150 protein-coding genes, 1 tRNA gene and 3 pseudogenes (1 of these 154 cut by a window edge) are annotated in these 184327 nt (G+C 60.3%); 80 read left to right on the plus strand and 74 right to left on the minus strand.

The features are described 5' to 3' along the window. The 8 genes from zomB to QKB66_RS07610 all read left to right on the plus strand — a co-directional run. Window positions 1-495, plus strand: the final stretch of a protein-coding gene (gene zomB, locus QKB66_RS07575; RefSeq protein WP_414253023.1) for a flagellar motor control protein ZomB. Its footprint begins 1284 nt before the window's first position; 495 of the gene's 1779 nt are visible here — the last part of the coding sequence; its start codon lies off the left edge, out of view; the stop codon is at window positions 493-495. Window positions 496-720: 225 nt separating this feature from the next. Then, on the plus strand, window positions 721-1743 hold the full coding sequence (locus QKB66_RS07580) for an alpha/beta hydrolase (protein WP_414253024.1): 1023 nt from the start codon (window positions 721-723) through the stop codon (window positions 1741-1743). A gap of 261 nt (window positions 1744-2004) precedes the next feature. Next, complete coding sequence (locus QKB66_RS07585) at window positions 2005-3972, plus strand: alpha/beta hydrolase-fold protein (protein ID WP_248093852.1); 1968 nt, start codon at window positions 2005-2007, stop codon at window positions 3970-3972. Window positions 3973-4016: 44 nt separating this feature from the next. Next, the gene (locus QKB66_RS07590) at window positions 4017-4508 is read left to right on the plus strand and encodes a DUF732 domain-containing protein (RefSeq protein WP_414253025.1); all 492 of its coding nucleotides are present in this window, start codon (window positions 4017-4019) and stop codon (window positions 4506-4508) included. An 11-nt stretch (window positions 4509-4519) separates the two neighbouring features. Next, entirely contained in the window at window positions 4520-5455 is a 936-nt protein-coding gene (locus tag QKB66_RS07595) for a cutinase family protein (RefSeq protein WP_248093854.1), read from the plus strand. A 102-nt stretch (window positions 5456-5557) separates the two neighbouring features. Beyond that, on the plus strand, window positions 5558-7396 hold the full coding sequence (locus QKB66_RS07600) for a FadD32-like long-chain-fatty-acid--AMP ligase (protein WP_414253026.1): 1839 nt from the start codon (window positions 5558-5560) through the stop codon (window positions 7394-7396). A gap of 181 nt (window positions 7397-7577) precedes the next feature. Continuing rightward, a complete protein-coding gene (locus tag QKB66_RS07605; protein WP_414253027.1) occupies window positions 7578-12434 on the plus strand; it encodes an alpha/beta fold hydrolase in 4857 nt (1618 codons plus the stop codon). After that, entirely contained in the window at window positions 12434-13978 is a 1545-nt protein-coding gene (locus QKB66_RS07610) for an acyl-CoA carboxylase subunit beta (RefSeq protein WP_248093857.1), read from the plus strand. Before QKB66_RS07605 ends, QKB66_RS07610 begins: the two co-directional genes overlap by 1 nt. Window positions 13979-14218: 240 nt before the next feature. Here QKB66_RS07610 and QKB66_RS07615 read toward each other — a convergent pair whose 3' ends face one another. The 6 genes from QKB66_RS07615 to trmB are packed head-to-tail and all read right to left on the minus strand — an operon-like array spanning window position 14219 to window position 20372. Continuing rightward, entirely contained in the window at window positions 14219-15283 is a 1065-nt protein-coding gene (locus QKB66_RS07615; RefSeq protein ID WP_248093858.1) for an HNH endonuclease signature motif containing protein, read from the minus strand. Between the two features lie 41 nt (window positions 15284-15324). Continuing rightward, window positions 15325-15669 (minus strand): DUF3054 domain-containing protein, encoded by a 345-nt coding sequence (locus tag QKB66_RS07620; protein WP_414253028.1) that lies wholly within the window; start codon window positions 15667-15669, stop codon window positions 15325-15327. A gap of 6 nt (window positions 15670-15675) precedes the next feature. Further along, entirely contained in the window at window positions 15676-16692 is a 1017-nt protein-coding gene (locus QKB66_RS07625; RefSeq protein ID WP_414253029.1) for a lysylphosphatidylglycerol synthase transmembrane domain-containing protein, read from the minus strand. Further along, window positions 16689-18992: an MMPL family transporter gene (locus QKB66_RS07630; protein WP_414253030.1), complete on the minus strand. Its 2304-nt coding sequence runs from the start codon at window positions 18990-18992 to the stop codon at window positions 16689-16691. The genes QKB66_RS07625 and QKB66_RS07630 overlap by 4 nt, the downstream gene beginning before the upstream one ends. 7 nt (window positions 18993-18999) lie before the next feature. Beyond that, window positions 19000-19596: an NYN domain-containing protein gene (locus QKB66_RS07635; RefSeq protein ID WP_062036870.1), complete on the minus strand. Its 597-nt coding sequence runs from the start codon at window positions 19594-19596 to the stop codon at window positions 19000-19002. Beyond that, window positions 19596-20372 (minus strand): tRNA (guanosine(46)-N7)-methyltransferase TrmB, encoded by a 777-nt coding sequence (gene trmB / locus QKB66_RS07640; protein WP_062036873.1) that lies wholly within the window; start codon window positions 20370-20372, stop codon window positions 19596-19598. The genes QKB66_RS07635 and trmB overlap by 1 nt, the downstream gene beginning before the upstream one ends. A 407-nt stretch (window positions 20373-20779) precedes the next feature. Here trmB and QKB66_RS07645 point away from each other — a divergent pair, with 407 nt between their 5' ends. Beyond that, window positions 20780-22597, plus strand: a complete 1818-nt coding sequence (locus tag QKB66_RS07645; protein WP_414253031.1) for a phosphoenolpyruvate carboxykinase (GTP) — start codon at window positions 20780-20782, stop codon at window positions 22595-22597. Between the two features lie 398 nt (window positions 22598-22995). Here the strand turns inward: QKB66_RS07645 and QKB66_RS07650 are convergent, their stop codons facing one another. After that, the gene (locus tag QKB66_RS07650; protein WP_248093863.1) at window positions 22996-23781 is read right to left on the minus strand and encodes a class I SAM-dependent methyltransferase; all 786 of its coding nucleotides are present in this window, start codon (window positions 23779-23781) and stop codon (window positions 22996-22998) included. Between the two features lie 24 nt (window positions 23782-23805). Between QKB66_RS07650 and QKB66_RS07655 the strand changes: the two genes are divergently transcribed. After that, window positions 23806-24942 carry a glycosyltransferase family 4 protein gene (locus QKB66_RS07655; protein ID WP_414253032.1) on the plus strand — a complete coding sequence of 379 codons (1137 nt, stop codon included), beginning with the start codon at window positions 23806-23808 and terminating at the stop codon, window positions 24940-24942. Here QKB66_RS07655 and QKB66_RS07660 read toward each other — a convergent pair. Both QKB66_RS07660 and QKB66_RS07665 read right to left on the minus strand, forming a co-directional pair. Beyond that, window positions 24874-26244: a hypothetical protein gene (locus tag QKB66_RS07660; protein ID WP_414253033.1), complete on the minus strand. Its 1371-nt coding sequence runs from the start codon at window positions 26242-26244 to the stop codon at window positions 24874-24876. The two genes, QKB66_RS07655 and QKB66_RS07660, sit on opposite strands and share 69 nt — an antisense overlap. 124 nt (window positions 26245-26368) lie before the next feature. Further along, a complete protein-coding gene (locus QKB66_RS07665) occupies window positions 26369-27520 on the minus strand; it encodes a DUF3068 domain-containing protein (protein WP_248093866.1) in 1152 nt (383 codons plus the stop codon). 119 nt (window positions 27521-27639) lie between these two features. On the opposite strand from QKB66_RS07665, the gene QKB66_RS07670 reads away from it, so the two are divergent. Beyond that, the gene (locus tag QKB66_RS07670) at window positions 27640-28743 is read left to right on the plus strand and encodes an acyltransferase family protein (protein ID WP_248093885.1); all 1104 of its coding nucleotides are present in this window, start codon (window positions 27640-27642) and stop codon (window positions 28741-28743) included. Here the strand turns inward: QKB66_RS07670 and QKB66_RS07675 are convergent. The 3 genes from QKB66_RS07675 to QKB66_RS07685 are packed head-to-tail and all read right to left on the minus strand — an operon-like array spanning window position 28659 to window position 32569. Further along, complete coding sequence (locus tag QKB66_RS07675) at window positions 28659-31841, minus strand: alpha-(1->3)-arabinofuranosyltransferase family protein (RefSeq protein ID WP_414253034.1); 3183 nt, start codon at window positions 31839-31841, stop codon at window positions 28659-28661. The two genes, QKB66_RS07670 and QKB66_RS07675, sit on opposite strands and share 85 nt — an antisense overlap. Further along, window positions 31841-32038 carry a DUF2613 domain-containing protein gene (locus tag QKB66_RS07680; RefSeq protein WP_061924980.1) on the minus strand — a complete coding sequence of 66 codons (198 nt, stop codon included), beginning with the start codon at window positions 32036-32038 and terminating at the stop codon, window positions 31841-31843. Before QKB66_RS07680 ends, QKB66_RS07675 begins: the two co-directional genes overlap by 1 nt. A gap of 33 nt (window positions 32039-32071) precedes the next feature. Continuing rightward, entirely contained in the window at window positions 32072-32569 is a 498-nt protein-coding gene (locus QKB66_RS07685) for a universal stress protein (RefSeq protein WP_070588570.1), read from the minus strand. Between the two features lie 59 nt (window positions 32570-32628). Between QKB66_RS07685 and QKB66_RS07690 the strand changes: the two genes are divergently transcribed. Further along, window positions 32629-33798, plus strand: coding sequence for a glycoside hydrolase family 3 N-terminal domain-containing protein (locus tag QKB66_RS07690; protein ID WP_414253035.1), 1170 nt, complete (start codon window positions 32629-32631; stop codon window positions 33796-33798). A 58-nt stretch (window positions 33799-33856) separates the two neighbouring features. After that, the gene (locus tag QKB66_RS07695) at window positions 33857-35539 is read left to right on the plus strand and encodes a VanW family protein (protein ID WP_414253036.1); all 1683 of its coding nucleotides are present in this window, start codon (window positions 33857-33859) and stop codon (window positions 35537-35539) included. A 61-nt stretch (window positions 35540-35600) separates the two neighbouring features. Here QKB66_RS07695 and QKB66_RS07700 read toward each other — a convergent pair whose 3' ends face one another. The 11 genes and pseudogenes from QKB66_RS07700 to QKB66_RS07750 form a co-directional block, all read right to left on the minus strand. Continuing rightward, entirely contained in the window at window positions 35601-35744 is a 144-nt protein-coding gene (locus QKB66_RS07700; protein WP_311518063.1) for a DUF2853 family protein, read from the minus strand. A gap of 259 nt (window positions 35745-36003) precedes the next feature. Then, a pseudogene (locus tag QKB66_RS07705) lies at window positions 36004-36213 on the minus strand (hypothetical protein). A 639-nt stretch (window positions 36214-36852) separates the two neighbouring features. Next, window positions 36853-37722, minus strand: a complete 870-nt coding sequence (locus tag QKB66_RS07710) for a pilin N-terminal domain-containing protein (RefSeq protein ID WP_248093872.1) — start codon at window positions 37720-37722, stop codon at window positions 36853-36855. A gap of 73 nt (window positions 37723-37795) precedes the next feature. Next, window positions 37796-38842 (minus strand): SpaH fimbrial biogenesis class C sortase SrtE, encoded by a 1047-nt coding sequence (gene srtE, locus QKB66_RS07715; RefSeq protein WP_414253037.1) that lies wholly within the window; start codon window positions 38840-38842, stop codon window positions 37796-37798. Beyond that, on the minus strand, window positions 38826-39782 hold the full coding sequence (gene srtD, locus QKB66_RS07720; RefSeq protein WP_414253038.1) for a SpaH fimbrial biogenesis class C sortase SrtD: 957 nt from the start codon (window positions 39780-39782) through the stop codon (window positions 38826-38828). Before srtD ends, srtE begins: the two co-directional genes overlap by 17 nt. A gap of 189 nt (window positions 39783-39971) precedes the next feature. Then, on the minus strand, window positions 39972-41636 hold the full coding sequence (locus QKB66_RS07725; protein ID WP_414253039.1) for a SpaH/EbpB family LPXTG-anchored major pilin: 1665 nt from the start codon (window positions 41634-41636) through the stop codon (window positions 39972-39974). A 102-nt stretch (window positions 41637-41738) separates the two neighbouring features. Then, window positions 41739-45920 (minus strand): SpaA isopeptide-forming pilin-related protein, encoded by a 4182-nt coding sequence (locus QKB66_RS07730; RefSeq protein WP_414253040.1) that lies wholly within the window; start codon window positions 45918-45920, stop codon window positions 41739-41741. A gap of 186 nt (window positions 45921-46106) precedes the next feature. Further along, entirely contained in the window at window positions 46107-46514 is a 408-nt protein-coding gene (locus QKB66_RS07735; protein ID WP_399530783.1) for an integrase core domain-containing protein, read from the minus strand. Between the two features lie 252 nt (window positions 46515-46766). Next, window positions 46767-46853, minus strand: a pseudogene (locus tag QKB66_RS07740) (IS3 family transposase); the annotation flags it as partial. A 21-nt stretch (window positions 46854-46874) separates the two neighbouring features. Beyond that, window positions 46875-47084 (minus strand): annotated as a pseudogene (locus QKB66_RS07745) (hypothetical protein). Window positions 47085-47237: 153 nt separating this feature from the next. Further along, a tRNA-Gly gene (locus QKB66_RS07750) sits at window positions 47238-47311 on the minus strand. 108 nt (window positions 47312-47419) lie between these two features. Here QKB66_RS07750 and dcd point away from each other — a divergent pair. Both dcd and QKB66_RS07760 read left to right on the plus strand, forming a co-directional pair. Then, a complete protein-coding gene (gene dcd / locus QKB66_RS07755) occupies window positions 47420-47983 on the plus strand; it encodes a dCTP deaminase (RefSeq protein ID WP_061924975.1) in 564 nt (187 codons plus the stop codon). A 42-nt stretch (window positions 47984-48025) separates the two neighbouring features. Next, on the plus strand, window positions 48026-49348 hold the full coding sequence (locus QKB66_RS07760) for a UDP-glucose dehydrogenase family protein (RefSeq protein ID WP_414253041.1): 1323 nt from the start codon (window positions 48026-48028) through the stop codon (window positions 49346-49348). Here QKB66_RS07760 and QKB66_RS07765 read toward each other — a convergent pair. The 10 genes from QKB66_RS07765 to QKB66_RS07810 all read right to left on the minus strand — a co-directional run bounded on the left by QKB66_RS07765 (window position 49345) and on the right by QKB66_RS07810 (window position 62174). Continuing rightward, window positions 49345-50643, minus strand: a complete 1299-nt coding sequence (locus tag QKB66_RS07765; RefSeq protein WP_414253042.1) for a YibE/F family protein — start codon at window positions 50641-50643, stop codon at window positions 49345-49347. The genes QKB66_RS07760 and QKB66_RS07765 overlap by 4 nt on opposite strands. A gap of 94 nt (window positions 50644-50737) precedes the next feature. Beyond that, window positions 50738-51967 carry a pyridoxal phosphate-dependent aminotransferase gene (locus QKB66_RS07770; RefSeq protein WP_414253043.1) on the minus strand — a complete coding sequence of 410 codons (1230 nt, stop codon included), beginning with the start codon at window positions 51965-51967 and terminating at the stop codon, window positions 50738-50740. After that, window positions 51939-52661 carry a DUF1707 SHOCT-like domain-containing protein gene (locus QKB66_RS07775; protein WP_414253044.1) on the minus strand — a complete coding sequence of 241 codons (723 nt, stop codon included), beginning with the start codon at window positions 52659-52661 and terminating at the stop codon, window positions 51939-51941. Before QKB66_RS07775 ends, QKB66_RS07770 begins: the two co-directional genes overlap by 29 nt. Before the next feature lie 48 nt (window positions 52662-52709). Next, window positions 52710-54074, minus strand: coding sequence for a cation:proton antiporter (locus QKB66_RS07780; RefSeq protein WP_414253045.1), 1365 nt, complete (start codon window positions 54072-54074; stop codon window positions 52710-52712). Window positions 54075-54432: 358 nt separating this feature from the next. Next, entirely contained in the window at window positions 54433-57165 is a 2733-nt protein-coding gene (locus QKB66_RS07785; protein WP_414253046.1) for a (Fe-S)-binding protein, read from the minus strand. 146 nt (window positions 57166-57311) lie between these two features. Continuing rightward, on the minus strand, window positions 57312-59279 hold the full coding sequence (locus QKB66_RS07790) for an ABC transporter ATP-binding protein (RefSeq protein WP_414253047.1): 1968 nt from the start codon (window positions 59277-59279) through the stop codon (window positions 57312-57314). After that, a complete protein-coding gene (locus tag QKB66_RS07795; RefSeq protein WP_414253048.1) occupies window positions 59279-61021 on the minus strand; it encodes an ABC transporter ATP-binding protein in 1743 nt (580 codons plus the stop codon). Before QKB66_RS07795 ends, QKB66_RS07790 begins: the two co-directional genes overlap by 1 nt. Before the next feature lie 55 nt (window positions 61022-61076). Continuing rightward, window positions 61077-61628, minus strand: coding sequence for a TetR/AcrR family transcriptional regulator (locus tag QKB66_RS07800; RefSeq protein WP_414253049.1), 552 nt, complete (start codon window positions 61626-61628; stop codon window positions 61077-61079). Between the two features lie 33 nt (window positions 61629-61661). Continuing rightward, on the minus strand, window positions 61662-61913 hold the full coding sequence (locus tag QKB66_RS07805) for a CBU_0592 family membrane protein (protein ID WP_248093029.1): 252 nt from the start codon (window positions 61911-61913) through the stop codon (window positions 61662-61664). A 3-nt stretch (window positions 61914-61916) separates the two neighbouring features. Next, window positions 61917-62174: a CBU_0592 family membrane protein gene (locus tag QKB66_RS07810; RefSeq protein ID WP_166683718.1), complete on the minus strand. Its 258-nt coding sequence runs from the start codon at window positions 62172-62174 to the stop codon at window positions 61917-61919. 418 nt (window positions 62175-62592) lie between these two features. Here QKB66_RS07810 and QKB66_RS07815 point away from each other — a divergent pair, with 418 nt between their 5' ends. Genes QKB66_RS07815 through QKB66_RS07825 form a run of 3 tightly spaced genes read left to right on the plus strand, consistent with a single transcriptional unit; the run spans window position 62593 to window position 65285 of the window. Further along, window positions 62593-63084 carry a hypothetical protein gene (locus QKB66_RS07815; protein WP_166683719.1) on the plus strand — a complete coding sequence of 164 codons (492 nt, stop codon included), beginning with the start codon at window positions 62593-62595 and terminating at the stop codon, window positions 63082-63084. A 2-nt stretch (window positions 63085-63086) separates the two neighbouring features. Next, entirely contained in the window at window positions 63087-64586 is a 1500-nt protein-coding gene (locus QKB66_RS07820) for a molybdopterin-dependent oxidoreductase (RefSeq protein WP_166683720.1), read from the plus strand. Window positions 64587-64595: 9 nt separating this feature from the next. Beyond that, on the plus strand, window positions 64596-65285 hold the full coding sequence (locus tag QKB66_RS07825) for a hypothetical protein (RefSeq protein WP_166683721.1): 690 nt from the start codon (window positions 64596-64598) through the stop codon (window positions 65283-65285). Here QKB66_RS07825 and QKB66_RS07830 read toward each other — a convergent pair. Continuing rightward, window positions 65282-65704 (minus strand): methylenetetrahydrofolate--tRNA-(uracil-5-)-methyltransferase, encoded by a 423-nt coding sequence (locus tag QKB66_RS07830; RefSeq protein WP_311518074.1) that lies wholly within the window; start codon window positions 65702-65704, stop codon window positions 65282-65284. The two genes, QKB66_RS07825 and QKB66_RS07830, sit on opposite strands and share 4 nt — an antisense overlap. A gap of 172 nt (window positions 65705-65876) precedes the next feature. On the opposite strand from QKB66_RS07830, the gene QKB66_RS07835 reads away from it, so the two are divergent. Genes QKB66_RS07835 through QKB66_RS07850 form a run of 4 tightly spaced genes read left to right on the plus strand, consistent with a single transcriptional unit; the run spans window position 65877 to window position 69486 of the window. Beyond that, window positions 65877-66662 carry a phosphoadenylyl-sulfate reductase gene (locus QKB66_RS07835; RefSeq protein WP_248093033.1) on the plus strand — a complete coding sequence of 262 codons (786 nt, stop codon included), beginning with the start codon at window positions 65877-65879 and terminating at the stop codon, window positions 66660-66662. Beyond that, window positions 66659-67567, plus strand: a complete 909-nt coding sequence (gene cysD / locus QKB66_RS07840) for a sulfate adenylyltransferase subunit CysD (RefSeq protein WP_248093034.1) — start codon at window positions 66659-66661, stop codon at window positions 67565-67567. Before QKB66_RS07835 ends, cysD begins: the two co-directional genes overlap by 4 nt. Continuing rightward, on the plus strand, window positions 67567-68856 hold the full coding sequence (locus tag QKB66_RS07845; protein WP_248093035.1) for a sulfate adenylyltransferase subunit 1: 1290 nt from the start codon (window positions 67567-67569) through the stop codon (window positions 68854-68856). Before cysD ends, QKB66_RS07845 begins: the two co-directional genes overlap by 1 nt. 33 nt (window positions 68857-68889) lie before the next feature. After that, a complete protein-coding gene (locus QKB66_RS07850) occupies window positions 68890-69486 on the plus strand; it encodes a nucleosidase (RefSeq protein WP_414253050.1) in 597 nt (198 codons plus the stop codon). A 181-nt stretch (window positions 69487-69667) separates the two neighbouring features. Here QKB66_RS07850 and QKB66_RS07855 read toward each other — a convergent pair whose 3' ends face one another. After that, complete coding sequence (locus QKB66_RS07855; protein WP_248093036.1) at window positions 69668-71101, minus strand: AI-2E family transporter; 1434 nt, start codon at window positions 71099-71101, stop codon at window positions 69668-69670. Between the two features lie 118 nt (window positions 71102-71219). Beyond that, complete coding sequence (locus QKB66_RS07860) at window positions 71220-74702, minus strand: proline dehydrogenase family protein (RefSeq protein WP_414253051.1); 3483 nt, start codon at window positions 74700-74702, stop codon at window positions 71220-71222. Between the two features lie 734 nt (window positions 74703-75436). On the opposite strand from QKB66_RS07860, the gene dnaK reads away from it, so the two are divergent. The 4 genes from dnaK (at window position 75437) to QKB66_RS07880 (ending at window position 79844) form a co-directional block, all read left to right on the plus strand. Beyond that, entirely contained in the window at window positions 75437-77281 is a 1845-nt protein-coding gene (gene dnaK, locus QKB66_RS07865; protein WP_062036964.1) for a molecular chaperone DnaK, read from the plus strand. Continuing rightward, window positions 77281-78027: a nucleotide exchange factor GrpE gene (grpE, locus tag QKB66_RS07870; protein WP_414253052.1), complete on the plus strand. Its 747-nt coding sequence runs from the start codon at window positions 77281-77283 to the stop codon at window positions 78025-78027. Before dnaK ends, grpE begins: the two co-directional genes overlap by 1 nt. Window positions 78028-78170: 143 nt before the next feature. Continuing rightward, on the plus strand, window positions 78171-79400 hold the full coding sequence (gene dnaJ, locus QKB66_RS07875) for a molecular chaperone DnaJ (RefSeq protein ID WP_248093039.1): 1230 nt from the start codon (window positions 78171-78173) through the stop codon (window positions 79398-79400). A 15-nt stretch (window positions 79401-79415) separates the two neighbouring features. After that, a complete protein-coding gene (locus QKB66_RS07880) occupies window positions 79416-79844 on the plus strand; it encodes a heat shock protein transcriptional repressor HspR (RefSeq protein WP_061924927.1) in 429 nt (142 codons plus the stop codon). Here QKB66_RS07880 and QKB66_RS07885 read toward each other — a convergent pair. Both QKB66_RS07885 and QKB66_RS07890 read right to left on the minus strand, forming a co-directional pair. After that, window positions 79841-80968 (minus strand): alpha/beta hydrolase, encoded by a 1128-nt coding sequence (locus tag QKB66_RS07885; RefSeq protein ID WP_311518506.1) that lies wholly within the window; start codon window positions 80966-80968, stop codon window positions 79841-79843. The genes QKB66_RS07880 and QKB66_RS07885 overlap by 4 nt on opposite strands. 35 nt (window positions 80969-81003) lie before the next feature. Beyond that, on the minus strand, window positions 81004-81264 hold the full coding sequence (locus QKB66_RS07890) for a hypothetical protein (protein ID WP_248093041.1): 261 nt from the start codon (window positions 81262-81264) through the stop codon (window positions 81004-81006). Window positions 81265-81366: 102 nt separating this feature from the next. Here QKB66_RS07890 and QKB66_RS07895 point away from each other — a divergent pair, with 102 nt between their 5' ends. Next, window positions 81367-82176, plus strand: a complete 810-nt coding sequence (locus QKB66_RS07895; protein ID WP_248093042.1) for a carbon-nitrogen hydrolase family protein — start codon at window positions 81367-81369, stop codon at window positions 82174-82176. Here the strand turns inward: QKB66_RS07895 and QKB66_RS07900 are convergent. After that, window positions 82173-83408, minus strand: coding sequence for an FAD-binding oxidoreductase (locus QKB66_RS07900; RefSeq protein ID WP_248093043.1), 1236 nt, complete (start codon window positions 83406-83408; stop codon window positions 82173-82175). The two genes, QKB66_RS07895 and QKB66_RS07900, sit on opposite strands and share 4 nt — an antisense overlap. Before the next feature lie 84 nt (window positions 83409-83492). Between QKB66_RS07900 and QKB66_RS07905 the strand changes: the two genes are divergently transcribed. The 9 genes from QKB66_RS07905 (at window position 83493) to QKB66_RS07945 (ending at window position 94735) form a co-directional block, all read left to right on the plus strand. After that, window positions 83493-84317, plus strand: a complete 825-nt coding sequence (locus tag QKB66_RS07905) for an aminoglycoside adenylyltransferase domain-containing protein (RefSeq protein ID WP_062036985.1) — start codon at window positions 83493-83495, stop codon at window positions 84315-84317. A 303-nt stretch (window positions 84318-84620) separates the two neighbouring features. Continuing rightward, window positions 84621-87182 (plus strand): ATP-dependent chaperone ClpB, encoded by a 2562-nt coding sequence (clpB, locus tag QKB66_RS07910; RefSeq protein ID WP_070731681.1) that lies wholly within the window; start codon window positions 84621-84623, stop codon window positions 87180-87182. A 47-nt stretch (window positions 87183-87229) separates the two neighbouring features. Next, window positions 87230-88078: a sulfurtransferase gene (locus tag QKB66_RS07915; RefSeq protein WP_070497926.1), complete on the plus strand. Its 849-nt coding sequence runs from the start codon at window positions 87230-87232 to the stop codon at window positions 88076-88078. A 98-nt stretch (window positions 88079-88176) separates the two neighbouring features. Continuing rightward, window positions 88177-89415 carry a hypothetical protein gene (locus QKB66_RS07920; protein WP_414253053.1) on the plus strand — a complete coding sequence of 413 codons (1239 nt, stop codon included), beginning with the start codon at window positions 88177-88179 and terminating at the stop codon, window positions 89413-89415. 67 nt (window positions 89416-89482) lie between these two features. Then, on the plus strand, window positions 89483-90028 hold the full coding sequence (gene pyrE / locus QKB66_RS07925; RefSeq protein ID WP_062036999.1) for an orotate phosphoribosyltransferase: 546 nt from the start codon (window positions 89483-89485) through the stop codon (window positions 90026-90028). Next, complete coding sequence (locus QKB66_RS07930) at window positions 90015-90698, plus strand: TrmH family RNA methyltransferase (protein ID WP_070497929.1); 684 nt, start codon at window positions 90015-90017, stop codon at window positions 90696-90698. Before pyrE ends, QKB66_RS07930 begins: the two co-directional genes overlap by 14 nt. Window positions 90699-90760: 62 nt before the next feature. Beyond that, window positions 90761-91957 (plus strand): glycoside hydrolase family 76 protein, encoded by a 1197-nt coding sequence (locus QKB66_RS07935; protein WP_070497931.1) that lies wholly within the window; start codon window positions 90761-90763, stop codon window positions 91955-91957. 173 nt (window positions 91958-92130) lie between these two features. After that, a complete protein-coding gene (gene fbaA, locus QKB66_RS07940) occupies window positions 92131-93165 on the plus strand; it encodes a class II fructose-bisphosphate aldolase (RefSeq protein WP_061924895.1) in 1035 nt (344 codons plus the stop codon). Between the two features lie 361 nt (window positions 93166-93526). Next, on the plus strand, window positions 93527-94735 hold the full coding sequence (locus tag QKB66_RS07945; protein WP_414253054.1) for an FUSC family protein: 1209 nt from the start codon (window positions 93527-93529) through the stop codon (window positions 94733-94735). A gap of 24 nt (window positions 94736-94759) precedes the next feature. On the opposite strand, the gene QKB66_RS07950 is transcribed toward QKB66_RS07945, so the two are convergent. Next, entirely contained in the window at window positions 94760-95656 is an 897-nt protein-coding gene (locus QKB66_RS07950; RefSeq protein WP_414253055.1) for a hypothetical protein, read from the minus strand. Between the two features lie 220 nt (window positions 95657-95876). On the opposite strand from QKB66_RS07950, the gene gltS reads away from it, so the two are divergent. The 3 genes from gltS to purT all read left to right on the plus strand — a co-directional run bounded on the left by gltS (window position 95877) and on the right by purT (window position 100113). Further along, on the plus strand, window positions 95877-97097 hold the full coding sequence (gene gltS, locus QKB66_RS07955; RefSeq protein WP_414253056.1) for a sodium/glutamate symporter: 1221 nt from the start codon (window positions 95877-95879) through the stop codon (window positions 97095-97097). Between the two features lie 117 nt (window positions 97098-97214). After that, window positions 97215-98507 (plus strand): adenylosuccinate synthase, encoded by a 1293-nt coding sequence (locus QKB66_RS07960; RefSeq protein WP_070497933.1) that lies wholly within the window; start codon window positions 97215-97217, stop codon window positions 98505-98507. A 256-nt stretch (window positions 98508-98763) separates the two neighbouring features. Further along, window positions 98764-100113: a formate-dependent phosphoribosylglycinamide formyltransferase gene (gene purT, locus QKB66_RS07965; protein WP_248093049.1), complete on the plus strand. Its 1350-nt coding sequence runs from the start codon at window positions 98764-98766 to the stop codon at window positions 100111-100113. Here the strand turns inward: purT and QKB66_RS07970 are convergent. From QKB66_RS07970 to QKB66_RS07980, 3 genes are all read right to left on the minus strand, one after another. Beyond that, window positions 100110-100580 carry a GNAT family N-acetyltransferase gene (locus QKB66_RS07970; protein WP_248093050.1) on the minus strand — a complete coding sequence of 157 codons (471 nt, stop codon included), beginning with the start codon at window positions 100578-100580 and terminating at the stop codon, window positions 100110-100112. The genes purT and QKB66_RS07970 overlap by 4 nt on opposite strands. Window positions 100581-100602: 22 nt before the next feature. Further along, complete coding sequence (locus QKB66_RS07975) at window positions 100603-101460, minus strand: BglG family transcription antiterminator (protein WP_248093051.1); 858 nt, start codon at window positions 101458-101460, stop codon at window positions 100603-100605. Between the two features lie 68 nt (window positions 101461-101528). Then, on the minus strand, window positions 101529-103547 hold the full coding sequence (locus QKB66_RS07980) for a glucose PTS transporter subunit IIA (protein WP_248093052.1): 2019 nt from the start codon (window positions 103545-103547) through the stop codon (window positions 101529-101531). Between the two features lie 414 nt (window positions 103548-103961). Here QKB66_RS07980 and pta point away from each other — a divergent pair, with 414 nt between their 5' ends. The 3 genes from pta to QKB66_RS07995 all read left to right on the plus strand — a co-directional run bounded on the left by pta (window position 103962) and on the right by QKB66_RS07995 (window position 107522). Further along, a complete protein-coding gene (pta, locus tag QKB66_RS07985; protein ID WP_061924832.1) occupies window positions 103962-105320 on the plus strand; it encodes a phosphate acetyltransferase in 1359 nt (452 codons plus the stop codon). Beyond that, entirely contained in the window at window positions 105321-106541 is a 1221-nt protein-coding gene (locus QKB66_RS07990; RefSeq protein ID WP_248093053.1) for an acetate kinase, read from the plus strand. It begins immediately after the preceding gene. A 294-nt stretch (window positions 106542-106835) separates the two neighbouring features. Further along, entirely contained in the window at window positions 106836-107522 is a 687-nt protein-coding gene (locus QKB66_RS07995) for a hypothetical protein (protein ID WP_414253057.1), read from the plus strand. A 313-nt stretch (window positions 107523-107835) separates the two neighbouring features. On the opposite strand, the gene QKB66_RS08000 is transcribed toward QKB66_RS07995, so the two are convergent. From QKB66_RS08000 to QKB66_RS08010, 3 genes are all read right to left on the minus strand, one after another. Then, the gene (locus tag QKB66_RS08000; RefSeq protein ID WP_371326202.1) at window positions 107836-110208 is read right to left on the minus strand and encodes a serine/threonine protein kinase; all 2373 of its coding nucleotides are present in this window, start codon (window positions 110206-110208) and stop codon (window positions 107836-107838) included. A gap of 111 nt (window positions 110209-110319) precedes the next feature. After that, on the minus strand, window positions 110320-111327 hold the full coding sequence (locus QKB66_RS08005) for a glutamate ABC transporter substrate-binding protein (protein WP_414253058.1): 1008 nt from the start codon (window positions 111325-111327) through the stop codon (window positions 110320-110322). Beyond that, on the minus strand, window positions 111327-112787 hold the full coding sequence (locus QKB66_RS08010; protein ID WP_248093057.1) for a hypothetical protein: 1461 nt from the start codon (window positions 112785-112787) through the stop codon (window positions 111327-111329). The genes QKB66_RS08005 and QKB66_RS08010 overlap by 1 nt, the downstream gene beginning before the upstream one ends. A gap of 97 nt (window positions 112788-112884) precedes the next feature. Here QKB66_RS08010 and QKB66_RS08015 point away from each other — a divergent pair, with 97 nt between their 5' ends. Genes QKB66_RS08015 through QKB66_RS08025 form a run of 3 tightly spaced genes read left to right on the plus strand, consistent with a single transcriptional unit; the run spans window position 112885 to window position 115160 of the window. After that, window positions 112885-113394: an NUDIX domain-containing protein gene (locus QKB66_RS08015; RefSeq protein ID WP_248093167.1), complete on the plus strand. Its 510-nt coding sequence runs from the start codon at window positions 112885-112887 to the stop codon at window positions 113392-113394. Window positions 113395-113424: 30 nt separating this feature from the next. After that, window positions 113425-114390, plus strand: coding sequence for an ABC transporter ATP-binding protein (locus QKB66_RS08020; protein WP_248093058.1), 966 nt, complete (start codon window positions 113425-113427; stop codon window positions 114388-114390). Further along, entirely contained in the window at window positions 114390-115160 is a 771-nt protein-coding gene (locus QKB66_RS08025) for an ABC transporter permease (RefSeq protein WP_414253059.1), read from the plus strand. Before QKB66_RS08020 ends, QKB66_RS08025 begins: the two co-directional genes overlap by 1 nt. 283 nt (window positions 115161-115443) lie before the next feature. Here the strand turns inward: QKB66_RS08025 and QKB66_RS08030 are convergent, their stop codons facing one another. Genes QKB66_RS08030 through QKB66_RS08045 form a run of 4 tightly spaced genes read right to left on the minus strand, consistent with a single transcriptional unit; the run spans window position 115444 to window position 119231 of the window. Then, window positions 115444-116913, minus strand: a complete 1470-nt coding sequence (locus QKB66_RS08030) for a phospholipase D-like domain-containing protein (RefSeq protein ID WP_414253060.1) — start codon at window positions 116911-116913, stop codon at window positions 115444-115446. 16 nt (window positions 116914-116929) lie between these two features. Further along, window positions 116930-117739 carry an exodeoxyribonuclease III gene (locus QKB66_RS08035; protein ID WP_248093061.1) on the minus strand — a complete coding sequence of 270 codons (810 nt, stop codon included), beginning with the start codon at window positions 117737-117739 and terminating at the stop codon, window positions 116930-116932. A gap of 3 nt (window positions 117740-117742) precedes the next feature. Next, a complete protein-coding gene (locus QKB66_RS08040; protein ID WP_311518494.1) occupies window positions 117743-118552 on the minus strand; it encodes a GNAT family N-acetyltransferase in 810 nt (269 codons plus the stop codon). A 52-nt stretch (window positions 118553-118604) separates the two neighbouring features. After that, complete coding sequence (locus QKB66_RS08045; protein WP_061924803.1) at window positions 118605-119231, minus strand: peptide deformylase; 627 nt, start codon at window positions 119229-119231, stop codon at window positions 118605-118607. A gap of 16 nt (window positions 119232-119247) precedes the next feature. Here QKB66_RS08045 and QKB66_RS08050 point away from each other — a divergent pair, with 16 nt between their 5' ends. From QKB66_RS08050 to QKB66_RS08060, 3 genes are all read left to right on the plus strand, one after another. Next, a complete protein-coding gene (locus QKB66_RS08050) occupies window positions 119248-119511 on the plus strand; it encodes a DUF3263 domain-containing protein (protein WP_070432337.1) in 264 nt (87 codons plus the stop codon). Window positions 119512-119528: 17 nt separating this feature from the next. Continuing rightward, on the plus strand, window positions 119529-120305 hold the full coding sequence (locus tag QKB66_RS08055; protein ID WP_311518493.1) for a LytR C-terminal domain-containing protein: 777 nt from the start codon (window positions 119529-119531) through the stop codon (window positions 120303-120305). Window positions 120306-120412: 107 nt separating this feature from the next. Next, entirely contained in the window at window positions 120413-121549 is a 1137-nt protein-coding gene (locus QKB66_RS08060) for a glutamate--cysteine ligase (RefSeq protein WP_414253061.1), read from the plus strand. Window positions 121550-121556: 7 nt separating this feature from the next. On the opposite strand, the gene QKB66_RS08065 is transcribed toward QKB66_RS08060, so the two are convergent. The 8 genes from QKB66_RS08065 to QKB66_RS08100 form a co-directional block, all read right to left on the minus strand. Further along, window positions 121557-122843, minus strand: a complete 1287-nt coding sequence (locus tag QKB66_RS08065) for a glycosyltransferase 87 family protein (RefSeq protein ID WP_414253062.1) — start codon at window positions 122841-122843, stop codon at window positions 121557-121559. Between the two features lie 19 nt (window positions 122844-122862). After that, entirely contained in the window at window positions 122863-123243 is a 381-nt protein-coding gene (locus QKB66_RS08070; protein WP_284841429.1) for a monovalent cation/H(+) antiporter subunit G, read from the minus strand. Beyond that, window positions 123243-123515: a monovalent cation/H+ antiporter complex subunit F gene (locus QKB66_RS08075; protein WP_061924789.1), complete on the minus strand. Its 273-nt coding sequence runs from the start codon at window positions 123513-123515 to the stop codon at window positions 123243-123245. Before QKB66_RS08075 ends, QKB66_RS08070 begins: the two co-directional genes overlap by 1 nt. Beyond that, entirely contained in the window at window positions 123515-124033 is a 519-nt protein-coding gene (locus tag QKB66_RS08080) for a Na+/H+ antiporter subunit E (RefSeq protein ID WP_061924786.1), read from the minus strand. The genes QKB66_RS08075 and QKB66_RS08080 overlap by 1 nt, the downstream gene beginning before the upstream one ends. Further along, window positions 124033-125805 (minus strand): Na+/H+ antiporter subunit D, encoded by a 1773-nt coding sequence (locus QKB66_RS08085; RefSeq protein WP_414253063.1) that lies wholly within the window; start codon window positions 125803-125805, stop codon window positions 124033-124035. The genes QKB66_RS08080 and QKB66_RS08085 overlap by 1 nt, the downstream gene beginning before the upstream one ends. After that, window positions 125798-126298 carry a Na(+)/H(+) antiporter subunit C gene (locus QKB66_RS08090; protein WP_311518488.1) on the minus strand — a complete coding sequence of 167 codons (501 nt, stop codon included), beginning with the start codon at window positions 126296-126298 and terminating at the stop codon, window positions 125798-125800. Before QKB66_RS08090 ends, QKB66_RS08085 begins: the two co-directional genes overlap by 8 nt. Window positions 126299-126300: 2 nt before the next feature. After that, window positions 126301-129246, minus strand: coding sequence for a Na+/H+ antiporter subunit A (locus tag QKB66_RS08095; protein ID WP_414253064.1), 2946 nt, complete (start codon window positions 129244-129246; stop codon window positions 126301-126303). A gap of 377 nt (window positions 129247-129623) precedes the next feature. Beyond that, entirely contained in the window at window positions 129624-131006 is a 1383-nt protein-coding gene (locus tag QKB66_RS08100) for a dipeptidase (RefSeq protein ID WP_414253065.1), read from the minus strand. A gap of 184 nt (window positions 131007-131190) precedes the next feature. Between QKB66_RS08100 and QKB66_RS08105 the strand changes: the two genes are divergently transcribed. The 5 genes from QKB66_RS08105 (at window position 131191) to ppk2 (ending at window position 137268) form a co-directional block, all read left to right on the plus strand. After that, on the plus strand, window positions 131191-133212 hold the full coding sequence (locus QKB66_RS08105) for an OPT family oligopeptide transporter (protein ID WP_414253066.1): 2022 nt from the start codon (window positions 131191-131193) through the stop codon (window positions 133210-133212). Window positions 133213-133504: 292 nt separating this feature from the next. After that, window positions 133505-135151, plus strand: coding sequence for a chaperonin GroEL (gene groL / locus QKB66_RS08110; RefSeq protein WP_061924773.1), 1647 nt, complete (start codon window positions 133505-133507; stop codon window positions 135149-135151). A 670-nt stretch (window positions 135152-135821) separates the two neighbouring features. Further along, complete coding sequence (locus tag QKB66_RS08115; RefSeq protein ID WP_248093071.1) at window positions 135822-136010, plus strand: hypothetical protein; 189 nt, start codon at window positions 135822-135824, stop codon at window positions 136008-136010. A 72-nt stretch (window positions 136011-136082) separates the two neighbouring features. After that, window positions 136083-136214 (plus strand): hypothetical protein, encoded by a 132-nt coding sequence (locus QKB66_RS08120; protein WP_282440130.1) that lies wholly within the window; start codon window positions 136083-136085, stop codon window positions 136212-136214. 154 nt (window positions 136215-136368) lie between these two features. Continuing rightward, window positions 136369-137268: a polyphosphate kinase 2 gene (gene ppk2 / locus QKB66_RS08125; RefSeq protein WP_248093072.1), complete on the plus strand. Its 900-nt coding sequence runs from the start codon at window positions 136369-136371 to the stop codon at window positions 137266-137268. A gap of 216 nt (window positions 137269-137484) precedes the next feature. Here ppk2 and QKB66_RS08130 read toward each other — a convergent pair whose 3' ends face one another. The 5 genes from QKB66_RS08130 to QKB66_RS08150 all read right to left on the minus strand — a co-directional run bounded on the left by QKB66_RS08130 (window position 137485) and on the right by QKB66_RS08150 (window position 143745). Next, window positions 137485-141435 carry a Pls/PosA family non-ribosomal peptide synthetase gene (locus QKB66_RS08130; protein ID WP_414253067.1) on the minus strand — a complete coding sequence of 1317 codons (3951 nt, stop codon included), beginning with the start codon at window positions 141433-141435 and terminating at the stop codon, window positions 137485-137487. Beyond that, window positions 141436-141888: a MarR family winged helix-turn-helix transcriptional regulator gene (locus tag QKB66_RS08135; RefSeq protein WP_248093074.1), complete on the minus strand. Its 453-nt coding sequence runs from the start codon at window positions 141886-141888 to the stop codon at window positions 141436-141438. A gap of 65 nt (window positions 141889-141953) precedes the next feature. After that, window positions 141954-142256, minus strand: a complete 303-nt coding sequence (locus QKB66_RS08140; RefSeq protein ID WP_061924755.1) for a rhodanese-like domain-containing protein — start codon at window positions 142254-142256, stop codon at window positions 141954-141956. A gap of 118 nt (window positions 142257-142374) precedes the next feature. Then, a complete protein-coding gene (locus QKB66_RS08145) occupies window positions 142375-143031 on the minus strand; it encodes a response regulator (RefSeq protein WP_248093075.1) in 657 nt (218 codons plus the stop codon). Between the two features lie 9 nt (window positions 143032-143040). After that, window positions 143041-143745, minus strand: a complete 705-nt coding sequence (locus QKB66_RS08150) for a sensor histidine kinase (protein ID WP_414253068.1) — start codon at window positions 143743-143745, stop codon at window positions 143041-143043. Between the two features lie 110 nt (window positions 143746-143855). Between QKB66_RS08150 and QKB66_RS08155 the strand changes: the two genes are divergently transcribed. Then, complete coding sequence (locus tag QKB66_RS08155; protein WP_414253069.1) at window positions 143856-144557, plus strand: ABC transporter ATP-binding protein; 702 nt, start codon at window positions 143856-143858, stop codon at window positions 144555-144557. Continuing rightward, the gene (locus QKB66_RS08160; protein WP_414253070.1) at window positions 144554-145963 is read left to right on the plus strand and encodes an FtsX-like permease family protein; all 1410 of its coding nucleotides are present in this window, start codon (window positions 144554-144556) and stop codon (window positions 145961-145963) included. The genes QKB66_RS08155 and QKB66_RS08160 overlap by 4 nt, the downstream gene beginning before the upstream one ends. On the opposite strand, the gene QKB66_RS08165 is transcribed toward QKB66_RS08160, so the two are convergent. Beyond that, a complete protein-coding gene (locus QKB66_RS08165; protein WP_414253071.1) occupies window positions 145930-146778 on the minus strand; it encodes a hypothetical protein in 849 nt (282 codons plus the stop codon). The genes QKB66_RS08160 and QKB66_RS08165 overlap by 34 nt on opposite strands. A 189-nt stretch (window positions 146779-146967) precedes the next feature. After that, window positions 146968-147441, minus strand: a complete 474-nt coding sequence (locus tag QKB66_RS08170) for an inorganic diphosphatase (RefSeq protein ID WP_061924737.1) — start codon at window positions 147439-147441, stop codon at window positions 146968-146970. Between the two features lie 116 nt (window positions 147442-147557). Here QKB66_RS08170 and dacB point away from each other — a divergent pair, with 116 nt between their 5' ends. From dacB to QKB66_RS08235, 13 genes are read left to right on the plus strand one after another with little or no spacing between them, the layout of a single operon-like run. Beyond that, entirely contained in the window at window positions 147558-148832 is a 1275-nt protein-coding gene (dacB, locus tag QKB66_RS08175; protein WP_414253072.1) for a D-alanyl-D-alanine carboxypeptidase/D-alanyl-D-alanine-endopeptidase, read from the plus strand. Next, on the plus strand, window positions 148822-149859 hold the full coding sequence (gene tilS / locus QKB66_RS08180; RefSeq protein WP_414253073.1) for a tRNA lysidine(34) synthetase TilS: 1038 nt from the start codon (window positions 148822-148824) through the stop codon (window positions 149857-149859). The genes dacB and tilS overlap by 11 nt, the downstream gene beginning before the upstream one ends. Before the next feature lie 12 nt (window positions 149860-149871). Beyond that, window positions 149872-150459, plus strand: a complete 588-nt coding sequence (hpt, locus tag QKB66_RS08185; protein WP_062043252.1) for a hypoxanthine phosphoribosyltransferase — start codon at window positions 149872-149874, stop codon at window positions 150457-150459. A gap of 26 nt (window positions 150460-150485) precedes the next feature. Continuing rightward, on the plus strand, window positions 150486-152909 hold the full coding sequence (gene ftsH / locus QKB66_RS08190; RefSeq protein WP_414253074.1) for an ATP-dependent zinc metalloprotease FtsH: 2424 nt from the start codon (window positions 150486-150488) through the stop codon (window positions 152907-152909). After that, window positions 152899-153489 (plus strand): GTP cyclohydrolase I FolE, encoded by a 591-nt coding sequence (folE, locus tag QKB66_RS08195; protein WP_061924723.1) that lies wholly within the window; start codon window positions 152899-152901, stop codon window positions 153487-153489. The genes ftsH and folE overlap by 11 nt, the downstream gene beginning before the upstream one ends. 2 nt (window positions 153490-153491) lie before the next feature. Continuing rightward, window positions 153492-154427 carry a dihydropteroate synthase gene (folP, locus tag QKB66_RS08200; protein WP_414253075.1) on the plus strand — a complete coding sequence of 312 codons (936 nt, stop codon included), beginning with the start codon at window positions 153492-153494 and terminating at the stop codon, window positions 154425-154427. After that, the gene (folB, locus tag QKB66_RS08205) at window positions 154427-154801 is read left to right on the plus strand and encodes a dihydroneopterin aldolase (protein ID WP_061924717.1); all 375 of its coding nucleotides are present in this window, start codon (window positions 154427-154429) and stop codon (window positions 154799-154801) included. The genes folP and folB overlap by 1 nt, the downstream gene beginning before the upstream one ends. A 2-nt stretch (window positions 154802-154803) precedes the next feature. After that, window positions 154804-155271, plus strand: coding sequence for a 2-amino-4-hydroxy-6-hydroxymethyldihydropteridine diphosphokinase (folK, locus tag QKB66_RS08210; protein ID WP_311518529.1), 468 nt, complete (start codon window positions 154804-154806; stop codon window positions 155269-155271). Continuing rightward, window positions 155268-155732, plus strand: a complete 465-nt coding sequence (locus tag QKB66_RS08215; protein WP_061924713.1) for a DUF3180 domain-containing protein — start codon at window positions 155268-155270, stop codon at window positions 155730-155732. Before folK ends, QKB66_RS08215 begins: the two co-directional genes overlap by 4 nt. A 37-nt stretch (window positions 155733-155769) precedes the next feature. Continuing rightward, window positions 155770-156897 (plus strand): DUF6779 domain-containing protein, encoded by a 1128-nt coding sequence (locus QKB66_RS08220; protein ID WP_248093085.1) that lies wholly within the window; start codon window positions 155770-155772, stop codon window positions 156895-156897. Further along, complete coding sequence (locus QKB66_RS08225; protein WP_414253076.1) at window positions 156898-157569, plus strand: hypothetical protein; 672 nt, start codon at window positions 156898-156900, stop codon at window positions 157567-157569. Continuing rightward, a complete protein-coding gene (locus QKB66_RS08230; RefSeq protein WP_070518552.1) occupies window positions 157566-158333 on the plus strand; it encodes a pantoate--beta-alanine ligase in 768 nt (255 codons plus the stop codon). The genes QKB66_RS08225 and QKB66_RS08230 overlap by 4 nt, the downstream gene beginning before the upstream one ends. Before the next feature lie 10 nt (window positions 158334-158343). Next, window positions 158344-159258 carry a 2-dehydropantoate 2-reductase gene (locus QKB66_RS08235; RefSeq protein ID WP_248093087.1) on the plus strand — a complete coding sequence of 305 codons (915 nt, stop codon included), beginning with the start codon at window positions 158344-158346 and terminating at the stop codon, window positions 159256-159258. Window positions 159259-159609: 351 nt separating this feature from the next. Here QKB66_RS08235 and QKB66_RS08240 read toward each other — a convergent pair whose 3' ends face one another. After that, window positions 159610-161700, minus strand: a complete 2091-nt coding sequence (locus tag QKB66_RS08240; protein ID WP_414253077.1) for a PhoX family protein — start codon at window positions 161698-161700, stop codon at window positions 159610-159612. Between the two features lie 165 nt (window positions 161701-161865). Here QKB66_RS08240 and lysS point away from each other — a divergent pair, with 165 nt between their 5' ends. Next, complete coding sequence (lysS, locus tag QKB66_RS08245) at window positions 161866-163443, plus strand: lysine--tRNA ligase (protein WP_414253078.1); 1578 nt, start codon at window positions 161866-161868, stop codon at window positions 163441-163443. A 6-nt stretch (window positions 163444-163449) separates the two neighbouring features. Here lysS and QKB66_RS08250 read toward each other — a convergent pair whose 3' ends face one another. Both QKB66_RS08250 and QKB66_RS08255 read right to left on the minus strand, forming a co-directional pair. Further along, window positions 163450-164724, minus strand: a complete 1275-nt coding sequence (locus QKB66_RS08250; protein WP_414253079.1) for a serine/threonine-protein kinase — start codon at window positions 164722-164724, stop codon at window positions 163450-163452. Continuing rightward, the gene (locus QKB66_RS08255; protein ID WP_414253080.1) at window positions 164685-165089 is read right to left on the minus strand and encodes a hypothetical protein; all 405 of its coding nucleotides are present in this window, start codon (window positions 165087-165089) and stop codon (window positions 164685-164687) included. Before QKB66_RS08255 ends, QKB66_RS08250 begins: the two co-directional genes overlap by 40 nt. Window positions 165090-165300: 211 nt before the next feature. On the opposite strand from QKB66_RS08255, the gene QKB66_RS08260 reads away from it, so the two are divergent. Then, complete coding sequence (locus tag QKB66_RS08260; RefSeq protein ID WP_414253081.1) at window positions 165301-166725, plus strand: MDR family MFS transporter; 1425 nt, start codon at window positions 165301-165303, stop codon at window positions 166723-166725. A 7-nt stretch (window positions 166726-166732) separates the two neighbouring features. On the opposite strand, the gene QKB66_RS08265 is transcribed toward QKB66_RS08260, so the two are convergent. Then, entirely contained in the window at window positions 166733-167356 is a 624-nt protein-coding gene (locus tag QKB66_RS08265; RefSeq protein ID WP_414253082.1) for a hypothetical protein, read from the minus strand. 13 nt (window positions 167357-167369) lie between these two features. Beyond that, complete coding sequence (locus tag QKB66_RS08270) at window positions 167370-168773, minus strand: serine/threonine protein kinase (protein ID WP_414253083.1); 1404 nt, start codon at window positions 168771-168773, stop codon at window positions 167370-167372. 252 nt (window positions 168774-169025) lie between these two features. Between QKB66_RS08270 and QKB66_RS08275 the strand changes: the two genes are divergently transcribed. After that, complete coding sequence (locus tag QKB66_RS08275; protein WP_414253084.1) at window positions 169026-171746, plus strand: ATP-dependent Clp protease ATP-binding subunit; 2721 nt, start codon at window positions 169026-169028, stop codon at window positions 171744-171746. Between the two features lie 107 nt (window positions 171747-171853). On the opposite strand, the gene QKB66_RS08280 is transcribed toward QKB66_RS08275, so the two are convergent. Next, the gene (locus QKB66_RS08280; RefSeq protein ID WP_414253085.1) at window positions 171854-173101 is read right to left on the minus strand and encodes a lipase family protein; all 1248 of its coding nucleotides are present in this window, start codon (window positions 173099-173101) and stop codon (window positions 171854-171856) included. Window positions 173102-173296: 195 nt separating this feature from the next. Here QKB66_RS08280 and QKB66_RS08285 point away from each other — a divergent pair, with 195 nt between their 5' ends. Next, window positions 173297-173467 carry a DUF4236 domain-containing protein gene (locus QKB66_RS08285; RefSeq protein ID WP_005529875.1) on the plus strand — a complete coding sequence of 57 codons (171 nt, stop codon included), beginning with the start codon at window positions 173297-173299 and terminating at the stop codon, window positions 173465-173467. A 47-nt stretch (window positions 173468-173514) separates the two neighbouring features. Beyond that, entirely contained in the window at window positions 173515-174783 is a 1269-nt protein-coding gene (locus tag QKB66_RS08290) for a threonine/serine ThrE exporter family protein (RefSeq protein ID WP_061924672.1), read from the plus strand. A gap of 9 nt (window positions 174784-174792) precedes the next feature. On the opposite strand, the gene QKB66_RS08295 is transcribed toward QKB66_RS08290, so the two are convergent. Beyond that, window positions 174793-175656: an A/G-specific adenine glycosylase gene (locus QKB66_RS08295; RefSeq protein ID WP_414253086.1), complete on the minus strand. Its 864-nt coding sequence runs from the start codon at window positions 175654-175656 to the stop codon at window positions 174793-174795. A 47-nt stretch (window positions 175657-175703) separates the two neighbouring features. Between QKB66_RS08295 and QKB66_RS08300 the strand changes: the two genes are divergently transcribed. After that, window positions 175704-176330, plus strand: a complete 627-nt coding sequence (locus QKB66_RS08300) for a carbonic anhydrase (RefSeq protein ID WP_414253087.1) — start codon at window positions 175704-175706, stop codon at window positions 176328-176330. A 71-nt stretch (window positions 176331-176401) separates the two neighbouring features. Then, window positions 176402-177139 (plus strand): hypothetical protein, encoded by a 738-nt coding sequence (locus QKB66_RS08305; protein ID WP_414253088.1) that lies wholly within the window; start codon window positions 176402-176404, stop codon window positions 177137-177139. Here QKB66_RS08305 and radA read toward each other — a convergent pair. Both radA and QKB66_RS08315 read right to left on the minus strand, forming a co-directional pair. Further along, window positions 177136-178512, minus strand: coding sequence for a DNA repair protein RadA (gene radA / locus QKB66_RS08310; RefSeq protein ID WP_062043300.1), 1377 nt, complete (start codon window positions 178510-178512; stop codon window positions 177136-177138). The genes QKB66_RS08305 and radA overlap by 4 nt on opposite strands. A 106-nt stretch (window positions 178513-178618) precedes the next feature. Further along, window positions 178619-179212, minus strand: coding sequence for a hypothetical protein (locus QKB66_RS08315; RefSeq protein ID WP_061924658.1), 594 nt, complete (start codon window positions 179210-179212; stop codon window positions 178619-178621). Between the two features lie 219 nt (window positions 179213-179431). Between QKB66_RS08315 and QKB66_RS08320 the strand changes: the two genes are divergently transcribed. The 5 genes from QKB66_RS08320 (at window position 179432) to rlmB (ending at window position 183775) form a co-directional block, all read left to right on the plus strand. Further along, window positions 179432-180016: a CarD family transcriptional regulator gene (locus QKB66_RS08320; protein ID WP_248093098.1), complete on the plus strand. Its 585-nt coding sequence runs from the start codon at window positions 179432-179434 to the stop codon at window positions 180014-180016. Then, window positions 179988-180677, plus strand: a complete 690-nt coding sequence (ispD, locus tag QKB66_RS08325) for a 2-C-methyl-D-erythritol 4-phosphate cytidylyltransferase (protein WP_414253089.1) — start codon at window positions 179988-179990, stop codon at window positions 180675-180677. Before QKB66_RS08320 ends, ispD begins: the two co-directional genes overlap by 29 nt. Beyond that, complete coding sequence (ispF, locus tag QKB66_RS08330) at window positions 180674-181156, plus strand: 2-C-methyl-D-erythritol 2,4-cyclodiphosphate synthase (RefSeq protein ID WP_086890719.1); 483 nt, start codon at window positions 180674-180676, stop codon at window positions 181154-181156. Before ispD ends, ispF begins: the two co-directional genes overlap by 4 nt. Before the next feature lie 228 nt (window positions 181157-181384). Beyond that, window positions 181385-182818 (plus strand): cysteine--tRNA ligase, encoded by a 1434-nt coding sequence (gene cysS, locus QKB66_RS08335; RefSeq protein WP_239240082.1) that lies wholly within the window; start codon window positions 181385-181387, stop codon window positions 182816-182818. A gap of 9 nt (window positions 182819-182827) precedes the next feature. Beyond that, window positions 182828-183775, plus strand: coding sequence for a 23S rRNA (guanosine(2251)-2'-O)-methyltransferase RlmB (gene rlmB / locus QKB66_RS08340; RefSeq protein WP_248093102.1), 948 nt, complete (start codon window positions 182828-182830; stop codon window positions 183773-183775). Window positions 183776-184327 lie beyond the last annotated feature (552 nt).

Consider the following 184327-nt stretch of genomic DNA (forward strand, 5'->3'; position numbering starts at 1 on the left):
GATGGGCTCGAAGCTGGCGACGCCCTTGCCGTTCTTTATGCCAAGAAGGGTGAGGAGGATGCCTATGGCTGGATGGGCATCGAACGAGACCCCAGCATTGATGAATTACCCACGGTCTACTTCATCAACATGGGCATGACTTCTATGAACGCACCACTCGAGGTGCGCGTGCTCGATGACATCGGCTTGGCGACGCCGCTCGCCGCCCGCCAACCACGCATCGCCGACGGCCGCATCGGTCACGACAAGAGCCTGCCGACATATTGGCAGGCGGCGCAGACCGCGGTGGATATCGACGAGCTGCCGCCCTGGTACGACAAGGAAGAAACCCGGAAGGCACGCAAGGCGCTGCAGACAGAGGACTTCCAGAAGCTGTTTGCCACCTACAAAGACCCGCTTGATGCGAAGAGATTTTTCGAAAACATCAAATTCGCGCTAACCGACGGCCGCACCCTGACTTTTTCCGAAGATCCTGACGATTACCTTGGGAAATGATAGGGATTTAATCTCCGTTACGGCGTGGCAGCTTCCCTAAACTGCCCTGCGCCTACTCAGTTAACGAGGTTCTGTATGGAATTTTCCTGGCTAAGTGGGTTAAGCTGCTAGAGATTCCTCGTTATATTTCTGTGACGTTAACGTTTCCAGATGTGGCGACGATATGTGTCAGTAGCACTAAATTTTTCTATCTAGCTCTTGTTGAGAAGTACATAAAGGAGAGACATGACTTCACTGAGCTCGGGTCTCAAGGCGCGTGTTCTCACAGCCGTAATGACCGTTGCGGTTGCGCTTGGACTCGCTGTTGCCGCCGGTAGCCAGGAAGCGTCCGCTGCAAACCGCGACTTTTTGCGTGCTGATGCCACGGGCACCTGTGACTGGGATGCCGTCGGTTGGTGGGTGCAGCGCTGTGACGTTTGGTCCCCAGCAATGGGCCGCAACATTCCGGTGCAGATTCAGCCGGCTAAGAACGGCGGCAACGCTGGTCTGTACTTGCTGGATGGCCTGCGCGCGACGAACCGCACCAACGCTTGGATCAACGACGTAAATGCTGCCCGCACCTACGAGCCGCACAACATCACCCTCGTAATGCCGGTTGGCGGAGAGGCCTCCTTCTACGCTGACTGGGAGGGCCCGGCTACCTACAACGCTGTTTCCCCGATCAACTACAAGTGGGAAACCTTCCTGACCTCCGAGCTGCCTGGCTACCTGGAGCGCAACTTCGGCGTTGCTCGTAACAACAACTCTATCGCTGGTCTGTCCATGGGAGGCACCGCAGCCGTCACCCTGGCCGGTAAGCACCCAGACCAGTTCCGCCAGGTTCTGTCCTACTCCGGCTACCTGACCACCACCTTGCCAGGTGCGCAGACCTTCATGCGCCTCGCGCTTCTCGACGCTGGTGGATTTAACATTAACGCAATGTACGGTTCTCTGATTAGCCCGCGCCGTTTCGAGAACGATCCGTTCCGCGTCATGGACGGTCTGCGCAACACTGACATCTACATCTCCGCAGCTTCCGGTATCCCAGGCGCAGGCGATGCAGGTTACTTGCCGCAGCATCAGCTGTCTGGCGCCGTTTTGGAGATGTTCGCTGGTGCGACCACCCGCATCTGGGAGGCTAAGGCTCGTGCAACTGGTCTGCGCGTGACTTCCAACTACCCAATGCAGGGTCTGCACAACTGGGCACAGTTTGGCTACCAGCTGGAGCACTCTAAGCCACAGGTTCTCAATGTGATGAACGCTTGGTAAGCATCTAGGGAATTCGTTAGGAATCGCTCCGGCGAATTGTTCTAGATGGGTTCTTAGCCGGCCGCAGGTTTTCCTGCGGCCGGTTTTGTGTTTTTGGCGTGTTCCTCTATGAAAAGTCTCAAGTTCAACTTAAACTTGAGCACACAATAGACAGCACTTCGCGGCCTAGATGAGGAAAGTCCGGAGGAGGGGAACCTTCGGAAACCACGCCTAGTCCGCTACCTCGACATTAAAACCTCGACTTCATACAAGGACTCATCTATGCGTAAAAATGCGTCTGCATCCAGCCTGCGCTCTCCAGGTTCCCCGACCAAGGCTCGTAAGGGTCTGGCCATCGCAGCTTTGCCTACTGCTGTAGCGGTGGGCCTGTCTCTCCTGCCGAATGCAACGGCTCAGTCCTCCCTTGGTTCTTTGACACAGAACCTGGGTAGCTCCAACCTATCCGATGCTTTCGCTCCTGGTACCCCGCCGGAGCGTACTCCGATTCAGACCGAGTACCCAGAGGTTGAGGGTCTTCCGGAAGGCGTCGATATTTCCCGCGTGGAATACCTGACCAACCGCAACCTGCGCGTCTACATCAAGTCCGCAGCGATGCCGGACAAGGAGCAGGTTGTCCAGATCCAGCTTGCTCGTGACTGGTACTCCAGCCCGGATAAGAAGTTCCCAGAGGTATGGGCACTCGACGGCCTGCGCGCACGCGATGACGAGTCCGGCTGGACCATCGAGACCGACATCGAGACTCAGTTCGCTGAGCGCAACGTCAACCTCATCATGCCGGTGGGCGGCGAGTCCTCTTTCTACTCTGACTGGCAGAAGCCGGACAATGGACGCAACTACAAGTGGGAGACCTTCCTGACTAGGGAGCTCGTCCCGATTCTCGATAAGGCTTATCGTTCCAACCAGAAGCGCGCCGTTACCGGCATCTCCATGGGCGGTACCGCGGCTATGAACTTGGCGGAGCGAAACCCGCACCTGTTCCAGTTCGTTGGTTCCTTCTCTGGCTACCTGGACACCACCACGCAGGGCATGCCTGAGGCTATCGCCGCAGCCCAGATGGACGCCGGCGGATACACCTCTACCAACATGTGGGGTCCGCACTACTCTCAGGATTGGATCGACCATGATCCGAAGCTGGGCATCGAAGCACTCAAGGACATGAAGGTCTACGTCTCCGCCGGCTCCGGTAAGGACGACTACGGCAATCTGCGCTCCGTGGCAAAGGGCCCTGCAAATGCTGCTGGCGTTGGCCTCGAGGTCATCTCCCGTATGTCTACCCAGACCTTCGTCGATTACGCGAAGCGCGCCGGTGTGCCTGTTGTTTCCCGCTTCCGCCCATCTGGCGTTCACAGCTGGGAATACTGGCAGTTCGAAATGCGCGAGGCTTGGCCAGTCATGGCCGACGCCCTCGGCATCGCTAAGGAAGACCGCGGCGCAGATTGTACCCCGGTTGGAGCTATCGCAGAGGCAACCAAGTCCGGCATCCTGGGCTCCTGTCTGAACAATGAGTACGACGTCGCCGGCGGTAAGGCCGAAGACTTCCAAGCGGGTACCGCTTACTGGTCCCCAGAGACTGGTGCACACGCCATCTTCGGTCGCATCGGCGCACGTTACGCCGAGAGCGGCGGCCCGACCTCCTGGCTGGGCTTCCCAACCACCGGTGAAACTAAGACCCCAGACGGCAAGGGTCGCTTTGTTCACTTCCAGCACGGCTCCATCTACTGGACCGCAGAAACCGGCGCTTGGGCTATTCCAGGTGACATGGTTGAGGCATGGGGCAAGAATGGCTTCGAAGGCGGCGACCTGAAGTACCCAACCGGCCCAGTCACTAAGGTCGGCGAGGGCTTCGCACAGGACTTCCAGAATGGCGTTCTGACCCGTAACCCGGATGAGTCCCACTCCATCGTCCACGGTGCCATCGGTGCCAAGTACAAGGAGCTGGGCGGCCCGTCCTCCCCACTGGGCTTCCCGAAGGGTGGCGAAAAGCCAATCAAGGGCGGCTTCTTCCAGGAGTTCGAGCACGGCAACATCTATTGGTCCGCTGAATCCGGTGCGCACTACATTCTGTACGGCGCAATCATGGACGAGTGGGGCAAGCGTGGCTTCGAGCAGGGCGAGTTCGGCTGGCCAACCAGTGATTACAACCAGATCGCAGCCGGCGGCATCTCCCAGACCTTCCAGCACGGTGAGATCCGCGAAATCATGGGCAGCGTTCAGGCGGAAAAGAAGTAATCATGCGTACCTCCTTCCGGGTTCCTGTAATGTGCGCAGCCTTCATGGCTGCTGCACTCGGCATAAGCGCCTGTGGTTCCGCAACGGTTGAAAGCGAGAATTCTCCCGAGCAGACGAAAGTCGCCCCGCTCGAGCGTTCTCCGCAGCCTGCAAGTGCTTCTGAAAGCGCCTCTGAAGCTAGCTCGCAGTCGGCGGATTCTTCGGACGAAAAGTCCTCTTCAGAATCCAGCGCTGCTTCGGCAGGCGATGAGCCTGAAGACCGTGGCGCCCGGGAAATCTCCGCTATCCCTTCGCCTCGCCAGACTCAGGGACCTGAGCAAGATTTCCTAGCTGCAGTTCAGAAAGCTGGAGTAAAAACAGAAGGTGCAGAAGATCAAATCATCGGTGCAGGCCAAGCTGCATGCAACGAAGGCGATGCCGTAACCATCCCCGCTGTTGCAGGTCAGCTCATCGAGCAGGGCCGCGCACCTTTGTCACATGAGGAGCTAACCGCTGTCCTCACGGACCAAGCGCGCGACACCCTGTGTGCTAAATAAGGTAGAAATTTATGCGAAAAACACTCACGGTTGTTGCCGTCCTCGTCGTATTAGCTGTCATCGGCGCGGGAGCGGTTCACTTCTTAAACGCCAACAAGGCAGGAGAATCCAACAACCTGAGTGAGCCGGCGCCCATCGAGCAGGGCGGGGGAGTCGAGGCCCCTGCCCAGCCGGATTGGTGCCCGCGCTTCGAAGTGATTTCTGCCCCTGGCACTTGGGAATCCAAGGCCGATGATGACCCCATCAACCCGACCGCCAACCCCAAGTCCTTCATGCTTTCCATCAGCAACCCGCTGAAGGAGGCCTACGTTCCTGAAGACGTAAAGGTCTGGACGCTGCCTTATACCGCGCAGTTTAAAAACATCAACGCTCAACAGGAGATGAGCTACGACGAATCCCGTGATGAGGGTACCTCTCGCCTCGAGGGCGAGCTGACCACCATGCACGAGAACTGCCCAGCCACCAAGTTCATCATCGCCGGTTTCTCTCAGGGTGCTGTCATTGCGGGCGACGTCGCAGACCGCATCGGTGGTGGCAATGGCCCAATCCCAGCCGAAGCTGTCTCGGGCGTTGCGTTGGTGGCAGATGGGCGTCGCCAAGCAGGCGTAGGCCAGAACCCCGGCGTGCCCGTTGCTGGTGTCGGTGCAGAGATTGCACTGCAGCCGGTTGGCATGCTCATCCAAGGCATCGTTCCTGGAGCATCCATGCGCGGGCCGCGTGCAAATGGCTTCGGCTCCTTGGCAGATCGCACCTTCCAGATTTGTGCACCTGATGACTCTATCTGTGATGCCCCACTCGATGGCCCAAACGGCCTTGAGCGCGCACGCGGGCTCATTGAAGCAAACGGTGTGCACGCGATGTATGCCACCAACCCGAACGTGATTCCGGGCACGACTGCCAATCAATGGGTCGTCGGCTGGGCGCGGGAAATTATCGACCGCACCTAACTCCGTTCAAACTTAAAACGGTCATGTTATGTAACGCTGTGCGTCTCCGAGATGATATTTTTAATGTCAAAAGTAAACAATCTAAGCCCAAAAGGAGATTAGATGGACCTCCAAGCATTGATTGGCCAGTTCTTTGACGGGAATGGTCGCATTGTTCTGCCGCCTCACTTGACCCTGCCGGGGCTTTGTGAGTACGTCTTTGAAATGGAACAACAATCAGGAGTTCCTGATCGCCCGGTTTTGCGCCAGTGGCTCTTTGATGATGACCCAGCTGGTGCTCCGCGCGATTTCACCCGCTCAGAGGTAAACAAGCGAATCAAGGTGGTGGCCGCGCGCCTGCAGCAGGTCGGCGCAGTAGGGGACCGCGTGGCTATTCTTGCCGGAAACTCTCCTGAGTATCTGTTTGGCTTTATGGGCGCGATGTATGCGGGAATGACGCCGCTGCCACTCTATGATCCGAACGAGCCGGGGCACTCCGAGCACCTGCGCGCAGTCTTTGGTGATTCGAATCCTTCGATTGTTCTGACCAACAATGTTTCTGCAGCCGCAGTTCGCCGCTACTTCGCAGACTTGCCGTCGGCGCAGCGCCCACGCGTGATTTCCATCGATTCTCTGCCGGATTCGCTTGCGGCTTCGTGGAAGAATCCAGTTGAGCAAGGCGCCGGTGAGGGAGCAGCAGCGCCCGTCGACGCTCCCGCTTTCCTCCAGTACACTTCCGGCTCTACCCGCACTCCAGCAGGTGTATTGTTGACTAACCGCTCGATTTTGACGAATGTGCTGCAGATTTTTGCTGCGGTACACATTAAGATGCCGCCGCGCATCGTTTCCTGGCTGCCGTTGCACCACGATATGGGCATTATTTTGGCTTCTTTCGCCACCATTTTGGGCTTGAACTTCGAGATGATGACACCGCGTGACTTTGTGCAGCAGCCGAAGCGTTGGGTACGCCAGATTAGCCGCCAGCCAGGCGATGAAAACTTCGCAGGAATTTATGCCGTGGTTCCGAACTTTGCTCTGGAGCTAGCTGCTCGTTATGGCGCACCGGTTGCGGGTGAGGATATTGATCTGTCGCATATCGATGGCATTATCATCGGCTCCGAACCTGTAACAGAGACTGCAGTGGACAATTTCTGGGAGGTCTTTAGCAAGTACGGGCTCAAGCGCGAGGCTATGCGTCCTTCCTATGGCTTGGCAGAGGCGGCGTTGATAGTGGCTACTCCGCAGGAAGGCGAGCGCCCGCTCATCACGCACTTCAACCGTGAGCAGTTGACGGCAGGCAAGGCCGTTGTGGAGGACAAGTCCGAGCAGACGGTGGCTTTTGCATCAAATGGTCAGGGCGTACCTGCTCAGTATCTGACGATCGTGGACCCAGAAACCAAGGCTGAGCTTGCCGACGCCCAGATCGGCGAGCTGTGGTTGCACGGCGACAACATGGCGGCCGGTTACCTGGGCCGCGAGGACGAGACAGCTTCTACTTTCCGGAATACTTTGGCCACGCGCCTGCCGGAGGGCTCCCGCGTTGTTGGGGCACCGGAAGATGACAAGTGGATGGCCACGGGCGACCTTGCCACCATCGTGGATGGTCACCTCTACATCACGGGCCGTTTGAAGGACCTGATCGTGGTTGCGGGACGAAACCACTACCCACAAGATATCGAGGCAACCGTCCAGGAGGCCTCGGCGCATGTGCGACCAGATTCCATCGCTGCCTTCTCTGTGGAAGGTGGCAATACCGAGCAGTTAGTGCTGCTGATCGAACGTGCTGATGATGCAGATTCTGCAGGCGATGAAGCAGCGACTGAGGTTATTCGTACTGCTGTCTCGAAGGCACACGGTATTACGCCGGAGGTCATTCGCTGGTTTAGTGCGCATGAAATCAATCGCACTTCTTCTGGGAAGATTGCACGCCGTGTAGCGAAGAAGCACTTCCTCGCGAGCTAACGCGGCGCTCTAATCGCTTTTACACCTCTGCTGTATTGCACTGCCATATAGCAGAGGTGAGTTGTTATCGTGACAGAAGTTAACAAAATGAGACAATAAAGCGATAAAGATTGCATACATGCGGCAACCAGTGCTGTGCAGAATTGTGCGGAAACTCCCCATTTATAGAAAGCTAATTTAGATGACTGTTGAAGAACTACGAGGCTGGCTACGCAATTGGGTCGCGCAAACCACCGGCCTATCCGCTGAGGAAATTACTGATAGCAAGCCTCTAGAAAACTTCGGGTTGTCCTCCCGCGATGCAGTGGTTCTCTCCGGTGAGCTGGAGAACCTACTCGGGATGAAGTTAGAACCGACTGTCGCTTATGAATACCCGACCATCGCGCAGCTCGCCGACCGTCTGGTCAACGGCGTAGCATCCTCGAGCAACTCCGCGGTCGATTCCACCAGCGGTGCCTCCTCCTCGCGTAATGCCGGCATCATTGGCGGCGATATCGCGATTATCGGTGAAGCTGGCCGCTTCCCCGGCGCACAGAACGTCAAAGAGTTCTGGGACATGTTGGTCGAAGGCCGTGCCGGAACCGGCCCACTACCTATGGGCCGCTGGTCCGAGTACGCCGCAGAGCCGACGGTCTCGGAAAAGATCGCTAACCAGAACACCGATGGCGGTTACCTCGAAGACATTGCTAGCTTCGATGCGGAGTTCTTTGGGCTTTCTCCCCTCGAAGCCGCGAACATGGATCCTCAGCAGCGCATTCTTCTCGAACTAGCTTGGGAAGCGCTCGAGGACGCAGGGCTTCCAGCCAACCAGCTGCGCGGCACTGCAACGGGCGTGTACATGGGCTCGACTAACAATGACTACGGCATGCTCATCGTCGCTGACCCTGCAGAGATGCACCCTTATGCCATGACCGGCACCTCTTCTGCAGTGGTGGCCAACCGCATCTCCTACGCACTGGACCTGCGTGGCCCTTCCATCAACGTGGACACTGCATGCTCTTCCTCGCTGGTCGCTGTTAGCCAAGCCGTCAATGACCTGCGCACAGGTGCCTCTGACGTAGCTTTGGCCGGCGGCGTTAATATCCTCGCTGCTCCGCATGCCTCGACTGGTTTTAGCGAACTTGGCGTTATCTCCCCGACCAGTGCTATCCACGCTTTCTCCGACGACGCCGACGGTATCGTCCGCTCTGACGCCGCCGGCGTTTTGGTGCTCAAGCGTCTCGCCGATGCCGAGCGCGACGGCGATAACATCCTCGCCGTTATCAAGGGCACTGCCGTTAACTCCGACGGCCACTCCAACGGATTGACCGCCCCGAACCCAGACGCGCAGGTTGACGTCCTCGAGCGCGCCTACGCCGACGCTGGTATTGACCCGCAGCTAGTCGACTACGTCGAAGCACACGGCACCGGCACCATCCTCGGAGACCCAATCGAGGCCACCGCCCTTGGCCGTGTTCTCGGTTCCGGGCGCGAAACGGCAGCGCCGATGCTTCTCGGTTCTGCGAAGTCGAACATCGGTCACTCTGAATCCGCTGCCGGCGTAGTTGGCCTCATTAAGGTCATCGAGTCGATGCGCCACGGTGTCATCCCGCCAAGCATCAATTTCTCCGCCCCAAACCGCTACATCGATTTCGACAACGAGCACCTCGAAGTCGTTGAGGATCCCCGCGAGTGGCCGGAATACTCGGGCCAGAAGGTCGCCGGTGTCTCAGGCTTCGGCTTCGGTGGAACCAACGCGCACGTCGTCCTCACCGACTACCGCGGCCTGACTGCCGAGACCGCAGCGCAGGTCAACATCGACGAGGGCGCTCCAGTCTCCCTGCCGATTTCCGGTCTTCTGCCATCCCGTCGCGCGGCTGCTGCAGGCCAGATCGCTGACTACATCGAGCAAGAACATCCTGACCTGCTTTCCCTTGCGCGCACTCTTGCGCGCCGAAACCATGCACGCTCCCGTGCAGTGGTGACGGGCGTCAGTGAAGAAGACGTCGTCAAGCGTTTGCGTCAGGTAGCCGACGGCAAGGTCTCCATGGGAATCGCCTCTGCAGATTCCCCGTCTGTACCAGGCCCCGTCTTTATCTACTCCGGCTTCGGTTCCCAGCACCGCAAGATGGTTAAGGATGTGCTCGAGATTTCTCCAGCGTTTAAGGAACGCTTGGAAGAACTCGACCGAATCGTCGAATTCGAGTCCGGGTGGTCCATCCTTGACATCGTTGCCGACGACGCCCAGACCTATAACACTGAAACCGCCCAGGTAGCGATTACCGCAATCCAGATTGCTTTGACGGACCTTCTTGCATCCTTCGGCGTTCGTCCGGCGGGTGTTATCGGTATGTCCATGGGCGAAATCGCCGCTGCCTACGCTTCCGGCGGTATCACTGCAGAAGACGCCATGCTTATCGCCGCTCACCGTTCCCGCTTGATGGGCGAAGGTGAAAACTCGCTCGGTGAGGAAGAACAAGGCGCAATGGCTGTTGTCGAGCTTACTGCTGCTGAAATCGAAGCTCTGGACGGCAACATTGAACCTGCCGTCTACACCGGCCCTGGTATGACAACTGTTGGCGGTCCGCGCCCTGAGGTCCTCGCTTTGGTGGAAAAGCTGGATGCAGAAGGAAAGTTTGCACGCGCGCTTAACGTGAAGGGTGCAGGACATACCTCGGCTGTGGACCCAATTCTGGGCGAGCTGTATGCAGACATCGCTGGTATCGAACCACGGCCGCTGCACACGACGCTGTACAGCTCTGTCGACCGCGGTGAAATCTACCGCCCAGGGGCCCTTGTCCACGATGAGGATTACTGGATTCGTATGACTCGCCAGCCGGTCATGCTGCAGGATGCTACGGAAGCTGCTTTTGCCTCTGGACATACGCAGATTGTGGAAATATCACCGAACCCAATTGCGTTGATGGGGCTAATGTCGACTGCCTTTGCGGTTGGTAAGTCTGATGCACAGTTGCTGTTTAGCTTGAAGCGGAAGGTCGATCCGACGGAGTCTTTGTTGGACCTTCTGGCGAAGCTGTATGTGGCTGGTGCGCCGGTAGACTACACGGCGGTCTTTGGTTCGGGCACGCTTGTCGACGCCCCGCATACCCAGTTCAAGCGCCAACGCTTCTGGACGAATGCCCGTCCCTCCTCTGGCATCTCTGGTTTGCCAGGTGCGCGAGTTAACCTGCCGGAGGGCAAGGTTGCGTTCTCGACGAATGCAGACCAAGCTCCTTCTGCTCTGGCAATTTTGGAGGCAGCTGCAGAGGCGGTTACTCCGGGGGCACAGATTGTGGCTTCGGAGGAGCATGGTGACTTGCCACCGCAGGGTGAGGTAACCACTGTGGTGTCGAAGTCATTGGGCGGCCTGTCGATTGCGGTTTACTTTGTGAACGGTCCGGCTACGCAGCTGGTTGCAGAGGGTTTCGCTTCCGCATTGAACTTGGCTGAAACCGGCATTCCGGGTGTGGCTGCGATTGCCGAACCTGCCGCACCGAGTGCACCGGCATCCTTTACTGACGTCAGTGACGTAGAAGCTGTGCGTTGGGACCCAGCGAAGGAAACGGTGGAGGAGCGGCTTTCGCTAATCGTCTCTGAGTCGATGGGCTACGACGTCTCTGACCTGCCGCGTGAGTTGCCGCTGATCGACCTAGGCCTGGACTCGTTGATGGGCATGCGTATTAAGAATCGCGTGGAAAATGACTTCCAGATTCCACCGATGCAGGTGCAAGCGCTTCGCGACGCCTCTCTCGCCGATGTCATCACCATGGTCGAGGATGCCGTCGCTGGTAAGTCTGATGCTGGTGCTGCCGAGACCAGCGCCGTGGACGTCGGCGCTGGAGAAGTCGGCGCCGTGGACGCCGGCACTGCAGGAGCCAACTCTGCAGAATCTAGCGCTGCGGAGGTTGGCGCTGTAGAAGCCGACGCTGAAAAGGACGGCGTCGACAAGCACGATGCAGAAAACAGCGCTGAAGGCGTGGGTGTTGCCCCTCGTGATGCCTCGGAGCGCATGGTCTTTGGTACCTGGGCAACGTTTACCGGCAAGGCAGCAGCGGGCGTGACCTCTCAGCTTCCGCAGATTGATGAATCTGTAGCGGCGGATATCGCGCAGCGCCTGAGCGAGCGTGCTGGCATTGAAGTCAGCACGCAGCAAGTCCTCGACGCACAGACCCTGGAGCCTTTGGCAGACCTCGTACGCGAGGGGCTGGAGACTGAGGTCGAAGGCAACATCCGCGTTCTCCGCGAAGCCGAGGGGCCCGCTGTCTTTATGTTCCACCCTGCCGGCGGAACGACGGTTGTCTACCAGCCACTGGCGCGTCGTCTGCCAAGTGATGTCGCAGTCTACGGCGTCGAAAGGCTCGAAGGCTCCTTGGAGGAGCGCGCTACTGCCTATATCGATGACATCATCAAGTATGCCCGCGGCCGCAAGGTAGTTCTCGGCGGCTGGTCCTTCGGTGGTGCTTTAGCTTATGAGGTTGCCTACCAGCTAGCGGACCGCACAAAGCGCGGTGAGGAAAGCGCAGAGGTTGCTTTCATCGCTCTGCTCGATACCACTCAGCCTTCAGATCCTGCTCCGGATACTCTCGAGGAGACTAAGGCGCGGTGGGGTCGTTACGCTGCGTTCGCAAAGAAGACTTATGGCCTAGACTTCGAGCCGCCATACGAAATGCTCGAGACCATGGGCGAAGATGCTCTAATGACTATGCTCGCAGAGTTCCTGTCTAACACCGATGCATCTGAGCACGGCTTGGCTGCGGGTGTCTTGGAGCACCAGCGCGCTTCCTTCGTGGATAACCAGATTCTGGGCAAGCTGGATATGAAGCGTTGGACTGATGTTGACGTCCCGGTGATTTTGTTCCGCTCGGAGCGCATGCATGACGGTGCCATTGAACTCGAACCGCGATATGCCGAGATTGACCCGGATGGTGGATGGGGCGCTATCGTTGAGGATCTGGAAATCGTGCAGCTGCAGGGCGATCACCTAGCAGTTCCTGATGAGCCGGCTATCGGTATCGTGGGCAAGCACATAAATGATTGGATCGAGGAGAAGATTCGGTAGTGGCTACTACTGCTCATAAGCTGGAAGACCTGCGCCAGCGCTTGGAACGCGCGCAGGACCCAGGCAGCGAGCGCTCCCGCAAGCGCCGCGATGACGCCGGCCGCTCAACCCCGCGTCAGCGTATTAATGCGCTGCTCGATGAAGGTTCTTTCGTTGAAACGGGTGCGTTGGCAAAGACCCCGGGTGACCCAGATGCGATTTACTCGGACGGCGTCGTCACCGGTTATGGTCGCGTAAACGGCCGCCCGGTGTGCATCTACGCGCACGACAAGACGGTTTATGGCGGCTCGGTTGGCGTCATCTTCGGTAAGAAGGTTACCGAAATTATGGACATGGCCATCAAGATCGGCTGCCCAGTAATTGGTATTCAGGACTCCGGTGGCGCGCGTATTCAGGATGCGGTGACTTCGCTGGCGATGTATTCGGAAATTGCGCGTCGCCAGCTGCCACTTAGTGGTCGTAGCCCGCAGATTTCCATCATGATGGGTAAGTCTGCTGGCGGTGCTGTGTACGCCCCGGTTACTACTGACTTCGTTATCGCAGTCGATGGTGAGGCCGAGATGTATGTGACCGGCCCTAACGTCATCAAGGAGGTCACGGGTGAGGAGATTACTTCCCATGACCTTGGTTCTGCGCGCCAGCAGGAGCTAAACGGAAACGTTAGCGCTGTGGTTGCCTCGGAAGACGATGCTTTCGATTTGGTACGAGACTTGCTGGACCATCTGCCGCTGACTTGTTTCGATGAGGCGCCGGAGTTTGCAGCTCCCGAGGATTCGGAGCTCGAAGATCCAGAGCTCAATGAGTTCATGCCTGACGACACGAACGCGGGCTATGACATGTTGGAGCTTTTGGCGCAGCTTGGTGATGACGAAGAAATCATCGAGCTACAAGAAAACTACGCGCCGAACATGATTACCGCCTTTGGTCGAATTGATGGCAAGGCTGTCGGTTTTGTTGCCAATAACCCGATGCATCTGGCCGGTTGTATCGATGCCGATGCTGCGGATAAGGGCGCGCGCTTTATCCGTATTTGCGATGCTTATAACATTCCGCTCGTCTTCGTCGTTGATACTCCGGGCTACCTGCCGGGCGTTGAGCAGGAGAAGGCCGGTCTGATTCACCGCGGCGCTAAGTTCGCATTCGCGGTGGTGGAGGCAACGGTGCCTAAGGTATCGCTGATTGTGCGTAAGGCTTATGGCGGCGCTTATGCGGTTATGGGTTCGAAGAACCTGACCGGCGATATCAACTTGGCATGGCCTACCGCTCAGATTGCGGTTATGGGTTCGGCAGCTGCCGTTGTGATGATTGCGGGCAAGCAGCTCGAAGCTGCAGAGACCCCGGAACAGCGTGCATTGACGAAGAAGATGTTTATGGACTTCTATGACGAGACCATGACCGCTCCTTATGTCGCTGCAGAGCGCGGCTACTTGGATGCGATGGTGGAGCCGAGCCAATCGCGTTTGGCATTGCGTCAGGCATTGCGCCAGCTGGCCACGAAGACCGAAAGCGACTTGCCTAAGAAGCACACCATCGCGCCGATGTAACGCCCTAAAGGGGAGCGGACGATAAAGGTGGATGAAACGACCTCAGAAATGAAGGAGAAAGTAAATGTTGCTGTCTAGCGCACTCGATATCGTCGGTGAAATCATCAACTACGCCGTTATGATTTTCAACCAGGGCGCAGCAATGTTCAGCTAAGAACTTCTGCCAGAAGCCTTTCTGGCAGCCGAAAGCAGTCTTCCCACAGGGCAACTTGTGGGAAGACTCTTTTTGTATAACGGGGTTTATATTGCGGGGCTGGGAATTACGACTGGTCTGCCACCGCCGGGCGGCAGCCAACATATTCGACCTCTCAAGCGGCCCATTCTTCCGCGGCCGGTTGGTTTATCGGGCGAGTCATCGTTGATGGCGTTGTGGTAGTGGCATAACGGAACCAAGTTATTGATGTTCGTCATCCCGCCGTCTTCCCATCTATCAAGATGATGGAATTGGCATTCGTTGGCTGGGCGCCGGCACCCCAACCATGCACAGGTGGGATGCTCAGCGGCCAACATGGTGCGCTGCTTTGCTGAAGCGAAACGCCGAGTGCGGTATAAGTTAACCGGGCCCACTTCCGGATGGACGAGCGTGACGAAGCCGATGTCTGCGAAACGCTTCTGGATGAACTCAGCGCCGCTTAGCGTTCCGCCATCTGTGGCCAAGAGCTGGATATCGTCGCCGTCACCGCGGGCGATTTTATCTAGCTGTTCCAAGCGCACAATCACGTGTGTATGCAGCTGCGGCGCGCTGGAGCCAGCACCGCTAAATACCCGGCGGACTGCTCCGAGCAAGTCGGGGCCGGCTGCAGATGCTTCAGCCGCTGTTGCGGCGGCAGTGGGGTCTTTAGCAGTGGCTTTGATGGTGCCGAATAAATCGGCAATAGCGCGCGGGGAGTCAGTGATAACAAGGCTGTGTGGGCCATTATCGCGCCGTAGCACCTTTACCCCGCGGGCAACCTGCGGTGGTTTCCTTAGCTCTTTAAGGCGGGCGACAGCCACCTTGGCAATATCGCGCTCCCTGGTGGCACACAGTTCTTCGCGCAGCCGCCAAGCTTTGCGCTTATCTTTTACGCGGCCGACGTACCTTTCAATCTCTCGCAGCGATTCCAAAGAGTGCGAAGTATTTCGCGCCGCGCGCTGCATGGCGCTGAAAGCAGTCTTTCCAAAATAGATTTCATGCAAGGACAACAAGGACTGCGCAAAAGACTCGGTGGCGCCCATCGCCACCAACTCGCTGCGGTTGTGGCCCGCACATAACGAGACCACGTGCATACCGCGCGCAAGTACCCCGAGTAAGTCCCCCAACTTCATGCCCACACCATAAACGGGGTGGGGTGGCCCCGCAACTGGACCTAGCGGCGGCGGGAAGCGAGTGCGGCGATACCGCGCCAGCCGAAGAAGAACAGTGCCGACATCGTGGTTGCAACGATGAGGAAGCTGTAGTGCGGAAGACGGCCGTTAACCAGCATCCATAGAGCCATTCCGCCAATTACAGCAGAAAGCCAAACCACGAGGCCTTCCTTCCAACGACCGTCCATTTTGGTGGCGAGGATGATGACCCAACCAATTAGTGCGCCTACAGTCCACGGCCAGAAAGCATCGACCCAGCTACTGAAGGAGAGCCCTCCATGCGCAATGCGGGCGAGAACTGCGAAGATGGCGAGGGCGATGATGTCGATAATCGGTGCTGTGCGCATGAGTGTTTAAGTGTCCTTTCGATTCAGCGCTTGGTAGGTCAGCCCCTTGCTGGCGTAATGCACAAAGTAGATGACCCAGCCAATGATAGTGACCAGAGCAAAGGAAATAAGGCGGTAGATAATCGCAGCGGAAGTGGCATGAGCTGCAGTCAGACCAGTCGCCACCAGCGGTGCGATAAGAGCGGCCTCCACCGTTCCAAGACCGCCCGGCGTAACCTGCGCCGAGCCCGCCAGCTTTGCGGCGAGGAAAGCGAGGGCGATGCCGGCCATCGTTGTGTGGTCTTCAGCAGCGCGTAGCCAAGGAATTTCTCCAGTAATGGCCCACACGCTGGCCCACAAAGCGAGCATGTCGCACAGGCGGTGCAAGAGCGAGGAGATACAAATGACCGCAAACGGGCCGCGGCTCAAGTGCACCTCGTCAAGGTTGTTTACTTCCTTGCGGACGCGCGCTAGCTTCGCACCCTTGAGAACTCGCTGGTGGTTTAGCCAGCGTTGGATGGTTGCGGGGTGGGAGGTAATCCAGAAGATAGCGCCCATTGCCGCCAGCATCAGGACGATGGTGGTCAGCAACGACCCCAATGCCATATCCGCGTTCAAGAAAAACACACCGGCGACGCCGATGAGAGCCAGGAACATCGAGGAAATGATCGATGACAGGAACAGGAAATAGCTGCACAATGCCACCGATGCGCCCCACCCGCGCTGTACCTGGAATGTCAGGATCGCAGCGAAGGCCGGTCCTGCGGGAAGGGTTGTGGACCAGGAATTGGAAGCCAGCGTAATTGCATAAGTTTCCCGCAGCGGGACCTCAATCTTGCCGGCCTTGATGAGCAGACGCATGACCTCCGCCATGCCGGCAATAGACCCGAATGCGAAGAGTACAACCAGCACGACTGGTAGCGGCTCCGCATGCCGAAGGCGGCTTAGGCCCTCAGAGATGAAGCTCAGGTGGTCGCGAAAGAACCATCCCAATGCGATCAGTATGAGCAGCGAAACAATCCAGGTTAACCAGTTCTTTTTCATCGCTCTCCCGTGCGCTTATCGGCTTGGAGGCGCTGCATGAGCTCACTGAATGGGATGAGGGAGGAGTCTTCCTCGAGGGAACGGCCGCTGCGTTCAGGGCCTTCGTACTCGTCTTTAGATGGCATCGCGGCAACGGTTGGTTGGGTAGCAGACGGTGCAGAGACCGAAGCTGGCTGGCTGGAAGCTGGGGCAGTGACGGGTTCGCGGCCGTGACCCAACTTGTCGTAAGCGCGATGGATGAAGCGGGGCGCCCACCAGTTGTCTTCCCGCAGCAAGTGCATGACGGCGGGGACGAGCAGCATGCGGACGATTGTGGCGTCGATAAGCAGTGCAAAAATCATGCCGAAAGCGATGTACTTCATCATCACAATGTCGGAAAAACCGAAAGCGCCTGCCACCACAATCATGATGAGAGCCGCAGCCGTAATAATGCCTCCGGTGTGCGCAGTGCCGATGGCGATGGCTTCATCTGTATCGGCACCGTCCGTACGACGGCGAGCCTCCACCATGCGGGAGACTAGGAAGACCTCGTAATCGGTGGAAAGACCGAAGACGATGGCAATGATAAGCACCAGAATTGGACTCATCAGCGGGCCGGCAGTAAAGCTCAAGGCGCCCGCTCCCAAGCCGTCGACGAACATCAGGGTCAAAATGCCGAGCGTTGCGCCGAGGGAGAGCAGCGTCATCAAGATGGCCTTAATCGGCAAGATGAAAGAGCCGAAAACTAGAGACATCAGCACGAATGTTGCCAGTACGACGTAGAGAGCCATCCACGGCAGCTTGTGGAAAAGGGCATCCAAAGACTCAACTTCCATGGCCGGAGTGCCTCCCACGTAGAGCTCAACGCCTTCAGGGGCTTCCACCTGCTCGAGTTCGTGGACGATACGGGCGTAGTCGTCACGATCCTTGATACCCGCAGCGAGGACAGTGGTGCCGTCCTTCGTTGGAGTAACAGGGCCCATCGGCTTGGTGAGTCCTTCGAGCTGGCGTACTTGCATGACGACGTCGACAAGCTGCTGATTGGTGGCGTTAGTTACCACTAGCTTTACCGGCTCAGTGCGGAAGGACGGGAACTGCTCGTTGAACTCGTCCTGAGCCATGCGGGTTTCATGTTGTGGCGGCAGGTAGGTCTCGTTGATGCCACCGAACTTAACGCCAAGAACCGGCAAGGTAAGGGCAATGAGCAGGCCGCAGATGGCCACGGTCATGAGCTTGGCATGGCGCATGGCCCAACGAGGAAGCTTGTACCACACTGTGTCTTCTAAACGGCGGGCTTTTCGAGAAGTCTTGCGCACGGAGAACTTGTCGATGCGCTTGCCCAGCAGGCCGAAAAGCGCCGGCAAGACGGTCACAGACAACAGCGCTGCTAGGCCTACTGCAGAAATCGAGCCATAAGCCACGGACTTCAGGAAGGCCTGCGGGAATAGGAAAAGACCAGACAACGCCACGGTCACCATGCCCGCGGAAAAGACCACGGTTTGGCCGGCTGTGGCGGTAGTGGTGGCAACGGCATCGGGGGTCGAGCGGCCTTTATCCAGCTCCTCGCGGAAGCGAGAGACCATGAACAAGCCGTAGTCGATAGCAAGGCCCAAACCGAGCAGCGTTACGACGGCCTGGGCAAAGACGTTGACCTGCTGGAAGCCAGCGAGCACAGACAAAATACCCAGCGAGCCCAAGATAGAAAGGCCACCTACAACAAGCGGCATGCAGGCAGCGACAACCGAGCCGAAGACAATCAGCAGTAGGAGACCAACTAACGGAAGGGCTGCTTTTTCGGCGCGGGAGATGTCGTGCGCCATGCCCTCATCGAGAGCATCGGCCACAGCGGTAGCACCAGCGACTTTGACCGGGATGTCGGTGGCGGTGAGGTCGCTTTCAATCGCGCGGAAGTCCTTCAGCGTCTGTTCGCCGTCGCCTTTGAGGCTGATGGCGGCAAAGGCAGTGCTGTGGTCACGATTGACCAAGTTTGGGTTCTTGGCATCGAAGTAGCTGGTGATGCCATCGATTTCCTGCGGGTGCTGTTCTTTTAGCGTTGCGAGGTGGTCCTTTGCTGCGGCAAAGTTCTGATCAGGATCAGAAAACAGCAAAATGACATCGCCGGAGTTGTCGCGCCCGAAGGTTTCCTGTTCGATGCGGGCTGCGCTTGTCGACGCCGCGCCGGGGTCCTCCCAGCCTTCCTGGCTCATGCGCTCGCCTAAGCGAGTGCCGAAGCCGATGAAAAGCAGCAGGATGACGCCAACAATGACGAGCGGGACGACTTTGCGATGCGCATAGGAAAAGCGGCCCCAAGCGTAGAACATGGTCCTCCTAACGCTGCTTGAGTAGGGCGGTGAGCGGGCGGAATGGTTGCAACCAGGCGCCGCCTTCTGGCAGGTTGTCGAGGTTGATGCGCGGCAGTGGCTCGCGGAAGACGCCTTCGATGTCCTCGAGGTCGACGAATTCGATGTCATCGTGTGTCACGGCCCAGGAGGCATGCTCGTGGAAGCCGAGAACGCAGACGGGCTTGCCCTCGGCTGCGATTTCCTCGAGGAGGGGCTGGAAATTCTGGCCGTCGGCGGAGGCGACGATGACGCCTTCGAGTTTGTCGCGGTTGGCCTGGATGTAATCCACCATGTCTGGATCGACATCGTCGTCCTCGTGCAGCTTCGGCTTGGCAAAGACTGCGAAGCCGACGTTACGGATCGCCTCGACCCACGGGCGGATGACGTCAGCGCCGCCAGGGGTGACGTTGGTGAATACGGCAGCTTCTGGCTGGGCGTCGTTCTGCAGAGCGATATCGACGAGCCAGCGGCCGATGGCATCAAAACGTGGGCGGTGCGCTGCAGTTGGGCGGCCACCGAGGATGGCGCCTAGCCCCATGTCCATGTTGGGGGCGTCCCAGATGAGTAGGTAGGAACCTTGCATTAGATCTTCTCCCACAGGTACTCGGTGATGACGTGGTCTTTGTCGAGGCCCTTGCCCTCGAACTTGGTGATGAGCTGGCGGTCAGTCAGCTGCGGGCACTCGGGCCATGGCCAGCCTTTGTAGCGGAGGGTGGGCTCTACCTCGACGAGTTCGTTGATCCACTCTGCGTACCCCGCGTGGTCGGTAGCGACGTGCAGAACACCGCCCTTTTTCAGACGGGAGGCAAAAAGGTTGAGGGTGCCGGATTGGATGATGCGGCGCTTGTGGTGGCGGGCCTTCGGCCATGGGTCGGGGAAGAAGACACGGATGCCGTCCAAGGATTCTGGCGCAAACATGCGGACCATCACCTCGATACCGTCGCCGCGGATCATGCGGATGTTGTCGATGTCGTTGCGAACGACAGAGCCTAGGAGCTTGGCAAGGCCGGGCTTGTAGAGCTCGACGGCGATGATGTTGGTGTCCTGCTCGAGCGGTGCCATAGCGGCGGTGGAAGTGCCGGTGCCGGACCCGATTTCGACGATAGTCTTGGCGCCGGTGCGGCCGAACCAAGAATCGATGTCGAGGCGTTCGTCGGCAAGCATTGCTCCGAGGCGCGGCCAGTGCTCTTCGAAGAGGGCATTCTGGTTGTCAGTGAGCGTGCCGCGTCGGAAGGTGACGTTGCCGAGGCGTGGGTAATCGAGGTCGTTGCCGAATTTAGCGTTGAAGTCGGTCTGCAGCGGGCGGCCGTGAGGCATTTCGCCGGCTGGGGAGTTTTGAGGATTATCTGCAGTATTCATTGCTCTTTATTGTTCCCTGTGCTTATGTCTCTAACAAAGTGCCGCGCCGCTTTTCGCTGGGTGGTGGAGGGAACTTTACGCGGTGGATATAACCGGGTTGAGTCTCGAGGGGGTGGATTATTCCGGACAAAGCTACGTCCCACTCTGAACATTTCAACCCCGTATTGGGGTGGGGCTAGGGGTCATATGCTGTATGTCACAACGGCATACGCTTGGTTAAGTTGTGGTGAACGGCATGGTTATAACCATATTGGCTTTGAATGCCTAATTTTGACCCTAATTCGCGGCGACGTGGGGTTAATCTTGTGGTGAAAGACCCGTGGGGGACGTGTGCTCCGGCCAAGAACCCGGTAGATGTTCCTCGGCGGTAAAAATCCTCACGAACCGGACCACTAGGAGATTCTTAGATGACCGCCACCATTAAAGGCCTCGTCGGCGAGCTGCCAACGAGCAACGAAAAGCTCATTTCTTGGATTAGCGAAAGTGTTGAACTCTTCCAGCCGGAGCGCGTGGTCTTCGTAGACGGCTCCCAGGAAGAAGCAGATCGTCTGGCAGGCGAGCTCGTCGAAAAGGGCACACTCATCAAGCTGAACGAGGAAAAGCGCCCGAACTCCTACTTGGCTCGCTCTAACCCTTCCGACGTCGCGCGTGTGGAGTCCCGCACTTTCATCTGCACTGAGTCTGAGGAAGATGCGGGCCCTACCAACAACTGGGCACCGCCGGCGGCGATGAAGGAGGAGATGACGGAGGCATTCCGCGGCTCCATGAAGGGCCGCACCATGTACGTCGTTCCTTTCTGCATGGGCCCCATCAGCGACCCAGAGCCAAAGCTGGGCGTGCAGCTGACTGACTCCGAATACGTCGTTTTGTCCATGCGCATCATGACCCGCATGGGAGCACAGGCACTGGAGAAGATCGGTACGGACGGCGACTTCGTGCACGCTCTGCACTCTGTCGGCGCTCCTTTGGAGGAGGGCCAGGAAGATGTGGCTTGGCCGTGCAACGAGACCAAGTACATCACCCAGTTCCCAGAGACCAAGGAAATCTGGTCCTATGGTTCCGGTTACGGCGGAAACGCCATCTTGGCCAAGAAGTGCTACGCGCTGCGCATTGCTTCTGTTATGGCTAAAGAAGAGGGCTGGATGGCTGAGCACATGCTCATCCTGAAGCTGACCAACCCAGAGGGCAAGAACTACCACGTTGCGGCGGCTTTCCCGTCTGCTTGTGGCAAGACCAACCTCGCGATGATTACCCCGACCATCCCGGGCTGGTCCGCAGAGGTTGTCGGTGATGACATCGCGTGGATGCACCTGCGCGAGGACGGCCTGTACGCCGTCAACCCGGAGAACGGCTTCTTCGGCGTTGCGCCGGGCACCAACTACGATTCCAACCCGATTGCCATGAAGACCATGGAGCCGGGCAACACCATCTTCACCAACGTTGCGCTTACCGACGACGGCGATGTCTGGTGGGAGGACATGGGCGAGGCTCCAGCCCACCTCATCGACTGGCTTGGCAATGACTGGACCCCTGAGTCCACCACCAATGCGGCACACCCGAACTCTCGCTACTGCGTTCCGATTACCCAGTGCCCGACCGCCGCACCGGAGTTCGATGACTGGAAGGGCGTCAAGATTGATGCCATCCTGTTCGGCGGCCGCCGCGCGGATACTGTCCCGCTGGTTACCCAGGCATTCAGCTGGAACCACGGCACCATGATCGGCTCCCTGCTTGCTTCTGGCCAGACTGCAGCTGCGGAGGGCAAGGTCGGTGCTCTGCGCCACGACCCAATGGCTATGCTGCCGTTCATCGGCTACAACGCTGGCGACTACCTGCAGCACTGGATTGACATGGGTGAAAAGGGTGGCGTACGCATGCCGTCCATCTTCCTGGTCAACTGGTTCCGCCGTGGCGAGGACGGCCGATTCCTGTGGCCGGGCTTCGGCGAGAACTCCCGCGTCCTGAAGTGGATTGTGGATCGCATTGAAGGCAAGGCTGAGGCTGTCGAGACCGTCGTCGGCCACACCGCTCGCGCTGAGGACATTGACATCGAGGGCCTCGACTTCGATATCGAGGATGTTCGCGAGGCGCTGGCCGTCAACGCTTCCGAATGGGCTGGAGACATGGAAGACAATACCGAGTGGCTGCACTTCCTGGGCTCCCGCGTTCCTTCCGAGGTGTGGGACGAGTTCAATGCTTTGAAGTCCCGCGTGGAAAACGCCTAATCTTCTTACTTTCCACGGTTGGCTAAGTCTAAAGCAGTTAGCTGATTGCTGAAGAGGCCGACTTCTGGACAGCTTGAGTAACTGAATTCAGGCTGTTTGGGCATCTAGGGTCTGGCTCCGATCATGCATCGGAGCCAGACCCTTTGTGTTATTTCGGGCAAATGGTAGGTCAAACAAAAGGCCTAAAAGGACAGAAGTCGATTGAGCCGCGATAAAAAGAATGGCGGTGAAACAAACTCGTACACCACGCTAACGGGCGCAACCCAATTTTCGCGGATCAGCCAACTGCATCCTTGGATAAAGCTAATGCAGCTGTAGTTATTGTTACCCACGACGACCGTGTTCGGAAACAATGTTCCCGAACGTTTGAATTGGATACATTTTGCGGGGAATCGGGCTCAACGGCGTAGCACGAGGACAAGGTTTGAGGTAAGGAACTCGCGCAGGACGGGCACCCGCGTTACCCACCACGCCCAGCTGGGGTGGTAGCGCGGGAACGTCGCTACTAGCGTCGGACCATCCACAGTGGCGCCGCCAAGTGCGGCGCCACTGCTGGTGATAGCTTCCGCCCACTTAAGGCCCTCGCTGGCAGAGACCGCGAACAGCGAAGTGCCGAAGACGTTCTTCGGCGGGTGGCCGTGGCGGCGGGTATAGCGATCGCGGGCGAAGGCGCCGCCGACATAGTGCTCCCAGAGGCCGGTCTCGTGCCCGCCGAAGGGGCCCAGCCACACGGTGTAGCTGAGGATCACCAGCCCGCCGGGCTTGGTCACGCGCAGCATTTCTTCTCCCATGTCCCATGGATGCGGGATATGTTCGGCCACGTTGGAGGAGTATGTGATGTCGAAGGTATCTGCAGCGAAGGGCAGCTGCGTGCCATCACCGCGCACGGCGCTCGCCAGGGCAATTCCCGCCGCGGACATTTCCCCGGCGTCCGGTTCCACGCCGAAATACTGTGTCCCGCGGCGGGTGAAGGCCTCTGCGAAATAGCCCGGACCGCCGCCGACGTCGAGAACGCGCGCGCCGGTGAGTTGGGTGCCGGCGTCGTGGCAGAGGGCGTCGATAAGCAGTGCGGTGTCTTCGGCCAGACCGCCGTAAAAAATATCCGGCGCAGTCTGCTCAAAGCGGAAAGAACGGAGCAGGCGCCACGAACGCGCGAGCGTGGCCAAGGCACGGGTTTGTTTCATAACCCACTAGGCTAGTAGTTCGACATGAAGATTCTTTTACTGTGCTGGCGTGATTCCACCCACCCGCAAGGCGGTGGCTCGGAACGCTATCTGGAGCGCGTCGGGGAGTACCTGGCGGCGCAAGGCCACGAGGTGGTCTTCCGCACCGCGCGGCACATGAATGCTGCAAAGCGTGAGCATCGCGAAGGCGTTTTATATTCTCGCGGCGGTGCCAAGTTCAGCGTGTATCCGCGCGCGTGGCTAGCCATTTTGGCCGGGCGCTTGGGGCTTGGCGACGCCAAGAACATCGATGTCATTGTCGATACCCAGAACGGCATTCCTTTCTTCGCCAAACTGGTCTCGAAGGCGCCAACTGTTTTGCTCACCCATCATTGCCATCGCGAACAATGGCCGGTTGCGGGCCCTCTCTTGGCACGTTTGGGGTGGTTCTTGGAGTCGAAGGTTGCGCCAAGGGTTTATCGGAGCAGCCCTTATGTGACGGTCTCGCAGGCTTCGAAGCAGGATTTGGAAGAGCTGGGAATTAAAGGCGCGCACATCATCGAAAATGGTGTCGATCCACTGCCAGAACATGTGCCGACCCTGCAACGCGAGACGGCCATCCATCTGGTGACGCTCTCGCGGTTGGTTCCGCACAAGCAGATTGAACATGCGATGGACACGGTGGCAAAGATGCCTGGCGCGGTCCTCGACGTCATCGGTTCCGGCTGGTGGGAAGCACAGCTGCGTGAGTACGCCGAGCGCATTGGAGTGGCCTCGCGGGTTCGCTTCCGCGGGCAGGTCACCGAGGACTATAAGCACGCTTTGCTTGCGCTTGCCGACGTCCACCTCATGCCCTCGCGCAAAGAAGGCTGGGGGCTGGCAGTGATGGAGGCCGCGCAGCATGGTGTGCCGACGGTGGGCTATTCCTTCGGGCTGCGCGATAGCGTCATCCCGGGCCAGACTGGCGTGCTGGTCGATACCGAGGAAGAGTTTGTGAGGGCAGTCCGCGAGCTTGTTGCGGATGCGAATTTGCGCCGTCAGTTGGGCGAGAATGCCCGCGAGCTGGCAGCACACTACTCCTGGGAGAAGACGGGGTGCGCTTTTGAGAAGTTGCTAACGCAGACCGCTCGTGCGACGGCGGGTAGCCAGAAGGCCTGGACGGACCAGCAGCCAGAGCACTAAGCAGGCCAGCGGGCTGGCCACCCAGGCGGCGGTAAGGGCCCACGGAACCTTGGGCGCGGGGGCGGGCGGCTCGGCGACGATGCGGCCGTCAACAACCACCGCGCCCACGCCGAGTTGGGCGAGTTTATCTAAGCCCTGGTCCTGCCAAGCTTGCAGCGCTGCGCGGTAGGCGGGCTGGGCTTGGTCGACCACAACGCCGTCGACGCGCAGTTCGCCGGATTCCAGTTTGTTTACGGCCTTCGAATACGGGTCGACTGCGGTGGTGCCGTCGGACAAAGTGACGAGGGAGGGGCGTTGCGGGAAGAGTGCTAGCCGGCCGTCTAGCTCTTCGACGAGCTGGTGATCAATACCGCTGGGGCGTGGCGTGAGGACAGCTAGCTCGCGTGGAGTGTCGGGAGCCTGAAGCAGGCAGGCGAGGAGTGCCAAGGCTGCGGGGAGGTTAGGCAGGGCGCCGATACCGGCGACGTAGAGGGGTAGGGCAAGTAGCGTTAGCTTGGAGGCGTCGCGAAGCAGGCCCACGCCGGGGACCGTTTCAATCAGCCACACCAGTGCGCCGGGGCATGCCCAGGCAATAAGCGCGCTGCCGAGGCCTACGGCGGCGAGGAGGAGCAGGGGGCGTCGGCAAGCGGGGGCGAGGCGGCGGGCGCCAAGCAGCGCAACAGCTGCAACCACTAGCCCTGCGAGCGCAAAGCCGTGGTGGCGGGATTCGGGAACGGCGTCGGCGCTCCAGATGCCGCCGAGACCAAGGAGAGCGCCGACGGTGCCCACGCCAGCTTCCGCGCGAGGCGCGAATGCAGCCACCTGCGCGGCAGCCGGACCGGGAACTGTGTTGTTGGTAATCGCCGGCACCAGCCACGGCAGGCACAGCGCCACGCCACCCGCGGCGAGTTTGAAACGGCCAGTAACAAGGGCGATTATCACGCCGAATACGCCGCCGGTGGGAGTAAGGGAACTTGCCCACAGACTCAGCCACGCGGGAATCGCGCGCTTGTGCAGGCACGCCCATGCCAGAACTGGCGCGAGCCATCCCGCAATCGCAAGGGACCAGTGCCCCAGGAGCAGGCGCTCGACGATGAAAGGATTGGCCACCGCACAAGCCATCGCAGCGGCGGCGGAAAGCGAAGTGCGGGCCCACTTCGCAGCAAAGTATGCGCTAGCACTTGCAGAAGCGGTGACGAGCACGCGCGCGAACCAATCACCACCCAGCAAAGTCAGCGCGCCGTCCTGGGGCGCATTACGGGCGGGCAGCGAGCCCAGCCCAAAGTTGGAGGCGGTAAAACCGGGGTTGTGGAGTAGAACCATATCACGCCACACCATCTCGCCGGGCAGGAAAAACGGCCAGCACACTGCCACCACGAGCAGAGCGCCCCACAGCCCTAGGCCCCAGCGCGCGGACCTGCAGCGCGCGGACCTGCGGCGCGCGGGTTTAGGCGCCGGCACGGTGGCGGCGCATGTACATAAAGGCGGCATAGGCCAGCAAGATAACGCCGATTACCTTGCCTAACCAGCCGACGATGCTGAGAATCTTCACGTTGTTGATGGTCGTGCGTACCGTGTCCAAACGTTCCTTCTTGGTGGCATCGGACCAGTTCAAGCTAGCCTGGAAGAGGGAGCGGTCGGCAGTGTCGTCCTCGGCAACCATCTTCTTCGCCTGGTCCTGGTCGGTGGCGAGGAAAATCTTTATGTCCTCATGAGCATCGACGATGGTGCCGGTGGTTGGTTCTACCCATACGTCGCGCTTGACCGTGTAGAAAGGCTCGAGGCTGACGTGCTCGGTGGGGTCCAGCCCGAAGCGGTGTAGCGATTCCTCATCGAACATCGCTTGCGCCGGGCCGGAGCGCTGCAGCTTCTCTGGGCTCGTGCGCGTGGCTTTCTCATCGGGGGTTTGCTGCTGCAAGACGCCCAGCGAATAGGCCAAGGCAACCGGCTCAATTTCCTGGTGGAAGATGTAGGTCGGAATTGTCTCGCGCTTTTCGGTACCGGTGAAGTCGATGGGCGCAGCGGTCTGCGTCATCGGATCGAAATACGGGTAGCTGCGCTGTTCCGCCTTAGCCGGGAAGAAGTAGCTGATGCCATCGCGCGAAAAGTCGCGGTCAGCCGCAGAGATATTCAGCGGAGCGATATCAACCTGCTGTGAGCTATTGGTCCCTGCTACCGGATAAGCGGATTCGCGGTTGAGCAGCGATTTTTCCTTGATCTCCGCGATTGCTTGGCCATCCGAGGTGACCTGGAGGAGGGAATCGGCGGAAGCCACGGCGTCGTCGGCAGTAGGCGAGGTGCGGGTGGTGCGTTTGAGCGAAACGTCCCGTTCCTCTACATAGCAATAAAGTGGAGCATCCTTGGCATCGCAGTCAGGGTTGCCGTGGGTATCCGCTGGCTTCTTGTGTTGCACAGCGCGGCTGACGTTAAGAGCCGTGCCCTGGGTAGGGGCGGTGTCGATGGTGAAGTTTAGGTCATCTGGCAGCGGCCGGGCTTGATTGTTGTACAACGGCGGAAGCACAGAACCGAGGAGCAAAAAGATGATTGCCGCGACGATCACCTTCGTCATCCGCGAGCTCCAGTTAATCAGCCGCTTCATTACAGTAGAGTTCCAATCAGTTTACGTGCGCCGTGCATTATGAGGAGGAAGGAAAAATTAGTGTGGCTTCCCATTCTTCCTTAAAGAGCCTACCCCGCCATATTTCTGAGTTGGATGGTATGCGAGGCTGCGCCGCTTTGGGAATTGTGGTCACGCATGTCTCCTTTCAAACGGGCACCGGTTGGGGGATTGCGGAGCGTTTCGATTACTTCGTTTCGGTGTTCTTTGCGCTGAGCGCTTTCCTGCTGTGGCGCCGGCGCGGCCTGCACAGCCCGCGGGATTATGCGTGGTCACGCGTGGGACGCCTGGCGCCTGCGTATCTGGTATGTGTGGTGCTGGTCTTCGCACTGCTTCCCGACGCCCACTCCGCCACCGCTACCCAGCTATTCAGCAACCTAACGGGCACGCAGATTTATGTAGTCGACGGTTTGGCGCCGGGGCTTACGCAACTGTGGTCGCTGTGTGTGGAGTTCGCGTTTTATCTGGTGCTGCCGCTGCTGGCGGCGGTGATGCGCGGATGGTCGCGGCGGCACAGAGCGTGGGCCATTGCCGTGGCGGCGGTGCTGAGCTGGGGCTGGGGTTTTGTTCCCTTTGTGGCTGATTACGCCAAGGGGGACGTGAATTCGCAGATTTGGCCGCCGGCGTATGCCTCGTGGTTTGCAGTCGGGATGCTGCTGGCTGAAGCAGAAACTGCGCGCGGGCAGTTTCCAGGGTGGCTAAGACGTGCGCTGCGGATGCGGTGGGCGTGGTGGCTGGCGGCGTGTGGTTGCCTGTGGCTGGCTAGCCGCGAGTGGTTTGGCCCGCGGGGTTTGGCGCATCCGGAGCCAGGTGAGTTCGCGCGACGCATCATGGTGGGCGCGGTCTTTGCGGTGTGCGTGATGGCGCCTGTGGCTTTGGCCCCACGGAAGTCTTCGCTGCTGAGCAGCCAGTGGGGGCAGGCTTTGGGGCGTTGGTCCTACTCGCTGTTTTTGTGGCACGTTGCGGTGTTGTCGGTGGTCTTTCCATTGCTGGGAGTGCCGCTGTTTTCGGGCAAGGTCATGGACTTCTGCGTGGTCTTCGCGGTGACGGTGGCGGGCAGCCTGCTGGTTTCGGCCGCTAGCTACGCCGTGGTGGAAGAACCCGGCAAGCGGTTGGTTGGTCAGTTCGCGCGGCGGCTGGGCCACAGGACGCAGGCTAGCGAGGCCGCGCACAAGCAGGTCACGAGGACCGAATCGCCGGCATAGCTGCCGCTGGCCCACGGAGCGCGGGCAAGCATGGTCCCGGCCGCCGCCGTCAGGGCGGCGGCTAAAGGCGCAGCGCCTAGCGACGTCCATTTCAACACTACCCACGCAGCAACACCCGCGAGTACGGCGGGCAGGCCGAGCAGGCTGAGCGTACCCAGGCCGCATACTGCAGCGAGAATGTGGGCACCGCGGCCATCGTCTGGCTGCCACGGCGTGGTGGGGCGGCGGCGAAGAGAAAGCAGGCAGCCGGCCACGGTCAGCAGGGCCAACGCGCCGCCCAAGCCAAGCGCGGCCTTATAGGTACGCGCTGCGGCAAAACTCATGCGGAAGCTACCGCTGGCACCAGCGGGAATGACAAAAGCCTGGAGGGAAGCGTTGATCTCTCGCGGCGCGAGGTTGATGCTGCCGGCCTCCGAATCGAGGTGGCCCTGCAGGCCGGGGTTAAACGCATTGCCGGTGATAAGCAGCCGGTCCTGCCCCGTGGCTTCGATGGTGCCGGAGGTTCGTTTGCTGTCGGCGGCCGGTGACCAGCCCACCTCGCGCAGGCTGATCCATCCGCCGGTGCTGCGCACGCGGTGGGTGCCGGAGCGGAGGGTGAGGTGCGCGCCGGGGTTATAACGCACGCCGTCGATAAGCACGGGCTTGCGGGCATCCAGCTCCAACCGCATGGTGCGGGGCACCGTGAAGTCACGGATGAGGATACGGGTGTCCTGGGCTAGCTGCTGGAAGAAGAACTGGTGGACGTTTGGGGAAGTCGCCGGAACGGTGACCACGCGCTCGATGGGGGAGTCCACGACCTGCGCGTTGGCGATGCCCACGCGCTCGGAAAGATCGATGCGGATGCTGCGGGTATCCCCACCCGGCACACGCACTTCGCGGGAGCGGTAGGGCTTGAGTTTAACCTTGACCTTCGCGCTTCCCGAGCGCACGGTGACCTCGGTGCGGGCAGTGGCCATGAGCTTGACCACCGGCGCGTGCCACGCCGGCGTATTCGGGTCCTTGTTTAGCTCCAGCCAGCCGGTATCGCCGGGGGCGGGCCACCAGGCGGTGGAATTTTCGCCGTCAACAGCAGCGGTGCGCGAGCGCGCGGGATTGGCGCCGCCGAAGGCATCGGCGTCGGCAGCCGCGGAAGAAGCGCGGACTGTGCCGCCGTGCGAAACCACCTTTGTCAGCGGCCCGGCGGAGGGGTAGTCGCGCAGGCGGTTGTTCACCGTCGAGGGATCTCCCTCGGCCAAAGGCGCGGAGATGGGCCCGTCGAGGGTGCCGTAGTTGCGGTCGGTCAGCGTGGGCGTATCGGTGACGATGTCGGCGTCACGATCGACGAGCTCGTAGGCAGGAGCCGAACCGTCACCATGGGCATCCAGGAAGGCCAGGGACTCCCCGCCGCCGGCCACGCGGACGGGATTGGCGGAGGTCAGTGTGCCTACGGCGTCGTCGGCAGGCGGGAGGATGATGACCTCCACCTCGTCATCAGGGCCGAAGGAGTGGACCTGCCCGCCGTAGGAGGAAGCATCGCGCCAGGCCGCCAGCGGGGAGTCATCGCGGCCGTTCGCGCCTTCTGTAGACGCTAAGTCGTGGCGCAGCAGCACCGCACCGATGCCGAGGCGGCGCAGCGCGGCGCTACCGGTGGCGGGATCTTCGTGGAGGGCTGCCACCACGCCGTCGAGTCCGCGAATGGCCTCGGGTGGGACGAGGGGGATGGCGTCGCGGACGGCCCACGGGACGTCGAGAAGCGGCTGTGCCGGCTCATCGCGTGTCCAACCCCAGTTTTGGCGTGCGAAAGAAGCCTCGGGGAACAGCAGCGTGCGCGTGCCCTGGGCATGGGTGTTGAGGAAGTCCGCAGCCTCGTGCCAGTACTCCGGGACCTTTTCGTAGGCGCCCTTGGGAAGCAGGCGCCCAGTCCACGCGGGCGAGAAGGACGCGCAAGCAATGGCGGCCACCAGCACCGCCACCGCTTGCCGACGCCCCGGCCGCAACCACTCGTCCCGCACCCGCGGCAGGGGCAGGGCGGAGGTTGCCGCGGCGAAACCGAGCAGCAGGGGGATGCGCACGAGCGGATCGAACTTGTGGAGGTTTCTTAGCGCGGCGAGCGGGCCGTCGAGCGCGTGGAGATACCAGGCGGCGTGGGTGCCGAGGATAGCGATGCCCACGCAGGCCATGACCGGCCAGACTCGTGGCAGTCGTGCTAGGCCGTAGAGGCCAATTGCTGCCACCGTCATGGTGACCAGCCCGAAGAAAGGCTGGGTGGCCAGTGCATATCCGGCTACGCGCTCCGTGTCGACGAAGGGTGCCCAGCTGGTGGTGCCGCGGAGAATTTCCGGCAGGTTTAGCCAGCGGGTGGTGACATAGGAAGACTCGATGAACTCAGTAAACGGCGGGGCGTAGCGCCCCAGCACCAAAAGCGGCACTATCCACCACAGAGAAACCGCCGCGCAGCCAGCCAGCCACACAAGGCCGGGACGCCAGGCCCGGCGGTACAAAAGCACCACCGCTGCCGGAACACACGCAGCGAGGGTAGCGGTGGCATTGACCGCGCCCATCGCTGCCACCGGCAAAACTGCTGCCGCGGCGCAGCGCCACGTTAGCTCCCGGCGCAAGAAAGGCAGGATGACCCACGGCGCCAGCATGACTGGCCAGGTCTCCGAGGAAATTGCGCCTATCGTAGTCAGCGCGCGGGGCGAAAGAGCGTAAAGCAGGGCCGCAAGAAAAGGCCAGACGGGCGAAATCTCCCGCCTTAGGCCTTCCCGCCTAAGGCCTCTGAACTGCGGAGGAAGAGACGCATAAATCAGCCGGTGGAAGCCCCAAAAGCCAACGCCTAGGACGAGTAACCACCACAAGCGCTGAGCTACCCAATCCGGCAGCGGTGAGGTAAGAAGAAAAAACGGGCCCTGCGGGAAAAGATAACCATAAGCCTGGTTCTGTAACTGGCCGAGCGTAAAGACCTCGGTATAGGCGCTGGCCGCTCTGCGTAGAAAGCCTAGGGGGTTAGCGGTGAGATCGTGCTTGGTATCCGCCGCAACCAAGCCAAAGGGCTGGGTAAATACAAAAACAGCGAGAGCTAAAAGCCCGCCTATGCGCCAGCGGGACTGCGCATTCATTAGTTCCTAGAGCCGTACTCCGGGCCGCCCATTACGGCATCAGAAGCGGAAACTGCACCGTCCGACGGAACTGCATCAGCATTAGAAAACTGCGCGATGCCGATGATGGTGATGACGCCGAGGGCGATGCCCACGACGGTGCTGCCCACGGCGGGGCCGAGGGTGCGCTTGTTGAGGGAGTCCGTCTCGAGTGCCATAAACCCACATCCTAGCAGCTACCTGCTAGAAATTTAGCTATCTTCTTCCTCCGCGTCGTCGTCCAGCTCGGGCGGAACAATAAAGACCGGAAGGCCAGCGTTACGCACGATGTGCTCGGCCGTGGAGTTGGTCCACCAGCCGCGGAAGCCGCTGAGCGCGCGGGTGCCGGTGACGATGATATCGACGTCGAGTTCTTGCGCGGCGTCGACAATAGCGGAGGCAATCGTGGTCACCGACTCCACCAAGTGGGCGCGGCCGGAAAGGCCCAGGTTTTCTGCAACCTCGACTCCTTGCCTACAAATCCGCAGCGCTTCCTCATAGGCCGGATCATCTTCCACCGCTTCCGGCGCCACCGTGGACTGGTGCATGCCAGTACGGCTGACTGCACGCGCTGCCTGACGGGCCGTCGGCTCCCACGCCGTCAAAATCTCGACGTGGCGCGGGCGCAGCAGGCGGGCTGCGTGCTCCATCGCGCGGGCTGCTCGAGTGGAGCCGTCGTAAGCAATCAACATCGTCTCACCGTTACTCATGGATGCCATACTAACCCCCTACGCGGGCATATCGCTGGAAATCGTGCACACTGGAAGGCATGGAACTTTGCCTCTCCCCGATGTTCTCGGCCCGCACTGCGGCTGCCGCTGTCCTTACGCTTGGGCTTGGTTTTGGCCTGGCTTCCTGCGATAGCGAGCAGCAGGAAAGCACGCAGGACCCCGCGGCGTCGAGCTCGGCGCCTGGTGCGGCGTCGGCAAGCGCGGCGCCGAGTACAACCCCCAGCGAGGAAGCGCCTGTGCCCGTGGACCGCCGCCAGCTGGCCGCATCGGTGCTCATGCCGCCCGCGGTGAACTACGACGACGCGCTGGCCAAACTGCAGGCCGGCGCCGGCGGAATCTTCATCCCCAGCTGGGCAGACCCGGCGCTGCTCAGCGAGCCAGAACGCGACATTAACGCCCTGCGTGCGGCAGTGGGCCGCGATTTCCAAGTCTCTATTGATTTCGAAGGCGGGCGTGTACAGCGCTTTTCTGAAATCCTCGGCGAGCATCCCGCACCTGCGCAGATGGCCGCCGAGCATAGCCCAGAAGAAGTCGAGCAGATGGGTGCCGAGATCGGGCGCGTACTGAAAGAACATGGCATCAACGTGGACTTCGCGCCGGTTCTCGACGTCGATGGTGGCGAACTCGAAGTAGTAGGCGACCGTTCCTTTTCCACCGACCCCAAGCTGGCCGGTGAGTACGGCGCGGCTTTTGCCCGCGGCCTGGAATCGGCGGGAGTAAAGGCTGTATTCAAGCACTTCCCAGGTCACGGCCGCGCTTCCGGTGACACCCATCTCGGCGAGGCCGTGACTCCGCCGCTGGAGGAGCTTTACGGTCACGAGTTTGTGCCTTTCCAAGAGGCGATCCCGGCGGCTCCTGCGGCGGGACTCATGATGGGGCACCTCGTTGTGCCGGGGTTGGGCGACGGGCAAACCCCCGCCTCCATCAATCCCGCGGCATACCAGCTTGCGCGCGAGCAGCTACACTATGGCGGGCCCATCTACACCGATGACATCGGCGGAATGGCCTCTATCGCAGACACCATGAACGTCCCGCAGGCGGTGGTGGCTGCGCTGGCTAGCGGCGCAGATATGCCACTGTGGTCCACGGATGCTGAATTCCCCGCGGCCGTCGATGCGGTGGTAGCAGCACTCGATGACGGCACGCTCACCGATGCGCAGCTGCAAGCCTCCGCCCAGCGGCTTACGGGTGGAAAATTGCCCGAATAGTAAGAGCTGATCAGTACCTTACTAGGAAAGTTTCAGCTTGAACGATAGTCTTTAAGGCGTGAAAAAGGCAGTAGGAAAGCAAACTGGCAAAGGCTGGCGCATCACACTTGGTGTGATTGTCGGCCTTCTCCTCATCGCAGGCATCGCCTACGGGTGGGATGTAATTGCGAATCAGGGCAAGGTCCCGCGCGCGACGTCGGTTGGCGGCGTCGACATTTCCGGAATGGAGCGCACCGCAGCGGTGGAAAAGCTGGAGCGGGAGCTTGGCGACGTCGAGACCAAGCCTGTCTCGGTCACCTCTGGAGAAAAGTCATCCCAGCTGGTGCCGAATGAATCCGGCTTAATTTTGAACTATCAAAAGGCCGTGGACGGTATCCCTGATGCTTCCTACAATCCGTTTAGCCGCCTGTATAGCTTCGTGAAATCCACCAAGGAAATCCCGGTGGCCGTGGACGTTGATGCCGCGGCTTTGGACAGCAATTTGGAGCGGGTAAAGAAGGAACTTTCCTTCGAGCCGAAAGACGGCATGCTGGAGCTAAACAACGGCGGTCTGAAGGTAACCAAGCCGGTCCTTGGCCAGACCGTGGATGATGCGGATCTGCAGAAGTCGGTGAAGGAGAACTGGTTGGACCCAGCCGGCGTTGAGGTGGCTCCTGTTGTTGTGGAGCCGGCGATTAACGACGACGCGATTGAAGCAATGCGCACCGGTGACGTCGCGAAGGCTTTGGATAACCCGCTGACCTTGAACGGTGAGAACAATGTCTCCGGCACGCTGCGCAAGGATGAGATCGCGCAGTTTGTTTCCATCGAGGCAAAAGACGGCAAGCTGGAACTGAAGGTGGATACCCCGAAGGCGCAGCAGTTGTTTGAAGAGCACATGGATGGCTCGCAGGTGCCAGGCCAGAATGCCAAGATTTCCTTCAGCGGCAGCAAGATGAACGTGACTCCTTCGGTCGATGGCTCGATTATCGACTGGGAGAAGACCATGAAGGACTTCGACAAGCGCGTTAAGGGCGACGAGCGTGAGTGGGATGCGGACTACAAGCCGGATCCGGCGGAGTACACCACGGAAATGGCGAAGAAGGCAACCTTCAACGACACTGTTTCTGAGTTTTCTACCGGTGGCTTTTCGGGCGCTTCGGGTGAGAACATCCGCCGCGTGGCGGAGGAAGTAAACGGCGCTGTTGTCAGCCCGGGCGAGACTTTCTCCCTTAACGGCTACACCGGCCCGCGCGGTACTGCGCAGGGTTATGTGGAATCCGGCATCATTATTGATGGCCACTCCGGTACTGCAGTGGGCGGCGGCATCTCGCAGTTCGCCACCACGTTGTACAACGCTGCCTACTTCGCTGGCATGGAAGATGTGGCGCACACGCCGCACTCATACTACATCTCACGCTACCCGGCGGGCCGTGAGGCTACCGTGTACGAGGGTGCTATCGACCTGCAGTTTAAGAACACCACGAACACCCCGGTCCGCATCGAGACCGACTTTGGCGGCGGCAAGATTGCGGTCCGTTTCAAGGGCACGAAGACTTACGACGTCGAGTCCGTCAACAACGGCCGTTGGGCCACCACCCAGCCAACCCGTATGTCGGTGGGTGAGGATTGCTCGCCGTCGTCTGGCGCGCCAGGATTTACCACCTCTGATACCCGCATCATCAAGGATCTCTCCGGCCGCGAGGTTTCGCGCGAAACCACCACCACGGTATACGACCCGCAGCCGATCGTGTCTTGCTAGCCAGACCAGGCCTTGAGCTCTGTGCTTTTACATAAAACGCCAACCTCCCCCAGGGCCCTTCTCAAACATTGCAGAAGGGATTCCGTGGGGAGTTTAGTTTTTTCTTGAGGAAATGCTTACGCACCGTCTTGAGCCCTTCCTGGTCGCTGAAAGATACGTAAGCCGCATCTGCCTGTGAAAGTGCCAAGCGGTAGGTCCTAAGCATGCTTTTGAAGTGCCCTGGGTTTTGTTCCTAGGTATTTGCCTTGATTTCCATTATTTCTTGACTGGGGTGGTGTTCCCAAAATTCGGCTTCGACTTCAGCCGGGGTGCGGTAGCCCAGGCTCAGTCGAGTTCGGATGCGAAAAAGCCGAAGCGGCCTTCAACAACTCGTTGGTGTCGCGCAACTCTTGATTCTCACGGCGAAGCTGGGCGTTTTCGGCTTCCAAGTCCTCTGGCAACCGTTCAGTAACGCGTCCCTCACGTCAAGCGGCCTGCGTCCATTGCCTCGCTGTGTGCCACGAAACGCCCAGCTTTGGGTGCCACCATCTTGCATGCTTCCTGCGTCGAAAGATTCTCCGCCAAAATGCGATCTTCTACCAAGTGAACGACTCGGTCCTTCGCCTCCTGATTAAACTACTTCGGCATGTTCGAAGGTTTGCCCATCTACTCAAACGGAACAAAACCTGGGGCACTTCACCCACGAGGTGAAACGTCAACCCCCGCCGGTATGCAGCTCTTGAGCGAGGTCACTAGGCGGTCGTACAACTTGTGTCCGTCCGACGAGGTCGGGCGTGGCAAGTAGCGACGAGTACCTGCGCAACCGCCGACCTACGAACAGTTGATTGACACTGTGTACTCGAGTTTGCTGCCCGGTAACAGAAATTACGGGCACACCAGCAGCGCGAGCCTAGAAGTCCGTTGAAGCCCCAAATACCACCGCAATCACCATTATGGCGGCAGCCAATTTGGCCTTGACATTCTTTTCTCGGGCTAAGTGCAGCGATTTACCTTCACTTATAAGGCTCGCTCGTATGCCCAATAAAAGCTATCGACTAAGGCCTCGCTCTTCGATCGCGGTAGGGGGGAACGCACTGAACGAAACATACGGGAATCATCTGAAAATCCCAGAAACAAATTAGACCTTACATGGCACAGTTCGCGCAGCACCAGCTATTAACGCAATGGAAGAAGCTTCTTGGCAGAGGTCTTAAGCCATCAGGTAGTAATATTGCCTTCTTTGCCAGGATGCCGTGATTATTTCTCACGGCATCTTTCAAAGTCCTTCCCCTCCCTATTCCTTCTCATTTTTGGCCCACAATTGCCAACGTTGACTACCCGTTCTCCTCATTCTTCTTGCGTCTTTGAACAAGGAATCCGGCAATTGCGAGTGCAATTCCTAGTGCTGCGATGCCCAGTACGTTGGCACCCGTGTTTCCCAATCGATCGGTAACTTCCTTACGGAACTTTCCTGGTAGGTCAGGTTTGTCAGGGGTACCTGGAACAGGTGAACTCGGCGTTAGCGTGACTGTAGACTCTACCGGTGGGAAGACTGGCACGGTTGGAACGGTGGTTGAAGGCTCCGGTGGTGTGGTAATCGGCGTAGTCACCGGTGGATTCGAGGGCTCAGTTGGGGGAACATCGTCAGTGTCTTTGGTAAACACCTGCACGTCGCAAGACCACGATGCAACGTTTCCATCCGCTGTTCGCATTCCAGCAGGCACCGTGATTAGGAAGTCCAGGGTCCTCCGATATTCTGCAGGTCGGTTCGCTGGCGGAGTCTCAGAAACAAGGTAGACGCCCATGGGGAGACCAGTTACGACCGCGCGACCATCACGCCCCGACACGGCCTTCCAAACTTCGTCGCTGAGCCTGCTTCGCGCTTCTTGGATCGTAAGCGCTTTGGCCGCATCCCATCCAGCTTGCTTCGTGAGATCGATGTCTTCTATCCGTCGAAGGGTAAAAGTTGCTCCGTCGATAGTTCCCGCGGGCAAGTCTGCCTTATCGACGCCCTCAAACGCTGCGGGAGGACGTTTAATTAGCATTAGGGAACCGGTATCACAACGAATATCGGAAATGTTGAGCCCGTCCGTAGCGCCGGTGATTGTGCGGCTATCTGCACTGGCAATGGACCCGGACGCCAGCAACAAAGCAACGGCCGCTGTCGTAACCGCTGGAATACGGAATAGGTGACTCTTCTTCATAGTAGGGCGTCCTTTCAGAAATAGGCGACTGCTTGGGCGTTTGCATGTGTTGGGGAAAATTGGTTTCTGCATATTACTGGGACTCCTCGGCCGCTGAAGCGCTTAGCGACGCCTCAGTATCACTAGGTTCAGCAGATTTAGCAGCGTCTGCTCCAGCTGCTTTCTTCGCGAGTTTCTTAGCTCGCAAAATACGGATAATGAGCCACCCGATTAGTAGAAGGATGACCACCAACACACCGATAGCTAGCTTCATCCACCATTGCCAGACAATTCCGTCACCGGCAAATGCACGGTCCGCCTCACCGGGTTCCATAGGGACACGTTCGGCAGTAACCAAAAGCCTATGGGTATTGATGCCATAGGGTGTACAGGTCACGAGGGTAATTAAGTCTCGGTCGGGGATTGTCTGGATACGGTCAATCTCCGCTGGACGGATGATTTCAATGTCGTGTATTTGGTATTTCAGGGTCTCACCAATATTGCGTACATAAATGGCGTCACCCTTTTTGACCTTTTCCAAATTGTCAAAGAAGGTCGATTTTTGGATACCTGAATGCGCTGTTAGAACCGAACGCGTCCCCAGTCCACCAACGGGTAGCGCAGTACCGTAAAGGTGCCCAACACCTTTGAGGAGTGTGGCGTCGTTTGTCCCGTGGTAGATGGGAAGGTTCACGGAAATAGCTGGGATAGAGATCTGAGCCATCGCCGGGTATTCCCCTAAGAGTTTCTCGTATGCCTGATAGGCAGGATCCTTAGTGCTATCTCCACCGGTCCACGGATCCTGCAGGGGTCCATTTCCTAGCGAATCGTTGTAGGCATGGGCAGCATCAAGAGCAGCAGCAACTACGGCAGGGTCAGCTTGGGCTGCATCTGCACCAAACTGTCGGGCGAGTTTAGACTGTTCATAATTGTTAAGTTGAGTGGACACGACTGGATAGAACAAAATCACCAGCCCTAATAGTCCGCACAAAAGCATGATTATCGCAGCAATTGCCGTCTGTGCTTTCTTTTTCGCTGAGCTCTCACCGATACCCGCATTGGAACTGGTACCGGTGGAGTGTTTAGAGTCGCTACTGACCACGTTGGGTTCCTTCCCCGCCGTTTCAGAGTTCATCGCCATCAGCTTCGCCTTCGATGTCTTCTTCCTTCTTCTTTGGAGGAATCATGTAACCCGAACGCCAGAAGAACAAGGCGACAAAGCTAAATCCCACTGCGAAAATGACCGCCCACCAAGGGAAGCCGATTTGGGAAGCTTGACGTGCTGCATCGATATCGGATTGCGGGGTGGGAGTAATGCGCTCAGCTGTCACCAGAATGCGATGTGTATTGATGCCCAACGGAGTACAAGTAACGAGTGTGACAAGGTCACGATCATCTTGAGTTTGAAGGAACCTGGTGTCCTCTGGGCTGACCACGCGAGTTTCACGCACTTCATACGTAAGGACTTCGCCCATCACCTCAATGGTGAATCTATCCCCCACCCCAACCTTGTTGAGGTTGGTGAACATGGTGGCCTCAGCTAAGCCACGGTGTGCAGTAATAACGGAATGGGTGCGTGGTCCTCCCACCGGTAACGAGGTACCTTCCAAGTGGCCAGCGCCCTTCTTTAAAGTGTCATCGCTCGTGCCGTGATAGATCGGTAGATCCACCTTGATAGAGGGGATACGTATACGAGCCATGACATCCGTACCGTCAACACGCAACTGGTCTTTATAGGCCATACCATCGCCGTCTTCTTTGCCCGCTCCGCGGGGAACGTTAGCCCAGGGATCGAGAGCAGCGCCCACGGTTAGGCGATCGTTATAACGGTGCGCGAGTTCAAGTAATTGTTCCGCGCTAAGAGGGGTTGCATTTTCAATTTTGGAATCATAGAGATCTACCAGCTTGGCCTGTTCGCGGGCGCTAAACCACGCGGCAGTAGATGGATATAACCCCAACATGAGGCCGGCTAGCGCCGTTATACACGCAAACAATGCGAGTCCGGAAAACACCCAACGTCGCTTTGGTTGCGCGTCTGGGGTATCCGGTCCGGTAGAGCGCGGTGACGCGGTGGTGACCATGACAGGTACGTCCGTTCCTCATATAGGGGGATGCCAGGTAGCACAGGCTAAACAGCAAATCTCTGACAGAGAATGTGGGGGTGCGGTGGAAAGCCACCGCACCATGCCGGCGTTTATGCCCGCCGGCGGGGCATTTGATGCCCTGCAGTGGGCGACGCAACGCGATTACTTAACCGCGCGACGAATCAATTACTCGTTGATACGGCGTACAAAGACGAAACCAGCACCAACAGCAACCAGCAGCAACAGACCACCGGCAATCATCAGGAACAGCACACCCTTGCCACCGGTCAGCGGCAGTTCAGGGGTATCGCGCTTGACGTTTTCGACCTTTGCGTCGTAGGTGTCGGTAGCAGTCTGTCCAATCTTTACAGCAACCGGGAAGACCTCAGCCCCATCCTTCGGGGTAACGAAGCCCGTCGGGGCCTCGGTCTCGACGAGGACGTAGCAGCGCTGCTCAGCAGACTTCGGATCATTCTGGTCGTCGGAGACGAACAGGCCCTCGAAGTGGACGTTGCCGTTTTTGTCAGAGGTGACCACGAGATCTTTACCGGTACCGGTGCCGTTTACCTGAACCGGAGCGTTCTTGTCATACTCCGGACCACAAGTTCCGTTTTCCGGGTACGGGTTCGTTGCCGGGTAAATCTTGAACTTCGCGCCCTCCAGACCCGTCTTTCCGTCGCCCTTGTCAACCTTGAGGATCCTCAGATCGCCCCAGAATTGCTTGACCAGCGGGGTGCCGCCCGGAGGGGTCGTGGACACAGGCGGGGTGTCCGGCGGAGTGGTAACAGGCTGAGTCGGAGGGGTGTTCGGCGGAGTCGACTGGCCCGGGTTAGATTCGGTATCCGAGTAAACGTATGCCTGGTTGAGGATTCGACCGTAGTCTTCCTTCGTTCCGTTATCGAGAGACTTCAGCTTACCTTTGAATACCACCTTGAGCTCTTGGCCAGCAGCATTCTTCAGCTTGCCCAATCCCTGCGACGTCAGCGAAACGATGACGCGCGAGCCGTCGATTGCGACCGTGTAGTCACCGGAGTCGAGAGGATTACCACCCAAGGTTACAGATTCAACGCCCAAGGATGCCTGGTCAAAGCGGGAATCCATCGGGTCGATGATCTGGAAGTACTTGAACACGTTGTCGCCAGCCACCTGCGGAATCACGGCGGTTACCGGGAAGCGCACCTCAGACCCGACGTTAAGACCATACGTGTTCTGCATCTCGACAGTCTTGTTGAGCTTAGTTTTACCGTTCTTCGGGAAGACGTTGACGTCGTACAGCCAGGTGTTGGTGCGTTCACCGAGACGACTGTCGTTGGCGGTGGTGTCCGGGTACGGAAGGGTCACAACGAACGGCGCGGAGCGGTCGATGACGTCGGCCGGGGCGTCGGTCTCAACGACGACGTAGGCTGCGACCGGCAGGTCCTTCGTGGTGGCCTTGCCGCCATTAGCGGTAGTGACGGTGTCGACGAGCTCAAGGTTCGTGTCGGTGGTAGGGTCAGCCGGGATCTTGTAGGTATTGACTGCCTCCCAGCCAGCCTGCGTCGACAGGTTGATGTTCTTGATCTTGTAGATCTTGAACGTCACTCCGTCCAGGCCGTCGGCCGGGGTGCCCTCGTACTCGCCGGTAGCCGGATCGCCCACGGCGGAAGAGCCGTTCTGGTGCAGGTGCTTGTTGATGGTGATATGGCCCTGCTTGGTGAAGTCGATATTGCCGTAATCGGCAGCCGCCACAGCAGTGGTCGGCTCGGTTTGAGCCATTGCCGGGGCGGCAAAGCCGGCGCCGGACAGAATCAGGGCGGAAGCGCCAACGGCGCAGGCTAGGCGGCGACCAATGGTGGTGCGCTTAACACTCATAATGTGTTTTCCTTTCAGGAGTCTCGCCCCTAGTCAAGAGAGCGAGGAGAGAGTATCAGTAAGGGGTTTGATAAGCCATGGGAGGCTTGTGAATATGTGCGGTTAGCTGTTGCGACGTCGCATTACATGCGCGCCTCCCATCGCAGCCGATAGAACTCCGAGAAGACCACCGGCGATCAGGAACTTAAATGCTCCCAGGCCGCCGGTCAGTGGCAGCTTTACGCCTTTACCAAGTTCGTTCTTAAACGCTCCGGCCACGACCTCCTCACCGTTCTTAGAAATTGTGAAATAGTGTTCTGCGGCATCGACGATGAAGCCTGCAGGTGCCTTGGACTCGACGAGCTTGTACTCGCCAAACTCCAAGCCGTCGACCTTGAACGCACCACCTGCCGGGTCTTTGTCAGGCCCAGAGCATCCCGATGTCGCGTCTGCTTGGCAGTCAGTCACCTGGATGGACACAGCGCCGTCGATGGGCTTGTGGTCGGCCGTAACCTTGACGATCGTCCATTCGGAGCCGTGCAAAGCCTTGCCAGACTGGTCCACCTTGGTCCACGTCACGACGCCATCCATGCGCTCGTTCTTGATGTCGTCCAACTCAACAACGGCGCCCGCCTTGGAAGCGTCGACGGTAAAGTCCACGCCGGCGGCATCGGCAAGCACGTAGCCCTCGGGTGCCTTGGTCTCCTCCAAGCGGTACTTGCCCGCCGGCAGAGCATTGATCTTGAACTGACCAGCCACAGGATCCTCATCGAGGACACCAGCGGCGTTCGGAGTCTTATCGACCACCTTCTTGGCGTTGGCGGTATCTAGGGTGCCGTCTGCCTTATAAGGTGTGATGGTCCACTCGGATCCGCCTAGGAGTTTCGTAGCGTCGGTTGCATCAACCTTCTTCCAGGTGACCCCCGCTTCGATCTTCTTGTTGGTTACAGAACCAAACTCCAAGACCTTAGTGAGGTTGTCGCGAGTCAAAGTGAACTCCTTGCCTTTCTTAGCCTCATCACTAATGAGGTATCCGGCAGGTGCTTTCGTCTCCTTCAGAACATAGGTGCCGAGTGGCAGCTCCACGGTGAACTCGCCCGCCGCAGTATTCGTATCCTTCTCGGCCGTCGCACCAGCAACCAGGTCAGTAACCTTGATTGCGTTTACTTCATCAAGAGCACCAGTGGACGTTTTAGGGACGATGGACCACTCCGAGCCACCAAGCAACGTCGAGGTCGCGGCCGCGTCGACCTTCGACCAGTGGACCTTAGCGGCGTCCTTGTCGTTGGTGATTTCGCCGATGCTCAACGGGATGTAGTTGGTGCCGGAAGAAGGAACCGGGAATTTCTTCTCAGTGCCTCCATCGATGGAGTAGCCGGTATCGGCGATCTTGATCGTGTACGTCTTTTCCGTTACGAGGTACCCCTGCGGGGCCTTCGTCTCCTTGAGGGTGTACGTGCCGTTGCCGAGCTCCGCAACGCTAAATTTACCTTTGCCAGCGTCAATGTCATTCACTTCTGGCGCACATACGGATGCAACACAATCCTTTACAGTAAGGACCTTGCCGTCTGGTCCAGCGAGCTGCCATTCCGATCCTGCAAGGGCGGTCTTCTTATCTGCAGCATCGACCTTGGACCATTCAATACGAGCCTTGTAGTTCTTGATAGCTCCGCCAGGAACTGCTTCAACGTCCTTCTTGTCTTTAGCAACCGTAAACTCATATTTGTTCGCGCCCACAATGCGGTATCCGTTAGGGGCCTTCACCTCTTCCAGACGCCACTTTCCATAGGGAAGGTCGTCTACCTTAAATTCACCGGTAGTCGCATTCGTATCGCGAGTCGCATCTGTGGTCGTCGGAGTCTTGTCCTTGATCTCAAACTGATCACGGCCGGCCACCAATGCCGCGGGAGCAATTGACTGTCCGGAGGCATCCGTCAAACGCGTCAGTTTCCACGTCGAGTCAGGCAGAATCGCACTGGTCGCCGCGTCTGTCTTCTTCCAGGTCACTGTTCCCTGGGGCTTGAGGTTGAGGATCTGTCCAAGGTCAACGACATTCGTGTCGGTGTTCTTCTTGGCCAAGTCCTTCCACCGTTGGTCCAGCTCGGCAGGGCTTTCCAGGATCTTCATGCCCTCGACGTCGAAGGAGAACTTAATCGGAGCCGACAGCGTCTTATATCCATCGGGAGCTTGATCCTCCCGCAGATAGTAGGTGCCATATGGCAAGTCAGTAACCAGGAACTTTGCAGAAGATTTGTTCTTATCAACATTCAGGCAGCCAGCATCGGTCGTGGCGTCGCAGTCTTTAATCTTGTCGTAGCTGATCGGACTGGTGATCACCTGTTTGTTGCTGTCAAGCAGAGACCATACGGAACCACCAAGCTCGATGACGGAGGTGTCCTCTGGGGACTCCTTACCAACCTTGGTCCACGCCAAATCACCCTTAGACGGGGTGTTTTCGTACATGCATTGGAGCTGCCATGCAGAACCTGACGGGATCGTGACATCCCATTCACGCTTCGTGGAGGACGTATTGTCCACCGACTTAATATACGTCGATGGTAGGGATGCCCCCGTGAGTGTGTCTTTACAGGTCAAGTTGGAGTTGTAGTAGCTGAGTCGAGTCTCGTCGGTCCCTTCTGAGACGCTGGGGACCTCGCGGAGACGGAAGACCTCGCCCGGGCTAGCGATTACAGGGCCGGCCACCACTGGCTGTTCGCCAATCACTTCGCCCGAAGTAGAAATCCACGCCAGTTTTTTGTTCTTGTTGGTGCCTGAGTCGGGCACAATCTGCAGCTCCACCTGGTCAGCCTTGGCAGCACGGCCGGTTGGGAACGTCTTCTTGAGCTCCAGCGTTGAGAAAGTTGCACAGGATGCAAGGTCAGCTTGGCCGCCGTATGACCAAGGCGAATTTCTTCTGTCTTTATCCATATAGACGTTATTGGAGCCGTCATCGTCAAAGGTTGCTCGGGCGACCACCTCACCCGTGCTCGGATCGACCTTGTAGAAATACGCTGTACTCTTGGTAGCATTTACGGTTCCGTCTTCGATCATGAGGTAGCCATCCGCAGTAAACGACACACCGTTAAATCGGGCGGAATCAAGACTATTGGGCTGCACCTGAATGGTTGTCGTCGGCTGCGGAGTGATCTGCCGCGTGTTACCCGTTCCCTTAAGTTGTTCAGCCAGCACTGGAATGAGCTGTACGTTGGTTGTGCCACCTTCGTGGACCAGCAAGTACATATTTCCAGATGGGTCAAAGGCAATGTCACCATTGACTCCGGAAGTGGAACTCTGGCTGGGAGTCGAGATTGGAACAATACCGACGGTAGTTACCTGTCCACCGGAAAATTTATAGAGCACAAACTCTCGCGACTTTTCAGCCACAGCGGGGCTCCAATAGTAGCCCAGAAATTGGCCTGAATTGCTCCAAAATCCAGATTCACTGTAATAATAGCGGCGTCCGTCGGTGCCGTTATAGTAGTAATAACCGCGACTATCGTCGAAAGAATAGGTCCAGTTCGTCACTGGAGGATTGTTCGTATAAACAGCTTTTTGGGAGGGTTTCACATCCCCAGAAAAGCGGTAGCCACCGAAATAATATGTGCCATCCGGCGCTACGGCACCAGCAACAAGATTAGACGGAGTTCCCAATTTATAAACACTCGATACGCTTCGCTGCCCATTAACAATGCGCCCAATCTGAACTTGAGTTACGACATTGCCGTACGTCGAGGAGTTCTCATAACTATAGCGGTTATATGCATATACGGTCGAGCCATCCTCAGAGACACCAAGACCGTTCCAATCCTCGACTTTTGAAGAACCACGGAAGCTGTACGACTGCCGGTTAATTGGGTTGCTCCCCCATGCGCCGTTCTGCTCCTGCAATTGCAGTACCTCGCCCCACTTATGGATGGAGTAATAGTAACCTGCATCGCATCTCAGGTTGCCCGATCCCGTGGTTGTGCCCGTCGCAGCGGCAGTGGCAAAGGTACCAGCAGTAGATTCCAGCTCCTCCGGCTCGGGCGCCTCCTCTTCCCCCTCCACAGACTCTAAGTCCTGTGGTGCAGAATCCTCAGCAATAGGCTGGTCGCTGTCATTCGATTCAACTTCTTCAACAACTTCCGCGGTTTCCGCATCTTCCGCAGAATCCGAGTTAGCAAGCGTTGCATCAAGTGCGACTTCATCTTGGGCCGCAGCACTAACGCTGCCTGCCATCAAAGATCCGGCCACGATGGGCACGGCGGCTAGGGCGGCAAGACGTTGCAAGAAGCCATGCCGCCTCTTTAAGTTCCATGCAGTCATGGTGAAAACACCTTCTAGGGGAGAGACTAGAGCAAAGCCATGGATTAAAAATTCCTTGAGAAAACTAACCTTGCTTCCATTTTAAACACAGGCTTTGTTAAGGATTTCCCTATTTATCGTAAAGCGCGCATGGCGATTATGCATGCTTTGTGACCATATTGTGATAAAGCGCACTGGGTTTTGTTCCTAGGCTTTTGCCTTGATTTCTCTTATTTCTTGTGGCGGGTTCTGTTTCCAAAATTCGGTTTCCACCTCGACCGGGGTTCGGTATCCCAAGCTTTGGTGGAGTTTAGTCTCGTTCCACCAGGACACCCATTTGAGCGTGGCGATTTCCACGTCGACCACGTCGGCCCACGTGCGGGTATGGATCAGTTCGTTTGTGTAGGAGCCGTTGACATTCTCAGCTAAAGCATTGTCGTAGGAATCACCAACAATGCCGGTAGACGCAGTAATTCCGTACTCAGCCAGACGCTCGTTGTAGGCGATACTGACGTATTGTGAGCCGTGGTCCGAGTGATGAATTAGGCCCGCCGTTTCCTTGGCGCATACGATCGTTTGGTTGAGCGCCGGCAGCGGCAAGGCTTCGGTGCTCATCAAATCCGACAGCGCTCATCCGACAAATCCTCCAGGAGTATACGTCGGTGACAAACGCGGCGTACACGAAGCCTTTCTGCGTACGCACATACGTAAATGTCAGCCACCCACAGTTTGTTCAGGCCCTGGGCTTTGAGTTCACGCTCGACCAAGCCTAGGCACAGATCAGGCACGTTAGACTTTTCGGGTTGTGATAGGTGATCTGTCTTTGCCTTTGTAAGAAACACCGGGCAGGCGCATCAACCGAGCAGTTCAATCACGATCGATATCAATTCCGTCACGGCGAAGAGCATGCCACATTCTCCGCACACCGTAGACACCGTGATTAACCCGATGAACAGCACTAACGCGTCCTTCACGTCAAGCGGCCTGCGTCCATTGCCTCGCTGTGTGCCACGAAACGCCCAGCTTTGGGTGCCACGATCTTGCATGCTTCCTGCGTCGAAAGATTCTCCGCCAAAATGCGATCTTCTACCAAGCGGACGACTCGGTCCTTCGCCTCCTGATTAAACTACTTCGGCATGTTCGAAGGTTTGCCCATTTACTCAAACGGAACAAAACCTGGGGCACTTCACGTCATCAACACAGCCCGCAACTACCAAAACACTCTGGAAAACTAACCCCCAACACAAAAATGGCCACCGCCTATTTTCAGAACAGTGACCAGCAAAGTGCCAACCATTACCCGACTCATAGTGTTAACTATGACCCGACTGAGGACATTGGAGCCGACGACGGGAATCGAACCCGCGCTAGCAGCTTGGGAAGCTGCAGTTCTACCATTAAACTACGTCGGCGCAATGCAATAGATGCATTGCCGAAAAGCATAGCACCGTGCATAGTTTCTAAAGCAAATGCCTTGGCAGATGTATCGGCAGAAGTGCAAGGCGCGTAAACTCTAGGCCGTGCTTCTTTCAGATCGTGATATTCGTGCAGCCATTGACTCCGAGAACCTAGCCATCGAGCCATACGACGCCGAGATGGTCCAGCCCTCGTCTATCGACGTGCGCCTAGACAAGTTTTTCCGCGTCTTTAACAACTCGCGCTACACGCACATTGACCCAAAGGAAGAAATGCCGGACCTCACCAGCCTGGTAGAGGTCGAAGAAGGCGATGCCTTCGTGCTGCACCCAGGCGAGTTTGTATTGGGCGCAACCTTCGAGAAGTTCACCCTGCCAGCAGACCTGGCAGGCCGTCTGGAGGGCAAGTCCTCCCTGGGACGCCTGGGCCTTCTGACACACTCGACTGCAGGCTTTATTGACCCAGGCTTTTCCGGTCACATCACGCTGGAGCTTTCCAACACCGCTAACCTGCCGATTACCCTGTGGCCGGGCATGAAGGTGGGACAGTTGGCTATCTTCAAGATGTCCTCGCCTGCGGAAAGCCCATACGGCACTGGCGTGCTGGGTTCGAAGTATCAGGGCCAGCGTGGCCCGACGCCGTCGAAGTCTTACCTGAATTTCCGATAGTCTTCACACTTCGTTTACATAACCGGCCTAACATTCGCGTTTATGCGTATGACGGTTATCGGCACTGGTTATCTCGGTGCAACCCACGCCGCCTGCATGGCTGAGCTCGGCCATGAGGTAATGGGCGTGGATGTGGATGAATCCAAGATTGAATCCCTCAAGTCCGGCAAGGTTCCCTTCTATGAACCCGGTTTGCCGGAGGTTCTGGAACGCAATATTGAGGCCGGCCGCCTTGATTTCACCACCGACTATGGGCAGGCGGCGCAGTTTGCGGACGTCCACTTCCTAGGCGTTGGAACGCCACAGCGGCATGGCTCTTATGCCGCAGATATGACTTATGTAAAGGCCGTCATTCGAGACCTCGTGCCGCTTCTGGAAGGCGAGCACGTCATCTTTGGTAAGTCCACCGTTCCCGTGGGAACTGCGGCGGAGCTGCAGGAGATGGCGAATGAGTTGGCCCAGGAGGGCAGCCACGTGGAAATCGCGTGGAACCCAGAGTTTCTGCGCGAGGGCTATGCAGTAAAGGACACCATCACTCCAGACCGCATCGTTTTGGGCGTGCGGGGCGGGCAGTCCCGCGGCGAGGCTGTAGCCCGTGAAGTCTATGCCAAGCCGTTGGCGCAGGATACGCCGTTTATTGTGACTGACCTGCAGACTGCCGAGCTGGTCAAGGTCTCTGCGAATGCGTTTCTGGCCACCAAGATTTCCTTCATCAACGCCGTGTCTGAAATCTGCGAGATTGCGGGCGCGGACGTCGTAAAGCTTGCCGATGCTATCGGTTACGACGAGCGCATCGGCCGTAAGTTCTTGGGCGCAGGTCTGGGCTTCGGCGGTGGCTGCCTGCCGAAGGATATTCGTGCATTCATGGCACGTGCCGGCGAGTTGGGCGCGGACCAAGCGCTGACCTTCCTGCGTGAGGTCGATGCCATCAATATGCGTCGCCGTGACCGCACCGTGGACATGGCTAAAGACGCCTTCCAGGGTTCGCTGTTAGGCCACCGCGTGACAGTTCTGGGATGCGCTTTCAAACCGAACTCTGACGACGTTCGCGATTCGCCAGCGCTGTCCGTGGCGGGTTCTTTGTCCTTGGCTGGCGCTGCGGTTACCGTCTATGACCCAGAGGGCATGGAAAACGCCCGCAAGGTGTTTCCTACGTTGAACTACGCCGCTGACTGTGAGGAAGCTCTGCGCGAGAGCGAGCTGGTTATTCTCGCCACCGAATGGCAAGAATTCCGCCAGCTGGACCCCGCCGAAGTGGCGGAGCTGGTCACCAACAAACACATCATCGACGGCCGCAACGTCCTCGACGTTGAGGCGTGGAAGCAGGCCGGCTGGACCATCGAGGCGCTGGGCCGCAGCCTCTAGCGAACGGACAGGGCGCTATTAGTAGCGTCAGGTTCGGGACCCGCCTCACGCTGCGGGATGGTCAGCGCTGCGATGAGGGTGGTGATGGGCACTGCTAGGGTCAGTGCCATTGCACCCACGGCGGAGCGCAGGAGCTCGGTGGCTACGAGGTCGCTGGAAAGAATCTGGCCTGCCGGGCGCTGAGCTGCTGTAATCAGCATGAGCAGCGGCACTGACGCGCCGGTATATGTGAGGACGATGGTGTAGACCATGGAAGCGATATGGTCGCGGCCGACCTTCATGGCGGACTTGAACAGATCCGCAGGGCCTGCTTCGGGGTTGAGCTCATTGAGCTCGCGGACGGTGGAGGCCTGCGCGATGGAGATATCGTTGAGGCTGCCCAGCGCGCCGATGATGAATCCGCAGAGCAGGACACCCACGATGGAAACTCCGGGCATGTAGAGCAGGAGCTTGAGGTTGTCTTCGGAGCTAAGTCCCTGCAGGCTCGTTGAGTTGATAGTGGAGCTGGCCAGGAAAGCCGCCAGCAGCAGGGCGATGAGTGCACCGCCCAAAGCAGAGGCGGACTTCCAGTTGAACCCGTGCACGAGTGGTACAACGATGAAGATGATGGCGGCGCTGGTTACCAATGCCAGGCCCAGCGGGCTGCTTCCCTCTACGAGCGCGGGAAGCAAGTAGAAGAATACGATTGCCAGCGAAATTGCCAGGCCAATGAGCGAGCGTAAGCCGTGCCATGCCGCAAAAGCAATGATGACGATAGCGGCGATGATGGCCCAGAGGACGAGGTTGCCGCTGCGTTGATAATCAGCAAAGGCATAGTCTACGTCCCCGTTGGGGCCGGTGGCCTCGGAGAGCAGGATCTTGTCGCCTTCGTGCAAGTCTGGGTCGCCTGCGACACCAAAGTGCACCAGCTGGGTCATTTTGCCTGCGTTGTCCCCGGAGGTGATATCGATGAGGGAGCGGGTGCAATCGCCGCCCGGCTCAGCGGGTATGAGGGGCGCTTTGTCGAAGGCCTTGCCGGTCTGATCCGACTGGCAGATGGCGTGGTCGACAGTCTTGACCGTGCCCTCGGCCTGCGGATGGTTCAGAGCGTAGGTCTGCGAGAACTCTGCGCTCGTGTGCTCTACCGAGGAAGTGGTAGGGCGCAGGATAATAGTGCCGATGATGGTCGCAAGGACGGCCAGCGCAAGCCCGATGAGCAGCGCAAGACGCCACGGGTTGTGGTTCGTCGATAAAGAAAGGCGGCCTCCACTAGGAAAGGAGACCACCGGCTTGGAAGCCGTCGTATGTTTGCCCATGCAGCTTATTGTGAACGATTGTCAGTTCAAATGGCAACTGCAGACACAAATTACAAACAAATACGAGGCCTTTCACTTAGAAAGGCGGCTTGAGCTACTGGCGGTAGCTGGCCAGGAAGTTGCCGAGGCGCTCGATAGCGTTTTCCAGCTGGGAAGCCCACGGCAGGGTGACCACGCGGAAGTGGTCCGGGTTTGGCCAGTTAAAACCAGTGCCCTGGACCATCAGGATCTTCTCCGAGCACAGGATATCCAGCATCAGCTTGGAATCGTCGTGAATCTCGTAGACATTCGGGTCCAAGCGTGGGAAGCAGTACAAAGCACCCATCGGCTTGGTGACGGAAACGCCCGGGATCTCGTTGAGCTTCTCGTAGGCCACGTTGCGCTGCTTGAGCAGGCGTCCGCCCTCACCGGTGAGCCCGTAGATGGACTGGCGGCCGCCCAAAGCAACCTGAATTGCATGTTGTGCCGGAACGTTCGGGCACAGGCGGGTGCCCGCCAGTAGGTCGAGACCCTCGATGAAACCACGCGCGTGGCTCTTCGGGCCGGTCAGCACCATCCAACCAGCGCGGTAGCCCGCCACACGATAAGCCTTGGACAGGCCGTTGAAGGTAATCGTCAGCAGGTCAGGGGCAAGCGAAGCGATCGAGATGTGCTTCGCGCCGTCGTAAAGAATGCGATCGTAAATCTCATCCGCCAAAATTAGCAGGTTGTACTCACGCGCTACATCTACAATGCGCTGCAGAACCTTGCGGGAGTAGACGGCGCCCGTTGGGTTATTCGGGTTGATGACCACGATGGCCTTGGTCTTCTCCGTGACCTTCGCGCGGATATCCTCGATCGAAGGATTCCAATCATCCTCCTCATCACACAGGTAGTGCACCGGCGTACCGCCCGCCAGGGAGGTGGCGGCAGTCCACAAAGGGTAATCAGGAGCTGGGATGAGTACCTCGTCGCCGTCGTTAAGCAGCGCCTGCGTGGTCATGGTGATGAGCTCAGAAACACCGTTGCCCAGGTAGACATCGTTGACGTCGAAGTGCGGAAAATCCTCCAGCTCGTAGCGGGTGACAATCGCGCGGCGCGCCGGAATGATTCCCTTCGATGTGGAATAGCCCTGGGAAGTCGGCAGCGCTGCGATCATGTCGCGCATGATGACGTCCGGGGCATCGAAACCGAATACGGCAGGATTGCCGGTGTTCAGCTTGAGGATGCTGTGGCCGTCGAGCTCCATGCGCTCCGCCTCCGCAGAGACCTCACCACGGATGTCATACGCGACGCCCTGAAGCTTGGTGGATTGGTCAAAAATGCGGTTGTTCGGTGTAGTCATGGAAAGTATTTTGCCACTTACAGACTATAAACGGGTCAACCGGCAGGCTTATTTTTTTATTCCATTGCTCAAGCTTGCGCTTGGCCAGATTCATGGCCTCGCTGGTCAGCTCACCTGCTTGGCGGCGCCTCTCCGCCCACTGCGCTTGCTCCAAAGCCTTCTGCTGGGCGCGCTCTTGGGCCGTTAGTTGCAAAAGCTCGCGGCGGTGCTGGCGCTCAATCTTGCGCGGGGAGGGCTGGTGCCAGGACTCTGGGCCGATTTTGGCGACGTAGAGCATAATCCACAGCGCTGGGATGAGGAACAGTGCGCCCACGCCGCTGAGGAGAGCAATCGTGCCGGCGGTTTCGGAAACGACGAAGCAGGTGGTGGCGGCGAAGGTTAAGGCCATCGAGCCAATCAGCGCGGTGGCCAGGCGCGGCTTCTTGCCGGCTTTGTATGCGCGCTCGACCTCGCCGCGGGAGTAGACCTTTATCTCCGTGGCAGAAACCGCCGGGATGTCCGTGAACAAGGGGGCTAGCTCGCGGCGGGTGGTGGCGCGCATGACGTCGTCGGAGCGCTCCTCGAATTCCTTCATGCTGAGCCTGCCCTCGCCGACGGCGCGGGCGAGATCGTTGATGGCGTCGGTCTTCTCTGCGTCGGATAGGCGCATCGAATTCGCGGGATCAAAAGGGGAGGCTCCGAAGCTATGCGTCATAGTTTTACTATAGGAAAACCGGAGGACACATGCGTGTGCTGCTAGCGATCATTCCTTCTCGGCGCCTTCTTGCTCAGCGCCCTCTCGTGCCTCTTGCTTGGCGTCATCGATGGCGTCGTCAAGCGCTGCTTCGGAGTCCTCTTCTTCTTTCTTGGACTCGGCGGCCTTTGCCTTGGACTGTTCGTTTTCTTCCTTGCCCTTAACGAGGCTGGACAGGAGAGGGAAGATGGCGACGGTCAGTGCGCCACCGGCGACGAAGATAGAGGAGGTCTCCTCGTCCACGATGCCGGAGCTGACTGCGATGGTCATGACAGCGACGATGATCGGTAGACCCGTTGCTGCGTAGAGGGCCACCTGGAGACGCTCGCGGGTGGTCTCGATGTCGGACCCTGTGTGGTGGATGTTCTCGCGCAGGAAAACGGGCAGGCCACGGGTGATGAGAATGAGGGCGGGGATGCCAAGCACCTTGAGCGGGTTGTTGACGATGACGTGCCAGTCGATGGACATGCCGGAGACCACGAAGAAGACCGGAATCAGCATGGAATAGAAGACAACGTCGAGGCGGCTCTCGAGCCCCTTATGGAACTCGTCGGGGATGATGCGGTTGAGGATGATGCCTGCCGCGAATGCGCCGAGGACGATGTCGAGCTCGAAGACCGAGGTGACGGCCATCAGGATGGCCAGGATGAGGATGATAAGGCGCAGGATGGTCTGGTTCGTGGAGCCAGCGCCGGAAAGGAATGCGGTCTTGAGCCACGGCACTGCGACGATGAGCGCGCGCGGCATGACAGCGACGCCGACGGCGATGACGATGAACGCCAGCAGGATGAGCATGGTGCCTAGCGTGGAGCGGGTTCCCAGCAGGAGAGCCATGGCGGTGATGGGAGCGACCTCGCCGATGGCGCCGTGAATCATGACCGAGTCGCCGACTTTGGTGCCGATGAGTTTGTCCTGCTTGAGCATCGGCGTAATCGTGCCGAGCGCGGTGGAGGTCAGTGCGATTGCCATGACGATGGCACTAGGGATGTCATGCAGCAGGAAATATGCGCCGGCCAGACATGCGACGAGACAGATAAGCCACGTGGAGAAACCGGTGATGGCTTCCTTGGACTTGAGGGTAGAGATTTCGATCTCGAAGCCGGCTAGCAGGAACAATGCGCCGACGCCTAGCTCTTTGACCATGCCGATACCGGGGTCCTCGTGGGCGAGGTCGAGCATCGAGGGGCCGATGAACATGCCGAAGATGATGAGCAGGGCCACGGCGGGCATTTTGTTCTTGAGCATGTAGGAGACCAACGGGGCCAGAAGAGCGGCGGCCATGATCCATGCAAAGGAGACGAGGGAGGGGGTGTAGTCAGCTTCCCCAGATGCGAGCACCAATGTGTCGGCGGCGCTTAACGCGTCGAAAATCATGAGAACAGCGTACGCGGCGAGTACCCCGACTGCCTATTCATCCAGCAAGTTTGGCTTACTCGTCGCCTAGTTGTGGCCCACTTGTGGCTGATTTGTGATTCAAAAGGCCTTGCCCGGGCTCCGTTGTTTCGCGTTTCTTCGTCTCCCCGCAAAAGCCCAGACCTGGAACCCCACACCTGGATACTCAGACCTCCAGGTCGCAGATAGTTTCATGGCAAAACTTTTTAATCGCGACCTCAAGGTCTGGTTTTCCAGGGGTGCACTTTTAAAAACGCCCTCAGAGTCCACACACTTCCGGTACCCCAAAATACAAAAATCCGGAGCAACTCAAGGAAGTCGTTGCTCCAGATTTACGAAATTAGTCAGCGGCCGGTGGTGCTGGAGGCGCCGGCGGTGCAGGCGGAGTTGGTGGCTGCGGCGTATCCGCACTCGACTGTGGTGCTGCTGGCGGGGTAGGTGCCTTTGGCAGTGAAGCTGCGCCAGGAGCAGCAGGCGCACTTGGCGGCGCCGGTGTTGGAGCCTTCGGTGCTGGTGCTGGTGCTGCAGGTGCAGGTGGCGGTGTGGCTCCCGACGCGGCTGGCGGTGCGGGCGGAGTTGGTGCTGGCGCTGCTGGTGCTGGCGCTGCTGGTGCTGGCGCTGCAGGCGCTGCCGGCGGCACTGGTGCAGCTGGCACGGCGGGAACTGCAGGTGCAGGAGGAGCTGTTGGTGCGGATGGCGCTTGGGGAGCGCTTGGTGCAGCTGGCGCGGCAGGAGCTGCAGGTGCAGGAGGAGCTGTTGGTGCGGATGGCGCTTGGGGAGCGCTTGGTGCAGCTGGTGCGGCGGGAGCTGCAGGAGCCGGGGGTGCGGCCGGAGCGGGAGCGGTCGGGGCAGCAGCCTTGGTGGTAGGTGCGCTGGCAGTTGCTTCGGTCGGCGCAGCGGGGTCGACGGTCGTTGCATCTGAAGACGCAGGAGACGCAGGAGAATCCGGGGAGGCCGTGGCAGCTGGCTTTTCGGACGCACACAGACGGGTAGGCGTGCCCAAGAAGGCTTTCGGCCGCGGCTCGGGGAGGGCGCCGTCGGCGTCGGCGACGGAAGCGCGGAGCATGAGGGCAACGTCGGTGACGGCAGGTGCAGCGGACGCTGCTGCAGAACCGGGGGCGTCGGCAAGCGCTTTAACGCCGCCGGTGAACATGACGTTGCAGAACGGGCAACCCGTGGCAATCTCCTCCGCGCCGGTGGCGATGGCCTGCTCCGCGCGGAATTCGTTGATGCGGGTGCCGAGCTTTTCCTCCATGAACATGCGCGCGCCGCCAGCGCCACAGCAGAAGGCCTTATCGCGGTTACGGTCCATCTCACGGAGGGAAACGCCAGTGGCTTCCAGCAGCTCACGCGGCGGATCGAAGACCTTGTTGTGGCGGCCCAAGAAGCATGGATCGTGGTAGGTAATCGGCTTGCGGTTTTCTGGGGTACGCGGGATCGGCTTGAGCAGGCCCTCACGCACTAGGCGGTTGAGCAGCTGGGTGTGGTGGAAGACGTCGAAGTGCCCATCGAAGTCTGGGTACTCGTTACGCAGCGTGTTGAAGCAGTGCGGGCAGGTGGTGATGATCTTGCGCTGGCCTTCCGGAACGCCTTCGAAAGCGTTGTTTAGGGTCTCAACGTTTTGCTGCGCCATCATCTGGAACAGGAACTCGTTGCCGGCGCGGCGCGCTGGATCGCCGGTGCAGGTCTCACCAGTGGAAAGCACGCCGAACTTCACGCCCGCCGTGTGCAGCAGGTCCACCACGGCGCGGGTGGTCTTGCGGCCCTGTTCGTCGTAGGCACCGGCGCAGCCGACCCAGAACAGGTACTCCATGTCGGAAAAGTCCGTGGCATCCTCGCCGATGACAGGCACCTCGATGCCGTCGGCGCGTGCCTCATCGATCCAGGCGCGGCGCTCAGAGTTATTGCGGCCCCACGGATTGCCCTTGGTCTCAATGTTCTTGAACAGTCCGGTCAGCTCAGAGGGGAAGTCGGATTCCGCCAAGACCTTGAAGCGGCGCAGGTCAGCGATGTGGTCGATGTGCTCGATGTCGGTCGGGCACTGGTCCACGCAGGCGCCGCAGTTGGTGCAGGACCAGAGGACGTCGTCGTCAATGGCGTTTGCCATAGCCAGCACGTTGACGCCCTCGTGCGGGTTGTAGTTCTCGACGGCGGCATCGCGCATGTCCATCACGAACTTCTTCGGGCTCAGCGGCTTCTCGGTGTTCCACGCCGGGCAAAGGTCCTGGCAGCGGCCGCACTCGGTGCACGAGGTGGTATCGAGCAGCATCTTCCAGCTGCCGGGGGCGATGTCTTCTTCGAGGTCCGGGGTCGGAAGGGAGCCAAGTGCCTTGTCGCCGCTGACGTTGCGCTGGAAGAAGATGTTGAAAAACGCCATGAAGCGGTGCCACATGACGCCCCAGGTGAAGTGGCGCGAAATCAGGAAGATGAAAATCAGGCCGGTAAGCAGCTTGAACAGCGCGAAGAAGGACACCAGCGCTGGCGAGGCGGGAAGCAGCTTGGCTAGGTGGATGGAAAGGAAATCCGCCCACGGGGAGCCGTGGCCAAACGCCGCGATTTTCGACGCCTTGACCAGCAGCATTCCAAGCCCCTCCAGGAAGACCACGGCCTCGACGATGCGGGCAGGGCCTGGCTGGGAGTTGTAGAAACGGGAGCCGCGCTCGGTGTGTCCATACTTGAGGCGAACGCCGATGAGGAAGCTAATGCCCACAACGGTGGCGATACCGAGGACCTCTTCGATGAAGTGATAGACCGACCAATGCGATAGCAGCGGCCAGCCTCGCGACGGCGCGAAGGTCTGGATATAGGCTTCAAACCAGACGAGGATGCCGAAGAGGAATCCCACCATGACTGCCCAGTGCGCCGCGTTGACGAAGGGGCGGCCCTTGAAGTGCGTGTGGCCGAATACTTCCACCACGACCCGCCACAGGCGCTTGCCTAGGTGGTCGAAACGCTGCAGCAGAGTTGGCCCGCCGGAGCGAATGAAAGCGAACATGCCCCATGCGCGGTACGCAAAGTAGCCCCACACGGGGATCGAAACGAGGATGGCTAGCCAACCGAAGACGGCTGTCATTTCACGGACTCCTTATAAAGTTGCGCGCAGATATAAACAGCCTAAACGGTGGGCGCGCAAAGATGGGAGTCGGTATTCATCGCGGTTTCGAACCGAGCCCAGCCGGCAAACGCGAGGCACAGCTTTTCGACGCACTCGCCGAAAGGCTAGTCCTCTTCGGCGAACTGCGCCTGATTAAGCCGCCAGTAGGCGCCTTCGCGGGCAAGCAGCTCGGCGTGGGTGCCTTGCTCGACGATGCGGCCTTCCTCCATGACGAGGATGAGGTCCGCATCCCGGATGGTGGAAAGACGGTGGGCGATGACGAAGGAGGTGCGGTCGGCGCGCAGCGCATTCATCGCGTGCTGGACGAGCATCTCGGTGCGGGTATCCACAGAGGAGGTGGCCTCGTCGAGGATGAGCAACGCCGGCTGGGCCAGGAAGGCGCGTGCGATGGTGATAAGTTGGCGCTCGCCAGCAGAGATAGCGCCGGCGTCTTGGTCGATGAGTGTGTCGTAGCCATCGGGCAAAGCGCGTACGAAGCGGTCCACGTAGGTGGCCTTTGCTGCTTCGATGACCTCCTCGTCGGTGGCATCTAGGCGGCCGTAGCGGATGTTTTCCATGATGGTGCCCTCAAAGAGCACAGCGTCCTGGAGCACCATGCCCACCTGCGAGCGCAGTTCGGTGCGCGACATTTCGGCGGTGTCATTGCCATCGATAGTGATGGTGCCGGAATTCAGCTCGTAGAAGCGCATGATGAGGTTGACCAGCGTGGTCTTGCCCGCGCCGGTAGGCCCGACGATGGCGGCGGTCTGGCCCGGCTCAACGCGCAGGTTGAGATCCTCGATGAGCGGCTTGTCTTCCGAGTAGGAGAAGTCCACGCCGCGGAACTCCACCAAGCCCCGCGCGCGGCCTTCGAAGTGCGAGGTCGCGGTGTCCGGGCGCTGTTCCTCAGCGTCGAGGAATTCGAAGACGCGCTCGGCGGAAGCAACACCGGATTGGATTTGCTGCATCATGCCGCCCAGCTGGCCCAGCGGCTGGTTGAACTCGCGGGAGTATTGAATGAAGGCCTGTGCGCCACCCAAGGTGAGCTGGCCGTGGGCCACGCGCAGCGCGCCCATCACGGCGATGACCACGTAGGACAGATAAGAGATGAACTGCATGACCGGCATCATCATGCCGGAGAGGAACTGCGCTTGCGATGCAGATTTATAAAGCTCCTCATTGCGCTCATCGAATTCTTCGGTCATGGCGTCCATACGGCCATAGACCAAGGCGAGGTCGTGCCCGGAGAAGGACTCTTCCACCTGGCCGTTGAGTTGGCCGGTGGCACGCCACTGGGTGGCGAATTGCTTCTGCGAGCGCGAGCCGATGACACCAATGACGATGCCGGTCAGCGGCAGCGAAAGCAGGGCCACCAGCGCGAGCTGCCAAGACACGGAGAACATCATGACGGTAATGCCCACGACCATGAGCAGGTTGTAGAAGACCTGCGAGACCGCTTGCTGGAGCGCGGTCTGGATATTGTCGGCGTCGTTTGTCGTGCGCGAGAGCAGGTCGCCGCGGGAGTTGGTGTCGAAGTAGTTCAGCGGCAGCGCGTTGACCTTGGCCTGGATGCGTTGGCGCAGGTCATAGACCGCGCGCATCACCAATGAGTTGAGAATATGACCCTGCCACCACTGGAAGAGCGCGGAGACCAAGTACATCGCGATGACGATGGTGATGATGCGGCCCAATTGCGTGAAGTCGATGCCCAGGCCTGGGCGCAGGTCCATGGCGGAAGCCATGTCCGCGAAGGTGTCCTTGCCTTCCGCCCGCAGGCCCTCGATGACCTGCTCCTCGCTGGTGCCCGCCGGCAGCTGCTTGGAAAGCACGCCGGCGAAGATGACGTCGGTTGCCTTGCCCATCACCTTCGGTGCGTAGACCGCGAGGAATACGCAGACGATGTTCATCAATGCGATGATGATAAGCCGCGATTTGAAGGGCATGAGCAGCCCGAACAAGCGCTTCGCGGAAGGCCAGAATGCCTTAGCCTTGCGTGGGGCGTTGCCGGACCAATCGTCCCCGGCGGTCTTGGCTTCGAGTTCGTGGAGCTCTTCTTCGGTCATGCCGTGCGCATCTTGTGCAGTGCTTGCCATTACTGCTCACCTCCTACTGGTGTGGCTTGAGAATCGACGATTTCCTTATAAGTTTCAGAGCTTTCGACCAGCTCGGCGTGGGTGCCACGGGCGACGATGCGGCCGGCTTCCATGACCAGGATTTGGTCGGCGTCCATGATGGAGGACACGCGCTGGGCGACGACCACCATCGTGGTGTCGGCAAGCAGCGGGCTCTCGTGCAGGGCCTGACGTACGTTCGCGTCGGTGACCACGTCGAGGGCAGAGAAGGAGTCGTCAAAGAGCAGCACCTTCGGTCGCGCAACGAGCATGCGCGCGATGGATAGGCGCTGACGCTGGCCGCCGGAGACGTTCGTTCCGCCTTGGGAAATGGGCATGTCCAGGCCTTTTTCGTCCCTTTCCACGAAGTTTGCTTGGGCGATGCGCAGCGCTTCCCACAGCTCCTCGTCGGTGGCTTCAGGACGGCCGAGGCGCAGGTTAGAGGCCACGCTTCCGCTAAACAGGTAGGGCTTTTGCGGCACGAGGGACACGCGCTTGACGATGTCCTGTCGGTTCATGCGGGAGACATCCGCGCCGTCGAGAAGCACTTGGCCCTCGGTGGGCAGATACAAACGTGGAATCAGGTGCAGCAGGGTCGACTTGCCGGAGCCGGTGGAGCCGATGATGGCGGTGGTTTGGCCGGGTCGGGCGGTGAAGGAGATATCGTGGAGGACCGGGGCGTCGGCGCCGGCGTAGGTGAACGTGACGTCGCGGAACTCGACGACGCCGTCGTTGCGCTCCGGCGTTACGTTCTTCGCAGGCTCGGCGATGGCAGGCTCGTGCTCCAGTACCTCGGTGATGCGCTTAGCGCAGATAATGGCGCGGGGCAGCATCATGGCCATGAACGTGCCCATCATGACGGCGGCGAGGATTTGCAGCAGGTATTGCAAGAACGCGGTCAGCGCGCCGACTTCCACAAGGCCCTCATCCACGCGGTGGCCGCCGAACCACAGCACGGCGCCGGTAGCGACGTTGAGGATGACAGTGATGATGGGGAACATCAGGATGAAAATCTGGCCGATCTTCAAGGAAAGTTGCGTGAGATCGTGGTTGGCCTTGGTGAAGCGCTCGGTCTCGTGGGCCTCGCGGACGAAGGCGCGCACGACACGAATGCCCACGATTTGTTCGCGGAGGGTGCCGTTTAGGGAATCGAGTTTGTCCTGCATGCTGCGGAAAAGCGGCATGAGCTTGGCGATGAGCGCGGAAATCACGCCGAGGAGAACCGCCACGGAGACCCAAACCAACCAGGACAATCCGGCATCCTCGCGCACCGCCATGACGATGCCGCCGATGGACATGATGGGTGCGGCCACCATGAAGTCCAACATCATCAGGTAAACCATCTGCACCTGCTGGACGTCGTTCGTGCCGCGCGTGATGAGGGTGGGCGTGCCGTAGTGGCCCATGTCCTCGGCGGAGAAACGAGCGACGCGGCGAAAGACCTCGCTGCGCAGATCGCGGCCGACGCCCATGGCGGTGCGGGCGCCAAACCACACTGCGGCAACGGCGGTGATGACTTGGGCGAAAGCTACGGCGAGCATGATGCCGCCGGTGTGCCAGATGTAGTCGATGTCCACCTTGACCACGCCGTTGTCGATGATGTCAGCGTTGAGCGAGGGCAGATACAAGGTGGCGGCGGTGGACAGTGCTTGGAGCACAATGACTGCAAGCACGAAGCCACCATAGGGTTTTGATCGAGAGACCAGAATGCGAACCAGTTCCACTAGACCGACCTTTACTTAAGGATTGAAATTAACTCGGTCGAGTCTAATGTGTTTTTCAAGATTGAAGAAAGCTGTTAGCCGGGGTCACTCTTTCTACGATGTCTCTAATCATCTTTGAGTCATAAGTACCGATGTGCATGGCGCGGTGCAATATCAGGCCTTCGTAGAGTGCGTCGAGTAGCAGTGTGGTTTCCGCATCGAAGTAGACGGACAAAATATCGCGGCATGTTTGGGTCCAGTTCGAAAGAACTATCCGGTGTCTTGGGCGGCGAAGGGATAATGAGTAGAGCTCTGCTCCAAGGATTAAATCGCGGCGGGAACCTGCTGTATCTGCAAGCATTGTAATGGTGGCTTCGCGAGCCTGTTCAAGCGTTTTTACGCCTGCATAGTAATTGGCGAAGTCCTGGCTTGAGATAGAGGTGAAATGCTGAAATGCTGCGCTGATTAGGCCGTCTTTATCGTCAAAATAGTAAGCGATTGACCCGAGAGCGGTGTCTGCTTCGTTGGCAACATGGCGCAGAGTAAGCCCAGCTACTCCTTCCTCGACAATGACATCAAGTGCTGCGTCGAGAATTTGTTGTTTGCGAGTGCGCTGGGCTTTAGACACACGCTGATCTTAACGCGAAAGATCTAGTGCCACTTAGCCTTGTTGTGGCTTTTTAGAAAAGATTTTCCAGAGTCCGAAAAGTGCCACGATTGCCCATACGAATTCCGTCACAAATAGTCCTGGGTTAAACGGTGAGATTGCGGTGTAAACAAAACCAGCAGCGCCAAGAAAATTGAGGCTTTGGTAGATAGGGGAATCTGCCTTTAGCACGCGGAAATTCAATAATCCGTAGGCAACTACGAACATGATTCCAGCGATGATTCCGATTTCGTAAGCGAATTCCATGGCCTAGACCTGAGCTTTCTTCTTGTTGTCACGGTAGATCTTGATGAGCCCGTAGAGGCCAAAGAGTGACCACAAAAGCTCAGTGAAAAATACGCCAGCATTGAATGGGTTTGCGGCAGATGCTGCGAGGAATCCCGCGCCGACGAAATTGAGTCCTTGGTAGGCGTAGTCGTCTACCGTCCATTTGCCGAGGTTGAGCATTGCAAACGCGAACAACAACGCAACCGATGCGATGAGTCCGAAGATAACCATGGCTGACATGGTGAGTCCTTTCAACGGAGTAATGATACGCACCCTGCCTTCTCCGACGGCAGTTCTTCGAAACTTCTGGGTGAAGCAGAAGGAAGAACTCTGGTGTACTGCTGTTAGCTAAACACGGATTAATGCATAAATGCATGCATGGAATTTGAACGCTTGTATAAAGCGCTGGACACAAGGGGTGTAATCGGCTTGAACGATAGTTCAGATGCCGATCAATCCATGCTGACTTACTATGAGGATTATCGCCGCACTGGCAGGGGATTCTCCGGCCCCTACCGGGATTGTTCGGGATTTACGTCAATAAGTGCGTAATCGTCAGCAGTTGCTAGGCGTGTCCACGCAGGGATAGGTGGAGGGTTCCTGCATAAAATCTTTGGCCTTTTCGGTTTTATTCCTCAAGGTCACTTAGGAGGCTACCATGTCTGTTTCTTCGGTCGATCCGGACCTTCATGACATTAACTTGCATATTAAACCCGGAAAAACTCGCGCCCCTTTTTTCCGGTATTTCCGCTTCAACCTGCCGCGGTTAACAAGGGGGCTACTGTGTGTCGTCATAGCAATTCCAGGTGCCGTTGCGGCGGCTTTTGCGCAGTCTGACATTTTTATTTTTGAAGGTCAGAATGCGGTGTTCTACCTACTTGCTGCTGTAAGTGCGATTTTTGTCGTGTTAGGGCTTTGTAGCGCTTGGCGGTTGTGGGACTTTGGACTTATCGCGGGATTGGGTTCCATCTTTACTTATTTAGGAGGCGTCGCTGGCCAGCTTCCAACGGTGGATAACGGCGCCAGTGTCTATGCAGCTGCAGGTTGGAACCTATTCCTATTCTGCGGTATCGCTTATCTACTTCTTTACTGGGCTTTGAACTACGGGATGATTGTGGCTTATCCCGATGATCAGGGATTTGAGGATTAATCATGCTGACCGATTTTCCAGTTTGGCTTCGCATTGAGCACTTCGTCAATATTTTGTTTGTGACGCTGTTTATTCGCAGCGGCATCGAAATCCTCGGTACCTTTCCCAAACTGCATCGCTCGATCCATACCCCGCTGGGAAAACAATGGGCCCAGTTCACGGTGAAGCAGAAAAGAAAGCATAAGTACTTCCCGGTTTCTGGCGAGTATGACAACTACAGTCCACTTATTTCTCTTCCTGGCTATGGTGCTCTGGGGCAAGGCCGCTATTGGCACTTTATTAGCGTGATGGGCTGGATAATGCTCCTCGTTGTCTACTGGGGCCTGTTGTTGGTGACTGGGCAGTGGCGGCGTTATTGGCCCGAGGATTGGGGCGTGTTTGCACAAGCATGGGATGACCTAGTGCATTACCTAGCTCTCGAGGTTCCACCTGCGATGGAAGGCTATCCATTCAACGCGATCCAGCAGCTTTCCTATGGGTTTGTTGTGTTGATTCTGCCGCTGTGGATGATTTTGACAGGCATGTTCCAATCTCCGGCAATCAACAATCATTTTGCTCGGTTCTCAAAGCTTTTGGGTGGCCGGCAAATGATTCGAAGCATGCACTTCTGGGGTCTTGCGGCCTACTTGGTATTCATCGTGATTCACGTGGGCATGGTGGTCTGGCATGGATACGGCCACGAGGTCTCCAAGATGGTCTTTGGACATGCTGACAAGCCAGTTGCTGGTGCGATCATTTTCAGCATGGGACTTGTACTTATCGTATTCGTCCATATTTGGGCGACTAAGACTTCCCTTGAAAAGCCGCGCACCGTTGCCCGTCTGCACAATGTGATTGTTCGTCCGCTAACGCGATTCTTGCGTGCGAAGGCAGAGTCCCGTCAGCGTGGGGTTTATAGCGATAACGAGGTAACTCGGGCCCCGCATCACCGGGCATCGGGAATGCCTCCGGGAAATGAAGAGTATATGGCCTTGCTCTGCAACGATTTCGAAGAAGACTACGTACTAGAAATTGGCGGGCTCGTCGAAAAGCCGATGCGTCTGACTCTGGCAGACTTGCGCGAGATTTCTGAAGGGAATTCGCTCAACACCGTTCACCACTGTGTGCAAGGATTTAGTTCTGTAGGCAAGTGGGATGGTCTCTCGTTAGCTACCCTTCTGCAGAAAGTCTCGCCGTTGGATGGTGCGTCCGATGTTATCGTGCATTCCTTCCAAAACATGACCCGCGATGATGACTCTTATAGCGGTTCCTACTACTACGAGTCGATGCCTATGGTTGAGGCAATGCAACCGGAAACTTGGGTAGCGATTGGCTACGACGGTGGGGAAATTCCTGTCAAGAATGGTGCTCCACTGCGGCTGCGCTTAGAGACTTCGACGGGGTTCCGCTCAGCAAAGTGGATTGATCGAATTGAAGTAGTTAACCGTTTCGACATCGTGGGCAATGGCCGTGGTGGCTTCTTTGAAGACACGGACAGCTACGACCGTCTACAGATGCTTTAGGAGGACACTATGTCACGAGCGCTTTACCAGGATATCGAGTTAAGTCCCGAACAGGTCGACCGAGTTCGGCAGTATATCGAAGACGTTGATTTTCATCTGCCAGGAGCTACGAGTCGAGACTTCAAGATTGCTTCGAAAGCACGTTACCTTGGGTACATGTTTCAGCAAGAGGATCTCGAAGCCTATGGCGTTGGTCTCCAGTGCACAGTATCGGGTCGTGAAGATGAGCGTACTTTTATTCGCATTTCGAGAGGTCAGCTTCTTGGAGTTCCAGGAACGCAACCACTTGCGGTGAACGAGCCTGTTCTGGCTCGCGAAGCCTTAACACTGAATCGCTTTTACGAAAAATCCGAACGACCATTGCGACATGGCGAGGAAACATACTCGTTAGACGAGGGTCTTCCGGGCGCAAATATGGATCTGGATTTGCTCGAGCAGCAATTGCGAGACATCGTTGCCTTTCATAACGGCGAGCCAGTGTATGGAAACCAAGAGATTCTCGATTTGCGCGTGTATTGGGGCACCCTGTTGGCAGGCCGTTATCCTCGGCTCTGTGTCCTCTCGGAACAGTTGAATGAACTGCAACGGAAGCGGTTGGATAACTTTGCGGCTGATGCAGAGTCTTACGCTACTGTCCTAGAAGACTTGGGCTTGGCGACCTTAAGTGATTTGGAGCGCCCTAAGCGAGAAGACGGCTAAAAGCAGACTGGCGCAAGTTGCGCGCGGCGGGTGACGGTGGCCCAGTCTTCGGGTTGCTCGGTGGGCCGGTATAGCCCTTCCCAAGAGGTAAAGGCCACGCCGCGGGCAGCCAGCTCGAGAGGTAGAAGGCGGCGGTCGCAGTGTGCGGCCAACTGGCTGAGCTCGCGGGCGGTGATGTCTGCCTCGCGGCCTTCGCCCACGCGCACGTTGCCGAAAAGGCGCAGGCGCGGGGCGGTACCGGCGGGGCAGGGGCTGGCGGCGGCCTCATGGCGGACACCGGCTAAGCCGGCGAAGTGACGGAGCAAACCGAAGGGGGCGGGCTTGGCGCAGACGAGGTCCACACACATGCCGGCGCCGATGAGCCTTTCAGCTGTGGATAGCGCCGCCGGGCCATCGCCGACAATTGCGACACGCTGCATGGAAACCTCCTTGGTTTATTGTTTATAGACCGTTTTGTCTAATAATCTAGTCTGACCTGTTCAGTTCTGGCAATTTTTATTCTTGCATTGCCCCAAGCTCATCGGCCTATTCGCGTGCTCAGCGCGCAATTTCTGCTGCACGAATGCGCCGCCTTGCCTAAAGTGAGTCGGCATGACCCAATCGTTAAACCTGCTGGACGGCGACAAGCCCTACCGCGATCCCAGCATTAGCCCGGAAGGCACGCGCGATACTGCGCCGCTCAACCAAGATATTGCCGCGAAAAACGAGAGCCTTGTCGATGAATGGGCGGACAAGCTCTATGCAGAATCCGCCGAAAACATCATGGCGTGGGCCGCAGAGCACGCGCCGGGCCGGCTGGCAGTGACGATGTCGATGGAAAACACGGTGCTGGCGGAGCTCGCGCACCGCGCACAGCTGGACGCAGACCTGCTCTTCATCGACACTGGCTGGCACTTCCCGGAGACGTTGGCTGTGGCCAACGAGGTTGAGGAGCGCTATGCGGATCTCCCCCTAGTCCGCGTGAAACCGCTGCTGAGCCCGGAGGAACAGGACGAAATCTATGGTCCGAGGCTCTATGCACGTGATACCAGCGCATATAACCGTATGCGCAAAGTGGAACCGCTGAACATGGCGATGGACCCATACGTTGGTTGGGTGACCGGTCTGCGCCGCGCGGATTCTGAACATCGCGCCACGGCCCCAGCGCTGAGCCTGGACCAGCACGGAAGGTTAAAGATTTCGCCGATGATTACCTGGGATTTGGAAGATACGGATCGCTATATTGCGGACAATGATCTGATTATCCATCCCTTGACGCTGAAAGGCTATCGCTCTATCGGCTGTGCGCCTTTGACCTTCCCGGTGGGTAAGGGCGAGGACGCTCGTTCCGGCAGGATTTTTGGAGACGGCAAGACAGAATGCGGGTTGCACGAATGACACAGAAAAACACACTTTCGCCCCACTTAAAGGACTTGGAAAATGAGTCCATCCACATCCTGCGCGAGGTAGCAGGCCAGTTCGATATGGTCGGCCTGCTTTTCTCCGGCGGCAAGGATTCCGTGGTGGTCTTCGAATTGGCGCGCCGTGCTTTTGCGCCGGCGGTGGTGCCTTTCGAGCTTTTGCACGTTGATACCGGGCATAACTTCCCAGAGGTCATCGAATTCCGTGACCGCTTGGTTGCTGAGACCGGTGCGCGCCTGCACGTGGCTAAGGTGCAAGATTGGATTGACCGCGGCGAGCTGCAGGAACGCCCTGATGGTACACGCAATCCGCTGCAGTCGGTGCCGTTGGTTGAAACCATCGCGCAGCGCCAGTACGACGCCGTGCTGGGCGGCGCCCGCCGCGACGAGGAGCGGGCGCGTGCGAAGGAACGCATCTTCTCCATCCGCGATTCCTTTGGCGGCTGGGATCCGCGCCGCCAGCGCCCAGAGCTGTGGGATCTCTACAACGGCGGCAAGATGGCGGGTGAGAACGTGCGCGTTTTCCCAATCTCCAACTGGACCGAGTCTGATATCTGGGAGTACATCGGCGCGCGCGAGCTGCAGCTTCCTTCCATCTATTACTCCCACGAACGCGAGCTGTTCAATCGCAATGGCATGTGGCTGTGCCCGGGCGAGTGGGGTGGCCCGCGCGAGGGCGAGGAGCTTAAAAAGAAGACCGTGCGTTATCGCACCGTGGGCGATATGTCCTGCACTGGCGCCGTTGAATCCACGGCCTCGACCCCGGAGGAAATCCTGGCGGAGATTTCCGTTTCTACCCTGTCCGAGCGCGGCGCGACCCGCGCGGATGACAAACTTTCTGAATCCGCCATGGAAGACCGCAAGAAGGAAGGCTACTTCTGATGACTAATTCTTCACTCGTCGAACGCCTTACCGCCCGCGAGACGCTGCGCCTGTGCACTGCGGGTTCTGTGGACGACGGTAAGTCCACCTTCGTTGGCCGCCTTCTTTATGACACCAAGTCTGTGCTGGCGGACCAGGTAGAATCCATGGAACGCTCCTCGGCGGACCGCGGTTTCGACGGCATGGATTTGAGCTTGCTTGTCGACGGCCTGCGTGCCGAGCGCGAGCAGGGCATCACGATCGATGTGGCTTACCGCTATTTTGCGACGGACAAGCGCACCTTCATCTTGGCGGATACCCCGGGCCATGTGCAGTACACGCGCAACACGGTCACCGGCATGTCCACCTCCCAGGCGGTGGTGCTGCTTATCGATGCCCGCCACGGCGTCGTCGAGCAGACGCGTCGCCACCTGAACGTGGCTGCGCTGCTGGGCGTGCACCACGTGATTCTTGCAGTCAACAAGATTGACCTGGTGGATTATGATGAGGCGACGTTCCGCGCCATTGAGGAGGACTTCCACTCCATCGCCAATCGCCTGGGCATCACCGACTCCACTGTCGTGCCCATCTCCGCGCTCAAGGGCGATAACGTTGTCGAGCCGTCCACCACTATGGACTGGTACACCGGTCCCACGGTGCTGGAGGTCCTTGAGTCCATCTCCGTCACCGGTGGCCGCGCGGAGGAGCTCGACTTCCGTTTCCCCATTCAGTACGTCATCCGCGAGCATGCCTCGGACTACCGCGGCTACGCGGGACGCATCAAGGCGGGCACGGTTGCGGTCGGTGACGAGGTGACCGCGCCGCATGGTCGGACGACAACGGTCACTCACATCGACACCACCGACGGGGAACTTGGCCCCGAGGAGCGCGCGACCGCCGGTGATTCGGTGGTGCTGCGTTTGGCCGATGAAATTGACCTAACTCGTGGCGACCTGCTGGCGGGTAGCGCCCGCCCGGCCGATGCCCGTGAGTTTGCTGCGACTGCGGTGGTGCTCACAGAAAAGGACATCACGCCGGGGCAGATGCTCAAGCTGCGCTATGGAACCTCGCTGGTCAAGGCCCGTGTGGCATCGGTAGACCGCATTCTGGACTTGGATGGTGTGGCTGACGATGAGGCGCCGGAGAAGGCGAGTCTCAACGATATCGCGTACATCACTGTGCAATCGCAGGCTGAGCTGCCTGTTGAGGACTACGCGGCGCGCGGCGCGGTGGGTAACTTCTTGCTCATCGACCAGGCCAATGGCAACACTCTGGCCGCGGGCTTCGTGGGCAAGCGCCTGCGCGGCTAAGGCTTCACTGGTGTAACGGTAGAATTCTTTAATGTGATTGATTACAGCGCCCGCATTCTGTTTGTTGCTGCCGTCGATAAAGAAGCAGCCGCTCTTCCGGAAGGCACGCCTTTACTCGTTACGGGGATTGGTACTCTGCCTGCGGCAATTTCGCTCACTGAGTACCTCACCGTCGCGCGTGAGGAGGGTACTTTGCCGGAGCGCGTGGTCAACATCGGCACGGTGGGCGCGCTGCGCGATGGGCTGGATGGAGTCTATGAGGTTGATCGCGTGGTCAAACACGACTTTCAGCTCAAAGTGTTAAGCGATATCTCCCGTTACCTGCTGCCTGCGGTTATTGAGCTTCCCACGAGCGGCAAGTTCCCGGCTCAGGGCCTGGCCACTGGTGACATGTTTGTTTCTGACACCGCTACTCGTGACCGCTTGGCTGTCGACTCTGGACTTTGTGACATGGAGGGCTACGCCATTGCCGCAGTGTGTCAGTGTTTCGGCGTACCAGTCACCCTGTTGAAGCAAGTATCTGACCCAGCCAACGAGTCCTCCGTTGGCGCCTGGGATGATGCGCTTCCCCGAGCTGCACATGAGCTAGCTGATGCTGTGCGGGAATTGGGCTTTCTACCGCGCTCCTAGCTCGGCGGATTTGGGGCCGGTGCAATTTGGCCCGGCCTTAGATGGCCCGGCCTTAGATGGTCCGACCCCAAATGGTGAGGAACAAATGGTGAGGTCACGCAACATGCGCCCCAGCAGGTAACTGTAGCCGCAGGAGTTGTGGGGCGACCTCACCATTTGGAGAGCGGGTCCGCGAGGAGGACTAAGCGGACGTCTTCGGCGCAATCATGTTGTAGAGCTCGCGGACCTTGGCGCGTGGGGAATCCGGGTCGAGCTTCTCCACGGAGCGGGCTGCGTCGAGCTCTGGGCTGCTGCCGGAAGCATCGATGTGGGCCTCGGAGTCTTCCTTCTGCTTCTGCAGGCGGGCCTTGCGTTTCGGCTTCGGGGCGCCGGTGACAATCTCCGCCTTGTTCGGGTCAACCTCACCAGCGCGAATGGCGGTAACCAGCGCCTGGTAACGGAAGGTGACGCCAATGGTCGCCGCTACCGGCACCGCGAGGAATGCGCCGATAATGCCAGCCAGCGCAGAGCCCACCGTGACAGACAGAAGGATGACCGCAGCGTGCAGGCCCATAGCCTTGGACTGCAGGATCGGCTGTAGGACATTGCCCTCAATCTGCTGGACTGCAACGACCACGAGCAGGGCAAGCAGTGCGGTTGTCAGGCCGTGGGAAACCAGGGCCACGATAACGGCGAGGGCACCGGCGGTAATCGCACCGACCAGCGGAATGAAGCTCGCGAAAAAAGTCACGACACCGATGACGAATGCCAGCGGTACCTGCAGGACCATGAGGCCGAGGCCGATGAGAACGGCATCGACAAGCGCGACGGTGGCCTGGGCCTGGATGTAGCCCGAGAGCGTCTTCCAAATGCGGTTGCACAGCTCAGTCATGTGCCAACCGGCTGGGAATCCGGTGTACTTGCGCATCCACGGTAGGAACTTCTCGCCTTCCTTAATAAAGAAGAAGGTCAGGAAGAGCATGATGACGATGGTCACCACGATGGAGCTGACCGTGGAGAAGCCGCTCATGACGCCGGTGGCGATGTGGGAGGCCTGGCCCTTAACCGCGTTGGTTACATCATCGATGAGTTGCTGAACCTTGGTCTCATCAATATCGACAGGGAGCTTCTCGCCGAGCTTGATGAGCTCATCGATGCCGCCTTGGGCCTGGTGGATTAGGTCCTGGCTCTGGTTTTTCACGGTCGGCGCCATTGCGGCGAAGATGCCGGTGACGATGGCGAAGAAGCCCAGCAGAGTCGTGGCAGCGGCCAGCGCGCCGGGGAAGCGCAGCTTCGTGCGCATCCAGGCGGTCACAGGGTAGAGGACCGTGGCGACCAAGATGGCCAGGATGACTGGCAGGAGGCCGGTCCACAGGAATTTCAGCAGGTAACCAGCAATGGCCGCAGCTGCGACGATGAGGATAAAGCGGCCCGAGGCCTTTGCCAGCGTGCGGAAATCTTTCGCCAAGACCTCCGTCTTCAGGTCCTCGCGAATCGGCTTCGGCGCATCGGATCCCACGCCCTCGGCGTCATTGCCGACGAGTGGCTGCGGTAGCCGGTGCTCGGCATTCTCGGCGCCCTGTGGGACTGCCACGGAGTCTTTTGCAGATGAGACAGATGTATCTTTGGAATTCACCTGACCTATCTTGCCATATAAAAACCTCTGCCCGTCTCCTAAAAGCGCAGGAGACGGGCGATTGCCACGCAGCCACGGTTAGCGGCTGGTGGCGGCTGGTGTCGGCTGGGCCGCTGGGTTAGCGTTCGATGCCGGCGACGGAGCGGATGATGCCGAAGCGGTGCATGGTCACCGATACGGCCTGCTCCAGGAGGTAAGGCAGCAGCTCACGACGGCCGTCGGCCAGAACTGGCTGGTCAAGAATGACGGAGTTGGACTCCACGGCTGCCTCGCGAGCGGTGTCCGCGACGGCGCCCAGCGTGCGTACCCGGGCAGACCCGGCGCGGGAGAGCTCGGATGCGAAGGCGGCATCGGAAAGCTGGCGCACCTCGATGCCCAGCACCGCGAGCTGCTCTGCGACGGCCGGGGTAGCGGAGAACTCCACCTTGGTTCCGGTGACTGCGGCAGCGAGCGCCTGGCGGATGACGTCGCGCAGTGCGAAGCCTTCGCCGATGCGCACGTGCAGCTTGTCCAGCAGCGGCACGTAGCGGAAGATGTTCGCCTCCGAAATCAGGCCGGTTCGGTCATGGTCGCGGCCGAATTCTTCCATCCAGGCCAGCTGGTCGAGCTCGGCGGCGCGCCAGAGCCATTCGACGTCGGCGTCGGAAAGCGCGGCGCGGCTTGCCAGGTTACGCAGCTCGTTGGCCACCGCCGCTGGGATGTCGACCTCGCGCGGGCGCAGCTCGCCGTCTGCCCAGGTGCCCATCTGCGGCACGTAGTTCGGGCCGCCTGCCTTGGCGCCTGGGCCCATGACGGACTTCTTCCAGCCGCCGAAGGACTGACGCTGGACAATGGCGCCGGTGATGCCGCGGTTGACGTAGGCGTTGCCGACCTCGACGTTGTCGATCCAATACTGGATCTCATCGTCGTCGAGGGAGTGGATGCCGCCGGTCAGACCGTAGCCGGTGGAGTTCTGCCACTCGATGGCTTGCTCGAGGGTTTCGGCGTGCATGATGCCGAGCACTGGGCCGAAGCACTCGTTGAGGTGGAACCAGGAGCCCGGCTTCACACCATCGCGGATGCCTGGGGACCACAGGGTGCCTTCCTCATTGAGCTTTTCCGGCTTGAGCAGCCAGCTCTCGCCCGGCTCCAGCTGGGTAAGGCCGCGCAGCAGCTTCTCGCTTGGTGCCTCGGCCAGGCCGTTCATGGTGGTGGTGATGTCATAGCCTGGGCCTACCTTGAGGGTGCGCACGGCGTCGAGAAGCTGGCCGCGCAGACGCTCGGAGGTACCAGCTGCACCGACGAAGATGACCAGGGAGGAAGCGGAGCACTTCTGACCAGAGTGGCCGAATGCGGAGAGATAAAGATCCGCAATAGCCAGGTCAGGGTCCGCAGCCGGGGTGATGATGAGCGCGTTTTTGCCGGAGGTCTCCGCCATGAGGTTCATCTCTGGACGCCAGGAGCGGAAGAGCTTGCCGGTATCGGACGCGCCGGTCAGGATGACAGCATCGACATCCGCGTGGGAGATGAGAGCCTTGCCTGCTTCGCCCTCATCGGTGAGCACGAGCTGGACGAGGTTGCGGTCGAGGCCGTGCTCCTCCAACGCGGCGTGTACGCACTCGACTGCCACCTTGGCGCAGTGGACAACCTGTGGCGCCGGCTTGATGATGACGGCGGAACCCGCAGCTAGGGCGGAGAGCATGCCGCCTACCGGAATGGCAATGGGGAAGTTCCACGGTGGGGTGACCACGGTGACGCGGTTCGGGGTGAACTTCGAGCGTGCTTCATCGAGCAGGCGAGCAGAGTGTGCGTAGTAGACGGCGAAGTCGATGGCCTCAGAGATTTCTGGGTCGGTCTGCGTGATGGTCTTGTTTGCCTCGTAGGCTGCGACGTTGATGAGGCGGGAGCGGTTATCCGCCAGCTTGTTTGCCACGGTCTCGAGGACGGCAGCGCGCTCTGCGCCGGACTTAGAGTTCCATGCGTCGGCAAGCGAAGAAGCGGTAGCTACGGCAGCGTTGACGGCCTCCGGATCGGTGACCTCGTCGATGCCGTGGTGGCCTGGGTCCTGGCTCAGCAGCTTATGCGCCCACTCGCGGTTGGCTTCCAGGGCTGGGTCGGTGTCTGGCTCGTTGGTGAAGCGGCCACCGCGTGGGGCCTGGCGGCCTTCACCCGCAGCCTCTTCCTCGATGCGGTTCTGGGTGCGCTCTGGGCCGGCGAAGGTCTCCCAGCGGTTTTCTACTGCCGCACGGAAGTGAGCTTCCTGCTGCTCAATCGGGGTGCCAGCACGCTTGTTGCCATGGGAATCGCGCTCCGGTTCATCCGGCGCGAACAGCGCGTAGAGGAAGTTCTGGCTGGCGGAGTTCTCCTCCAAGCGGCGGACTAGGTAAGACACGGCGACGTCGAAGTCCTCCGCGTGGACGACCGGGGTGTAGAGGATCTGGCGCCCCTCGTAGACCTCGCGGACTGCAGCCTGTTGTGCCGGGGACATGCCCTGCAGCATCTCGGAGTCGAGCATGTGCAGAACGCCGCGGGCGTTGCCGAGCTCGTAGCCCAAAGCGGCGGTGAACAGGTTGTGGGTAGCAACGCCGACGCGTACGGAGTCGGCGAACTCTTCGCGCACGATGTAATCCAGCAGGCGGTAGTAGTTCGCATCCACGTCTGCCTTGTCGGTGTAGGTAGCAACCGGCCAGCCATGGACCTCACCCTGTACGTGCTCCATGGATAGGTTCGCGCCCTTCACGATGCGGACCTTGACCTTGGCGCCGCCGGCTGCCACGCGCTCCTTGGCATACTCCGCGACTTCCTGCAGGGCCTCGAAGGTATCTGGCAGGTAAGCCTGCAAGACGATGCCAGCTTCCAGGTTCTTGAACTCCGGCTCGGAGAGCAGCTCCTTGAACAGGCGGATTGTCAGGTGAAGGTCGTGGTACTCCTCCATATCCAGGTTGATGAATACGTTAGGAGAGCGCTTGACGGCCTCCTCATACAGAGGGCGCAGGCGCTCCTTCAGGCGCTCGACGGAACCATCGATGTCCCATGGGTTGAGCTGGGCCACCATGGAAGAAGCCTTGACGGAAACGTAGGTGACCTTTGGGTTCTTGATCAGGTCGAGCGTGCGCTTTGCGCGGGAGCGGGCCTCGTCCTCGCCTAGAACTGCCTCGCCCAGCAGGTTGAGGTTGAGGTGCTCACCGGATTCGGCTGCCTTATCCAGCATCTTGTCCAAGGACTCGGACTCAGCGTCCAAAACGAGGTGGCCTACCACCTGGCGCATGCGCAGGCGTGCCAGCGGCATGACCAGGTTCGGCAAAATGGGGCCAAAGAAACCACCCATGCCAACCAGGGTGCCGTTGATAAGGCCTAGGAAGGCTGGGTCGAATCGCTGGGTGATCTTCTTCAGTGCGTTGGCTGCGACCTTATCGTCTTCCGGGCGCATGACTCGGTCGACGAAGTCCATGGTGAATGCGACGCCTTCAGAGTCGCGGAGCAGCTGGGCCAGCTGCTCGGTTCCCTTATCCTGTTCGCCTTCGCTGGCACGCAGCCAGGAATGGGCGCGGGTAACGGCCGCGTCGACGCAGGCCTCGACGTCGCCGGATTCAGGAAGACGGGTGTGTGCAGAAGTTGTCATAAGCAGTGTGTACCTCAGGTGAATACCTGGCGCTTCCACGCGCTTTTCAATAGATCGGTGCTTTTTAAAGACAGGTGTGCAAAAGCTATCTGCGCGAGGAAAGCGTCCAGAGCCGGTTTGATTACTTAATTTCAAGAAGTTGAAAGGCGGTCTCTAGCGCAGCGTCTGCGCGCAATGCACCGGTGGGCGGTCACCCTGGCGACGGGTACGAGAATGATTCGAATTCATCGCAACCGTCCTTTCCAAATGTTTCCGCACCAATTGCCCTTCCACTCCGCCAGCGCCTTTAAAATCCTCGCCATTAACTGCGAAAATTCGCGTATTCGGGTAGGCGAGAACTTAAGAGGAAAGGGAGTGTGAAGGAGTCAGCTTAGTGAGATGGATTAAATTAAGTGCGAACTTGTGATCAGTATCGCTAATCGAAAATTAGCGGTCGAAAGGCGGGTTGGTCAAGGGGTGGGGAGTAAGGGGGTAGAGGAATCTTTTCCGCCTAAAGTCCAAATAGATTTTGGGACGTTCAACTGGGGAAATGTAGAAAATTTCAAAAAAGTTGAGCGAAGTGGGAACAACTTTGGGTTGAGTGTGGTTGAAGAGGTTGAGTGGATCGCGCTCAGGTTCTTGTCACAAACTCTGAAATTTCTGTTAGAGTGACGCAAGAGCCAACGAGAAGTTGAGCCACCTGAAATCAACTTAAAGCTAAAGACAGTCTTCTAAGACAAGCAAGGAGAAAATTCATGGGACGCGCAGTAGGCATTGACCTCGGTACCACCAACTCGGTTGTTTCCGTTCTGGAAGGTGGCGAGGCTACCGTCATCGCTAACTCTGAGGGTGCACGTACCACCCCATCCGTCGTTGCTTTTGCCAAGAACGGCGAAATCCTGGTCGGCCAGTCCGCTAAGAACCAGGCGGTCACCAACGTTGACCGCACCATCCGCTCCGTCAAGCGCCACATCGGCACCGACTGGACCATCGACATCGATGACAAGAAGTACACCCCGCAGGAGATCTCTGCTCGCACCTTGATGAAGCTCAAGCGCGACGCAGAGGCATACCTCGGTGAGGATGTTACCGACGCAGTTATTACCGTCCCGGCATACTTCGAGGACTCCCAGCGTCAGGCCACCAAGGAAGCTGGCCAGATTGCAGGCCTGAACGTCCTGCGTATCGTCAACGAGCCAACCGCGGCTGCATTGGCATACGGCCTGGAAAAGGGCGAGCAGGAGCAGACCATCTTGGTCTTCGACCTGGGCGGCGGCACCTTCGACGTTTCCCTGCTGGAAATCGGCGACGGCGTCGTTGAGGTTATGGCAACCGCTGGTGACAACCAGCTCGGTGGCGATGACTGGGATCAGCGCATCGTTGACTGGCTCGTTGAGAAGTTCAAGTCCGCTAACGGCATCGACCTGACCAAGGACAAGATGGCCCTGCAGCGTCTGCGCGAGGCCGCTGAGAAAGCAAAGATCGAGCTGTCTTCCTCCCAGTCCGCAAACATCAACCTGCCGTACATCACCGTTGACTCCGAGAAGAACCCGCTCTTCCTGGATGAGACCCTGTCCCGTACCGAGTTCCAGAAGATCACCCAGGATCTGCTGGACCGCACCAAGGCTCCGTTCAACCAGGTCATCAAGGACGCAGGCCTGTCCCTGTCCGAGGTAGACCACGTCGTTCTCGTCGGCGGTTCTACCCGTATGCCGGCTGTTTCCGAGCTAGTCAAGGAACTGACCGGCCGCGAGCCAAACAAGGGCGTTAACCCGGACGAGGTCGTTGCAGTCGGCGCTGCTCTGCAGGCAGGCGTTCTGCGCGGCGAGGTTAAGGACGTGCTGCTTCTCGACGTCACCCCACTGTCCCTCGGCATCGAAACCAAGGGCGGCGTGATGACCAAGCTCATCGAGCGCAACACCACCATTCCGACCAAGAAGTCCGAGACCTTCACCACCGCGGAAGACAACCAGCCTTCCGTTCAAATCCAGGTCTTCCAGGGCGAGCGCGAGATGGCTTCCGCTAACAAGCTGCTCGGCTCCTTCGAGCTCGGCGGCATCGCTCCGGCACCGCGTGGCGTCCCACAGATCGAGGTCACCTTCGACATCGACGCCAACGGCATCGTCTCCGTTTCTGCTAAGGACAAGGGCACCGGCAAGGAAAACACCATCAAGATTCAGGATGGTTCCGGCCTGTCCCAGGAAGAGATCGACCGCATGGTCAAGGACGCTGAGGCACACGCCGAAGAGGATAAGAAGCGCCGCGAGGAGCAGGAGCTGCGCAACCAGGCAGAGTCCACCTCCTACCAGACCCGCAAGTTCCTGGATGAGAACTCCGACAAGGTTTCCGAGGACGTTAAGACCCAGGTCACCGAGGCTGCCGACGCCGTCGATGAGGCTCTGAAGGGCGATGACATCGAGGCAATTAAGTCCGCAGTTGAGAAGCTGGGCACCGTCTCCCAGGAGATGGGCAAGCAGATCTACGAGGCACAGGCTGCTGAGGCCGGTGCTGAGGGCGCCGCAGCTGGTGCCGAGTCCGACCCAAACGTTGTTGACGCAGAGGTAGTCGACGAAGACGAGACCAAGGATGGCGACAAGTAATGACTCAGAACAGCGGAATGCCGCAAAACCCAGGCGACCCGGACAACACTGATCCAGAGGTAACCTCGGCGGACCGCGCTGAGGCAGCTGCCGCGGAAGCGCAAGAGGCTCAGGCTGCACAGGACGCGCAGGCTGACTCCGCCGAAGAGGCAGAACTTGATCCAACTTTGGATGCGGATCTGGAAGCCGCGCTTGCCGACGTCTCCGCAGAAGACGCAGCCGACCAGGCTGAGGCAGCAGCCGACGCTGCCGCTGACCAGGACAACTCCCTGGAGGCGCAGCTGGCTGAGCGCACCGAGGATCTGCAGCGTCTGAATGCGGAGTACACCAACTACCGCCGCCGCACCGAGCGCGAGCGCCAGGCTGTCATCGAGGCTTCCAAGGCCAAGGTCCTGGCAGAATTCCTGCCTATCCTTGATGACCTAGAGCTCGCACGTCAGCACGGCGACCTCGAGGAGGGCCCACTGAAGGCTATTGCCGACAAGCTCTCCGGCGTGCTGGAGAAAAACCAGCTGCAGCCATTCGGCGAAGAAGGCGACGCCTTCGACCCAGAAGTCCATGAGGCTGTGCAGGATCTCTCCAGCGGTGGCGAGCAGGTAGTCGGCACCGTTCTACGCCGTGGCTACAAGGTGGGCGAGAAGCTGGTGCGCACCGCGATGGTAATCATCGCCGATGCACCGGACGCCTCCACGGAGGCCGGCGAGGGCAGTGCTGAATCTGCCGGTTCGGAATCTGCTTCCGAATAATGCGAGGTGGCGTCAGGGCTTAAACGAACAAATGCCTTGGCGCCATTTCACTGTTTAGTGAACTTAGAACAAATCTTATTTAGTTTTATTTTGTCCCCAATAGCCGCCAAAGCTGGCGGTTTCAAGGAAGGAGGGGATGCCCAGTGAGCGCCAAACCCGAATGGGCAGACAAGGATTATTATGCGGATCTGGGGGTCTCCTCGTCCGCTACGCCAGAAGAAATCAAGCGCAGCTACCGCAAGCTAGCGCGCGAGAACCACCCCGATACCAACCCGGATAACCCCGCGGCAGCCGATAAGTTTAAGCGCGCTGCCGAAGCCTATGATGTGCTTTCCGACGCCACGATGCGTAAGGAATACGACCAGTTCAAGGCCATGCTGCGCAACGGCGGTGGGTTTGGACGGATGGGAGGCGCCGGGTTCCCCGGCGGGTTTCGATCTTCGCACATGGGTCAAGGATCTGCGGAAGAATTCGACCTCTCCGACCTCTTCGGAGGAAGAACGCCTGGAGGAGCGGCTCAAGGCGGCGGTTTTGGGGATATCTTCGGTAGCGTTTTCAACCGCGGCGGTAGTGCTGGCCACACAGCTCGGCCGTCGCGGGGGGCCGACGTCGAAACGGAAATAACCCTCGAATTCCGGGAGGCTGCCACCGGCACCACCATCCCGCTGCAGCTAACTGGCGACGCCCCCTGCACCACGTGCCATGGCTCCGGTTCCAAGTCAGGTAAGAGGAGCTCCTGCAAGAACTGTAAGGGCACTGGCTTTACCTCTGAGAACCGCGGAACCTTCGGCTTCTCCGCGCCGTGCACTGAGTGTGGCGGCACCGGTCAGAAGATTGAGGATCCATGCGCGGACTGCAATGGTTCCGGCACCGTGCACCGCACGCGCTCTATCACCGTGCGTATTCCGGCAGGCGTCATCGACGGCCAGAAAGTGCGCTTGGCCGGTCAGGGCGAGGCAGGCCCCAATGGCACGCCGGCGGGAGATCTTTTCGTCGCGGTGAAGGTAAAGTCGGACAAGATTTTCACCCGTGAGGGTGACGATCTGCATGTTACAGTGCCGGTTTCCTTCGCGGAATTGGCGTTGGGTGACACCATTACTGTGCCAACCCTGGATTCGCCGGTGCGCGTGAAGGTGCCGGCGGGCACTCCCGATGGCCGTACGCTGCGCGTGCGCAATCGCGGCATCGAGAAGCGCGGCGGCAAGGCCGGCGACCTTCTGGTTACCGTGCAGGTCACCGTCCCGGCCCACCTTGATGGCGCCGCCACCAGTGCGCTGCGCACTTACGCGCAGGCGGAGCGCGACTCTGGCTTCGACCCGCGCGCGGGCTGGGAAGGCAACGTCGCCCATGGAAGCGCCGCAGGTAGCGCATAACAGGAAGGTGCAACGATGAGCAAGGAAAATCAGGCAGGGGCCAACGCGGTCTATGTCATCTCCGTTGCCGCTGAGCTGTCCGGAATGCACGCGCAGACCCTGCGCACCTACGATCGCATCGGCTTGGTCTCGCCCGCCCGTACTCAGGGCGGCGGGCGCCGCTACTCCGACCGTGACATCGAGTTGCTGCGCAAGATCCAGACTTTGTCACACGACGAAGGCGTTAACCTCGCTGGAATCAAGTCCATCATTGAGCTGACCGAGGAGCGCGACCAGCTAGAGGCCGAGCGCGATGCATTGCTCGCTGAGGTTCAGCAGCTGCGCGAACGAGTTGGTGAACGCCAGCCGCGCGGCGAGCTCGTGCACGTGCCGCGCTCGACGTCGGTGGTCATGTGGACCCCACGCCGCAGCCGCCGGCGCGGCGAAGCCGGCCACGAAGGCTAGCTTTTAGCCTTCACAATCTTTCCGAGACCCCGCAGAAATGCGGGGTCTTTGAAGTATGAGATGTGGTCTCCTGGCAGGCGGTTTGCGCCTGGTAGTGGGGAAGCCCCAAAGTTGGGCGTGCTCGGATCCGGGCCGTGAATGCCACCGCGCGGGCCGGTAACCACGCCGATGGGATCGTGCGCATTCGTCGCGGCCCAGCTGCGCGCCTGAATGTCATTGGCGCTTTCGGCGGTGGTGCCAGGGCTGCCCACGAAGACCACGTCTTCGGCCACGCCGGGCGCCTTTGCGGCTTTTCCTGCCACGACGGAACCATAGGAATAACCCACCACTATCCGCTGTGAGCGGGAAAAGCGTTTGCCCAATGAGCGCTGAAAGCGGCGTAGGTCCTGCGCGCCACGTGTCGCCGGGGAATCGTGGCCTGCCTGTGCGAGGCTGTCTGGTGCGCGGTAGCCAATCCAGGCCACCGCGGGACCGCCCGTTGCACGCGCTACTGCCCGCGCACGATCGACGCTGCTTTGCCAACCGGACGGATCCGAAGAATGCACCCCGGAGACCACCGTGGAAATGCTCGCCGCGGAAGTGCCCAGCTGGCCAGGATCGACCAGTGCTGCAACGCGACCGGGCCCGGCTTCAAGCAGCTGCACGTCCGGATTGCTCTCCGCTAGCGCGACGGCCTCTGGCGGGGCGGTGCTCATAAGCATCTGGTGGATGGCCTCGATGGGTAACTCCTCGTAATCCTCCAGATAGCCGCCGCCGGTGGGCAGCTCTGGTGTGCACAGCGCATCTATTTCTCGGGCGCATGCCCAATCCAGGCCGTCGCCCAAAGCATCGAGCGCATTCAGCATCGCGCCTATCTGGCTGCTCCACGGTTCTATCTCATCCATCCGTGCTAGCAGGCGGGTGGTCTCGGCGCGCAATTGTTCGACCCGAGCCAGGATGGGCGCATAGGCGCGAAGAGTCTCTGCTGCAGCCTCCATGCTCTTAGCGGGTAGTTCGAGTTGTTCCGTGGTGTTTGTCAGCTGGGTCCGCGCGGCGTCGGCAAAAGTGCCACTAATTTCTAGGTCATGCCAACTATTGTGTAGGTCTTGTTTGAAAACGTGCAGGTTAGCAGCGCCAGACTGCATTACTTGGGAGGCTAAATAAAGGCTTAGCGCGCGTCTCACGGCAGCCCTCCGTCCAGCTTGTTGGCCAGGGAGGCATCGATTTTTCTGCTGTGCCCGATGAACTCATCGAGGTCCTGGAGCATGGCGTCGTGTTGCTTAGCGTTAGCGGCAAGCTGACCGTCCCAGTGTTTTGCCACGCGCGCTAGGGCGCTGGCCGTGCGCGGATACTCAGGCGGCGGTGGGGTAATGAAGCGGTGCCTTTGGCCCATGTGGGAGCGGATGGTGTTGCGTGCGTTGTCAGCGATGTAGAAATCCATGCCTCAAGCTTTGCGGGCTAAGTCCGGTAATTTCTAGACCCACTTTCTGATTAGGGCGAAATCTGTGGATAACTCATCGCGACTCAGCTAGTTTGGGGTGTCATGTTGGTAGCAGCAGTGCAAATTTTGACCGGCGGTAACCTCGAGGAGAACCTTGAACTGGCCGTGGAGAAGATCCGTGAAGCCGCTGAGAATGGTGCGCAACTGATCGTGTTGCCTGAGGCCACGTCCCAGGCCTTCGGGGCTGGCCGCTTAGACGAGCAGGCCCAGGGCCTTGATGGTTCTTTCGCCACCACCATCCGTGCGGTAGCGCAGCAGCTGGGGGTCACCGTCGTGCTTGGCATGTTCAGCCTAGCGGACACCGTTGAGCGTGATGGCAAGACCATCAACCGCGTGAGCAACACCGCGCTCATCGCGGGCCCGGACGTTCTTGGCGGTTACGACAAAATCCACACTTATGACGCCTTCAATTACAAGGAATCCGACACCGTGCGCGCGGGTGAGGCGCTCGTGGCTTTCGACGTCGCGGGCATTACCGTTGGCGTGGCCACCTGTTATGACATCCGCTTCCCAGAGCAGTTCAAGGAGCTGGCTCGCCAGGGCACGCAGGTAATCGTCGTGCCTACTAGCTGGGCTGACGGTCCCGGCAAGCTGGAGCAGTGGCGTCTGCTTACCGCGGCGCGTGCCCTAGACTCCACCTCTTATATCGTGGCTGCGGGCCAAGCCCGCCCAGGCGGCGCGGAGATGGCTGGCCAAGACTCTGGTCCCACCGGCATTGGCCATTCAGTAGTTGTAGCCCCCGATGGCACCCGCGTAGTCGAGGCCGGCTACGAGCCGGAGATCATCTACGCTGAGATCGACTCCGACCTCGTTGCCCAGACCCGCAAATCGCTGCCGGTCCTCGAGGCTTAAGTTTGCATCCACTCCGACTTCTTCCAGGCCGCCCACGCATCCCAGTCTTCCCAGCCGTCTAGGTCTGCGGCGGATGCTGCCCACTCGTGGCCGCGCTGCCAGGATTGGGCGTGGATATTGCCAGCTGGGATGCCGGCCGCCAGGAGGGATTCGCGTGCCACCTCGACTCGGTCGGCAGGGCCTACCAAGATGAAGCGCTTGTCCTTGGCCGCGTCCTTCTCGTGGCGTAGTACCACGGTGATGGGGTCTTGGGATTCGCCGGCGGATTCAGATGCGAAACCCTCTGCCTGCGGCTGCGCGCCGAGCAGCCAGGGATCCCGCTCGCTGCGGGAGATGTAATGAAACGAAAGCTCAGGCAAGAGGGCCTGGAGATTGGCCTGGAAGTGGGTGTCGTAGTGCTCGCCAGGGGAAGAAGCCACGCTGTAGACGCTAAGGTTCTTCGGCACTTCGCCAGCAGCCAAGCAATCTAGGAGAGCGGCGCGGGCGCCCGCCCATCCCGTGCCGAAACTTATGAGCGCGGTGGCCTTGCCATCGTGCAGGCTCGGAAAGTTTCCGGCAGGGTTACCCAGGGTCCACCAATCGCCGGGCTTTGCCTTGGCCAACATGGAGGAGGCGTCGCCAGCCAGCGCAATGTGGAAGAGCAGCTGGCCCGTAGTGTCCGCCGGATGCGCCGGGGTCAGCATGCGCCAGGTGCCGGGCAGCAGCTGCGAGGTGACGGGAAAATGCTGGCCCGCCTCGTATTCGATGGGCGCGCCGGATTCCAGCCGCACCACCGCAGTGTTGCGGTTGGGGTGTTCTACGGCGACTACCTGCGCGCTGTGGGCTGGGGCGATGCCGGCGATGTCGGCAGCATGCGCCGCCTGTGCCATCGTGGTGCACACAGTGTGAATGGCGCGCTTTGCCACCACTAGCTGGTGCTGAGTCAGTCCCAACGCGGTAAACCCCTCGTTCAGGGAGGCCTCGAACTTGGGATAAATCTCTGTGGGGAAGCCGTGGCGGCGGTGCTCCTTGCCCAGCTCGCGGACGCGCTCGATGGTCTCTTCTGGGAGGAAGCCGGCGTCGTCAGCTGCGTCTAATATCCACGCCACTGCAGGCGCCAGCGCCGGGTGGGTATCGCGCATGGATAGAGCGAAGATTTGGCGCGACTCCGCGACGGTGGCAAAGAAGTGCTGATGCACCGCATCGCGGTAATCGTCAGCGTGCCTGCGGATGTGTTCGCCCAATTCCTTCATGCTGGCCCATCCTACTTGCCCGCGGCCGCGGGCGATCTGGTTTAGGGAAGCCGCTTCGAGGTGGCTTCTCCGTATGATGAGCGCATGGAGGTCGCACTACCGCACGAAGTTCGCCGAGCGGGCCGTTCGTATCTGGACGCCGCCGATCGGCTGCTGCCTGGAGCGATCACGGGTGTCGTGGTGGGCGGTTCTGTTGCGCTGGGTGCGTATCGCCCGAAGGCCAGCGACATCGACCTGATCGCCACGCTTGATGACGCCTGGCGGGAGCGCTCCGACCTGATCCCACGCCTGCGCGCTCTGCACCTCTCCCAGCTCCCGCGGCTGCTCGGGCGAGCTGTTCGAGGAATGGGCATCAGCGCGTGCTGCAACACCTCGTTCGTGTGGGACTCGGAGATCACGCGCCCTGTGACACAGATCGAGCCGATCGCTTCCCACGTGGGCGAGATCTTCAACCCCAGGGGCGCGTTCGATGTGAATCCCGTGATCTGGCACGAGCTCGAGCACGGCGGCATCGCGCTACGGGGAGGGGACGTCTCGACCTGGGGCCTAGACCCGCAGCCCGACGAGCTCCGGCCATGGACCCTGAACAACCTGCTGGGGTACTGGAAGCCGCTGATGCTGCGCACCGAGAGAGGGCGTGGAGCCCTCGGAGCCGGGAGGGTTCAATGGCGGCTCCTCGGACCTGCGCGGATGCACGCGACGCTCACGACGGGTGAGGTCATCAGCAAGCAGGAGGCCGGAGCGCGTGCTCTCGGATTGTTCCCTCATCACGCACCGATCCTCGGCGTAGCACTTGCTCATCTCAGCGGAGAGAATGCTCCAAGCGCTCCACCGAAAAGCGAATGGCGACGACTGACTGCCGTCTGCATGCGCGAGATCATCTCCAGGTCGGAGCAGCTTCCGAGCTGAACTTGACGCCACCTTCGGCCTGTTTCTGGCGCTAACTCGCGACGGGCTGGTGGAGCTGGGGATTGAGCCGGAAGGCCAGGTGGCCTACGTCTGGAACCTCGCACGATTGTGCGGTTTCCCTTTTCTATGCGGTGCCTAAGTGCTCAGCGAAGCGATTAAACGGCAAGGAAAACTTGAGTCTGCTACGCTCAGGCAGGGAAGAAAAGAAAATTTGAAGTTGAGTGGAACAAACTCAACTTTGGATGCGTTGTTGTAAATATCAGGCAATAAACCTTCTAATAAACAACTTCCAAGGAGGAAGCAATGAGTGCTTTCAACCCCACCACCAAGACCCAAGAGGCCTTACAGCAGGCGCTGCAGACCGCCTCTTCCAACGGCAATCCGGACATTCGCCCGGCGCACCTACTAGCGGCCATCCTTAGCCAAGAAGACGGCATCGCCGCACCGGTCCTCAAGGCCACCGGCGTCGATCCGGAAACCGTGCTCAAGGAGGCGCGCGCACTTGTGGATTCCTATCCCAAGGCTGAGGGCTCTGGGATGGCGAACCCGAACTTTAACCGCGACGGTCTCAACGTCTTGACCCGCGCGCAGGAGCTGGCGGGCGAATTGGGCGATGAGTACGTCTCCACCGAGGTTCTTCTCGCTGCTATCGCCGGCTCTAAGACTGACGCCGCCGAGCTGCTTACCGGCCGCGGCGCTACCTTTGATGCGCTGAAGGGCGCTTTCCCTTCGGTGCGCGGGGCCGCGAAGGTCACCTCTGAGAACCCAGAGGAGCAGTTCCAGGCGCTGGAGAAGTACGCCACCGACCTAACCGCCCGTGCGCGGGAGGGCAAGATTGACCCGGTTATCGGCCGCGACCAGGAAATTCGCCGCGTCGTGCAGGTGCTTTCCCGCCGCACAAAGAACAACCCAGTCCTTATCGGTGAGCCGGGCGTGGGCAAGACCGCCATCGTGGAGGGCCTGGCTCGCCGCATCGTGGCAGGCGACGTCCCGGAGTCCCTCAAGGGCAAGACCTTGCTGAGCCTCGACTTGGGCTCCATGGTCGCCGGCGCGAAGTACCGGGGCGAGTTCGAGGAGCGCTTGAAGGCAGTGCTGGATGAGATCAAGGCCTCGGAAGGCCAGATCATCACCTTCATCGACGAGCTGCACACCATCGTCGGCGCGGGCGCCACGGGCGAGGGTTCCATGGACGCTGGCAACATGATTAAGCCGATGCTGGCCCGCGGTGAGCTGCGCCTGGTGGGCGCTACCACCTTGGACGAGTACCGCAAGTACATCGAGAAGGACGCCGCTTTGGAGCGCCGCTTCCAGCAGGTCTATGCGGCTGAGCCCTCTGTTGAAGATACCGTGGGCATCCTGCGTGGCCTGAAGGAGCGCTACGAGGTCCACCACGGTGTGCGCATCATGGACTCCGCGCTGGTTTCTGCAGCTGAGCTGTCTAATCGCTACATCACCAATCGCTTCCTGCCAGACAAGGCAATCGACTTGGTCGACGAGGCTGGTTCCCGCCTGCGCATGGAGATTGACTCCTCCCCGCAGGAGATTGACGAGCTGGAGCGCGTCGTGCGCCGCATGGAGATCGAGGAGCTGGCGCTGAAGAAGGAAAAGGACGCCGCCAGCCAGGACCGTCTGAGCAAGCTGCAGCAGGAGCTTGCCGACGAACGCGAAAAGCTCGGGGAGCTCAAGGCTCGCTGGGCCAACGAGAAGAAGGCTATCGATGAAGTCCAGCACGCCAAGGAGGAGTTGGAGGATCTGAAGCGCCAGGCCGAGATTGCCGAGCGCGACGGTGACTACGAGAAGACTTCCGAGCTGCGTTATGGTCGCATTCCCGAGTTGGAGAAGCAGCTTGCCGACGCCGAGGTGCGCGCCAACGCACAGTCCAACACCATGCTGGTAGAGGAGGTCACCCCAGACACCATCGCTGAGGTGGTTTCCGCGTGGACCGGCATTCCGGCCGGCAAGATGCTGCAGGGTGAGACCCAGAAGCTGCTCAACATGGAGGCCGAGCTAGGCCGCCGCGTGGTGGGTCAGAAAGAAGCGGTCAAGGCCGTCTCCGATGCCGTGCGTCGCGCCCGTGCGGGCGTTGCGGACCCGGATCGTCCGACCGGCTCCTTCCTCTTCCTTGGGCCTACGGGCGTGGGTAAGACGGAGCTGGCCAAGGCTCTGGCGGACTTCCTCTTCGACGATGAGTCCGCGATGGTGCGCATCGACATGTCTGAGTACGGGGAGAAGCACTCCGTGGCTCGCCTCGTCGGTGCCCCTCCGGGATACGTTGGCTACGATGCCGGCGGCCAGCTCACGGAGGCCGTGCGTCGCCGCCCGTACACGCTCGTGCTTTTCGACGAAGTGGAAAAGGCGCACCAGGACGTCTTCGACGTTCTGCTGCAGGTCCTCGATGAGGGCCGCCTGACCGACGGCCAGGGCCGCACCGTGGACTTCCGCAATACGGTCATCATCTTGACCTCGAACCTCGGTGCTGGTGGCACCAAGGAGGAGGTCATGGAGGCCGTCAAGCGCAACTTCAAGCCGGAGTTCATTAACCGTCTCGATGACGTCGTGATGTTCGAGTCCCTGTCCTCTGAGCTGCTGGCCGGCATCGTCGACATCCAGCTCGATGCTCTGGCATCGAGGTTGCAAGGGCGCCGCCTGAACCTGCAGGTTTCCGACGCCGCGAAGCTCTGGCTCGCCGAGCGCGGCTATGACCCTGCTTACGGCGCCCGCCCGCTCCGCCGCTTGGTGCAGCAGGCTATCGGCGACCAACTCGCCCGCCAGCTGCTGGCAGGCGAGGTCATGGACGGCGACACCGTCCAAGTCGACGTCGCTGACGGCGGCGAGCACCTGGAACTCAATAGCAAGCGCAGCTAGCTTGCGTAAGAAGCGCCGAAGTGCTCATGGCCCTAGAATCTAGAGCCATGAGCAATTTGGTTTCTCCAAGCGAACTCCAGCAATCCATTTACCGCGGCGAGCGCGTCGCACTTCTTGCATCTTTGTGGGCACCAGGTGAGGGTGAGGCATACAACCAGTTCGCCTCCCTGCACATTCCTACCGCGCAGTTCGCCGACGCTGCGCACTCCTTCGTCGGCCTTCCTGGCTCCAAGGTGGGCCGTAACCCGCTTGTTAACCCGGAGCGCTTGAAGGAGAGCTGCGAGGCATGGGGACTGCGTCCCGATTGGGAGATCGTGGTCTACGACGAAGGCCGTGGCCTCTTCGCTGCACGCGCTTGGTGGACCCTGCGCTGGGCGGGCTTTAAGAACGTACGCATGCTCGATGGTGGCTTGGCTAATTGGCGCCGCCAGGGCTTTGCCACCCTTACGGGCCCAGGCAACCTTGGTCTTGCCACCGAGGTCGAAATCACGCCGGGCTCTATGCCGACTGCCACTATTGAGGACGTTAAGGCCCACGATGGCCTGTTCATCGATACTCGTACGGCAAACCGCTTCGCGGGCCGTCGTGAGCACCTCGATTTGAAGGCCGGCCACATCCCGGGCGCAGTGAACCTGCCGGAGCGCCAGTTCCACAACGAAGACAAGACCATCAAGTCCGACGAGGAAATCCTAGAGATCCTCGACAATGCTGGCATCACCAAGGAAAACGTCAAGGACGCCATCGTCTACTCCGGTTCCGGCAACCACTCCGCGCTGACCATCGGCATCCTTGAGGGCCTTGGATTCACCGGCCTGCGCCACTTCGTCGGTGGCTGGTCCCAGTGGTCCGCAGACCCATCCAATCCAGTCGAGCGCGGCGACCGCACGACTGTATAAATAACCTGCGTAAATTAACCAGCGCGCCAGCCTACTCACCCCAAGACTTCCTACTAAAGCCTACTCACCCCAAGACTTCCTACTAAAGTCTTGGGGTGATGCCTATTCTGATCATTGCCCTAGTCCTCGCCGCGGCCGGCGTCGCGCTTCTCCTCCTCGACAAGCGCCAGCGCACCAACCAGCTTGACGGCACTAGCTCTATCGAGAGCCGCGAATCGCCAGAGCGTCCCACCGCTGCCGAGCCACGTGAAGCCAAAACGTTTGAACCGCAGGAGGAAGGACTTGCGTCTGCGGAGAACGCAGTGGAGCAAGAGCCTGCCTCAGTACAAAAGCCTGCCCCGGTAGATAAGGACCAGGTGGCCGCCGAAGCAGCCATGCACGAGCAGCAGCAGGATGCTGAATCGGAGCCAGCGGCCGCTGAGGAGCAGGCGGCACCGGAGCGCAGAAACGAGCACCTTCTGCGTGCACGTGACTTGGTGCCCGGGTCGCTGCGCCGTGAGCGCAAGGCATGGGGTGAGCGTCACCAGTTCGAGTACACCAAGCAGGATGACTACCTAGCTGATGAATGGATGCGTGGCGCAGCGGCCCTGGGTGCGGCGCCGAAGGATATCGTGGCAGGGTTCGTGCATGGTCACGAGATGCTGCTGATGGACTTGGGCGGCATCAACGTCATGGCAATGCGCACCGGTGCGGCATCAGACATCGTGGTGGACTTCCGCCGCATCGGCCTCGCAGAAGAACACTTTTCGGAGGACCTGATCAAGGTCGACGACGTTGAAGGATTCGAGATGTTCGCAACCGACGCGGGCGTCGGCAAGCGGCTCATCGATGAGCGCCTAGAAGTTGCCCTTGAGCAGATGCCCGAGGAGGTCACCGCGGCGTGGATGGAATCTGAATGGGTGCTTGCCCAAACCACCAAGCACGCGCGCGGCGCGCAGTGGGATGCCATGCTGGCCCCGCTTGCAAAACTTGCCGATTGCGCCCGTGTTCTGCCGCCACGTTCGGCCGCGATGCAGGTGCTGCGCATAGCTGAGCTGGACCCGAGCCGCGAGATCCCTGAGCTGCCGCAGCCTGAGCCGACCGGGCCTACCCTTGTGCCGGACCGCGAGGAAATCCAGCGCCCGCACATCCAGCGCCCGGAAGAGCCGGTAGAGCTGCCGAGCCGCACCCGCAGTGAGTCCCTCGGCGAGGTTGACCACAGCGCGCTGGGTGCGGACGAAGTCGACGCCATTGCCGACGGCCGCGAGCGCCCCCTGCTCGATAAGGCGCAAGCGCGCATGCGCCGTGATCTCAACGGCCGCTCGACCATCTTCGGCGACGAAGAAGCAAACGAGTAGTCTTAAAGCGATAATCCCGCAAAACATGGCGGGACAAGAAGCGGCATAAGAAACAAAAAGGAGAGCCATGAGCTTGGATGCACAGAAAAAGGCCCGTCTGGCAGAGCTGGTCAAGGAACTGGCTGTTGTACACGGCAAGGTCACCTTGTCCTCCGGCAAGGAGGCTGATTACTACGTTGACCTGCGCCGCGCCACCCTTCAGCACGAGGCTTCCCGCCTCATCGGCTCCTTGCTGCGCGAGCTGACCGCGGACTGGGACTACGTGGCAGTTGGCGGCCTGACCCTGGGCGCTGACCCCGTCGCTACCTCCATCATGCATGCCGACGGCCGCGATATCGACGCCTTCGTGGTGCGCAAGGAAGCCAAGAAGCACGGCATGCAGCGCCGCATTGAGGGCTTCGACGTCACCGGCGCTAAGGTCCTCGTGGTTGAGGACACCACCACCACCGGCAACTCTCCGCTGACCGCCGTCGAGGCGCTGCGCGAGGCAGGCGCCGAGGTCGTCGGTGTGGCCACCGTTGTGGATCGCGCAACTGGCGCCGGCGAAGTTATCGCCGCTGAAGGCCTGGAGTACCGCTACCTGCTGAGCTTGGAAGACCTTGACCTCGCCTAATAACTCATCTGCGCAAGAGCCTGTAGAGACAGGCAAGGGCCCTACCGAGTGGAACGAAGGCCGCCACGGCGTCGGGCCGTGGGAGGGCCCCTGGCCAGACGGTGCGCAGTATGACCCAGAGCTGCTGCGCGAGGGTGATCGCCGCAACGTGGTTGACGCCTACCGTTACTGGAGCAGGGAAGCGATCACCGCGGACATCGATAAGCGCCGGCATGCCCTGCATATCGCCATCGAGAACTTCGAGAACGATTCCAACATCGGAACCGTGGTGCGCACTGCGAATGCCTTCGCCGTCGACACCGTGCATATCGTGGGTCGCCGCCGCTGGAATCGCCGCGGGGCCATGGTCACTGACCGCTACCAGCACCTGCAGCACCATGCCACGGTGGAGGAGCTTTTGCAGTGGACCAACGCCGAAGGGCTAACTGTTGTCGCCATCGATAACACCCCCGGATGCGTCCCCCTTGAAACGGCAGAGCTGCCGGAGCGCTGCCTGCTTTTGTTTGGACAAGAAGGCCCCGGCGTTACCCAAGCAGCCCAAGATGCAGCGTTAATGACCTGTTCCATTGCCCAATTTGGCTCGACTCGTTCGATCAACGCGGGCGTCGCCGCGGGCATTGCCATGCATGCGTGGATTCGTCAGCATGCTGACTTAGAAAAAGCGTGGTAAATCGTTGTCTCAAGTAGATAAGATGGAGTAACGAAACCATAATCGAGAGTGATAGACCTACAGTGGAAGAGACATGGGCACACCGCGCGGACCTCGCGGAAACCGCCATCAATGAACGCCATGCGCAAAACGTATGGTCAATTCCGCGTACCAATCTTGCGGTCGTCAGCTGGCCGCCGACTGGTAAGGAGAAACTCTTCGTCCACTGGCACTACTGGTGGCAAGCTCATTACCTCGATTGCCTGGTAGACGCCGCGCTGCGTAACAACACCAAGGCGCGCCGCGCCCGCATCGTGGACACCATGCGCGGCATCCGCATTCGTAACATGAGCCAGCTTACGAAGAATCGTTATTACGACGACAAGGCGTGGCTGGCCCTGGCTATGGATCGTGCCGAGCAGCTCAAGCGCATCAAGCCGCATAAGCGCCTGGGCTCCTTGCAACACAACATCCTGGAAGGCACCGACCCCCAAATCGGTGTGCTGCCGTGGCGCGAGGGCGAGACCTTCCTGAACGTTCCATCCAACGGCCCCGGCGCCATCATGCTTGCCCGCATGGGGCGCATCGACGAGGCCCGCCACATCGTGGACTGGATCTATGACCATCTGGTTGATGATGACGGCTTCATCATGGACGGCGTGCGCATGCGTATGGACGGCCCGGAAATCGTGAAGGCTATCCACCCGTATTGCCAGGGCGTGGTTCTGGGCGCCTGCCTGGAAATTGCATTGGCACTGCGCGAGAAGGCTGGGCTGACCTCACTGGAGAGCATCGACACCATTCAGGAAGCCGAGCTGGCAGCGGATACGATGCACTACATCACCAACATCCGTGGCCTAGTGCAGGCGGTGGCAACCGGAATGGCTACTCCGTCCGGCGTTATCAACTGGATGACGGGCGACGGCGATGGTGGCCTGTTCAAAGGCATCCTCGTGCGCTACCTTGCGGACGTTGCTGTGCGATTGCCGGGCGATTCCCCGGCTAACCGCGCCACCAAGAAGCTTGCGGCTCGCATGGTCGTGGCCTCTGCTGAATCCGTGTGGGAACACCGCTTGGAGGTAGATGGTCTACCTATCTTCGGCTCCGACTGGACCACCGATGCTCGCCTGCCACATAACTATGGCTTCGGGCCGAATACCGTCGGCGAAAAGGTAGGCATCATCCGTGTTGCAGAGCGCGATCTTTCGGTCCAATTGTCGGGCTGGATGCTGCTCGAGGCCTGCGCACGAGTCATGAAACACCAGTCCCAAGAAAAATAAAAGCGCATTACAACCGTACTATTTTGTGGTTTCACCTGCGTATCGGCAACCGCCCACCAGGCGCCTGCCTGCATTAAGGAAGTTCACAAAAATTCTGGCGGCGAAACCGGGCAAAAACAGGCATACTTGGGATTTGGAACGTGATTGCCCCAACACACTAAGGATGGAACTTCATGCCAATCGCAACTCCTGAGGTCTATAACCAGATGCTGGATACCGCCAAGCAGGGCGGTTTTGCATTCCCGGCCATCAACTGCACCTCTTCTGAGACCATCAACGCGGCTCTGCGCGGTTTCGCAGAAGCTGAGTCTGACGGCATTATCCAGTTCTCCACTGGCGGCGCTGAGTTCGGCTCTGGCCTTTCTGTGAAGAACAAGGTGGCAGGTGCTCAGGCTCTGGCAGCTTTCGCTCACGAGGCGGCAAAGCACTACGGCATCAACGTTGCGCTGCACACCGACCACTGCCAGAAGGAAGTTTTGGACGAGTACGTCCGCCCCCTCATCGCCATCTCCCAGGAGCGCGTTGACCGCGGCGAGCTGCCTTTGTTCCAGTCCCACATGTGGGATGGCTCCGCAATCCCAATCGACGAGAACCTCGTCATCGCCCAGGAGCTGCTGGAGAAGGCACGCAAGGCAAACATCATCCTCGAGGCTGAGATCGGCGTCGTTGGCGGCGAAGAGGACGGCGTCCAGGCTAAGGCCGGCGCAAACCTCTACACTTCCGTTGAGGATTTTGAAAAGACCATCGATGCACTCGGTACCGGCGAGAAGGGCCGCTACTTGCTGGCCGCTACCTTCGGCAACGTCCACGGCGTTTACAAGCCGGGCAACGTGAAGCTGCGCCCAGAGGTTCTCGACGAAGGCCAGAAGGCCGCCGTCAAGAAGCTCGGCCTGGAAGAGGGCTCCAAGCCATTCGACTTCGTCTTCCACGGCGGCTCCGGCTCCGAGAAGGAAAAGATCGAGCAAGCTCTCTCCTACGGCGTTGTGAAGATGAACGTTGACACCGATACTCAGTACGCGTTCACCAACCCGGTTGCCCGCCACATGTTCGCTAACTACGACGGCGTCTTCAAGATCGACGGCGAGGTTGGCAACAAGAAGGTCTACGACCCACGCTCCTACATGAAGAAGGCAGAGCAGTCCATGGCTGAGCGCGTGGTTGAGGCCTGCACCGACCTGCACTCCGTGGGCAAGTCCATCTCCAAGTAAGACTGACCACCAAACCACACAACACAGAGCCGTTCCCCCACACACCCCGCAGCCGCAGGGAACCCCGCAGCCGCTGGGAGGGAGGAGCGGCTTTGCTGCGTAGCATCAAAGAATGCGCCGGCAAAGTCCCTGGCCACCATCCTCGCCCGTGTCAAACCGGAATCAAAACCCAAATGGTGAGGTCACCGCACAATAAAAGGGACTAGTGTAAACCAATGGGGCAAATGAGGCCCGCAAGTGGTGAGGTGACCTCACCATCTAGAGCGAACCCAGCCGCGACCCAGACCGACCCCAGCCGCGACCCAGGCCGACCCCAACCAGAGCCAAGCAATCCACACGGGCGAACTAAGATAAGGAAACCATGGCGGAAGCAAAGGATAAGAGCACCAAGGAACGGGCCAAGCTGACTACGCGCCAACAGCTGCGCAGCTTTGACCGCTCGGTCAAATCCCGGTTTGCGCGCGTGAAGTCCCGCTTCCTCTACATCGTCCAGTCCACCCTCGGCGCCGGCCTGGCTTTCTTCGTGGCACACGTCGTCTTCGGCCACGCTCAGCCGTTCTTCGCGCCGATGTCCGTCATCATCATCTTGGGCCTGTCCGGCGGGGACCGCCTTAAACGCGCGGTGGATCTCTCCATCGGCGGTATCGTCGGCGTTATCGTGGGCACCCTCCTGGTTGACGGCCTGGGCACCGGCCCTATCCACATGACCATAATCATCGGTTGCTCGCTGCTCATCGCATCCTTCGTGACCGAGTCGCAGCTCATCAGCAACCAAGTGGCCATCGGCGCCATCCTGATCGCCACCATCATGCCCCCGGAGGAGATGGGCGGACTCTCCCGCGCCATCGATGCCATCATCGGCGCCTTCATCGGCATCTGCATGGTCGCCCTCATTCCGACCTCCCCATTGCGCGCCGTGCGTAAGGAAGTATCCAAGGTTCTGCGGGTGGCTTCTGCAGTGCTTTCCGACGTCGCCGGTGGCCTCCGCGACGGCGATAAGAAGGCGATCCTGGAAGCTCGCGACGCCGTCCGCGGTACGCAGAGCGATATCAATGACATGCTCCAGGCGGCCAAGGGCAGCGCCGAGACCGTCAAGGTTTCCCCATTCCTGTGGAGCTGGCAGCGCAACATCCGCTCCCTGGAACGCATCCTCACCCCAGTGGACAACGCCATCCGCGGTGTGCGCGTGCTTTCCCGCCGGGCCTTGGTGCTTTCGGAGGACGGCGACCACGTCACCGAAGCCCAACTTGATCTCATTGATGAGCTTTCCGACGTCACGTATGAGCTCGCCGAGCTCTACGGCCGGGCTAGCAGCAAGGAATCGCGCGCCAACGAGGCCGTGGTCATCCCGGAGATTGTGCACCGCCTACGCGTCCTCGGCGCGAACGCCACCATGGACGTGCTTGGTGAGGACGGCGTTCTTTCCGCCTACTCACTCCTCGCACAGACCCGGTCTATCATCGTTGACCTGCTGATGGTCTGCGGCATGTCCCGTGAATCTGCCGTGGCGCAGCTTGCCCCCACCTCTGACCATCCGGCCTACCCACCGGAAGTCCTCGACACCGACTAAACGCACGAAGTAAAGCCGCAATAATTAAGGCCGGACAACCTGCAGATCACGCAGGTGCCGGTAGAAGGTCACGCGTTTGACGGCTCGCTTCGCGCTGACGCCATCGACGATTACGCGCAGCTCCGGGCCGCCTGCTTGCACCGCGCGGCCGGTGCAGATGCTGGTTTCATCGAGCTGGCCGGAGGCGATGGGGGAGGAGAACTTCGATCGCAGCCACCCGCCGAAGCCGGACTTTTGCTCTGCATTAATGCCTAAATCTGCGGATTCAGCAACGGGGGAGACAGCCTTCGCTGCCAAAATTCCCGGTGCATCAATCATCGGTACCAACCGGGCACCATACGTACCAATGCCGGCCTTGCCGGTACCTTCGTGGCGGACGACAACATGATCATCCACGATGATCTCGCCGGTGATGTCCTTGTTATTCCACTCGGAAATCGAAGCCGAGCCTGCCACGGCAAGACCTGCATCATTGCGGATCAGCGGTACTGGGTGCACCGGTGCTGAAAGCGCAACGCTGAGCGCAGATTGCAGATCGGTAGGCAGGCCCCAGTTGCGGGCAGCGGGCGAAGAGGAATCCGTGGGCACATAGGCGAGCTCGGCCCAGAGGTAGTCGCCGCGCATCATGCGGCTAAGAACTGCACTCAAGGCGGCGTCATCTCCAACCACGACGATGCGCAGTGGTTCCACCAAGTGGGGCGCTTGCGGCGCGAGGGCGGGGGTACTCAAATGTCGGACGTCTGGCTGGGCGGCAATCTCATCGAGCGAAGGGGTGGGATCTTCCGGCAGTGCGGTCTTCGCGGCTGCATCTAGCGGACGAAGCTCGGAGCGGGTTGGAACCGCGCTGACGTCGAGAACTTCTGCATGTGGGGGCAAATCCAGGCTGAGTCTGCTACCGCAACGAACAACGATTAGGGCCACCGTGAGTTACCTTGCCTTTCCCAGCGAATCACCCCGCGAATTAGGGCATAACTTCTACACCCTACAACGCAAATTACCCCCATTGATAACCGCCAATTGGGGTGGAGGGGGTCACATGGGGATATATTTTTAGTCCACACTACTTTCAACTTCACATTTTATTTATCTTCGTGCTGTGGCACACAGGTAACTATCCCGACAACTTCACGGAGGCTTCATCTTGGCAATTGAATTCACCATGATCCAGTCCATCGGCATCGCTGTCGTGTTGCTCTTGCTGGGTATTTGGCTCAAGCAGCGGATCTATTTCTTTGAGCGCTTTGCTATTCCGGCCCCGGTTATCGGTGGCTTCCTCTTTGCTTTGATCAACCTGGTGCTGCACCAGACCGGTATCGCTGAGATTACGTTCGATACCACGCTGCAGAGCTTCTTCATGGTTATCTTCTTCACCACGGTGGGCTACGGCGCATCGTTGAAGGTGCTGCGCGCCGCCGGCCCGAAGGTAATGGTCTTCCTCGTTGTGGCGATTGTTCTGACCATTCTGCAGAACGTCGTTGCCGTGGGCCTGGCTCCAATCGTTGGTGTCGATGCCAAGTTGGCCTTGATGACGGGCTCTGTTTCCATGACCGGTGGCCACGGTGTTTCTGGCGGTATCGCGCCTCTTGTCGAGCAGTCTGGTGTTAGCGGTGCAGAAACCGTGGCCTACACCGCAGCTACCTTCGGCCTCATCATGGGCTCGCTCATGGGCGGCCCGCTTGCTAACCGCCTGATTACCAAGCGCAACCTGATGGATCAGAAGGCAGCAAAGGTCGACATCGATGAGTCTCTGATTGCTCACGTCGCTCGCAAGCTGCGCGGCGACGCCATGCTGCACGCCTTCGTGATGATTCTGGTTTCGATGCTCATCGGTAGCTTCGTGACCGATGCGATGAACCACCTCGTGGGCATGTTCACCGATAAGGCAGCCTTCCCGCTTTACTTCGGCTCCATGATCGTGGCGATCATCCTGCGCTTCATCAATGACTCCCGTGAGCAGAAGGAATACAAGGAACTGGTCCCAACCCAAGAGGTTGAGATTCTCGGCGTCATTGGCCTGAACTTCTTCCTGGCGATGGCTCTTATGAACATCAAGCTCTGGGAGCTCGCTGAGCTGGCTGTTCCTATGCTCATCCTGCTGGTGGGGCAGACGGCACTCATGTGGCTGTTTGCCAATTTTGTCACCTTCCGCGTCATGGGCCGTGACTACGACGCCGCGGTTCTTACCGCTGGCCACTGCGGCTTCGGTATGGGCGCTACCCCGAACGGCATGGCAAACATGGACTCCGTGGTCACCAAGTTCAAGGAATCCAAGCTGGCTTTCTTCATCCTGCCGATTATTGGCGGCATGTTCATCGACTTCGCGAACATCGTCAACATCTTGGTATTCCTGAACATCGCGTAAACGCGGCGAAGCAGCCGTGTCTAAAAATGAGAGCTGTCAATTAATACCCGTCTGCACACTTCTAGGGGTAAAGTGGTTGCGTATTTGGCTTCAATCATTAGGAAGTGACACCCAGACATGGCAGCAATCGTCATCGTTGGCGCTCAATGGGGCGACGAAGGTAAAGGTAAGGCCACCGATATTCTCGGTGGCAAGGTTGACTACGTAGTCAAGCCGAATGGCGGCAATAACGCTGGCCATACTGTTGTAGTTGGCGGCGAGAAGTATGAGCTCAAGCTCCTTCCCGCCGGCATTCTCTCTGAGAACGCAACTCCGGTATTAGGCAACGGCGTTGTTATTAATCTTGAAGCTCTCTTTGATGAGATCGACGGCCTTGAGGCACGCGGCGCGAATGCCTCGCGCCTGCGAATCTCCGCGAACGCTCACCTGGTAGCGCCATACCACCAGACCCTGGACCGCGTGCAGGAGCGTTTCTTGGGCAAGCGCGCCATTGGCACCACGGGCCGCGGTATTGGCCCGGCTTACTCCGATAAGGTCGCTCGCATCGGTATCCGCGTGCAGGACATCTTTGATGAATCCATCCTGCGGCAGAAGGTTGAGTCTGCGCTGGACATCAAGAACCAGATGCTGGTGAAGATGTACAACCGCAAGGCGATTGACCCTGACCAGATCGTGGATTACTTCTTGAGCTACCGCGAGCGCCTAGCACCGATGGTTATCGATGCAGAGCTGGAGCTCAACAAGGCCTTGGAGCAGGGCAAGCACATCCTGATGGAGGGCGGCCAGGCCACCATGCTGGATGTGGACCACGGCACCTACCCGTTCGTTACGTCCTCGAACCCGTCTGCCGGCGGTGCTTCCGTGGGCTCCGGTATTGGCCCGACCCGCATCAAGACCTCGCTGGGCATTATCAAGGCCTACACCACTCGCGTGGGCGCTGGCCCGTTCCCAACTGAGCTCTTTGACAAGTGGGGCGAGTACCTACAGACCACCGGTGGTGAGATCGGCGTTAACACCGGCCGTAAGCGCCGTTGTGGTTGGTATGACTCCGTCGTGGCTCGCTACGCCACACGCGTCAACGGTTTCACGGACTACTTCCTGACCAAGCTAGATGTATTGACAGGCATTGGTGAGATTCCGATTTGCGTGGCCTATGACGTCGATGGCAAGCGTTACGATGAGATGCCGCTAACCCAGTCTGAGTTCCACCACGCCACGCCAATCTTTGAGACCATGCCAGCATGGGATGAGGACATCACGGGCTGCAAAACCTTTGAGGAGCTTCCGCAGAAGGCTCAGGACTACGTCCTGCGCCTTGAGGAACTCTCAGGTTGCCGCATGTCCTACATTGGCGTGGGTCCCGGCCGTGACCAAACCATCGTCCGCCATGACGTCATGACCGACCACTAGATGTACGTTATTTAAGTTCGACAAATGCGAGATATCCAATCCGATATCTCGCATTTCTATTGCTGTATCCATGTTTTCGGATCACAGTGAGCAGGTTTTTGGCGGCGTGGCACTGGTTGCTACAGGGGCATTGGTAATTAGTCTCTTGGCTTAGCTAGATGCATCCGGATATGCCTGCGGAGCTTGATAAGCCTGCGAAAGGCCAGCCTGGCTTTTCGTTAATAAATCTGTGGGGTTGGTGTGCAATAATTCAAGGATGGATATTTCAGGCGACATCGCAGGTCATATAGGTACCCCCCTTACCGGTAACGCCACCAAAGTGCTGCTGCTTGGCGCAGGCGAGCTGGGCAAGCAACTAGTCATTGCCTTCCAGAACTTGGGCCTTGAGGTGCACGCCGTCGACCGCTACGCCGGCGCCCCTGCACAACAGCTCGCGCACTTTAGCTACATCGCAGACATCACCGATGAAGCCAAGGTGTTCGAAATCGCCCAGCGCATCCGGCCAGACTATATCGTCCCCGAAGTTGAGGTTGTGGCCGTCGAGGCGTTGTCGCGGCTTGAGTCCGAAACTCCCGCTGTCGTCGTCCCTAGCGCCCGGGCGTGCGAGCTGACCCAGTCCCGCCAGGCCATCCGTGAGGCGGCCGAAAGCATCGGGCTGCCCGTAACCGCATATCGCTTTGCCAGCTCCGCGGAGGAGCTTGCCGAAGCCGTCCATGAGCTCGGCATGCCGTGCATCGTAAAGCCTGATGTGGCAACCTCCGGCAAGGGCCACATGCTGGTCAAGGACGAGGAAGATCTCGAGGACGCATGGCACCTCGTGCGCCGTGTGTCTTCCGATGAAAAGCGCGTCATCGCTGAGCGCTTCGTGGACTTCGACTACGAGGTCACCCTCCTCGCCATTCGCTCCATCGACCCGGCAACCGGCAAACTCAGCACCTGGTTTAGCGAGCCCATCGGCCACCGTCACGAGCGCGGCGACCTCATCGAATCTTGGCAGCCGCTGGCCATGAGCGAGATCGCACTTGAGAACGCACGCTCCGTTGCCGCGCGTATCTCCAACGAGCTGGGCGGACGCGGCGTCTACGGCGTCGAGCTTTTCGTCGCCGGCGAGGACGTGTACTTCTCTTCCGTCTCCCCGCGCCCTTCCGATACCGCCATGCTCACGGGTTACACGCAGCGCTTCTCCGAGTTCGAGCTGCACGCCCGCGCCATCCTGGGCTACCCAATCGACGTCACCCTAACCTCTCCCGGCGCCAGCGTGGTGCTGCATGCCGACGCCGCGACTGACGACGTCGCTTATAGCGGCGTTGCAGAGGCCATGGCCTTCGAAGAGACCGACGTCCGTCTCTTTGGCAAGCCCGGTGCCTACGTTGGTCGCCGCATGGGCATGGTGGCTACCACCGCAGAAGACGTCGAGACTGCGCGCGACCGTGCCGCGCTTGCGGCCGCCAAGATCAGCATCAGCCAGACCCCGAACGCGCACGTTGTCGCTAACGCACAGGCCGTGGACCCAGTAGCTAACGATGCCGCCGACATCGATTTCGTTGAGGTCGCTGAGCCCGTCGTCGAGGTCGACCCAGTTCTCAACCGTTCCGCAGACGATTAGCCCTCGCGGCGCAGAATCATCGGCTGGTGGGGGATGCCCTCGTCGTCGAAAAGCGCGCCGCACACCTTAAAACCATAGGTGCCGTAGTAATCCACCAGCGGTGCCTGTGCCTCCAAGTAGACCGGCTGGCCGCTCATGGCCACCGCGGCATACTGCAACGCCGCTTCCATGACCTGCTTGCCCAGCCCCGTGCCGCGGGCCTGCTTGCCCAAAGCAAAGCGGCCAAATTTGGCCACCTCCTCGCCATCCAGCGTGGAGGGGAAGACGCGCGCGGTGCCAGCCAACTGCTGGGTCTCATCATCAATCGCCAGGATATGCACCGTGCTGTCGCGTGCATCCGTATCGTCAATCTCTGCATACGGGCACTGTTGCTCGTGCACGAAGACGTCCACTCGCAACTTATACAGCTCGTGCACCTGCAGCGGGCTGAGGTGAGACAAGTTCGCAGCGGAAATCGTGTAAGTCATGGCACACGATTGTACGTGAGCGTTAGTCCTGTTCGGTGCCTTGCGTGGACGCTTTCTGCAGGCGCGCAATGTGCAGCGTTAGGTAGCTGACCTCATCCGCGGTAAGTTCCGTGTCCATGCGTAGCTCGATGAGCTCTGCGATAGTGCGTGAGCAGTCTGCCGCCTGCGGGTACTGGGCGTTGATTGCCTCGGCGATTGCGGTGCCCTGCGAGTCCAATTGCGTGTGCTCCGCCATGCGGACGAAGAGATAGCGCAAGTGCGTAATGAAACGCGCGACGGAGATTTCCTCGCTGTTTAGCTTCACTCCGGCATGCTGGCCGATGATGTCGAGCAGCTGCTGGATTAGCCCCGTCATGCGGTAGGTGCCAGACAAGTCGCCTACCGAGAACCCAGCATTGACCAAGTGCAAAGTGATGGCAATGGCCTCTGACTCCGCTAGCGGCGCGTGCAGCTGCTCGTTAATTACGCGCAAGAGGCGCTTGGCTAGCTCGAAATCCTCCTGATATAGGTGGCGCACCTCCGCTTCGAGCGGATAGTTGATGGTGGCGCCGCGGTGGACCGCGGAGTGGACGTGGTCCGCCAATGCGACGACGAGGGTTAGCTTGTTGCGGTAGCTCTCCGGCACCGCGGCCTGTTCCATGGCCTCTAGCACCAGCTGGATGAACTCGCCCGGCACGGATGCGAGCATGAGGGCCGAGTGGTCGGGGTCGCGGCCGGAGGCTGGCACGAAAACCTTGACCACCTTGGCAGGGTCCACCTCGTCACCGGAGCGGGCCTTGAAACCGATCCCGCGCCCAGTAACGATCACTTCCTCTGCTGCGGCACCGGTGCCGCGGCGAGCGAGGATGACGTTGTTATTGAAAACGCGCAGGATCTGCATGAGGCCCGATGATAATAGAACTCATCGGGCCTCATGGAATAGCGCGCCGCATACGCGCCGAAGCGGTTTTAGCGGGTAGCGGTGATGATGGTATCGCCAGCCGTAGCCTTCTTAATTCCGGCCGGAGTTACCTCGGCCAGGGACTTGGTGTTGGTGACTGCTACGACGATGGTGGTGTCGAAACCGGCGGCGCGGACTGCGTCGAAGTCCACGGTGGCTAGCAGATCGCCAGCCCCCACGGTATCGCCCTTCTTAACGGCAGGAGCAAATCCCTCGCCCTTCATCTTCACGGTGTTGATGCCGATGTGGACGAGGACCTCGACGCCGGACTCGGTCTTGATGCCATAAGCGTGGCCGGTCTTCATAGCGCTGACGATGGTGCCCGCAACAGGGGAGTAGACCTTGTCTTCAGCAGGGATGACTCCCACGCCATCGCCCAGCGTGCCGGCGGAAAAGACCGGGTCATCGATCTCGGCCATCGGGACAACCTCGCCCTCTGCAGGGGAGGAGATGTCGGTGACGGTGCCGGCAGCGGCGGCTGCGGGTGTGGCTGCGGGTGCGGCTGCGGACTCGGCCGGGGCGTCGGCAAGCGGTGCGTCCTTCTCCTCTTCGGCTGCGGCCTTGAGCGCTGCGCGCTCTTCCGGGGAGCGGTAGTCAGTGATGAAGACCGCCAGGAAGGCTACGACGAATGCCACAGCAATGGCGATGGCGTACTTGGCCATCGGGGTAAACACAGAGATGGTCAGCAGGGAGGTGAAGACGAAGGCATCCGTGGTGATGCCGTTGGAGCCCAGGGTCAAAAGTGCCACGGTCAGGCCACCGGCAAAGCAGCCCACCAGCATGCGCGGGTAGATGCGCTTGTAACGCAGGTGAATGCCGTAGAGAGAAGGCTCGGAGACGCCGCCCAGCAGGCCCGCAACCAATGCGGAGCCGGCGGTCTGACGCATCACGGTGTCCTTATCGCGGATGGACAGTGCCAGCACGGCGGCGGTGGCGCCGAAGCAGGCGAAGTTCCAAGCACCCATTGGGCCTTGGATGAAGTCATAGCCCAAGGTCTGGATGTTTACCAGCATCAAGGCGTTCAGCGGCCAGTGCAGACCCAGCGGAACCAGGAACGGGTAGATCATCGGGATAGCCAGGGCGAAGACGAATGGAACGTTGTCATTCATCCAGGACAGGCCGGCGCCGATGCCGTTACCGGCCCATACGCCGAACGGGCCGATGAGAAATGCCGTGAGAGGGATGACGATGAGCATGGTGAAGAACGGGACGAACACCATGTGCAGAGCCGAAGGAATGATCTTCTGGAAGAAGCGGTAGACCAGCGCTGCCACAAAGGCCATCATCAACGGCACGAAGACGTTGCCGCCGTACCCCGGAAGCTGCATGGTCATGCCGAAGATGGGAATGGAGCACTGCTCGCTGCCCAACGTATCGTTGACCACGCACTGGACGGCAGGGTTCTCAGAAAGACCCAAGAACTCCGGAGTCAGCAGGGCGGCCATGATGGCGCCCGGGACCCATGGGTCGATTCGCAGCTTCTTGCCGGCGTTGTAGGCCACCATCAGCGGCAGGAAGTAGAAGACGGAGCGCCACATGGCGTCGACGAAGAACCACGAGGCGGGCTTGTCCTCGGCGCGGAAGTCGACGATTCCGAATGCGTCGAGGATCGACGCGAAGGCAATAATCAGCGAGGCGCCGAGCAACACACCCAGAATTGGTCGGAAAGAATCGGACAAGTACTCGAAGAACTCGTCCATAAAAGGAACCTTGCCCTTCGCCTTCGAGCGGGCCGCGGCTTTGATGTCCGCATTCGAAGCGCCGCCGCCTTTCATCTCCGGCAAAGCGTTGATCTCGTCATAGACGGTAGCGACGTCGCCGCCGATAACTACCTGGTAATTTGAGCCGCCTTGCGGCACGGCGCCGAGCACCTTGGGGATGGCGTCGAGCGCTTCCTTGTCAGCCTTCGAAGCGTCGTTAAGCTGAAAGCGCAGGCGGGTGGCGCAGTGCGTGAAAGAGGCAATGTTTTGCGCGCCGCCGATGCCATCCAAGATGGCCTCAGCTGTAGAGCGCGTTTGCGTCGACATGAGATTTCCTTTCGAACTTCTTTCAGGGTGCAATGCAGTTCGCGAAGGTTCCTGGGGCCTACCCAGGAGGCCTAAAAACTACAAAAGACCCAGGAAGCTGGGTCTTTGCATTTCACAGTTCAGTGGAATGCGCAGTGCGCACAGCATCCTAGGTCTTGCCCAAAGTAACAATCCTTATAAATTCAACCTACTCCGCTGCTCTCACTCTGAGCAATTTATGTGACTCACCACACCACTTTTCTAGGCGGTTGGGCGATCGGAGGTTCCTAAGTGTGTTTTAGATTGCACTAAGCCTTTTTAAAACGGCTAAATTCGGACATCTCCAGTATGGTGAAGAAGTCACTGTGTGTTGTTCTTCGTGATGCGCAACACACAACATCGTCTACTCTTTGGAAAGAGAAAGGCTAGCAGTAAATGTCTTCACAGAACTCCGCACTCGTGAGCGTCATTGGCCGTGGTTTTGACGGCCTCGATATTGCCTCCCTGGCAACCGACCTCGGCGCGACCTTCGCGCAGCTCGATGACCTGGGCACCACCCTGGACCAGATTCTGGTCACCGTTCCAGAAGGCGACGTCGTGTTGCAGGGCACGGGTGTGATGGACTTTGACGCCAAGGCCGCAGCGGCCCTGGGCATCCCGTTTGTTCTGATTTCCAACGCTCCGCAGCGCACCTCCGACCTGGCCCTTGCACATGCCCGTTCCCTGGGTGCTGAGGTAGTAGGCGCGTTTACCGACGTCGCGTCTGTCCCCGGTGCGCTCGCAGCCATCGAGTCCGTCGCGCCGGTAATGAGCGCGGAGGTCTTCCAGAAGCAGTTGCTTGACCAGGCCCGTGCCGCTGGTGCACACATCGTTTTGCCGGAAGGCGAGGATGACCGCATCATCGAGGCAGCTGGAGCGCTTATGGCGGGCAAGGTGGCGAAGCTGACCATCCTGGGTGATGAGGCGGACGTCGCCAAGCGTGCGGAGCTCCTCGGGGTGGATCTCACCGGCGTGGACGTCATTGACCACCTGAACTCCCCGCTGGCAGAGGAGTTCGCTGCCGACTTCGCGGAGCTGCGCAAGAAGAAGGGCGTTACCCTCGAGCAGGCGCGCGAGACCATGAAGGACGTCTCCTACTTTGCCACCATGATGGTGCACAAGGGCCTGGCAGACGGCATGGTTTCCGGCGCTGCGCACACCACCGCGCACACGATTAAGCCTTCCTTCCAGATCATCAAGACCGCGCCGGGCGCATCCGTTGTTTCCTCCATCTTCCTGATGGTGATGCGCGGACGCCTGTGGGCCTTCGGTGACTGCGCGGTCAACCCGAACCCGACCGCTGAGCAGCTGGGTGAAATCGCCGTGGTTTCTGCGAAGACCGCAGCGCAGTTCGGCATCGACCCACGCGTGGCCATGCTTTCTTACTCCACCGGCACCTCTGGCTCCGGCCCGGACGTCGACCGTGCAGTTGCTGCTGTTGAGGCTGCCCGCGGCATCGATTCCTCCGTCAAGGTGGACGGCCCGCTGCAGTTCGACGCCGCTTGTGACCCAGGCGTTGCCGCCAAGAAGGCACCAGAGTCCGAGGTGGCTGGTCAGGCAAACGTCTTCATCTTCCCGGACCTGGAGGCGGGCAACATCGGCTACAAGACCGCCCAGCGTACCGGCGGCGCACTGGCAGTCGGCCCGATTCTGCAGGGCCTGAACAAGCCGGTCAACGACCTTTCCCGCGGCGCTACCGTTCCGGACATCATCAACACCGTCGCAATCACGGCTATCCAGGCAGGAGTCAAGTAAATGGCCTACGTACTCGTTCTTAACTCAGGTTCCTCCTCAGTCAAGTTCCAGCTGGTTGACCCAGCAGGCAAGGCTACCGACGCCCCGCTGGTCTCCGGCCTTGTGGAGCAGGTCGGCGAGCCGATGGGTGCCGTCACCGTCAAGACTGGTGGCGAGGAATACAAGGAAGAGCTGGAGATTCCTACCCACTCTTTCGGCCTGGAGCGCGCGTTCGACATCATGCACCAGCACAATGTCGGCCCGATGGACGTTGAGGTCATCGCCGTGGGTCACCGCGTTGTGCACGGCGGCCGCCTCTTCTCCGATCCACAGCTGATTACGGACCAGATTGAGTCCATGATTGAGGACCTCATCCCGCTGGCTCCGCTGCACAACCCGGCCAACCTGGACGGCATTCGCGTGGCTCGCAAGATGCTGCCGAACATCCCGCACGTGGCCGTGTTCGATACCGCGTTCTTCAACACCCTGCCGCCGGCTGCTGCGCTTTACGCCATCAACAACGAGGTGGCCTCCAAGTACGACATCCGTCGCTACGGCTTCCACGGCACCTCCCACGAGTTCGTCTCCCAGCAGGTCCCGCGCCTTCTGGATAAGGACCCGAAGCGCGTCAACCAGATCACGCTGCACCTGGGCAACGGTGCTTCGGCAGCCGCAATCCGCCATGGCCGCCCGATTGACACCTCGATGGGCCTTACCCCGCTGGCTGGTCTGGCAATGGGTACCCGTTCTGGTGACATTGACCCGGGCATCATCTTCCACCTCTCCCGCCAGGCGGGCATGTCTATCGATGAGATTGACAACCTGCTCAACAAGCAGTCTGGTGTGAAGGGCATTTCCGGCGTCAACGACTTCCGTGTGCTGCGTGAGCGCATCGAAGCCGAGGACCAGGACGCATGGCTGGCATACAACATCTACATCCACCAGCTGCGCCGTTTCATCGGCTCGTACATGATTGCGCTGGGCCGCGTGGATGCGATCACCTTCACCGCGGGTGTGGGCGAAAATGACACTGAGGTGCGCCAGGATTCGCTTTTCAACCTGGGAATGTATGGCATCCACTTTGACAAGGAAGCAAACCTTGTGCGCTCGAAGGAGCCGCGCATGATTTCTGAGCCGGACTCGCCGGTCAAGGTCTTCGTGGTGCCGACCAACGAGGAGCTGGCTATCGCACAGAAGTCCGCTGAAATCGCCGATATGGCGCGTGAGGCGGGGCTGTACTAGTTCGCGTTTGGAAGGAGCCAACCTGGTGGTTGGCCCCTTCGTCGTGATGAGTTATCCACAGATTTGGCCTGTCGCGCCAATTCCGTCTTGCGCTAGTACTGGCCAGGCTAGTGGACTGTCCCTATGGAACAATTCGGGGGAGTAGTGGAAGGGCAGTCGCTGCCTTGGCATGAAGAGCAGCTGGCGCGGTGTTTGCGGGCGGGCCATAGTGCTAGACGGGCGGTGCTAGTAGGAGTTTCGGCGGCGCGGGTGCATGGGTTGTGGGTCCTCCCGCCGCGGTGCGGCGAGGAGCCGGTGACGCTCGCTCTGCGCTCTGGCGTTATGCCGCCGCGGAGAGACTGGGGCCACGGCCGAAGTTACAAGAAGATGCGTCTGCCAGATTCTATGGTCGAGAAGGCGCAGGGCGTTCGCGTGACGTCTGCCTTGCGCGCCGCGTTGGATGTCGCTCGCTTCGAAGGCTGGATTCGCGGCTTCGTGGCACTCGAATCATGGTTCCGGATGCATCCTGAACTCGAAGTCGAGGCTGCCAAGGCTATGGCTATGGATTGCCTCGAGACTATGGGGCGGGTCAAAGATATCGCTGAAGCACGTCGAGCTATATCGCTTCTTTCTGGTCAATGCGAGTCGCCCTACGAGGCATTATGTATCGCGTTATTGGCACACGCAAAGATGGGTCATTCCATCCAACAGCAGGTCTGGGTGATTCCCAGTGTTCGAGTTGATGTTCTGATTGATGGTTGGCTGGTATTGGAAATTGATGGAGCCGTGAAGTATGACGGCGAAACCTATGGCTCAGATACCCGGTGGGTAATCGTGGAAGAGCGTCGCCGCGAGGTGCGATTGCAGAATGCCGGCTACACGGTATTCCGTGTGACTTCGACTGAGCTGTTTCACCACCCGCAGAAGTTCCTCGCAGATTTGCGGGCAACTTGGGTGTCTGGCCGTGAGCGGGGACTGCAGCAAGTGGTGCGCCAGGCGTAGGCGCTTTCGTGCTTCCTCTCACCAGGGCTCCTCACCATTTGCAGGTAGTTGGCCTAGATGGTGAGGTCGAATTGTAACTACTGTGACTGGCGTTGTCTGCTGGGGCTGCTGATTGCTCACCTCACCATGTGGTCCTCACCATTTGGGCTGAGGCACGACGCGAATAGTCAAATGGTGAGGTCGCGATGTGGCTAGTGGGGCCGGTGTTTACTGTTGGGGCTGGTGATGGCTGTTGAGGTGACGTTTTGAGCGGTTGACCTCACCATTTGGAAAGGCGGCCATGGCGGAGGGCCGAGCCGCGGAGGCGGCCAGGCTAAAAGTTGGTCACCGGCCGCACCTGGTTCGCTAGGTCCACCAGCGCGTAGCGGTGCCGCGCGAAGGGCGCCTGCCGGGCTAGGGCGCGCAGAGTATCGGCCAAGCCGTAGCGTAAGCCGCGCTGCGTGAAAGCGAACTCGAAGAGGTCATTCGGAGAGGCCGCCGCATCGAGGTCACAGTCGCGGAGGAAGTTCAGGCCCGCGGAGATGACTGCCGCCTTGACCTGCAAAAATCGCGGCTCATTTTGCGGGATCTCCTCCAGCCGGCGGGCAGCGCGGCGGATACGAGACTCGGAAAGATCGTGCAGTACCAGTTGCAAAATGGTGGTCAGCCGGGCCATGCGGTAGTGGCGCGAGGCGTTGGGCACGCGATCTAGCGTCGTCACGGCCAGCTCCACCTGCTGTTCCGAGCGCAGCTGGCGGGCCAGGCCGAAAGCGGAAGAGACCGTGGTCGGGTAGGTGGCCCACACGATTCCGTACAGACGCATCGAGTTAAAACGCAGGTGAGCCGGGTCATCGGTGACGTGATCCCAGATTCCTCGATCGTCGGTAAACAGTTCGTTCGGCAGCTCGTCCAGGCTGGTAGTGAGGTTCGCACAAGCCCGCGCGATGGCAGGATCGATGAGCGAGACTTCGTTGTAACCCAGCTGCTGCAAGATGAGCTCGTTAATCGCCGCGATAGCCAGCTTCGGCGCCGGCTCGCCCGGCAGCAGGTTGAGGACGTTCGCGAAGTGCACTTGGGCGGCGCGATAGTCGTCGAGAAGCAGCACGGCGACGCCGGAGTACCACTGGAAGCGCCAATCGTTTCCGAGCTTGTCCTCAATCGAGGCGAGCCATTCGCGGGCCTGGCCGGTATAGCCCAGGTCGATCATGGAACGCACCACGCCGAGCGGGATTTCTGCGGATTCCTCGTACTCCGGGGCCTGCATGGCCTGACGCAGCGTTTCGAGGGCTTCCTGCGGCTCCGTGTAGGAAGCACCCTGCAGGAGCGCGGCGCCCACGTCCGAGCGGTCCACCAGGGGCGCCGGCAGCGCCGAGACCACCTCGGAGGCGGTGATGCGCACGGTGCGGTCGATGCCGTCAATCAGCTGATCTGTGCGAAAGACCAGGTGCTTGGTGCCGAAGGTCGTACGCTGTGGGGAAAACAGCGAGTGCTGCGAGGGATGCTGAACGCCATCGCGCAGGGCGATGACCTCGCGGAGCACACCAAAGAGCTGGTCCCGCAGCTGCGATACGCTCTGAAAGCGCTTGGCCGGATCTGGGTCCGTGGCGCGCAGCAGCAGCCGGTAGAAGGAGAGGTAGCGGCGCAGCAGCGGCTCCTCGGCAGGGGAAGGCAGCCCGGGTAAGTAGACGCCGTCTTCCTGCGGCAGATGGAAGGTCAGGCAGGCCAGCGTGCGGCCGATGGTGTAGATATCCGAGGCTACCGAGGGGCCATCCTTGGCAATCTCCGGGGCTTGGAAGCCCTTCGTGCCGTAGATGTGCCCGAAGGCGCCGATGCCGGAGACCGCGCCAAGGTCAATCAGCTTGACCTGGTCCTCGGTGATGATGATGTTCGAAGGCTTTAAGTCGTTGTAGACAACCCCGCGCGCATGGAGATAGTCCAGCGCCGGCAGCAGCTCCAAGATGTAGGCAATCGCGGTATCGACCGGGAACAGGCGGTCTGCCTGGTCGTTGCGCCGCTGTTTGAGCGAGGGGCCGCCCACGTACTCCATTACGATGAAGCCGCCGTCCACGCGGGGGTCATCGATGAAGTTGAAAATCTTCACGATTCCCGGGTGCGTAATATCCGCCAGGAACTCGCGCTCGACCTCTGCGGTGGCGGTCTCGTCTGAGGACTTCTCCGCCTGCATGCCCTTGAGCACCACGATGCGCCCGGAGACGAAGTGGTCATTAGCCAGGTAAATCCAGCCCAGACCGCCGTGGGCAATAACGCCCAGAATTTCGTACTGACCTGCCACGATATCGCCGGGAGAAAGCTGCGGCGGGGCAACCTTCTCCTTTGCGGGGTCGATGAGCGCCGCCGTAGGGTTGCGCGGCACGATGAAAGGCAAGCGCGCCATGCCGTCGGCCACCTCGCGGTCGGTGCGCTTGGCCGCACGCCGCTGGCGGAAGGTATCGATGGCCGCGCGCCGCGAGCGCTGCGAGGCATCCTCCTGCTTGCGGCGGTCACGCAGCTGCCCCAGCTCCGCAATCAGGGCGCCGATATTATCCGGGTCGTTGAAGTCGCTGTCCGCATCCGCGCCGTCCTCGTCCGCGAAGGGGTCGAAGGCCACGGCCGAGGTACCCTCCTCATCCGCAAACGGGTCGAAGGGGACTGCTTGGGTGGCATCATGCGCCGCGCTTGCCGACGCCGCACTGGACGCCGTGTGCATCGCCGCCGTCGCTTGATCGTCCGCGTGCTCGCTGGGCTCTTCCAGCTTCTCCGGCTCCAAGTGGTCGAGCTCGTCCTCGCTGAAGCTATGGCCTTGAGTAGGGCTCAACGCTTATGCCTCCTCATCGTCTAGGTAGTCAGGGCTGCCCAAAGCCGGCTTGGCCAGGTAGTCACCGAGCCAGCGATCAAAAAGCTTGTCCCAGGTGCCGTCGCTGTGGATGCGCTCCAGGGTGGAATTGACCTGGCGCAGCAGCGCCCGCGAATCATGGGTGGAATCGGGCTTGCGCACGGCCACGCCGTAGTCCTCCGTGGTCAGCGGCTCGCCGACGATCGAGGTATAGGAGTCTTGGGCCACCATGCCGGAGAGGAGGGCGTCGTCAGCCACCACGCCGTCGACCTGGTTGAGCTGCAGCGCCATGAGGCAGTCTCCCCAGGCGCGGGTCTGCAGGATATTCGCGGTGGAGGCCTCACGGCGGATGGTGTCCACGATGGTGGAGCCCTGGACCGCGCACAGCGTCTTGCCGGCGGTGTCATCGATCGAGCGGATGCCGGAGCTGGTCAGCACCAAAAGGCGGGTCTTGGTGGTCATATACGGCGCGGAGAACGCAACCTCACGCTGACGCTCGGCGCTAATGGACATCGTGCGAATGACAATATCCACGCTTTCGTCGTTGAGCGCTCTCGTGCGCTCTGAGGACTCGACGAAGCGGAAGTCAACCTTGTCCGGGTCGCCGAAGATATCGCGGGCAATCTCGCGTGCGATATCCACCTCAAAGCCACGTACTTCGCCCGTTGCGGTGTCGCGGTAGCTCATCAGGTTATTGGAGCGGTCCACGCCGACGATAATGCGCCCGCGTTTATAAATGGCAGGAATTCTTTCCTTCGCGCTCTTGCCGTCCGGTTTATAGGTTCCTTTCAGCGGCGCGTCCAACACCGGCCGGGGCTCGGCGCTGCCGGCGGGCTCGAAGATGGAGTTATCGGGAAGGGGAGGGCCCGCCTCCGCGTCTAAGGAAGCGCGCGGAATCCTTTCCTCCTCGCTGCCTAAGTCGGGGACACCGCAGGAGGCGGCACACAGGGCGGCCGCAGATAAGACGGCTAGAAGGCGAGTGGAATGAGCCATTAGAGGTACTCCTGGAGTCGCGGACGGATGCCCAACCAGACGGCGATGATAGCGCCCATGGTCAGCAAGAATACGGCCGTGGCCACCATGGTCATCGCGTTGAGGCCTTCTTCCAGATAGGAACGCATGGCCACGCGCGCCTCGCCGATGAGCTCCGCCAGTGCGGAATCCACGTCGTTGAAGGAGCTCGCGGTGGTCGGAGCGCCGTCCGGGGTAATCGCCGTGGCTTCGTGGATAGCGTCGTCATAGTGGCCGTCGGCAAGCGCGTTCATGAAGACCTCGTGCGAGGCCTCCCATTCTTTGGTGGCGCTTTGTGCGGCTGGCAGGAGAGCGGGATCGGTGACGGGAATGTCGTCGTCGGCAAGCGCGGCTTCGTAGTCCTCGAGGGCCTGGTTGATGGAATAGACCGTCGAGCCAAAGCGCACCGTCATGTCGGACTCGGAGGAGCGCAGGACCAGCGCCAGGGTCTCCGAGGTGCGGGTCTGTTGAGCCTCAATCCGGGAGGCGGTGAGCGAGTCCCACGGACGGGAGACCGTCTCGAAGCCGTGATAACCGGAGCTCCAGGTGGCGAAGTTCGCCATCGCGGCCCAGGAAAGAGCCAGGAAGAGCAGTACGCTGGCGGCCAAGAAGCCACGGTTGAAGCGGCGGCGCGTCAGGCGCCACAGCCACCACTGTGCGACAAAGAGGAAGAAAAGCGCCGCCACTAAGCCGGAAAGCGGGACCCACTGGGGGCTGGTCAGGCGCTGCTGTTGCTCCTTGACCTTGGCCGTGGTGAGCGAGAAAAGCTCGGCGGCCGCGGGCAGGATCTTGTCACTCATCAGCGAAGAGGCGTTGGACATATACGAGTTCGCCACCGCATTGCCCGCGCGGTGGTTGGTGCGCGCCTTTTCCACCAGGGCGGTATAAACGGGCAGCTCGCGCTGGATAAAGGTGACCAGCTCGCGGATGCGGGCGTCGTTAGTGTTGGTGCCCAAAACGGACTCGGTGGCCGCCACGGAGGCGGCGTCGATGGCCTTGTTATAGCGCTTGCGGTTGATCTCGGAGTCCACGCCCGCCTGGACGAAGCCCGTGGTGGCCACGGTATCCGCCAGCGAAAGGTTGGTGTAGAGGTGGTGCGCCGCGTTAGACATCGGCTCGGTGGAATTGAGCAGCTCGTCTAAGGCCTCGTGGCGGCTGGCGGAAGTATTCGACATCGACAAGCCGGCGGCAGCGAGCGCCACCGTCAAAATCACAGTGACGGTAAAAAGCTTGCCTGGGGTAGTGGCCGCGAAGTGGTAGAGACGGCGGGCCAACCGCGCCGGGCCGGCGAATGAGTTCATGGCCAGCTGCGTGGCGTTGTTGAAGGCCGGGGTAGCGGGCTCGGTGACTTCGTCGAGCCAGTGATCGCCTGGATGCGCTTCGTGCGCGGCCGGATGCTCGCTGGTACGTGCGGCAGCATCCTCCAACCCTGTGCCAGTCATTCCCATAGAATAGCGCAGTTCCGCGCCGCTTTGGTGATGCACGCCACCGCTGCGCGCTGTCGCTGCACACTGTCGCATGCAGCGAGAGGATCGTAGGATGGGCGCCATGAAGCAAGGAGAGCACATAAGTGGCGATGGCTGGGCAGCCGGCCCGGGCGGGATAAAGCTATGGGGCAAGTTTGGCGCGGCCGGACTTTTCCTCCTTGCCGGCGAGCGCGTGCTGCTCCAGCACCGTGCGGAGTGGACCAACCACGGCGGCACTTGGGGCATTCCCGGCGGCGCGCGGGATTTCCACGAAAGCGCCGTTGCGGCTGCACTGCGGGAAACGGAGGAGGAATGCGCCATCGCGCCTGCCGACGTCCTGGTGCTCGGCGAGCGCGTCACCGCCGGGCCCTATCCCGCAGTGGGCGAGCTGCCAGGCAACTGGACCTATACCACCGTCATCGCACGCACCTGCGACGATGAGCCGTTGGACGTTATTGCCAACGAAGAGTCCAACGAGCTGCGCTGGGTGCACCTGGACGAGGTGGAAAATTTACCTCTGTTGGGGGCATTTCGTGAGGCCATTCCCTCCTTGCGTGCCTTTATCGCGGGCCAACCTCGGTGAGGAAGCTGAAACTATGGCACCCTTGACAGCATGATTGAAGTTGAGGGACTGACGAAACAATATAAGTCTGTCCGTGCAGTAGACGACCTCACCTTTAAGGTGGAGCCAGGCATCGTGACCGGCTTTCTAGGTCCGAACGGTGCGGGCAAGTCGACGACCATGCGCATGATTCTGGGTCTGGATAGCCCCACGGCGGGCCAGGCCCGTATTAACGGCAAGGCCTACCGCGAGCTGAAGAACCCGCTGCGGGAGGTCGGCGCGCTGCTCGACGCCAAGGCCGTGCACCCGAACCGCACCGCGGCCAACCACCTGAAGTGGATGGCGCAGTCCAACGGCATTCCTACCTCCCGCGTGGATGAGGTGCTGGGGCTGGTTGGGCTTTCCGACGTCGCCGGTAAAAAGGCCGGCGGTTTCTCCCTCGGCATGGGCCAGCGCCTCGGCCTGGCCGGCGCCCTGCTGGGTGACCCGGGAATCCTCATCCTGGACGAGCCGGTCAACGGCCTCGACCCAGAAGGCATTCGCTGGGTGCGCTCCCTGGTCCGCGCGCTCGCGGCAGAGGGCCGCACCGTACTGATTTCCTCCCACCTGTTGTCGGAGATGTCCATGACCGCAGACCACCTCGTGGTCATCGGCCGTGGCCGCCTGGTGGCTAACGAGTCCACCTATGACTTCGTGAAGCAGCACTCGGATTCCTCCGTCATCGTGCGCTCTGACCACCTCGAAGAGTTCGGTGGCGCGCTGCGTGAAGCCGACGTGGCCTATATCGCGGGCACCGACGAGGAAGGCCGTCAGACCCTCATCATCAACGACGTCAGCACCGACTTCATTGGCCAGCTGGCATACTCCACCGGCGTTCCGCTCAACGAGCTGAGCCTGAAGCGCGCTTCCCTGGAGGATGCCTTCATGCGCATGACCGGCGAGGACGTGCAGTACCACGCCAGCACCCCAGGTGCTCCGGCAACCAACCAAAACATCGCACAGGAGGAGCAGAACTAATGTTTGTTAACACCCTGCGCGCCGAGTGGACCAAGCTTTGCACTACAAAGTCCTTCTACTGGACCACCGGCCTCATTTTCATCCTGTCGATCGGTTGGGCGCTGCTTAATTCCCTCAATGCGCCTGAAGTAGATCCGGCCTTCCCCGTCAGCCCGCTCACGGCGCAGGGAATGAACTCCATCCTCTTGGCGCTGGTTATCCCGATCATCATGATCCAAGCCATCATGGTGGTTACCACTGAGTATCGCTTCGGCCTGCAATCCACCGTGTACATGTCAAACCCTAACCGCAGCATCGTGGCTTTAGTGAAGGTGCTCTTGTACGGCGTTATTGCGGCCGTAATCATGTTCCTGGCTCTGGTGCTGATCTACTTCCTCTCGGAGATGCTAGCGCCGGACTCCGTGAAGGAACTTTACGAGCCTTTCAAGGAGGATGCTGGTAAGCGTTCCCTGTGGATGTTCCCGCTGCTGGGCTTTATGGTCGTGATCTTTGTGCAGGGCTTGGGCTGGCTGCTGCGCCAGACTGCTGGCACCGTGGCGCTGTCCCTGATTTTGTACCTGGGTCTGGAAAACGTCGTGCGCCTGATTCCAAAGGTCGGCGACGACCTCATCCCCTACATGCCATTTTCCGCCTTCGGTAACTGGGCCGAGGACAAGGTGCCGGAAAACGTCCCATGGGATTCCTCGGCGGGAAGCGCTATCGTCTTCATCGTTTGGGCGGTAGCGCTGTGGATCCTCGGCGTCTTTGTGCTTGAAAAGCGAGACGCATGATCTCTTAGCCACTCCTGGCTACCCTGGCGCTGTTGTCTTCAACAGCGCCTTTTGCCGCTCGTCGCCATTAACGGCGTGCTTCCTCACCAATTGGCTATCTACCCAGGGCTGAAAACCCAGACCTCCTGTTCGTGGATCGCTGCGCTTGCCGACGCCCCTTAATCCACCGGAGAGCTGCATTTCCAGGTCTGGGTATTTGGTGTGGGAAGGGGCCAAACGCGACGGGAGCGCAGGCAGTGTGCGGGGGAGGGCGGCCCAAGCGGCGCTGACGGCTCCGGCGGCGCTATTGCAGCGCCGAGGTCAGGCGCATCACGTTGTCGATGTAACGGCGCGCGAAGCCGCGCTCGTTCCACTCTTCCAAGGTTAGCTCATGGCACACCGCGCGGTAGTTGCTAGCAAGCTGGTTAAACTCCGCCAATAAGTTGCCCTTGGCCACCAGCATCGTGGATTCGTAGTTCAAACCGAAAGAACGCATGTCCATATTCGAGGAGCCGAACATGCACAGCGGGTGGCGGCCCGGCTCGTCTGGGTCCGTCATGATGAACTTCGAATGCAGCACGAAAGGCTCTGGGAATTGGAAGATCCGCACCCCTGCCTCCAAAAGTGCCTGGTAGTAGGAGGACTGCGCGTGGTTGACCATGAACTGGTCCGCCTTGGCCGAGACATAAAGCTCCACGTCCACGCCGCGATAGCAGGCAGTGGTGACCGCCTCCATCAAAGATTCATCGGGCACGAAATAAGGCGAAACCATTACCAGGCGGTCTTTGGCGTGGTGCACCAGTGAGTTGAACATGCGCAGGTTCGGCTCCGTGGTGTAACCCGGGCCGGACGGGATGAGCTGGAGGAAGTTGGAGTCCTCGGTATCCGCGTCGTCGTAAGGCAGCGGCTCCAAAGAAAGTGCTTCTTCTGATTCCAGGTACCAGTCCACCGCAAAGACCGCCGACATGGAGGTGACCACCGGGCCGGTGAGCTCTACCATGTAGTCCACCCAGTAGCGGTCCTTGGTGCGGTAGCTGCGCTTAATCATGTTCATCGAGCCCAGAAAGCCCGTTTGGCCGTCGATGATGACCAATTTGCGGTGGTTACGCAGGTCGGGGCGGCGGAAACGAAGCTTGTGCAGCTGCAGCGGCAGCATCAAGTGCCAGTCGACGCCGATGGCGCTAAGGCGCCGGCCGAATTTCCAATAGCCGTGGTACTTCAGGCTGCCAATCTGGTCTAAAAGCAGCTTGACTTCCACGCCTCGCGAGCGGGCGCGTTTGAGAGCCTGGTAGAAGACATCGGTGGCCTCGTCCCAGGATTGGATATAAATCTCGATGTAGACGTATTTCTCAGCCCGGTCGACGGCGTCGGAAATCGCGCGTATTGCCTCGTCGTAGTCGGCGTAAATGCCACGATTGTGGCCCACGAGCGCCGGGAAACCCGTTAGATTGCGATTGAGCGCAATGACGGATTCTACCTCCGGGGAAAGCCTGCCCAGCGGATGATTCGGCGTACTTGCCGTGACGTCTTCCAGCAGGTCATGGGCCTCCTGCTGGATGCGGTGGCGGCGGCGATTGATATATGGCGAGCCCATCAGTAAGAACAGCGGCAGGCCCAAGATGGGCAGCAGCAAAATAGCCAGCAGCCAGGCGGTGGAGCTCGAGGGTCGGCGGCCTTCGGGCACAAATCCGATGGCCAAGATTTTGATGCCGTAGTCCAAGATGAGGAAAAACAGCTGCCAGAAAGAAAGATCGATGTTTAGTGAGAAGTCCATGCCCCAGTAGGTGCTCCTAACGCACCGAATCGAAGTCAGGCAGATTGAAATCTGCCAGCAGCGGACAGTGGTCAGAGGTCTTGTCGCCGGCGCGTTCTACCATGTCTACCTGCGCAGATTCCACCGTTGCGGCCAAGGACTTCGAAGCCAGCTGGAAATCGATGCGCATGCCCTCGTTCTTCTGAAAGCGCATCGACTTGTAGTCAAAGTAGGTCCAGCGCTGCTCTTCCGTAAAACGCCGCGTAACTTCCTCTAGGCCTGCCTCCTCCAGCATCTGGAAGGCCGCACGCTCTGGCTCCGTAACGTGGGTCTTGCCGCGGAAGGCCTCGATATCCCAGACGTCCTCATCGCGCGGGGCGATGTTGAAATCGCCGGTGAGCAGCAGCTTCGACTGCGCGCGGCTCTCGCTGTAGTGCGCCAGAGCGTAGAGGAAGCGCAGCTTGTAGTCGTAGTGGCGGTCGGTGATTTCGCGGCCATTGGGCACATAGAGCGACCAGATCTCTACGCCGCGAATCCGCGCGCCCACCGCACGGGCTTCCAATTCCTGCGGCTTTTCTGGGTCCTTGGCAAAGCCTGGCTGGCCGGGGAAGGAGTAGAAGACTTCCTCCGGCTCCGCCTTGGAGACGATGGCCACGCCGTTCCACTGGTTCAGCCCGTGATGGGTGACGTGGTAGCCGGCGGCTTCGAATTCCATGACGGGGAACTTCTCGTCGGCAACCTTGGTCTCCTGCAGGCACAACACGTCGATGTCGTGTTTGGCCAGCAGGTCTACCGCCCGCTGCACGCGGGTGCGGACCGAGTTGATGTTCCATGTGGCTATGCGCATGGACTACAGGGTACCGCCTTTGCGCACGGCATACCTACGGCGATGGTGTTCTAGGAACCCGATTTCACTAAGTAGGGCCACCGCCGCGCTTTCCGACGCCTCCACCTCCACGAATGCATTCTCCGCACCGTTTGCTTTGCCCCAGGCCAAAAGCGCCTCCAGCTGTGAGGGGGTGGCGTTGCCAAGCAGCGAGATTCCCAGCCACACGCGCTCGTCGCCGGATTGGCTGAGCGTGGCGTCGAAAAGCGCGGAGTCAAGGTGTGGCTCGGCGCTCGCAGTGTCTAGGGAGCGGGTAAGCACGAGGACTTCGGGCTCGAGCTGCCATGCCGCGGGCGCGTTATCGAGTACGCGCAATGCCGCCTTGCCGATGCGCTCCGGAATGGCCAGGCGGGTGGGCAGGTTGTGCTCGGCGTAGAAGGCGTCGATTTCTTCCATGGGCGCGGGCATAAAACCTGCGGAGGGGCCCAGAGGAATGGCGGAATCGGTGCCTTCGCCGAAGCGCATGAGCCATTGGCCATCATTGGTCCAGACTTTCGTCCCGCCGCGCGCTGCCGCGGCGGCCACCTCGACGGCGCGGATATCGGAGTTGCGCACCGTGCGCGGCGAGAGCTTCTTGATGATCTTCAGCTGCTCGGCGGGGATTTCTACCGCCTCCAAGTCGGAAGGGTAGCCGCCCACCGCCTGCGGCCGGATGACAAGCGGCGAGGTGCTCAGCACATGGCCGATGACATCGGAGTGGGTGCCGCTGAATTCGCGCCGGGCAACCACGCGGTCGCCGACGCTGACGGCATCAGAACGGAAGATGTAGCTCATGTCGATTAAGGGCGATTAGGGGCGATTAGGGGCGATTAGGGGCGCAGCCTATTTACGCACCGTGGCCGAAGGGATCCTCGTCCTCGCCTGGCATCCAGGTCCAGCCGGCCTCGGTCCAACCGTTGCGCTTGATGGTTTTCTTGGCCTGGCGTTTGAAGCGGCCGGTGAGCACGTCGGTGTAGACGTAACCGTCCAGGTGGCCGGTTTCGTGTTGGAGCATGCGCGCGAAGAATCCATATCCTTCGATGGAAATGTCGTTGCCGTGCTCGTCCTTGCCTGTAACGCGGGCCCAGTCGGCGCGGCCGGTGGGGAAGCCCTCACCGGGCACGGAGAGGCAGCCTTCGTCCTCGGAGCCGTCGTCGGCAGGCATGCCCTCGGGGATCTCGGAGGTCTCCAGCACCGGGTTGATGACGCAGCCCTTGCGCATGCCGCTTTCTCCAGCGCCAAGCTGCTTGGCGCTGCCGTTTGGGCCGTCGGTGTCAGGGCAGTGGTAGACAAACAGGCGCTTGTTCACTCCTACCTGGTTGGCGGCAAGGCCGACGCCATGGGCGACGTCCATGGTCTCGTACATATCGGCGATGAGCTGCTGCAGCTCTGGGGAGTCGATGGGCTCAGTGACCGGCTCGGTGGGATTGTGCAGAACCGGGTCGCCGTGGATAACGATGGGGCGAATAGTCATGCCCTACAGTTTAGGCATGCAATCCTTGTCAGACCTAGACGCGGCCATTTTGGAGTTCGAATCGCATGCCCCGCGCGGTATCGGGCCTAAGGAAGAGGCCATTCGCGCGGAGCTGGATATCTCGCCGGTGCGTTATCACCAGCGCTTGAACGTGCTTCTCGATGCCCCCGCTGCCGCCGAGGCCTATCCGGTGCTGGTTGCGCGTTTGCGGCGCGTGCGGGATGGCCGTCAGGAGGCGCGGCGCGCCGCGCGGGAGGATGCACCAGATCTCCCTAATTAGAGACTAGGGTTGCTGCTGTGACTAATGTGAATTCAGATAAAGCAGCAGAATCCACCTCCACACAGGGCTCACAGGGCTCAAAGGCGGGTGCGCACCGCAGCTCGTCTAGCGGCCTACCGCTGCGCGGCTTCGCAATGGTGCTCATTGCCGTTGCTGTCATGCTCGGCATGTGGGGCCTGTACACGCTGACCTCCAAAGACTCCACCGATACTGCCCAGACCGGCAGCACCGGCGTCGCCACGCTGCCTGCTCCCGCCGAGGGCGAGCCCGGCGCACAGGGCAGCCCATCTGCGCAGCCGGGTGCTGCCGGCAGTGCCGCGCCGGGCACGCAGGATGCCAAGGCTGGCCAAGACGCAGCCGGACAGCCTGCCAAGGAAGGCCAGGATGCAGCCGGCCGTGAAGCAGCCAACAAGGACGGTGCCGCTGCCGGTGCTGCGGGGGCAGAGGGCGCCGCAGGCGTCGAGCGCGCAGCCAAGGACATCCCGGTCAACGTATTCAACAACTCCGGCCGCGCGAACTTCGCTGCAGAGCAGGCAGACAAGCTGAAGGAGAAGGGCTTCAAGATCGGCGAGGTGGGCAACCTGGCCGGTGACATCCTCACCGTTCCGCAGACCACCGTCTACTTCCCGGCAGGCGATAAGGACGCAGAGAGCCTCGCACGCGAGACCGCAGCGCAGCTCTACGGCGCGCAGTCCATCCCGGAGGGCGCCATCGCCGAGTACCCGGCAGAGCTCAAGGCTGAATTCACCAAGGGCAACGCAGTCGTTGCGGTTCTGGCCATCCCGCAGGCCTAAAAGATTCGCAAGATAGATGCACGGTGGAATAAAAGACAAAATCCACCGTGCATTTAATGTATAAGAAAATGCTCTAGCTGGGCCTTGCTGCGGATAGACTCACAAGGGTGAACATTCCGGAAGAATCCTTCACCCGTTCGGCCGGGCCCACCTTGGGCGTTGAATGGGAAGTAGCCCTCGTCGATCCGCACTCTTGGGATCTGGTCCCACGCGGCGCCGAGCTGATTGACCGCGTGCAGGCGGCCGCGCCCGAAATCCAGCTGGAGAAGGAATTCCTCCAAAACACCGTGGAACTGGTAACCGGAATTTGCCACACGGTGCCGGAAGCAATCGCGGATTTGTCGCACAAGCTAGAGCATGTGCGTGCCGCTGCTCAAGAGATGGGCGTGGTCTTGTGGGCCTCCGGCGGGCACCCTTTCACGGACTACCGCGAGAACCCTGTCTCGGATAAGGCAAGCTACTCCGAGATCATCAACCGCACCCAGTACTGGGGCAAGCAGATGCTGCTGTGGGGAACTCACGTGCACGTGGGTATCCGCCACGAAGACCGCGTGTGGCCCATCATCAATGCGCTGATGACCAAGTATCCGCACCTGCTTGCAATCTCTGCCTGCTCGCCAGGCTGGGAGGGCATGGATACTGGTTATGCTTCCAACCGCACCATGCTCTATCAGCAGCTGCCCACCGCCGGCATGCCTTATCAGTTTGCGGATTGGCGCGAGTGGCAGGACTATATGCGGGATCAAGCCATCTCCGGCGTTATCAACCACACCGGCTCGATGCACTTCGATATTCGCCCGGCGGCGAAGTGGGGCACCATCGAGGTGCGTATCTCGGATGCCTCTTCTAATCTCCGGGAGCTTTCGGCCATCGTCGCGCTCACGCATTGCTTGGTGGTCCACTATGACCGCATGCTTGATACAGATCAGGAGCTGCCCACGCTGCAGCCGTGGCACGTGGCTGAGAATAAGTGGCGCGCCGCCCGCTATGGCATGGACGCCTTGGTGATTACCTCTCGTGCCACGGATGAACGCTGGGTTAAAGACGAGTTGGTTGACTTGGTCGAGGAGCTAACTCCTCTGGCTCGCGAGCTGGGCTGCGAGGCCGAGCTGCGGCTCATCCACGAAATCATCGAGCACGGGGCCGGCTATGAACGCCAGCGTTGCCTCTACGAGGAGACCGGCAGTTGGCAGAAGGTCGTGGAGGCCACGAGTAAGGAGATGGACAGCCTCCGTCCGCTCTAGGTGCGGCCTACTTGCGCACTACCGGAATGCGCACCTCGGTGGGGTAGTCCGCCACGTTACTCTGGCGTGCAGCATGCTTGCCGGATGGCATGCCGTGCGGGAAGCACCCCCAAATGCCATAAACTGCGATGTAGAGGAAGCAGGCAAAAGGCCACAGCAACCATGCCCACGGATGCAGGTTCTCCATGGCCTCTAGGCCATGGGAGGACATCAAGCGCCACACCGGTGGGGAGACGAAGGGCAGCTCCACGAGCAGCAACGCCACGAAGGATGCCAGGCCCGCCAGCTGCGCGCCCCAGAAGGAGGGCAGACGCTTGCCGACGGCCTCATTGACCACCAGCATCACCCATACGCCGAGCGGTACTACCCAGACGAAGTGGTGGTACCAGGAAAAGGGCGAGACCAAGCAGGTGGCCAAGCCCGCTAGCGCCAGCGCGGCGGAGGAATTCTTATTGATCCAGGCGGTGCGCAGCGCCAGCATGGTCACCATCACCACGATGACCACGGCCAGGACCCACAGCGCGGTGTTCTCTTCGCCGTTGAGACGCGCGATGATCGAGCGCAATGACTTCGCACCGGGGTGGTCCAGGTTGCCCACGCGATCAGAATTGAACATCTTATCCGTCCAGAAATCCCGGGCATCGGGGATCGTCCGCACGCCCACGTAGACGGTAAAGAAGAAGGTAAATACGCAAGCGAAGGCGGACCACCAGCGCTTCTGGAATAACAAAACCAGGCCCATGAAAGCAGGCGTTAGTTTCATGCCAGCGGCAAGGCCGATGCCGATGCCAGGCAGGCGCAACTTACGCGGCAGCAGGTCGAGGGAGACCAGGAACATCAAAAGGATGTTGATCTGGCCATAGAAGAAGGTGCCGTTTACCGGATCAGTAGCCAAGCTGCTGATAAGCAGCGCGAGGCCTACGAACCAAGAGGCTGGGCCCATCTTGTAGCCACGCTCGCGGATGACCAGCATGATAACGGCGAAAAGAGCGATGCCCGTGATCCACTGCCAAGTCACCATCAGGCCATGGTTGGAAAAATCAGCCATCCACTCGAAGAACCAGCCCGCGAACGGCGGGTAGGTGAAAGGAAAGTTGTGGATATACGGGGCGTCGTAAAGATCGCCGCCCGCCTTCACGTCGGCGCCGGCGAGCTGGTAGATCTTCAGGTCGAAGGGAATCCTGCCAAAGAAGGCGCGCCCGCGCTCATCCGAGACGTTGAAGCGGTAAATCACGAAGGCGGCGAAGGCCGTCAGGGCAGTAGCCAACGTGGGCAAGCCGTAGAGCTTTTTCACCTGCTGTTCCCTTCAAAGGTTATTTCTTACGCAAAGAACGGGTTGCTGGTTTGTCGTTTCGGGACATGTGTTCCGGCGACCCGTAGAGGCCCTCGCGGCGTGCAATACGGGAAGTGCGCTGCGCCGTTACGGGACTTGTAATCATGGCAAACAGTACCAGTAACAACAGGATTCCCAGATCGCCACGCTCTGCCGGGCCGAAGGAATCTGCGCCGGTGACGCGGAAGAATGCACCCAGGATGCTCAAGATGAGACCTGTCGTTTGCGGCTTAGAAATGGCATGCACGCGCGACATGGTGTCGGGAAAGCGCGCGACGCCGATTGCGGCTGCCAGCACCAAAAGCGCACCGGCGAGGATCAAGATGATCGAGATGATGTCGGCGAAAAGGTGATAGCTCACTAGGCATCCCTCTTTCGGAATCTGGTGACAGACACGGTGGAGATAAATCCCAAAAGGGCCACGACCAGCATCGCGGAGACCACCGAGGTGTTCAGCGTCCAACAAATATAGGCGGCCATCGCGCATTGGAACATGGCCACGAACCCGTCCATGCCCACTAGGCGGTCCAGCGAATTCGGGCCGGTGATAATCCGCCAGGTGGTAATCAGGAAGGCCACGACCAAGATGCCGGCGGCAACGCCCAGAAGAATGTCATAAAGCTGGGGATCCATTAGGGGTGGCTCCTTTCAAAAATCTCAATCATGCTTGCTTCGAGCCCCGCGACGTTCGCGATTTCGCGCTCTAAAGCGGCTTCCGACGCCGCGTCCAGGACGTGGATGGTCAGCATGCGGTTGGCGATGTCGATGTCGGTTACCGTGCCGCCTGGCTGCAGGTTGTACAGGCTAACCGCCAGAGACAAGATAAACTCGCTGTCCAGGCGCATCGGCAGCTCGAGGATGGCCGTCTTCGGTGGATCTTGCGGGCGCACCGCCAGCCAGGCCACCTTGAACGAGGCGTGGAATAGGTCGATGGTCCAGCCCACCATGAATAAGGCTAGCTTGCCCCAGGAGACCTTCAGCTCGGCAATCGGCATGGCAGGCAGTGGCAGCGCAAGCACCACGAACAGGCCCACCAGTAGTCCGCCAACTAGGTTGGCTACGGTGACCTCGCCCATGAGTAGGCACCACATGGCGGTGATCCACGCGATGAACCAGGGGCGGAAGCGGTGGCGGAGTCCAGCAAATTTCATTACTTCGCCTCGCTTTCAGTGGTCCTTGATTTTGGCTGCTCCTGCGGTGCAGTCTCTACCGCCGGAGCTGGGTCCTTGATGGGGGCTCGGCGTACTTCAAAAGAATCCTGCTCGTTGGTGTAGCGATCCTTCTGGTTCTTGTGCCGGGTGGGGTTATCCGCGTTATCGCCCAAAACCGCGTAGCGGTAGATGGAATCATCCTGCGCAGATTCGGCGGCGCGGCTGGTCACGCCGGAGATCGGTCCGGCCAGGAAGGTGATGGACACTGAGGCCAGCACCAGCAGGCAGGTGGAAGCCAGCATGCCAAAGGGCACGCGGCCGACGTCTTGGCGCTCGTCGAATTCGACGACATCCGTGACATCGGAAAGCGGCGATGGATGCGCCATCACGATGTTGCCTTCCGGGGCGTCGGCGCGGTCCCGCAGGAAGCCCTTGGACCAGACCAAAACCATGACGTAGAGGGTAAGCAGGGAGGTCACTACGGCACCGCCGATGACCACCCAGGCCTGCCAGGAACCCTCGTTGGCGCCGGCCTGCAGGAGGATGACCTTGCCTAGGAAGCCGGAAAATGGCGGGATGCCGCCCAGGTTCATCGCCGGGATGAAATACAAGATGGCGATGAGCGGCGCGGTATAGATCAGCGAGCCCAGGCGCCGCAGGGAAGAGGTGCCGGCCTGGCGCTCGATGAGGCCGACCACCAGGAACAGTGCGGTCTGGACCAGAATGTGGTGCACGGCGTAGAAGATGGCACCGGACAGGCCCTCGGCAGTGCCCAGCGAGACGCCGAAAATCATGTAGCCGATGTGGCTGACCAAGGTAAAAGACAAAAGGCGCTTGATGTCGGACTGCGCGATGGCGCCCAAGATACCCACCAGCATCGTGGCGAGGGCAACCCACATGAGCAGCTGGTCCAGCCCGCCAGCGGTGAAGATGGAGGTGCGGGCGCGGATAATCGCGTAGACGCCGACCTTGGTGAGCAAGCCCGCGAAGACTGCCGTCACCAGCGAAGGCGCGGTGGGGTAGGAGTCCGGCAGCCATGCCTCCAGCGGGAAGACGGCGGCCTTGATGCCGAAGGCGATGAGCAGCACCGAGAAAATAGCGGTGCGGGTACCGGCCGGGATTTCCTCCATGCGCATCCCGATCTGCGCCATGTTCATGGTGCCGACCGCGGCGTAGATATAGCCCAGCGCCAGCACGAATATCAGTGAGGAAGCCATCGAAACCATCACGTAGCCCACGCCCGCGCGCACGCGCGCCGGGGAAGCGCCCAGCGTCAGCAGCACGTAGGAAGCCACGAGGAAGATCTCAAAGCCGACGTAGAGGTTGAAGAGATCGCCTGCCAAGAAGGACACATTCACGCCCATGGTTAGCAGCATGTACGTGGGCAGGAAGACCGCCACCGGCTCGTCCTTGGAACCGTCGCGAATACCCTGCGAGATGGCGTACCACATCACCGAAAACAGCACTACGGACGAGGTAAACAGCATCACGGCGGAAAGGCGGTCAGCCACCAGCGTGATGCCCACCGGCGCGTCCCAGCCGCCCACCTGGAGCGTTTGAATGCCGGCCGTATCGGCGATGAAGATCAGTAGCGCGTTCGCGGCGGCGAGCAACAGCAGCGAGAAGAATGCGATCTGGCGCTGCACGCCGGTAAAGCGCGCGCACAGCATGGTCAGGGCCGCAGCCAGTGCTGGGATTATCACCGGCATGGGGATGAGGAAGCCGGTATAGGGCAGCAGGAAGTTAACCAGCGGAAGCAGCGTCTCAGTCATCGTTTGCCTCCTTTACTGGCTCTTCGAAAAAGTTGGGGCCAAAGGCGTCGCCCTGCTTGGTGGCGCGGCCGGTGGCTGGGTCATTGGAAGCATCGTGGTCCGGTGCCGCCGCGACATTGCCAGGGCGGGCGGCCATCGCTGCAATCGCGGTATCTTCCGCGTCATCCTCAATGACGTCGGCGGTGCGGTAGCGGTACTGGCGGTAGGCCAGGGTCAGGATGAAGCCGGTGAGCGCCATGGAAATGACGATCGCCGTCAGAATCATGCCTTGGGCCAAGGGATCGGCGATTTGATCGCCATACTGGGCGGTCTCGCGGCCGTCGATAGGCGGCGAACCCGCCTTGCCGCCGGCCTGCAGCATGAGCAGGTTGGCGCCGTTACCGAGCAGCAAAATGCCCAGCAGCATCTTGGTCATCGCGCGGTCCAGCATGAGGTAGACGCCGGTACCGCACAGCACGCCCGCGGCGAGGAGAAGGAACAGGTTTGCTTCCATGTTTATTTCTCCTTTCCGGAGGTCATTGCTCGGCTTGCGGATTGCGCCGTGGCGCGGTTGCGCTGACGGCGCGCGAGGGAGCGGGCGCGGTCGCGGGCGCGCTGCTTACGCATGTCCTCTTCTTCGTCGAGCTTGGAGCCCAGCGAGTTCAGGATGTAAAGCGTGAGCCCCACGACGATGAGGTAGACGCCGGCGTCGAAGACCAAGGCCGAAGGCAGTGAGACATCACCCACCAGCGGCACCGACAGTTTGGTGTAGCCGGTGGTCAGCGGCGGATGGCCGAAGGCAAAGGGGACTACCACCGAGGCGATCGAAATCAGCAGGCCGGTGCCCATGGTGCGCCCGCCGTCGATTGGCAGTGCTTCATCGAGCTCCGCGCGGCCGCCGGCGAGGTAGCGCAGGATGAGCGCGAGCGCGGCCACCAAGCCACCGGCGAAGCCGCCGCCCGGCGCATTGTGCCCGGAGAAGTAGAAGTAGAGCGAAAGCGCAATCATCGAGGGGAAGAGCAAGCGCGTGGTGACGTCCACCATGAGCGAACGGTTCAGCGCCTGCTCGGATTCCGCACCGGCCGCCAGCCAGCGACGCCCAGTCACGCGCAGCGTAGGACGCCGCGAGGAGCGGGTAAAGGACTGGGTGCGGTAGATCAGTGAGGCGATGCCGGTGGCCGCAATGACCAGGACGGTGATCTCGCCGAAAGTATCCCACGCACGCAGGTCCACCAGCAGCACGTTGACGGTGTTTGCGCCGTGGCCGATTTCCTTGGCCAGCTCCGGCATGAAGCTGGAGATGGACTCGCTGCGACGGGCATTGATGGAGAACATGCCCACCAAGGTCACGCTAAGGCCAACGCCGACGGCAAGCCAGGCGCGCAGGCGCGAGACCTTGGGGTCTTGCTTCCAATCGGTGTTTGCCGGCATGCGGCGCAGCACCAGCATGAACAGCACCATGATGATGGTCTCCACGAGCAGCTGGGTTAGTGCTAGGTCCGGTGCGCCGTGCAGGGCGAAGATGAAGGACAGACCATAGCCGGTCACGCCGACGATGATGACGCCGGAGAGGCGGTTATCGGTCACCGTCGCCGCAATTGCCGCGACCATGATGATGACGGCGGCGACTACCTGCCAAGGATTTTCTGCCACCTCCATGTGCACGTTGGTCAGATCGCCGCGGATCAGCATGATGACCGGCAGGATCATGAGCGTGCCGAAGATGATGGACATGTTCATCTGCAGCGAACCGCGCTGGGTGGAGGCGGTGGTGCGCAGCGAGAGAGTGCGCAGGGCCTGGAGCACGGAATCGTAGGCGGCGTCGGCTGAGCCTAGCGCCGGGTACTGGAACTGCCACTTGGCCACCACATTGCGCTGCCAGTGCACGATGATGCCGACCACCACGATGAGCAGCGACAGGCCCAGTGGGATGGTGATGCCGTGCCACAGCGCCAGATGGGTGTGCTCGTGGTGGCCGAAGAGATTGTCCAGGTGCTGGTTGATACCGAGGGAAAGCGGGGTTGGCTGCAGGCCCAAGAAGATGGTAAGCGCGGTCAAGATTGCCGGCGGAATCCACAGCAGCGGGGCGAGCGCGTGCATGTTCTCCACGGCCTCGGAGGTGCCCAGGCGCACACCGTCTTTATCCTTCTTTACGGCGAAGGCGCCCCACAGGAAGCGCAGCGCATAAGCCATGGTGAGCATAGAGCCCACCACGACGCCGACGAGCAGCATGTTGCGCGGCATTCCCACGAGGAGGGACTCGTGGAGGATGGTCTCCAGCGTTGCCTCCTTGGCCACGAATCCCAGCAGTGGTGGGATACCAGCCATGGACAGCGCGGGGATGATGGCCAGCAGATACAGTCCCGGTTTAGCGCGGCCAAGGCCGGAAAGCTTGGCGATGTCGCGCGTACCCGAGGCGTGGTCAATGGCGCCGACGATCATGAACAAAGCAGCCTTGAACAGCGAGTGCGCGAAGGTCAGTGCCAGGCCTGCTTGCAGCGCCTCGCGGGAGCCGATGGCCACGATGGAGGTGATAAAACCGAGCTGGGAGACGGTGCCATAGGCCAGAATTAGCTTGAGATCGCGCTGCTTTAGGGCCATCCAGCCGCCCAACAGCATGGTGAATAGACCCAGCGGAATAATGACGAGATGCCAGGTGGCGACCTCGTGTAGTTCGGGGGCGAGGCGGGTGACCAGGTAGATGCCTGCCTTAACCATTGCGGCGGAGTGCAGGTAGGCCGAAACCGGTGTTGGTGCTGCCATGGCGCCGGGCAGCCAGAAATGGGCGGGAGCGATGGCGGATTTGCTGATCGCACCGGCCAGGATCAGGACGATAGCGATCGTGATATAAGGCGTCTGTGTGATCTGCTCGAAATCTGCGAGTGCACTAAAAGTCCACTGGCCGGTCTGTCGGCCCAGCAAAATGATGCCCATGAGCATGGCCAGGCCGCCAAGGGTGGTGATCATCAATGCCTGCTGGGCCGCATGCCTTGAGGAAGCTCGTTCTCCGTAGTAGCTGACGAGGAGGAAAGAAAGCAGGGAAGTGATTTCCCAGAAGACGTACATCATCAAGATGTTGTCTGAGACCACCAAGCCAAACATGGCGGTGGCAAAGGCCGTCATCTGCGCGCCAAACATGGCCAAGCGGCGACGGTTGTGGTCGAAGTAGCCCCAGCAGTACAAAAGCACGAGCGCACCTATACCTAAGATGATGAGGCTAAACAGTGCAGATAGCCCATCCATCCGCAGGGTGATGTTGAGGTTGGCGTCCGGCATCCATTCCAGGTTGTACTGCAGCGAGTTGCCGTCATTGAACGTGGAGTTTGTTAGCTGGCTGAGTACCCAGAAAAAACCCGCGCCTGGGGCGATGGCAAGAATGCTGAAGGCAGGCCTGCCCAAGTAATAGATCAAAAATGGGGCGAGGACTGTGGCCAGTATTAGAGCACTCAGCACTGCTATCACAGTTAAGCCGGATCTCCTTTGCAAGATGGAGACGCGCGAGCATTTTTAGGCGCACGTGCGACGTCATATGTACACGAAATCGAGCATGCGCCGATGAAGACATCTAGGCCACCGAAAAGGCCTGGTTGATGAACCACTGTGAAAAGGAAACCCCGCTAGAGGGGTGCCGCTGGCAGCGTCAACGCCCTGCCTTAAAAGAAAGTAGGGGGCGTATCACATTTGGCGCAGCCAATACGGCCACTATACCGGCATAACCAGCAAAAGTCACTGATTCTTAATCAGGCAGTATTATATAGGGCTATTTTGGCTGAACACAGCCTCAATAGCCCCACGAGTTCAACGCAGCCACAGCGTCTGCTGTGCGGTCTGCCGCGCGATTAGGCGAAGCGCTGGAGGAAATAAGCCTCGGCGGTGGCGATCTTTTCGATCTCGTTTGGATCGACGGACTCGTTTGCCGAGTGGATGGTGGCCTGTGGATCCTCCACGCCGAAAAGCGCGATCTCTGCGTTCGGGTGCTTTTCCTGCAGCTCCACGGTCAGTGGGATGGAACCGCCCATGCCCTGGGAGCTGGTCGCAGTGCCGTATGCCTCAGCCAGGCACTCGCCGAGCAGCGCTGCGGCTGGCTTTGTAGGATCGGTCTCGAAACCGCGGTTGGCCTCCAGAATGTCGACCTTGATGTGAGCGCCCCACGGAACGTGGTTCTTCAGGTGCTCGGCAACGGCCTCGGCGGTGGCGCGCGGATCCATGGTGGCTGGGGTGCGCAGGTTCAGGTTTGCAGCGGCGGTAGATGGAACGGCATTGACGGCCTCGGCCACTGGGGTAGAGGTAAAGCCGGTGACGGTCACGGCTGGGCGTGCCCAGATCATGTCGGCGATTTCGGTGGCGCCGGCCGGATCTTGCGAGCCCATGATTTCGGTGCCCTCAAGCATCTGCGCGTCGGTGCGGAAATCTTCCGGCTTATAAGCGGTGGTCTGGCCCTCAGCCAGCGGCCACGTGCCGGCGCAATCGACGCCGTCGATAGTGGTGCGGCCGTGCTCGTCGCTCAGGGAATCTAGCGCACGCATCAGCGCCTTAACGGCATCCGGAGCGGCGCCGCCGAACTGGCCGGAGTGTACGCCGGCTTCGAGGGTGTCTACCTGGACATAAATCTGCGCGCCGCCGCGCAGGGAGGTGGTCAGCGTGGGCTGGCCAGCCTTGGCGTTGCCGGCATCGGCGATGAGGATGGCGTCGGCAGCGAAAAGCTCTGGGCGCTCCTCGATGAGTGCGGACAGGCCCTCGCCGCCGCGTTCCTCAGAACCCTCGATGAGGAAGGTCAGGTTGAGGTCGGTGCCACCGTTTGCATCGATAGCGCGCAGGGCGGCCAGGTGCATGGCGATGTTGCCCTTGCAGTCTGCCGCGCCGCGGCCGTACCAACGGGTATCGCCGGAAGGTGCAGTGCGCTCGGTCAGGGTCAGCGGGTCAGATTCCCATGGCTCGCGTGGGCCGACCGGGACTACGTCGTAGTGGGAGTAAAGCAGGACGGTCTTGGCACCCTCTTTGCCGGCGCGCTTGCCGACGAGCGCGGTAGAACCGTCCGCAGTCTTGATTGCCTCGACCTTGACGCCGGCGTCAGTAAGGGTCTTTTCAACCCACTGCGCTGCCTTCTGGGCTTCTTCCTCGAGGCCCGGCTCGTTGTGTACGGAGTTGAAAGAAACGAGTTCTTTGAGCTGCGCGAAGATATTCGCGCGATCATTTGCGATGTAGTCAGAAATAGCAGTCATGTTGTCCAACATACTCGCAGGCTTGGACACGCACGCCAGGTGCCGTTTGGAGAACCTGTCTGAAAATTAGTATTGACTGATCGTTTGAGATCGTGCCCGGGTGAACTAGAGTTCTATGAATATTTAATTCCGATAATTAAATACACATACCTTCACATCGGTTTCTCGTTAGAAAGGTCTCGGCATGGCACACGACGCCGTCCAGGCTTCCCCCGCTTCTGCGTCCCACTTACCAGGGGCAACCGGCAATGATGCAAGTTCTTTGCGCGAGCTGACGCTGCGCGGCATCCTAATCGGCGGACTCATCACGTTGGTCTTTACCGCAGCCAACGTCTATCTCGGCCTCAAGGTCGGCCTGACCTTCGCCACCTCGATTCCGGCAGCCGTTATTTCTATGGCTGTGCTGCGCCGCTTTGCCGGGCACAATGTCAAAGAAAACAACATTGTGCAGACCATTGCTTCTGCGGCCGGCACTCTTTCTGCCATCATCTTCGTTCTGCCAGGCCTGGTCATGGTGGGCTACTGGAAGGGATTTAGCTTCTGGGAGACCGCAGCTGTCTGCGCCATCGGTGGCGTGCTCGGCGTGATGTACTCGATCCCGCTGCGCCGCGCGCTGATTACCGGCTCTGACCTGCCCTACCCGGAGGGCGTTGCCGCCGCTGAGGTTCTCAAGGTAGGCGATAGTAACGGTGCGTCGGAAGCCGCTGCGGAAGAAAACGCCCAGGGCTTGCGCGTCATCTTGGTTGGCGGCGTTATCTCCGCGGTGATGGCGCTGTTGGCTGCGATGAAGGCTGCAGCCTCCTCAGTCTCGACCTACTTCAAGCTGGGTTCTGGTGCCACCACCTTGGGTACTTCGCTGTCGCTGGCTCTCATCGGTGTGGGCCACCTCGTTGGCCCGGCCGTCGGCTTTGCCATGCTCATCGGCGTCATCATTTCCTATTTCTTCCTGCTGCCGATGCACACTGCGGGCGACGTCTCTGGCCTAGACGCCACTGCGCTGGCTGATACCGTCGATTCCGTTTTCTCCGGCGAGATCCGCTTCATCGGTGTTGGTGCCATGGCCATCGCCGCGATCTGGACGCTGATCAAGATCACCGGCCCGATCATCAAGGGCATTTCTGAGTCTCTGGCTTCCTCCCGCAAACGCAAGGAAGGCCACACCGTCGACGTCTCCGAGCGCGACATCCCGTTCCCGTACGTGCTTGGCACCATCGTCATCTTGATGGTTCCGATTGCGCTACTGCTGTGGGACTTCGTACGCGGCACGGATATCCACGAGCACATGGGCGTGCTGATTACAGTCTCGGTGCTGTTTACCTTGCTGGTTGGCCTCATCGTCGCTTCCGTGTGCGGCTACATGGCCGGCCTGATTGGTGCGTCTAACTCGCCGATTTCTTCCGTTGGCATCATCGCCGTGCTGTCTGCCTCGCTGCTGATTGCTGCAGTCACGCGCGGCAGCAGCGCGGACCCGCTTTCGCTGGTGGCTTATACCCTCTTCACCGCGGCGATCGTCTTCGGTATCGCCACGATTTCGAATGACAACCTGCAGGACCTGAAGACCGGTCAGCTCGTTGGCGCGACACCGTGGAAGCAGCAGGTTGCGCTAATTATTGGCGTCCTCTTCGGCTCCGTTGTCATTCCACCGATTCTGCAGATCATGCTCGACGGCTTCGGCTTCCAAGGCATGGAAGGCGCGGGCGAGGATGCTCTCGCCGCCCCGCAAGCTGCGCTGATGTCTTCGGTGGCATCGGGCATTTTCGATAACTCCCTGGATTGGAGCCTTATCTTCACCGGTGCCGTCATCGGCGCGGTTCTTATTGTTATTGATGAGGTTCTGCGTAAGACCACCAAGAAGTTCTCCCTGTCCCCGCTGGCCGTGGGCATGGGCATGTATCTTCCGGCCGCGCTGACCATCATCATCCCGATTGGCGCAATCCTGGGTTACTTCTACGACAAGTGGGCGGCAAGGCAGGCTAATCCGGACTTCTCCAAGCGCATGGGTACCTTGCTGGCAACCGGCCTCATCGTTGGTGAGTCTCTGTTCGGCGTGGTCAATGCCGCCATCATCGCGGCAGCCGGTGGCGAGTCCCCGCTGGAGATCTTCGAAGGTGGCACCTCCGCCAACGTCTTCGGCCTCATCCTGTTCATCGCAGTCCTGGGCTTTATTTACCGTTGGACCGCCAAGAAGGTGAAGAAGGCCGAGTAGAACCGCGAAAACGCGAAGAACCCAGGAGCCTCCGCAAACTCCGCAACTTAATTTCTGACACGAACCCCCTCTGGAACGCTCACAGCGAACGTACTGGAGGGCGTTCGTGTCTTTCCTTGCACTCGTAGTGGTCGAGTGCCAGAATGGTCGCTAGCACTCCCACCGGGTAAGTGCCAGAAAATCTCATCTATGTGGTTGAGGCTGGTTAACACTCACCAGCCGTGCCGTCGCGGGCGTCCGTATAGATACAGACGTGAGTGTCGTCCTAAACAAATCAAGGAGCACAAACACAATGGCAAAGCTTATTGCTTTCGATGAAGAGGCACGTCGCGGCCTTGAGCGTGGTCTGAACACGCTGGCCGACGCAGTAAAGGTCACCCTCGGCCCAAAGGGCCGTAACGTCGTCCTGGAGAAGTCCTGGGGCGCTCCGACCATCACCAACGATGGCGTCTCCATCGCTCGCGAGATCGAGCTGGAAGATCCTTATGAGAAGATCGGCGCTGAGCTGGTTAAGGAAGTAGCAAAGAAGACTGACGATGTTGCCGGTGACGGCACCACCACCGCTACTGTTCTGGCACAGGCGCTCGTACGCGAGGGTCTGCGCAACGTTGCAGCAGGCTCCAACCCGATGGGCATCAAGCGCGGCATCGAGACCGCTACCAAGGCAGTCGTTGACTCCCTGCTTTCTTCCGCTAAGGAGATTGAGACCCAGGAAGAGATCGCTACCACCGCTGGTATCTCCGCCGCTGACCCGGCAATCGGCGCCAAGATCGCTGAGGCTATGTACACCGTGGGTAACGGCTCCGTGAACAAGGACTCCGTTATCACCGTTGAAGAGTCCAACACCTTCGGCGTGGACCTCGAGGTAACCGAGGGTATGCGCTTCGACAAGGGTTACATCTCCGGCTACTTTGCAACCGACATGGAGCGCCAGGAAGCAGTCCTCGAGGATCCGTACATCCTGCTGGTTTCTTCCAAGATCTCTAACATCAAGGACCTCGTTCCGCTGCTGGAGAAGGTCATGCAGACCGGCAAGCCGCTGCTGATCATCGCCGAGGACGTTGAGGGCGAAGCACTGTCCACCCTCGTCGTGAACAAGATCCGTGGCACCTTCAAGTCCGTTGCTGTTAAGGCTCCGGGCTTCGGCGACCGCCGCAAGGCTACCCTGCAGGATATGGCTATCCTGACCGGCGGCCAGGTCATCTCCGAAGAGGTTGGCCTTTCCCTCGAGACCGCGGAGATTGAGTACCTCGGCCAGGCACGCAAGGTTGTTGTCACCAAGGATGACACCACCATCGTCCAGGGTGCTGGCAACCAGGAGCAGATCGACGGCCGCATCAAGCAGATCCGCGCTGAGATTGAAAACTCCGATTCTGATTACGACCGTGAGAAGCTGCAGGAACGCCTGGCCAAGCTGGCCGGCGGCGTTGCTGTCCTGAAGGTCGGCGCTGCAACTGAGGTAGAGCTCAAGGAGCGCAAGCACCGCATTGAGGACGCAGTCCGCAACGCAAAGGCTGCCGTTGAAGAGGGCATCGTTGCCGGCGGTGGCGTCGCCCTCCTGCAGGCTGCTTCCGCTCTGGATGCGCTGAATGACTTGACCGGTGACGAAGCAACCGGCGTCAAGATCGTTCGTGAGGCACTGTCTGCACCGCTGAAGCAGATTGCTCACAACGCTGGCCTGGAGCCGGGCGTTGTTGCTGACAAGGTTGCATCCCTGCCAGCAGGCGAGGGCCTGAACGCAGCTACCGGCGAGTACGTTGACCTGATGTCCGCTGGTATTAATGACCCAGTCAAGGTCACCCGCTCCGCACTGCAGAACGCTGCTTCCATCGCAGCGCTGTTCCTGACCACTGAGGCTGTCGTTGCTGACAAGCCGCAGCCTGCTGGTGCAGGCGCTGGCATGCCTGACGCTGACGCTATGGGCGGCATGGGCTTCTAATAGCGCCAAACCTCCAAAGGCGTCCATGTAGCTCCGTGCGAGCTAGATGCTGCCGATTTAAGGCGCCCTACGTGAGATAAAGAACGTCTCTCGTAGGGCGCTTTCGCGTGTCGCTACACGGAAAAGATGAAAAGTGCGCTTCCAAACCTCAGCTTTCACATTGAATAACAATTTTCACAGCCAGTGGCCCCTTTTTTAGGCTGAATGGCGGCTGATTGGTTGTGCCTTCGCCTCTATTTGACTGCCTGGAACTCGGGGAGGACGCGAAAACGGCCAATCTGAGGCCTTTGGTACACCCCCACATTAGGGCAATTTTGAAAACGATTTCCCGCTGAATTTCTGAATTTTGGACAGTGTTCATCGGAGCGTTTCTGATGTTTGTTACACACTTTTTCCAAAGAGCTTGATCATTTCTGTTCACCGTCAGAAAACTCGCTGGTAGTAGGCGTATCAATTAATTTTTGGGTAAGAAATGACTTAGAGGATACTGTGTGTAAAGTGACGGCTGGGAACTATGGGGAGCTTTCCCGAGGCTTAAAAACTTAAGAGTTTCGGATTGATTTTTGAGCGCTGTGTGACAAAATAGTTACTTGTGACGCCCACAGAGGGTGTCTGCAAATCCGCAATACCCTCGGGTGTAAATACTCGAAACCTATTCAAGGAGTTCAATATGGACCTCTCCCTCATTCAGACCCACCTCGACAACTTCGTAGACACCTGGGAAGGCTGGGGCAAGATCCTGGGCAACGTTGGTTCCTTCTTCCAGAACACCATCTTGGCCTTCGACTTCCTGTCCTCCGAGCCTGAGGCAGCTGATTTCTTCCCAGGTACCTCTTCCCTGATTGCTGAGAACAAGTAAATCATTTACTTCTCATCGGGGCCTTTTAGGTTCTGATCTTCAATCTTCAAATACTAGTCCTAAGGAGATAAAATGGACGGCTTCATTAACTTCGCAATCGGTTCTTCCGAGTTTGCAAACGACCTGAACATCTACGCAACCCTGATCGATCCGCTCGTCAAGATTGCTAAGGGCGCTTCCCAGCTGATCGGCATGTTCGTCTAAGAACATCCATCGCGTAAGCGATTTTCTAAGAGCCTCACCTTCTAGGTGGGGCTCTTTTGCTATGTCTGGGCGGGGGAGGATTTAGGGGTAAATCGGTGGAGTTGCAGTGTAATTTAACGCGCCGAATAGTTGGGTGACCGGTAAACTTTTGAGTATGGCTGAAATTAAAGACGACGAACTTCCTGAGATTGACCTTGCTAAGACCGACGGCTACGTCGTCGACGATGCTGACGAGGACGACCCGGCCCTCATCATGCCGGATGGTTCGCCAATTGAAACCTGGCGAGAGAACTACCCTTACGAAGAGCGCATGTCGCGCGATGAGTATGAGAGCATCAAGCGTGCGCTCCAAATCGAGCTGCTGAAGTGGCAGAACTGGACCAAAGAAACCGGCCAGCGCCACATTATCCTTTTTGAAGGTCGAGATGCAGCCGGCAAGGGTGGTACCATCAAGCGCTTCAACGAGCACCTGAACCCGCGTGGTGCGCGCACCGTCGCACTGGAAAAGCCCTCCCCGCGTGAGTCCACCTCCTGGTACTTCCAGCGCTACATTCAGCACTTCCCGGCAGGCGGCGAAATCGTCTTCTTCGACCGCTCCTGGTACAACCGCTCCGGCGTCGAGCGCGTCATGGGCTTTTGCACTGAGTCCCAGCACGCAGAGTTCCTGCGCGAGGTGCCAATGCTCGAGAACATGATTCTTGGTTCCGGTATTTCCCTAACCAAGCTGTGGTTCTCCGTTACTCGTAAGGAGCAGCGCACCCGCTTCGCTATTCGTCAGATTGACCCAGTGCGTCAGTGGAAGCTTTCCCCGATGGACCTGGCGTCCCTCGACAAGTGGGACGACTATACCCGCGCGAAGGAGGAGCAGTTCCGCTACACGGATACTGAAGAGTCGCCGTGGATTACCATCAAGTCCAACGACAAGAAGCGCGCCCGCATCAACGCTATGCGCTACGTGCTCTCCAAGTTTGAGTACACCAACAAGGACCATGAACTGGTCGGCGAGCCGGATCCGCTCATCGTTATGCGCGGCCGTGACCAGATTGGTGACTAACGTTTGTTTCGCCGTGAGGGTCTAGGTTGGCTCTAACGTCGAAAGGCTGGATGCACGATGCATCCAGCCTTTTGCTTTGCGCCCTATCGCCCTAAGCGCCAAACCGTGGGCCTACGATGGTTAAATCTTCCCACGATTTGGCATCTAGGCAGGCACGCCGTCGAGAAAATGCCGCCGCAGTCTATTCCGCAGAGGAAAATCGGCGGCAGGCCGGGCCTAGCCCCACGGCTCAATTGGATTGCCCTGCCATACGGAGTTGGCGGGCACGCGGTCGCCGCGCATGACGAGCGAGCCGGGGCCGACGGTGCCGGCGTCGCCAAGCAGCGATGCTGGCAGTGCGACCGAGTGGGCAGCAAGGGTCGCACCGTCTTCGATGGTGACGGTATCCAAGCTCATCACGCGGTCCTGGAAGAGGTGGGTCTGCACCACGGTGCCGGGGCCCACGGAAGCGCCCTTGCCCACGTAACAGAGGTCCGTCTCCGGGAACCAGTAGGAATCGATCCAGGCGCCCGCGCCGATCTTTACGCCCAGCGCGCGCAGTCCGAGATTGATCTCCCCAGCGCCCAGCGTGTGCTGGAAGAACCACGGCGCAGCGACGGCCTCAACGAAGGTGTCCTGCAGCTCGTTGAGCCACACGAACGCGGACCACAGTGGGTGGTCGGCCGCGCGGTGCTTGCCCACGCAGATCCACTTCACGGCCACGGTGATAGCCATGCTGACCGCGCCAATTACCATAAGCAGCAGGCCAGAGACAGCCCAGGCAAGGCCCACGCCGTAGGTATTCACAAGCACGTACATGGTGGCTAACGTTGCTGCCAACAGCATCGCCGAGGTCATCGGCGCGAGCAGGCGCATGGTCTCAATGAGACCGCGGGCCGCCTTCACCCCGAAGCCAGGGTTATAGGTCAGGGACTCGCCCTGCACGCCCTCAACGCTGGCCTCCACGCGGCGCATGCGCTCCGGCGGCGAACCCCACCAGTTCGAGCCTGCCTTGGACTTCTTTGGCGTCGAGGAGAGCACCGCAACCAGCGAGTTCTTACCCAGCTTGCGGCCCGGGCCCGTGATGCCGGAGTTGCCCACGAAGGAGCGCTTGCCCACCTTGGTTTCGCCCGTGAGCATCCAGCCTCCGCCCAGCTCGTAGCCGCCGATCATCGTGTCGTCGGCCAGGAAGGCGCCGTCCTTGATGTCCGTCAGCTTCGGAATCATCACTGCTGTGGAAATCTCCACGTCTTTGCCGATCTTCGCGCCCAGCGAGCGCAGCCACGTCGGGGTTAGCTGTGAGGCGTAGAGCGGGAAGAGCGTCGTGCGGGCTTCGTCCATGAGGCGCTCAACGGACCACAGGCGCCAGCCAGCCGCAGAGCGCACCGGTGAGACACCGGGCTTGAGGCCGATGGACAGAATCCGCACGCCCAGCCAGGTCTGCGCCATGAAGCAGGCGAATGCCGCCAGTGCGCCTAGCGGCGCGAAGAAAATCGAGCCGATGAAGTCGTTGCCCGCGGTCATGCTAAGGCCTGCGACAACGACGGCCGCGCCCACAGCGAGAGCTACCACCGGCTGGATTGCCAGCAGGATCGACGTTGCGCCGTAGAACGCAACCCACCACGGGCGGCGCTTCGGCGGCTCGGTGGGGAAGCGGTGCTTGGAGCGGCCTACCTTCTTGGCGGGCGAACCGGACCAGCGCTGACCGTCCTTGATCTTTTTTCGAGCCGTGACCGTGGAGCCGGCCTCCACGTGGGCGTACTTGCCCACATTGGTGCCCGGTAGCAGGGTAGATCGCGCACCAACGCGCGCGCCTTCGCCAACGTTGATGGCGCCAACGTGCAGTACGTCGCCGTCGAGCCAGTAGCCAGAAAGGTCCACTTCCGGCTCGATAGCCGCGTGGTCGCCCAACTTGAGTAGACCCGTCACCGGAGGTAGAGAGTGCAGGTCCACGCCGCGGCCAATCTTCACGCCGAGTAGGCGCGCGTAGTTGTTCACCCACGTCGCGCCCGCAATCGAGCGCGAGCCCGAGGCATCAGCCCAGCGCTCCGCGGCCCAAATACGCAGGTGCGCCGAGCCTCCGCGCGGGTAGTCGCCCGGCTTGATTCCCGCAGTGATAAGGCGCGCGCCGATGCCGCCTATTGGGATGCGGCCAATCGGAGTCGCAAAGAGCACCACCATGACGGCAACCAGCCACCACGGGGTAGTCAGCGCCCAATCTACACCGAGCGCGTGCGCCACATTCGAGCCAAGTAGCAGCCAGGTCAGCCACGAAGTCGCAGCCAAGGTCATCACTGGAATCTGGATGAGCGTCTGCGCCACGCGCGTGCCCATGCCCACCTTGCGCACCGTGCGTTTGGGCGCAGCCGAAGGCCGCTCCTCGACGCCGCCGATGTGCTCGGCCAGCGAGCCCAGGCGCGGGTGGTCGTAGAGGTCACGCACCGCCACGGTGGGGTAGCGCTCACGGATGCGGCCTACCAACGTCGCCGCGGCCAGCGAGGTGCCGCCCAGGGAGAAGAAGTCCGCGTTCTCATCCGAGACAGAAACGCCCAGCGTCTCCACCCACAGCTGTGCCAGCCACTGCTCGGTCTGGGTAAGGCCCGCGGCCTCTACACCAACGCCTGGAAGTGGCCACGGCAGGGCCTTCTTATCCACCTTGCCCGAGGTGCGCACCGGCAGCTCTTCCATCACGCAGATGCGAGGGACGAGTGCAGCCGGCATGGTCTCGGCCAGACGCTCGTGCGCGGCTTTTTCGTCAAAGCCCTTCGCCTCATCCTCCAAGGAAACGTAGCCCACCAGCACGGACTCGCCGCCCGGCGTCTTCTGCACTGCCACCGCGGAGTTATAGACGTTCGGCAGGGCCGCCACGTTGGCTTCAACCTCGCCGAGCTCGATGCGCCGGCCGCCAATCTTGACCTGGTCATCGATACGACCCACGAAATACAGGCCGTCTTCCTCCAGACGGACGTGGTCGCCCGTGCGGTACGCGCGCTCCCACGCCATCGAGTCCAGCGGCGCGTACTTTTCCGCATCCTTTGCTGGATCCAGGTAGCGCGCCAAGCCGACGCCGCCGATAACCAGCTCGCCGACCTCGCCCACGTTCACCGGGAAGCCTTGCTTATCCACGACCACCAAGTCCCAGCCGTTCAAAGGCAAGCCGATGGAAACTGGCTGGCCCGGCACCATGCGCTGGGCACAAGCGACGACCGTCGCCTCCGTCGGGCCGTACGTATTCCACATCTCACGCTCGTCTGTTGCCAGGCGGTCTACCAGCTCCTGCGAGCAGGCCTCGCCGCCGACGATGAGCAGTCGGATATTGTCCAGCGCCTCCGCCGGCCACAGGCCCGCCAAGGTCGGCACCGTGGAAACAACCGTGATGTCGCGGCGGATGAGCCACGGGCCTAAGTCCATGCCGGAGCGCACCAAAGAGCGCGGCGCCGGCACCAGACAGGCACCGTGGCCCCAGGCCAGCCACATCTCCTCACAAGAAGCGTCGAATGCCACCGACAGCCCGGCTAGCACACGGTCGTCGGGGCCCAGCGGGCCTTGTGGGTGATCGACCAAAAACAGCGCCGCCTCGGCATCCACGAAAGCGGCCGCGGAGCGGTGGGTGACGGCCACGCCCTTCGGCTTGCCCGTGGAACCGGAGGTAAAGATGATCCACGCGGTGTCGTCCGGCGTCGGTGCACCCTGGTGGGCGTCCTTTCCTACGCGCTCGGCAGGGCGTAGCGAGCGGAAACCCTCATCCGTAAACAGGCCATCGATGTCGGCCTCGCCAAAGACCATCTCGGCGCGCTCGTCGGGGTCGTCCGCGTCGACCGGCACATAGGCCGCGCCCGCAGCCAAGGTGGCCAGAATCGCGAGATAAAGCTCTCGCTTGCCGGAGGTCATGCGGATGCCGATGCGGTCGCCGCGGCAGACGCCGTTGGCCTGCAGCTCGGCGGCCCATGCCTGGACATCGGTGATGAGCTCTGAGTAGGTGAGCACCTCGCCGTCGTCAAGCGCGGCGGCGTCCGGGTTTAGCTCTGCAGTGGTTTGCACGATGTCCCACAGTGTGCGCTCGCGCGGCGCGCGATCCCGCAACAGGTATTGCTCCGGAACATGCACGATGCCCGCGCCGGGCTGCCGGGAATCTAAAAGGTCTTCGGGCAGCGCGTGGCGCCCGGTATTAGCGTCCTCTTCCACCATTTAAGCATCACCCTCGCTTGAAGACATGATGGCGCGTGCCAGCTTGCGCAGGTGCTTGAGCTGCTTGGAGGTGGACTCGTCGAGGGCTTCGTCCTCGGCTGCGGCGACGAGCTCCGCAAGCTCCTTGTGGGCCTTCACGCCTTTCTTGGTGGAAGCCACGATCTGACGGCGGCGGTCCTTGGGGTCGCGCTCGCGCTTGGCCCAGTTGCGCTCCTCCAGGGAATCGATGAGGCGCACCATGTCGGAGGCGTCGATCGCGAGGGTCTCGGAGAGCGCGGACTGGGAAGCAACGTCACCATCGACGAGGCAGGTAAGTACCCAGTACTCGCGGATGGTGGTCTGCCGAGTGCTGAGCGCTTGCTCGACGCCGTCGCGGGTGCGGCGGCGGAGGCGCTCCAGCTGGAAGGAAGGAGATTCTAAAAGTGCGTTGGGGATTGAAATTGTGCTAGCCATGCAAACCAGACTAGACGGCCTAACTTAAGAATCCTAAATTATGGGTCTTTCCCCACTAGTTGGTGTTACTTGTCGTCGTAGATCGTGGGCATGCCTTGTGCAATCCACGCATCGGTGCCGCCCAGGACGTTGAAGACATCCCAGCCGCGGGATTGCTCGATGTACTGGCCAACCTGGAAGCTGCGGCCGCCAGCGTGGCAGATCAAATAGATATCGCGGTCGACGTCGATTTCATCGAGACGCCCCACGATTTCACTCATCGGAATATGAGTAGCGCCCTTGGCGTGCTCTACCTCCCACTCGTGGGTTTCGCGGACGTCGATGAGCTGTGCGCCTTCTGGTACCTGGTTTGGTTCAACGTTTTGCATAGGCCCCAGCCTACCGGTGTGGCGAGCTGGGGGATTCTAATGCGCAATTTGCCAAATAGTGCCCTTGAAAGTGCAGCTTTCGCAGCCTTAGATGGCAAAATGTGCCTTAAAGGGAGAGCTAGCGGTTTGCGGAGAGATACTCCAGGATGGCCTTCACGCGGCGGTTGTCCTCGCTGGGATCCAAACGTAGCTTCAAAAAGATGTTGGACACGTGCTTGGCCACGGCGGCCCCCGAAAGCACGAGTTCGGTGGCAATTTCCTTGTTAGATTGCCCGCGCGACATCAGCTCCAGGACCTCGCGCTCGCGGGGACTCAGCTCGCCTAGGCCGCTGCGGCCTGACTGCATCAACGCGCGCGCCACGGTGGGGTCGATGACGGTGCCGCCCTGCGCAACCACGTCCAGGCTGGACAGGAAGTCCGCCACCTCAGAGACGCGATCTTTGAGCAGGTAGCCCGTGCCCGCGGTGGTGTTTTCAAAAAGCTCCACCGCATACGCTGGCGCCACGTACTGGGAAAGCACCATCACCGCCAGCTCTGGGTAGCGGCGCCGTAAGGCCACGCCCGCCTTTAGCCCGTCATCGGACATCCCGGGCGGCATGCGCACGTCCGTGATAACGATGTCGGGAAGCTCATCTAGCGAGTCCACCAGAGCGGTTAACTCCGGCGCATCCGCCGCCTGGCCCACCACGTGGTGGCCGCGCCGCTCCAAAAGTCCGGCCACGCCTTCTCGCAACAGCGCGGAATCATCCGCGACAACAATCTTTAGACCGCTCATAACCGCCACCTACTCCGCCAGCCCGCTGCTGCCGCGTTCAAGCAGCAGGGGAATCTCGCAATTGATCTTCGTCGGCCCGCCTTCTGGCGAGTGGACCTGCATCCTGCCGCCGAATGCCGCTAGCCTTTCTGCCATTCCCGCGAGTCCGTGACCTGGTATTACCCGTGCCCCGCCGGGGCCTTCGTCCACGACGGAGATATGCAGCGAGGCATCCGAAGTAATAAGCACGCTCACCGGTGCGCCGGGCGCGTGCTTTGCGGCATTAGTCAGTGCTTCGGTGCCGAAGAAATATCCCGCGGCGAGCACGCTGGGGGAAAGTTGCGGCAGCGGGTGCGGGGCGAAGATGGAGATGTGAGAGCCGTAAGAAGAAGCGACGTCGGAAAGCGCGGCGACCAAGCCGTGGTCCTGCAGTACCTGGGGGTGAATGCCATGGACGGTAGCGCGCAGGCTGTTCAAACCGGCATCCAGATCGCGCTTGGCCTCCCGAATCAGCGCCAGGACCGGATCCTCAGCGTCTAACTCGGCCTCGCCTAACTTGATACTGGCGGCCACCAAGTATTGCTGCGCGCCATCGTGTAAATCGCGTTCGATGCGGGCGCGCTCGACCTCGTAAGCATCGGCGATGGCGCGCCTGGAGGCGGTCAGCTCAGCGATGATCGCAGCCTGGCGTTGCTCATGGCTGGGCTGGGACTTAGTTTTGCGATTGCGAAACACGGTTTCCAGCTTAGCTAGGGTGGAATTTAGCGAGGGTAGTGCCAGCACTACCTGAAAATGCAGTGCCTAGGCCATGGTGGGCAGGTGCCGGAAAAGGTGAAATGAGGACTATGACACAGACACTCTCATTACATGACATCACCAAGGATTACGGCGGGGCGCCCGTGCTCGCTGGAATCTCTCTTAACATTCAACCCGGCGAACTCGTCGCCGTCATGGGCCCCTCCGGATCCGGCAAGTCCACTTTGTTGCACTGCATGTCCGGCGTTCTGCGCCCGAGCGACGGCACGGTTTCCTTCGGCGAAACGCAGCTTTCCGCGCTGGGCGATTCCGCCCGCTCGCGGCTGCGCCTTGAAAACTTTGGCTTTGTATTTCAGGACGGGCAGCTGCTGCCAGAACTGAGCAACATGGACAACGTGGCGCTGCCGGCCTTATTGTGCGGCGCGCGGCGTTCGGTGGCGCGTAAGAAGGCGATGCGCCTGCTGGACCAGCTTGGGTTGGGCGAGCTCGCTGAACGACGCCCCGCCGAAGTCTCCGGCGGCCAAGCCCAGCGCGTGGCGATTGCGCGTGCGCTGGCGGCAAACCCGGCCATCGTGTTCGCGGATGAGCCTACCGGTGCGCTCGACCAGTCCACCGGGCACGAGGTTATGCAGCTGCTGACCACCGTGGTGCGCCAATCCGGCGCCAGCATGGTCATGGTCACCCACGACCCAAAGGTGGCGGATTGGATGGAACGCCGCGTAGAGATCCGCGATGGCATCATCCACGACGACCGGCGCCTCAACGTTGAAGCTAGGGGAGGGCAACGATGAAAACCGCGACTCTAGTTAGGGACCTGCACCGCGAATCGATCCGCGCCCGCTCCGGCACCGGCGTGGTGAGCGTCGTGGCGATTGCCAGTTTGACCATTGGCTCGGCCATCGCTTTCCTGGTGGCCGGCGGTACCTGGATGTTTTGGGAGCGGGCGCACCATATCGAAGACGTCGCGCCGGAGTTGATGGAGCTTTACAACGATTACGAGGGCTTCCTCTATTTCTGGTTTGACCTTGCCCTCTTCGCATGCGTCTTCCTGATTCCAGCGCTGTTCAGCCTGACCTCGCAGGCGGCTATCCTGGGCGCTTCGGGACGCGAGAAGCGCCTGGCCACCCTGCGCCTTATCGGTCTAAGCTCACGCCAGGTCACCCGCATGACAGTTCTCGAGACCGGCTTCCAAGCCCTCATTGGTGTCTTCTTGGGTTGGCTCTTCAGCCTGCTGGTGGCTCCCCTGTTCACTCACCTTTCTTTCCAGGAGCGCCAAGTCCAGCTAGAAGAACTGCACCTGCCGTGGTGGGGCTATCTCACCGTGTCGGCGACTATTGTGCTGCTTGCGTTGGCCGCCGCGTTCGTCGGTATGCAACGCGTGCGAGTGAGTCCGCTGGGCGTCGCCAGGCGCCAGATGCCACCGGCGCTGAAGCGCTGGCGCCTTATCCTCTTCATCATTGTGGTGGTGGTTGGCGTCATTCTCCTTAAGGGATTCAGCTTCTCTTCTGCTCAGGGCGCCATTATTGGCTTGTTGAGCATGCTTTTTCTCATCGTGATGAGCCTCAACTTCGTGGCTCCCTACGTGTTGCAGGTGGGCGCGCAGATCATGGCTAATTTCCCGGGCACTGCGCATCTCGTGGCCTGCCAGCGTATCGCCACCAACTCGAAGGCCACCGGGCGACGCGTCATGACCATGGCTTTCTTCGGCTTCCTTGCTGGCTACCTGGTGGGAGCACCGCTTGGCGACGACGGCCTTACCCTCTCCATGCGCGAAGAAGAACACTACCTTACTGTCTTCACTGATATCTCGACCGGAGCGCTTCTGACTTTGGTCTTTGGCTTCGTGCTAACGGGTATATCTATCTTCCTCGGACAAGCCTCCGCGGCCTTTGAGGACGCCAACCTGGGGCGCTCTTTGAGCCTGATGGGCGTGCGGCGCAGCTTTCTTTCTGGGGTTTCGCTGCTCGAGGTCCTAGCTCCAGTCGTAGTGGTGAGCCTGCTGGGCTTTATGGTGGGCGCGCCGCTGGCATTCATCATGCTCGCAAGCAGCGACCCGGGCATGGACGTCGACTTTACCTCCCGCATCCTGATGGCGTTGTCCTTCCTAGGCGCCGGCTGGATCGTCACCTTGGTTGCCGTCGTTGCGGTGGAGCCGCTGCGCACCTACGCGCTGCGTTCAGGCGGACGCCGCGAGTAAGTGCCCTCTCGCTCGTGGCTCCAGAGAAGGTGCCAGTCCCACGGCGGGCGAAGATAGCTCTTCTTGCCGTGGGCAATGGCAAGCACTTGCTGCACCACTTTGTCGCAGTGGTGCTTGATGGTCGTGGCCGTGTAGTGGAGAGGAATCCAGCCGCGATGCGCGGCGTCGTTAAGCTTTTGGCGATCTAGTTCGAAACGCTGTCTAGTCTCGCCGCTGTGATAGGCATAGCCGTCCACTTCGATGGCGATGCGATGCTTATCCAAGAGGATGTCCCAGCGGTAGGGGCCAATCATTGCGTTGTTGCGGACCTCAAAGTGCAGCTCGAGGGCGCGGGTGAGCTGGCGCTCGGGCACCGAATCCGTGCCGAGGATCGCCCGCTCCAACACGCGCCGGGTGTGCTGCGGAAAGCGCTTAAAGTCCAGCTCCCAGAGCTTGAGCCGCTCCCGTGCATGCTTGCCGGGTAGCAGATGCTCGAGGAAATCCACTGCGTGGTCTTCCGTCATTATTTCGAGGGCTTGGAGCGGATTGCACACGTTGACTTCGTCGTAGGGGAATACGCCCTTGGGCTGTGCGCGCCGGCTTTTGAAGAAGGTGCTCTCGGGTAGCCGGTTGGCGCGGATTAGCTGCAGCGGGAAGTTGAGGGGACGGTCCAGGTGTTTGGCGGCGGCGGAGTAGCCGTCGAGCGCGCTATCCGGCCAACGCCGGGTGAGGATCTCCGCGAGTTGGTGCGGGCTTGGCTCCGCGGAGAGGTAGAGCCCGTGGCAGATCTTGAGCCCGCCGCGGCGTGAGGCATTTCTGCCCGTGTAAATTTCCATCGCGTCCCCCCTCGATGGTGCTTCTAGGCCTTCGCGTTGTTCCCCCGAAAACGCGAAAGGTACATTTTGCCAAATAGTGGGCGAAAACCCGCGGGTTTCAAGCCCTTGCTTGGCAAAATGTACCTCAGAAGTGCGAAGCTGTCGCGCCAGGGGGCGCCAAGGGGCGCCAGAGGCGCTCGGCCCAAAGCCTTACTTGTGGCGAGCGATAGCCTCTTCGAGGATCTTCTCCGCCTCAGCCTTGTCGCCCCAGCCAGAGCCGGTAACTTCCTTGTTCGGCTCCAAGTCCTTGTAGTGGACGAAGAAGTGCTCGATCTCGTCCTTGATGGAATCCTCAACATCGTTGATGTCCTGGTAGCGCTCCCAGCGAGGATCATCGATGACGCAAAGCAGCTTGTCGTCGCCGCCGGCCTCGTCGGTCATCTTGAAGACGCCGAGGACGCGAGCCTCAACAACAACGCCCGGGAAAACTGGCTCCGGCAGGATAACGAGAGCGTCGAGCGGGTCACCGTCCTCACCCAGGGTGTGGTCGATGAAACCGTAATCAGCCGGGTATGCCATCGGGGTGAACAGGTAGCGGTCGAGGTGAACCTTGCCGGTCTCGTGGTCAACCTCGTACTTGTTGCGGGAGCCCTTTGGGATCTCGATGGTTACTTCAACGCTCACTGCGTATTCCTCCATACAAATTGTGGGTACTGGGGGATTGCGGCCGAGAATATTCGGCATCATCAATCGCTGCCAATAGTCTACCGTGCCGCATTATCGCGCTAGGGTGAAAGGCGATGAAAGCGAAGCATATGTGGTGGACGGGCACGGCCGTGGTGATGGCCGCTGCCATTGCAGGCACGGCTGCACTTGGGGTAAACATCCAGAGCGCCTACAACAATTTGGACCACGGGTCCCCGTATTCCCAGCCCACGCCGGCGACACCTTTGCAGGTTGCTCAGCCCGGCGAGGTGGATTTAGAAGCGCTGAAGGCCCGCCTTGATTCCCAGGCTAAGGACCCCGCGTTGGCGACGTTCGGCGCGCAGGTCATCGACACCACCAGCGATGAGGTGGTGTGGGAGCGCGACGCCCAGCGCCCGCTGACGCCGGCATCTTCCACCAAGGTGTTAACCCTTGCCGCAGCCACGTTGGCGCTCGGCGAGGACGAACGGATCACCACGCAGGTCCTGCAAGGCGAGGAGGAAGGCACGGTTGTGCTGCGCGCGGCTGGCGACGTCTGGATGACCTCCGCACAGCTCGATGACCTTGCCGCCCAGGTGGGAAACGCTAAGCGCGTGGTGCTGGATACTTCCGCATGGGCAGGCCCGCAACAGGCGCCGGGTTGGGACCCCGAGAATGTCGACGAGGGCTTCGTGGCGCCTATGCAGCCCGCGATGCTTTACGGCGGCCGCCTCGGCGCCACGACTGGCGACGTCCCACGTAGCCACACCCCGGCCACGGATCTTGCGCATGCACTGGCAAAACGCTTAGGCACCGACAAGGTCGAGGAGGGCGATGCCCCGCAGGCCGGCGTCGTGCTCGGTGAGGTGCACTCCGCGCCGCTGGCCGAACGCGCGCAGGAAGCCGCGAAGCATTCCGACAACGTCATGACCGAGGCCATTGCCCGCGAGCTGGCCACGGCCCGTGGAAAGGAAGCCAGCTTCCAAGGTGCTACCGAGGCCACCCGCGAGGTGCTCGAAGAAAACGACATCGACTTAAACGGTGTGAATATTAAGGACAACTCCGGGCTGTCCACTGAGAACCGCATCCCGGCGGCAGTGCTGACGCGCATCATGGACATCGCCGCTACAAACGACGCCCTGCGCCCCCTGCTGGGTTATCTTCCGCTGGCCGGTGGCGAGGGAACCTTGTACGAACGCTACGGCGATTCGCCTGCCCGCGGCTATGTTCGCGCCAAGACTGGCACGCTGACCGGCGTCTCGGCGCTGGCTGGTACCGCACAGGGCGAGTCCGGTCACGTCTATGCTTTTGCCTTTTTGGTCAACGACGGTGACATCTTGGCCGCCCGCAAGGCCCAAGACGCGCTGGCCGGCGTGCTGCATGAGTTCTAAATACGCGGCAAAGCCCTTCTGGCCGCGAGTTTCGCCAAACTTTCTGGCCTGCCGCCGCGCGGTGGTGGAGTGGGCGCAGGAGGCAAAGCCGCAAGAGAGCATCGCCGTGGGGCTCTCCGGCGGCGCTGATTCTCTGGCGCTGACTGCGGCCTTGGTGGCCGAGGGCTTCGAGGTACAAGCCCTGTGCGTCGATCATGGCCTGCAGCCAGGTTCTACCGAGCAAGCCGGGAAGGCCGCCGGCCAAGCAGAAAGCTTGGGCGCGCGGGCAGAAGTGCTGAAGGTGGAGGTTGCAGATCGAGGTTCCCTGGAGGCCGCCGCGAGACTAGCGCGCTACCAGGCTTTCGCCGGTGCGACGCGGCTGCCCGTGGCCGTGGCGCATACCGCCGACGACCAGGCCGAGACCCTGCTGCTTGGCGCGCTGCGCGGCAAGGTCGCCGGCATGCTGCCTGCCGCCGAGATTGAGGGCGTGCGCGTGGTGCGCCCCCTGTTGCAGGTCCGCCGCGCGCAGACGCTTGCCGCTTGCGAAGAGCTGGGCCTTGAGGTTTGGCATGACCCGCAAAACCGCGATACCTCCTTCCGCCGCGTGGCGCTGCGCCGCGAGATCATCCCGCAGCTTTCCCAGCTGATTGGGGGAGACGCCGTGCCCGCACTCGCCCAGGCGGCGGGGGATGCCGCGCTTGACGACGCGGCGTTGAGTAAGGCGGCGTTAGACAACGCGGCGTTAAGTAACGCCGCGTTAGGCTCTGGCGGATTTAATATCGCGGAACCGGGAAGCGAAGTCCTCGACGCCGCGGAGTTGGCAGCTCTTAGCGAACCGGTGCGACGGCGTGTCCTGGCTGCGTGGCTGCATGAGCAGGGGGCGGAAGTAACCCGTGAGGTGCTGCGCGGCGTCGGCAAGCTGTGCACCAACTGGCACGGACAGGGAGGCGTGGCCGTGGCGCCGAGCCTGAAAGAGCAAAAAAACATGGGGCAGAGGTTGGAAGTAAGAAGGGTTGGTGGCAAACTGGCACTATTGCCCGGTCACTAAAGGAGCGCAAGCGTGCACGACAAAAAAGATTTCAACGTCCCAGCAAATGCTTACGGCAAAGACGTCGAAGCCGTCCTCATCGGCGAGGAAGAGCTGCAAGCACGAATCCAGGAAATGGCGGATAACGTAGCCGCTAAATATAAGGACGCAGAGGAAGAAATCATCCTCGTTTGCGTGCTCAAGGGAGCCGTTTTCTTCATGACGGACTTCGCGCGCAAGCTGTCTATTCCTTCCCAGATGGAGTTCATGGCGGTTTCTTCATACGGCAACGCCACCTCCTCTTCCGGCGTGGTCCGCATCTTGAAGGACCTTGACCGCAACATCGAGGGCCGCGACGTTCTCATCGTTGAGGACATCATCGACTCTGGCCTCACCCTGTCCTGGCTGATCCGTAACCTCAAGGGCCGCAACCCGCGCTCCCTCGAGGTGGTCACCTTGCTGCGTAAGCCGGAGGTCATTCGTGCCGAGATCGATCTGTTCGATGTTGGATTCGACATCCCGAACGAGTTCGTCATCGGCTACGGTCTCGACTACGCGGAGCGTTACCGCGACCTGCCTTACGTCGGCACCTTGCATCCAGACGTCTACACCAACAAATAGGGATTACTAGGTACAAATAGGTACTAATGAAAAACAAGAAACTCCTTCGCTACGGCGGAATCGCAGCGCTTGTACTCGTAGCGCTTTATGCATTCACCTTCTTTACCAACGATGCACGCAACTACGTCCAGGTGGAGACATCCGTAGCGGTCAAGCAGCTGACGGACAAAAACGTCGCTGAGGCGCAAATCGACGACCGCGAACAGCAGCTGCGCCTCAAGCTCAAAAAGCCAGTGACGGTGGAAGAGCGCGAGGGCGTCGAAGAAATCATCGCCAAGTACCCGGCCCGCGCCGGCGAACAGATCTTTAACTCTGTTAAGGACTCCGGCGCGGAGAAGTACCAGACCAAGGTCACCCAGGAATCTTTCCTGGGCTCGATGGTCAGCTTCCTGTTGCCGATGATCATCCTGTTCGCGTTCCTGTTCTGGTTCATGTCCCGCATGCAGCAAAACGGCGGCGGGATGTTCGGTATCGGCGGCTCCAAGGCCAAGGAGCTGACCAAGGACATGCCCACCAACACGTTCGAGGACGTGGCTGGTGCCGATGAAGCAGTGGACGAGCTGCAGGAAATCAAGGATTTCTTGGACGAGCCCGAGCGCTACCATGCCCTCGGCGCGAAGATTCCGCGCGGCGTGTTGCTCTACGGCCCTCCCGGCACAGGTAAGACGCTGCTGGCCCGCGCCGTTGCGGGCGAGGCGGGAGTTCCTTTCTTCTCCATCTCCGGCTCGGACTTCGTGGAGATGTTCGTCGGCGTGGGTGCTTCCCGCGTGCGCGACCTGTTTAAGCAGGCGAAGGAAAACAGCCCGTGCATCATCTTCGTCGACGAGATTGACGCCGTGGGCCGCCAGCGTGGCTCCGGCACCGGCGGCGGACATGACGAGCGCGAGCAGACCCTGAACCAGCTGCTGGTGGAAATGGACGGCTTCGGCGACCGCGAGGGCGTCATCCTCATCGCGGCCACCAACCGCCCAGACATCCTGGATCCGGCGCTGCTGCGCCCGGGCCGCTTTGACCGCCAGATCCCGGTCACGAACCCGGACCTGGCCGGCCGCGAGCAAATCCTGCGCGTGCATGCGAAGGATAAGCCGCTGGCCAAGGAAGTCGACGTCACCCAGCTGGCCAAGCGTACCGCCGGTATGTCGGGTGCGGACCTGGCTAACGTCCTGAACGAGGCAGCACTTTTGACCGCCCGCATCGGCGGCAATGTGATTACTTATGACGCCCTCGAGGAGGCCACCGACCGCGTCGTCGGCGGCCCGCGCCGCCAGGGCAAGATCATCTCCGAGCACGAGAAGAAGGTCACCGCGTACCACGAGGGCGGCCACACCCTGGCTGCCTGGGCGCTGAAGGACATTGAGCGCGTATACAAGGTCACCATTTTGGCCCGTGGCCGCACGGGTGGCCACGCGATGACCTCCCAGGAAGATGACAAGGGCATGTACACCCGCGACGAGCTTTTCTCTCGCTTGGTCTTTGCCATGGGTGGCCGTGCTGCCGAAGAGCTCGTATTTGGCGCGCCGACAACCGGCGCCTCCTCTGATATTGAAAACGCCACCAAGATCGCTCGTTCCATGCTGACCGAGTACGGCTTCTCCCCGGACCTTGGCACCGTGAAATACGGCAAGGAGCAGGGCGACCCATTCGGCTACGGCATGGGCGGCGGCTCCATCGAATACTCCGAAGACGTGGCTACCCGCATCGACGAGCAGATGCGCTACCTGTTGGATCGCGCGCATCAGCAGGCCTACGACATCTTGGCGGAGCACCGCGACTACCTGGATAAGCTCGCGGAGATGCTGCTGGACAAGGAGACCCTGCGTCGCCCCGACCTGGAGGGCATCTTCGAGGGCATCGAGCCACGTGCGGCTTTCGACGTCTTCCCGAACGAGGACGATCGCTTCCCGCGCCAGGCTGACCGTGAGCCAGTCAAGACTCCAGCCGAGTTGGCCAAGGAACGCGGCGAGGAGCTGCCACCGCGCATGACTTTGGTTGAGGCTTCCCGTGCGGCACGCGAGCGTCGCCTAGCAGGCCAGGGCCCACAGCCCACCGGCGAGATTGGCTTCAACTTTGGCCAGCACGCGGGCGACAAGGTCGATAGCGAGAAGAACACTTTCTTCGCACCAGAAGAAAAACAAGCCGAGAAGCAGGCCCAGCCGGTAGCACGCCCGGTGTCGGGCCAGCCAGTGGAGCCGGCACAACCGGCACAACCGGCACAACCGGCACAGCCAGCACAGCCTGCTCCGGCTCCCGAGACTCCCGCTGGCCAGGCCCCGAGCGACCGCCCGACCACTGAAATTCCCCGCGTCGGCGGCCGCCATGCCAAGCCGCAGCCTGACCGCGACCAGTGGTCCAGCTTCGGCGAGAACCAGCGTGCCAATAACCCGTACAACGCGCCTCGCTCTGGCAACCAGGGCCAGGCCAGCCCCTACAAGGATTCAGATGAGCAATAACATTCCCGCCAAGGGCGAATTTGATCAGGCCCGCGCGGAGGCAGCGATCCGCGAGTTGCTCATCGCAGTAGGGGAGGACCCCGACCGCGAGGGCCTGCAGGAGACGCCAGCCCGCGTCGCGCGCGCTTACAAGGAAGTCTTCGCCGGCCTGCACGCGGACCCAACCGAGGTCCTGCACAAGACCTTCGCTGAGGAGCACCAAGAACTGGTCTTGGTGCGCGATATCCCGATTTACTCCACCTGCGAGCACCACCTGGTGCCTTTCTACGGCGTGGCGCACATCGGCTATATCCCGGGCCCAGACGGCCAGGTCACCGGCCTGTCCAAGCTGGCCCGCCTGGCCGATATGTACGCCAAGCGTCCGCAAGTCCAGGAGCGTCTGACCTCCCAGGTTGCAGATGCCCTGGTGGAGGTCCTCCACGCGCAATCTGTCATCGTGGTCATTGAATGCGAGCACCTGTGCATGGCTATGCGCGGCATCCGCAAGCCTGGCGCTACCACCACGACCTCGGCCGTCCGCGGCGGTTTCAAGTCCAATGCCGCTTCCCGCGCTGAGGTAATGAGCCTTATTAGGAGCTAGAAATGACTGTCAGTGACTTGACCGTCCCGGGCCGCACGCTGGTCATGGGAATCGTGAACGTCACCGAGGATTCTTTTTCTGACGGCGGGCGGTGGCTCAACATCGACGCCGCGATTGAGCACGCCCGCGAATTGGTCGCGGCCGGTGCAGACATCATCGATGTCGGCGGCGAATCCACCCGCCCCGGCGCAGTCCGCGTGGATGCGAAGGACGAGGAAAACCGCGTGGTTCCGGTCATCCGCGCGCTGCACGAGGAGGGCATTAAGGCCTCCGTGGATACGATGCGTGCGTCGGTGGCGGCGGCGTCGGCAAGCGCGGGCGTGGACCTCATCAACGATGTCTCCGGCGGGCTAGCGGACCCTAACATGCTGGCCGTGATGGCCGATAGCGCGCTGCCCGTGTGTCTGATGCACTGGCGCACCGTGCAGTTCGGCTCCGCCGCCGGCAGTGCGGACCATGGCGGCGATGTCGTACGCGACGTGCACGAACGCCTTGCGCAGCTGAGCGACGCCGCCCTTGCAGCAGGCGTGCGCGCCGACAACATCGTCCTGGATCCGGGCCTGGGCTTTGCCAAGACTCCGCAGGATAACTGGGCGTTATTGAAGGCACTGCCGAGCTTCCTTGAGGGCGAGTTTCCGATTCTCGTGGGCGCTTCCCGCAAGCGCTTCCTCGCCGCCATCCGTGAGGACCGCGGCGCGGAAGCCTCACCCGTGCTCGCCGATCCCGCCACCGCCGCTGTCACCGCAATCTCCGCGCAAATGGGCGCGTGGGGCGTGCGCGTGCACGAGGTCGGCGTCTCCCGCGATGCCGTCGACGTCGCCGCCGCGTGGAACGCTGGCTTGGCCTATTCTGGCGGCGTAAACGCCACCCGCAGCTACACCAACGGCGCTGCGTCCGAGGTTGCGTCCGGGGCTGTGTCTAAGGAAGGAAACCGCTAATGGCAGACCGCATCGAACTGACCGGCCTGGAGTGCTTTGGCTACCACGGTGTCTTCGAGGAAGAAAAGCGGGAGGGCCAGCCCTTCCTGGTGGACATCACCTGCTGGACTGAGTTCCCAACCACCGATGACCTTGCGAACACCGTAAGCTACGCCGAGCTTGCCGACGTCGCGGCGGACATCGTCGAGGGCCCGTCGCGCGATCTCATCGAGACGGTGGCCAACGAGGTGGCCGATACCGTGATGCAGCGTTATGACCTGCTGCATGCGGTCGAGGTGACCATTCATAAGCCGAAGGCACCGATTCCGCGCACCTTCGCCGACGTCGCCGTCGTGGCGCGTCGCTCGCGAAAGAGCATGCGAGGAGGCAAGTGACGATGCGCGCGGTACTTTCGATTGGCTCCAACATGGATGACCGCCGCGCATTGCTGCAGACGGTCTTCGACGAGTTCGCCGCGGAAACCGTGGCGGCCTCGCCCATTTATTCCACCCCGCCGTGGGGTGTTACGGACCAGGACGAGTTCCTTAACGCGGTGCTCATCGTGGACGTAGAGGAGAGCCCATTGGAGTTGCTGCGCCGCGGCCAGGCCCTTGAGCAGGCCGCCGAGCGCGTTCGCGTGCGCCATTGGGGTCCGCGCACCCTGGACGTGGACATCGTGCAGGTAGAAGGTGTGACCTCTAGCGATCCGGAACTGACGCTTCCGCATCCTTATGCCCACGAGCGCGCCTTCGTGCTGGTGCCGTGGCTGGCTGCGGACCCAGATGCGCGGCTTGGCGATACCCCGGTTGCAGACCTCATCGCTGCGCTCGACCCGGCCGAGGTAGAGCAGGTGAAGCTGGTATGAAGCGGACGTCGATAGGCTGGCTTGTCGGAGTAGGGCTATTCGTTGCCGCTGCGGCTGCGATTTTGACCTCCCGCTTTTATGGCTCCATGCTGGCCATCCCGGCGACTGTTTCCATTTCCCTGTGGGCCGTGACGGCCGTGTGTGTCTTTTTGACGTGGAAGGTGCGCCAAGCCAAGAGCAAAGAACACGGTATTGGTCTAGATAACTCGCAGCTCAATCCCATGACCATCGCGCAGTTTCTGCTCGTGGGCAAAGCCTCGGCGTGGACCGGCGCCATCGTCGGTGGCGGCTACTTGGGCATGTTGGTCTATGTGCTTCCTCATGCGAATGAGCTGGTGGCCGCCGCTAGTGACCTTACGGGCGTGCTGACTTCCGCCCTCGGCGGCATCGCCATGGCAGTGGCTGGCGTGGTTTTGGAACGCCACTGCGAGGTGCCGCCCGACGCGCTGGGGCAGACTTAGTGGGCTAATTAAAGGATCGGACTGTAAATTGGTTTCCATGACTGCTCCGACCCCTGAACCACAGCAATCCGCCCCCAAGAAAGCAGACGCCGGCTCGATTGGCCTTATTGCACTGGTGATTTTGGCCGTCATCGCCAGCTTGGTCATGCTCATTTCGGGCTCTGCTAGTGCTTTGAAGCTGGCGCTCATCGCCGCATTGTGGGCGGCTGTCCTGGGCTTTTTCATGGTGGTGCGCTACCGCCGTGAGGCCGCGGAATCGGCCGCGCTGCTGGAATCTGAGCGCGCCCGCAAGGTCGAGCCAACCCAGGGCGATTCCGACATTATGGAGGAAATTCGGCGGGAGCTGGCTTCCATCCGCGCCCAGATTGAGGAGCTGTCTGGCCGCGAGTTCACCTATGAGCCAGCCGCGCTGCACGCAGAGGCACGCCGCATCATGGAGCTTGAGGAAAAGACCCGCGAGCCTGAGGTCGACTTCACCCAGGCTTCCAAGGGTGCGCCAACTGCCGACGCCGTCGCCGGCCGTCTCGGCTCCCAGCCCAGCGCCCGCACCCCGCAGCACAACCCGCTGGATGACATCATCTCCCAAAAGGTCCAGCAGCGCGGCCAGCAGGCCCAGCAGGCCCAGCAGGCGCAGCAGCGCGTTCAGCAGCCGGCGCAGGCGCAGTCCCAGCAGGCGCAGCGCCAGGCCCAGGAGCGCGCCCGCCAGAACTTCGGCCGTCCGACCTTCCCAGCGCAAGGTGGGGCACAGCCGCAACGCCAGCAGGCGTCTGCCCAGCAGCAGCCGCAGGCGAAGCCGGCCTCCGCAAAGCCGAGCCAGCACTTCCCAGGCGGCCAGCCGCAGAAGTCCCCGCAGTCGACTTTCGACACCGCTTCCTTCCAGACCGTGCGCTGGGATGGCCAGCAGTCCTCCCACTCCAAGCCGGCAGAGACCAAGTCCGCGCAGGCTAGCGGCCACCACGCTGCCAACGCCGCGCAGTCTGCTGGCGCACAGCAGGGCCAACAGGCGCAGCCGCAGCCGCAGCCGGCAAGGGCGGCGCAGCACGCTAGCCATAAGCACCGCGCGCCGGAGCAGGAAGGCTCCCGCGGCCGTCGCCGTAGCGACGAGCCACGCGAGGGCTCTGTCTCAGTGGCCGAGCTCATGGCCGCAATGAAAAAGAAGAAGTAAATGCGCGCACCGCGGATGCGCGTCGCGCTCTTCGGAAACTCGCAAGCCGGCCAGCTTCTCGCTGAGGAGATGCGTATGGTCGGCCACACCGTGGAGCCGCTCACAGAACTAACCGAGCTACAGGACTATCAAGCGCTCATCATCGCGCTTGGCGATGCCCGCTTGGAGCAGGCCGTCGACATGCTTGAAACCCACGTGCACGACGGCCTCATCGTGTTTCACACTTGCCTTTCCCGCGGAGTGCAGGTGCTCGATCCCCTAGAGACCCACGGCTGCGTCGTCGCCGCCATCGCGCCGTGTCATGCGCGCCGCTGGGCCACCACGACTATCGATGAGCTTGGCCAAACCATCGCCGAGCTGGTGTTGGGGGAGTTCCAAGCCAGCGGGGCCGCGCTAAGCGATAGCGAAAGGCCCGCGTTTGCCGCCCGCGTGTACTATGCCCAGATGATGACCGAGCTGGCCGTGCGCGCGAACGAGGACGTCTTCAGCGGGACTCTGGTCAAAAGCGCCGAGGCCCTCGAAGCGGCGGAAAGCGCCGAAATCATCGCGGCGTATCGAGGCATCACCGAACCCGGGATGCGCCGCGCCTTCGTCGAAGTGGCCCGGCGGTTCGGCGAGGTCTTTCGCCGCGAGGAACTAGAAATGTGGGCGCTACAGGAGGAGAGCCGATGAACATCGTCGAGGACATCGAACGCATTCGCATGGTGGGCAGCGCCTACCGCAAGACCGGCCGCCGCGTGGTCTTGGTTCCCCTGGGTCGCGGCGTGCACGCGGGGCACCTAGCGCTGGTGCAGGCTGCCCGCCGGATTCGCGGCGCGGTAGTCGTCGTGGCGCTCACCGACCTGCAGGATGCGCAGCTGCTTGGCGAAGTCGACGTCGTCTGGCATGCGCCCCAAGCCCCCGAACGCACGCGGATCGTGCCGCAGTGGCATGGCATGGAGGACATTAGCGCTGAGCTAACGCGCATCATTGGTCTGATTGGTGCGCTTGGGCCAAGCGACGTCGTCATGGGCGAGAAGGATTATGAGCTGCTCGTCGCGACCCAGCAGGCGTGCACCGATTTGCACCTGGGCGTGCGTGTCCAGGGCGTGCCGGCGGTGCGCATGGCTGATGGCGTGGTGATGAGCCTGCGCAATGCGGACGTGGCGCCGGAGGCTCGCGAGCAAGCTAGTGCGTTGTCGGCGGCGCTGACCGCGGGTGCCTATGCGGCCGAATCTGGTGCTGAGAAGGTGCTTGAGGTAACGGGCGAGGTGCTGGCTGCTGCAGGTGTGGAACCGGAGTACTTGGAACTGCGCAGCCGTGACTTGGGCGAGCCGCCGGCTGAGGGCGACGCGCGCCTCTTTGTCGCGGCCACACTTGGCGGGGTGCGGCTAATCGATAGCGTCGGCCTGCCATTGGGTATCGGTTTCCGCAATTTGGAGAACCAAGATAGCTAGTCTGGAATCCATGAAGATTGGATTTCTGGGCGCAGGCGCCATTGGCGGTTACTTTGGCGGCACTCTTTCGCAGGCAGGCCACGAGGTGGGCTACGTAGCCCGCGGCAAAACCCTGGAAGCCCTGCGCTCGGGGCTCACGCTTATCGACGCCTCCGATAACGAAACCTTCATCCCCTCCCCACCGGCGGCGGAAACGTTTGCCGAGCTAATTGAGCAATTGGGCGGACTCGACGTGGCCATTATCGCCACGAAAGCGCTGCCGGGGAATGACACTTTCGGCCCAGACCCAGAATCGCTCACGGGTATTCCCGTGGTGACCACCCATAATTCGGTGGAGATTCCGTACTTGGCTGCAGCGCGATTCGGTGAGGAACATGTGCTGGCTGGTGTTGCTCGCGTCTTCGCGACCCGCCTAGGGCCGGCGAAGATTAAGCGCAACCCCGGTCCGTTGAACTTGGCATTCGGCCCGATGGCGGGCTCGATTCCGGTGGGGCAGCAGTTGGCTGCTGCCTTGAACGAAGCCGGCGCGCGGGGCAAATATCATGCGGAACCATTGGTCGATGTGTGGGCCAAGGCCATGTTCGTAACCACCACGGGCACTTTGGGCGCATTGGTTGACCGGCCGATTGGTTACCTCATCGACGAAATCCCGGGGCAGTTGGAAGCCTTCATGCGCGAGGTCGAGACCGTCGCTCGAGCGTTGGAGGTCGCGCTGCCGAATAACGTGGTGGAGCAGACGATGGGTTTCGCCCGCGAACAGTATCCGCAGGCCACGACATCAATGCAGCGTGATATCAAGGACCGGTTGCCCAACGAGCTCGATGCCCAGGTCGGCGCTATTCGCCGGATGGGGCAGCGCGCTGGAGTTGCGACGCCGCTCTTTGACTTTGCTCAGGACGTGCTGGAGGCTCAGCTGCGCAACTAGCGCGCCCGCCCTCACTGAGCAAACACCCAGGTCTGGAACTGCACCCCTGGAAACCCAGACCTCCTGTTCGCGGTGCGCTGTTACTTTTCGCGGCCGGACTGCGACCTTGAGGTCTTGGTATCCAGGCCTGGGTAAATGGAAAGTGGTGGAGCAGCGGCGAGGTAGTGCGCGCTACAAATACAAATGGTGAGGTCACCCCGTAACCACTGAGGCCTGTGTTGGCCAGTGCGATTATTGTTGGGTGACCTCACCATTTGTTCCTCACCATGTAGTTAGGCAGCAGCCAAATGGTGAGGTGGTGGCCAAATGACTAGGCAGCGGCCAAAGGCGAGCGGCGAAAAGGAGAGCGAGCTAGTTCACGCCAATCTTGCCGTCTTTCCATACTACAACCACGGCCGGGCGCGGGGTGGTCTTGCCACCGTCAGGCCAGTGGGAGGTCGCGGCGTCGAAGGTGGCGTCGTCAGCCTCGCCCGGGTGCTGGACGTTGACCATGACGCGGTCGTCGTCAACGATTGGGCCACAGGTCTCTGCGCCGGCCGGAACTGTGAGGAAGCACTTCAGCTCGCCGCGGGTATCGCCGCTGGTGGTGACCGCATATAGGCCGTCGTTGCTGTCCAGTGCGTTGCCGTCGGTGGTAATCCACAGGTTGCCGTGGTTGTCGAAGGCCAGGTTGTCCGGGCAGGAAATCGGGGAGACCTTGGACTTATCGAAACCGCCGAAGTAGGTGTTGGCTTCATTCGGGTCGCCGCAGACCAGGAAGAGGTTCCAGGTGAAGGACTCGCCGGCGTGGTCATCATCAATTTCCATGACCATGCCGTTCTTGTTCTCCTTGACTGGAGCCCATTCCTTGGCATCTTCCTTGTTCTTCTTGGCGTTCTCGCCGGTAGCGCCGCGGTAGGAGTTATTTGTCAGCGACACGTAGACCTTGTGGGAATCCGGGTGAACCTGGATGTCCTCAGGGCGGTCCATCTTGGTAGCCCCCACCTTGTCAGCGGCCTCACGGGTAAAGATTGCAACCTCTTCCGCGCTGAAGCCATCAACGTGAGATTCAAACTTGTTGTTCTCCGTGTCAGAGGTCAGCAGCTTGACCCACTTGCCCTTGCCGTCGAAGGCGCCGTCCTCAGGCAGAACGCCCGAGCCGTCGATTTCGTCCTCAGGGGAGTTGCCCTCCATCACGGCGACGTACAGGGTGCCGTGGTCCAGGATGGAGAGGTTGTGCTCGATGTTGCCCTCTTCGTACTTCTTGGTGGAGATGAACTTGTAGATGTATTCGAAGCGGGAGTCATCGCCGGAGTAGCAGACGACGGTGCCGTCATCAGCGATGTGGATGTTGCCTGCCTCGTGCTTGAAGCGGCCCAGCGCAGTGTGCTTGACCGGAGTAGAGGTTGGGTCCAGCGGGTTAATCTCAACGATCCAGCCGAAGCGGTTTGGCTCGTTTGGCTCCTTGGAGCAGTCGAACCGGTCGTCGAAGCGTTCCCACTTGCGGGCGGTTTCCTTGTCCTCAATACCGAAGCGCTCCAGCGACTTCTTTGCCTTCTCGTTCTTGATATCGCCGGCAGCGAAGTACTGGTCAAAGTTCTCCTCGCCAGACAACATGGTGTTCCACGGGGTAACGCCGCCGGAGCAGTTGTTCAGCGTGCCGGTTACGGTCTCACCCTTTGGATCGGCCTTGGTCTTGACCAGGTCGCTGCCCTTGGCAGGGCCAACCAGCTGGAACGGGGTAGTTGCGGTAATGCGGCGGTTCAGCGGGCCGAACTCGCGCTTGAGCTCGCCGGTATCGCCAACCTTGGAGACCTCCAGGATGGTGTGGCCGTGGCCAGCCCAGCCGATCTTGACCTGCTCTTCGGTGGGGTTCTCCGGGTCATAATCCGGGAACATCATCGGCTCAGTGGTGTACTCGTGGGAGCACATGTAGACCAGACGCTCCGGGTTGTCCGGGTGCTCGATGAGGCCCGCGAAGTCATTGTTGAAGCCGAACTGCTTTTCCGCAGCTTCCGCAGTTTGCTTATCGACGTCGAATTCCGGTGCCCCCTCAATCACCGGGTCACCCCAGGCGATGAGCACTGACTGCTCGTAGCCCTTCGGTACAACGACCTCGTCCTTGGTGTTTGGCTGGACCGCATCGAACTGCATGCCCTCTGCAGAGGTGAGCTCGACCTTGGCATCGGTAGTCTTGCCGGCGCCTGCGTTGCCCTCGGAGTCACCCGGGCCCGCGCCGTCGCCAGAGCAGGCGGCCAGGGCTGCCGAACCGCCTACTGCAACCACGCTGAGGCCGCCCGCGCGCAGTGCGGTACGGCGAGAAAGCGGGGTGGTGAAACGGTCACCGAAGTAGGAGTTGTTGGAAGGGTTATCGCATTCGCCCAAGCAGGCGTTGCCGCACTTGTAGGTGCAGGTCAGCGAGGAACGCGAGGAAGTAAAGAGGTTAAGGCCTTTGAGTGCCATTATGTGATGCTCCTGATTTCATGTTTTAAGTCATGAGGTTTTCCGGAGCTTATATAAGCACATCTGCATTTACAGCCTGTGTAATCGGAATGTCATTTGAATGAACACTCGTTAAACGGGTACGAGATCGCACTGTCTTAAGGGGATCGACTACCCTAGACAATCGTGAGCGAGCAGAAGAATACCCCCGAAGTAAACGACGTCCCTGAGCAGCTGCGCATCCGCCGCGAAAAGCGCGAGCGCCTGTTGGCTGAAGGCACCGAGGCATACCCGGTCACCGTTGACCGCACCATTGCCATGAAGGACCTTCGCCACAAGTTCCAGGTCCTGGCAGAAGATCAAGAGCCGGGCCAGGACGCCGACGTAACCTACCTGCACGCAGGGGACGAGACCGAGGTCGAGCACGCCATCGCCGGCCGCCTTATCTTCATGCGCAACACCGGCAAACTTTGCTTTGCCACCCTGCAGGACGGTGACGGCACCCAGGTACAGGCCATGCTTTCTTTGGCCGAGGTCGGCGAAGAGCAGCTGGCTGCCTGGAAGTCCGACGTTGACTTGGGGGACTTCGTCTCCGTGCGCGGCCGCGTCATCGCTTCGCGCCGCGGTGAGCTTTCCATCATGGCCACCAAGTGGACCATGGCGGCGAAGTCCCTGCGCCCGCTGCCCGTTTCCTTCGCGGACATGAATGAAGAGACCCGCGTGCGCCAGCGCTACAACGATCTCATCGTTCGCGAGGAGGCTCGCAAGAACGCGATGACCCGCGTGAAGGTCATGCGCGCGCTGCGTAACTACATGGAGGATCAGGGCTTCGTCGAGATCGAGACCCCGATGCTGCAGACCTTGCACGGTGGCGCGGCAGCTCGCCCGTTCGTGACCCACTCCAACGCTCTCGACATCGATCTTTACCTGCGCATTGCGCCGGAGTTGTACTTGAAGCGCGCCGTCGTTGGCGGCATCGACCGCGTCTTCGAGATAAATCGCAACTTCCGTAACGAGGGCGTCGACCGCTCCCACTCTCCGGAATTCGCCATGCTCGAGACCTACGCGGCCTGGGGCGATTACAACGATTGTGCTCGCACCACTCGCGAGTCCATCCAGGCTGTGGCCGAGGCCGTCTTCGGCTCCCACAAGGTCACCCTGGCTGATGGCACCGAGTATGACTTCGGCGGCGAGGAATGGCCGGAAATCGAGATGTACCCATCCCTGAACGAGGCGCTTGCCCGCAAATTCCCGGGCCAGCCGGAGGTCACCATCGACTCCACCGTGGAAGAGCTCAAGGAGATTGCCAAGGTCATCGGCCTGGACGTTCCAAAGAACGGCGGTTGGGGCCACGGCAAGCTGGTCGAGGAGATTTGGGAAGTCCTGTGCGAGGACCAGCTAGAGGGCCCAATCTTTGTCAAGAACTTCCCGGTTGAGACCTCCCCGCTGACCCGTCAGCACCGCTCCATCCCGGGCGTTACCGAGAAGTGGGATCTCTACGTCCGCGGCTTCGAGTTGGCCACCGGCTACTCCGAGCTGGTGGACCCGGTTATCCAGCGCGAGCGTTTCGAGGATCAGGCCCGCCTGGCCGCCGGCGGCGACGATGAAGCCATGGTCCTCGACGAGGACTTCTTGGCCGCCATGGAGCAGGGCATGCCTCCAACAGCCGGCACCGGCATGGGCATGGACCGCCTGCTCATGGCACTTACCGGCCTGGGCATCCGCGAGACGGTTCTCTTCCCAATCGTGAAACCGGAAAAGTAGACGGCCTTAGCAGGCTGGAATCTCGGCTGCGGATTCCAGCTCGCCCCGATAGAAAATCACAAAATTCGAGTGTTTTCCGTCGGGGTAGAACCCAGTGAGGTCGTCTGCATAAGCCACGACCTCTAATCTGCAGCGATCGCCTTCCTTGCGCGCACTACCCCGCCCAGGGGAGGCTTTTTTGAAATCGCTGCGCGCGTCGGAGGATGCAAATTCCAGCACGCTTATCTGCTGGCGCGGGCTGGAGCAGCTTATCGACGCCTCCATCGGCGCCTCCGCTGCCACCTCCTGCGGGTCGCATTTCAGGCCTTCCCAGCCGGTGCCGCCTTCCTTCTCGCCCACAATCTGGGGATATTCTGCTGCGATTTCCTTTTGCGGTCCGCTCCAGTCGTCTTTGGCTAGGTAACTCCATGCACCGGCCACGCCGATGCCGCAGAGCGCGAGAATCATCGCAGCCGAAAGCCATTTGCGCGCGGTACACTCGCGCCGCGGGGTAGCGGTGGGTGTGGTCAGCTCCTCGATGAACTCCCGTGCGCTGGCATAGCGGCGTGCCGGATTTTCCGCGAGCGCCTTGTGCAGCACCGTGTTGATGTGCTCGGCAAAGCCCTGGTTGCGCGGTCCTACGTCTGCTCCGGTGATTTTCGGAATCAAGCGCGAATGCGCCCATTGTTGCCGGTTGTAGTGCGCGCGCAGATTCTCCAGCGTCAGCATTTCCAGCGCGATGAGCGCCAGCGCGTAGCGGTCGCTTGCCGCGGTAGCCACTGGAGCCTTGTTGCTTAGCGACGTCGGATAGAGCTCCGGTGCCAAATAGGTATCCGTGCCCACGCGCACGCCTTCGGAGGTGATGCGATTATCCTCTTCGTAAAGCGCAATACCGAAGTCTGTCAGGACCGTAGCCGAGGGGCGCGGATCCTCTGGGACCAGGATATTTGCGGGTTTCACATCGCGGTGGACAACCGGCGTGGGAAGGCTGGCTAGGTAGTCTAATGCCTGCGCGATAGGTTCGAGATAGATAGCAACCTCGGCCAAGTCGAAGTGGAGCCCTGCGGCCTTGCGGGCCTTCAGGACGTCGTCAAGCGTGCCGCCCTCCACGTAGCGCATGACAAAATAGGGCAAACCTTCCGTCGTGCCGCCGGTGTAAACCGGAACGATGGCGGAGTGGCTGAGGTGGCTCATGCGCCGCATCTCCGCGCGGAAACGCTCGCGTGCATCGGGGTTGGGGGTGGCCTTGATAACCTTGATGGCTACGTCGCGTTCCAGGTCCTTTTGGCGCGCGTAGTACACGCGCCCCATGCCGCCCTCTGCGATGAGGCGGATGTCGGTGTAGCGCTCGTCGATTCCTCGGCCAGTTCCTTGGTAGAAGGAATCACCACGCGCGGCACGGCGCTGGGATCCTTGAGAAGCGGGCGCGCGAGAGCTTCGAGCACGCGGCGCTGCTCGTAATTGGGCTCGAAAGTATTCCGGGTAAATTCTGCGTTTGGCAGGCTATCTACCTCGGGTTCTGTGACAGGGGTGCCCTGCACGAGCTCTAATTCATAGCGCATCATCTTGGTGGAAAAACGCAAAAGCGAGGAGCCAAGCGGAATGATGGCGGTGGATTGGGGAACAACGCGGATAGGAGAATAAGCGCGGTTGCTGGTCGAAGACATCGTGACAGTCAAGAAATTGCCGATGTTTTTGACCAACCACACACCGTCCGATTCGAAGAAGTGGAGAAAATGGCGGTGTACGGCTAAATCATCTTTCCAACTACATTGCCGCATTCGGGAGAACTCCCCAGATCGCCTTTGAAGTGTCGTTGCTCACAAACGCCTGGTCTTGCTGCAAGATGCGCGCGGGACTGCCCTAATCTCTGTCTTCGTGTCCCAAAATTCTTCTGCTCCTGATTCCCTGTCCCGCGACGTAGTTATTAACCTCACGATTCTGGTCTTGGGCGCCATGATCATGATCCTGAACGAGACCTCGTTGTCGGTGGCATTGCCTGCCGTCATGGCAGACTTTTCCATCCCGGCTACGGCGGCGCAGTGGCTGACCACGGGTTTCATGCTGACCATGGGGGTGGTCATTCCCACCACGGGGTACCTGCTGGAGCGCTTTAGCACCCGGCAGATCTTCTTTGCTTCGACCGGGCTCTTCCTCGCCGGCACCGTGATTGCGGCGCTGGCGCCAGCCTTCTTGCTCTTGCTTGCTGGGCGCGTGGTGCAGGCGGCGGGCACGGCGCTAATGATTCCGACGTTGATGACGGTGGCGATGACCCTGGTCCCGCCGCAGCGCCGTGGATCGGTGATGGGCATCATTTCGATTGTCATTTCGGTGGCTCCCGCCCTGGGCCCCACGGTGGGCGGCGCGATTGTTAATGCTTTGAGCTGGCACTTCATCTTCTGGGCGATGGCTCCGCTGATGGCGTTGCTGGTGGTAGCGGGCATCGCCAAGCTTGTCGACGTCGGGGAAAGCCGTGATACCCCGCTGGACCCATTGTCGGTGGTGCTTTCGGTATTCGCCTTCGGCGGGCTGGTCTACGGGCTTTCTTCCATCGAGAAAATGCTGGAAGGCGACGGCCTGGTGGAAATTGTCGCCACCGTGGTGGGCGCGGTGGCTTTGGTTGTATTTGCTAAGCGACAGCTAGCGTTGGGCAAGGAAAACCGCGCGCTGATGGACTTGCGCCCCTTCCGCGTGCGCAATTACACGATTGCCGTGGTCATCATGCTGGTTTCCTTCGGGCTGATGCTGGGCTCGGTGACGGTTTTGCCGATTTACCTGCAAACCTCCCTGGGCGTTTCCGCCTTGGTTACTGGCCTGGTGGTGATGCCGGGCGGCCTGCTGCAGGGCCTTGTCTCGCCGTTTGTGGGGCGCATCTATGACTCTCATGGCCCGCGCCCGTTGATGATTCCCGGCGCCATCCTGCTGGTGTTGGGGCTTGGCGCGATGGCAACGCTGGGGGAGGGCTCTCCGGTGTGGCTCGTGGTGGTCATGCACGTGACCTTTGCGGTGGGTATTGGCCTTATGATGACTCCGCTTATGACTACGGCTTTGTCCTCGCTGCCGAATGAGCTCTACTCGCATGGCTCGGCAATCATGAACACTCTGCAGCAGCTCGCCGGTGCGATGGGCACGGCCTTCCTAGTGGTCTTCTTGACCCGCGGCACTGTTGCTGGCATGGAGGCGGGCATGGACGAATCCGCCGCCACCGCACAGGGCACGCATTGGGCATTCTTGTTCGCGGCCGTCGCATCGCTTGTGGCACTCGTGCTCGCGCCGATGCTGCGTCCGGTTCCGCAGGATTAGCCTTTAGCTAGCAGGGGGAGAGGAACTCTGCGCGGTTGGACATGATGCGTGGGTTGCCGCCCAGGCGGGAAGCTGCGGAACACAGAGCATCGGTATCGAAGCCATAATCGATGGCCACCGGGTAGACCTTGCCCTCTGCTACCTCGCCGCGCACAGATGGGCAGATACCTGGGTTGTAGTATTCCGCGCCGGGGTAGGCAGCGACTGAGCGCTCAAGCTGTGGAAGGGCCTCTTCCGGGCTGCCGGCCACGACGGAATCGACGATGAGCACGCCGTGGCCGTCGCAAGCCACGGTGGCGGGATTAAATCCAGCGGGCAGGCCCGGGTTGGACTTAGTCGGGGCAGGAGCGGTGTATTGCTGCGTGACCGTCTGTTCGACGGTCTTGGTCAGGGTTGCAGCTTCTGTTACTTTGCTCTTGCTGTTGTCGCTGCTTTTCGGCTCAGCGCTTTCTTGCGCGGTGCTCTCAGTTGCAGGGGCTTCGGCAAGTGGGGCTAGCTGGGACTGCGCATTTTCTTTGGCACCGCCCAGCATTCGCATGGCCAGAACACTGCCGCCTACCAGTGCAATAAGTGCTAGGACTGCGACGGCAATCGCGATGTAGATGGTCTTGTTTTCCTGCGAATTATCCATGGTCGCTGCTCCTTTAGGCGCACAATTGCATTTTTAGGCGCGCGTTCTCCGCGTCTGCACCCCAGATAATGAAGGCGGACTGGGTGCCAGGCACTGCCATGTAATAGGTCGGCTCCTCGGCGTTCGGGGCTTCGAAGCTCTGGACGGTGCACTGACCATTGGAAAGCTCGGTGGGATCAGAAGGCAGGATGGCGTCGCGGGCTTCCACGGATTCGTAGGAGGCGACAGAATAGCTTAGGTCCTCGCCCTCACAGGTGATCTTCGCCAGCTGGCCTTCCTCCGGCTCGCGGTGGTGGCACTTGGTATCGCCATAGCCGGAGGTGCCGCTGCGCGAGCCCAGCAGGCCAGGGTAGGCCTCTGCGAGGTTGCTTTCATCATCGTTCCAGCCCGGGTACTGCTTGAAGAAGAAGATGCCGGCGGCGGCGAGAACGACCACTGCCAGTGCGGTGCACAGCGCGATGAGGCCGGTCTTCTTGCCAGAGCCGGACTTCTTTTCTGCGACCGGTGTAGCAAATTCCGCGCCGTGTGGTTGACCCTGCATCTGCCCCTGCGGTTGGCCTTGTGGGTAGCCTTGCTGGAACCCCTGCTGGTACTGGCCTTGCTGCATCATCGGCTGCTGTTGCGGCATGTACTGCGGTGGCATCTGCTGCTGCGGGGCCTGCTGCGCTGGCTGAGGCTGCGTCTGCGGGTGGGTTTGCTCGCGGGTTGCCGCAGCTCGCGGGCTGGCGAACTGGGAAGCAAAACCTGTACCTGCGGCACCAGCTGCTCCCGCTGCAGCGACGCCCGCTGCAGCGGTACCTGTGGAAGTAGAGGCGTTACGCAGGACGTCGATAACCGAGCCAGCCGTGTGGAACTGGGAATCTGGCTTGAACTCCGGATGCGCAGATTTAATGAGCTCCGCAAAGCGCTGCGTGACCTGCTCAGCGGTAACGTTGCCCACGCCCGGGCCTGCCGCACACAGCACCGCATTGCTGCGCGAACCCGTAACCATGATGCGGCGCGGATGCAGCGCATGCATGGCAAAGCCCGCCTGGTTGTTCTGCAACAGGTAATCCACTGCCTCGGCCAAAGGAGTAAAAACTGAAAGCGCCTCGGTCTTGGTGAGATGCTGCGCGCCTAGGCCAGAACCGGTGAAGGTAGAAAGCGGCTCGCCGGAAAGTGCGGCGCGCACCAGAAAGTCCTGGCCCTTTTCTGTGGTTCCGGTGCCGACGAGCGGGGCGATGGAGCGATGACGGACGTCGGAAAGCGCGGCGGCCTGCTTAACCGCACCGCGGTGGTTGGACTCAAAAAGCTCGACCGTCATTGGCTTATTAGAGGAGTCCACGACACCGAAAAGCGTGGAGACCGGGGATTCGTCCATTACGGAAAGCTGACGAAGTTGATGCTGAGTAGAGAAGAACTCAGGGAGCTTTTTCACAGGGATTCATCCTTTAAAGGCAAGCGGTATAGGGGGACGTTTCTTCATTAAGAGTAACGGCCAAACGGACATCGTTAAGCGAAAAGGGGCGTACAAGTGGCATAAAGTTCCTGTTCGCTACCGGCGTACAGTGGTGTGAGCTGGGAAAATGGGGATATAGATGGGTGGGTTTAAAAAACGGCGAATTGCATGTCCAGTCAGCGCGTTAGAGTGGATGACACATTATTAGCGAAAGCATAGAGGTATAAGGCAATGTTCGAGAGGTTTACTGACCGTGCCCGCCGCGTCATCGTTTTGGCGCAGGAGGAAGCACGCATGCTCAACCACAACTACATCGGCACCGAGCACATCCTGCTCGGCCTCATCCATGAGGGTGAAGGCGTTGCCGCAAAGGCCCTCGAGTCCATGGGCATCTCGCTCGAGGACGTGCGCCGCGAGGTTGAGGAAATCATTGGCCACGGCTCCCAGCCGCACACCGGCCACATTCCGTTTACCCCACGCGCTAAGAAGGTCTTGGAGCTTTCCCTGCGCGAGGGCCTGCAGATGGGCCACAAGTACATCGGCACCGAGTTCCTCCTGCTCGGCCTCATCCGTGAGGGTGAAGGCGTTGCTGCGCAGGTGCTGATCAAGCTCGGCGCTGACCTGCCACGCGTGCGTCAGCAGGTTATCCAGCTGCTTTCTGGTTACGAGGGTGGCAATGGTGAAAATGACGGCCAGTCCCAGGGCGGTCCCGTCGGCGCTGGCGCCGGCGTTGGTTCTGGCGGCCGCACCGCGCCGTCGGGTTCCGGTGAGCGTTCCAACTCCCTGGTGCTGGACCAGTTCGGCCGTAACCTCACCCAGGCAGCCAAGGACGGCAAGCTTGACCCAGTTGTCGGCCGCGAGTCCGAGGTTGAGCGCATCATGCAGGTGCTTTCCCGCCGTACCAAGAACAACCCGGTCCTCATCGGTGAGCCGGGCGTTGGTAAGACCGCCGTCGTTGAGGGCCTGGCACTCGACATCGTCAATGGCAAGGTCCCAGAGACCCTGAAGGATAAGCAGCTTTACTCGCTGGACTTGGGTTCCCTCGTTGCAGGTTCCCGTTACCGCGGTGACTTTGAGGAACGCCTGAAGAAGGTCCTAAAGGAGATTAACCAGCGCGGTGACATCATCCTGTTCATCGATGAGATCCACACCCTCGTTGGTGCAGGTGCCGCAGAGGGTGCTATCGATGCTGCTTCGCTGCTAAAGCCAAAGCTGGCCCGTGGCGAGCTGCAGACCATCGGTGCAACCACGCTCGATGAGTACCGCAAACACATCGAGAAGGATGCCGCACTGGAGCGTCGCTTCCAGCCGGTCAAGGTGGACGAGCCATCCTTGGATGACACCATCCTGATTCTCAAGGGCCTGCGCGATAAATACGAGGCACACCACCGCGTCTCCTACACTGATGAAGCACTGAAGGCTGCGGCATCGTTGTCTGACCGCTACATCAATGACCGCTTCCTGCCGGACAAGGCAGTCGACCTCCTCGACGAGGCCGGCGCCCGCATGCGCATCAAGCGCATGACCGCGCCGGAAGGCCTGCGTGAGGTCGATGAGCGCATCGCCCAGGTGCGCAAGGAAAAGGAAACCGCCATCGATGCTCAAGACTTCGAGAAGGCAGCTGGCCTGCGTGACCAAGAGCGCAAGCTCGGTGAAGAGCGCGCGGAGAAGGAAAAGCAGTGGCGCTCTGGCGACCTTGAGGAGATCGCCGAGGTAGGCGAGGACCAAATCGCAGAGGTTCTGGCGCACTGGACCGGCATCCCTGTGCTCAAGCTGACGGAGAAGGAATCCTCCCGTCTGCTGCACATGGAAGAGGAGCTGCACAAGCGCATTATTGGCCAGGACGATGCCGTCAAGGCCGTCTCCCGTGCTATCCGCCGTACCCGTGCAGGCCTCAAGGACCCACGCCGTCCTTCCGGCTCCTTCATCTTCGCCGGCCCGTCCGGCGTTGGTAAGACGGAGCTTTCCAAGTCCCTGGCTAACTTCCTGTTCGGCTCTGATGATGACCTCATCCAGATCGACATGGGCGAGTTCCACGACCGCTTCACCGCGTCCCGACTCTTCGGTGCTCCTCCGGGATACGTCGGCTACGAAGAGGGCGGCCAGCTCACCGAGAAGGTTCGCCGCAAGCCATTCTCCGTGGTTCTCTTCGATGAGATCGAGAAGGCCCACAAGGAGATTTACAACACCTTGCTGCAGGTCCTCGAGGATGGCCGCCTGACCGACGGGCAGGGTCGCATCGTGGACTTCAAGAACACCGTTCTGATCTTCACCTCGAACCTGGGCACCCAGGACATTTCCAAGGCCGTGGGCTTGGGCTTCACCGGCTCCTCTGAGAACGACTCTGATGCGCAGTACGAGCGCATGAAGAACAAGGTCAACGATGAGCTGAAGAAGCACTTCCGCCCAGAGTTCCTGAACCGCATCGACGAGATCGTGGTCTTCCACCAGCTCACTCAGGAGCAGATCGTCGAGATGGTTGAGCTTCTCATCGGCCGCGTGGAGAAGCAGCTGGCTGAGCGCGACATGGGCATCGAGCTGACCCAGAAGGCAAAGGACCTGCTGGCAAAGCGCGGCTTCGACCCAGTCCTCGGTGCGCGCCCGCTGCGTCGCACCATCCAGCGCGAGATTGAGGATCAGCTCTCTGAGAAGATTCTCTTCGGCGAAATCGGCGCCGGTGAAATCATCACCGTTGACGTGGAGAACTGGGATGGTGAGTCCAAGGACAACTCCAAGGCCACCTTCACCTTCACGCCGCGTCCGCGCCCGTTGCCGGAGGGCACCTTTGAGGATGACCTCGCTGACGCTGAGGTGCGCGAGAACGAGGAAGAGACTACCGCTGTAGATTCCACCGACGCCCCGGATATCCTCTCCAGCGACGTCTTGCCAGAGTCCAATGATGACGACGGCGAGGGCAACCCACCAGCAGCTGGTGCTGGCCAGCCGCTCTAAGGCTCGCCGCTAACTGAAAAGCAAAGGGGCGCCTGCGTACAACATGAGTACGCAGGCGCTCCTTTCGTTTGCCTTCTTCTAGATTCGCTTAGTTTCTGCTCTCTGCTCTACTCTGCAGATTCTGCTTCGGTGCTTAGGGTCTCTTCGAGCCAATCGATTGCTGGTTCATATTGTCCGATAAAACCTGCGATGTGGCCGCCGGCAACGCGGGAGGAGAGTGCACCGCCGCGGTCTTCGAGGGTTTCTACTTCACCGCCGAGCTCTTGCCAGTCGGTGGCTAGCTGCATTGCTTGGGCGTGGTCCACGATGTCGTCGTTGGGTGCGCTGCCCACCAAAACCTTGCCGGCCGGGCGCAGGTTGCCGATGCGTTGTGCTTCCAGCACGGAGCGCACCCGCTCATCCGAGGTGATGAACTCACTCATCGAAACTCCAGTGTCGGTGAGCTCGGACAGATCCGTCATGGACCAGCGCATCGAGGAATCCACGATGCAGGAGCGGGAGTTTTCTTCCAACCAGTGCTTGCCCTTGGCATTGAAGTACTCATCGACCGCGGCGGAAAAATCCTGCGAACGGGCGCTAAATCCTTCAATGGCATAGGCCAAGTTCGGCCCAAGCCGTGGGGAACCGGCGAGCACCTTCACTAGGTCTGCCGGAGGAGCGCCCGCAAAGGTCGCACGCAGGTCTAGCTCCGGCGCATATTCCGGAACGAGCTCAGCCGCGGCGGCTGCGGCACCGCCGCCCTGGGAATAGCCAAAGAACGCGACGGGCCCAGATGCGGCGGCCCGTGCGGCGTCGATAAGCGCGTGCCCTTGCTCAAGGCGGTTGGCATAGGTGTGCACACCTGGGGTACCCAAACCAATGTAATCCGTGATGACCAGGCGCATTCCGCGGTCCAGGAACTTGGAATACAACGGGGATTCATAGTTGACGTTGATGGAAGAACCCAACAACGAGACCGGGCCTAAAAAGCCTTTGCTTCGCGAAGGCGCACAACTATCCGCCATTCCCCGGGTGCCCGGAGCCATCACCACCGTGGGAGCCTCACCCGGGCCTTCCCACTGCTCAGTCGGCTCCATGACGGTGCCCGAAACATAAGTGGGAGTGCCATCTTCAAGCCGGGAGGAATAAAGAATGCGTTCGACCCCGTGCGCTATGTTCTCGCGGCGCAGCACGGTGCCGGGCTCAGCATTGGCGACGCCCTCGGGTTCGTCTTCGTAGAAATCCGCCACGAGGGCGCTGCTGAGCGAGGAACCCGCCATAGAGGAGCCAGAACTCAGCGCAGCCTGAGCCGGCATGCTCGGTGCAAAGAGGAGCAAGCTGGTGACAGTAGGGGTAAGAAGGCGCAGGAAATTCACGGATTCCAGTCTACTGGCATGGGGGATTTTCTCCGGGCTGAGGCGTGCGGTTGCGGCTTTGCCGCCCTAGATGCCAAATCGTGGCCGAATCTGCGGGCGTTGGCCTGTCGATTTGGCATGTAGGCACATTGAGTAGGGCGCTAAGGCGCCGCAATGCGATAGCGCGCTGAGACCGCCGCGCTAAACTGTATAGCCATGGGCATTCAATACCGATCTCGTAAGAAAACCGGCAAGAATAGCTGGATCAACATCTCCGGCTCTGGGGCATCCATGTCCACCAAGGTTGGGCCGGTGACCTTCAACTCCCGCGGCGGCATGTGGATCAATCTGCCTGGCGGGCTGAACTTCCGGGGACGCTGGCGCTAAATTACAAGGCCGCAACCATGGAAGAACCTACGAGTGACTATGTCCGCATGGGCATTGAAGCCGACGTCGTGCTGCGCCTTGGCATGCTGCTTATGGGCGCCGGCACGTCGGGCTATCGTGCGCTGCGCGGAATGAAGCGCGCGGCCCGCGCTCTAGGTTTTTCCCGGTTGGACGCCAACGTAGGCGTTACCCAAATTACGTGCACCTTCCATAAGGGCCGAGCTTTTCGCACCGTGGTGGCGCAGCAGCATTCGCCAGCTGTCGACGCATCTCGTATCGAGGCCCTTGAGGATCTCACCCATAATCGCCTCTACGCCGGCATTACTGCGGAAGAACTCGATGCTTTCCTCGATGACATCGAGTCCCACGTGCGCAAGCGCTGGAATGGTTTTACCTTGGCCACTGCCGCGGGCGTGGCCTGCGCTTCCTTCTCAGTGCTTAACTATTTCCAGTCCTATGTTGTCTTCTTGGTCGCGCTCGCTGCCTTTTGCGGGCAGTTTGTCAGGTGGGCGCTGCATCATAAGCACGTGCACCAGATTGGCTGCATTGTGGCAGGTGGCGCCACGGCGAGCTTGGTCTACTTCCTGAGCACCGAGCTTTTGTCTATTGCTGGCTTAGCCAATCCCACAGACTTCTCCTCGGGCTATGTAGCCGCAGTACTTTTCCTGATTCCCGGCTTCCCGCTGTTTTCCGCGCTGATTGATTTGGCGCGCTTTGACTTTGACGCCGGCATGGCGCGGCTTAGCTACGCACTGACCGTCATCATCGCGGCTACCTTCACGGTGGCCATGGTCAGCTGGTTCACGGAACTTACCCCAATTGCGCCGCCACCTGTGCCCGATGCCAGCTGGTACGCAGCCGCCATCCTAGCTAGCTTCTTAGGCATCGCCGGCTTTGCCTTCCTGTTTAATTCCTCGCGGCGCATGGTGATTGCCGCCGCAATAGTCGGCACCGTAGCCAACATGGTGCGCTTGGGCATCCTAGAGCTGGGAGTGACCAGCTACTTCGCAGCTTTCGTGGGCGGCACGATCATCGGTCTGCTGGGCGGGCGCGTGGCGCGCACCATGCACCTGCCACGTATCACCACCACGGTTCCCGCCGCAGTCATCATGATTCCCGGCGCAGCGATGTTCCGCTCTGTCTATCACTTGAATGCCGGCAACATGGATCAAGCGTTGTCCAATCTCGCCACAGCCTCGATGGTTGTGCTCTCCATCGGCTGCGGCCTCATCTTCGCGCGCCTGCTTACTGATAAAGACTGGTCGCTGGGCCGGCTTATCGATTTCTCGCGCCAACCACACGATTCGCGCTACTAAAACGCCGCCTTAATGGGGCAGGTGGAAAAGGCCCTGGGAATCTTGCTCCGCGAGGCCGTCGTCAAGCAGCGAAGCCAACGCCCGCGAGCGTTGCGCCGCATCGGGCCACACCACATCGATTTTGCTCTTCGGCACTGGGGCATCGGCGCCGCGCAGGACATCCAGAATCAGCCCACGCACCTGGCGGTCGGTGCCTTGGAACTTCTGCACGCGTTTTTTGGCCCTAGAAAGCTCGGCCTCACTAGGCTGCGGGCAGCCCGCTAGCTGCCAGGCACAACCTTCGCGTAGCGGGCACCCTTCACAATTGGGGGCCTTTGCCGTGCAGACCAAAGCACCGAGTTCCATGAGCGCGGCTGAAAAGCGTGGACCATTTTCTGGCGGGAGGAGTTTTTCCACGGCGGAAAGTTCCTTCTTCGAAGGCTGCGGCTGCAGGAAGCGGCCGTCCACGGCGCGCGCGTAAACTCGGCGCACATTGGTATCAACGACCGGCACGTTGCGCTTGTAGTGGAAACAAGCCACCGCCCGCGCCGTGTAATCGCCGATGCCGGGCAGCTTCAGCAGCTTCTCGACGTCGCTTGGCACCGGCTTTTCACCTATGGCCTGCGCACACTCCCACAAGCGCAACGCGCGCCGGGGATAACCCAGCTTGCCCCACGCGCGCAGCACCTCCGCGCGGGAGGCCGCCGCGAAGTCGGCCGGGGTAGGCCACCGCTGCATCCATTCCTCCCACACCGGAGCCACACGTGCGACTGGAGTCTGTTGGCTCATGACCTCACTGAGCAGGACGCCCCACGCGGAGGTGCCGGGGCGGCGCCAGGGGAGGGGACGCTCGGCTGAATCAAACCAGTCCAAAAGAGCAGCGGTGTTAATCATCGGGAAACAGTGTAAGCCAGCCTGCGTTCAGGACTACAGTTGAATCCATGCCACTTTCAAAAGTCCCGAAAGATCCCCAAAAAGTTTGGGAAGCCCTACAAGCTGGAAACGAGCGCCTGGTCAGTGGAAACGCTATCTCCGTCAACACTGAGTCGCGCCTCCGCGCCCGGCTAACCCGGGGCCAAGACCCGCGCGTCATCGTGCTGGCATGCTCCGATTCGCGCGCCCCGATTGAGCACGTATTTAACATCGGTTTCGGCGATGCCTTCGTCATTCGTACCGCCGGGCATATCCTGGACAACGCGGTGCTCGCCTCGCTGGACTATGCCTTGGAGAATCTAAACGCCAACCTTCTCGTGGTGATGGGCCACCAGTCCTGCGGTGCGGTGAGCGCGGCCTCGGCGTTCCTGAACGGCGAGATCAACCTGCCGACCGGGCTGCAGCGACCCATCATTGAGAAGGTCGCGGCTTCGGCGCTGCAGGCCAAGCGACAGGGCCGTGAGACTAGGCCCGATTTCGAGCGCGAGAACACGGCCCAAACGGTCTCTCAGATCATCGCTGATGTGCCGGCGGCGCGGCGGCTTCTCGACGCCGGCACGCTCGGCGTTGTCGGCCTGCGCTACCTGCTGGAAGATTCCAGCGTGGAAACGGTGGTGCGCCACGGCGTGGACTAGGGCCATTTAGGCCTAGACACGCGGCGAGGGCTGGTGCAAGTTTGTCTGTGTCACCCCTTAAAATCGGAAGCGTGACTGATAACCGACGCAAACCCCTGCCCCAAGAGATCTACATGCGCCGCCGCGTTGCTGCGCTGATTGGACTTTTGGTGCTCGTCGGGCTGCTCATCTGGGCAGCGACCAGCATGTTCGGCGGCTCCGATGAGTCGGTGCCTACCGCTGCTACCAGCGCCCGCGGCTCGGAGGCTGCGCCGGAGACCAGCAAGACGAGCGCTGCTCCAACTAGTGACGCGGCATCGAGCAGCGCAAGCGCCGCGCCGAGCGGTGCGGAAAGCAGCGCCGACAGCAGCGCTGCAAACCCAAGCGAGTCCTCGCCCTATCCGGCGCCTAGCGCGGGTGCGGAGCCGGCTAAGAATACCTGCGCCTTGGAGGACTTGGAGATCGTAGGTACTGTCAGCCAACCTAGCTACAGTGAGGGCGAGTACCCAACCTTCTTCATGGAAGTCAAGAATCCTACCGCCGCTGATTGCGTGATTGACCTAGATAAGGACATCCTGCGCTTTGAGGTCTATGACCTTTCCACCAATGAGAAGAAGTGGGCTGATACTGACTGCTTCCCGCCGGTGGATACTGGTGAGGTCACCTTCGAGCCAGGCAAGCAGCGCACCTTCCAGGCTGATTGGTCCCGTAAAATGTCCCAGCCAAACCAGTGCAATGACCGTGCACCGGCCCCGGTGGGTGGCTACTTCATGCACGCAGTTATTGGTAACCACGCCTCGAAGGCAGAGACCTTCAACCTCGATAGCTAGCGCAAAAGGGCGATGGCCTCGCCCAAAGTTCCAGCTTGCAGCACCCGTATCCCGGCGGCATCCACCTTGCCCGCCGGGACGATTGCGTTTTCATAGCCCAAGCGCGCGGCCTCGCTCAAGCGGCGATCCAGGTTGGGCACGCGGCGCAGCTCGCCAGCCAGGCCCACCTCACCGATGACCACCGTCTTGGGCGGTAGCGGCTTTTCATGCAAGGAGGACCAGGTGGCAAGCGCTACGGCAAGATCCGTGGCGGTCTCCTGGATGCGCACGCCGCCCACGGTGGCGACGTAGGCGTCTTTGTCATTAGTGCGCTCTCCTGCGCGTGCCTGCAGAACCGCCAGCACCATGGGCACGCGGTTGGAGTCCAATCCCGTGACCACGCGGCGCGGGTTCTTTGCCACTGGATCCACGGTGAGCGCCTGAACCTCCGCGAGCATGGGGCGTACACCGTCCATGGCAACGGTGACCGCGGAGCCATCCGGCGTGCTCCCGCGGTGGGAGAGGAAGAGCCCAGAAGGATCTGCTACCTCGCGAATGCCGCCGGAAGTCTGCTCGAAACATCCCACTTCATCGGTGGCGCCGAAGCGGTTCTTGATGCCGCGCAGCATGCGTAGGCTGGACTGCCTGTCACCCTCGAAGTTCAACACCACGTCAACCAAGTGCTCGAGTACGCGGGGACCTGCAACGTTGCCGTCCTTGGTCACGTGACCCACAAGCAGCACCGGAATGCCGGTGGACTTTGCCAGGGTGGTTAGCGCCGCAGTGACCGCGCGTGACTGGGCCACGCCGCCCGCTACGCCCTCGACGCCTGCCGCGTGCATGGTCTGTACAGAGTCCACGATGATAAGGCTGGGCTTGAGTTGTTCAACGTGGCCGAAGACTACGTCCAAGTTAGACTCGGCGGCTAGGTAGAGGGTCTCGTGGAGCGCGTCAGTACGCTCGGCACGCGCCCTTACCTGGCCCGCTGACTCCTCTGCGGTGACATATAGCGCCGTGCGTTCGAGCTGCGCCCACCTTGAAGCCACCTCCAGCAGCAACGTTGACTTACCAACGCCGGGCTCGCCGGCCATGAGTACAACCGAGCCTGGAACGATGCCTTTGCCCAAAACACGGTCTAACTCGCCGATACCCGTGTTGATGGTTTTAGTAGCACTCGCCCCAATCTTGGTGATGGGTTGCGCCGGGCTGGAAGGCGTTAGACCCTTGACCATCTGCCCGGTCACCGCAGCCGAGGCAGCCGTGCCCTCAGAAGCAGCCGGGGCGGATTCCTGCAGTGTTCCCCACGAGCCGCAATCTGGGCAGCGGCCTAGCCACTTCGGAGAGACGTAGCCACACTCGGAACAGGTGTGGATTGGACGCGATTTCTTAGCCATGCCAGTAACTCTAAAACACCCGCCGGACACGAGCGCCAACGAGAAACCCCGCACTTAGAAGTGCGGGGTCGAAGGGTTAATTAAAGGGCTTATTTCACCCGGAGGCTTAGTGGTGAGATGCCTCAGGGGACTCGGTGGTAAAGCCCTCGGTGGACTCAACGTCGCGGTTGTACTCACCGGACTTCAGCGGGGAAGCGGCAACAGCTGCGTCCACCTCGATGGTGCCGTTGTTGAAGGTGAAGGTAACCGGGCGGGAGCCGGCGTAGCCAAAGTCCTCATTCTCGAGGGAGGTCTCGACGTACTGAACGTTCTTGTTCTTCTTGTCCTTCTTCAGCTCTTCCAGGTTCTTGGCGGAATCAGCGATGATGGACTGGTCACGGGCCATCGGCTTCGTGGAGCCCAACTCTACGTCCTGGCCATCGACGGAAACGGACTCCAGGGTGACGTCAGAAACGTCGTAGCCCTGGTTGACGGCAACGAACTTCAGGGAAGTCTCACCGGAATCCGGCTCAACCTGGATTGTGACGTCGCGGACTGCGACAGCGCCGTCCTCGGTAGCAGCGGAGGAACCATCGACAGCCGCAACCTTCTGGGAAGTTTGAGTGATGTGGCCTGCCGAGCAGGAAGCCAGAGCCAGCGCAGACAGGGCGGTTACGGAAATGATGGCACCGCGACGAGCGGCGGTCTTCAAGGGCTGCACTTTGAGGGTCCTCCATAGATTGCGATCACAAAGCTTATCAACGCTTTAGCCTAGTACCTTTCCGCCCCAAGTACACAGTTTCCTCTAAACCCGTTGGGTAGGTGGCGGGGTAATACGGGGGTAGACCATGGGCGTCGACAAGCGCAAAAGCTCTACGTGCTAAACTAGTTGCCCTGTATGCGTGCCGCGCGAGGCACGAACATTAAACAAGGAGTGGGAATGGAATTTAAGGTCGGAGAGGTCGTCGTCTACCCGCACCACGGTGCTGCCAGGATTACTGACATTGAGCAGCGTGAGATGGGCGGCGAGACCCTGGAGTTCCTCGTCCTCCAGATCAACCAGTCTGACCTTGTGGTTCGAGTGCCTTCGAAGAACGCCGAGGCCGTCGGTGTGCGTGACGTCGTGGGCAAGGAAGGCCTCGAGCGCGTCTTCTCCGTTTTGCGTGAGCTCGACGTGGAAGAGGCCGGCAACTGGTCCCGCCGTTACAAGGCAAACCAGGAGCGCCTAGCCTCTGGTGACATCAACAAGGTCGCGGAGGTGGTTCGTGACCTGTGGCGCCGTGACCAGGATCGCGGCCTGTCTGCTGGTGAGAAGCGCATGCTTACCAAGGCTCGCCAGATTCTCGTGGGCGAGCTCGCGCTGGCTTCCCCGGTCGATGAAAAGAAGGCCGACACCATGATGGAAGAAATCGATGCCACCATCGAGCGCCACCGCGCTGCCGGCATCGTGGAGGACAAGTCCATCACCACCGATATCGACAACGACATCGATCTCGATGACCTCTCCTTCGACGACGAAGACTAAGGTCTACGGCCTCATCGCGGCCGCAGGCATGGGCACCCGCTTGGGCGCCGAATTGCCGAAGGCTTATGTTGAGCTGGAAGGCCGCACTTTGCTGGAGTGTTCTGCGGCGGCAATGGGGGAGGTCTGTGACGAATTGGTCGTCACCGTCAGCCCCGAGATGGAAGAGCACGCACGCGCCCTGCTGCCCGGCGCTCACTTGGTCCACGGCGGCGGCGAGCGCGCTGACTCCGTATGGGCTGGCCTCCAGCACATCCCCGACGATGCCATCGTCCTCATTCACGACGCCGCCCGCGCGCTGACCCCGCCCGAGATGATCGCACGCGTTGCCGACGCCGTGCGCAGCGCCCCCGCGGTTATCCCGGTGTTGCCGGTCGCGGACACCATCAAGGTCGTCGACGAGCACCGCGTCGTATCCACCCCGGACCGTTCAAAGCTGCGCGCGGTCCAAACCCCGCAGGGCTTCCGCGTGGCTAAGCTGCGCGAAGCGAACGAAGCCTACTTCTCAGGCCAGCAAGAATTCGTGGCCACTGACGATGCCAGCCTCATGGAATGGTTTGGCGTCCCCGTCACGACCGTCGAGGGCGACCCACTAGCTTTCAAAATCACCACGCCCATCGATCTCACGCTGGCCACGGCGATTTTAAACAAGGAGCTCTCATGACCCAGCCCATCATCCCGCGCGTAGGCATTGCCACCGACGCCCACCAGATTGAGGAAGGCAAGCCCTGCTGGATTGCTGGGCTGCTTTTCGACGACGCCGATGGCTGCGAGGGCCACTCCGACGGCGACGTGGTCAGCCACGCGCTTGTCGATGCCCTCTTGTCCGCCTCCAACCTCGGTGACTTGGGCTCGTTCGTGGGTGTGGGGCGCAAAGAATACGACAACGTTTCGGGCGAGCGCCTGCTGCGCGAGTGCCGTGAACTGCTTGAAGAAAATGGCTTCGTGATTGGTAACGCCGCAGCTCAGCTGGTGGGACAAACCCCGAAGATGGGCCCGCGCCGTGAAGAGGCCGAGCGCGTGCTCAGTGAAATTTTAGGCGCTCCCGTTTCCGTCTCCGCTACCACCACCGACCACCTGGGCTTCACCGGCCGCTCCGAAGGCCGCGCCGCGGTGGCGACGGCGGTGGTCTGGAAACAGTAATTCCCGGGTCGCCCCAGCGTGCTCCCGCGCCGCAGTCTCTCCCTTTGGCAAATACCCAGCCCTGGAAATGCAGCTTCCTGGTGAAAAGTGCGGCGTCGGAAAGCGTGAGCGAAAGCGAACAGGAGGTCTTGGTTTCTAGGGCTGGGGAACTGCCGGGAAAGGCGCGCGTGGAAGGCGCATCGCTGTGACTTAAAGCAACCGCAAACAGCCAAGCGCCCATAGCCTAGAATGGTCAGGGTGAGTAACCTACGCATTTATGACACCGCCACCCGTAGCCAACGCGATTTCGTGCCCGTTAAAGAGGGCCACGCCTCGATTTACTTGTGTGGTGCCACCCCGCAGGCACAGCCGCACATCGGCCACCTGCGCTCCGGCGTAGCTTTTGACATTCTGCGCCGCTGGCTCATGGCGCAGGGCCTGGACGTCGCCTTCGTGCGCAACGTCACCGACATCGATGACAAGATTCTCACCAAGGCCGCCGATAATGGCCGTCCCTGGTGGGAGTGGGTTTCCACCTACGAGCGCGAGTTCACCAAGGCCTACAACACCCTGGGCGTCCTGCCGCCATCGGTAGAGCCACGCGCCACGGGATTCGTTACCCAGATGGTGGACTACATGCAGCGGCTTATCGACGCCGGCTTTGCCTACGCGGTATCTGACGATACCGCGGGGGCAGACGGAGCAGGTTCCGTCTACTTCGACGTCCAAGCCTGGGTCGCGGCCGAGGGATCTGACTACGGCTCCCTGTCCGGCAACCGGGTCGAGGAGATGGAGCAGGGCGAAGACCCAGAGGCTCTCAAGCGCGGAAAGCGCGGGCCGCAGGACTTCGCGCTGTGGAAGGCCGCCAAACCCGGCGAGCCTTCTTGGCCTACCCCGTGGGGCCGTGGACGCCCCGGCTGGCATTTGGAGTGCTCGGCTATGTCCACCTACTACTTGGGCGGCGAGTTCGACATTCACTGCGGTGGCCTCGACCTGCAGTTCCCGCACCACGAGAACGAGGTCGCGCAGTCCCATGCCGCCGGCGATAAGTTTGCCAATTACTGGATGCACAACCACTGGGTGACCATGGCCGGCGAGAAGATGTCCAAGTCCTTGGGCAATGTCTTGTCGGTTCCCAACATGCTGGAGCTCGTCCGCCCGGTCGAGCTGCGCTACTACCTGGGCTCCGCGCACTACCGCTCCGTGCTGGAATACTCTGAGGCGGCTCTCACCGAGGCCGCTGCCGGCTACCGCCGCATCGAGGACTTCGTGAACAAGTTCGACGACCTCGTTGTAGGAGACTGGACCCCGGCCTTCGAGGACGCCATGAACGACGATATCGCCGTTCCGAAGGCACTGGCTGAGATTCACACCAACGTGCGCGCAGGCAACAAGGCCCTGGGCGCTGGCGATGAGGCTCAGGCACGGCAAATTGCCGAATCGGTTCGTGCTATGGCCGCAGTGCTGGGCTTTGATCCTTTGGCTGAACAGTGGAAAGATGGGGCGTCGACAAGCACTGCGGATACAGCGCTGGACGCACTCGTCCAAGCAGAACTGGAGCGCCGCACTCAAGCCCGCGCGGAGAAGGACTGGGCCACTGCGGACGCCGTCCGCGACCGCCTCGCCGCAGCTGGCATCACCATCACTGACACTGCCGACGGCCCCACCTGGTCGCTGGCCTAAGGAGAATTCATGGCACGTACGCACGGCCGCGGCGGCGCGGGCATCCGCAAGACAAACAAGAAGGGCGCCACTAAGGGCAGTGGTGGCCAGGTAAAGAAGGGCCTTGAGGGCAAGGGTCCAACGCCTAAGGCAGAGGATCGCGTCTACCACGCGAAGCACAAGGCCAAGCTGGAGCGCGAGCGCCGCAACTCGGGCCGCCACCAGAAGGAGACGGCGGAGATGGTCGTCGGCCGTAACCCGGTTGTCGAGTGTCTGCACGCGAAGGTGCCTGCTACCTCGCTGTACATCGTGCAGGGCACCCGCAACGATGCGCGCCTGTCGGAGGCCGTGGCCATTGCGAATTCCCGCAACATTCCTATCCTTGAGATTCAGCGTCACGAGATGGATCGCATGACCGGCAACGGTTTGCACCAGGGCATTGGCCTGCAGATTCCGCCTTATAAGTACGCGGACTTCCATGACCTGATGGACCGCGCGAAGGACGCTGGCGAGCCGGGCATGTTTGTCATTCTGGATAACATCACCGACCCGCGTAACTTGGGCGCGGTTATCCGCTCCGTTGCGGCGTTCGGCGGCCACGGCGTCATCATTCCGGAGCGTCGCTCCGCGTCGGTGACTGCAGTGGCGTGGCGTACTTCCGCGGGTACCGCAGCACGCTTGCCCGTCGCGCGCGTGACCAACGTGACCCGCACCGTGCAGGAATTCCAGAAAGCCGGCTACCAGGTCGTTGGCCTAGACGCCGGCGGCGAGCACACGCTCGACACCTACACGGGTGGCAAGGATCCCGTGGTCATCGTCATCGGCTCTGAAGGAAAGGGCATCTCCCGCTTGGTCCGCGAGAACTGCGATGTCATCATGTCCATCCCGATGACCGCCTGGGTTGAGTCCTTAAACGCATCCGTTGCTGCGGGTGCAGTGCTTTCGGAGTTTGCTCGGCAGCGTCGCGCTGCGAAGTAACACGTAAATTGGAAGGCGTCGCGTTGTGCGGCGCCTTTTTGCTGTTTTACTCGGCCTGGTTTTAGCTTTTGGGCAGGGCTAAGTAGCAAAATGTGTGTCCGCTACGGCGTGTCGTGGGTACGTATCTCCAGGTATAAAGCCTCCTAGGGGCTACGTGGCTTCCATCATTGTGAGCACAAGGTGTGCGCCTCGGACATCGCACATACCAGTTTGTGTGCGCCTCGTTTGAGGCGTCGTAGAGGGCCGGTATGAAGCCTTTAAGCGTTCTACCTGCAATGCGCTGCAGGTAGCTAATCTAAACCGTTGCATTCCGCTCTGATGAACCCCCGCGACAATGAAGTTGTATTCACGGCTTCTAAGAGTCGGATGCTGTGGACTACCACAGACTCACATCGAAAGCGGTATTTCGCTATCTAACCTGGCTTATTTCGTATTCGATGAAACAAACCAAGCATTTATATATTCTGGCCAGCACCAATGCTTGGAATCAGACACACTTTTTGCTACTTAGCCCTTTGGGCAAATACCCAGGCCTGGAAAACCAGACCTCCT

The sequence above is a fragment of the Corynebacterium sp. c25Ua_89 genome (genome assembly GCF_047459735.1).
Taxonomy (GTDB): Bacteria; Actinomycetota; Actinomycetes; order Mycobacteriales; family Mycobacteriaceae; genus Corynebacterium; species Corynebacterium simulans.

Bases quoted from the DNA above. Each gene is read 5' to 3' on its own strand.
- QKB66_RS07600 (WP_414253026.1), top strand. From the start codon at position 5,558: ATGGACCTCCAAGCATTGATTGGCCAGTTCTTTGACGGGAATGGTCGC.
- QKB66_RS08030 (WP_414253060.1), bottom strand. From the start codon at position 116,913: ATGGACTTCTCACTAAACATCGATCTTTCTTTCTGGCAGCTGTTTTTC.
- QKB66_RS07585 (WP_248093852.1), top strand. From the start codon at position 2,005: ATGCGTAAAAATGCGTCTGCATCCAGCCTGCGCTCTCCAGGTTCCCCG.
- folK (WP_311518529.1), top strand. From the start codon at position 154,804: ATGCGCGCGGTACTTTCGATTGGCTCCAACATGGATGACCGCCGCGCA.
- QKB66_RS07605 (WP_414253027.1), top strand. From the start codon at position 7,578: ATGACTGTTGAAGAACTACGAGGCTGGCTACGCAATTGGGTCGCGCAA.
- tilS (WP_414253073.1), top strand. From the start codon at position 148,822: ATGAGTTCTAAATACGCGGCAAAGCCCTTCTGGCCGCGAGTTTCGCCA.
- QKB66_RS08290 (WP_061924672.1), top strand. From the start codon at position 173,515: ATGGGCATTGAAGCCGACGTCGTGCTGCGCCTTGGCATGCTGCTTATG.
- cysD (WP_248093034.1), top strand. From the start codon at position 66,659: ATGACACAGAAAAACACACTTTCGCCCCACTTAAAGGACTTGGAAAAT.
- QKB66_RS07630 (WP_414253030.1), bottom strand. From the start codon at position 18,992: ATGTTCTACGCTTGGGGCCGCTTTTCCTATGCGCATCGCAAAGTCGTC.
- QKB66_RS07945 (WP_414253054.1), top strand. From the start codon at position 93,527: ATGGCGGAAGCAAAGGATAAGAGCACCAAGGAACGGGCCAAGCTGACT.
- radA (WP_062043300.1), bottom strand. From the start codon at position 178,512: ATGGCTAAGAAATCGCGTCCAATCCACACCTGTTCCGAGTGTGGCTAC.
- QKB66_RS08155 (WP_414253069.1), top strand. From the start codon at position 143,856: ATGACACAGACACTCTCATTACATGACATCACCAAGGATTACGGCGGG.
- QKB66_RS07785 (WP_414253046.1), bottom strand. From the start codon at position 57,165: ATGACAGCCGTCTTCGGTTGGCTAGCCATCCTCGTTTCGATCCCCGTG.
- QKB66_RS07830 (WP_311518074.1), bottom strand. From the start codon at position 65,704: ATGCAGCGTGTCGCAATTGTCGGCGATGGCCCGGCGGCGCTATCCACA.
- QKB66_RS08265 (WP_414253082.1), bottom strand. From the start codon at position 167,356: ATGGATAATTCGCAGGAAAACAAGACCATCTACATCGCGATTGCCGTC.
- QKB66_RS07735 (WP_399530783.1), bottom strand. From the start codon at position 46,514: ATGAGCACCGAAGCCTTGCCGCTGCCGGCGCTCAACCAAACGATCGTA.
- trmB (WP_062036873.1), bottom strand. From the start codon at position 20,372: ATGAATACTGCAGATAATCCTCAAAACTCCCCAGCCGGCGAAATGCCT.
- QKB66_RS07805 (WP_248093029.1), bottom strand. From the start codon at position 61,913: ATGGAATTCGCTTACGAAATCGGAATCATCGCTGGAATCATGTTCGTA.
- fbaA (WP_061924895.1), top strand. From the start codon at position 92,131: ATGCCAATCGCAACTCCTGAGGTCTATAACCAGATGCTGGATACCGCC.
- QKB66_RS08235 (WP_248093087.1), top strand. From the start codon at position 158,344: ATGAAGATTGGATTTCTGGGCGCAGGCGCCATTGGCGGTTACTTTGGC.
- QKB66_RS08020 (WP_248093058.1), top strand. From the start codon at position 113,425: ATGATTGAAGTTGAGGGACTGACGAAACAATATAAGTCTGTCCGTGCA.
- srtE (WP_414253037.1), bottom strand. From the start codon at position 38,842: ATGGCGATGAACTCTGAAACGGCGGGGAAGGAACCCAACGTGGTCAGT.
- QKB66_RS08100 (WP_414253065.1), bottom strand. From the start codon at position 131,006: ATGACTGCTATTTCTGACTACATCGCAAATGATCGCGCGAATATCTTC.
- QKB66_RS08015 (WP_248093167.1), top strand. From the start codon at position 112,885: ATGGGCGCCATGAAGCAAGGAGAGCACATAAGTGGCGATGGCTGGGCA.
- QKB66_RS07665 (WP_248093866.1), bottom strand. From the start codon at position 27,520: ATGAAGCGGCTGATTAACTGGAGCTCGCGGATGACGAAGGTGATCGTC.
- QKB66_RS07725 (WP_414253039.1), bottom strand. From the start codon at position 41,636: ATGAGTGTTAAGCGCACCACCATTGGTCGCCGCCTAGCCTGCGCCGTT.
- QKB66_RS07880 (WP_061924927.1), top strand. From the start codon at position 79,416: ATGAGCAAGGAAAATCAGGCAGGGGCCAACGCGGTCTATGTCATCTCC.
- QKB66_RS07860 (WP_414253051.1), bottom strand. From the start codon at position 74,702: ATGACAACTTCTGCACACACCCGTCTTCCTGAATCCGGCGACGTCGAG.
- cysS (WP_239240082.1), top strand. From the start codon at position 181,385: ATGGTCAGGGTGAGTAACCTACGCATTTATGACACCGCCACCCGTAGC.
- QKB66_RS07915 (WP_070497926.1), top strand. From the start codon at position 87,230: ATGAGCAATTTGGTTTCTCCAAGCGAACTCCAGCAATCCATTTACCGC.
- QKB66_RS08285 (WP_005529875.1), top strand. From the start codon at position 173,297: ATGGGCATTCAATACCGATCTCGTAAGAAAACCGGCAAGAATAGCTGG.
- QKB66_RS07845 (WP_248093035.1), top strand. From the start codon at position 67,567: ATGACTAATTCTTCACTCGTCGAACGCCTTACCGCCCGCGAGACGCTG.
- folB (WP_061924717.1), top strand. From the start codon at position 154,427: ATGGCAGACCGCATCGAACTGACCGGCCTGGAGTGCTTTGGCTACCAC.
- QKB66_RS08135 (WP_248093074.1), bottom strand. From the start codon at position 141,888: ATGGCTAGCACAATTTCAATCCCCAACGCACTTTTAGAATCTCCTTCC.
- QKB66_RS07885 (WP_311518506.1), bottom strand. From the start codon at position 80,968: ATGCAGTCTGGCGCTGCTAACCTGCACGTTTTCAAACAAGACCTACAC.
- QKB66_RS07790 (WP_414253047.1), bottom strand. From the start codon at position 59,279: ATGGCAAGCACTGCACAAGATGCGCACGGCATGACCGAAGAAGAGCTC.
- QKB66_RS07960 (WP_070497933.1), top strand. From the start codon at position 97,215: ATGGCAGCAATCGTCATCGTTGGCGCTCAATGGGGCGACGAAGGTAAA.
- QKB66_RS07595 (WP_248093854.1), top strand. From the start codon at position 4,520: ATGCGAAAAACACTCACGGTTGTTGCCGTCCTCGTCGTATTAGCTGTC.
- QKB66_RS08010 (WP_248093057.1), bottom strand. From the start codon at position 112,787: ATGACTGGCACAGGGTTGGAGGATGCTGCCGCACGTACCAGCGAGCAT.
- ppk2 (WP_248093072.1), top strand. From the start codon at position 136,369: ATGGCTGAAATTAAAGACGACGAACTTCCTGAGATTGACCTTGCTAAG.
- dacB (WP_414253072.1), top strand. From the start codon at position 147,558: ATGAAAGCGAAGCATATGTGGTGGACGGGCACGGCCGTGGTGATGGCC.
- QKB66_RS07970 (WP_248093050.1), bottom strand. From the start codon at position 100,580: ATGACTTACACGATTTCCGCTGCGAACTTGTCTCACCTCAGCCCGCTG.
- QKB66_RS08225 (WP_414253076.1), top strand. From the start codon at position 156,898: ATGCGCGCACCGCGGATGCGCGTCGCGCTCTTCGGAAACTCGCAAGCC.
- dnaK (WP_062036964.1), top strand. From the start codon at position 75,437: ATGGGACGCGCAGTAGGCATTGACCTCGGTACCACCAACTCGGTTGTT.
- QKB66_RS07620 (WP_414253028.1), bottom strand. From the start codon at position 15,669: ATGCGCACAGCACCGATTATCGACATCATCGCCCTCGCCATCTTCGCA.
- QKB66_RS08085 (WP_414253063.1), bottom strand. From the start codon at position 125,805: ATGACTGAGACGCTGCTTCCGCTGGTTAACTTCCTGCTGCCCTATACC.
- QKB66_RS08320 (WP_248093098.1), top strand. From the start codon at position 179,432: ATGGAATTTAAGGTCGGAGAGGTCGTCGTCTACCCGCACCACGGTGCT.
- ftsH (WP_414253074.1), top strand. From the start codon at position 150,486: ATGAAAAACAAGAAACTCCTTCGCTACGGCGGAATCGCAGCGCTTGTA.
- QKB66_RS07670 (WP_248093885.1), top strand. From the start codon at position 27,640: ATGCGAGGCTGCGCCGCTTTGGGAATTGTGGTCACGCATGTCTCCTTT.
- QKB66_RS07820 (WP_166683720.1), top strand. From the start codon at position 63,087: ATGCTGACCGATTTTCCAGTTTGGCTTCGCATTGAGCACTTCGTCAAT.
- purT (WP_248093049.1), top strand. From the start codon at position 98,764: ATGGATATTTCAGGCGACATCGCAGGTCATATAGGTACCCCCCTTACC.
- QKB66_RS07905 (WP_062036985.1), top strand. From the start codon at position 83,493: ATGGAGGTCGCACTACCGCACGAAGTTCGCCGAGCGGGCCGTTCGTAT.
- folP (WP_414253075.1), top strand. From the start codon at position 153,492: ATGACTGTCAGTGACTTGACCGTCCCGGGCCGCACGCTGGTCATGGGA.
- QKB66_RS07730 (WP_414253040.1), bottom strand. From the start codon at position 45,920: ATGACTGCATGGAACTTAAAGAGGCGGCATGGCTTCTTGCAACGTCTT.
- QKB66_RS08215 (WP_061924713.1), top strand. From the start codon at position 155,268: ATGAAGCGGACGTCGATAGGCTGGCTTGTCGGAGTAGGGCTATTCGTT.
- QKB66_RS07760 (WP_414253041.1), top strand. From the start codon at position 48,026: ATGCGTATGACGGTTATCGGCACTGGTTATCTCGGTGCAACCCACGCC.
- QKB66_RS08090 (WP_311518488.1), bottom strand. From the start codon at position 126,298: ATGGAAGCAAACCTGTTCCTTCTCCTCGCCGCGGGCGTGCTGTGCGGT.
- QKB66_RS08130 (WP_414253067.1), bottom strand. From the start codon at position 141,435: ATGGTGGAAGAGGACGCTAATACCGGGCGCCACGCGCTGCCCGAAGAC.
- QKB66_RS07655 (WP_414253032.1), top strand. From the start codon at position 23,806: ATGAAGATTCTTTTACTGTGCTGGCGTGATTCCACCCACCCGCAAGGC.
- QKB66_RS08300 (WP_414253087.1), top strand. From the start codon at position 175,704: ATGCCACTTTCAAAAGTCCCGAAAGATCCCCAAAAAGTTTGGGAAGCC.
- QKB66_RS08145 (WP_248093075.1), bottom strand. From the start codon at position 143,031: ATGAGCGGTCTAAAGATTGTTGTCGCGGATGATTCCGCGCTGTTGCGA.
- QKB66_RS08140 (WP_061924755.1), bottom strand. From the start codon at position 142,256: ATGCAAAACGTTGAACCAAACCAGGTACCAGAAGGCGCACAGCTCATC.
- QKB66_RS08165 (WP_414253071.1), bottom strand. From the start codon at position 146,778: ATGGAAATTTACACGGGCAGAAATGCCTCACGCCGCGGCGGGCTCAAG.
- QKB66_RS07775 (WP_414253044.1), bottom strand. From the start codon at position 52,661: ATGACGCATAGCTTCGGAGCCTCCCCTTTTGATCCCGCGAATTCGATG.
- folE (WP_061924723.1), top strand. From the start codon at position 152,899: ATGAGCAATAACATTCCCGCCAAGGGCGAATTTGATCAGGCCCGCGCG.
- QKB66_RS07815 (WP_166683719.1), top strand. From the start codon at position 62,593: ATGTCTGTTTCTTCGGTCGATCCGGACCTTCATGACATTAACTTGCAT.
- QKB66_RS08255 (WP_414253080.1), bottom strand. From the start codon at position 165,089: ATGTCTTCGACCAGCAACCGCGCTTATTCTCCTATCCGCGTTGTTCCC.
- QKB66_RS08115 (WP_248093071.1), top strand. From the start codon at position 135,822: ATGGACCTCTCCCTCATTCAGACCCACCTCGACAACTTCGTAGACACC.
- pta (WP_061924832.1), top strand. From the start codon at position 103,962: ATGTCTTCACAGAACTCCGCACTCGTGAGCGTCATTGGCCGTGGTTTT.
- QKB66_RS07625 (WP_414253029.1), bottom strand. From the start codon at position 16,692: ATGAAAAAGAACTGGTTAACCTGGATTGTTTCGCTGCTCATACTGATC.
- QKB66_RS08080 (WP_061924786.1), bottom strand. From the start codon at position 124,033: ATGAAATTTGCTGGACTCCGCCACCGCTTCCGCCCCTGGTTCATCGCG.
- QKB66_RS08035 (WP_248093061.1), bottom strand. From the start codon at position 117,739: ATGCGCATAGCCACATGGAACATCAACTCGGTCCGCACCCGCGTGCAG.
- QKB66_RS08275 (WP_414253084.1), top strand. From the start codon at position 169,026: ATGTTCGAGAGGTTTACTGACCGTGCCCGCCGCGTCATCGTTTTGGCG.
- QKB66_RS07590 (WP_414253025.1), top strand. From the start codon at position 4,017: ATGGCTGCTGCACTCGGCATAAGCGCCTGTGGTTCCGCAACGGTTGAA.
- QKB66_RS07615 (WP_248093858.1), bottom strand. From the start codon at position 15,283: ATGAAGTTGGGGGACTTACTCGGGGTACTTGCGCGCGGTATGCACGTG.
- QKB66_RS07835 (WP_248093033.1), top strand. From the start codon at position 65,877: ATGACCCAATCGTTAAACCTGCTGGACGGCGACAAGCCCTACCGCGAT.
- QKB66_RS08005 (WP_414253058.1), bottom strand. From the start codon at position 111,327: ATGGCTCATTCCACTCGCCTTCTAGCCGTCTTATCTGCGGCCGCCCTG.
- QKB66_RS07765 (WP_414253042.1), bottom strand. From the start codon at position 50,643: ATGGGCAAACATACGACGGCTTCCAAGCCGGTGGTCTCCTTTCCTAGT.
- QKB66_RS07580 (WP_414253024.1), top strand. From the start codon at position 721: ATGACTTCACTGAGCTCGGGTCTCAAGGCGCGTGTTCTCACAGCCGTA.
- QKB66_RS08050 (WP_070432337.1), top strand. From the start codon at position 119,248: ATGCAATCCTTGTCAGACCTAGACGCGGCCATTTTGGAGTTCGAATCG.
- QKB66_RS07710 (WP_248093872.1), bottom strand. From the start codon at position 37,722: ATGAAGAAGAGTCACCTATTCCGTATTCCAGCGGTTACGACAGCGGCC.
- QKB66_RS07920 (WP_414253053.1), top strand. From the start codon at position 88,177: ATGCCTATTCTGATCATTGCCCTAGTCCTCGCCGCGGCCGGCGTCGCG.
- QKB66_RS08220 (WP_248093085.1), top strand. From the start codon at position 155,770: ATGACTGCTCCGACCCCTGAACCACAGCAATCCGCCCCCAAGAAAGCA.
- srtD (WP_414253038.1), bottom strand. From the start codon at position 39,782: ATGGTCACCACCGCGTCACCGCGCTCTACCGGACCGGATACCCCAGAC.
- QKB66_RS08045 (WP_061924803.1), bottom strand. From the start codon at position 119,231: ATGACTATTCGCCCCATCGTTATCCACGGCGACCCGGTTCTGCACAAT.
- ispD (WP_414253089.1), top strand. From the start codon at position 179,988: ATGACCTCTCCTTCGACGACGAAGACTAAGGTCTACGGCCTCATCGCG.
- QKB66_RS07770 (WP_414253043.1), bottom strand. From the start codon at position 51,967: ATGACTACACCGAACAACCGCATTTTTGACCAATCCACCAAGCTTCAG.
- ispF (WP_086890719.1), top strand. From the start codon at position 180,674: ATGACCCAGCCCATCATCCCGCGCGTAGGCATTGCCACCGACGCCCAC.
- pyrE (WP_062036999.1), top strand. From the start codon at position 89,483: ATGAGCTTGGATGCACAGAAAAAGGCCCGTCTGGCAGAGCTGGTCAAG.
- QKB66_RS07895 (WP_248093042.1), top strand. From the start codon at position 81,367: ATGTTGGTAGCAGCAGTGCAAATTTTGACCGGCGGTAACCTCGAGGAG.
- groL (WP_061924773.1), top strand. From the start codon at position 133,505: ATGGCAAAGCTTATTGCTTTCGATGAAGAGGCACGTCGCGGCCTTGAG.
- clpB (WP_070731681.1), top strand. From the start codon at position 84,621: ATGAGTGCTTTCAACCCCACCACCAAGACCCAAGAGGCCTTACAGCAG.
- QKB66_RS08075 (WP_061924789.1), bottom strand. From the start codon at position 123,515: ATGGATCCCCAGCTTTATGACATTCTTCTGGGCGTTGCCGCCGGCATC.
- QKB66_RS07810 (WP_166683718.1), bottom strand. From the start codon at position 62,174: ATGTCAGCCATGGTTATCTTCGGACTCATCGCATCGGTTGCGTTGTTG.
- QKB66_RS07890 (WP_248093041.1), bottom strand. From the start codon at position 81,264: ATGGATTTCTACATCGCTGACAACGCACGCAACACCATCCGCTCCCAC.
- QKB66_RS08240 (WP_414253077.1), bottom strand. From the start codon at position 161,700: ATGGCACTCAAAGGCCTTAACCTCTTTACTTCCTCGCGTTCCTCGCTG.
- QKB66_RS07680 (WP_061924980.1), bottom strand. From the start codon at position 32,038: ATGGCACTCGAGACGGACTCCCTCAACAAGCGCACCCTCGGCCCCGCC.
- QKB66_RS08040 (WP_311518494.1), bottom strand. From the start codon at position 118,552: ATGAGCTACATCTTCCGTTCTGATGCCGTCAGCGTCGGCGACCGCGTG.
- QKB66_RS07700 (WP_311518063.1), bottom strand. From the start codon at position 35,744: ATGCTTAGGACCTACCGCTTGGCACTTTCACAGGCAGATGCGGCTTAC.
- QKB66_RS07675 (WP_414253034.1), bottom strand. From the start codon at position 31,841: ATGAATGCGCAGTCCCGCTGGCGCATAGGCGGGCTTTTAGCTCTCGCT.
- QKB66_RS08295 (WP_414253086.1), bottom strand. From the start codon at position 175,656: ATGATTAACACCGCTGCTCTTTTGGACTGGTTTGATTCAGCCGAGCGT.
- QKB66_RS08120 (WP_282440130.1), top strand. From the start codon at position 136,083: ATGGACGGCTTCATTAACTTCGCAATCGGTTCTTCCGAGTTTGCAAAC.
- QKB66_RS08025 (WP_414253059.1), top strand. From the start codon at position 114,390: ATGTTTGTTAACACCCTGCGCGCCGAGTGGACCAAGCTTTGCACTACA.
- QKB66_RS07900 (WP_248093043.1), bottom strand. From the start codon at position 83,408: ATGAAGGAATTGGGCGAACACATCCGCAGGCACGCTGACGATTACCGC.
- QKB66_RS07660 (WP_414253033.1), bottom strand. From the start codon at position 26,244: ATGGTTCTACTCCACAACCCCGGTTTTACCGCCTCCAACTTTGGGCTG.
- grpE (WP_414253052.1), top strand. From the start codon at position 77,281: ATGACTCAGAACAGCGGAATGCCGCAAAACCCAGGCGACCCGGACAAC.
- QKB66_RS08230 (WP_070518552.1), top strand. From the start codon at position 157,566: ATGAACATCGTCGAGGACATCGAACGCATTCGCATGGTGGGCAGCGCC.
- QKB66_RS07650 (WP_248093863.1), bottom strand. From the start codon at position 23,781: ATGAAACAAACCCGTGCCTTGGCCACGCTCGCGCGTTCGTGGCGCCTG.
- QKB66_RS07645 (WP_414253031.1), top strand. From the start codon at position 20,780: ATGACCGCCACCATTAAAGGCCTCGTCGGCGAGCTGCCAACGAGCAAC.
- QKB66_RS07975 (WP_248093051.1), bottom strand. From the start codon at position 101,460: ATGCAGATCCTGCGCGTTTTCAATAACAACGTCATCCTCGCTCGCCGC.
- QKB66_RS07825 (WP_166683721.1), top strand. From the start codon at position 64,596: ATGTCACGAGCGCTTTACCAGGATATCGAGTTAAGTCCCGAACAGGTC.
- QKB66_RS07685 (WP_070588570.1), bottom strand. From the start codon at position 32,569: ATGAGTAACGGTGAGACGATGTTGATTGCTTACGACGGCTCCACTCGA.
- QKB66_RS08160 (WP_414253070.1), top strand. From the start codon at position 144,554: ATGAAAACCGCGACTCTAGTTAGGGACCTGCACCGCGAATCGATCCGC.
- rlmB (WP_248093102.1), top strand. From the start codon at position 182,828: ATGGCACGTACGCACGGCCGCGGCGGCGCGGGCATCCGCAAGACAAAC.
- QKB66_RS08000 (WP_371326202.1), bottom strand. From the start codon at position 110,208: ATGCACACGGCGTCCAGTGCGGCGTCGGCAAGCGCGGCGCATGATGCC.
- QKB66_RS08105 (WP_414253066.1), top strand. From the start codon at position 131,191: ATGGCACACGACGCCGTCCAGGCTTCCCCCGCTTCTGCGTCCCACTTA.
- QKB66_RS07780 (WP_414253045.1), bottom strand. From the start codon at position 54,074: ATGATTTTCGACGCGTTAAGCGCCGCCGACACATTGGTGCTCGCATCT.
- QKB66_RS07690 (WP_414253035.1), top strand. From the start codon at position 32,629: ATGGAACTTTGCCTCTCCCCGATGTTCTCGGCCCGCACTGCGGCTGCC.
- QKB66_RS07980 (WP_248093052.1), bottom strand. From the start codon at position 103,547: ATGTCGACGCAAACGCGCTCTACAGCTGAGGCCATCTTGGATGGCATC.
- QKB66_RS07990 (WP_248093053.1), top strand. From the start codon at position 105,321: ATGGCCTACGTACTCGTTCTTAACTCAGGTTCCTCCTCAGTCAAGTTC.
- QKB66_RS07635 (WP_062036870.1), bottom strand. From the start codon at position 19,596: ATGCAAGGTTCCTACCTACTCATCTGGGACGCCCCCAACATGGACATG.